Below are 230686 nucleotides of genomic sequence, written 5' to 3'. Positions count from 1 at the left end.
TATATGTTTAAATCAAATTAATTCCATTTATTACATAAATCAGAGATAATAAAATTAAAAAATTAATTTCATTAAAGCTATATTTATAATTATTTAAATATTTACAAGATTATAGCTATAAAAAATATAAAATATAACTATTAAAAAGGAGTATATCATTATAATTTTAAAAATCATAAATGATATACTCCTAAAAATCCACTTAACTTATATTAAATTTATTTTCCAAAATATCTATTTAATAATCCTAAGAATGCTTTACCATGTCTAGCTTCATCTTTACACATTTCATGTACTGTATCGTGTATAGCATCTAATCCTAACTCTTTAGCTTTTTTAGCTAATTTTAATTTTCCATCAGTTGCACCATACTCAGCGTCAACTCTAACTCTTAAGTTTTCTTGTGTATCTGCAACTACAACTTCTCCAAGAAGTTCTGCAAATTTAGCAGCATGCTCAGCTTCTTCAAAAGCTATTCTCTTGTAAGCTTCTCCTACTTCTGGATAACCTTCTCTATCAGCTTGTCTACTCATTGCTAAATACATTCCTACTTCTGTACACTCTCCAACAAAGTTAGCTCTTAATCCTTCGATTATTTCTTCATCTACACCTTGAGCAACTCCTATTCTATGCTCATCAGCCCAATTTTTTTCACCTTTCATTTCTTCAAATTTATCAGCTCCAACTTTACATACTGGACATTGTGCTGGTGCAGCATCTCCTTCATGTATATATCCACATACTGTACAAACAAATTTTTTCATAATTACTTTCCTCCTAAATTTTATATATCAAATTAAATTTTTTATTTATTAAGTTAATCTATATATACCCGCAACATATACCTTTAAACAATTTTTTTAAAGTTTTTTTCTAAATACTTATTTTCCTTGTGTTAATAGTATGTTTCTATAATAATGTCCTTCTAATTTTATCAGTTCTTTATGATTTCCAGATTCCACAATTCTACCATTTTCTAAAACTATTATATTATCACAATTTGATATTGTACTTAATCTATGAGCTATAATTATACTTGTCTTTCCATAAGTTAAACTATTTATTGCCTCTTGAATTTTAGCTTCTGTTGCTATATCTATATTACTTGTAGCTTCATCCAAAATAAGTATCGGGGCATTTTTTAATACTGCCCTAGCAATACTTATTAATTGTTTTTGACCTTCGCTTAGTTCTTCACCCCTATCCGATAATACAGTACTATATCCTTCACGCATTTTCACTATGAATTTATGTGCATTTGCTATTTTGCTAGCAGATATAACTTCTTCGTCGGTAGCCATCAGATTTCCATACCTTATATTCTCCATAACTGTATCATTGAATATATAACTTTCTTGTGGAACCACTCCAAAACAAGTTCTCAAACAGTTTTTGTCAATAGAATATATATCCTTACCATCTAAAAATATACTTCCTTCATCTATATGATAGAAATTTGTAATTAGATTTATAATTGTTGTTTTTCCACTTCCTGTCTCCCCTATAATGGCATTTGATGTACCAGCTTTGATTCTTAAGTTTATATCGTCTAAAATTCTTTTTTTTGAATCATAAGAAAAACTTACACCTTTAAATTCAATTTCTCCCTTTATAAAATGAGAGTTTAAATTACCATGTTTATTGTCATTAAGCTTATTTTTAAGCACACTATCTACTTGTTGTTCTTCTTTTTCATCTATAATTTCAAAAACTCTTTCGCATCCAGCTACGGCTGAAAGTAATGTATTAAACAGATTCGCCAATTCATTTAAAGGTCTTGTAAATTGTCGTACATAACTCAAAAAACTAGCTATAACTCCTATAGTTATAATATCCTTAGATGCAAGAGTACCACCTATAATACATATAGTTGCAAATCCTATATTACTAATCACATTCATAATAGGCATTAAAAGAGATGTATAAATTTGCGATTTAAGTGAAATATTTAGAAGTCTATCATTGATTTCTTTAAAATCATTTACAGATTTTCTTTCATAATTGAAAGATTTTACTACATTTATGTTTGATATCATTTCTTCAATATGAGCATTTAGCCTTCCTAACTCAACTTGTTGTTGCTTAAAAAAAATTCTAGTTCTCTTTGCAATAAAATTACTTATAGACATTACTATTGGTATTAAAATTATACTGCAAAAAGTTAAAACTGGGCTTAATATAAACATCATAATAAAAGTCATCAATATGTTTAAGATTCCTGTAATTAATTGTACTAATGAATTTGAAATTCCTGTACTGATATTATCAACATCATTTGTTACCCTACTCATAATATCTCCAGTAGAACTTTTATCAAAAAAGGTTATTGGTAGATTTTTAAATTTTAAAAATAAATTACTTCTCATCTCTTTAACTATACTTTGAGATAATCTAGCTGTACATATGCCCTTAGAAAGTTTAACTAAAAACTCAATTATATAAAATGAAAGTAAAATAATTATGCCTTTTAAGAAAATGGACTTTGAATAAGTATTAATATCTATTATGTCAACTACTTTTCCAATAGTATACGGTATTATAGTTGATATAACTGAATCAATTATTACTAGCAAAAAAATAAATCTAGTAATCTTTTTATCTTTTTTAAAGTAAATAAAAATTCTTTTAAACGTTTTTTTAAAATCTTTAGGCTTTTCTTTTTTCTTTAATCTACTGACCTTTTGATTTCCAGTACTTAAATTCAATATCCTTCCTCCTTAATTTACATCTTTATTTACTAGATTTTGCAACGCAAAAATTTTTTTATAAATTGGAGAACTAACCAGTAAATCTTCATGTGTAGCAAATCCAACCACCTCTCCCTCATCCAAGACTAAAATCTTATCACAGTCAATTATAGAACTAATCTTTTGTGAAATAGTTATTATAGTGCATTTCTTGTTTTCCTTTTCTCTTAAATTGTTTATATAATCTTTTATATTCTTTCTTATAGTTGTCTCTGTATTAATATCCATTGCACTAAAACAATCATCAAGAATTAATATTTGAGGTTTTTTTGCTATAGCTCTAGCTATAGTAATTCTTTGTCTTTGTCCTCCTGATAGATTCTTACCCCTTTGAAATAAAACCTCATCATAAGAATTTTCGAGTTTTGTTATAAATTGATTTGCATTTGCTATCTCACATGATTTTACAACATCTTCTCTACTTATATCCTTATTTCCCATAACTATATTTTCTAGTATGCTTTTACCAAACACACTGCTATTTTGAAATACTACACCTATTCTTTCCCTTAAACTATCTTCAGAAATACTGTATATACTATGTCCCCCAATCTTAATATCGCCTTTGTCAATTATATATAATTTTTGAATTAAATTTATTAAAGAAGTTTTTCCTGAACCAGTTTGACCAATCACACCAATATTTTGACCTTCTTCTATTTTAAAAGATATGTCTTTTAATATTTTTTCATCTGTATTTTTATTATACGAAAAATCTACATTTTCAAAGACTATATCACCATTTGCAAACTTTAAATTTTTTTCTTCAGTATCTAAACTGGCATTTCTCTCAATTATTTCTTCATTCTCATCAATCAAAACTTCACTTATTCTTTCATAAGAAGCTTTTGCTCTAACAAAAACATTAAAAACATGTGAAATCATTATAAGTGATGTTAATATTCTAGTCATATAATTTACATAAGCAACTATAATTCCAATTTTAACTTCTCCTGAATAAATTAAATATCTTCCAATCAGTAATATTATTATTATAGAAACATTAATAATTATTGTAATTGTTGGTCTAAAAAACGACATCATAGTCGTAGCTTTTCTACTATTTTTAAAAAGCTCATCATTTAACTCTTCAAAACTTTTGTTCTCATAATCGTATCTACAAAATAGTTTGACTACTTTTATTCCACTTAAAAACTGTCTTAATTTTGAATTTACTTTATCTGTACTTTCTTGTACATTTTTAAATAATCTATATCCTATCTTCATATTGAGCAATATTATGATAAATATAATTAAAACTGCAATTAGAATAATTACTGACATCTTTAAATTTAATTTTATGGCTATAATTAGACTTCCTATACACATGATTGGCGATTTTATAAAAACCCTCATCATTCCATGAACAAATAGTTGCACTTGATTAATATCATTAGTAATTCTTGTTATTAATGAAGCTCTACCTAATTTGTCTATTTGTTTTAGTGAATAAGTATTTATCTTTTCAAATACATCCTGTCTTAAATCATAAGAAAAAGATTGAGAAACTCTTGCTGAGATTAGACTTCTTGTTATTGAAAATATTGCTCCTAAAAAAGTTATACCTATCATTAAAGCTCCTGTTGATAATATGTAATCTAAATTTTTATTTGAAACTCCTATATCGATTATTTTTGCCATTATAGTTGGTTGAGCTAAATCACAAAAAGCTTCCAATGTCAAAAAAAATACCGCTGTTAGAAATAATGTTATATATTTTTTTATGTATTTTTTTAAATACTTCATTCAATCATCCCTTCATAGAATTTTCTCATTATCAAAAGTATATCACATAGCTAATTTAATTGATTATATCAATTATAAATATTTGATTTATCATTAATTTTTATACCATACATTTTATAAATTATTTTTTTTATTTCCTATATTTATAGCATACTATTATATATAATATATATGTATTAAAATTAAGACAAAACTTTAACTTTACTATTTGTGTAAAAAGTAATATAATTTAAAATTGATTATAAATCTAACTTTTTCTCTATCAAAATATTTTAGGAGGTGAGACATTTGAAAAAAACTAATAGTTTAAAAAAAATTTTAAGCTGGAATAATATCAAGAATTTAAAACCTTCAAACGGTTTAAAAGATATATTAGAAATCTTTAAAAATGACCTAAAAGATATACGTGGAAATTATGCAGTACTTATAATAGTTTTAGGTCTTGCTTTTTTACCATCCCTGTATGCTTGGTTCAACATAAAAGCATCTTGGGACCCTTATGGAAGCACTGCTAATATGCTTGTAGCGGTAACAAATGAAGATAAAGGAAATGAAATAGCAGGACAGAAGATTAATGTAGGAGAGCAGCTAATTGAACAACTTAAGGATAACAAAAGTTTAGGTTGGCAGTTTGTAGATGAAAAAACCGCTCTTGAAGGTGTCAAAAAAGGTACTTATTATGCATCACTTAAGATTCCAAAAAATTTTACAAAAGATTTGACATCTTTAATTACAGATGATGTCAAAAAAGGTGAAATTATATATACAGTTAATGAAAAAATAAATGCAGTTGCACCAAAGATTACTGATAAAGGTGCTTCTACAATACAGCTACAAGTTAATCAGACTATAGTAAAAACAGTTAGTGAAATCGTTCTTGGTATATCAAATGGAGTTGGTGCAGGAATTGAACACAGTCTTCCAAAATTGACAAAAGTTGAAAGTTCTCTTATAGACCTTCAAAAGAGATTTGACCATATAAATAAGACTGTCGATTTAGCTTCTGATGCTACTTCAAAGTTATCTGATACAGTCAAAGATATTAAATCCGATTTGCCTACAATTAAAAAGACTTTGAATGATACAAAACTGTTATCAAATGACTTAAAGAAATTCTTAGAGGATACAAATAATAATTTAGATGAACTTTCTCCTCTTATAAAGTCTGACTTAAATTTAATGGTTGATCTTTCATCTTCTGCTTCCTCTCTTACACTTAATTTAATTGATGCAGTAAATAGTGGCAGTGAAGATATACCTAAGTTAATAGATAATTTATCAGAAAAGCTTTCCAATTTACAATCTTTAAATGATACTTTGGAAAACTTTTTAACTAAATTAAATCAGCTTACATCAAACAATAGGTTGGATGATGTAATAGATAATCTTGAAGATTCTAGCAATAAAATAGATTCATCTATATCAACATTAAATGATATTAAAAACAAGGTTATATCTGGACAGCAACCATCTGTAAGTGCTTTGAATAATGTTTTAAGCTTATCAAATGGTATTGGAAGAATTAACTTAAATATTTTAAATAATTTTGATTCGAAAATATCAAAACCTATAAATAGTATATTTGCAAACAGTATAAAAGTGGCAAACGATATAATCACTGTTTTAGATAAGGCAGAGGCAAAACTTCCAAAGGTTGAAGAAATACTTACTACTTCTCTAAGTCTTTCAGGAAATGCACAAGAAAGTATATCATTAATAAGAGAAAAACTTCCTTTAGCAAAAGGAATGTTGGATGACTTAATTGATACTTTAAGTAAAATTAGTAATGGTGAGGATATGAAAAAATTGGTCAGCTTACTTGAAAGTGATATATTGACAAAGTCTAATTTTTTAAAGGAACCTGTTGAAGTAAAAACAGAGAAATTGTATCCAATTGAAAACTACGGTTCTGCAATGACACCATTTTATAGTGTTCTTTCTACATGGGTAGGTATATTACTTATTTCAGCACTATTATCTACATCTGTACATGGAAACTATAAACCTTATGAAATTTACTTTGGAAGAGGTCTTACTTTTTTAAGTATAGCTCTCGTTCAAGGATTCATAATTGGAACTGGAGATATACTATTATTAGGAGTAACAGCAAAGCATCCAATTTTATTGATACTTCTACTTATGTTTACTAGTATGGTATTTAACTTTATAGTGTATTCTTTGGTTTCTGTATTTGGAAATGTAGGAAAAGCAATTGCAATAGTACTATTAGTCGTTCAAATTGGTTCTTCTGGTGGTACATTCCCTATACAAGTTACACCTACATTCTTCCAAAGAATAAATCCTATAATGCCATTTACTTATGCAATAGGTGCTACAAGGGAAGCAGTTGGTGGTATATACGCTCCAAATCTAATTAAATACATATTGGTTCTCTTACTATTTATGATTCTGTCTATTTGTTTAAATGTCATTCTAAAAGGACCTATAAACAGAATTATAAAACCATTTAATGACAAATTTGGAGATAGTAATTTAACTGGTCATTAAAAAATTAATTCTGTATTTAAATATATTTTTTAAACTAATATTCTAAGTTCATATTAAAAGGTAGCAGCTTTTTAGCTGCTACCTTTTTCCAAATTAAAAACTAGCATCTACTATAAAGTATATCACGGAAAAAAACAAAAAAAATTCGTTCTTTCCTAAATTTATTTTATAAATATCTAGATATATTCCTACTTAATAAACAATGATATACATAGTATTAATATATAACTTACATTATTTAATTCATGTAATCAATTATTCCTGAGTTTAAATTATATAAATGCTCAAAACCTTCTTCTGCCAATAAATTACATGCAGTAACACTTCTATGACCACTTCTGCAATAAACTACTACTTTCTTATCTTTATATTCATAAATTTCATCTATATTGTTGATTAACTCTTGTAAAGATATATTTATAGCATTTTCTATTTTATATTCCCTAAATTCATCTTTAGTTCTTACATCCAATAACAAAATATCCTTTTCATTTTTCATCATTTCTTTAAGTTGATTCTTATTTATATTCTTGTACATGTGCTAAGATTCCTCCATTTTATTTATATATTACTTATACCCTTTATTCTTCATCTAACAACAAATATTCTTTTTATATTTTTCTCAGCTATGTAAAAGATATACTTAATAAAATCTTTTTTTGTTGATAATAATCTGTTGATTAAAATAATTAAGAATGTTATGCTAATTATAAATTTATTTTTAAAAGAAAAGAGGTAATATAATATGTTTAAGCAAAAACTCTCTAGGTTATTATCTAGCACATTGGTACTTAGTATGTTATTTACTACTGCTCCAAATATTACTTTTGCTGATAGTAGTACAAAAGATAACTCCGAGAAATATCAAAGTTCTGATATAAAGCTAAATGATTACAGCAAAAATTCAGAATCTTATCCAAAAACTAAAGCTCTTGCTAAAGAAAAAATTAAAACTTTATTATCTAAATACGGAGTTGAAAATGCTCAATATGCTTTGATTGATAATGGTAAAATTGAGATTTCTGGTAATGGTGGAGTCTACAGTAGACAAGATAACAAAAATTTAACTAAGGATAACATGTATAATATTGCATCTATCAGTAAACTGTTTACTACTACTGCTGTTATGAAGTTAGTAGAAGAGGGAAAAGTAAAATTAGATACTCCTGTTGTAAATTATATCCCTGAATTTAAAATGGCAGATGATAGATATAAAGAAATAACTCCAAGAATGTTGTTAAATCACTCATCAGGATTAATGGGAAGTAGTTATAAAAACGCCATTTTATTAGAAGATAATGACACTTATAATCATGATAATTTCCTAGATGAACTAAAGAAACAAAGATTAAAAGCTAAGCCAGGGGCTTTTTCTGTTTATTGTAATGATGGATTTACATTAGCTGAAATTTTAGTAGAAAAAGTATCTGGCATGACATTTACTAACTTTATTGACAAGTACATAAATAATCCACTTAACTTACAAAATACAAAAACTCCAGAAAATAGTTTTGATAATTCAAAGCTTGCAAAAGCCTATGTACCTTATTTTGAAGATGCCGTACCACGAGATAACTTAAATACTATAGGTGCAGGTGGTTTATATTCAAGTGCAGAAAATCTATGTACATTTGCACAAACATTTATGAGAAAATCAAATGGAATTCTTTCCCCTTCTTCAGTAAAAGCCATGGAAAACAAAGAATACTTAAATGGTCTATGGCCTGAAGGTGAAGATTCTATTCTAGGATATGGTTTAGGATGGGACTCAGTCAATACTTATCCATTTAATCAATATAATTTAAAAGCACTTACAAAAGGTGGAGATTCTTTACTATTCCACAGCAATCTTACGGTACTCCCAGATGAAAATATGGCAGTTGCAGTTATTTCTTCTGGTGGAGTTAGTACACATAATGAAGTAATTGGACAAGAAATTTTACTATCTGCATTAAAAGAAAAGGGTAGAATTAAGGAAATAAAACCAGATAAAACATTTAGTAAACCTCAACAAGTTAAAATGCCAAGCTATTTAAAGGAAAATAGCGGTCTTTATGCTTCTTCAAGCATACTAAAAGTTGATGTTAATGATAATGGCACTTTAACAATATCTTCTCCTTATGTAGAAAATGGACCTGAAGATAAATACGTATATATAGGACAGGATAGATTTTTATCTGAAAAAGGTAATAGTTGCCTGAAATTTGTAAAAGAAAAAAATAATATTACATATTTACACCTAAGCTCTTATGATAATCTGCCTGGATTAGGTCAAACTGCAAGTATAAATTATGCAGCCCAAAAACTAGATTCTAACAATATATCAGATACTGTTAAAGAAAGCTGGAAAAAAAGGAATGGTAAGGGCTATTATCTAATAGATGAAAAGTATTCTTCACAGAGCTATATGTTTGGTTCTGTAAAAGCATCTTTTTATATCCATGATAGTACTCCAGGTTACTTAGTTAATACTAAAATAGTAGATGAGAACAATTCAAATGCTTTTATAGAAATCCCTGGTTCAATAGGTCGTGATTTAGGTGATATTAAAATATATAAGGAAAATGATACAGAATACTTAACTTTTGCTACACAAACATATGTAAGTGAAGATTCTATTACTAATTTACCATCAGAAAACTCTTTTACATTCCAAATAGATTCAAAAGGTTATGCAAAATGGTATAAAATCGGTGATGATATAGCAAATAAAAAAATAGAAGTTAATCTTCCTCAAAATTCATCTTTTGCTGTTTATGATGCTAAAGGAGTTCCTGTAAACTACTCTTTAGTTACAAAGAACAATAGAGTTAGATTGCCAAAAGGAGGCGTAATTGTTTTCTTAGGAAGCCCAAATGCTAGATTTGAAGTTATGTATCAAGATGAAGTAAATGCAAGTACACTTACAGGAACTGATAGATATGAAACTTCTATTAAGATAAGTCAAGCAGGTTGGGAAAATGCTGAAAATGCAGTTTTAATAAACGACTCAGCAATTGCAGATGCTTTAGCCGCAACACCACTTGCATATAAGAAAAATGCGCCTATATTATTAACTGGAAGCTCTCAAATAAATGAAAAAACTTTAGCTGAATTAAAGAGATTAAAAGTTAAAAATGTATATGTAATTGGTGGAGAAGCTTCTGTAAATGAAAAATCCCTAGATACTATAAAGTCAAATAATATTTCTGTATCTAGAATTTCAGGAAACGATAGATATCAAACTTCTATGAATATTGCTAAAGAATTGGACAGTATTAGTAATATATCAAAGATTTCAGTAGTTAATGGTGAAAAAGGATTAGCCGATGCAGTAAGCATTGGAGCTGTATCAGCTCAAAATGATATGCCTATAATACTTACTAATGAAAATAGCAATATAGCTGAAATAAATAACTTATTTAAAAACAAAAAAATCGATAAATCTTATGTGATTGGTGGAGAATACACAGTTTCTAAAAATATAGAAAGTAAACTTCAAAACCCACAAAGAATATCAGGTAGTACTAGAAATGAAACTAATGCAAAGGTAATAAAAGAATTTTATAAAGATTCTAAGATAGACAACCTATATGTTGCTAAAAATGGAATCAATAAACAAGATGATTTAATAGATGGGTTATCTGTTGGAGTTTTAGCTGGAAGAACTAAGTCTCCTGTAATATTAGTAGGAAACTTACTAGATTATAATCAAAAAGAACTATTTAAAACTATGAGATTTAAAACTGTAACACAGATTGGTGGAAATGGAAATGAGAATTCATTTAAGCAAATAAAGGAAATAGCTTAATATACTAAGAAAGACTGTATTCAAGTAATATTAATTGAATACAGTCCTTTTTTATTTCAGTTATAAACTTTATACGTATAAAAATTAAATTTAGATACTGCATGATAAGCATCTTAATATATGGATAAATCTAAAAATTTTTCCTGTCTTTAAGTTAGTATCTATTTATCATTCATACTTAATAATTTATCTAAATATACTGACTTTAATTGTTTGCTAGCTAAAACCTTTTTAGCTGGTTCAAGCTTTAATATAGCTGATAGTATAGCTCCCATAGCTCTATGACTTGCTAGGGCATTATTATCAAAAATTAGATTTTGTAATTGCCCTTTTTCAATTGCCATTAGAACTGCTCTATGTACTGAGTTTGCTGGAGTTATTATCTTTTCATCTCTTTTTAATAACATAATACTATTTTTATGGCAATTTCTAACGCAAACTCCACAGCCTAGGCACCTATCCTCATCAATTTTTATATATTCTTTATCATTTTCCTTGACCTTGCTTATCGCATCTATTGGACATGCAGATATACATTTACCACATTTTACACAACTTTCATGGTTTATATTTGGTATAAAGCTGGTTGTCTGTACTGGATGAAGATTTCCAAATCTTTTAGCTGATACTAATGCCTCACAACAACATCCACAACAATTACATATAAATGTAACTCCTTTTCTAACATTTTCTCCACATTGAACTAAATTATGCTCATATGCTTGATGAAGTAGTTCTTTACATTCTATTTTATCTATACGTCTTGCAAATTTATTATTTATTAAAGAATTTGCTACATTGTCAAATGTCATACATATATCCATAGGAGCATCACAAGCTTTTCCAACATGTTGCATTCTATGTCTACAATAACACATACTTACACCTATATGAGTTGCTTCATCAATTATATGAGTAGCTCTTTCGTAATCTAAAATGCTAACTTCATTATCATTAGTCAAAACTTCCTCTTGAACATACACTCTTCCAAGCTTTGTTTCCGTTGAATAAAATAAATCTTTGATAAAATCTTCTTCTACATTCATATATTGATAGTAAAGTTCTGCTAAAAGTTTTTGGTCTATATCATGTCTTGTTCTCATCATGGCAAACTCAAAAAAGCCAGCCATTGGGGGAGGCATTATATATTTCTTACCTTTTTTATCTTCTATATCTAGTATTAGAGCCTTACTGGCAAGTTTATCCAATACTCTATATGCTTCACTTTCACTTACACTCCAAATTTTAGCTGCTGTTTTTACTCTAAAAGGCTTTATTGGTAGCTGAGCCACTAATTTTGCCTCTTGTTCTGTATATAGTACATTTAGTATTTTGTATAATGTATCTGATGGTGGAGCACCTTGTGGAAACTTATTTATTCTTTCCTCTAAACTTTTATACATGTTCTTAGCAGTTATATGAGAAATAGTAATCACCTTCTTTTTCTTTTGTTTTCCAATAAAATTAGATATTTGTCCTTATTTATAAGCACTTTATCTAAACCCTTACTTTATATAATACCAATTCTTTCTAAATAATTAAATACCTCTAATGATTTCTTTATTAGATTTCTTATATAAATAAAAAATCGCTTAATTAGTATAATAATAGTTTATACCAATTAAACGATTTTAATAATATTTTATATAATTAAAAATTACTTTTATATACTTTCTCTTCTTATATTATCTATGATATTTTCTTTATTCAATTTACTCATTGGTATATAAGCTGCTATAAAAGTTATTATAAAAATACTTATTATGCATATGGCTATTGCTGTCCAAGGTATAACAGGAGAGAACTCAATCACACCTGAAATAAGTTTATTCATAATTAGAGTTATACCAATACTAATTGGTATCCCAAACAACAATGACAGTATACCATATATAAAACTTTCTAAATATATCATTTTTCTAAATCCTTTAGGAGTAACCCCTATAGATTGTATTATCGCAAGTTCTCTTTTTCTTAGGTTTATACTTGTACTTACTGTATTTAGTATATTTGTAACACTTACTAGAGATATAACTGCTATAAAACCATATACAAATATTTTGATAACCTTTAGATTTTGTTTTTCTTCTTCACCTCCTGCACTTTCATCATGGAAGTTAAAATTATTTTTATCGGCTAAAGATTCTACTTTCTTCTTAGTCTGAACGTCTCCTCCTGAATCAATAAATATAAGACTTCTATTTAATTTTAAACCTAAATTTTTAGCAACTTCATCATAAGTTATAAATTGCAAGCCCATATTTTGATAGCCCATTCCTAGACGTTCTTCATCGGTTATTGCAAGAATTTTAATCTTCATTTTTTTACTTGAACCATTATCATCCAGATATTCACAATTTACTGTATCTCCAACTTTGTAATTAGTTAACTCCACTATACCTTTCTTACCTCTAGATTCAAAGTAACTTTTTCTAACTAATATCACACCATTTTCTTTAATTGCTTTTTCCTTATCAAAAGAACCTTTTATTAAATTATTTGTTTTATTTTTTATTGCAAACTCTCCTGGAAATTCTAATTCATTATTGATAAAGTCGTATTCATAACTATCTCCATTCTTATGCTGTTCATAATACTCCTTAATTAAATCTTCATTGGATTTATTTATTTTATTTTCACTTACTTTTATAGATATATACTGACCTGTTGCTAATTCAAAGTTTTTTATTCCAGGAATATCCTGTAGTGTACTTATAACATCATCAACAGGTCTAGCTGTACCCTTTGCAGTTAAATATAAATCATAGTTTTTTTGAGAATTTCTAATTTCTTCACCTTTTAGCAAAAGTAACGTAAATCCACTAAAAGATACAAATATTATTATACTTATCATTAAAGAAAAAAGAGTCACTATGAATTTTTTTCTATTTCTTCTCATATTTTTATATGCAAGTACTCCTTCAGTCTTAAAAATCATTTTAATAAGCTTTGAGTCTTTAACTTTTCTCACCTTATATTCTCCACTGTTTTTAATTATATCGAGTGGAGAAATATTAGAAGCTGCTATTGCAGGTAATAGAATTGATATAAATATTGTAAACAAAACTATTATTATACTAGCAATAATTATTATTGGGTTATACACTATTTGTAAACTCATTTGTGTAACAATCGATTTTGTAAAATACTTATTTATAATTTTAAATAATAAGTCTATAGCTATTGTTCCAGGTATTAGCCCTATTGGTATTCCAATTAAACTAATTATAATACCTTCTATTAAGACCAACTTTTTAATTTGGCTTGATGTAGCACCTATAGAATTTAATATTCCAAACTGTTTTTTTCGTTCAGTTATAGAAATACTAAAAGAATTATATACTGTAGCAATAGTACATATAATTACTAAAATAGTTACTACTGAAATTATAGATTTTATAGAGCTATTTATGTTTGCATACTTACTAGCCCCTTGTAATCTTAATAAATGTTCATTGTATTTTACCATATCAGAAATTGATTCTTCATCTTTATTTGGATATATGTTTTTGCTTATTTTTTTACTTATTTTATACACATCTTTAGGATTTTTTACTGTTACTGAGATGTTCATTGTTCCTTTGTAATCAAGCAGATTAAAGTAAGTTATAGCAGTTGTAATCTCATCATAAAGCTCAAATCCGGGCTTTTTAATTATACCAACAAGTTTAAAAGTTCTATCCTTTTCATTTGCTATATAATCACCCTCATGAAATACCATGTTATCAACCTTTTTCTTATTTGAGTCAAACATGTCTCCTACTTTTAAGATTATTTCGTCTCCTATTTTTAATTTATCATCCATAAGATTAATAACATTTTCACTTAGAACAATTTCTCCAACCTTAGATGGCAATCTACCTTCTTTTACAGAAATTTGATATCCCTCCATGGCATTTTTATCATACTGTTTTATACTTAATATACCATTTTCACTATTTTCCAATTTAGAATATCCAATTTGTTTACTAAATGCATGTTTTTCTATTTCAGCTGATTTTGTTACATATTCTATATCCTTTTTGTTTACATCATGGAATGTAACATGAAAACTTCCATCATTCTTTATAGTTTCTCTTACTTGATAATCCATGAAACTTTCAAATATATTTCCTATACCACAAATTAAAGCTGTTGAAAGTATTATCCCAATTATAGTTACAATAGTTCCTCTTTTATTTTGTTTTAAATATCTAATAGTTAATGATGTATATAAATTCATCTACATCACCTCATCACTTTTTATAATTCCATCTTCTATACCTATAATTCTATCGGCCTGAAGTGCTATGTTTTTGTCATGAGTTATCATTATTAGAGTCTGATTGTATTTCTTTACTGACAGTTTTAATAATTCTAGTATTTCTTTTGAATTTTTACTATCTAAATTACCTGTTGGCTCATCTGCTAATACTATAGAAGGTCTATTAATCAAAGCACGTCCTATAGAAGTTCTTTGTTGCTGTCCCCCTGATAATTGGTTTGGAAGATGTTTTTCTCTATCATTTAGACCTAATGTTTTCATTAAATCATTTAAATATTCTTTGTCAATATCTCTATTGTCAAGTTCTGCTGGAAGCAATATGTTTTCCTTTACATTTAAAACTGGAATTAAGTTATAAAATTGATATATAAGACCTATATTTCTTCTTCTAAATATTGCTAAATCTTTAGTTTTTAAATTATATATATCAACATCATTTATATAAACCTTACCGCTAGTTGGTCTGTCAACTCCTCCTAGCAAATGTAATAATGTACTTTTACCACTTCCACTTGGTCCTGTTATTGATATAAACTCACCTTTTTCAATTGATAAACTTACATTTTTTATAGCATCAACTTTTGTTTCATTTTTACCATAACTTTTAGTTAGATTTTCTACTCTTAAAATTTCCATGACTACCTCCAATATTTATATTCTATACTTCATATATTAGGTTTTGACTATTACTATAAAGTGAATTAAATATTACAGATTAGTCACTATCGTACATTTTATGAAATATTATATGAAATTCTGTACCCTTACCTTTTTCACTGTTTACATATATATCTCCATTTTGGCTTTCTACTATAGATTTTGACATTGCAAGACCTATTCCTACACTATCTTCTTTTGAACTACTACTTCCTCTATAGAATCGTTTAAATACATGTGGTATATCTTTTTTATCTATTCCCTCGCCATCATCTTTTATTACTAGTTCAGAAAATAATGGGTTTTCTTTATAAGTTATAATTATATTTCCAAATTCAGGAGTGTGTTCTATACAATTTTTGATTATATTCACTAATGCTTCAACAGACCAGTCAATATCACCAATATAAGATACATTATCACTTCCCTCTATAGTCAATTTTTGATTTTTAATATCCATAGGTATTTTCATAGATTGCATTGCTCTATGTATGAGTTCACTAAATTTTATCTTATCCTTTTTAAAGTTTATCACTTTTGCTTCTACCTTTGATAATTTAAGCATGCTTTTAATCAACCAATCCATTCTATTTAATTGATTTTTTATCTTATTCAAAAAATCGATTTTTACTTCATATGGTACATCATTATATAATAAATCATTCAGCATTATTAAAGAAGTCATAGGGGTTTTTAATTGGTGTGATATGTCGGAAATTGTATTATTTAAAAATATCTTTTCTGATTTTAAAAGTTCAACTTTTTCATTAAGAATTGTTGTCATCTTTAAGAGTTCAGTTTTTAAAAGACCTATCTGCCCTTCTTGATTTTTATTTTTCATATCAAATGCTTTTCCCTCTGAACTATAGTAAACATACTTAGTCATATCTGATAAATCATTGTACATTTCCTTAAAATATCTAACAACCAACACAAATATCAAAATAAATATTATACAGACTAAGATTATATTTATTTTGATAGTCTCTAAAACTAATTTAGAAGTAATAGGCTCAGAGTTTATCCTAATAGATTTATCATAATTATACTTACTTAATATTTTATGACCATAATCTATATTTTCCATAGAGTTTCCTTGAGTTATTATATCTACTATATCACTTTCTAAGTTTGGATACTTACTTGATAGTGTTCCTATTATAGCCTGATTGTTTTTTACAATCATATCTTTAGTTATAGACACGTTGACTATGCTAAATCCAACAGATATGATAATAACAACAAACATCAAAATAACATACTTACTTAAAAACTTCTTCACTTCCGGATTATATAGAAACACTATTTTCACTCCCTATCCATTTATAACCAAGACCTCTTACAGTTTCTATGTAGATTGGTTTATATAAATCATCCCCTATTTTTTCTCTAAGCCTTTTTATATAAACAGTTAGAGTATTATCATTTACAAAATCATAAGTTACATCCCAAAGTTTTTCCAATATTTGAGTTCTACTTAAAACTGTATTTTTGTTCTGTATAAGAATTAGAAGAAGTTTATATTCAACTGATGTCAGAAATATTTCTTTTTCATTTTTATATACTCTAGCTTCTAAGGTATATATACTTAAATCTCCAAATTTGAGTATTTTCTTATCTTCTTCTAAAGTATTACCTTTTCTTCTCAAAACAGCTTTTATTCTAGATATTAATTCTCTAATTCTAAAAGGTTTTGTTATATAATCATCTCCACCTATATCAAGACCCATAACAATATTTACTTCCTCATCACAAGCAGTCAAGAATATTATCGGAATTTGAGAGAATCCTCTTATATATTGACACAGTTCATAACCTGTTCCATCTGGTAATGTAACATCCAACAGTATCATGCTGTATTCATTAGAAGAAATCATTTCTTTTCCACTTGATAAATCCTTTGATATATCTATACTAAATCCTTCTTGTTCTAGAGCATACTTTATTCCAAAAGATATAGTACTATCATCCTCAACTATCAACAACTTTAACATAGCTATTTCCTTTCTTTCCATTTTGATTTTAAATTATTTACCTGTACAGTTTTTATTATACACAAATACCTTATATACTAAAATATATCTATAATTACAAAATAGTCACAAAGAGTTATTAAAATTTATAAAACAAAAATGTAAGTTGTTACTTAACTCAATTAAGAATAATAGATACTTCTTCAACTTAAGCTACAACTTACATTTTAGAAACTTTATGTTAAATAATCTAACACAACTACTTGTTTAATTATACAGAATTTTACTTACTCTTCTTCATATTTTTTGTATTCATCTTCCTTATAAATATTATCTTTTTTATCGTCTTCATGTAAATCAATATCATTCTTTACATCTTTAACACTATTTACATATTGCATCATTTCTTCTTGAGAAACATGTGGACAATTTTCACAGTTTATTCTTCTTGAATTAAATTCTTTTACTTTTTTTTTTAGTTCTTCATATTCATAATCTTGTTTTTTGTCTCTACAATCACAGTCATAATCAAATTCGTCATATTTATAATCATCATAATCGCTATTCCCATAATAATTTGTATTGACCATTTGAGAATTAGATTTACGATTTTTTACCATTTTGTATACAGCATATACACCTACACCTGTAAGTACAGCTCCTGTAAACATCATTGGTTTACTCATTCCATCATCTTTTTTATGCATTTGTCTTTTCATTAAATATGTTAACATATTTTTTCTCCTTTCTAATTTTTATTTCTATCTATAAATAGTATCTGTATTATTTTAATAAAAATTATGTTATTTTTTAAATTACAATTTTTACAAAATATAAATTTATATTTTGTGTTTGTTATTATTTTTTATGTTATACTATGTATATAACAATCGTTTTCATTTACAAAGCATAATGGAGGTTTTTTATGGTTTTAAATTTAGATTTTAATAGTGATAAATCTATTTATGTACAAATTAAGGAAGAAATAACCAAGGCTATAGCTTCAGGAGAATTGAAAATAAATGAATCACTTCCATCTGTAAGAAGTATGGCTGAAAATATTGGTGTAAATTTACATACAGTGAATAAATCCTACAATGAACTAAAAGAAGAGGGATTATTAAATATTGATAGAAGAAAAGGTGCTATTGTTGCTCAATTACCAATGAAAATAGACAATACAGCTCGTCAAAAAAATAAGCTTGAATTGGAACTATTAGTAGCAAAATCTTATTTATCAGGCATTAGCAAAGAAGAATTTTTGTCACTAAGTTCAAATTTATTTGACAAGTATGAGGTGAAATATTATGAGTAAGATTGAATGTTTATTTACAATATTTCCGATTCTAATCTTGATGTATGCTACATTTTATTTTATGCCCTATTTTGTAGGCAAAAAACATATTTATGGAGTTTCTATAGACCAAGAACATAAAAACTACACTTACTTTATAAATTTGGATAAAGAATTTAAAAAATTTTTATCTTTAGGCTTTATTATAGATTTTATATTAGTTTTTATCCTGGTTTTTCTATTTGATAAATTGGAACTCTCTTATTTTATTGGTATTATAATCTTTTTATTTTATGAAAGTATATTGTATATTCATGTTCATAAAAAAGCTAAAAAACTTAAATCAGAAATTTATTCTACATTAGGTCATATAGATGTAGACTCAAAACTAATAGTAGATATGGATTTTATAAATAAGAAAAATAAACTAATAAAAAAATTTAAAATACTGTATTTAATACCAATACTATTTACTTTTGGAATGAGTATTTTTTTAACATTTAATTATAATCAACTGCCAGACTTAATTGCTACTCATTGGAGTATAAATGGGTCTCCTGATATTCTTATGGAAAAATCATTTCTTAATATATTTAAATTAATAGGTACTGAATTTTGTTTAATGATTTTATTATATATTAATTCTCCAAATTTAAAATCCAACTCTTCCTATTCGCCAGAAGAAGATGAGAAATATTGGATAGCAGGCACCATGTATAATAATCCAAATGACCCATCATTGATGGTTAATAAAAGGTTTGGTCTTGGATGGACCATAAATTTTGGAAATCCTCTTAGAAAGATACTATATATTGCTATAGCTTTGTTTTTAATTTTTTCATTGTATAGCCTAATAAAATCTCTTTTACTTTAAATACCATAAAGTGTATCTTACTTGTATTATTGGGTATTATATTTTGTAGGATAAGAAATATTTCATATTATCGTTGAAATATAGTATTTATATTACTAGAAATGGAGATTTGCATAATGTTGTCAAAAGCTGAAATCAAATATTTTAATGAATGTGCTTCTGAGATACTTTCTTCTGAAAAAGTACAACTTATGAGAACTTTTCCTCATCATGGCAATGTTTCATGTCTTGAACATAGTTTATCAGTAGCATATTATAGTTATTTATTATGTAAAAAATTGCACCTAAATGTTGATATTCAAAGTGTAATTAGAGGAGCTTTACTACACGACTTTTTTCTTTACGATTGGCATTACAAAGGTGATAGAAAAGGATTACATGGATTTACTCACCCTAGAGAAGCATTAAAAAATGCAACTTTATTTTTTCAAATAAATGAAAAAGAAACGGATATAATTTTAAAACATATGTGGCCTCTTACTGTTAAGCCTCCTAGGTACAAAGAAGCACTTATTGTGTGTTTGTTGGATAAATTTTGTTGTTTAGTTGAGACTTTAAAGATACATTCTTTATTATCTCCTTATCATATATAAGACAGTTTCCTTATAACTTTTTATAATTTAATTTTGAAGAGGTATTAAGTATTACATTCAACTTTATACCTCTTTACTATTTTATTATTTTCTACAACAACATTTTCTTATAATATCATTATAAATCATAACCTCTATCCTTGATAACTTACCCTTCTTATAGACATGCTTACTATCTTAAATAACAGCAAACCAGCTATTAAATTTATTAGTATTGCCGGTGCTACTGCAACCATAAATAATGCCATAAATGAACCTCCAGGAAGACCTACTATTGCCTCGGCAACTAGTAAAAATGTAGTTCCACTAACAATAGTACCTATTGGAAATATTATTGTAGCTACTATTAAATCTTGCTTTTTATTGCTTAAGTTCTTCATAAATGGTAATTTATAAATTACATACATTATCATGAACATTATATTTATTGTAATCGTTTTATCAAGTATATTTGGAACTTGACCACCTGGAAATTTAGTTGTTAACGCCGCAAATATCCCTGTCACAATTCCTGCTACTAGACAAATCCTATAATCATCTTTATTTAATATCATTATTATAAACATCATTGCTAAAGATATATCTGGTTGCATTGGAAGCCCTATAGCAGGTGTAAGTTGATGTATTAATAAACCCATAGCTAAAAGTATTGCATTTAAAGTTAATTTTTTTGTATTTGTTTTCATTATAATAATTCCCCCTAATTTGTTTAATATTTATTTTATTTTCTTGCCAATTTTCTAAATCATTCTCTTTAACTTTGATAGTTCATAACATCTCTTTCACCACCTTTTATATCAAATTATACATTTTCTCTTAAAATTTTTTAAATAAAAAACTCCGTCCTAAATAAATAGGACGGAGAATATCCGCGTTGCCACCTAAATTATATAAAAATAAACTATTGTTTAACTCTTATACATCTCATTATCAGGTACTTACATACCCTATTCGCTGTAACGTGCGACTGACGATAAAGTCTACTCTCATAATAATATGATTTCAATTTACTCCTCTAAGGTCCATTCACTATATTCCTTCTTGCTAAGATTCCACCATCCTCAGCTCTCTATATTGAAGCTAAACATAATTACTCTTCCTTGTCATAGGATTTTTAATTTGCTGTTGATATTATAATATTCTAAACTTTTATAATTGTCAACTCTAATTTTTTATTTTAAATTTGTAAAAAACATAGCATAATTTTTGTAAATGTTCTAAAATTTAATTTAAACATCAAAATTAGAGAGGATGATATTATGTTTAGAGAAATGAGATTAAAAAAGAGAGAAATGACAAAAGAAGATACTGTCGAAGTATTAAAAAATGGTGAATTTGGTACTTTTTCCACTATATCTGAAAATGGCTATCCTTATGGAGTTGCTGTAAACTATGTATATTTTAATGATTCGATTTACTTCCATTGTGCAAGAAATGGTCATAAGTTAGATAATATATCAAAAAACAACAAAGTTTCTTTTCTAGTAGTTGCTAATGAAAATGTTATTCCAGACAAATTTAGTACTACTTATTCTAGTGCTATAGTATTTGGGAAAGCTTGTACTGTAGAAAATGAAGAAAAGAAAAATGCTCTTGTAGAAATAATAAAAAAATATTCTAAAGGATTCTTTGAAGAAGGCATGAAATACATAGAGAAAGATATGAATTTAACAACTGTAGTTAAAATAGAAATTGACCATATTTCTGGTAAAGCCTCACGTTTATAGTCAAATAAAAATACCTAAAAGTATCTATACAATCACTTTTAGGTATTTTTATTTGATATCTTATATATTAAGTCTTTTTAGGTAATCTCTTATACCCAACTTAACATCATCACTTGGTCTTATATCAGAGTTATCTCCTGCTATATGAAGTATTCCATATGCTGGATGACTTCCTCTTACTGTACATGGAACTGATAAAAGAGTCATTCCCATATGTTGGGCAAATATGTTCATTGCTTGCAGAGCTAGTTCTCCTCCTCCATGTTGTGAACCTGCTGTAGCAAAACAACCAAATGTTTTCCCGCTTAAAGATGCTCCTACCCAAATATCAGAAAAACTATCCATAAACATCTTCATTTGACCAGATACATTTCCATAATAAGTTGGTGACCCCATAAATACAACATCATAATCTAGTAGTTCTTTTCCAGATTTAATTACGTTTATACTTTCAAATTCATCTTTATACTCTTTAGAATTTATCAAATAATATTGAGGAAGTGTTTTTGCAACTTCATCACTTACTTTAAATATATCTACCTCGATATTCATTTCTTCAAGAACCTCTTTATACTCTCTAGCTAATAAATATGTACTCCCACAAACACTATGAAAAATTACTGCTGCTTTCATCCTTATCCCCCTAATTAAACTCAAATTTATTTTTTATATAGTATTTTATACTGAACCCCCTATGACTAAAGTAACAGGGTTTCTGCTTCATAGAATTTTGAATAATCAAATACTGCTAAATGATACTAAATGGATTCAAATATACATCACTTTTTATTACTTCAATTTCACTAAATTCATCCAAAAATCTCTTCATAACGTTTTTGAATATATCTTCTGTATCAAAATGACCACAATCCACTATACACATTCCAATATCAAGGGCATCTTGTGCCTCATGATACTTTACATCTCCAGTTATTAAGACTTCTGCTCCTTGTCTCTTAGCCTTTTTTACAAACTCTGAACCAGCCCCTGTTACAACTGCTACTTTCGTTATATTTGTACTAAGATTTCCCACCACTCTGATATGTTTCATATTTAATTTCTCTTTTATTTTATTTGAAAGGTTTTCCAATGTCATACTTTCATCAAGTCTACTTACTCTACCTAGGCCAAATGTCTTGCCTTTATTTTCTAGCTTGTACAAATCATATGCAACTTCTTCATAAGGATGTGCATCCAACATAGAACTTATTACCCCTCCTAAAAGCTTCTGTGGCACTACAGTTTCAATTTTAACTTCATTTACAGTTTCTATACCATTTACACTTCCAAGAAACGGATTAGAGCCTTCTAATGGCTTAAATTGTCCTTCACCTTCTATTGAAAACGTACAATCACTATAATTGCCTATATTACCTGCTCCTGAATTACTTAAAACCTTTCTAATTTCATCTGAATAGTTACATGGAACATATACTGCTAGTTTGTATAAATTCTCGCTTTCCGTTACATCTAAAACTTTTGAGTTACTAAATTCCATAATTTCCATAAAATAGTCATTTAGACCATCAAATGCTATATCAAAATTAGTATGCATAGAGTAAAGTGATATATCATTTTTAATAAGTTTTTGGATAAGTCTACCTTTTAAATCTGCACTATTAATCTTATTAATTTTTCCAAATATAAAAGGATGATGTGTCACAATTAAATCTATATTTTTGGATATAGCTTCATCAATAACATCTTCATTAGCTTCTAAAGATACTAATACCCTTTTTACATCCATATCAAAATCTCCAACTATAAGACCTACATTGTCCCAATCCTCCGCTAAGTTTAGAGGGTACTTTTTTTCAATTTTTCTAGTTAGACTCTTTAATAGCATATATACCTCCAATTTATTTTATTAAATTTTCAAGTTTTTTTATTGCAACTTCACTTTCTTCTCTCTTCTTATCTATAGTTTCTCCATTTTTTCCTTCTAAATTACTAACTATAGAACTATATGTTTTTATCTTTTTTTCTATAAAATCATTAAAAAGAGAGCCCTTATTTTCTAAAAGTTTTATTCCAACCTCATAATATATCTCATCTTCTATTATAGTATTTTTACCTGTATATTTGGCAACTATTATTTCATATATTCTAAAATCTTCTCTCACTAAAACTTCTTTGAAAATTTCATAACCGTTGTTTAAAAGGTAACGTCTAAGTTCCTCTTGTGCTTGCATCGGCTGTAGTATTAATTTTTCTATACTATGTGCTACTTCTTTTTTAGCTTCAAGAAGCTCACTTATCAAGATTCCACCCATACCAGCAATTATTACTTCTTCTACTTCCCCTATTTCAAGAATCTCTATACCAGAACCCAATCGTAAATCAACTTTATCTAAAAGATTGTTCTGTATGACTTCTTTACGTGCATTGTCAAGAGGTCCTTTATTAACATCAGCCAACACTGCAAATGGTACTCTTCCCTTTTTTAACAAATATACTGGTATGTATCCATGGTCTGTTCCTATGTCAGCTATTTTTTTACCATCTGACACTAATGATGCTATTTTCAATAATCTATCTGTTAATTTCAAATATAAATCTCCTTTCAATTCCTTTATTTGTAGACTTTAGTCCAAGTTATAAATGTTAAACTAAAATAACTACAAAAATAAAATTAAATCTTTACTACAAAATAGCCATGAGATATCACTTATCTCATGGCCTTTATCACAAAAACATTAATGATGTATCTTTTTAATCTAAATAATCTCTAAGTTTTTTTGATCTACTTGGATGTCTTAGTTTTCTTAGTGCTTTTGCTTCTATTTGTCTTATTCTTTCCCTAGTTACATCGAACTCTTTTCCAACTTCCTCAAGAGTTCTAGCTCTACCATCCTCAAGACCAAATCTAAGTTTTAATACTTTTTGCTCTCTATCATTTAATGAGCCAAGTACATCTTCTATTTGTTCTTTTAATAAAGAATATGCTGCTGCCTCTGCTGGGGCTGGAGCATCATCATCTGGAATAAAATCACCTAAATGGCTATCTTCTTCTTCTCCTATTGGTGTTTCTAAAGATACAGGGTCTTGAGCTATTTTCATTATTTCTCTTACTTTATCTTCTGTCATTTCCATTTCTTTTGCAATTTCTTCTGGTTTTGGATCTCTTCCAAGTTCTTGAAGTAGTTGTCTTGATACTCTTATTAGCTTATTTATAGTCTCTACCATATGAACTGGTATTCTTATAGTTCTAGCTTGGTCTGCAATAGCACGTGTTATAGCTTGTCTTATCCACCATGTTGCGTAAGTACTAAACTTATATCCTTTTGTATAGTCAAATTTTTCGACTGCTTTTATAAGACCTAAATTTCCCTCTTGTATTAAATCCAAGAAAAGCATACCTCTTCCTACATATCTTTTTGCTATACTTACAACTAGTCTTAAGTTAGCTTCAACTAACCTTTGTTTTGCTATTTCATCACCTTCGTGCATTCTTCTAGCAAATTCTACTTCTTCATGTGGTTTAAGTAGAGGAATTTTTCCTATTTCTTTTAAGTACATTCTGACAGGGTCATCTATACTTATTCCTTTGGGTAAAGATAAATCCACAGTTTCTATTTCTATTGCAGAAGAGTCGTCATGTGAAATTGCTTCTGCATCTTCATCTAAGTGGCTTATACTTAAATCGTCATCAGCAACCGAAAAATCTATATCAGCTTTATAATTTTTTGTTTCTGTTATTTCTATTCCCAAATTTCCTAAAGTCTCATAAAGATTCTCTACTTGATCCTTATCAAGTTCAGTCTCCGAAAAAGCTTCCATTATCTCTGCAAGTGTCAGAGAACCTTGCTTTTTTCCTTTTTCTATTAATGTCTTAGCAGTAACCTTTTTTAACTCTTTTTTATTCGATTTATTTTCCACACTCAAACCTCCTTTCTCTACAAGCTCTTTAAAATTTTATTTATCTCAACTATTTTTAAAGCAATTTCCATAACTCTACCATCTACCTCTTTCATATCATTATTATTTTCTAATTCTTGTTGTTCTCTCAACAAGCTATTAATTTGCTCTTCTAATGAGTTTTTTCTGATATTTGTTATTATTTCTTCTATTTCTTTTATGTTCTCTAAGTTTATACTATTCAAAGAAATCGAATTTAATTCTTTTAAGTATTCTTCGGATATGTTTAAACTTTTCAATTTGTCAATAGTTATTTTGTCCAATTCTTGATTTTTAATCATGTAATTTAAAATTTCTTTACTTTCTTTCAATAAAAAATCACTTTCTTCTATTTTAAGTAACGCTATTTCTCTAATTTTTTTATCTTCTAACATTATTTTTATTAGAGTCTCTTCAACTAATTGTTTTCCGTCTTGTCTGACTTCGACTTTTTCAATTATTTTTTCTTCTACTTTCTTTTGATTTTTGTTATTATATGGCTTATTATAATTCTTACCATAAACTTCTCTCTTTATAGACTCGACATTAATATCTATTTGATTGCTTAAATACTTTGTATAAAAATCAATTTCAACAGGACTTGTCAATTGTTTTATAATTTTAGAAGCTTCTTTTGCGAACTTCACTCGTTCTTCATCTTTTTGAATGTTAAATCCTTTTTTAAGATGATCTATTTTATATTTTATGTAGTGAGTAGAAACATCCATAGCTTTTTTATAATCACTAAGTCCGTATTTTCTTACAAATTCATCTGGGTCTTTAGCATCTTTTAAGTCCAACACTTTTACATTGATACCGAATTTAGTAAGTATATCTATAGCTCTTAAAGTCGCCTTTATTCCTGCTTCATCAGAATCATAAGATATAATAGCAGTGTCCGCATATCTCTTTATTAAAATGCCTTGTTGTTCAGTCAAGGCTGTTCCAAGGGTTGCTACTACATTTCTTATACCATACTGATAAAGAGAAATTAAATCCATATATCCTTCAACTAAGACTATAGTTTTACTCTCTAAATTTTTTCTAGCAAAATTTAATCCATATAAGTTCTGTTTTTTATTAAAAATTAATGTGTCTGGAGAATTTAAGTATTTTGGCAAAGAATCGTCTAATACTCTCCCCCCAAATCCTATTATGTTTCCTCTATAGTCGAATATAGGAAACATAACTCTATTTCTAAATTTATCATAGCAATTAGTTTCATCTCTATTTTTTGCTATTAGACCGCACTCCAATAAATCTTGTTTTTTATATCCTTTACTGATTAGAGTATTCATAAGCGAATTCCATGAATCCAAAGAAAATCCTAAACCAAATTTCTTAATAATTTTATCATCTAGTCCTCTTATTCTTAAATATTCATACCCAAGATTTTTGCTTCCCAATAAATTTGAGAGATAAAATCTAGCTGCTTCTGTGTGAATATCTTGAAATTTCTTAGATTTTTCTATTTTAATTCTAGTTTCTTCATTCATGTTAGTGTTAATTTCTATACCGCATTTATTTGCTAAAATTTTTACAGCATCCATAAAATCTAAATTTTCCATTTTCATGACAAAATTTATTACGTCTCCACCTTCACCACAACCGAAACACTTATAAATCTGTTTTGATGTATTTATATAAAAAGATGGTGTCTTTTCTCCATGAAATGGACATAATCCTTTGTAATTAGCTCCAGATTGTTTTATATTCATATATTCAGATATTATACTTGCTATATCACATCTAGCTTTTATTTCTTCAATAATGTCTTTTATATCATTCATATTATCACCTTCTGGTGTAATTTTTTGTGTTAACATTTCTATTCTACACTATATTCTAAATTTGTCAATCACTCAATATACAGAATTCGACTTTTTTTATTGATATCCTTCTTATTAAACAAAAAATTTTTATTTTTTATATTAATTATATCAATATTAAATCTTTATTTATATTAAATAGTTTAATTATCAAATTATATAACTTATAAATTCGTCTTAATAACAATTACTAATAAAAAAGAGGCTCTTGCCTCTTTTAATAATTATTAATTGATTTCATTAAATCTTCAAATTCATTAAAGCAAAGAGATTGAGCACCATCTGACAAAGCATGTTCTGGGTCAGGATGCACTTCTACCATTATTCCATCTGCTCCACATGCAAAGGACGCCAGTGACATAGGTTTTACCAAGTATCTAACTCCAGTAGCATGACTTGGGTCTACCACCACAGGAAAACCTGTTTCCTTTTGAATAATCGGTACTGCAGCTAAATCTAATGTATTTCTCGTATAATCATTGTATGTTCTTATACCTCTCTCACACATTATAATATTACTATTTCCTTCTATTGATATATATTCAGAAGCACCTATCCATTCAGTAATTGTTGATGCTATTCCTCTTTTTAACATAACAGGTTTTTTTTGTTTTCCTACTTCACTTAAAAGAGTAAAGTTTTGCATATTTCTTGAGCCAATTTGAATTATATCACTTATGCTATACAGTTCATCCATATCTCTTACATCCATAAGTTCTGTAATAACAGCTATACCAACCTCTTCTTTAACTGCTTTTAATATTTCAAGACCTTCTTTTTTTAATCCTTGAAATGAGTTTGGCGATGTTCTCGGCTTATATGCTCCACCTCTTAAAATATTTGCACCATGACTTTTCACAAATTTAGCAGTCTCTAAAAGTTGCTCATAACTCTCTATTGCACATGGACCAGCTATTATAAGTTTGTCCTTTTTTACAACTATCTTTTTATTATTTGTATTTATCTCTATCTTTGAATTATCATTAAATAGGTTTTCTTTCATAACCTACAAGCTCCTTTACTTCTTCTCTTTCTTCAGCAGATAGGATGTTTAAATGTTCTCTTATTGATTTTTCATTTATTAGAAGTTCTTCATTTAAATCCATAAGTGGTATCAAAACGAAAGCTCTGTCTTGAATCCTTGGATGAGGTATTATTAATCTTTCATCATTAGAAACTATATCATTAAAAAATAGTATATCTACATCTATAGTTCTTGGTCCCCAATGCACTATTCTCTCTCTGTGTAGTTCTTTCTCTATTTCTTGACAATATTCTAACAACTCATAAGGTTCAAACTCTGTTTCTATTTCTACACACATATTTAGAAAATCTGCTTGTTCTGTATAGCCCCATGGTTTTGTTTCGTATAACCTTGATTCTTTGACTTTATATATAGAATCACTATTTTTTAAAAGTTCGCATGCTTTTGATAAATTATCAAATCTATCACCCATATTAGTACCTATTCCCAAATAAGCCTTATTCATCTCTTGTTCTCCTTATCTCAACACCAAAATAGTCATAAATACCATTTACAGGAGCTTCAGGCTTTCTAACTCTAACCATAACTCCATTTATAAGTATAAATTTATTTAAGACTTCTTCAGCAATATTTTCTGCCAAAGCCTCCAAAAGATTAAATCGTTTATTTTCAGTAATATCTTTAACAACATTGTAAACTTCAGCATAGCTTACAGATTTATTTATATCATCACTAAGCCCTGCTTCTCTTGAATCAATATAAAGCTCCATGTCAACAAAGAATTTCTGACCTAGAAAATTTTCTTCTTTAAGAACACCATGATATCCATAGAATCCTAGATTACTAAGTAATATTTTATCCATTATATTATACCTACTTTCTATATATTGCATCAGTCATTCTAGCTGCCATTAAGTTTTCATAAACATCATGCACTCTAACTATATCTACGCCATCTCTTATACCAAGGACAGTAGTAGCTATTGTACCTTCCAATCTTTTTTTGGGTTCAACTGGAAGTACTTTTCCTATTACTGATTTTCTAGATGTCCCAAGCAAAATAGGATAACCTAAGTCTTTTAATTCATTTAATCTTCTTAATACTTCAATATTTTGTTCAAAATCCTTCCCAAATCCTATTCCTGGGTCAAGTACTATTTTTTCTTTTTTTACTCCACATCTTATTGCCATATCTATACTTTCCTTAAGAAAGTCTTTTATTGACTCCATTATATCTTTATCATAGTTTGTCCCATCTTGATTATGCATTATACATACTTCTGCATCATATTTTCCTATTACAGAAGCCATTTTTTTATCTTTTCTAAGACCCCAAACATCATTTACCATAGTAACACCTAATTTTAAGGCTTCTTCTGCGACATCTGCCTTATAAGTGTCTATTGATATTGGTATATCTAATTCTCGTTTAAGTTTTTTTATTACAGGAATTACTCTTCTTAGTTCTTCATCTGAGTCTACATAGCTATGACCTGGGCGTGTAGATTCTCCTCCTAGGTCTATTATATCAGCACCTTGTTCAACCATATCTTTTGCGTGTTGTATTGCTATGTCTAAGTTATTAAAATCTCCTCCATCAGAAAAACTATCTGGAGTTACATTTAATATTCCCATTATATAAGTCCTTTTACCATAATCAAACACAATTAATGACACTCCCTTAAATTAAATTTTATATCTCAATAAATTATTATATCTATTCTATAATAAATTGCTACTTCATAGTAATCAAACTCATGGCCTCAGCCCTAGATGCAATATCCTTTTCAAATATCCCTCTCACTGCTGATGTAACAGTTTTTGAACCTGGTTTTTTTACACCTCTCATTGTCATACACATATGTTCAGCTTCTACTACTACTAAGACACCATAAGGTTGTAATTCTTCCATTATTATATCTGCGGCATTTTTAGTGATTCGTTCTTGTAATTGTGGTCTCTTTGCCAATGTATCTATTACTCTAGCAAGTTTAGAAAGACCTGTAAGTCTTCCTCCTTTTGGTAAATAAGCAATATGAGCTTTTCCAAAGAAAGGAACTAGATGATGCTCACAGCATGAATAAAATGGAATATCTTTTACCAATACTAATTCTTCATGTTTTTCATCTGCAAAAAGAACTTTTAAGTGGTCTCTTGGTTCTTCACTAAGACCAGAGAATATCTCTTCATACATCCTAGCAACTCTATTTGGAGTCTCGACTAAACCTTCTCTATCTGGGTCTTCCCCAATTGCCTCTAATATTTCTCTTACTGCATGTTGTATCTTTTCTTTATCAACTTTATTCATTTAAACTCCCCCCATTGATTTGTGACTAGAAGATTAGTTTTATAACTTCTTTTGTCTCAATTTCTTTAAAAATATAATTATAAACATCTAAAAGTCTTTGATAGTCATAATTTTCACTTACTCTTGATGCTAGTTCAAAAAGCTCATTATTTTCTTTTTTTAAAACTTTTAGCAATTTTTTATCCTTTGGTACCCATTTATCATTTATATTAAAGTACCCAATTATTATATCTTTTAAATATAAATTCGTCAAAAAATGATATTCAAAAACATCAAATTTTTCTTTATTTTTTAAATTTGATATTTTTGCTCCAATATCTTGCTTTAAAAAAGACTTTTCTTCTAATGATATTTTACTAGGTCCTTCTAAGTAAATATCTCTACTTATATCTTTTATAGTATGTGATATATTCTCTCTATCAAACAGTACTTTAGCATCTTTCATTTCTTTCACAAAGAAATATTCCCTATTTGATAATAAATTTTTTACACCATCTTTTGAAAAGTAATTTATATCAAATTCTATTCCCTTTTTTTCAAATAGTATTCTCTTCTGTTTTTCCCCTTCTTTTACAAAAACGAATACATCAATATCGTTTATTTCTACATCATAAAGAGTAAAATCTACATTTTTACTAGAGCCCACCAAATATACGGCCAAAGTGTTTTGGTTTTCTATTATTTTAGTTATCTCTTCATTATATACTTCATAAATGCAACCTATCATTCTTTGTCTCCAATAAATTGTTAATATTTTAATTTATTCTAATAATTCTAATATATTATTAAAAACAGCATTTTCTTTATTAAATTTTATTTTGTCAATTTCTGTAACTTTCATAATGCCCATAAGACTATTTGTGACAAAAACAAAATCAAAACTACTAATTTCTGATATATTAATTTCATTTTCTACCAACTCTATATCTAATTCGTCACAAATCTCTATAATCCTTTTTTTTATTATTCCATTTAATATTGGCAATTTACCACTAGGAGTATACACTCTTTCTTCTTTTATGAAAAATATATTGCTCATAGAACATTCTAATATTACACCTTCTGAATTTAAAAATATACCATCATTATAACCACCCTTATTTGCGACATTTTTGGTATATATATTTTCAAAATAATTAGTAGTCTTATGTCTATGAATTAAACTATTCCCCCTAACTATTGGCGATATAGTCAATCTAAATCCCTTCTCATATGTATCTTGATTATATGGAATATCCCTAATGGATATATTATAACCTTCATCAAAAACGGTAATTCTAAGTGCTTTATCAACAACATTTTCTTTTTTTATATATGTAATAATTTCATTTATTAAGAAATCTTTTTTATAGTTTATATCTAAATCTAAACATTTTATTGAACTTAGCATTCTTTCTATATGGATATTTAAATCTATTGGTATGCCATTTTTAACTTTAATAGTTTCAAACAAACCAATTCCAAATCTACTTAAACTACTATCAAAACCTACATTATTCTTCATAATATCCCCTCAAAGCCTTCATTATAGATTTTGCTTTATCAAGTGTCTCTTGATATTCTTCATCTGGGTCAGAATCCCAAGTCATTCCTCCTCCAACTTGAAAATAAACTTTTTTATCATTTTTAATTATTGTTCTAATCGCTATATTAAAATCCATATCACCATTAAAACCTATATAACCTATTGAACCAGTATATACATTTCTTTGCGTTGGCTCCAGCTCATCTATAATTTCCATTGCTCTAATCTTAGGTGCTCCTGTTATAGACCCCCCTGGAAAAGTTGCTTTTATTACATCAGTAGCATCTTTATCATCTTTTAGCTCACCTACAACTGTTGAAACTAAGTGATTTACATTTGCATATGGTTCAATTACAAATAGTTCTGGAACTTTTACACTTCCAGTTTTAGATATTCTGCCAATATCATTTCTTTCTAAATCTACTATCATAAGTAGTTCAGCTCTGTCTTTTTCACTACTTTTAAGTTCTTGTTGAAGTTTTAAGTCCTCTTCTTTATCTTTACCTCTTGGACGAGTACCTTTTATTGGTCTAGTTTCTATTTTCTTATCGACACATCTTATAAATCGTTCTGGAGAATTTGATAATATATGTGTACCTTCAAAGTTTAAAAATGCTCCGAATGGCGCTGGACTAAATCTTCTCAAGTCTCTATACAATTCAAAACTGGTAAGTTCTGTTTCTCCACTGAACCTTTGTGTTAAATTAGCTTGGTATATATCTCCCTGTCTTATGTACTCTCTAACACTTTGAACTGCATTTTTAAATTCTTCTTTTGTAAAGTTAGATTTAAGTCTTATAGGTTTTACTTCTTTTTCTTGATAACATATGCTATCTATACCTTTTTTCTCTTCTTTTAATATTTTTTGTTCTATATCATCCATTATCTTTTCTTCTAATTTTATATCTATGTTTGGAGTAGCTATGTAAGTTTTTTCCACAAGATGGTCTATAACTATTACATGATTATAAAATCCAAAATACATATCAGGCATGTCAATATCATCTATAGCAGTTCTAGGTAATTTTTCTATGTAATTACCTAAATCATAAGATAAATATCCTACAGCCCCTCCTACAAACGGAAGATTAGTATCATTTACAACTCTATATTTATGTAGTTCTTCTTTTAAAACTTCTAAAGGATTTTCATCAGTATTCTTATATTTTAATACCTTGAATGGTTGGCTACTTATAAAAGAATATCTCCCCAATTTTTTTTTATCCATAGCACTATCTAATATAAAACTATCATGTTCATTTCTAAAAATAGTAAATATTTCAAAAGAATTCAGTTTAGTATTTATCTCTCTTATCATATTACATATGTATCCTTTCTCTAGCTTCTGTTATAAAGTTTTTCAGCATTTCATGCCCATACTCTGATAAAATAGCTTCTGGATGGAACTGTACTCCTTCTATTAAGTATTTCTTATGTCTAATTCCCATTATTTCTCCTTTATCAGTGGTTGCTGTAACTTCTAGTTCTTTAGGAACTGTATTAGAATCAATTATTAGTGAATGATACCTAGTGACATTTAAAGGATTTTTAAGCCCCCTAAAAACGCCCTCATTAATATGGTTTATACTGTATACTTTTCCATGTACAGGCTGTTGAGCTTTTATAATATCTCCTCCAAAAACATGACCAATAGTTTGGTGACCCAAACAAATTCCTAGTATAGGTTTTTTCCCTTTAAAAAACTCAACAATATCTATACAAATGCCAGCTTCTTTTGGAGAACATGGTCCTGGAGATAACACAATTACCTCTGGATTTAGTTCCTCAATGTCCCTTATTTTGATTTCATTATTTCTTTTTACTACGACTGTTTCCCCTAATTCTTCTATATATTGTACTAGGTTATATACAAAAGAATCATAATTGTCTATCATTAGAATCATACTATAAATCTCCCTCTAAAAATTATTTTATTAACTCAGAAACCGTTACGAATTTAAAACCTTTTTCAATCATTTTTGGGATAAACATATCTAAAGCTTCAACTGTATCATTAGTTGCATAATCATGTAAAAGTATTATATCTCCATTTTGTACTTTATTAATTATTTTATCTGCAATACTATTAGCTCCTGGATTTTTCCAATCTTTCACATCTACACCTGTCCATAAAACAACTTTATAGTCATGCTTCTTTGCAATTTCAATTAGGTCTTTTTCTCTATAACTTCCAAATGGTGGTCTAAATAATGTAGGTTTTTTTCCAGTTACTTCCTTTAAGATATCTTCACACTTAACAATCTCCTCTTCTATTTGATTAGAACTTAAGTTGCTTATATCAGGATGATTAAAAGTATGATTTCCTATCTCGTGACCTTCCTTACTTGCTCTTACTAATGGCTCTTTATACCATTTTGCATGCTTTCCTGCTATAAAAAAGGTAGCTTTTACATTGTATTTTTTTAACACATCTAAAACTTGACTAGTTTCTTTAGGATGAGGTCCATCATCAAAGGTAATTGCTATTAGCTTTTTTTCCCTTGAGCCATGTTTAATCAAAACATTTCCATTGGTATCCGTCATCAAAGCAGAAACTTTACTAAAATTAGATATTAACATTATTCCGCAAAACAAAACTACTGCTATTAAACACTTATATACTGTCTTTTTTTTCCATGATGTCATTTTCAAACTTCCTTTCAAATATTTTAGTTATTTATAAAAGTTTTGAGTGTAATATGTTTTATAGCTTCCTCCAAATATTACTCCAACTCCAATATTATTATAATTCCCCAAAATATTTTTTCTATGTCCTTCAGAATTCATCCAAGCTTCATGTGCATATATTGCATTAATCTGTCCTGCTGCTATGTTTTCTCCAGCTGAAGTATATACTATCCCTTCTCTTTTCATTCTATCAAATGGAGTTTCATTATTCTTATTTATATGGTCAAAAAAATTATTATCTCTCATATCTTCACTATGTTTTCTTGAGCTCAAAGTTGCCTGTTCACTGTATCTCAGCGAGTTTAATCCTCTTTGATTTCTAACACTATTTACAAGGTCTATAACTTCAAGTTCAAAACATTTTTTAATTTCTTCTCTATCATCTGGATACAATTTTTTAAACCTATCTTCAGTACTTTTATCAATTATTAAATATGAACAAACTCTATTTTCTTCATGAATATCGTAGAAAATTGTAATATACTTACCTTCTTTACTTATTATATCATATTGATTTTCTGAGTTTATTATATATCTGGTATTTCCTTTTCTCTTATACTTTAATGGTGTAATCTTAGTTCTCACTGTCTGTCTATCTTGATTTATTTTTATATCTTGATTTTCACATGAATTCATAGAGTTACTGTAAAGTCCCACTACTTCATTATTTTCAAGCCCAATCATAGCAAATTCTTTTCCATATTGATTATATACATACCAATCAAAACCATATTCACTAGTATCAATTCTACCGGGTTTTCCAATACTTGATAAAACTTGACTTAAATTGTCTCCTAAACTTATTTTTTCAAAGTTCTTTATATCTGATTTTCCTAAATTTTCCCCTTCAGTATTATTTGATTGTAAATTTTGATTTTTTTCTTTTTTATCTTTATTAAAATTATTATTTATATTTATCTTGTCTAAAAATTCATTCCATATTTCACTTTGAAAAAACTTTTCTTTTAAATCATATCCTTCTTCTAAAAATTCAGGACTATAAAATAAAACAATAAGTATTACTAACACTAAAGCAATTAATCTCTTCAATATATTCCTCCTTCTTAAAATCAATCAAAATTTTTTAATATTACATTTATTGCGTTAATATTGATAGTGTATACTAATCAGTATCATTCATACCTATTTACAGTAAAGTATTAGAAAAAAGCTTTATCTACTAATAGATAAAGCTACAGTCTCAAAGAAAATATTTCATCTAATGTTCTGTCAAAGATGGACGGCTTATCGAATTTCCAAGTCCCTTCATAAACCAATTCATTATTTAGATAAAAAGTTCCTTGCCCATGTTTTTTACCATGCATAAATTCGCCTACATATTTTTTACCTTTTTCCCATATATAAATCCCCTTACCATGAATCAAATTGTTCTTCCATTCTCCTTCATAAAGTATTTCACCCTTACTATCATAGCAAATACCATACCCTTCCATCTTTCCACCTTTAAATTCGCCTGCATATATACATCCATCACTCCACTTATAAATACCTTTTCCATCCTTCTTGCCATTTTTCCAAGTTCCAATGTACTCATCTTTACTATTATAGAGCATATTTCCAACACCATTCATCATATCTTCTTCAAAATGACCTATATATTCATTTCCATTTGAAAATACAAAGTTTCCTTTTCCATTTTTTTTATCTTCTTTAAACTCTCCTATGTACTCCATAGCCGTCCCTTCATCAACAAAAAAAGTATATGACCCTTGACCTTCCATTTTTCCATCTAGAAATTTTCCTACATATATATCCCCATTTGAAAACTTATATATTTTATTTTTTGGTTTTTTTGTTTCAACATCATCTATATCACGTATCGTTTTTCCTTCTAATTCTAGTATTTCATTTTCTGGAGCAAAATAGCCCTTTTTTAAAACACGCTTCTTCATGTTCTTTATACTTCTAATCTCTTTGTTTACTTCATTTATATATTTTAAATAATTATCATACAAATTAACATATTCTTTAGATAAATTCATAATGCCATTCCTCCAACGTTATTCCTAGATATTTTACTAAATCTATTAAATTTATTATATCCTAATAGTGGTCATGTTTTCTACATATTGAGTAATTTTTTCAATTTTAATTTTAAAATGATATTTTTTAAAGTGATACACAAATTATTAATAAAACCTTTATTTGCTTATACTAAATTTAAACAAGCCGAGAGCTATAATATACGAATTCATATTATAAACTCCCAGCTTGTAAAATTTTCTATAAATCCTTTGCTTTGAACCCTCTTCCTTTTACCTCTGTAACATCATTTACAGATATAAATGCTTTTTTATCATGCTTCAAAGCTATATCTTTTATTTTTGGTATCTCATTTGATGATACTATTGTATATATAATCTTCTTTTTTTGATGAGTGTATGCACCTTCTGCATCTAAAAAAGTTACACCCCTAACTAAACTCTTCATTATATCTTCTGCTATTAAATCGACTTCATTTGACATTACCATAACAGATTTTTGATAATTCATTGCATCTTTAATAAAACTCATTGAATACGCATTTAAAAATAGACCTATAAGAGTGTACAATGCTAAATCTAATCCAAATAAAAAGCTTCCTGTAAGTACTATCAAGCCATTTATTGCTAAAGCAGTATCTTTCAGTTCTATATTCTTCTTAATTTTTAGTATTGCAGCTATTATATCTGTACCACCTTGGGAAGACCTAGTTCTAAATACAATCCCAACACCCAAACCAGATAATATACCACCATATACACTTTGAAGCAATATATCATGTATAGGTATAATCTTACTTATTTCTTGAGTTGCACCTAATAATAATGAAAATACAATCATATTTACTAAACTTGAAATACAAAACTCTTTTTCAAGGTATATAAACCCTAAGATAAATATTGGAATATTGATTAAAAATGTTAATAAACCCACATTTATATTTGTCAAATAGTTGATGGATGTTGCTATACCTGTAGCACCTCCACTAAGTAGATGTGCTGGTCTTAAGAACCCATTTATTCCTATAGATGTCATCAACATCCCAAATAACATCGTTGAATATCTTAAAACTGGATGTTTTTGTAGGGTATTCTTAACTTCACTCATTTCTTTCTCCCTTCAATCTTTCTAAATCTTTAGAATTTTAAAAACTCACTTTTACACATATTATTCCTGATGCAATAGATAATATTTCAAATAAATTTTTGTATATAATGTCTTGAACTGTCATCTATTACATCATCTATTATAGTAGCTTTTTCATATATGTCTAGTGCAATATTTTATATTCTAATCTTTAAAAACGTTCAAATCATCTCATTTATGCTTTAAATGAAACTCTTTCTAGCATAATATGATACTACTTATTATTTAACTTGCAATATAGTAAATTTATAGTATTTTTTTCTAAATATCCATTTAAACAGCAATTTATTTTATTTTAGCAAACCTAAATTTAATAATTATCTGTTCATAATTAATTCTTAAATGAAATTTTTGTTTTTATAATTTCAGTACATGATTTTTTTATTTCATTATTTGCATTTTTTTCATTCAGTTTTTATTTTAAATTTTTTTTATTTTATTTTGTTTTAAGTATTCAAGATACTGGTTTTAATTTTATTTTTATATAAAATTCATTATAATTGGGATTAGTATTACTGTAATTGTACCAGAAACTCCAATAGAAACGCCACTCATAGCCCCTTCTACTTCCCCAAGTTCAAAAGCTTTTGTAGTTCCTAGAGCATGTGCAGAAGTTCCAAGAGCAATTCCTTTAGCAACTGGATGATTTATATTTCCAAGTTTGAATACTGTAGAAGCAACCATACCACCAAAAATACCTGTAAAAATTATGGCTACAACTGTTATTGATTCTACACCATTTAAAGAATTTGCCAAAGATATTCCCATTGGTGTTGTTATAGATTTTGGAATAAGTGAATTTATTATACTTATTTCTGAATTAGCTATTTTACCAATTATCAGCACAGATAGAAGAGAAGTCAATATACCACAACTTATACCAATAAGAATCTCAAGCATATGCTTTTTAAATAATTCAAATTGCTTGTACAGTGGAACCGCAAGCACTACTGTAACAGGACCTAAAAAGAAATTTATATTATCAGCTCCTATCTTATAATTCTCATAGGGAATTTGGGTTATGCTTAAAAATAATATTATTCCAATAATTGCAATTAACATGGGATTACATATGGGGTTATTTGTTTTTCTCTGAATATATCTCCCTAAATTAAAAAATACTATTGTTACTATTATGCCAAATACTGGCGTCTGTAATACATTATACATTTTTTTGCCCTTCTTCCTTCTTTTTTATCATCTTTTCTACTATGATTCCAGTAGCATACATTACTATTAGTGTACTTAAACATATAACTAATAAAAGCACTAATACATTTTCCTTTATTAGGTCTAATGACTTTATAAGTGATACACCTGCTGGTATAAAAAATATAGCCATATTATCAAGGAAAAATCCACTTACATTTTCTATACTACTCAAATCTAAAACTTTAAATTGTAGTAGTAGGAATAATAATAGCATACCAACTATACTCCCAGGAATAAGTATGACTCCCTGCATAAAGGAACTTATGTACTCTCCTAATACCCATATACATAAAATTATTACTAATTGATTGAAAACTTTCATTTTCCACCTCCAAAAACTAAAGAGATTGCTTCAAATCATATATTTGTAGTTTTATCAACAAGCAAATATCTTTCTTGAAATAGAAAGTTATAATTTGATACAATCTCTTTTTAAATTTATTTTTATTTTAATTTAATAAAATACATATTTGGTTGTTTCAAAAAACTTAACTATATAAACCTATTTTTCACTTAAAATTTCTTTTATTTTTGAATTATTATACATACTATCGGGAACTTCACTTCTTAAACTATAAAAAATTTGTTGTGCATTTTTTAAATCACCATTATCATAATAAAGCATACCCAACTCGTAATATGAGTCATCATAATACTGGTCATGTTTAGTATAAGTATTTATATACTTTTTGTAATATTTTATGGCTTCATCCTTATTTCCTATCAACTTATTTGTTATTGCTAATTGATATATTGATTCAGAAATATATTTTTTAGTTTTTCCAGAAGAAACTACACTTTTAAAATTATCTATAGCTTTTTTATATTCTTTATTTTTCTTTAAATCTAGAGCTTGATAATATAAATCTTCCTCATCAGCTATAGTTATCTCTCTTTCTGGTTCTTTATTTTTAACCTCATTTAATTCCTCATTCGTTTTTTCTAATTTTTTACTCGTTTCTCCTAGCTTTTTATCAGTTTCATTTAGCTTTTCCTCTTTACTACTTATTTGGTTATTTAAATTTTCTATTCTTTTTTTGTTTTGAATCAAATATAGACCCATGCCTACTAAAACACAACCAACTATAATGTATGGTAAAATATTTTTCTTTCTTTTTACTTTTTTTACTTCTTCCTTTTTACTTGTATCTTTTTTTTCTTCTTCACCTTTTTCAAATATTGGATTATCTTTATCTAACTCTTTAAGTTTGTCTAAGTATCCCTCTCTCTTTTTTATATTGCCTAGTTTATCATACAACAAAGATAAAATTACATATGGCTCTATTAGCTCAGGTTCTTCTTCAACTATGTTTTCTAGAATATGTATTGACTCATAATTTAATTCTTCATTTATAAATCTTATAGAATGATTGTATCTTCCTAAAAAAGTTTTAAAATCTTCAGATGAAATTAGATTTACATATTTTCTAGATATATGATTATTTTCATAACATAAAGCAGTATAAAAACTCTCAAAGGCTTTAGCAAAATCACATTTTAATAACTTCAAAAGCCCTCTAAGATTTAGTATATCGATGTCTTTAGGATTTATCTCTAAAGCTTTATTGACCATATTAATAGCACTAGTTATATAATTTTTATATGCTAAATCCAATGCATTATTATATCTTTTATATGATTCTAATTTTAACTCCTTTGATGTTGTGTCTGACTTTGAATTTAAAGCTCCTTGTAAGTTCAATAGTGTTTCTTCTTTATAATTTGTAGTCACATAACTCTGTTTTAATGTTTTTAATGTTTCGTCACCGTCTTCTTCTTCTATATTAAAAAAAGTCAAATCACTTTTATTATCTTCTATCAAAGATATATCTAAAATTTTTCTAGGCATGTTTTCTATATCTTGTTTTATATCTTTAACTAAAATAATATTCACCTCCACTCTAAAATATATATTTAAGATAACATATTTAATATGTCAAGTCAAAACTATACATATTTTGCCATTATCCTCATAATAAAAAAGGTAATCCTCTTCTTTTTATGAAAAGGCTACCTCTTTTTCAATACTATTAACTTTTAATGTTGAATTTTTTTACTTTTCTATAGAGTGTGGCTATACCTATATTTAGTGCCTCAGCTACTTTTTTCATACCTTCTGTGTTGCTTCCATATTTTTTTATGGCATTTTCTATAGCTTCCCTTTCAAGGTCATCTATAGTCTTAACTTCTTGTTTATACAATTCATCTAATTTAAAAGATATTAAGTCAGACATACTCCTTACAAAAGCAGTTAACTCCTTATCTTTTGAAAGTATCTTTTCTTTTTGCTCTTCATTAAATGCAGCTATACCCAAGATTCCAAGTATATGCTCTCCCATTTTAACGGGAGTACATATATCAGCTAACTCTTTACAATTTTCTCTATTTGCACATTTATTACAGTTCTCTTCTATCTCCTTATTTATAACATAGGATTTTCCATCTTTTAAAACAAGAGAGTATACAGATTTCTCTGATATTGTCTCTCCTATTTTACCTCTGAATATTCCTGTACCTGCTATCCTAGTTAAATCTTTTGTAACTAAGGTAACATCTACATCCAACACATTAGAAATATTCTCGCAAATACTTTGAACGTAATTCGTTATATTATTTAAATTCAAAGTAATCCCTCCTATTTAGATTTATATTTTTTAATACTCTACATAAATCCTATTCTTGAGAACTTTAAGCTTGCGGTTGTGGTTGTGTCTCATTAGGCTTATTATCAGTTGGTGGTGTTTCTGGTTTTGGTTTATTATCCGGATTTTGATTATTTGTGTTCTGATTATTTTTATTTTCATCTGTATTCGGTTTTTCCTCTGGTTTTGGTTCCATAGTTCCAACTAATATAATACCTTCCTTCTTAGGATAATATGAATTAGCTATTTTTTCAGTTTTTATTTTCTTACCATTTGCATCATTAAATGTTCTATATGTTGATACAGAATATGCATTTCTTCCACTCTTATCTACTTTTTCTTTACCTTTAGGCATTGTAGGGTCATTAACCCTTTTCATTGTATTCTGTGAAACACCATCTAGTTTTGTTGATATTGTTATGTTTTGTTTATCTTCTGCACTTCCATATATGTTGCAAACAATTTGATTCCCTGAAACGTAATTTTTTATGTAAATTGGATGCTTTAGATTATTTTTAAATAAGAAATCTATTCCACTATCTGCAACAGTTGCATCTCTTCCTTTTGGAACATAGCTTGATGGTATTGTATGATTTTTTACATTAACAATTTCTAGACCTGCGTATAACACAGAATTGTATAATGTAGATGAAACTTGACAAACTCCTCCACCATAGTCTTCTTCCATCTCACCTTCCATTATTACAGGTGCACTCTTATATCCATTTTCCTTGCTTCTTTTACCTGTATGTTTATTAAATGAGAAAGTTTCTCCTGGCATAAGTAATATATTACTTATATTATCTGTTGCTAATTTTATGTTTATACTTCTATTTATTTGGGAAGTTTTAAACGTTGTTGAATACTTACCTAAATTTGTATCTATATTAGCAAGTTGCTCTTTTTTTACTTTTGCTGGAGTAGATTTTACCACTAACTCATTTTTATACTTACCTTTTTTAGTTTGATTATCAAAATTCTCCATACTCTTAGAAACATCCATTTTAAGACCATCAGAATCTGGTACAACCTTTACTTTTTCACCACTTATATCAAGAGTTGCATCTTTTACATCTACATCTATTTCTTTAGCTATTTTTTCCATTTCTGCTTTTAATTTATTTTTATCATAATTTATCACTACTACTAAGTTGCTCTTTTTCCCAAAATTTGCTGAAATAGTTTTTGATAAATTCTCAAAGAAACCACTCTTTCTATTTAAATTATATGCATTTTCTACTGTTTTATCCAAGTCAGTAGATAAATTTAAATCTTCGCTTTTTACTTTCCAACTTTTACCATTATAACTAAACTCAACATTCTCTAATTTGTATTTTTTAGCTAACTCCTGTTTTGCTTGTGGTTTAGTTAATTTTCCAATATTTACTCCATTAACATATGTGTTTTTTGCTATTTTCTCCCCTTTAAATTGCATAAACATTATGCCTATAAAAATTATTACTACTAATGCTACAGCTCCAATAGCTATAACTAGCTTTTTGTTCACACTAATCATCCCATACTTCTCCTTACAATAAAATTATTTATATACACCTACTATTATATTACTACATAATATGCCTTAAAAAATCAAAAACTTTTTAATTACATAATAATTTAACATTATTAATATAATTAATTAATATTCATTTAACCCATTTTCTGATATGGTATATATTTTTTCATTGTAAATATTAATGGCATAAACCTCTTTACCTCTAAAAAAACCTTTGTTTACTACAGCATAATAATAAATATTTTTATATTTCCCAAATAATTCCTCTAAACTCTTTTTACTTTTTACATATCTGTCAGCTTTTTCTATGTCTAATATCTCAATCTTTTTATACTTATTTTCTTTTTCATCAAGAGTATTAGTTAATACAAATTTAGCTTTATCTTTTGTAATACCAAATTGATAGCTTCCATCTTCTAATATTCTAAAGTATCCATCACCATAATCTACTTTGTAATCTTTTTTACCATCTTTATAGGAATATAAATCTTTAGTTTTTGCACTTACCAAGACCTCATTTATTAATTTGTCATACTCATATACTTCAGCATAATAGTATTTATTATTTTTTATCATTTGTGGAAGTGAGTTTATAGATAGATTTGCCTTGTCTTTCCCACTTTTTTTGGATATTATATTTATAATGTCATCAGACGTTAAAGTATACAATGATAGATTCTTTTTATATTTTTTTTCTAAACTCTGTACCTTTTCATCATCTGAATAATCTTCTTTTAGATATTCTATATACTGTAATGCTCTTTCATAATCTCCAGAAGTATTTGCCTCTTCAGCTCTACTTATATAGTAATCATACATTTCTTCAATACATTGTTCTTTCCCATTTTGAGCCATATCGTAATACTTTTCATCTTCTTTTAATACCTTATTATACTTTTCAATAGCTTCATAATACTTATATACTTTTTGGTCTTTTACTGCTGAATCATAAACATCTCTGGACTCTTTGATTGTTTCTATATTCTGTTTGTATACATCTAAGTTACTACCTATACCATTCAATATTGAAATAGTGTTTATATAGTTAATGGCAATATCATAAGTAGTATTTTCTTCTTTATACATTTCTCTAACTCTATCAGCTTGAACTAATAAATCCTCAACATCTATACTTATTTTGTTTAGCTCTTTCACTGTATTTATTAATCCAATAAAACTTTCTTGACTTATATCTCCATCCAAGTATTTATCACCACTATTTAATAGCAATTTGTTTATTTTTTTAGAAACAGATTTATTAAACCTTTCCATTTTTGAATCAGAAAACTTTTTTTCTATACTTGCATAATAATCAACAGCTATAGAATATTGTCTTTTCTCTATAATTTTTAACAACTCATTAGCTTCATTTCCTACACTAAACTCATTACTACTTAAGAAAAATATTATCATTAAAACAATTACACCTAGTGCTGATAATGAAATTGTAACTATAGATTTTCTTTTTTCATCAATAAAATCTACAGATTTCTCAAATAAATCTCTAAAATTCATTATAATTCCCTCTCCATTTAGCAATCTTTATATTTTATGGTAAACTAAATTTCTTATTGGTTATTATATCATAATTCCTGAAAAAAAATAAAAACACAACTTAAATCGTGTTTTTATTTTACCTATCAATCATTATTTTATACATAAATATTTCCTCTACATAAACTATGATATCTTTCTTTTTATATCCCTAGAATGACTCTTTTGTTTTTTATCAGCACTGACATTTTTCATTCTTGTTTTATGTATAGTTTTGCTATCAAATATTTTTCTAGCATTGCATAAAACAATTCCAATTGTTAAACAAACTGTAAGTATGCTTCCCATCAAAAAGTAATAATCCAATCCTATATGCACTCCCATAACTGAATTTATTAATACTAATGCAAAAGTCATTGCAAAACATATCATCATGGAGATAATTAAAATTCTTAGAATTTTTTTCAATCCACTCACCTCGTATAATCACTAAAATTGACACTAACCCTTATCCATTACTATACCAAATTAGTAAAAAAATAGCAATTACTATTGTCATTTATATTAGGAAAATATTAAATCTTTTTAATAAATATCTTTTTTTGACATAAGGGTTACTTAATTTTTAATAAAGTAGTAACACTAATATGTACTAATTAATAGAATAAAATAAATGATAATTTATTGAGGGGTGATTTACATGCCAAATTTGCCAAGTTTAGGATCAAAGGCTCCTGATTTTAAAGCCAATACAACAAACGGCCCTATTAGACTCTCTGATTATAAAGGTAATTGGATTGTTTTATTTTCACATCCTGGTGATTTTACACCAGTTTGTACTACAGAATTTTTATGTTTTGCTAAATATTATGACGAATTTAAAAAAAGAAATACGGAACTAATTGGTCTAAGTGTTGATAGCAACAGCTCACATTTAGCTTGGATGTACAATATGTCTTTACTTACAGGTGTAGAAATACCATTTCCTATTATAGAAGATAGAGATATGAGAATTGCCAAATTATATGGCATGATATCAAAACCAATGAGCGATACATCAACTGTTCGATCTGTATTTATTATAGATAATAATCAAATTTTAAGAACGATTCTTTATTATCCACTAACTACAGGAAGAAATATTCCAGAAATACTTAGAATAGTAGATGCACTTCAAACTAGTGATAGAGATAATATAGTTACTCCTGCAAACTGGTTCCCTGGAATGCCAGTGATTTTACCATATCCTAAAAACTATAAAGAATTAAAAAATAGAGTTAATAGCTGTAATAAGAAATATTCCTGTATGGACTGGTACTTATGTTTTGTACCAGATAATTATAATGATGAAGAATTGAACAAAAAAATTGATACTACTAGTAGTTGGAAAACAGAACATACTAAAAACATTGAAAAGGAATGTAATTGTGAACATGAACATCATGACTACATGAACAAAGATTTTGACTGTAAACAAGAACACAAGGCTGATATTAAAGATAATTACAACCATGACAAAAAATATAATAAAAATACTAACAAGGTTCACAATTCCAAGCAAGATAAGTTTAAAGATAAATCTTGCAATGAAATAGATTCTAACTATGATAAAGACAAATCTTGTGACAAAATAAATTCTAACTACGGTAAAGAAGATAGTAGTTATGAAGATTTCTACAAACACAATTATAAAAACTACGATTATACTAGTGAAAAAAACACTAAAAAAATAGCTATGAAGACTTTAAAAGATTCAAAAAAACTAGCTAGACCACAAATAACAGATCCATACAATCCAATAGTTGAAAATATAAACTGTCCAGATATAAATCCAATTGTGGCAGAATACGTTCTTGGTAACCCAACTAATGTAGATGCTGAATTATTGGATGCTGTTATCTTTGCTTTTGCAGAGATAGACCAGTCTGGCAATTTGTTTATTCCTTATCCTAGATTTTTAAATCAATTACTTGCTCTTAAAGCTGAAAAACCTAGCTTACAAGTAATTGTAGCTATTGGAGGTTGGGGGGCTGAAGGCTTCTCTGATGCAGCATTAACTCCTACATCTAGATATAATTTTGCAAGACAGGTTAATCAAATGATAAATGAATATGCTTTAAATGGAGTAGATATAGACTGGGAATACCCTGGAAGTAGTGCATCTGGAATAAAATCAAGACCTCAAGATAGAGAAAACTTTACACTACTACTAACTGCCATAAGAGACGTTATAGGGGATGACAAATGGCTTAGTGTAGCTGGAACAGGAGATAGAGGATATATAAATTCAAGTGCTGAAATAGATAAAATAGCTCCTATAATAGATTATTTTAATCTTATGAGTTATGATTTTACAGCAGGTGAAACAGGACCAAATGCTAGAAAACATCAAGCAAACCTTTTTGATTCTGACTTATCTTTACCAGGATATAGTGTTGATGCAATGGTAAGAAATCTTGAAAATGCTGGAATGCCTTCTGAAAAAATCCTTCTTGGTATACCATTTTACGGAAGATTAGGTGCTACTATAACAAGAACTTACGATGAACTTAGAAGGGATTATATAAATAAAAATGGATATGAATATAGATTTGATAATGTTGCTCAAGTCCCATTTTTAGTTAAAGATGGAGATTTTGCAATGTCATATGATGATGCTTTATCAATATTCTTAAAAACTCAATATGTTCTTAGAAATTGTCTAGGTGGTGTATTCTCATGGACATCAACTTACGACCAAGCAAATATATTGGCTAGAACCATGTCTATTGGTATAAATGACCCTGAGGTATTAAAAGAAGAACTTGAGGGGATTTATGGGCAATTCTAATAGAATGTAGGAAAATTTTATAAGTATATAAAAAATGCAGATTTTATTATATTAAATAAGCGATGTCTAATTAATACTACTAATTATTTATAAATTAGATACTTATTTTCTCATAATACAATCTGCTTTTTTAATCAAAATTTATTTAATTATAAGTTATTTAATTATAAATTAAGAGTTTAAATATACTCTTATAGCATCTCACTATATATAAATATTTTTTCATTATACACCAATAGCTTTTTTAGCTAATTTATCAGCTTCCTCATTATACTTATTTCCAGAATGTGCTTTAACCTTTGTAAATTTTACATTCAGTTTATTCTTAATGCTGTCATAGAAATTTTTATATGATATAGTTCCTTCTTTATTTGTTTTCCAAACTCCAGTACACCACTTTTCAATACCTTCATAGTCAAAATATAAAATCAAGTTTTGAATATTATTGTCAATACAGTACTTCATTGCAATTTTAGAAGCTTCTATCTCTCCAGCTACATTTCTCATCCCTACTAGAGTTTTCTCTTTTCCTTTTTCACTATAAGTTTTTATAACTTCATTATTTTTTAGAATCACAACACCTGAACCATACATCTTTATTGAATGTTCATAACTTCCATCTACATATGCTTCTATAAACTCCTCATCTTCTTTAAAGCTCAATTTTTCTGGCCCATAAATATACTCTTTTGCTTCTTGTAAAGTAGGAAAACTTTTATATTTAGCTCCTGAAAATCCATTTACTTGTTTTTTGCACTCATCCCATGTATTATACACACCTATACTTCTACCCTTTTTTACAGCATAAAACTTTTGTTTTGCCAAATATATCACTCCCACTCTTAGTTTTTATGTTCTTCTCTCATAAATATATCTAAATTTATCATATATTTTCTATCAAAATACTTTACTTTCATATCTTTATTTACAATATCAATATAATACACTTCTCCTTTTATAGCTCTTTGTCTTATATTTTCATTCATAGCTTTTCTTATAATATCCTTATCAACATCATTGTTGTCTATTTTAGAATCAACATTCAACGCTTTTATAGTATCAAATATAACCGATTTTAGTATTAAACCTCTAGATTTATTTAAATGTTGCTTTATATAAGTATAAAACTCATTGCTATTCATCTTTGAAATTTTACAACCATGTAAGTCTTTCTCTAGTCTTTTTAGTACACTTATATTAGTTCCTACATCAAAAACCACAAAACATCCATAGTCATATTTACTTCTTAAAATTCTCCCCATGGCTTGCTTTACCTTTATGGTCATTTGAGGATAATTTATAGTATAGTAATCTATATCGTACTTCTTCATTATAGTAAAGTACAAAGGGTCTTTTGGGTTTAGATTTGGAAGCTTGTCTAAAGTTACACAAACCAAACCATCTCCTGGAATATCTACCCCTTCAAAACATCCTTTTGAGCCAAGTACTACACACTTTCTATTTAAGTCATTAAGATGCCTTATACCCTTTTTATCAGCATAAATTTCTAAGTTAAAACTATGTAAGTATTTTTTCAATATTTCATAAGTCTTTTCTTGTCTATCTTTACTATTAAAAAGAGCCAATGTATGTCCTTCTGTAATCTGTGATATATTAGATATAATTTTACTCATTTCATTTGGAAATTCAGAGTTTCTGTACTCACAGATATCAGAAAATGCAACTACAGAAACTCTATTTTTATAATCAAAAATTGGTTCTATAATCTTTTCTACATTCTTAACTCTGTCTATTCCTAATGTATTTTTAAAATAAGACATACTTTCAGATAAACTCAAAGTTGCAGATAAAAATATTCCTTTCTCTAATTGAGATAAAATATTTTCTTCAAACAAATCCGCTATTTTTAACGGCACTACTCGAAATTCAAAATCATTATAATTCTTATCAACTTCAACTATCCTTGCATAATCATCCTTTTCATCATACTCTAAAAAGATTTCAAAGATAATCTTTATATCCTCTAAATCTCTTGTCTTTGCCTTTCCAAATTTATATATATCTGCTTCTTTATCTATACTATCATCATCAATATTCCTATAAATTATTATTATTATTGAAACTAAATTTCTTATTATTTTTTCACAACTTAACTTTATCTTTTCACTATAAGCTCTATAGCTTATTTCAGTATCTACGCCATCCTTATTTAGCTTTCCCACGATTTCATCTATTTGCAAATTCAGTTCCCATCTTAAATTATAATTACTTACACTATTATATTCACTACCACTACCAAAGTTTAATATTGAATCTACCTCTTCAAGAATTAGATTTATACTTCTAGCAATTTTTTGTTTATCTTCTCTTTCAATTTTTAGTACATTATAAAATTTATCAAAAGCCTTTATTTTCCTCATATTTCTACTATATTTTTTATATATAAAGCTACTATTTTGAATAAACTCGTAAGGATAAATTTCTTGCAATAGATACCTTAAGGACTTTGAATTTATAATACTTGAAAAAAAATCATATCCTTTTTCAGTCAAATTATGTGCCTCATCTACTATTATATTTTCTAAAGGTTTTTCATCCTTATATGGCCATTTAGCTAATAGTGAATGATTTACTACCGTTATATGTTCTTCTTTCAATTCTTCTATTCTATTTTTATATAAACAATCCTTTTTACATTTTTTAGGTCTGCACATATTTGAGTCACAACTTATATTTCTTAAGTGAATGCTTATTTCATTGAAATTATCCAACACCCAATAATTTATTTCTTCTATATCTCCATACTTACCACCTTCAACTAACCTCTCTAAAAATATTAAAGATAATATTTCTCCTTTAGTAGGGTTTTGAGATTCATAATCTGTTATATATGATTCCAGTCTATCTATACAGATATAGTTATTTTTTCCCTTTATATATCCATAACTTACTTTTCCATTTAGACCCAAAGAATCTAACACATTTGGAATATCTTTATTTATTAATTGTATCTGCAATTCCTTTGTATCAGTAGAAATTAACAATCTTTTTTTATTAATTCTAGCTTCTAGTATTGCAGGCAATAAATATCCTACACTTTTACCTATACCAGTTGGTGCTTCTATACATGCAATTTTTTCTTCGTATTCACTATTTCTAAACAACTCCCGTATTGTTTTAGTAAGCTCATATTGACCAGGTCTATACTCATATGTAAATCCTTCTTTATTCTCCCAGATGGCTTTGTACTTTAATAATTCTTCATAATTTTTTTCTTCTTTATTTAAAATTTTTAATGTTTCTTTTTCTTTTTTATTTTCTTCTTTTGAATTAAATCTCTTATATTCTTTTTTGATATTTATATTGTTTGATAAATCATAGTTTGCCTCTTCTAAAAATTTACTCCATTCCCATGTTGAAAGATTAAACTTATTAAAATACGAATTTATTTTAAAACTCAATGGCTCTAAAGTAGTTTTTTCGTAACTGCTAAATCTTACGAGAAGGCAATTTACAATATTTATGATATCAATAGCATCTGATAAAGCTCTATTTTTCACTTTAGAATTACAATTGGTTACATTATTTTTTAAATACTCTAAACTATACTCTTTATGATATGGCTCTAAAATAACTGCTAACTCAATTAAATCGACAAATCTGTTTTTTAACTTTGGCATATGATACTCAAAAAACTTTTTTTTCAAACTTAAATCATGACATATAATCACACTATCTTCTACAAAATTTATAAGTTCATCTTCTACTTTTTCTATCTCATAAGCTGTCTCTAAATCATTTTTTTCTAAATTACTAAATAGTGAAAATACTTCTATAGGTATATTGTATTTATTTTTTATTAATGATTGATAGGTCTCTATTTTCCAATCTTTAACCTTAACAACACCAACTTCTAAAATTTCTGAATTTAAATAATCTAATCCACTAACTTCTATATCTAAAAAAACAACATCATTTAATAAACTTCTTATATTATCCATCTTTAATATCCCTTCAAGTTAAATCAGTCTAACTTATCTACAATGATTTCTCTTTATATTTTATCATTTATATATACTTTATTTAAGACAATTAATATTAATTTTATATATATTACAATAAACTTATTCAATTTATTATCTGTATATATGAATATTTTTAACTATAAATATTAAAACTATATTGTAAGAAATACACTTGAAATTTTAAATAAGAGGTGAAATTGTGAAAAAAGATAACCTAAAAAAATATATTATGATAGGAACATTTGCTCTAATACTTTTTGGAATTGCTAGTATAAACTTTAAATCATTAGATAAGACAAAAACTCAGATTTCTAACCCAACACTCGATACACATGAGTATGATTGGTATTTTAACCCTAGAGAAGATGGTAAACAACCCTCTCCTATAAAAGAAGCAGATTTTTTTAAGAAATATGATTCCTATTATGTAGGAAACCCCAATGAAAAAGTTATATATCTGTCATTTGATGCTGGATACGAAAGCGGAAACACTCCAAAATTATTAGATACACTTAAAAAACACAATGCTAAAGCACAGTTTTTCGTAGTTGAAAGTTATATAAAAAGTAATCCAGACTTAATAAAACGTATGGAAAAAGAAGGACATTTAGTTTGTAATCATTCAAAAAGCCATCCATCAATGGCAGGAATTACAGACTTTGAAAAATTTAAAGAAGAAATTACAAGTGTAGAAAAAGCATATAAAGATGTTACTGGAAAAGAAATGCCTAAATATTTTAGACCACCAATGGGTAAGTTTAGTGAACAATCTTTGAAATATACAAAAGACTTAGGTTATAAATCTATATTTTGGAGTTTTGCTTATGTAGATTGGTATGAAAAGAAACAACCTACTCATGAATTTGCAAAAAACAAAATTTATTCAAGAACACATCCTGGTGCAATAGTGCTATTACATCCAAATTCATCAACAAATACTGAAATACTGGATGAAGTTCTTACACATTGGGAAAAAGAAGGTTATAAACTTAAAACGCTTGATTATCTAAGTAATAAAAAATAATATTTTAATTAAAAAAAACTCCAGAATGAATTATAGTAAAAATAAAACTATTTATAAGTACTTTAATTCTTAACGGAGTTTTTTATTTTTTATTGACTGAAATAAGACTTTTCGTATATCCTCTAAAATCGTGTCATTCCTCCTTGTATCGTATTTGAAATAAGTTTCGCACCATTTTGACATCATCCATTTACATTCTCTTAATAAGATTGTGGAATAATTTACAGCGTCAAAAAATCCTTGCAATTACTAGACTTTCTTGTTAAAAAGTGTATACTATGCTAAGCTATAAGCAAGGAGTTGACAGCTATGACTACTATTTGTGTAATGATTGACCATATATTTTTAGATACAGAATATAGACAACCGAATATTCATCAGCATCTTGCAAAACATATTATTATATCACAATCTGGGAACTTGTCTGTAATGTTTGATGAGGGAGAGACATTAGAATGTAAGGGCATTATTATTGATTCCAATGTAGCACATACGGTGGCAAGTGAAGAAAACAAAATGTTGATTTTCTTAATAGATGATACAAGCGTACTTGCCAAAACTCTTAGTCAACGTCAATTACTAGAGGACTCTTTTTTCGTTATGGATAACCTCGCAGTTGAACAAATACAAGAGGTTTACACCACTTGTCATGCAAAAGGGTTGCCCCAAAGTTACATTGATTTTTCAAAGCAAGTTTTCCGTATATTAAATTTAAGTTGTCACATTTCGTCTATTACGGACAGTAGAATACAATGGGCGTTGAATCATATTCTAAAGTCCACACACATTGACAATGAAATCTTTCTCGAGATATGTACCAAAGTAAAATTGTCAAAAAGTCGGTTTTCTCATCTTTTCAAAGAACAAATGGGAATATCACTAAATAGCTATTTGGCTTTATCAAAACTTCGCAAGGCTTATGAGTTATTGTTAAAAAGTGGGGATATTACCTCAGCTGCTATGGATGCAGGATTTAGTTCACCCTCTCATTTTTCAGCTTCCAGCAAAAAATATCTTGGTATCGCTGCAAGTGAGCTTACAGGGAAATGCAGAATATATTTTATTCATTAGTAGCGTCTATTTGAAAGTTAATATATCTAATGTTTGTTATAATAAATGCATAGCGATAAAGATTATTCTTTATTGCTATGCATTATCTTTTTAGGAGTGATGACATTGAAAACAAATAAAATTTCTTTTAATAAAGGTCTATATTGCTTTCATTCAAACGCAAATTTTAATTTTCAGTTAAACAGAATTATTATGTGGGATGGAGGTCGCTTGGAAGATATACAAAAAGCCGCCTCTAAAATTGTCGATAGTGAAAGTTGGAAAACACAACTTATATGTCTGGCACAAGAAGCTGAACAAGATGGACGCATAGAAAATGCAATTGCTTACTATCGTATGAGTGAATTTTTTATGTATGATGGCGACTCTGATAAAATAGAAATCTACACAAAAGCGACTAATCTATTTTACGACTATTACTCTGAATATTTCTCAAATGGAGCCGTACAAACTTTTCATGTGCCATATGAAAATATCACTCTACCTGTGATGTTTGCAAAAGCGCAGGGAGAGAAAAAGGACACTATATTGCTTCACGGTGGAAATGACTCTTACTTTGAAGAATTCTTTTTTCCAATGCTTTATCTTGCGAAACATGGATTTGACGTTTATCTTTTTGAGGGACCTGGTCAAGGTGGTGTGATGCGTTTGCAGGGAAAGCACTTTACTTATAAATGGGAACGTCCAGTGAAAGCAATTTTAGACTATTTTCATTTAGATAATATAACTATTGTAGGTGCTTCCTTAGGAGGTTTTCTTGCTCCACGAGCAGCAGCCTTTGAAAAACGAATTGAGCGCGTGGTGGCTTGGTCTGTATTCCCAAATTTCTTAGACGTAATAATTGGCTCGCAACCAATAAAAATGCAAAAGCTACTTCGCTTACTGCTAAAATTCAAAATAAAAGGACTAGTCAATTTCATCGTAAAGCAAAAAATGAAGCGTGGCGATAGTCTAGTGGTATGGGGTTTAAAGCATGGAATGTACGCATATGAAGCTACTACACCCTATGAGTATTTTCAAAAAATCAATAATTACCAGATAGAACCTATTGCAAAAAAGATAACACAGGACATTTTAATCTTAGGTGCAACAGAAGATCATTTCATTGATTATAGAACTGTTGATAAAGAGATTGATTTACTTACCAACGTCCGTTCTCTTACATTCCGTCTTATGACAGAGGCAGAACAAGCTAGTAACCACTGTAACTGTGGAAATAGCAAACTGGTTTTAGATACAATTTCAAATTGGATTATGATGATGAAAAGACCTGATAGAGTTTAAATGTTGATTTTAGAATCATACAAAATCCCATTTGTTACCATGTACTTATTGCTTTGTTCAAATAATCATTTGTCAAAAAAATTGGTTTACACTTGCGAAATACTACGGTTATAGAAATGAATTATATTATGTAATCACACGACATATATATGATAATGGACCCAGTTACTCAATGTAGCTGGGCCTTTCTTATGTCATAAATTCACAGATTCCCAAAGAAAACTACGCTTAAATAGAGAGGATATAAATACCAACAAACCTATCAAAGAAACGCCTTTCCAGTGTTTAAGCCATTGTATAAGACACGTTAAGAATGATACGAAAATTTGTTATTTTTATAGTTATTTAAAAAGAATTGTCCATTCATTTATCTCTTTGTACCCTATATTGTGATATATTTTTCCTGCTATATCATCATTATAAAAAAGACATGGAACCTTTCCTTCCAACAATAATTCTTTACTTAAATTGTAAACTATATAACTTGCAAATCCTCTTCTTCTATATTCTTTATCGGTGCTTACAGATACTACCATTGCCAAAAAACTAGTTTCCATTCCAGTTGAAACAGTACTAATCATAGTATCATTGTTTTTAATAAAATATGCTCTTACATTTCCTTCTTTTAAATGTTCTTTTCTATCTTCTATGTAATTTTGACTTATTTTATAGTCTGACTTATTTAAAAGTTTACCTATTTCATCAACATCTTTTTCCTGAGCTTTTTCTATTTTATACTCCTTCATGTTAGAGAAATCAATTTCTTTTATTTCTTTTAATATACAAAATTTATTATCTAGTTTTTCATAAAAATCTTTGTATTCACGTATCAATCTATCTATTACACACTTTTTCCCACTTATACTTTCTACATCCAAACCTTTTATATGATTCTTCATCTCTCCTATATCAAAATTATTTTTTAGACTATAAATTATAAGTGTTGACTTATTCTTTAATATTATAGAAGTTATATTTCCGTCTTTTAACTGAAACCATATATCTTGAGAGTGAGAACTAAATCCATAGTTTTCAACATATCCAATTATGAATAAGTTTAAACTTTCTTCATGTGATACATATTGCCAAAATTCCTTTTCTAAAGTATTATCTATTTTTACAATCAAGCATATATCCTCCTTTTGCGTTAATAATGATATACCTTATAGTTTATAGTATCATTTAAAACCATTATATTCTACCAAATATTCTTAATTTTTTTAAATAATTTAAGATTTTAAATTAATCGATTTATATTAAAGTTATACAGTTAAATGTTGTATATCATTTTATACTTTAAATAAACTATATACTTAAATGTCTATGCAATATGTTCATATTTATTTTTATATTCTTTTATTGCTTCATTCCAAGCTTCTTCTACTGAGATACCTTTTTTATTTGCAATTCTTTGTGCTAATTCTATTATTTTCATAGCTTTTCTTGATATATTCATAAATTTTCCTCCTCTAAATTATCATAAATTATTTTAAAGTTAAATTTCTATAGTCATGTTATATCTTTATTTACTTATATCTTACTAATTATTTGTGTACTGAATGTGAATTAAACTAGAAGAAATTTAGAACTTAATAAAACACACACTTTATATACAGTTCACATATATTTGTTATAATACAAGACAAAAGATATAATCTATTATCATTTTACAGGAGTTATAATTATGAACATAATATACTTTTATCTATTTTATACTCATATATAACTATTATATAAATTTTAAACTTTACTATATTCACATAAAAAATGTAGTATTATAGTATATATAATATTATATATAAGGGGGTGCTAAATAAATGAACAATCATATACTGATTCAATTTGAATACATAGCAAGAATCATTACTGCTGGTTTCTGTGGAGCTTTAGTTGGATATGAAAGAAAGAATAGACTAAAAGAAGCTGGAATACGCACTCATTTTATAGTGGCATTAGCTTCAGCACTTATAATCATTGTTTCCAAGTATGGATTTAATGATATAGTTGGTACTCCGGGTATTGGTCTAGACCCAGCACGTGTTGCGGCACAGGTTGTCAGTGGAATAGGTTTTTTAGGTGCTGGACTAATATTTATTAGAAATCAATCAGTAAGTGGGCTTACTACAGCTGCTGGCATATGGGCAACAGCTGGTACAGGTCTTGCCATTGGCTCTGGACTATACTTACTTGGTATTGTTTCAAGTATCATTATTGTTATTGTACAGATATTACTTCATAGGGATAGAAAATGGATGAAACTCCCTACAGCAGAGCAAGTTTCTCTTAAAATTTCTAACAGCACTGATTCCATAGAATATATTGAAGGTAAATTTAAGCAATCTAACATTGAAATTATAAACATGAATATTAAACGTCTTGATGGGGATTGGTTAGAAGTAGTTATATATACTAAGTTACCTAAAGGATATAAAAAAACAAATTTATTAAAATTATTTAGCGATAATCCTCTTATAGAAACTTTAGAAATATAACATAAAAAATGGAACCTTCAAGATAATAATATATTTAATCAAAGTCAAGATATAAATAATCAAGGGATGAGTCTATATAAAACTCATCCCTTGTTTTTCGCCATTCACATATATATTTTTCGATATATTTTGGTTGTTCGGATTTAATCATATTCTTCTAATTCATTTAACTTTTTGTTATCTATTTCTTAGATACATTTTCAAGATTAAGAGTAACAAAAAATGTTAACTAAAAAATATAATTAAGTAGACATTTTTATTAATCTACGATATAATAGTATTTGTGGTAATACACGAGTAAATCAAGTATATCTTGATATAGGTTAATAGGAGTATTTTTAATGAATAATGGAATAGTTAAATGGTTTAATAGTGAAAAAGGATTTGGTTTTATATCAATGGAAGGTAGAGATGATGTATTTGCTCATTTCTCAGCTATACAAACTTCAGGATTTAAATCATTAGAAGAAGGTCAAGAAGTAAGCTTTGATATAGTTAAAGGTACTAGAGGTCTTCAAGCAGAAAATATAATTATATTATAATATATAGATTTTTCGGGAAAGACTCTTTACTAGAGTCTTTTTTTATTGTCAATATATAAGATAACTATTGATGAAATAAATAATTTTGTCTGTCTAATTAAAATTGACCATAAACAATACTTCTTCTATTATCCAATACTCATATTTTGCCATATCATCCCCTAATTTTATTTGTTTTTTAAATAAAAAAAGAGCACTTTCTAGCGACCTTTAATATATTATTGGTATTCTAAATTCTTTTGTTTCCATATTATCAGCTGATAATACTACCTCTATATAAGCTTCTTTTTTAAGCACAATACAATTTTTAAAATTAAATTGCTCTATTCTAAAATTTATTCCTCTATGAATTGTAGTATTATCTTTTGGGTGCCATCTAAGCTCACTATTTATTTGTTCAAAGTTATTATTCTCTCCAATATCCACTTCCATATTAATAAATTTTAAACTTAATATAGGGCTTTTGGCAACAATCGTACTTTTATTTTCTATTACAAAATCAACTAAGTTATTACTATGAATTTTAGCATAAATATCAGATTTATTATCTATGATGTTTAAATCAATTCTAATGTATCCATTGCCATTTTCATAATAATCACCGGCCACATTATTCTTATTATTTCTTCTATATTTTAATATCAATTTAGCTTTTTTATTAGATTCCATAAAAGCTATAATCGATATAATCAAGGCTGCTATTGCTGCAAATGATGCAATTACAGAAATTATATTTACATAGTTACCAAGAGATTCATTAAACTGATTGAGCATATCTTTTTCTCCTTAAAAACATTACTTTTAGCTTATTATAATTACATAATATTTTATACATGTATTTTTGATTTATTACACGAACTTATTATATAAAAAAATACCATCTATTAAGATGATTCTTTAAACTAAGTATCTATGTTTTTGTTTATACTCTGTAACAGCATCATTTCATGCCTCTTGCTCTCTTATTCCTTTTTCTCTAGCAATTCTTTGTGCTATTTTTCTAACTAATTCAGCACTTTTTAATATTCCTATACTAATCACTTCCTCATCTATACTATACATTATACCATATAATAAATAATAAAGCTAATTCTTAGTCAAAAGGTTCTAATATTAGTTTAAATCATTTCTATTAGTTCTTTAATCTTTTTATGTGCTTCTTTTGTAACTCATAGTGATATTGATATGGCAATAGTAAATATGGAAAATTAAACAGTAAATATTTTAGAAGGTCTTAGAATATAATTTACCACCGATTTTATAATACGGCGTCAAATCGGTGGCAAACTCACGTTTTTTTATACTATTTATCATCTAATTTGTTGAAATTTAGCTATTTAGTTATAGGAACTTGAATTTCAGTTACAAACTCCTCTACAATTCCAGTCTCATGTATATCTATCTTGTATATTTCTATAGGGTCAGCAACTATTCTATATTTATTTTCTTCTATAAATTTAAATACCTTCTCCATATATACCTTATTATTAGAATTACTTCCAGTGTAATTTAAAGTTACATAATATCCTTCATCAAAAACTATATTGTATACTTTCTCATTACTTTCCAGAAAGCAAAATACAGATTTAAACTCATTAAATATACCTTTATTAATTGCTTCAGTAGAAAATGCAGAACCAATATTGTTGTTTCCAAGTATATTAAATCTATCTTCATATTCTTTCTGAAGTTTTTGAATTAAAAAATCAAAGTCTTCATCCCTTTTTATATCAGCATTTAATTCTAAAGCTTTTCTTTTTTCTATATATACAACCTCTATCTCATCTATTTTTGTATTTTGAATTACACTTTCAATCGAACTTAATCTTTTTATAATATTTTCCTTATGGCTTATAAATTCAGCTATTTTTTTATCAATTAAATCAAGTTCCTCATTTAGAATATTTTTAGTAGACTCTATACTTCTGTCATCTAAGTATTCTTTTATTTTTTTCATTGGAAAGTTCAAACTTCTAAACTCTTTTATTAAATTTAATTTCCATATGTCTGATATATTATACATTCTGTATCCATTTATATCTCTAACTGGTCTTAGAATGCCTATTTCCTCATAATACATTAATGAATCTCTACCTATTCCATATATTTTAGATATTTCTCCTATTTTATAGTAATCTTTCATTTATATAATAAAATCCTCCATAATCCTATTTTTATTTTAAAATCAACATTGTTCCTCTCTATAACTATAGTATTAGAATATACTAAAAAACCCTCTAAAACAAGGATACTAAAATAAACATTCTACAATTAATCATTAAAATATTTTTATATTATAATGTTAAATATAATATTTCTAATTTCAACTTTTTATAAAGATACTTTAGTTTTATATAGTTTTATATTTACAGCTATTATATCTATCTTTATATAATACTTTTCATATTAAGATGTTCCTTTATAGATTAATAGTTTATTAATTTAATAAATGAGTATTTATTATAATCTTTGGCAAAAAATACAAAACTAAACTTAATTTTAATAAATGAAATTAATTATATAAAATTATTAATGTAGGATTAAATTATATAAAAAATTAATTATGAATAAAATAATTGTGTATCTAATCAAAGTTTAAAGTATTTTTTGATGGAATACCATGTAAAATCATGATTATATAAACATTTTAAATTAAAAGTCACAAGTGAAATAGATTTTTTCTAAAATACTAAATAGGGAATTTATATACCAATATATACATAATGTAACCTTTCTGCAATTGATGAAAGTATATTGCACAAGGTATGTATATAGATAAAATAAAAAATTTAATAAAAACCTAATACAAAATATCGTTATTAAACACTTAAACATTTATTGTTTCAGTGCTTTTTAGTTAAAATTATCTTATTTAGTAAAAACATCAAAGTTCAACAAAGTTTTTTAATTTAAATATATTAATGTATAATATAATTAAGATATAATAATAAAAAGAAATGAGGAATATCATGAGCATACTCCTAAAAAAAGCACCCAAATTTAGTATAATCCCTTTATAGTAGACACTTTTAAAAAAGCACAATGATGCTAAAGGTGAAGATTATAAGGGGGTTTTTCTATGTGTAAAAAAAATAATAAATATAGTAAAGAATTAAAATTAAAAGCTGTAGATATGTATATATATGAATTTGAGCAGAGAAGAGCTTTCAAATAAAATAAATATCAGTTATTCAGCATTATCAAAATATAAAACTAATAATAGATTTCCTGATAAAGTAATACTAAATAAAATAGCTGATTTTTTTGATGTATCTACAGACTACTTATTAGGTAGAAACAAAAAATTTTAAGATGAAGAAGATGAGGAAGTAAAAGAATTAGTTGACATCATATATAAATTAGATAAGGAAGATAGAGATGCAGTATTAAAGATACTTGATTCTCTAATAAGTAAATATAAATAGCAAAAAAACATTGATATAACTAATCAATATTTTTTTGCTATTTTATATGAAAAATAAGAAGGAAAATAGAAATAACTGTAGAAATAAATATATTAAAAGAATATTTTAGATAGATATGGGTAAAGAGGGGGATAAAATTATGAAACCAAAACGTTCTAAACTTCTATTAATTTCTGCAATTATAGGTACATTATACTCTATTTATATTGTTACCTACTTTGCTGGTATTGGCGGAGAAGGTGATGCTGCCACAGCAATAGGTGGAGCTATAGCTACTGCATTAGTAATGCCACATATGATTCTAGTAGTATTAGCAACTATTTTTAATTGGCTTGGCTACTTTGGCAACAAAAGAGGGTTTGCTTTAACTGGAGCTATACTATATACAGTAGCTGGTGTAGTATTCCCATTATATTTAATGTTTGTTGTTCCATCTTTAGTTTTAAGCTTTGTTGGATTTGCTAAGTTAAAACAAATAATAGCATTAAATAATGCATAACATAAAAAATACATTGGCATAAAGTCAATGTATTTTTTATGTTTAATAAATATGTATACCTTCATCTCTTATATTTTTTTCATAAATTTCTTTAATCATTTTTGCAAAGAGTTCATAATCTTCTTCATCCTTTATTTTCAACTCAATTAAAGATAAAAATACTATATAGTTAATATAAAACTGTCTATAACATTTTAGACATTTTACTCGAAACTGAAATACCACAATACTTCTATATTTTTACTATACAATAAAAATATTATTTTTGAATATCTGTACCAATTTGTGGTATAATAAAAGCAAGGAAATAATTTACTCCTACAAAGAGTGATTATTTTCAATTGTTAAGTGAAAATATTATTTTTTTAAATCACCCTTATTGGCGTTTGGGTGATTTTTTATTTTGTCATAAATATAAGCTGATATAACACCAGCTAGTATGCTTAATAAAAAACCTATCATATAATTTCACCTCCTTCCTTATTTGGAATTTGGCGTTTAATATGAAAATAATCACCCTTCGCACTTTCGATTATTATCCTTGCTAAAATTATTATAACATATAATTCTTACATATTTTACCTATATATTACATTTAAATTTCTATTTTAGTTTATTCTTCTTGTTTACACGTGTATAAGTACGTTTTATAATATAATTATAAGGAGTTGATATAGTGAAAAAAGATATATATGTATATCCTGCTATACTAAGCTATGATGAAGATGGTATCTCTGTAGAATTTCCTGATTTGCCAGGTTGCCTTACATGTGCAGATACAACAGAAGAAGCCTTAAAAATGGCAAAAGATGCTCTAGGGCTACATCTGTATGGGATAGAAGAAGACAATGACATAATCCCTCCTGCAACTACTATAGATAAACTAAATTTAGAGAAAAATCAAATACCTACTTTAATAGAAATATATATGCCTATTCACCGCAAAGCTATAGAAAATTACTCTGTTAAAAAGACACTTACTATACCTCAATGGCTTAATAGAGAAGCTGAGAAACATAAGGTTAATTTTTCTCAGATACTTCAAGAAGCTTTAAAAAATCATCTTAATATTCATTAGATATTAGAGCAGTATAACTGCTCTTTTATATAAAAACTTATAAAGGAAGTGTACATATATGAACATCAAATCAGCTTTATAAGAAAAAGAGCGGAAAAATTCTATGTATATGTGGAGTATATAGAAGAAACAATTGGCAAAAGAAACAAAAAAATTATGGGAGATATGAAAAGAAAAAGGATGCTGAAAAACATTTAATTGAAATAAAGTCCACTGTAAACAATAATAAGTTATTGACATTGGTATTATACCATAGTTTATCATTTATATTAGAAATAAAATTATTAATTAATAGTTTCGTAATTTTATAATAGATTTACAAGGAGTGGTAATAAATGGATACAAAAATATCTATAAACGAAAACATGAGTCTAGGTAAAAGGTTTTTTAAATACCTAGCACCATCTGTAGTTGCAATGTGGGTTTTCTCACTATACACAATGGTTGATGGAATATTTGTAAGTAAGGGAGTTGGAGAATTAGCTTTGGCTGCTGTCAATATATCAATGCCTTTTATTAATTTTATATTTGCAGTTTCTCTGTTATTTTCAACTGGTGCATCCACTATAATTGCAATTTATCTAGGTAAAAAAGACATTAAGTCTGCAAATGAAGTCTTTTCATTTAACTTAGTATCAATAATTATACTATCTATAATTATATTAGCTATAACTTTTTTTAATTTAGACAGATTAGCACTATTTTTAGGAGCTACAGAATCTACAATTGGCATGGTTAAAGATTATTTAGGAATAATAATATTTTTTAACGGATTCTTTATAGTATCTTACTCTTTAGAGGTTATAATAAAAACTGATGGATTCCCAATATTAGCTACTGTTGGTGTAATAATATCTGCTATTACAAACATCATACTTGATTACCTATTTGTAATTAAATTTGGATGGGGTGTAAAAGGTGCTGGTATTGCAACAGGTTTGTCTCAAGTCTTTTCTACTATTTTTTTCTTAGTACACTTTTTAAGAAAAAACTCTACTTTGAATTTTTCAAAATTTAGAGTTGATTTTAAGACACTTAGAAAAATTGTATTTATAGGTTTTCCTGATTCAACTACTGAGTTAAGTTGTGGTATAGTTGTCTTACTTTTTAATTTGAGTCTTACTAAATATATTGGAGAAAATGCTCTTATTTATTATAGTGTTATAAATTATATAAATACACTAGTACTTATGACTATGATGGGTATAACTCAAGGTATGCAACCACTTACTAGTTTTTATTATGGTGCAGGAAACATAGATAATGTAAAAAAATTATTAAAAATGGGGATAAAATCCACAGTAATAGCATCAATTGCTGTATTTGCAATTTGTATGGCTTTTTCAGGAACAATAGTCTCTTTATTTATACACCCAGAAGAAACAATACTATTTAATGAAGGAATTCGTGTATTTAAAATATTCTCTATATCCTTCTTATTAGTGGGAATTAATGTAATAATTTCTGGATTCTTTGTTTCAGTAGAAAAACCATCAATTTCTACTGTTATATCCCTTGGTAGAGGGCTTGTAATAGTTGTTTTAAGTCTAGTTTCAATGATACTAATATTTGGTGGTAAAGGAATATGGATGACTACTATTGTTTCCGAATTTATATGCCTTATTTTATCAATAGTTTTCCTAAAAAAGAATTTTTCTACATTAGACTCTAATCTAAATAAGGTTGCTTAAACAATACTATTTAAAAATATATAAAATAAAAAATACCTATTATACAATCTTGCAAATATTAAACCTTTGCAAAAACTAGGATTATATAATAGGTATTTTATTTATGTAATTATTTTATTTCTAAATATCCATAACCATCTTTTATTAAAGTTCCTTTTACTTCATATTCTACAGTTTTTTCAAATATTGGACCATCTACTACAAACGTATGATATTCTCCATGTTCTCCACATGGGTCTGCACCTGCATCTTTTATCTTTTTAACGAGTTCTCTAGTCAATTTTTCTCCTAAGAATTCCTCTCCTAGATACTTTAAATTTACTTTTGTTACAATACTACAAAACCCACTGTCTATAAATTCATATACTAAGCTTTCTCTACTCTCTTTCCATAACGGTAAATTTACTTTCATACCAACTGCATCACATCTATCAGAATCCCATTTTCTATGACTTTCTATGTCTATATCTCCATACGCACATATTGTTGCTCCCATATTTTTAGCTTTTATTAAAGCTCTCTCAAAACTCTCTTCGTATCCTTCTACTCCACACTCAGCAACTAATAAAGGTAATCCTATATTGCTACTTACTTGTTTAAGCATATTATATTCTAAATTATGTGTCCATGATTTTCCATGTTCTTCACTTACAGTTGTCAAGAGTGCCACAGGCTTATATCCTTTTTTCAACATTCGATTTAATGCCAATATACTATCCTTACCACCACTAAATGACATTACAAATTTTTCATCAGCCAATCTTAACACCTCTTTCATCTAACTTTGTTTCATTATTATAATTATACCAAATTTTTGAGTTGCTTAGCAAATTATATACTACTTTAAATTGTTAATTCACTATAAAAAATGTCCCTAATATTAAAAGTATAACCCCTATGTATTTGTATAAATGCATTGTTTCTTGTCCCAAAATCACGCTATCAATAAAAAATCCAACTAGAACTTGAGATACAAGTGTCAATATAAGTGTATTTGATACTCCTAAATTGGGAATTGCCTTCACTGTAAAATATATTATTAGACCTCCAAATACTCCTCCTAATAATAGTTTATAGTTAAAACCATTTATAGATATTAGATATTTTAAATCGCCTGTAACTATTATACTTGCCAAAAAAAATATTGCTCCTACAGTTAAGCTTATAAAGGTGGCTACTAGTGCCGTTGTACTTTTTCCTAGCTCTCCATTTATAAAAGCTTCAAGAGCAGTAGAACCACCTGCTAATAATGCAAATATTATTGCCCATAATTTTGTCATGGACAAACCCCCTTCTATATAATTCTATTAATAGAAGTTTATGATACAACCTGTTAATTAATTACTAAGTATGGTTTAATTTTTATACACTAGACTTTATTTGGCTATAAATTTCTATTATAATTGTTCTATTAATTTTGGAGGTGATTTTATGTACACAAATTTTAATATTGATTTTAATAACTTCAATAAAAAAGAAAATTCTACTAAATTTATGTTAATGGGAGTATTACTCGTTATATTAGGATTATTGTGTCTTACATTTAAGGCACTAGGTATAAAATTAATTTCTTGGACTTTTGGTATTGCACTTTTATTCTTTGCATATTTAAATCTGAAAAATATTAACGAACTAAAAAGATATGCTACTAAAGAAGAAATTAAACCCTCTACTAATGTCCAATGGATTCTAATAATTGCATGTATATTACTTTTTGTATTTCCTCAAAAAATACAAAGTATATTTTCATTGTTTTTAGGATTTTATTTAATATTTAATCAACTAGTAGCACTTGTAAATAGCAAGAACAATCCTTATTCTAAATTTACAACTTGGAATATAATTAAGATTCTATTCGGTATATGCCTTATATTATCTCCACTTTTTCTATCTAGGTTTATAGTATCGATAATGTCCTTTTTCATAATATTATTTGGATTGGTTCTATTTTTCTCTGGAAATAATGCAAGAAAATATTAATTATTTTCTTGCATTATTTTTATATTACTTAAAATAGAATTTGTTTAAGTCATATATTTATGGTAATATGTTTTTTGTACAAATTGAGTGTACAATTTTATTAGAAATAGGTGATTACTTTGGATAAATTTAAATATGCTTTTGATAATAAAAGATATCATACTTGGAATTATTATCTTAGAAATACTTTTGGAGAAAAAGTTTTTAAGGTATCGATAAACGCAGGATTTACTTGCCCAAATATTGATGGAAGTATTGGCTATGGCGGATGTACCTATTGTAGCAAGGAAGGTTCTGGTGACTTTGCTGGTAACCCTAAAGATAATCTTATTAGTCAATTTTATAATATAAGAGAAATGATGTTAAAAAAATGGCCTCATGCAAAATATATTGGTTATTTTCAAGCTTATACAAATACGTATGCTCCTCTTGAGGTTTTAAAAGAAAAGTATGAGACTATATTAGAACTTGATGATGTCATAGGTCTTTCAATATCAACAAGACCTGACTGTTTACCAGATGATGTTGTAGAATACTTATCTGAACTAAATAAAAGAACTAACTTATGGGTTGAACTTGGACTTCAAACAATTCATGATTCTACATCTAAAATTATAAATAGAGGACATGATTATAAAACATTTGTTGAAGCTGTTGAAAAATTAAAGGCTAAAAATATAAAGGTTGTTGTACACATTATAAATGGTCTTCCTGGTGAAGATTATAATATGATGATGGAAACTGCAAAAGCAGTTGGTAAAATGGGGGTAGATGGCATAAAAATTCATTTATTACATGTCATAAAAGACACTCCTATGGAAAAGATGCTACAAAATGGCATGTTAACTCTTATGAAACAAGATGAATATATCAATCTCGTCTGTGACCAATTAGAAATACTTCCTGAAACTATGATAATCCATAGACTTACTGGTGATGGCAAAAGAGATGAACTAGTTGGTCCTTTGTGGAGTCTAAAAAAATGGGAGATTTTAAATCAAATTGATGATACTTTGAAGGTTCGAAATTCTTATCAAGGTTGTAAGTTTGTTTAATAATGCATATTTATTACAAATAAAATAATCTCAAAAAATAATAACTATAGAAAGAATTATATAAATATAGTTCTCTCTATAGTTATTTAGTATTTATAAAACATTCTTATTCCATCATAAGAAAGATTAAATGCTACTACTGATGGTATTAACATCACCCCAAATAGCTTCCCCAAAGAAAAACTTTCCAAATAATCCAAGTGTAACCCTTAGTATTCCTGCTGTTGTGACAAATACATACCCTTTATTTTTTCCCCTATTTTAAATTCCCCTCTAATTTTATTTAAGTCAATACACATCGTTTTTGTTGAGCAAAAATTACGCCACTTTAATACAATATATATCGACACAAAAAAAGTATTTTCAACAGTACTAATAAATTTCAATTTTTTCATACTTATCTCATACATACTTCAAGTTGATTTAGACTTGTTTTAATTGTAAAATAAGTTATATATAACTTATTCAAGTTTAAAATAGACTAAAACTTATGTATTATATATAAATATTAAACTTTAATTGTATTTAATAAATTAAACCTATGTTAACATATCATTAAAAATTTAGGAGGAAAACAGAAAAATGGATTTGAATTTAAAATTAGATTTGGAGTTTTATCAAAAGATATTAGAAGCCTCTCATGACGAAATATGTGTATCTGATAATAAAGGAATAATAATATATTGTAATAAAGCATTTGAAGAAAATTATGGTCTAAAAAAAGAAGATATTTTAGGAAAAAATGTTTCTTTCTTAGAGGAATCTGGATATTCAACAAAAAGTCCCATACCATCCGTATTAAAAACAAAGTCTAAATTTTCACTAGAACAAGATACTCAAACAGGAAAAAAACTCATCATAACTGCTACTCCTGTATTTGATGAAAATGGAAATTTAGAATTCATTGTTGAAAATTGTAGAGATATAACTGAGCTTAATAATATAAAAAATAAACTTGAAGATACAAAAAAACAAGTAAAAAAATATAAATCCGAAGTAGAAACACTATACAGAACTTCCCTTAGAATTGAAGATACTGTAATTATGGACGGAATAGCAATGAGACCAATCATAAACACAGTAAATCATGTTTCTAAAACGGATGTAAGTGTACTTTTATTAGGAGAGTCTGGAACAGGAAAAAGTTCACTTGCTAGGTATATACACCATAACAGTAATAGAGCCAATGGTCCATTTACAACCATAAATTGTGCAACTATATCTCCACAACTCCTTGAATCTGAACTTTTTGGATATACTCCAGGTGCTTTTACAGGTGCAAATACCAAAGGTAAAGCTGGGCTTGTAGAATTAGCTGATGGAGGAACTCTTTTTCTAGACGAAATAGGAGATATACCACAAAATCTACAAGCAAAATTTTTGCAATTAATACAGGATAAAACTTTTACTCCAGTTGGAAGCTTAAAAAACAAAAAGGTCGATATAAGGATTATATCTGCTACAAATTCTGATTTAGTTTCAAAGGTAAAAGAAAAAAAATTTAGAGAAGATTTATATTATAGATTAAATGTTATAGAAATAAAATTGCCTCCTCTTAGAGAAAGAAGGGATAATCTAGTAGATATTATAAAATATTATTTTAATATATACTCAAGTGACTTCAACCTAAATAAAACTATTTCCAAAGAAGCTGTGGATGTTATTGCAAATTATGAATTTCCAGGTAATATAAGAGAATTGCAGAATATAATTCAAAAAATCTTACTTACTTGCACAAATAATCATATAACAATAGATGATTTACCAAACATCCTTACAAAAAATATACATATCAATGATGGAAATAAAGTACATATATCCCAAATTAATAAAGTTACTATATCTGACTCAAAATCTATTGATTATAAAAATAAAAATTTTGATACCTTAATTATGGAGTACAAAAAAAATATAATTTTGGATGCTTATGAAAAATTTGGCAGTTCTTATAAAGTAGCCAAACACCTTGAAATTTCACAATCTAAGGCTAGTAGGTTAATTAGAAAGTATACTAATACTTAATTTTAAATTTGATAAATAAAAACTTAACACTATTTACATATTGTAAATTTGGACATTTACTGGTATTATGAATATGGTTGAAATTATTTAAATAAATATGATTGACTTAATTTCATATATTTACCATTAAACTTTTATCATAAATATCATATCATAATAATATATTTAATAAGTCTAACAAACTATACGAGGTGTAAATATGTTAATGAATACCCATTTTATTATGGCAAAATCAATACTTAATAATATAGATGAAAATAAAACATTCTTTATAAGCGAAAAAAATTTTATATATGGTAATATAAAGCCAGATGCTTTTTCTAAATATAAATTAAAAAAACATTATTTGGATGAATCATTTAATATGATTGTTTCTAAGATAAACTACCTATGTAGTCTTAATATAGATAGTCTTTCTAAATACTTTTCAGTAAGTAGACTTAGTCAGGAACTAGGAGTCATATGCCATTTTTTATGTGATTTTTTCTGTGTAGCTCACAGTGAACGCTGGGAATTTAAGCATAGCCTAAATAAACATGTTACTTATGAAAGGGAACTTGGAGCATTTGCAAAGGATGTTGATTTATCTAAAATTAAACGTGGTACTATAAATAATAGCTTTGAAAAGTTTTTTACTAAACTTTATAGTGATTATAAAAAGAAAACTGATTATATGAATGATTTAAAATTTTCAGCTTACACTTGCAATAGTGTCATAAATTATATACTTGACTCTATTTTATCTAATACAATAAAATCATATCATATAGCAAATTGCGGTTAACTTAAGAATTTTCAAACTTATAATTGAGTATAATCAAAATGACTGTCTTAGAGAATTATAAAATATAATTTTATAATTCTCTAAGACAGTCATTTTTTTATATTAAATAAAGAAAATATTATAAAATAAATAAAGAAAATATTATAAAATTGACTAATTAATAGATTTATACGAAAATATAATCTATTAAATTTTAATTAACCATACAAATCTTATATTTAATTATTTATCTCCATTATAACATCTATAGCATTTTTTACACTATCTACTATATAATTTGCACTTTGCTTTACATCTTCCCTTGCTTTAGACATGGCAAAACTGTATTTAAACCCTTCTAACATACAAATATCATTTGGAGAATCCCCAATAGTAGCAACTTCATCTGGACTTACATTTAAAGTTTTTATTACATGTTCTATACTTCCCCTCTTTGACACACTTTTAGGAACTATATTTAAAGTATATGTTCCAGAAAAATATATCTCTAATACTTCACTAAACTCACTTTTCAGATAAAGTTCTATCCTAGATAACTCCTCTAAATTTTCAGAACATACCCCTATATTTCCTATAAGATTATCAAAACTACTTCTTTTCTCAAAATCAGGGTCAACTATAAAATCACTAGAATAGTGTCTAAAAGCAGTTGTATCACTGCCCACAATTACATCACCCTTATATTTAAAATACAATTGTGCATCACTTGACTCAAATCTATCAATTACTTTTTTCACTAAACTATCATCTATCGTTCTTTTAAAAATCACATTATAATCTTTATCATGTATAAATGAACCATTTTCACATATATAATATCCATTCATATCTAAATTGTCTTTGATAATATTACGAGCTTGTTTAAAGATTCTACCTGTAGCTACATTAAACTGCACTCCCTTTTTTTCTACTTCTTCAATTGCTGATATATCCTCTTTTGTTATAGTTCCATTTTCATATAGAGTTCCATCTAAATCACAAAATATATGTTTTATCATAAATTAAAAGCCCTCCAAAAATAATTTTATATTTACACTAGTGCTTTAAATATAACTAATATCATAATAACTTAAAGCTTTTCTAATTGTATTCTCAATTCATTAAGTAAATCTCTAGTAGCTCTTAATCTTATCTTTCTTCTATCTCCATTAAATATATTTTTCTTTACTATTGTTTTTCCATTTATATATATTGCAGTATAAACCAATCCCACAGGCTTTTCCTCAGTCCCTCCTCCAGGTCCAGCTACTCCAGTTGTAGATATACCTATATTGGTTTTAAGCCCTTTAGCAACGCCCTCAGCCATTTCTATTGCAGTTTGTTCACTTACTGCTCCAAACTCTTCTAAAGTTTCTCTTTTTACCCTTAACCTTTTCATTTTAGAATCATTAGAATATGTTACACAACCTTCAAGAAATACAGAAGATATTCCAGGGTAGTTTATAAGAGATGAAGAAACCAAACCACCAGTACAAGATTCAGCTACTGCTATTGTTAGATTTTTTTCTACGAGAAGCTTTGAAACAGCATCTTCTAATGCAGTCTCTCCTTCAGATACTGAAATGTCTCCTTCAGTATATATATATTTGCCAACTCTACTTTTTATTTTTTCTTCTACTGGTTTTATTAACTTAAAAGCCTCTTCTTCAGTTTCAGCCTTTGCAGTTATTCTTATTGTAACTTCTAATTCTTTTGCATACAAAGCAACTGTTGGATTGGTTTGTTCATTAATTATATCGAGAATTTCTAATTCTAGATTTGACTCCCCGATTCCATATAATCTTAAAGTTTTAGAGACTAGCATTTCATTTGTGAATTGCTGTAAGTAAGGTTTGACACTCTCATTAAACATAGCCTTCATTTCTCTTGGAGGTCCAGGCAATACTATTATACTTTTATCATCCTTCTTTAAAATTGCTCCTGGAGCTGTACCATTATTGTTTTTTAGTACTATAGCATCTTTGGGAAAGTATACTTGTTTCATATTGTTTTCAGCCATTTTTTTTCCTGTTTTAACGAAGAAAGATTCCAAAACTTCTAATGATGGTTTATGTAATTCTAATTCCTGACCAAAGTATTCTGCAGCAGTTTCTTTTGTTATATCATCACCAGTTGGCCCAAGACCACCTGTAGTAATGACTAAATCACTTCTCTTTAGACTCTCACCAAAACATTCTAAAAGCCTTTGCTTATTATCTCCAACTGTACTCTGATGGTATACTTCTATACCCAATGATGCAAGTTCCTTAGCTAAAAATTGAGAATTTGTATTCACTATATCTCCTAATAGTATTTCTGTTCCTACACTTATTACTTCTGCTTTCAAAATTTATCACTCCTTGATTTATAGCCATTAAGACTAGTCTTAAGTTCATAACAATAATTTTAGCAAAAATAATAACATAAATAAAGTTAAAAAATCATTTAAATATATCTTTAAACTAGATTATGATTTTAAAACCACACATAATATAAACTTCATATATAGTGGTACTTTCATCGTCAACTGTTAATTCATATAATTAAATATATAAATAAAAAATTTACTTTAAAATAATAAAAATCAAAATAGGAGTGTATAATATGAAAATAGCAGTTATAATGGGTGGCATATCATCAGAAAGAGAAGTTTCTTTAAATTCAGGAAAAGAGATATATAACAATCTTGATAAAAATAAATATGACGTTGTAAAAGTAATAATAGACGATAAAAAAGATATATTTACAAAGATACCAGAAGATGTAGATTTTGCAATACTTGCTTTACACGGAAAGTTTGGTGAAGATGGATGTATACAATCAATACTTGAAACTATGGATATACCATATTCTGGATGTGGACCTCTTTGCAGTGGAATGTGTATGGATAAAAATATAACTAAAAAAATGCTTAGAGATTCAAATTTACCTACTGCCCCATGGATTTTAGTAAAATCAGTTGATGAAATAGACTATGATGAAATAGATAATATAGGATATCCAGTATTTATAAAACCAAACTCAGGAGGTTCAAGTGTAGCCACATTTTTTATTCATTCTAAAGATGAAGTTGAAAAAGCAGTTCGCAAAGGTCTGGAAGTTGATGAATTTGTAATGATTGAAAAATATATACCAGGTGGAGAATATACTTCATTCATACTAAATGGAGAAGTATTCCCTACAGTATCTATAAAATCTGATTCAGGTTTCTTTGATTATGAAGCTAAATACTCTGTTGAAAAAGGAGCAAAAGAAGAAGTTGTTTATTTAGATGAAGAACTTCAAAAAAGAGTAAATGAAATTTCTGAGACTTGTTGGAAAATTTTTAATTGCAAAGCATATGTAAGAGTTGATATGATTATAAGTGAAGGTATTCCATATGTTCTTGAACTAAATACTCTTCCGGGAATGACTCAAACTAGTTTAATTCCTAGAAGTGCTGCTGCTAGAGGTATTAAGTACAGTGAACTATTAGATAAACTTATAGAATACTCTTTAAATTAGATGAAATAATTTGAGGTGGTAATTTGATATTTTCAAATCTAAAATTAAATGATAATGAACCAATTTATATACAAATTAAAAATTATATAAGTGATATGATATCAAAAGGACTAGTTTCAGACAATAGTAAGCTCCCTTCTACAAGGGAGCTTAGTCAGCTTTTACAAGTTAGCCGAAATTCTGTAGTTTTGACTTATGAAGAATTAAAATCAGAAGGGTTAATCTACTCTATTTCAGGAAAAGGTACATTTGTCAAATCAAATAATAAGCCTTCAAGTACTACATGGTCATTAAACTGGGATTATTTAGAGAATACATACTCTAAAAAAGCTAGTGAATTAGATATTATAAAAAGTGAAATCCCTTGGAGCTCTGACTTAATTTCCTTTAAAAGTATTTCTCCAGATGGAGATTTATTTGATATGGAAGAATTCAAAAAATCCTTTTTAAATAGAATCTCATTAGAAGGTCATAAATTACTTAACTATGGATACGCACAAGGTTATAAGCCCCTTATTGATTATTTATTAGAATATATGACAAACAAGGGTGTTGATATAAGTAATAAAGATATACTAATAACAAATGGATTTACAGAAGGCTTTGATATTATTATGTCGTCTTTTACCCAAGAAAAAGATTACATAATATGTGAAAATCCTACTCATAATACTGCTATAAAAATCATGAAATCACATAATCTCAATATTTTAGGTGTAGATATACATGAAGATGGTTTGGATTTCAATATGTTAGAAGACCGTTTAATTAAGTACAAAAATAAAATAAAGTTTGCATATATTACACCCTCTTATCACAATCCCACAGGTATCGTAATGACTCCTGAAAATAGATACAAATTCTATAATCTTATGAAAAAACATAACATAGCAATTATAGAAGATGGATTTAATGAAGAATTACTCTACAATAGTTCTCATATATTTCCTATCTGTTCTCTTGATAATATGAATAATGGTGTTGTATATATCGGTAGTTTTTCAAAGATTTTATTTCCTGGAATGAGAATTGGATGGATATTTGCAGATAAAAAAGTAATAGATAAATTGGAAAGTGTGAAAAGGTGTAGAAACATACATGTATCCTTTTTGGACCAGGGAATTCTATTTGATTACTTGAGTAATGGTGGTTTTGAAAAATACGTAAAAAAAATACGTAAGTTCTATGGAGACAAATTCAACTTTGCATATGAATGTGTAAAAAAATATATAAAAACAGAATACATCTTGGGTGATGGTGGTTTGCATATATTTATAAAACTAAAAAATATAGATACTAGAGCTCTATTAGAAAAATGTTATGAAAAAAATGTTATATTTATGCCTGGAGATTTATTTTTTACAGATAACTCTGGCTCTGACACTTTAAGACTTGGATTTTCTAGGTTATCTTTTGAAGACATTGAAAATGGAATAAAAATAATTGGAGAAACTATAAATGAAATCTTCTAGGTTAACTAAATATTGTTAGCCTAGTTTATTTTTATGAGGTATAATATATATAGTTTATATGAATCTAATACTGGGGGATAATATGAGTAAAAAGTCAAGACGAAAAAAAATTAATAAATTAAAATTAACAATTGTAATAACTGTATTATTTCTTGCCTTATTATCTATATATGAGATACTTTTCTCTAATTCCAACAAAAAAGATAATATAAAGAGTCAAGAGACTATGCAAAATAAAAATAATACAACAGATGATTCTAAAAATAATCAAAGCTCTATTAAAAAACAGGAAGATAACAATATTAAACCAACTTTTTCATATTCTTCAATACCAGATAATATAAAAAATAAAATGATTGGTAAATCTATGCCTTCTGATGAACCTATAAGCTTTGATAGTCTATCTTATTTGAAACTTACATACTATGGATTTGATGAAAAAACTCATCAAGGAGAAATGATAGTAGACAGTGAACTGGCTCCAGAAGTCGTGGATATTTTTAAAGAATTATACGAAAAAAAATATCCAATTGAAAAAATCAAGCTAATAGATGATTATGATGCTGTAGATGAAAAATCTATGTCTGATAATAATACCTCATCATTTTGTTATAGAACTATAGCTGGTACAAATGTAGTTTCAAATCATGGTAAAGGACGTGCTATAGATATAAATCCATTACAAAATCCTCAAGTTTCTGGAGATAATGTTAGCCCTAAAGTAAGTACAGTCTATGCTGATAGGTCTACTGTAAAATTTGGAATGATAAAAAAAGGTGATGATTGTTATAATGCTTTTGTAGGCAGAGGTTGGAGTTGGGGTGGATATTGGAAAAACCCAGATTATCAACATTTTGAAAAATAATAGATTAGAAATAAAGGTGAATTATATGAATTTAATGACATTGGAAAACATAAGTAAAAGTTATTCTGAAAAAAAATTACTTGAAAATATATCTCTTGGAATAAATGAAGGTGAAAAAATAGGACTTATTGGTGTAAATGGTACTGGTAAATCTACTTTGCTTAAAATTATTGCAGGAGTTGAGGAAAGCGAAACTGGTAATATAATAAAAACTAATGGTATTAGAATAGAATATCTACCTCAAAACCCAACTTATAATGAAAATTCAACTGTACTTGAACAAGTATTTAATGGGACTTCAGAAGAATTAAAGCTACTTGGTGAATATCAAGAAATTCTAGAAAAACTTAATTCAAACTTTACAGATGAATTAAATAAAAAATTATTATCAATACACGAAAGAATAGATGCCTTAAACCTTTGGGATTTAGAAAGTGAAGCTAAATCAGTGCTTACAAAGCTTGGTATAAATGACTTCAATCAAAAAATAGAAGAACTTTCTGGTGGACAAAGAAAAAGAGTTTCTTTAGCATCAGCTCTTATTACACCTTGTGAGCTTTTAATACTAGATGAACCTACAAACCACTTGGATAATGATACTATAGATTGGCTTGAAGAATATCTTAATTCAAGAAAAGGTTCATTGCTTATGATAACTCATGATAGATATTTTTTAGACCGTGTTACAAATAGAATTATTGAACTGGATAAAGGCAGATTATTTAGTTATGATGGTAATTATTCAATATTTTTAGAAAAGAAAATGGAAAGACTTTCATTAGAAGCAAGTATTGAAGATAAACGACAAAACTTAATTAGAACAGAACTTGCTTGGGTTAGACGAGGAGCTCAAGCTCGTAGTACAAAACAAAAAGCTCGTTTACAAAGATTTGATGAACTAATAAATAGAGAAGCTTTCAAACCTAATGAAAATCTCGATATATCCGTTGCATCAAGTAGACTTGGAAATAAAATAATAGAAATACACAATGTATCCAAATCATTTGAAGGAAATACTGTTATAGATAATTTAGAATATACCTTAGCTCGTACAGATAGAATTGGTATAATAGGTAAAAATGGTATGGGTAAATCAACACTTATAAACATAATTGATGGAAAAATAGAACCTGATAGTGGATATATTTCAATTGGAGAAACTGTTAAAATAGGTTGTTTTTCCCAAGATGACTCTCATATGGATATTAATATGAGAGCTATAGACTATGTAAAAGAAGCTAGTGACTATATAGAAACATCAGATGGAACTAGAATTACAGCTTCTCAAATGTGTGAAAGATTTCTTTTTAATGGTACTATGCAGTATACTCTGATAGGAAAATTATCTGGTGGTGAAAGAAGAAGATTACATCTTCTTAGAATCCTTATGCTGGCTCCTAATGTACTTCTTCTTGATGAGCCTACAAATGATTTAGATATTGAAACGCTTAAAATATTAGAAGAATATCTCGACGAATTTAGAGGTGTGGTAGTTACAGTATCACATGATAGATATTTCTTAGATAGAATTTGTAATAAAATATTTGCATATGAAGGCAATGGAAAAATTCATATCTATACAGGTAATTACAGTGATTATCTTATTTATAGAGAGGTTCAAGGAATTGAGTTTGAAGAATCTAAAAAGGAATCAGTTAAAAAATATGACTCCACTATCTCAAAAAAAGAAAAACCTAAAAATGATAAAAAACTTAAGTTTTCATATAATGAACAAAGAGAGTTTGAGAATATTGACTCCGACATAGAAAAACTTGAATCTAAAATTTCAACACTTGAGGAAAGTACTTCAAAATTTGCAACCGACTTTACTAAACTTCAAGAAATTTTGGATGAGAAATCGAAGCTAGAAAAAGAACTTGAATATAAATATGAAAGATGGGAATATCTAAATAACTTAGCTGATGAAATAGCTAATAATAAATAATATTAACGTAATCTTTAGTTTAATAATTTTTACTTTAAATCTACAAATTCTAAACATCTTAAAGAGATTGTCTCAAAATGAACTTTTTCAGTTCATGAGACACTCTTTTTTGTATTAAATCAAATATATGTTAATCATTTTAACAAAAAGAGGCTTTTCTCTATTTTGAGACAGCCTCTTTTATAATTATCTTCTAACTTTTACGTACTGAGATATCTTACAATAATTTTTCTTATATCTATATATCCAGCCTTTCAATATAGTGACAATTAACTTCAATATGATTTAAAAAAACTAACAATCTTTCATAAAGTGGATGAGATTCTTCTCCGTATTTAGCTTCTAAGTTCTCACCTATTTTTCTAACAGTCTTTTGACCATCGATTTGTAAAAACACGAAACTAGAATATTCATCTAGTTCTATTTTTTTATATTTAGGTATTCTAGCTTTTAACTTTCTAAAAAACCTTTGAATCTTGTGGTCCTGTTTTTCAAGTATAGTAACAACACTATTTTCATCCACTTCATACTCAAGTCCATTAGTGATTTTAAATACAATATCTAAAACATCATTACTCTTGCTCATTATTTTTTACTTTAGATAAAATAATAGGTAATATTGTAAGTATAACTAAAACTAATAGTAAAGCAATTGCCATTGAATTTGTTGCAGCAAATCCACTTGGTACTTTTGGAGTTATAACTTTAGTTACTTGTAATATTATACCTATTAAACCAATGATAGAACCACCAGCAACAAGACCAGAAGATAAACTTACACCATTAGAAACTTTAACTTCTTTTTCTTTTTCAGTTTTAGATGCTAATTCAACAAATAAACGAATTAATGCTCCAACTAATATTATAGAAGTAGTTGCAATTGGTAAATAGAATCCTATAGCTATAGTCATTATTGGTAATTTTAACGCATATAAAACAATTGCCATAAATACACCAACAATAATCATAACCCAAGGTAAACTACCTGACATAATACCAGAAGTTAATGTTGACATCAAGTTTGCTTGTGGTAATGCAAATTGTACATTATCACCAGTTGCTCTAAGTTGGTCAGAAAGTAATAAAATTACTCCTACAACAACTATAACACCAACTATACTTGCAATTGTAAAGTAACGTTGCATTTCATTTTTGCTACCACCAATGATGTAAGTTACTTTTTGAGATTGAGTATAACCTCCAGCTATAGCAATAGCAACAACTATAAATGAACCAAATAAAAGCAATGATTTATTAGATTCTAAATCAGTCCAACCCATTATAACAAATACTAATGTTACAATAACTAGAGAAGCTATAGTCATACCAGAAACTGGAAGATTTGATGTTCCTATTGTTCCTGTTAAACGACCAGCTACTATGACAAATAATAAAGATAATAAAAGAGATATGATAGCTCCAATAATTGCCATAGCAATATTACCAGAAATTAAAAACGCTGCTAAAAATCCAACTACTACTCCACCTAATAAAAGTATCATTTGTATAGATGAACCTTCTTCTCCTTCTCCAGTACTTGATTTAGCCTTAAGTGTTTCTTTTATAGAAGCGATTATAGTTGGTATAAGTTTTATTGCACCAATGATACCTCCACAAAGCATCATACCAGCACCTATATATTTTACATAACTACTAGATATAGCTCCAACATCCATTTGGTTAAGAGGCATTGCAGGGTTATTCCATACCATAGCTCCATCTTTAGCCATGTCTGTAAAATATCCTATTAAAGGAGCGATACCAAAGTTTGATAAAATACTTCCTGCAAACATTGTTAAAGAAACTTCAATCCCTACTATAAATCCAATTCCTAAAAGTAGAGGATTTACTTCAATATCAAATTTCCATTTGTAGAATTTGCTTCCTACAAGACTCATTACATTGTTTGCTACATTTAAGAATGAACCAGTTAATACAGTAATAAATCCACTTATTATAAATCCAATTCCCATGTACTTAATTGAATCTCCACCAGCCTCTGAAGCAACAAGTGTCTCAGATATAGCCATTGATTCTGGGTACATAAGTTTACCATGTTCTTCAACTATTAGATAGTTGTGAACTATAGAAGCAATTCCTATACCAAATAAAACTCCACCAACTCCAACAGCTAAGCCTTCTAAGAATGTAATTTGGCTTCCTATCAATATAACTGCTGGTAATACGAAAATAAATCCACTTGCAACAGATTCTCCACCACTTGACATACCTTGGATTAAGTTCTTCCCAAGAATACCCTTTTGACGAGCAAATGCTCCAACAAAGGCAGAACCTATTATAGCTCCTGGAATACCCGCGGCAACTGTAAGACCGGCTTTCATTCCAGAGTAAGTTGTAGATGCGGCAAAAATTGCAGCTAAAATAATACCTATAATCAGCACAGCTACATTTCCACCGGTTCTGGACTTATCTGTGATGTATGGAACGTAATCTTTTCCACTAACTTCACCATAAGCACCTTTAGGTAATTTTTTGTTCATAAAATTTTCACCCCTTTTCAATTTGTATATATTATAACATATATACATATAAAACTTAACTTTTTATTATTTTACAAATAGCGAGCTAAAACTACTAAAATTTAACCCTATATTATTAATTTCTAATTTTAGAAATTTTTATGCTAATTTTCTCTTTATTTTTCAATTGTACTAAAAATTATTAAGATATAAAATAAAAAAAATTTTTAATGTAAAATTAATTTTATTAAAAAAGCACTTTAGAACACAGAAAAGTATAAAAAATACAATAATCATTCTTATAAATAAATTTTCATCACAGTAAATATATGCAGAAAAGTCTTTTTTTTATGTTAATTGATTTTTTCAGAAAAATAAGTGTCATAAAGAAATATCTGAAATCACTTTACAACACCTGTCATAATAAAAAATCACTCTGGTAGTGCTTTTTTATTTACTTTTCCGATTGGTGTAACTGGTATTTTATCTATCCTCATTATTATTGTTGGAATCATATATGGAGGTAGATGCTCATTTAAATATTCTCTAATAGTTCCTTCATTTATCTTATCGTTATCCTCCTCATCAATCACATAGTATGCACATATATACATATCTCCATCATCATTTATTCTTGATATACAAACAACACTTTTAATTTCTGCAATATTGTTTATTATATTTTCAATCTCATATAGCTCTATCCTAAACTCATCAATTTTTACTTGATTATCCATCCTACCAATATAATCTAAATTTCCATCATCTAGCCATCTTACTAAATCACCAGTTCTATACATTAATTTATTATGTTCACAAGTTTTGTAAGGATTATCTACAAATACTTGCTCTGTTAGCCCTTTTTTATTTAAATATCCTCTTGATATTTGAATTCCTGATAAGCATAACTCTCCTGGAACTCCAATTGGACATAGTTTATTCTTTTTATCTAATACATATGCATAAGTATTAAATATAGGTTTTCCTATTGGTATTTTTCCATATTCTCTGTCCACATAAAAAGAAGTCGATACAACAGTAAATTCTGTTGGTCCATACTCATTATATAGCTTATAATTACGCTTTTTATATCCTTTTAATCTTTCTCCTCCAGTCTGTACAATTCTAAGCGAACTATTGTTACAATTTTGTATAAATAGCCTTGCAAACGCTGTTGGTAATGCTAGTATAGTTATGTCATTTTCCTCACAATATTCATTTACTGTATACTCATCAAATTTAGCTTCTTCAGGCATAATATCTATTGACGCACCTATAAGTAAATAAGGGAATAGTTGTTTCATCACAGCGTCAAAGCTGAAACTTAAGTATATACCGCATATATCCTCTTCTGTAGCATTTATAGATTTTACGCTATAGTAACACATATTTACTAAACTCTTATGCTCTATAGCTATAGTCTTTGGTCTACCAGTTGACCCTGATGTAGATATGGTATATGCACAATTTGATGATGTTATTTTTTCAGTTAATTCATATTCAAGCTTAAACATTTCTTCATTATTTATATCAAGTACTATTGTGTTCTCATTTACAACCTTACTTCTAAGTTCATCTGTAGTTATTACTACTTTTGCATTACTATCTTCAAGAAGATAATTCAGTCTTTCTTCTGGGTTATTTGTGTCTATCGGAAAAAATGCTCCCCCTGATTTCATAATCCCTATAGCTGTAATGATTATATTAATATCTCTTGGTAACATTACAGCCACTATATCTTCACTTTCTACTCCTATATGATTTAAATAACCTGCAAGTTTATCAGTTAGCTCATCCAATTCTTTATATGTTAAATTTCTATTTTCATCTCTAGCAGCTACATTACTAGGTGTTACCTTAGCTTGTTTTCTAAATAAATCAACATAACTTTTGTCATATGGCACTTCATATTGATTATCATTAAAATCTTCTAATAATACTTTTTCTTCCTTCTTACATACAAATTCTAAATCTTCTATTAAAATATCGTTATCTCTTATTATTTGCTCTATTAGATAGTCAAACTGATTTAGAATTCTTCTAATGGTCTCTCTTTTGTATATAGATGGCTTATACTTTATTTTTATTTTAAGTGCTCTTTTAGTGTATACTATTACAGATAAATCATAACCTTTTTTTTCTATGTCATAGTCATATGATAAATCAAAACTTTTAGCTATAAATATTGTATTTATAAGTTTAGTATTCAGATGGTTTTTATTCTCTATATCTGATAACAAATAATATCCATATTCTAAAGACCTACTCCATTGTCTTTTTAACTTCCTTACAACATCTATAAATTTTTCACTTTGTCTAACCTTAACTCTTATTGGAATTATATTCATTGTCTTACCAAAAACCACATCATCCTCATATATATACTTTTGAAGTATAAGACCATATATAGTTTCTATGATAGAGTTTATGCTAATATTATTCATTTTAGAATACTGAATCAATCTTTCATGTTTCTCAATATTCATCTTAAAAACTTCATCTACTACTTCATCAGAACAATCTTTATAAAAAAAATCATTTGGAATTTTTGCTATATTCGTATAATCATCTAACAAATCCATCCAATAATTCATAGCTCGTTCTAAATTAACTTCATACATATCAAAATTCCCCCTTACTATTAAGTCTACAGAAAAAAATTCTTTTGGAATTTTATTTTTTGCAATATATAAATATACTAATAATACATATGCAAGCTCTAAAAACATGAGCTTGCATAAAATTATATCTATTATTACTATTAAATTCGTAATATTTACAATGTTTAAAATATATTATAACACATATATGATTTTATTTTTCTACATTTATATAATATATAAATTACAAATAGTTATTTAATTAATATATAACAATACCTTTTGGAATATGATATATTATATTGATTAAAATTTTATAAGATAAGTTATATTTATAGAAAGGAGCCATATAAATGAATATTTATGCTCATAGGGGTTTTAGTGGAAAATATCCAGAAAACACTATTCTAGCTTTTAAAAAATGTTTAGATATGGACATATATGGGATAGAACTTGATGTTCACAGGACTAAGGATGGAAAAATTGTAGTTATTCATGATGAAAAAATCGATAGAACTTTTAATGGACATGGATTTGTAAAAGACTTGACTTTAAGAAAATTAAAGACTTTAAATTCATCTTTTGAGGGATATCAAGATAATAAAGAATGTAAAATTCCAACTCTAGAAGAAGTATTAACTTTAATCTTACCTACAGACCTTGTTTTGAATATAGAACTAAAAACTGACAAAGTAAACTATCCTAATATAGAAAAAGATGTTTTAGAACTTATTTTAAAATACAATGTAAAAAATAGAGTTCTTATATCTAGTTTCAATAGCAATAGTTTAAAAAACTTTCATAAATTAGACCCTAGTGTAAAAACAGGATTATTGTGTTATTTACCTATAAACAATGTAGTTAATTTTGCTAAATTTCTAGGTAATAGTTATCTTCATCCACCTCTAATTTTAGTAAATGAATCTCTAATTGAACTTTGTCACAAAAACCTACTTGATGTTAATGTATATACTGTAAATGAAGAGGATGATATACTACACTGTCTAAAGCTCAATGTAGATGGTATTTTTACCAACTATCCAGATATAGCTTCAAATTTTTTACAATCCAAACAATATAGCTAACTACACAATAGTTTGTACTCCTTGACTTTTATATTATTAATATGTACAATTTTATTAAATTTAGCTTGGAGGTATAACTATGGATAACTTATTAAATGAACTTGAAGCTTTAAAAAGTAATTTAAATAATCTACCTACAGAAAAAATAGAAAATTATGATTTGGATAAAACTGCTTTGTTTATAATTGATGTTAATAATGGTTTTGCAAGACAAGGAGCTTTATACTCTCCTAGAGTAGAGTCTTTAATAAAGCCAATCGAAATGTTTACAAAAAAAATATCAAATAAATTAAATAGAGTAATAGCATTTACTGATTCTCATACTCCTAAGTCTATAGAACTTTTGAGTTATCCTGTTCACTGTTTGGAAAATGATGTAGAAAGTGAATTAGTTGATGAGCTTAAATCAATAGAGAATCTACAAATTCTTCCTAAAAATTCTACTAATGGATTTTTTGCATTAGAAAATTTGGATTTTGATGATATAGACAATATAATTATAGTTGGTGATTGCACAGACATATGTATATATCAATTTGCAATAACTCTAAAATCCTATTTTAATCAACACAATGTTGAAAAAAATATAGTTGTACCTATGAATTTAGTAGATACTTATGATATACCTAATGTTCATCCTGCGGATATTTTAAACTTAGTATTCTTTAACAGTATGATTCAAAATGGAATTAACGTATTAAAAGAGATTCATTAATAATCCAATACTTTATATCCTATATAATCTAATTATCAAATAATCTATTTTTAATAAAAAGTCTAATAGAAAAATACAGTTTTAACTAAAATATTATAATTTACAACTACTATTTATTATAACTAATCTTTATAATATAAAAAATCGCAGTTTAGATATTCTTTACATGTTTTTGTAAGGAAAAATAAATTGCGATTTTTATTTTTAAGTAATACCACTAATCGATACTACTTCAGTAATTAAATATATTTTTTAATAGTCATACTTATTTGTAGTTTCACACATTACTACCTTTATTTTTTTATTAAACATATTCTTATATTCTAATAAAAACTCATTTAGTTCTGAGTCCATAAGATTTATTTTTTTATCACTACAAAGCATTATCTTTTCTTGGTCTATTATTACATTAATATCATTCAAATCATTTTTTAAGAATGTTGTTATGCAACTCTTTGGCTGAATTTTTTCACCATATTTCTCATAAAATCCTGCACTCTTCTTAAATGACTCTAAATCTTCTGTAGATACTTTGCTGGAAGTATTATTACTCATAAAACCTGCTGCAGAAGGGTCGATTCCAAAGTTTCTAAGTTGTTTTTCTACTTCTTCAGTGTCCATACCATATCTCTCCATAAATTGCTTTTGTATTTTCATAAATTTTTCTTGAGATATGTTGTTATCTCTCATATAATCAAATATTTTTCTTGAAAACTCAGCCATAGACATCTTTCCATCCATAACAGAAAAATATAAGTTATATATGTATTGCTCAAATTTATCTACATCAGAATCTTTAACTTTGTTCTTTAGTTCGTTAAAGTCTATTATTCTATCATCAGACATTTTTCATCCTCCTAGCTAAATTTTTACTTGTATAAGATTATACCATATTTCTATTATATTTATATACACACTATTTTTTTAATTTAACGATTTTTTCTGTAGCATCTAATTCGCACATTCTACCCAAAGGAATAGTTATCATTGGGATACAATGTCCCGATTGAAGATTATATATAGAAGGTTTATTGACCTTCTTTGCAAATTCCATTAGTAGTTCTATTAAGTCATTTTCTTCTATGCAATCTTTAAAATCTCCAAAAATTATACCATTACATTCCTCAAGTTTTCCTGAAGAATATAGTTGTGTTAACATTCTATCCAGTTTATATTGAGATTCTCCAATTTCCTCAATAAACAGAATTTTATCTTTTGCATCTATTTCATACTTTGTTCCCATTGTGGCAATTATTAAGGATAAATTTCCTCCCATTATTATTCCCTCTGCTTTACCTTCACATACAGTATAAATCTTTTCTTCTTTTGGATTTTCTAAATATAAGTAATCTTTAAATTCTAAGGCATTTACCAATGATTTATAGGTAAATTCATCCCATTTACCTACATTTGCTGCCATTATTCCATGATATGGTAAAATGCCACAATTTTTATAGAAAGCTAAATTTAAACCTGTTATATCAGAAAAACCTATAAATGATTTTGGATTTTGCTTTATTATATCATAATTTATTTTATCTAATATTCTTGTTGTTCCATAACCTCCTCTTAAACACATAATCATATCTACATCTTTATCTAAAAACATATCTTCTATATCCCTTGCTCTAATATCATCATTACCAGCTAAATAACCTTTATAATTTAAACTACAACTTTCAGAAAACTTAACTTCATAACCATAACTTTCTAAATTAAACTTTATTTCCTCCAAACTTGTATTTCTTAATGGCCCAGATGGCGCAATTATTCCTAACATTTAAACACCTCTTCTTCTAAAATGATATATTCTTCTCAATACTAAATATCTCTAATATAATTATAAGATATTTTATTTGTACTTGATACATAATAATGATTTACATAAAATAATATAATTAATGAAGAAAAATAAATTTTTAATATAGTTAGGATGTGTTTTATGCTTAATATAAGAACTCTTTGTCATGAGATAAATGATTGGGTTATAAATATAAGAAGAGATTTACATAAGACTCCAGAACTTGGATTAGAAGAATTTCAAACTAAGAAAAAAATTATTAAATACTTAAATGAAATAGGTATAAATTATATTGAATATAAGAATCATACAGGGATAACTGCATACATTAACGTGAATCCAAACTTTGAAACAGTTGCTATAAGAGCTGATATAGACGCCTTGCCTATAACAGAAGAACTTAATTCTTCTTACAAATCTATTAATCTTGGTAAAATGCATGCATGTGGTCATGATGCACACACTGCTATTTTACTTGGTGCTTGTAATATACTATTTAAATTAAAGGATTACTTAAATGTAAATGTAAAATTCTTTTTTCAACCTGCTGAAGAAACTATTGGTGGCGCTCAACTTATGATAGAGGATGGATGTCTGGAAAACCCAAATGTAAAATATATATTTGGACTTCATGTAAATCCCAATATCAACAAAAATCTAATTGAATTAAAATACAACACTCTAAATGCTTCCACTGATACACTTCAATTAACTGTACATGGTTCAAAATGTCATGGAGCTTATCCACATCAAGGTATTGATGCTATCGTTATATCTGCTCACATTATAACAGCTCTACAGACAATCGTTAGTCGCAACACAAACCCTACTGATTCTGTGGTTATTTCTCTAGGAAAGATTGAAGGTGGAATCAAGGAAAATATAGTTTGTGACAAAGTGGTTATAAGGGGTACTTTGAGAACCTTGACTCCTGAAACTAGAGAGTTTTCAAAAAAACGAATTAGAGAAATTTGTGATTTTACTTGTAAAACATTTGGAGGAAGTATTTCTGTTGAAATTGAGGAAGGTTATCCAGCTCTTATCAATTCAAACCATCTAGTAGATTACGTCAAACAAAATGCTGTAGAATTGTTTGGAGAAGAAAATATTATCCTTAAAGACTCACCTACTCTTGGGGCTGAAGACTTTTCGTATTTTCTAAGACATTGTGAAGGAGCTTTTTACCACCTTGGTTGTGCAAATCGTGAAAAAAACATTACTTCCCCTTTGCATACCTCTACTTTTGATATTGACGAAGATTGTCTTATTGCTGGTGTCATGCTTCATGTAAAAAATGTATTATCATTCTAACTATTAATATTTTTATTTATTATTTTTATATTGACCCTCACATGATGTCATGTTATACACTAAAATTATAAATGATAAATTAAATAGTTGGAGGTAATATTATGAAAGAAATATTAATAAATCCTATAGGTAAAATACGTATTCAAGGCGAAGAGGTCTTTATTAAATTAGACAAAAAGTATGTACCTGCATTAAATGAACTCGACGATTTCAGTCATTTAAATGTATTTTGGTGGGCTGATGGGTTTGATAATCCTGAACTAAGAAGTATTTTAGAAACCCCAAAACCTTATAAAAGTGGACCAGATGTTATAGGAATATTTGCAACAAGGTCACCTATAAGACCCAATCCAATAGCATTGACTGCTGTACAAATTATCAATATCGACCATGAAAATGGTATAATAAAAATACCATATATTGATGCTAATGATAATAGTCCTGTTATTGACTTAAAGCCATATACTCCGAGCGTTGATAGGGTTGAAAATCCGTCAGTTCCTAAATGGTGTAGTCACTGGCCTAAGAGTGTAGAAAAATCAGGAGAATTTAATTGGGAAGATGAAATTGAATTTTAAATTACTTTTTTCTTGATTTCATTAACTTGTTTTCCACATTTATTTTATTTACACTTACCAAGATTTTATGTCACATATACATATAATATTAGGCTGTATTATATAATACAGCCTAGTATTATATAATAAATTTCTATTTTTCCCTTAAATCATTCACATTCTTTCTAAGCTACATAAGATTTTTCTATTATTTCTTTTTGAGTTTAATTTAGCATTATGTTGAGGAAAAAACATTTCATACATTTTTAATAAATTAAATTTTTCTTTTATTCTACGATTTTATAATAATCAATTTAACTTAAAAATAATACCTAACTATTTTAACTATGTTAAACTAGCAAATGTAACCACTTATATGTTACAATTTTATATAAACATCAGATATAAAAAACTATATAAATAAATGACACATGGTGTTATATTTTTTAATACCAATTTAGTTATTTTTCAGTTACAGATTTAATAATAATTAATAGTAAGACATAATATTTTTATGCCCTTTATTGATTATGTATTTTCTGTTATCTGTTATTATCATCAATAATAAACATAAGGGGGTATATATTATGAAATTGTATTTAAGTGCTGATATAGAAGGTACTTGTGGTATTGTAAATTGGGATGAGACAAAACTTGAATGTGAATTTTCACAACACTATAGAACACAAATGAGTAAAGAGATAACAGCAGCATGTGATGGAGCTACTCAATCTGGTGTACATGAAATACTTGTTAAAGATGCACATGACAGTGGTAGAAATATTAATCCAAATATTTTACCTGAAAACGTCAAAATACTTAGAGGATGGACCAAAGACCCACTAGTTATGATGGCTGGAATTGATGAAAGCTTTGATGCATGTATATTCACTGGCTATCACTCTGGAGCTACTTGTAATGGTAATCCACTTTCTCATACTATGGATATTGATTATGACTATTTTAAAATAAATGATGAAATAGCATCTGAATTTACTATAAATGCTTATATTGCTGCATATTATAATGTTCCTGTAGCATTTTTAAGTGGAGATGAAATGCTTTGTGAGAGTGCAAAAAAACTAAATCCAAATATAGTCACTGTTCCTGTGTCAAAAGGAATTGGAAATGGTTCAATTTCAATCCATCCAAACCTTGCACTAAAAAAAATTGAAAAAGGTGTCAAAAAAGCTTTATCTGGAGATTTATCTAGGCACTTAATAAAATTGCCAGATAAATTTAAGATAGAAATAAAATTTAGAGAACATTATAAAGCTTTTAAGGCCTCTTTTTATCCAAATATGAAAAAAATAGATTCTCAAACAGTGCTATTTGAAACAGAGGACTATTATGAATTTTTAAGAATGTTATTATTTATATAAATTTCATATCATAAATTAAGGAGTTGATTAAGATAAGTAATAAAAGAAGGATTCCTTTAGGCGAATTTATTTCTGTATTTTTATTTTTTGCTGTTTTTTTTGGTATAACTTTTTGTATTTTCACGGTTATAGGAATTGGCTTCTTATCATTCTTAGGATTTGAATATAAATCTCTTGGAGCTGTATTAATTTTCTTTTTAATATATTTTTGTATAACCACTCCAATTGATTTTCTATGCACTACTATTTTAGATATATTCAGATATGTAAACAAATTACCATACTCAATATATAAACTTTGCGAATTTATAATTGATTTTATACTAACTTTTCTAGCTATGAACATAATTGATACCTTTATGGATTCAGTAACGATTCCTTTAAGTACAGAAATCTTATTCACTTTACTTTCTTATCTTTTATCAGAATGTATGGATTTTTTTGATAGGGATAAGAAAAAACCTTAATAAAAAAGATAGATTCCTTAATAGAACACATATTTTCGTATTTCTATTATTTAATCTATCTTTATTTTATTTGATAAATTTTTATTAATTAAAATATAGTTTCTTCTATATCCTTAGTCATTTGCTTAGCACTATCAAAAAATTCTTCTATATACACTACTTCATCACTGACCCTAGAATATTCTGCTGCAAATGCCATTACATGACTTTGTATAGCTTCTTTTGCTGCTACTCTACCCTTTTCTAGTTCTTTATTTGAAACTAATTTAATAAATTCAGCTATAAGATTTCTATCATATTCCTCTACCATATTCTGTTGATTGGATGGATTTATAACTATTTCTTCATTTTTTCCAAATTCTTTAATTCTTATCTCATTCTTATTTAAATCTCCACCAACTTCACCATGACTAAACATTAACTTTATGGTTCTTCCATTTTCTTTAGTAAATGCACATAAATTAAAAGTAGCTGTCACTCCATTTTCAAACTGTAGTATATTTACCATATTATCTACAACATTATTATCACATCTGTAAACACATCTTCCATATGGACTTGTCTTGAGTATATTTAATAGATTCTCTTCAGTTGGATTTATATGAACAGCTCTATTTATACTTCTATCTTTTTCTAAATAAATTCTCTTTGCTGAATATGGACATTTTTTTTCAACTAAACACTGAAGACAATTTTGTGCCATCTCTCCACTAGCATTTTGGTTATTAAGATGCTTTAAGCTTCCAAATGCAGATATCTTTTTACATCTACTTCCTACTAAATATAACAAAATATCCATGTCATGACAACTCTTTGCTAAAATTAAAGGGCTGGTTTCATTGCTATTTCTCCAATTCCCTCTAGTAAAGCTATGTGCAAAATGCCAATATCCTATATTTTCATTATATTGTATACTAACTAGCTCTCCTAATTTTTTGCTTTCTACAATTTCTTTTAATTTATTATAAAATGGAGAATATCTCAGTACATGGCAAATCATAAAAATCTTATCTTTATACTTATCACACAGGTCATTTATATGTACCAAACCATCTAAACTGTTAGACATTGGCTTTTCTAATAATATATGATAACCTTTTTCAAGAGCTAATTTTGCTACATCATAATGTCTATCATCATTTGTAGCTATTATGACTGCATCTGCCATCTTGTCCTGTTTAAAAAAGTCTTCTAAAGTTTCAAATACCTTTTTACTATCTAGGTTATATTTTTGTGTAAATAATTCTCGTCTTCCTTTTTTAGGTTCTGCTACAGCAACTATTTCACATACATCAGAATTTTTATAAATATATGGAGCATATGCATATGTTCCTCTATTACCTGCTCCAATCACAGCAACTTTCACTTTTTCCATACTTTAATTTATCCCCTTTATATTATTTATACTATTATATTATAGTCTATTTTTATAGACATTTGGATATTTTTAATAAAAGAAACAGCAGTTATAATTTTTCAATTTTAACTGCTGTTATAAGTCAATACATCAAACATTTTCAACTCAATCTTCTTTAATTTTAATAAAAAACCTTAAATCGTCAATATAAATTATAAAAAGACTTTTATTTAGCTTACTTCTTCTTTTCTTTATCTAGTTTATCTAATTTCTTATTGTATAAAAACATATAAAATGCCGCCGAAAATACTATTAAATATCCAACAACACTTAACATATCTGGATAAACATTAAATAAGAATATACTTAAAATTGCCGAAAATATTATATTACTATAATCAAATATAGAAATTTCCTTAGCAGGTGCATACTTATATGCTAGAGTTATTCCAAATTGACCTAGACTTGCAAATACTCCACCTAGTAATAGATATATAAGTTGCATAAAAGTCATTGGTTCATATACTGCAAAAGCAATTGGTCCTACAGTAACTAATGAAAAAACCGAAAAGAAAAATACGATTGTATAGTAATCTTCTCTGTCTCCAAGAACTCTCAAACAAGTATATGCCATTGCTGCAAATATAGCTCCTGCAACTCCTCCAAGATAAGGAATTACTTCTACACTAAATGTTGGTTTTATTATGAATAAAGCTCCTATAAAAGCAATTATAATAGCTCCTATCTGTTTTACATTTATTTTTTCTTTTAGAGCAATTGCACAAAATATAACTACAAGAAAGGGGCTCATTTTATTTAGCATGTTTGCGTCTGAGAGCATCAACCTATCAATTGCATAATAATTAAATATTACTCCTAGAGTTCCAAAGATTGACCTATATAAAAGTACTTTTAAATTTTCTTTTTTACCAGTTAGACTACCTTTGTGTTTTACGATAAGCCAAAAAGCTATTACAGCTGATACCAGATTTCTAAAGAACACTTTTTGAAAACTTGGTAAATCTCCAGCTAGTTTTACAAATGCAGACATCATTGCAAAGCCAAGAGCTGATGCTATTATAAACATTATACCCTTTATTCGATTTGATTTGATTGTACTACTCATACTTACCTCTTTTCTATATAAACATATAAAGCCATATTAATTAAAGACTTCGACTCATACATTAAATAATAATTATCTAAATATTCCAATTTATACTATAATTAAAATTGTAATTTATGTCAAGTAACTAATAAATCTTTTCAATTAATAACAATAATAATTATAGTTAAAAAGTTATATGTTTTTATGGATTATTATCAAAATATATAATATAATTTTATATAGTATAGACTTTTTTTAATTTATTATTTAGATTTTTAATAGATTTTTTAATTATGGAGGTATTTAAAACATGGAAATAAAAAGATATGAAGGAACTGGAAGAATGAGCAGAGCTGTAGTTCATAACAATACAGTCTATTTATGTGGACAAACTCATGCTGAAGGCGGAATAATTGAACAAACTACTGAAGTTTTAGCTAAAATAGAAGATTTATTAAACAAATATGGTTCAGATAAACAACATTTACTATCTGTCACTATTTATTTAAGAGACATGAAAGATTTTGAAGCTATGAACTCTGTTTGGGATGCTTGGGTTGAAAAAGGATTTGAGCCTGCTAGAGCTTGTGTTGAAGCTAGACTTGCTAGAGAGCATTTATTGGTTGAAATGAGCGTTGTTGCAGCTACAAAATAATTAATTTAACTTATATAGAGGGTGTCTCAAAATGAACTTTTTAGTTCATGAGGCACTCTTTTTTGTATGAAATCAAATATATTTTCATCATTTCACCAATGAAAAAGAGACTTATCTCTATTTTGAGATAGCCTCCTTACTATTTAATCTATACAAACTTGCTTATTCTCTATTGGCAATATCAATTTAGATGGATATTTACCTCCATGGTAAATTGTATTCTTTGCTTCTATATACTCAATACTATTATACCCCTCTATTGTGTTACTATTTTGGAAAATAAAATTTTTAGCACTAGATGTTATATCTAGCCTAATTTTATGACCAGCTTTAAATGTATTTGATATTTTTGAGGTTATAATTGTAAACTTATAAATCTCTCCTTCTTCCATAAGCTCTGACTTATAAAAACCATTTCTAAATCTAGCACTAAGTATACCATCAGCTAATTTAATTGAATTTCCATCTAAATCTACATCCATAATTTTTATAACCCAGTCAGTATCTCTAGCAGAACTTGATGCAAAAAACTCTAACTTTATATCACCTGTTATAGTGAATTCTTCACTAAAAGCATCTGATGTATAACACAACATGTCACTTCTTTTTTCTAAATCCTTGTAGTTATTTGGAACTCCAACTTCATTTTCTGACATATCAATTAGCTGTATTGATGGGTCTTTTGGATTATATATATAACTATCACACTTTTCTTCTAAACCCTTATCAAATATTAATCTCCCATTTCCCAAAGATGTGTTAGCATTTCCATCACTTATTAAATACATACTCTTATCTATCTTGTTTGTTATCGGCCAATTTTCTTCTGTCTTCCACTTGTTAGAACCTACAGAGTAATACTCTATTGGAGCAGTCGTATCTATGTTATTTTCTATGCCTTTTAAGTATTTATCAAACCATAATAGATAATTATAATCTAAATCATATCTTAGCGAACTATTTCCCAAAGAAATACCATTTATATCTCTTAAAGTATTTGAATTATGCATCCACGGACCTAAAATAGCCTTTCTCTTTCCTTTTTTATAATCCTTTATAACATCTAAGGCCTCTGTAGTTCCCATACCATTATCATCATACCACCCAGATATAACCAATGCAGGTACATTTATTTTATCTTTTTGTAAGTGCCAATCCATCATATCCCAATACTCATCTTTTTCTACTCTTTTTAGCCATTCTTCCAGAAACTCAATTCTATATCCAAGCGCTTCAACAGGTATATTCTCTATTGGTCGTATGTTTAAAACATCATCCCAATCATCTCTTACCATTTTACTTCTATCAACTTTATTTTTTGATACCATAAATGCCCATGCAAGCATACCAGATACAAAAGCTCCTCCTTTTCTTGGTATATCAACAAAAGGGCTTCCTGATGTTACTATACTAACCAAAGCTTTAAGATGCTTATTACCTGAAGATGCAGCTGCCCATTGAACATAACCAAGATATGACGCTCCAAGCATTCCAACTACTCCATTTGACCATTTCTGTGATACTATCCAGTTTATAGTACTATCTCCATCTTCTCTTTCATGAATCATAGGTTCCCACTTACCTTCTGATTCATTTCTTCCTCTAACATCCTGTATTACAACAGCATATCCTCTTTGTACATATTTATAATATATTTCTTTATCATTTTCTTTTCCATATGGAGTCCTCATAAGAATTGTTGGTGCTTTTTTAGTAGAATCTATAAAATTAGGAAGATATACATCTGTAGAAAGTTTTATTCCATCTTTCATATCAATCATATAATTTCCATCAAATTTTATAGAATATATCTCTTCATTTCTATGAGTTTTCTTCCATTCTTTTAATACAGTATACTCTTCATATCCATCCATAATTAATATGGTACAAGTTTCTCTAGACAAACAGATAAAACCGACTATTTTATTATCTACAATAATTATATCTAGTGGAAACTTTTTATTTCTTTGAACCCATATGTATTCATTAAGCTTAGAGTGCTTTTCTCCTAATTTATTTGTAACTATGTCTTTATCTGAATTTACTAAACTTTTAGTATATGCATCAAAATTATCAAATAAAGACTTTAAATCTATTTTTGTAAGATTTAAATAGTATGTATTTTCTTCTCTGCTTATTGGTTTTAAGCTTTCTATTTTATTTGTAAAAGGATTCAACTTTTCAATTAATAAATCATCATCAAATATTACATTTCCACTATATAACCCAGATATATATAATTTAAACTTTACCAATTAAACTCCCCCCTATAATCCCAGAGACATCTTTATTGCATATGCCACTGATATACCTGCATAATTTCCTAATACTCCACCAATTACTCCCATGACGACTGCTACACTTACAAGTGAATTCCACTTTGCAGAAGCAGCTACTAAAGCTGAAGTAGGACCATCAGCAATTGCTCCTACTATAGATAGTATTACATATTGATACTTTATCTTTAAAAGTCTAGTTATACATAAATGGAAAACAAATGAAGCAAAAATTATGCTAAAGCAGTAAAGTGTTATGGTAAAAGTTGAGCCTAAAAACTCTTTTATATCTACCGAAAAACCTATAGTACATAAAAAGAATAATGCAACAAATAACCCTAAATCTAAATTTCCCTTTAATTTCTTTACTGGCTTTAATTGAGCAATTATAATTGAAATTGTTGTAACTAAAAGAATTCTTGCTGCACTGCTAAAACTTGAATTAAAATATCCAGCAAGTATTGTTGCAACCTCGGTAACAACAAAACCTATAGCCAACATCCAAGCGATATCTTTAATACTCCACTCTTTTGACTCCATAAATTCTTCATTTTGACAATCCTCTAATTCCGATTCTTCTACATGATATGGCCAAAGTTTTTTAAACTTCTTTGAGTTTTTTAGCATAGCAGGTAGAGCAAACATAAATATCAATGTCGGTACTCCAATTACATAATCTGCTGCATTTGCAGCAGCAAGAGTCTGCCTACTTACATTAAGACCTGTTCCAATGGCTGTAAGATTAGCACTACCTCCAGTGTATGTACCTACAAACATTCCAGCAACTTTCCATCCTTCTGATATTTTTTCTGCAAATACAAGTCCAAATAAAAACGCCATAATACTTACTGTTAATACTGCTACAAAAATTGCAATCAAAGGTTCTCTTGATAACTTCGTCATTTCTTTTAAATCAACACTCATCAACATTATAGTCATAGAAACCGGAATAGCATATGTAGAAATAGTTCCATATAACTCAGTACTTACTGGAACTACCTTTAAGTTTGAAAGTATTATTCCCATTATGATTATTGTAAGTGCTGGTCCTAAGCTTTTAATGGCTTTGTATCTTTGTAAGTAAAAACCCAATGCAATCATTGATGTCATTACAGCAAGTATGCTACCTGGATTTGAAAAAAGTGTATTCATATTTAACCTCCAATTTTATCCTTATTTTATCATAAGTTAACTTCTATTCCTAAACCTGGTTTATTGACAAGATTCATAATATCTCTATCCATTACAAATCCTCCAGATATACTTTTTGATTCTTCACAAAACATAAAACTATCAAGGTCAGCTTCTGTTATGTTCTTTTTAGATGCTATTAAATTTGCTGCTGCCGTTATACCAATTCTCGTTTCTAGCATACATCCTAACATACAATTTACTCCGCTTGCCTCAGCTATGTTGTTGATTTTTATAGCAGGATATATTCCCCCTGATTTCATCAGCTTAATATTAAATGTATCAACTGCATTCTTTTTTATAGCTTTAATTGCATCTACTGGTGAATGTAATGATTCATCTATCATAATCTTTGTGTTACTCTTATTTCTTATGTAAGCAGTTCCATCTAAGTCCCAATGTGGAAGTGCTTGTTCAATTGCATCAACATCAAATTCTTCTAATTTTTTGATAGTATTTATACTGCTATTTACGTTCCATCCTTGATTTGCATCAATTCTAATCCTTATACTATCTCCAACAGCCTCTCTAATTAACTTTACAGCCTCAATATCGTCTTCAGGATTTATTCCTGCTTTAAGTTTCAATATCCTAAAGCCTTCTTTAACTCTTTCTAAAGCTTCTCTTGCCATTTTTTCTGGTTTATCTATACTTATAGTAATATCTGTTTGAACTTTATTATCAAAACCTCCAAGAACCTTATAAACAGGCACATTCATAATCTTGCCTTTAATATCGTATAAAGCTATATCAATAGCTGCTTTTGCAGAAGTATTACCTATGATAATTCCATCCATGATTGTATGTATCATTTCAATATCCAGCGGGTCTTTCCCTATTAGTTCTTTTTTAAACATAAGTAATACTGAAAGTACATTATCCAAAACTTCACCTGTGACTGCTGCCAGAGGAGCAGCTTCACCAAATCCATAGTATCCTTCATCAGTTTCAATTTTTAAAATTATACTTTCTCCATATTCAATTACTCCAAATGAAACTACTACTGGTTTTTTTAATTTAATTCTCAGTTTTTCAAATTTGATGTCTGTTATCTTCATATAATCCTCCTCATTTTTAAAGTTATAATTTAATTTTTTAAATTTTATACTTAAAATTATATTATTACTTCAATATTTATGTCAAGGTAATTTACTGAAAATTTATTCTTTTCTAAAATCTACTCTAATAATATTACTTCAATTAGTACTCCTCCATTAAATTCTTTTTTATTATCATTTTCTTTATATTAGTTCAGCAATAATTCATTTTCATAGATTTGCATTTACTTTTAATTAATTTTTAATTCTCCAAATCTACCATGTATTCTTATTGCTACTACTTCTATGTTATGCTATAATTACTTTGTTTTAAGCGAATATTTTATATTAATTTTATTATTTGGAGGTTCTTATGCTAGGTGAAAAGATGAGAAATATAAGAAAAAGCAAGAAAAAAACATTAAGTGATGTTTCCAAACTAACTGATTTATCTATAAGTTATATCTCTCAAATAGAAAGAGATGCTATTGAACCATCCTTGTCTTCATTGAGAAAAATCGCTGAAGTTTTAGACACTCCTTTATATATGTTTATGGATGATAACAATACTGATGATTTAGTCATTAGAAAAGAAGACAGAGTTATGATGAAATTTCCAAAGAGTGAAATGTTTTACGAAATATTATCTCCAATGCCTACATCTGAGTTTACACCTTCTATTTTATTTGTAGAATTTGAACTTAAACCAGAAAGTGAAGATACTAAAAATTATATCTATCATGTATCAGAGGAAATCATGGTAGTAACAAGTGGTATGGTTGATATTTGTATGGGTGAAAAGGTAGTGAGATTAAATCCAGGTGACTCAACATTTATAAAAGCTAATGTACCACATAAAATCATCAATCCAAGCAAAGATACAATAGCTCGTGGATATGGCGTTATATCGCCTCCAATTTGGCCAATAAAATCTAAATAAACTCGATATAACATATCTACTTTTTATAGATATTACAAAAGATTTCCATATAACTTTTATTTCCAAATTGAGGTATTTATTTAGATTTAAGGTATTTATTTTGTAAAAACTTTATAAGGTATTAAGCGTACCACGAATTAACGACTTCCAGTTTGCAAGCAGTTAGTCTAACTAAAAAATAGCTATTTAACCAATCTAAACCATCTTAATCATGGTAAATAGGAAATAGCTATTTGTAAGTTATATTTTAAATTCTAATAAATATTATGTTTATTAAGATTAAATTAAACTGCTATATCGCTTAATACTTTTGCTTTGACAATCCTTATATTCTTCATACTCTTATAAATATCTTGAATCTTTTCTTCTTGTTCTCTCAGCAATCTATGTGCTTCATATATATCTACAAATTCAAATTTTACTACATCATTTGGTTTTGCTTGTGCCAACTTATACAAATCTACACTTATAACATTTCCTATCTTAGTATAACCACCACTAGTCTGTCTATCTGATAACATTATAATAGGTTTTCCATGTCCAGGTACTTGTATAGCTCCGTAAGAAATACCATCAGATATAATGTCCGCTCCATTAAGGTGCTTTATACTCTCTCCATCTAGTCTACAACCCATTCTATCTATTTCATTTGTAACTTTGTATTCATTTGATAAAAATTTTTCTACTTCATCTTTAGAAAAGGCATCATATTGAGGTCCTTTTACAATTCTTAATACCATTTCTGAACTATAATTCGGAATATATTTTGAATTTAATTTTTTATTTATTGTAAAATCTTTTTCCTGAATGAAAGTATTTATATAATCACCTTTTTTAAGTGCTCTACCTTCAAATCCACCAATCTTAGCTCTTGTATAAGTTGACTTACTTCCCATTGCAAGTGGGACGTCTATTCCACCAGCTATTGATACATATGCTCTAGCACCTGATTTTACACCTCTAAATGATAATACATCACCTGGATTTATTTGATATGACCTCCAGTTTTGAATTTCTTTTCCATTTATTCTAGCTCCTAAGTCTCCCCCAGTTACTGCTATTTGTGTATATTCATCAAATGTAATTGTAGGACCTAACATTAAAACTTCTAAGGAAGCTTCATCTTCAGAATTCCCAACTAATATATTTCCTACTCTATGTGCATACTCATCCATTGCTCCACATCCAGATACACCATATTGCCCGTATCCAACTCTACCTCTATCTTGTATTAATGTTTGGAAACCTCCCAATTCAACTTTGAACCCCATATATACCACTCCTTGTACTATAACAATATTTAAATACTTAAGTAATTTTTTTCGATTTCTATAAATTCATCTAATGTTATTGGAACAAATTTTATAAAGTCTCCAGCTCTAAGTAAAATCTGTTCTTCTCTATTTTCATCATATAACTTTAAAGGTGTCCTACCAATTATTTGCCATCCACCAGGACTATCGATAGGATATACACCAGTCTGAGAACCTGCTATTCCAACACTCCCAGCATAAATTTTGGTTCTTGGTACCTCTAATCTAGGTGTAGCTATTCTTTCATCCATACCCCCTAGATATGGAAATCCAGGAGTAAACCCTAACATATATATTAAGTACTCTCTACTTGTGTGTATTTTTATAACCTCATCTACAGTGAGATTATTGTGACTCGCAACATTTTTAATATCTATACCAAAAACCTCGTCATAACATACTGGAATCTCATGTATTTTAGGTTTTGGTAACACTATACTTTCCAAATTATCTTCTATTTTTTTCAGACTCTCAATCAAACTATCAAAATCTATTTTTAATGGATTATAACTTATCATAAGTGACCTATATGTTGGAACCATCTCTGTTACAATCCCTTTAAGACTTGATATTTCTATTGCTCTCATAAATGAAATTACTTTTTTATTTACATCTTCTGATATCTCATTTCCAAATTCAGCAACCACTGCCTTATCTCCTGATAGCAAGTATCTAGTTTCCATAAATGTCACCTCTTTTAGACTAAGCAAACAAAGTAGCTAAACTACTAAGGGAAGTTATTCCTGTATAGGCAGATATTAAAACTACTATCAATCCAAATATTAAAAGCCATGTAGGATGTTTGTAATCTCCAACAATATCTTTTCTTTTAGATGCTATAAGCATAATTCCTAATGTGATTGGAAGTATCAATCCATTTAAAGCTCCTGCTAAAATTAATAAAGTAGCTGGTTTTCCTACAAATGCCATTATAAGTGTTGATATTGCTATAAATGCTATTATGAAATATTTTTCATACTTATCTATAAAAGAATTTAGCGTCTTTAAGAAAGAAACTGATGTATAAGCAGCTCCTATAACTGATGTAATTGCAGCAGACCATAATACAAGACCAAAGAATTTATATCCTATTGCTCCTGCACTAAATTTAAATGCTGAAGCAGCTGGATTTTCTGGGTCAAGTTGAAGACCCTTTGAAACTACTGCTAATATTGCTAAAAATAAAAGAACTCTCATCATTGTTGCAACTAATATACCTAAAAGAGAAGATTTAGTTATTTCTTTTATATTTTCTTTACCTGTTATTCCACCATCTATTAATCTATGTCCTCCAGCAAAAGTTATATAACCTCCAACGCTTCCTCCAAGTAGAGTTATTATTGGGAATATCAATCCTTTTGGGTTTTCTGGTTTTACCATTTTAAAAACTGCTTCACTAACAGGAGGATGATTTGATATTGCCACATACCCAACTATAATTATCATTCCTAATGCTAAAAACTTAGTTATCTTATCTACTAGAGAATTTGAATTTTTTGACATAAATACAAATATTGCTATTAATCCACTTAATATAGTTCCCAATGTCATATTCATATTAAACATTACATTCATACCAAGTGCAGCTCCACCAACATTTCCTATGTTAAAAGCTAAGCCTCCAAGAGCCACTAGAAAAGCTACTAAATAACCTAGTCCAGGCACTATCTTATTTGCTATATCTTGACCTCTAAGACCTGATACACCAATTACTCTCCATACATTTACTTGAGCCCCAACAAAAAGAATTGTTGTAATTAAGATTACAAATGAAAAACTCGGCCCAAAATCTTGAGTAAATTGTGCTGTCTGAGTTAAAAATCCTGGTCCAATTGCTGATGTTGCCATTATAAACGCAGCCCCTATAAGTGCTCCAACATCTTTTTTATTTTTAGCTTTATCTGTAATATCTTTTGTACTCATATTTTATTTCCCCCTCATGTTATCAGCCTTATACTATGTTCTCTGATGAATAAACTTCCATATTTTCTAATGGACAAACTTCTATATTTTCTAATTTAAAACGCTTTCTTATTTCTTTAACAAACTCTATTGCTTTTGGATTATCTCCATGTACACATATAGAATCTGCTTTGATATATATAACTTCACCTGTTAAAGTCTCTACAGTTCCTTCTTTTACCATCTTAACAACTCTATCTATTGCACATTTTGTATCATGTATAACTGCTCCTTCTACACTTCTTGGAACCAAAAAACCATTATTATCATAAGCTCTATCTGCAAACACTTCATTTGCAAATCTAAGCCCAATCTCTTTAGCCGAATTTATCATTTCACTATTATATAGACCTAACAATATGATATCTTTATTAACTTCATATATAGCTTCACAAATCCCCATAGCCAAATCTTTATCTCTGGCCGCCATATTGTATAAGGCTCCATGTGGTTTTACATGTTGTATGTTACATCCATTTGAATTTGCAAATGCCATTAAAGCGCCTAATTGGTATTTTGTATAATCTTTAGCTTCTTGCTTTGTTATTTTCATCTCACGTCTTCCAAATCCTATTAAATCTAGAAAACCTGGATGTGCTCCTATTTTCACTCCATTTTCTTTGGCGAGTTTTACTGTTTTATTCATATAACTAGGATCCCCTGCATGAAATCCACAAGCTATATTAGCTGATGAAATATATTTTAATACTTCTTCATCTAAACCAATCTTATACATTCCAAAACTTTCTCCTAAATCACTATTTAAATCTACTTTATACAATTTATGACCCCCCTTGCTAACATTTTGATAGAATAAGTAGTTTTAATTTTTAAATTTTGTTTATTTTATATATTGCATGAAATATTTTATTACTTGTATTCAATTTTATTTTCACAACTATTCTATTGCATTTAATTAATATAATTTTACCATTTAAGGAATATTTTTGCAATTATTTTAATCAACCATTCATTTGTATTTCTTTTTCAAAAAATGTTTTACCATTTGTTAGTTAATAATTAATTATTTTTATTTAAAACAAGGGTCTTAACCTTCATTTTTAAAGTTTTTTTCATTTTTAATCACTTTATATGCAAGACAGAATCATTTTTCTTCATTCATTTGTTTGTTTCATCTATATAATTATCATTCTTTGTAAGTAAAATATTTTTATATTTTTATAAGTAATTCGTATATAGTTTTAATCATAATAAAATCATGTATAATAAATGCATGTTAAAGTATTATTTTAAAACATGCACAATATTTGTACATATTATAGACATATAAACCTATAAATTATACAATAGTATTGTTAAGATTATATATTTTTTAACATAAATTTTGTATTGGGGGAAAAACAATGGATAAAAACTATACGATGCCAATATACCAAAAAATAGCGTTGGATATTGCAAATAAAATATACACGGGTGAAATACAAGAGGATTCAGTATTATTTGGACGCTCTGTTTTGGCTGGTAAATACAATGTATCTCCAGAAACGATAAGAAGAGCTGTAAAAATTTTAGAGGACATTGGCGTTGTTAAAAGCATAAAGGGTAAAGGTGTTATTGTACTATCTCCAGACAAAGCTTCTTCTTTTATAAAAAAATATAGGGATATTACAAATATATCATCATATAAATCAACACTTTATAATTTAATAGATACTAAATCTAATTTAGAAAATGAAATATTAGATACTATAAATAAAATTTTAGACTATTCTAACAGACTTGAAATAATCAATCCTTTAGTGCCCGTTCAGTTCACCATAAACTCTAATTGCAAATATATTGGTCAAACAGCTGCACAAACTAAATTTTGGCAAAATACAGGTGCTACAATAGTTGCAATTAAAAGAGGTGAAGAACTTATAATATCTCCTGGACCGTATATTGAATTTTTAGAAGGGGATATTCTCTTAGTTGTTGGTGACCAACACATTTACAACTCTATACCAATGTTTTTATATGAAAATGAAAAATAAGTATACGGTTTAGTATGATTGTACAAAATGTAGAATTAATAATAAAAAAAGAGCTTCATATTTTACATAAAGCTCTTTTTAAAGTCAAATAAATTTGCCTTTGATTAATTTTTAAACATCCAATTCATCTTCTTTTTCCCAGTTTAAAGCTCTTGATACAGCTTTTTTCCAACCTTTATATAACTTACATCTCTTCTCTTCACTCATATTTGGATTAAACTCTTTTTCTACTGACCACTTTGACGTAATTTCATTTCTTCCAATATAGAATCCAACAGATAATCCTGCTAAATAAGCAGCTCCTAAAGCTGTAGTTTCTACTATCTTTGGTCTATCTATATCTACATTTAATATATCTGACTGAAATTGCATTAAGAAATTATTATTACTTGCTCCACCATCAACTTTTAATGACTTTAGTTTTAATTTTGAATCATTTTGCATTGCTTCTAAAACATCCTTTGTCTGATAAGCAATTGACTCCAATGTAGCTCTTACTATATGTTCTTTTTTTGCCCCTCTTGTAAGACCTAAGATTGACCCTCTAGCATACATATCCCAATATGGAGCTCCAAGACCTGTGAATGCTGGCACTACATATACACCATTAGTATCCTCTACCCTATTTGCATACATTTCACTATCTTTTGCAGATTCAATTATCTTTAATTCATCTCTAAGCCATTGAATAGACGCTCCTCCAATAAATATACTTCCTTCTAATGCATATGTTACTTTTCCATCGACACCCCAAGCAATTGTTGTAAGTAAACCATGCTTAGATTTAACTATGTTACTGCCTGTATTCATAAGTAAGAAACAACCTGTTCCATAAGTATTTTTTGCAGTTCCTTCTTCAACACAATTTTGACCAAATAATGCTGCTTGTTGGTCTCCAGCACATCCAGCAATAGGTATTTTAGCTCCTGATAACATACGTTCATCTGTATGACCATAGACATAGCTAGAAGGTTTTACTAATGGCAACATGCTTATTGGTATATCCAATTCTCGTAGTATATCTTTATCCCATTCTAAAGCATTTATATTGTACATCATTGTTCTAGATGCATTTGAGTAATCTGTTACATGTACTTTTCCACGTGTTAAATTCCATATTAACCATGTATCTATAGTTCCAAATAATAGTTCACCTTGTTCAGCTTTTTCTCTAGCCCCTTCTACATTGTCTAATATCCATTTTACTTTTGTTGCTGAAAAGTATGCATCTATTAAAAGACCTGTTTTTTCTTTTATTGATTCTTCCAATCCTTTATTTTTAAGTTCATCACATATTTCTGATGTTCTCCTACATTGCCATACTATTGCATTATAAATTGGTTTGCCAGTATACCTACTCCAAACAACCGTAGTCTCTCTTTGGTTAGTTATTCCTATTGAAGCAATTTCTTCTGGCCTTATGCCTGCTGTTTCTATAACTTCTCTCATTACCCCACTTTGTGAACCCCATATTTCCATAGGGTCATGCTCTACCCATCCAGCTTTTGGATAAATTTGATTGAATTCTTTTTGTGCAATTTTTACTATTTCTCCTTTTTTATTAAATAGTATAGCTCTTGAACTAGTTGTTCCTTGGTCTAGTGCCATTACATACTTCTTTTCCATATCTTCATCTCCTTGAATGTATTCTAAATACTCAACTTCAATATTTTTATTTTTTATTTTCTAGTGTTTTTATAATCAAGTGTAGCAACAAAAGAAGCAACATACGAATTTATATCTTTTCTAATTTAAATTTAACACATAAATATTGTATCTACTAGAATTTTTTATTAGAATTATTAGCTAATAATTCTATATTTTATTTTATAGAATGTTTACTTAAATACATCCATTTAAAACTTCAACTGCATTATTTTTTTCATCTGGAAGAACATGTGTATATGTATCAGAAGTTATTTTCATACTGCTATGACCTAATAATACTTGAATTATTTTTATTTGTACCCCATTTTCAAATAGCCTTGTTGCATAAGTATGTCTTAATGCATGAAATTTTCTGTATTCTATGTTTGCTTTCTCTAATGATTTTGTATAGTTTCTAACTAAGTTTCTTGGCTCTATGGAATTACCAAGTTTTGTAGCAAACACAAAATCATTATCTTCATATAATTCACCTGCCTTTAACTTTTCCTCTAGCTGAAACTTTTTATGTTCCTTAATATCTTTTAATAATTTTGAAGGAATTGGAACAGTTCTAAAACTTGTTTTTGTTTTTGGTTTTCCTTCTGAAATAAAACTTTTTATACTATCTGTTGTTTCAAATTTTCTAACTCTTTTTAATGTCTTAGACACACTTACTAAACTGACTTTCATATCAATATCTGACCATCTTAATGCTAATAATTCTCCCATTCTTAGACCAGTACCTAAAGCCAACTTATATAATAATTTCAATCTATTACTTTCCAAAGAATTTAAAAATATAGTTTGTTCCTCTAATGAAAATACAGGAACTTCTTTTCTCTCTTCAACTTTTGGAAGTATTACATACTTACAAGGATTACTTAATATATATCTTTCTTTTTCAGCTTGATCTAAAGCTTGTTTTAATATCTTATTAACATATTTTATAGTACTAGGGCTTACATTTTTATTTTTTAATATATCATTGTAATACATTTGTAGGCTTGTCACTTTTAAATCTTTAAGTTTTATTTTACCTATATTTGTATCCTTTATATGATTATTATATAAACTATAATATCGCTCAATAGTGCTCAATCTAACTTCATTTAATTTATATTCTTTTATCCAAATATATATCCATTCTTGCAATGTAATTTTATCATTTATAACTACTAATCCAAAAGTCTCATTAGCTCTATATTCTTTCATTTTATTCATAACTTCTGATTTAGTTTTTCCTGAGAATACCTTTCTTTTCAATTTACCATTAAAATCTCTACCAAGTGTTATAGCTCCTCTCCATATATTTCCTGATTTATATATAGAACCTTCTCCATTACCTCGTTTAGCCATCTATATAACCTCCTTTTATTATTTTCAAATAGATTTTCCTATCTGGTCATAAAACCACTCATCAACTTTAGATTTTATTATTAAAATCTTTCTTCCACATTTTATCATTGGAAAGCCTTTTGAATTTACTATTGTATATGCTCTATTATGTCCTATCCCATATTCCTCACAAAATTCTTTTACAGTCATAACTTTTTTATATCTTTTTTCCATTATAAGTCTTCCTCCTACTCACTTTTATAATATATATTTATAAATGTTTAACTTTTCATAATATCAACTAATCTATCTACTAGGTAATATTTTATTCTACCATTCCTAAAACTATATATAAAACAATTCTTGTTCCTGTTCCAAGTATAAAATAATTAATATTTTTGGCGCTTTACTTTAATCCTATACCAATAAATCCTCTAAGACTTGAACCTCCATCAATTCTAATCTTTTTATTTTCAACTTGAGTATAAGTTTGATTTATTTTTCTTGAAAAAACTACATCTGTTTCATATACTATACCGTTTAACTCACAATATTCTACATATGCATTATAAAGATCACTGGAGTATACTTTCAATGATTTATCAAGTACACAACAAGTTTTGATAAAGGTTCCTATAGGATTTATATTTGGAACATAGTTTTTCTTTATAATTTCTCCACCTTCATCTTCTACAAAACGATATTTATTAGATATTAATCCATTTAAATAATACATACTCATAGAAACTATATCAGATGCTTCATTTACAAGCTTTGTTCCTAAATTTGTATCTTGTATTTCCTTAGGAACACTTACAGGAAAATGTAATATCTTTAATCTATTTATAAATGCATTAGTTATTTCTCCTTTTACCTGTGGCAATTGATTTGCCCCATATAAAAGTTTACTATTACATCTAAAGTTAAATGGATTTCTATTTTTAAATTCAGCTGTTATATAATCGTTTCCTGAACAATTTTTTATATCATTCATATTTTTTATCAATCCTGAGGCAATTTCTCCATTTATATTTATCTTACTTTTTGAAAGTTCTGCTGTTAAAAAACGTTCTCCTAATTGATCCAATTTTAAATTTGATACCAATTGGGCTCCACTTATACTACACATAATATGTTGTATAAAATTTAAACATACAGATTTTCCAGAATCAGATTCTCCTAGAAAAATAAATATAGATTTGCTTGCTCCTTTTATATCACTTAAAACATAACCCATCATCTGGAACAATAATATTTCCTTATTTCTATCTCCTTGTAAAGATGTTTTTACAAATTCATTCCAAGTATTAAACCTAATATCATTAATTTTTGTCTTAAAATTACAATTTAAACAGTAATTAAAATAAAATTTTTTATCATTTTCACAATTATGATTTTTAAATTCCAATGTATTTAAGTTTAAAATTCCATTTTTAAAGTTAACTAACATATCATAGAAATTAATTTTTTCCTGTTTTATATTTAATAATGGTTCAGATTTAATATTAATTATCAATGCTTTTAATATTGAAGGATGTATTTTTAATCTTTTTTCTCTTGGCTCAATATATTCTTTTATCTTTAATAATTCATCTTCTATACTTACAAATTGATAAAACGAATATTCTTCATTCCATATATATAATGAATTTTGAATTGAAAAAAAACGTTTCATATTTATAAATTCTTCTGTTAATTTAGTTAAATCTTTATTACTTGATCCACTATTCAAATTTTTATTTATATTATCTTCTTTCAACTTTATTTTCCTTGTATTATCAAATTCAAGGCTTTCTATTTTTGGAATATTATCTATTTTCATATTCAAATATGTTGATTCCATTAGATTATTATTCATTTCTTTATTTTTATTAGAATAATCTTCTTTCTTTACCTTTTTTATTGCTTCTTTTAAACTTGATTTATTTCCCATATATTCATCAGAAATATTATTTATATTCACCTTTTCTGTTATTTTTAAGTCTAAATTATTTTCTTTATTTTCATTAGAATAATCCTCTTTCTTTACCTTTTTTATTGCTTCTTTTAGACTTGATTTATTTCCCATATATTCATCAGAAACATTATTTATATTCACCTTTTCTGTTATTTTTAAGTCTAAATTATTTTCTTTATTTTCATTAGAATAATCCTCTTTCTTTACCTTTTTTATTGCTTCTTTTAGACTTGATTTATTTCCCATATATTCATCAGAAACATTATTTATATTCACCTCTCCTGTTATTTTTAAGTCTAAATTATTTTCTTTATTTTCATTAGAATAATCCTCTTTCTTTACCTTTTTTATTGCTTCTTTTAGACTTGATTTATTTCCCATATATTCATTAGAAATATTATTTATATTCACCTCTCCTGTTATTTTTAAGTCTAAATTATTTTCTTTATTTTCATTAGAATAATCCTCTTTCTTTATCTTTTTTATTGCTTCTTTTAAACCTGATTTATCTTCCATGTATTTATTTATAAATTTTTCCAACTAAATCTCTCCCTTATCTTTTGATTGTTTTATAAATTTATATTTCAAATAACTCACTTTTTTATAAATTTCAATGTAAATTAGTATATAAAAAACTTATAACGATTTTATGAATGATTTGTAATATATCTACAATTATTTACTATATAATATATAATTTTAAAATTTTTTATCTTAATTTGTTTTAAATAAACCTTCAAACTTTATGATAACTTCTTATCAACTTTCTTTTAACATATATCTATATTATTTAAAAGTTTCAATAAAAATAGATGAAAATTTAATGCTATTTATACAGAGCAACTTTTTATAAAACCCTCCTTTCTTGTGTGGTACCTACACTAGTATTTATGTATAAACATATATTAACAAAAAAAACAATCCCTTTTACGGAATTATTTTTACATAGAATTTTAACCACTACTCACACCAAGTATCTACATCAAATCCATTATTACACCTAAAATATATTCTCATACAACATTTCATTAATATAGATTTAGATGTTCTTTGATACTCTTCATTAACTTTTGAAAATATATTATTATATTCTGTACTTATGAAATCATGAAATGTAATATAGGCTTTGATTTTATTTTTGTCTCCAAGTATCATTGTTCTCAATATAGGAGCATAAACACAATGAATTACTTTATCACATTTTGAAAATTGAGAAAAACTAGGTTTTTTATGATTTTTCTTTCTATAATATACATAATTCGCCAATGGTGTTGCCATATCTCTAAATACATATACACCATCTTTTTTATATTTTCTTATGTACTCTAAGCCTCTAAATTGTACTTTAATTTTATTATATATTTTCTTTGTTGCATCATTAGATCCACTCATATACTTGTATGTTTCTGCAATGTCCTTTAAACTATATTTTTCCTTAATCTCTACATTATCAAAATACTTAAGTTCAAAAAAATTATTATTTGTAATTATAGGCATATCAATAATGTAATAATTTTTTATAAAAACATTTCTATAATAAATGTATAAATTTTTATATGGATTATCATTTTTTCCATCATAATATGAATCCTTACGATTTTTTCCAGATTGATTATATTCTTCTAAATATTCATAATAATAATTCTTTTCTTCTTCTACTACCTTTATAAATTCATCAATTCTTAATTTATGCCATCTTTCCTTTGAGTATAATCCACTAAAAACTAGTTCAATAACTTTATACAAATAATTATTAAATTCATCCCACTCAGAATCCAATTCTCGCAAAAACGAATCATATAAATACGCACTGTTCATGTCTTCATCTGTAAACAATTTATTTACACTTTCCCTCCACCTCATTTCTACATCCACATCTGACCATGAATGGCAGTTTTGCTGTGCTTCTTTAATATATCTTGGTTTTAGTACATTATTATAATATTCTTCCTGTTTATGATACAATATCTGCATTTCTTCCAATAATTTAATTTTACCTTTTTGTTTCTTTACTATTTTTGATACAGTGATTCCATTGTTATGTAGATATAAAAAAATATTTTCAACAGCTGGATCCATTTTTTTATAATTTAGAGTTTTAATAAATTTGTTATATTCTTTACTGTATGTATCCATTTCTACATATTCTTGATCACCTAATTTTACATTTAATATCCTTCTTAAATAATCTTTAAATCTTTCCATAATTACACCTCTTTACAAGAATTCATTCTGTTAACTTATTTGGGCTTACAATATTTATAATTATTATTTCAATAATATCTTCATTATTGAAATAATAATTATAAAAAAAGTACTTATGTAAAAATATTACACAGTTTACATTAAAATACCAATTTTTTAATCAAACTAAATTTCAATCTACTTACTTATTTATCTTCTCTAATAGCTATTTTTATCATATCTAATTAACAGAACTATAAATAATTGTATTATACCTTTATCATATATATCTGAATTAAAAAGAGCAATCAATATTTCTATTGACTGCTCCAAATAAAATGTTATTAATCTTCTAAAAATTCATATTAAATCATAATCACAAACATTTACCATATTTGCAAGTCACATATACATTTTAATTACAATAAAATACTATTTCCCTATAAATATAAATTATTTTTTATTGGAACTGGAACATAATATATTGTATTTACTTAATTAAAGAAATTATTTACATTCATAATAAACTTATAAGTTATTTGTAGTATACTTACAATCAATTCTATAATATATATTTTTAAATTTTTTTATACTTCATTAAAAATATTCTATTTTTTGTCTATAAGTATATTATACTCAACCAATGGTATTAAAGCTTTTTTATTTCATTTAGTATAAAAAGTGAATAAACTTAAAAAGTTTTTTTATTTACTAATATATTGTAATCAGTTAAATCTCCTGTTGAATGATAACAATCATAAAAAACACAGTAATTTCTTTACAATGAGTCAGGTGCATAACTTGCATGATCCTTACCATCGTTAAAAATAAATAATGTTTCTTTAGAATTTATCTTTATAACTTCACAAATTTTTTGTTATGCTTTTTTTATTCTTTTACTTTCTTTCATTTCATTTGGATATGGAACACCTGGAATATAAGTCACTCTCATATAAACCTTCCTATTAGTATAATAACAAGAATATTTATCGTATTGATTATAGTTTATAAGATCACCTTCATCTATTAACACACACAATTCCCTTTGACCACTACAAATATATTCTATTCCTTCACCATTAGTAAATGACATCCTGCAACGGTTTTACAGCATATTTTGATTGTTATATCATATCATCTTATATATCTCATACAATTGTAACTCTAATGGCTCCTTTGAATATAGATTTATGCCATCCATCTCCAACCAGTACAGTATATTCATTTTTAGATATATAACCTATAAGAGGGAGGATAAAGCAAATTATACCCATCAGCTGTGTGTAAAGACTCTGTTTTTCCGTAGAATTCTTAAATAACTATTTTATTAGTAGTATATTTCTCTGATCCAGATAATCTTTTTGTCTTTAAATTATTTACAACTTTATCAGATACAGAATTCTTACCAATTATTATATAGTTTTTAGTATTAATAAACTTAAATGTAGAACTATCATCGATTAATACAATTGGCTTACGAGTTCTATATGCTTGTGATGCTACAAAATCAGCTTCCCATTTATATGCTCCTACAATATAAATTGTTTTAACATTATCATATCAATCCTAGTATAAACTGAATCAAGTATAAAATCTGTTTATGTATGAAGTATTGGATCTTTTGGGATTCTGCTAATCTACAATAGAAAGTCCATCAGCTAGCTTATCTCTATTGATAGATACTATATTAGTGTAATTTTTTTTATCAGCAATTAAATCTGATATCTAATATTTGTCTTTTCCTTGAATAGTATTAATATCATCAGGTGCATTTAATTTTCTCGGAAATACTAAAACTTCCAATAATACTAATATCCCTAATTCCAATAAATTCCTACTAAATTTCATAATAATACCACTTTATAACCTATTTTTGAACATTTAGTTAGGCCTTCTTTAATATAAATACTTTTTAATTATTATTATTTTTGTCAATTCATTTAAAATAGTATATTTTACTATAGCTTCAACTTTTATTTTGATACAACTTCATTAAAAATTTTAATCTTCTTTTCAACTTCTTTATCAATTTCTTTATTATAAGAATCTATAGCACCACTTAAAAAATATAACGCTGTTTCATCTATGTCAACATAATTCATAGCATTTTTTAAATCAGAAATAAACTCTTTTACTGCATTATATACTGAATAATAACAATATTTCACTTTGAATTTTGATCTACCACGCCAATCTTCACCACAATATACTTCCATATCATCAGTATCTACATACATCTTATAAGAATCTAGTGAACTATATGATCCTGATTTGAATTCTGCAATTATACCAGATTGAGTACTTTTTTCTTCAAAATGTCGTAATGTATATGTTACATTTTCTCTATACGAACTATCTAATCCTCCTGGATATACATCAAATTTAGTAAAATCATCAGGAAATGAAATCGATTTACTACTCAATGATTGTGCTTCTGCAACAATTTCATTAAGAATCTTTTCATATTTGTGATTAAATTTTGCATAAAAGCTACTATCATCAAAAGTATAATATGGTTTTAATTTATCATTTTTATATTGTACAAAAACACTTAATATGAATGGCCTATATTGAGAATATGCAATACGATTAAATTCAGCAATACCAGCTGCTTCTGCTTGACTACTATTTGAATAAATATAATTGTGTTGTCCTTTTGCATCTCCAAAATCAATACTATAATTATTGGAATTGAAATTTATATCTTGTTTTGTAACAAACACTTTTTTAATATCTTTCAATTTATTTTCCAATATTTCTCCTAAATCTTTTAATCCTTGTTCACCAATACCTTTTACAGATTTCACTTCAACAATACTTATTGCATCAACTGGACATATTTCAACAATTTTATTAGCTTCAAATAGATATTCTTCTGAAATATAACCACTCTCTATGGCATAAACTTTACCATTGTTGTTTTCTTCTAATAAATCAGTCATAATTACACACATACCACAAGCAATACAATTAGCTGATACATTAAATTTTTTCATATCCATCTCTCCTAATTAAAGTTTTTCTAGTTTTTCTAAATATTCACTACCTATTTGTAATGCATTTAAAGATTCATTTGTCAGTTCACCATCTTTATCAAGTAAAGGAGTATCAATAATTTTTTTTATTGCATCAGCAATATTTATAGATGTCATTAAAGTATTTCTATCTTGTACATTATAATTAATTCTATCAAATCCATTTTTATTAATAACCTCTGAACTCACTCTTATTGATTGTGTAAATAATAGATTCATTTTGGCTAAAAGTATAGCTATCCTTTCAGATCTCTTAGTTATTGTATCTAAAGCAATTGCAATCGTTTCTGCTTGAGAATATATAACATTAGAAATTTCAACTTGGCTAGTAGCTATTTGAACGTTTCGTTTTGACTCATCCACCATTACTCCTCCAATACCCTTAAGTAAAAAACTTACAACCATCTCCTTATCTGTCATAGGTGACATTGCTGTAACTGTCATATGTCTAATAGATGATATATTTGATGTCATTGAAATATTTTTATTTAATTCTTTAAGTCCTTCTCCGTCTTGGAAGTTAATTTCCATAATTTGTTCATACAATTTCAAAAATTCATTCATTGATGTAGATAAAATGGCTCGCTTACGATTTGCAACTTTCATTAATGTATTATCAGTTAGTTCTTGTTTATTTTTCACAAGTTCTTCTGCTGTAATCTGTCTTTCATAAGCTTTGGCAAATTTTTTTTGAGCTTGTTCATCCATTTTCAAAGATTTATCAGTTTTTGCAAATGTGTATACAATACCACTAAACAACATTCCACCAGCTATAAGCATACTGTACCTCCATTATAATGTTAAAATATTTTCTGTATCATCAAAAAATGTATTAAACTCTCTAATTGTATTAAACTTACAAGTGTTATTAAATATAGACAATATTGAATTTAATCCACTTGAAATATTCTCTATATTATTTTTTGAGCTATCCATACCCATAAAAATTAATTTAAATCCATGTTCAAACTCTTCATCCCATTTTTTAAATTTTAGTTTAATCATTTTTTCTAATTTTTTTCTTTGATTCTCCATTTCAACAAGGGCTTCATTAACAATAGCATTTATTTGAGCTTGTTTTTCAACATTAAGATTCTTTATTTGTTTGTATTCCAATACTGCCTTGCTAATTTCTCCAACTACAATAGAAGTAATAATTGCAGCCGCTGGAGCACCTGCTATCATTCCAAGTTCATAAGCAATAATGCCTACATTATTCATCAATATTTCGATCACACATTCTTCCACTGAAATGTCATTATCAATAAACTTCACAACATAATCTCCCACTACTATCACTGTTGAAATTTTGTCTATCTGAAACTTTCTACCAACGAGTTGTATTTTATCAGAATACTTATAATGTTGTGCAATCTTAGAAACAGCATCTTGAGTTAAATTTGAACTTACGCTACTGATAAAGCTTCTTGATGTATCATATACTATATCTTTTAGTGCTTCGTCAATATCTTTTTCTCTTGTAGCTACAGAAACAATGTTATTAATAGATGATGTAGTTAGACTAATAAGTTCTACAGACTTTCCATTATAAATGCTTTCTTTTGATACGATTTTAATGTCTTCTTTTAGAGCATTTGTTTTAACCATTTTAAATTTAATAGCATGATATTTTTTAGCACCTTTTAAGTTTCTAATATCAAGTTGAGCATCTGTAATAACTGGCTGAACAGCTCCATTTACAACAAATTTGAATTTTTGACCTCTAGTTAAACTGTCTGACACTTTTTTATTTCTAAGTGCATCTATATTACCTCTATCTTGTTTAGCTGCATTAGCTGTCTTTGATAATAGTTGTAGATTTCGTTTTTGTGTTGCTATTTCACAAATGTCTTCATCATTTATATATTTCTTATGTTTATTTCTTTTATGTATACTTGCTATTGGGTCAATATGATCTGCTTCTAAAACATGCTTAGCATATTTATTGCTTCTATACTTTTTCTTTGCTGCTTTTACATTCTTATGTAATACTGTTCCATTAGAATTTACCTTTGTATTTTCACCATCAAAATAATTTTCAACAAAATCTTTTTTTACTTTTGTTTCTCTGGTTTTCTCATAATTTTTCCTATTATATTCTTGAGTGACTCCATATTGTTTTTCTTCCATAAAAATATGCCTCCTCATAAATAATTAAATTTCTCCATGCTTATAGTCTATTTCTACGATATTACGAAACTACATTTCCATTTTTTTGTAGATTACAATTCAATCCTCCCTCATTTACTTGAATTAATACTATACTTATTTTAACTTATTTTATGGATTTTTTCACTATACATAATACCTTAATAAAATTCAATGTCTATTGATAAAACAAAACATAGGAAAATGAAGATTAATTAATGAAAAGAGGTGTTAAAGTGAAAAAAAATTAGAAATTAACAAAATAGCAAACAATTATAGAAGAGCCCTTATACAAAACAAATATAAAAAATAAATACCAAGAATAAATAGTATATTAAAAATATATAACTTTACAAAAGAATATCTTTAAAAAATTAAGCTTTCGATTTCATAAGATATACTAACTGATAAAATTATTGGTCAAATTGTAACTGAAGATGGATATGCAAAACCAGAATATGATGAAGTATATAAGGCTTTATTCATTTTACATAATGACTATAATTTATACTCTCATATTTTATTAATGATATTATTAAAGAAGATCCATAAACTAATAAAAATATAAAACCATTTTTTCAAATAAAATTAATAATAAGGGCTGAAACTTATTCAACTATTAATTATATCTGAAAAAAGACATGGTTGGATATTGGGTCATAAGATGAAGAAAAAAACACATTAATATTGAAATGCAAAGAAATAAATAATTATGTGAATTGTATGAAATCGACCATGCATGGTCATCCTAATATTTATTTAAGGAAAACAGCATTATATTTCGTAGAATTCCCTAAAATTATTAAGCATAATGATATAGCAAATAGAATTATTCTCTAGAGTGGAATTATTAATAATTCCTCTAGTTTAGGTGTTTAAATTAATGCTGAAAATGATACTGTTATAAAAAAATCACTAGATAAATTAAGAAAATTATGAAGAGTATTTATTAAATTGGAAGAGAGTGTTTGTATCATGAATAAAAGTATAAATATTATTGATAAAAATAAGGAATAAACTGCTATTAAGGTTGCTAAAGAAAAAGATTATTCATTTGCTAAACTTTTAAAAAATAAAGGCTATAAATTAAGTAAAATAAATGACTTCAGGTAGTTAAATCAAAGATTTACCTTACGACTAATTAAAAAGATATATTTATATAAAATAAGACTTCCAAAGCAGAAGTCTTATTTTTCTATTATTTTATTTTCCCAATTTATAACACTTTCTATGGATATCTTTTCCTGTATTCTAATGTATTTTTCCATATATTCAAAATCTAGATTACAGTTATCAGAAGTAGGTAAAGATATAAGAAATTCTAAAGCAATTTTTCTGTTAAATTTTGTTGCATAATCAAATTTGGATAGCAAAGCGGTTTTTTTGAATGCGGTCATAAAATATAATAAAGATTTTTCATTCCATTTATCCGAATATGGATATAAACCTTGAACATGAGAATATCCAATAAAATCATATGGTTGAAAAAAAATTGCATCTGCTGTTGTGGTATCAGAAAAAGTAATAATCCCCCCTTGTTCTGTACATTCCAAGTTTGAATAACCACCAATTCCATTATTCTGACTAGTATTACTAAGTACAGGATTTTTACCATTTTCATTCATAATTTCGGCATTACTACCTTTATATGCCTTAGTTGGATGTATGTCAAATAAGTCACCAACTCTATAAGATTTAAAGCTAGGGGGATTTTTTAATAATTTATATTCGTCCAAGGTTAATTTATAGTTGTCTAATTCACTTGCTGATAAATAAGTGGAAAGTTTGTGTATACGTTCCTTTTCTAGTTTTTGTATATATGCTCCCATAAAATCATAATCAATATTGTCTGTATCAGTGATAGGCAATTCAATGTAAGTGTTTTTTAAGGCTATTTTTGTTGCCTTTTCATTATAGGCAAATTTCTTAGTAATTACTTTTTTAATGCAAGTAATTATATATAGAGCATTTCTTTCGTTTAACTTATCAGATTGTAAAACACTTGTTGCACCATGACCATCTTTTAAATAAAAAGGGGTTTCTAAATAAACAATATTTTGATTGTTTGAATGTATAAGAATAGTTGGCTTACCATCTTTATTGTTTAACACATCTTGTGTTAACGTCTCAAAAGATATGATACCATTGTTTATAGTTGATTGCCCATAAAATGGGTAAGAGAAATCACTATCAATAGTAAGTTCATTTATTTTTAATGGGTTAATCTCTTTTTGTGACTGCCATTGTAATACTTCAGAGATTTTAAATTTTTTACTTTTCATCTGACAACTCGCCTTTCATAATCATAGATAATTTCCAACTAAGATATTCTTTTACAACATTTCTAAAATCATCTTGGGTTGGAATAGTATCAATTTTTTGATGCTGTTTGAAAGTCCAGTCATTTCCTTCTAATGAAATTACATCTTCGATATATTCATCCTCAGAAAAATAATGCAAATATGATTTGCCATATAAAACAAGATTTACAATTTCATCATATCTTTCAAAAGCATGATCTGTATTCTTTAAATTAGTTTCTTGACTTGATTTTTTGCGGTTTTGTCTAGTATAGCCATCATTTGAAAAATCAATAAACTTAACCATTTGTTTAGTATCATGAGGTATTCCAACATTGAATACGTAAATTGCGGTCTGTACACCTGCTTTACCATGGAATATATTAGCCATATGAATACTTGCAACTAATGTGTTATTCTTTAGAATATTCTTAGTATATGGCAATCCGTTTCCACTTCCTGCATTTTCTTGAATTAGGATAACAGCTCTTCCGTTTTTCATACGCTGTAAAGCTTTTTCAACGAAGATAAATCCTTTACCTTGTGCAGAATAAGGTGGATTAAGTAAAAATACATTTGCAGGATAAGTTTGACCATTTAATACCCCTTGTTCATAATTTCCACTATATTCATTCAAGCTATCTTTGTGTATGATATTTGATGAACCATCTCCCATGAGAATCATATTAAGAACAGCAAGCAAATAAATATCAGAACGTTTTTCGACACCAAGAAGCTGTTCATATTTAATCTTAACAATTTTTTCTGATAGTTCCTTTGGACTTTTAATTCGTTCCTCTGCATCTTTAATCATTAACTTCATAGAAGAAATCAAGAAACCAGCTGAACCAACGGCATAATCCCAAACATAGCTCTCTTTGTTTACTTGTGCAATTCTAGCCATAAGATCTGTAACATAACGTGGTGTTAATACAACATCATTTTTATCACTATCTGGAATATCTACCCAAGCATTAAGAACATTGAAAAGTCTACCTGTAAAATCAAGATGCTTTGCGGATGTAAATATTGGCATTATGTCGTTTTTAACACTAGTATATACTGTCTTTAATTTGCTCTCACCATTAACAGTTTTCCATAAGTCAGAATATATGAAAACTCTGGAAAGATCATTAATAATCATAGCCTTCTTTTCCTTTGGTAAATTACGTTCTTCAAGAAAAGAATCTATTTTATTTATAATAACTGTACCATCATTGTTTTTTGCTCCTGCTTCTCCCTTTAAGTCATAAATTTCAAGAGGTGCAACTTTACCCTCTACACCTAAAGATGCCATAATCATACCAGTAACAAGTTCAACTCTTGAGCCAACAGAAATTTTTAAGTCATCCTGCATCACTTGATTAAGTTTCTTTAATTTAACTTCGATTTCATTCTCAAACTCTTTAGATTTAGCTTCTATTTCTTCGTCTGTAAGACCAGATTTATCAATTTTATCGATAAAAGCATCAATATTCTTTGGCAAAAGGAAAGATAAATCTGTATATGAGCCTATTTTTTTAGGAATACAATAATTATCAAGTGAAACATAATATACACCAATTTCATATATACGCCCACTTTGTTCGTCATAACCATTAAGACCAATTGCAATCACTTCCTTATAACTTTTACTATGTTCTATAATCGCATTGGCATAATGAATAGCACCATTTACAGCATATTTATTTATATTTGTAAAGTTAGATGTTCCATCCTTTTTATTATTATCAATTTCTCCTAATGAATTTATTTTGATAAAGTTTCCTTTTGTCCCCTTAACTTCAATCATTACTGGAATTTTTCGTAACGATTTTGTTTCTATGAATAATTTTATATCAGGATAATTTGTACCTCTTCCTCCGCTTTTGGATGGTGCAATCTTTAACGCTGTTTCAATCTCTTGGTTGATATTTTCGGTTTTTGTATAATACTTTGTTTTCCCTAGTTGATTTTTTGCCCAGTCCTCAATTTGTTCTTCTATGCTTTTTGCCATGACATCATCCTCCTTATATGTTATTTTGTAATATCTAAATTACTTAAAAGCTGTTTATTCATTTCTCGTAATAAATCTGTTTGTTTCCAGTCATTTTCTTGTTCATCTGCATAAAAAAGTTGTTGTGGAAGTGGTATAACAGTTTCTGATACACTAAAACAATTTTTTTTGTTGTATTCATAAAAGGTATTAGTTACTTTTTTGATCCACATTTCACGTACATCATCAGGTATACCTTTAAGATTGTAAGCACGTGCAGAGCTAACTAAATAATCAAAAAATGCCTTGTTAATCTGCAAAACTGGATAATCAAATGATTCTAACCCATCAGAAATATTTTCATACTTTAGAGAAACATATTTTTCTAATAAAGTAAGGATTGAATCATTTCTAACTCCAATACATAAATAGTCATGAGAAACATTAAAGTGTTTTGCAATATTTATTTGATTTTCTAATGTAAGTTGTGTTTCTCCTTTTTCTAATTTTGAAATAGAATTCTGGGATAATCCAATAGCTTCACCAAGTTTTTCTTGAGATTCTCCTTTTTTTTCACGAAGATATTTTATTCTTTCTCCTACCTTTTTAGGCTCATTCGTAATATTCATAGTACCTCCCTTTCTAAAAAAACTCTAGTAGTAATTATACTACTACACAGCAGTAATAACAAGGATATAAATCAATCTATACCTTCAAAGTAATAGTAATGGTAGTAATAAAACATCTGATTAACTACTTTTACATCCTCTATACTATTGTGGTATTTTATAGTTAAGCAAAGCACGACCAAACAAGGTCAGTATTAACATTAGTATTGACAAAAAAGAAAATAAAGATCATGCAGTTTTTGTATATAATAGGATTACAAAAACATATAAAAAATAAACTAAATAAAAGGAGAAAAATTATGTTGAAATATTTAAGACAGTTTAAATTATTTGATTGGAAAAACTTTGCTAAACACAAAAAGCTTGTGGCAATTGACATTGCCCCCTTTATAAACATTATTATCAAGCAATCATTAGTATTATTGAATACTGGACTTCGTATTTCTGAATTATGTGGTCTGACACTTGCTGATATTGATTTTAATACTAGCACACTGTTGATATAAATCATCAGTTGAAAAGATATAAAAACAGATACTATACAGAACAACCAAAAAGCGATAGCAGTTATAGAAAAGTGCCTATGACTGATATTGTGTATGAAACCTTAAAATATGTTTTGAAAAATAGGAAAAATGCACAGCCAATTATCGTTGACGAATACTGTAATTTCATTTTCCTAAATAAACAAGGTTATCCTATATATAATACCTATTGTATAAATACATTCAAGAATCTTGTGAAGAATATAACAAATGTAATAAAAAAAATAAATTACTTAATATGACACCACATATTTTAAGGCATACATTTTGCACGAATATGACTAATAAAGGCATGACACCAAACAATTTACAATATGTTATTAATCATAAGAATATAGAAATGACATTAAGTTATTATGAACATGGAAGTTATCAGTCAGCGCTAACAGAAATTCGAAGAATTATCGCTACTACTTAATTTACTACTTTTCAATGATAAGAATTAAGCCATTTTAAGACAGATTGTAAAACTATCTACCAACTAAAAAACGCTCAAAGTTTTATATAATAAGGATTTAAGAGCATTTAAGAAATTTTAAGAAGATAGTCAAAATTTTATTTTAAGTTTGATATAAATTTATAAAATGTATATTTGTTTACATTTTCTTATTTTAAAAACCAAAACAGAAAGGTGTCTATAGGGTACCCTCTCATAATGGAATCAAATAATCTTTCTATCTGCTCTGATTTTCAGACAAATTTTCTTTGTATTGCTGGTAAATAGATTTTATTTAACCTTATTCCATCTATAACTTCTCTAATTGTATATACTTTATAACTCATATTTTTCTCCCTAGTATTATCTTCGTTCTGTTAAGTTATTTATTCTCCTAATATGATTTGTAATAGTTTTGAAAAAAACATATTCACTCTATAAAAAGTAATCCAGAAAATTGAAACCTTTAGTTGAATATCTTATATGTGACAAAACTACATATCTTCATCATAATATATATCTAAATACTTCTCTAAAGAAACTTCAAAAAATTCAAAATTATATCCTACACTTAATTCCAATATTTGAGATTTAATGTTATCTATTATTCTAGGATACTAATAAACACATTCTTTCAAATCAATTCTAATCATAATAAAAATTATACTTGATTTATATTATGTAAAAATAAAACTTCTTAAATGACTCTACAGCTATAGTCTTATCTCTGGCATTAAAGGAATATATACCAGAATTATCAATTAAATCTATATCTTTTGTCCAATTAAAAACTTTATTTTCTGATGTCTCTTTTCTATCTGATACATTAAATTCTTCTTTAGAGCCTATTAATGCATTTAAAAAACTACTTTTTTAACATTGTAAAGTTCAGTATCACTAACTATAACCTTACTATTTAAAACTTTTTTAAATTATATATCTTTTTATATGTCATTTACTTCTATTTATTTGCCATAATAATCATTTTTCAAAATAGCTACTCCTTTAAATTTATATTTTGTATATTTATCATGCTTCTAAAATTCTGGTAAAAATTTTAAGGTTCAATTGCTCTATTTACTGGATTATACCAGATTTATAGGATGTACATATCTTTACATTAATTTTCTTCATATTTTTAACTTATTTTCCTATTTCATTATATTTTATATCAAGCTTAAATTTTACAACATTAAAACTCAAACAAATTTATCACCCTAATATTATTAATAAAAATTTAAAAGAAAGTTGTTATATTTTTTATCCTAATAATTATTGTATCACGTGCAAAAAAATAACTATATTTGTAATTATTTAAATATATACTGACTCTTTTAAAACACACTTTTTTCTAAATGGTATCCAATTAAAATTTTAATTCTAATTCCTTATATTTTTAATAACTATTTATAACAATATTTACCAATTTATTATATCGTGTTTTATGATGTATTTTTATATCTTAATTAAAACTATAACTTTCTTTGTCACTAAAAATCTATTTTATTTTTTATTAAAAATTCAAATAATCATAACTATTCCTAAATAGCTTTTAATTGTATATCCACAAAAATAAAAAAAGTGTTATGAAACTAACTTAATTGCTAGTTTTACAACACTCTCCTCACGTACAAGTACATTTTTATCTATTTTTTTATTATAAGTTTAAAATTAAATACTAATAACTATATTTTTACAATATTATAATATAAAATTAAATTAATGAATTTTGCTTGAAGCTAAAAAACTGATCATCTTCTCCAATTATAATATGATCTAATAATTTAATTCCTAGCATGTCACAAACATTAACCAATCTACTAGTAATATTTTTATCTTCTTCGCTAGGTGTTATATTTCCAGAAGGATGATTATGTGCTACTATAATAGAATTACTATTTGATAGTATAGCAGTTTTCATGACCTCTCTTGGATGTATTAAAGATGAGCTTATTGTTCCTATACTTACAATCGAAATATTTACTGGTTCGTTCTTCACATTCAAACATGCCACCAAGAATTTCTCTCTATCACTGTCAATCATAAAAGTTTCAAATAAATCATATGCATCTTTTGGACTAGATACTTTTCTAGGCTTATATATTATAGATTTTTCTTTTATCATTTTTATACTGACTATATCTACTATTTTACTGTGTCTCATATATATGCTCCTTTTTTATTCATACAAAATATAAAGGTTATAGCCCTTTATAACTATAACCTTTATATTTTATATATACATTAGAACTATCTGATTTGAAATGTTCTCAAAACATCTGTTTTTACAAATACATTTTAAAATATATCAGTAAATGTGCTATAATTATTTATTTTTTTCCTGCACCATATTTTATTAGTTTTCTTATCCATCTTTCACTATAATCAAATTTGTTAGATAATTCTTTCAAATCTTTTTTTTCTAGTTTTTGTCCACTATATTTAGCTTGTAAGTATTCTCCTACACTTTCATTTGAATATAATCTCATTGGAAGTGACAGTTGTTGTCCTTTAAAATGTTTATGTATTTTCTCTGTATTCTCCTTGCCTAAAATTCTTGAAATTTCATCATAAATTTTACTATACTTAATATCTTTTTCATTCATATTTTACCTCCAAAATTTCCCTATTTTATTTATATTTTTTTATTTAGTCATTCTGTAATCTCAGAATAAATATTGTTACAATTAATCTTTTTTATAAACATATAAACTTCATAACTTATATTAACTTTTTTTCTATGAATTTTCTATCAACATAGTATACCTACATAACTCTCTGTAAAATTCCATTTTTTATTTTATGCCAATTAATATCCAAAGCAAAAGATTTACTATTATTCTAAGTACATTGTATTAAAAGTCTCTTCTTTAATACCTAATTCTCATTAGTTTATTTTTTACACACAACAAAAAACCATAGTTTTTAAAATCTATAGTTTAATCTTAAATATAAAAAATTATGTGCAACCACTGTAGCAACACCAAATATTTTAAATAATCTTTTATAAAATCGTACAATATATGCGATAATAAAATTGTTCATATTCAACCATTTATAACATTATATAAAAATCAGTAAAGTTCATTACAACGAACTAGTTGTTCCTTGGTCTAGCGCCATTACATACTTCTTTTCCATCACTACATTCTCCTTATCATATAATAATATTTAATTTATTAAAAAGAAAAATCTAATATTACATATTTCAATAAATAATCATACTTAATATAAATTTAATAGATTAGATATTTATAATAAGACACTTATTTTCTATCATATCTAGATAATAATATTATACATTATAGCTTACATATTAATTAATAAATTTTAAAGGTATATAATAAACAACGTTCATAATATTCGATACAATAATTTTTTGAAATATAAAAGCACAAAGATGATTTTTCATAAACAACTTTCAAGTAAAGTATAGGAAGCTTTAGAAAAAAAAAATTTTTAATGGCGATAAATTAGTATGCAATATTATAATAAAAATGTTTTTTTCATACTCAACATACCTTCATATAGAATTTGAATGCTTAAAATCATATATTAAAAAATTAAGAGTAATGGAATCTCAAAAGAAAAAACTACAAAGTAAGTTAAATGATTCTATAAATAAAAAGAAAGATATGCAAAAAGGCCTTAATACAATGGAACAGCAAAAAATTGCTTCAATCAGTTTTAGCAAAAACACAGAAAGCAAAAACTGAAATACCAAAAGCTTTTGATAAATCAAAATTAGATTATATAAATTTCATAGAAAATAATAGAACAAAAATAGATAATACACTAGAATCTACTCTAAATTCAAGATTTAAACAGATGTATATAACAGTAATCTGTATAAATTTATTGGTATTCTTAATATTATTGTTCTATAAAGAAAACAAAACTAAATAAAAGAGTGTTATAGTATTATATTGTAAATTTATCTTATATCTTAAATACTTAGTCTTAAATATTAAATGCATAATTTTTTATGATTGATTAACATATACTACAATATAACACTATTACTCTCTTACTATTTTTCATTTTTATAATCAATCAAAAGGCAATCTTAGATTATAAAAATAAATTTATAAGTTAATTTATAAAATCTATTCATAAACTCTTTCATGTTTTATAGCAATTACACCTATCGAAATATATATACAAATCAAAATAAACCACATATTTTCAACTATAATATGTTAAAATCATATTATGAGCATATTAATTTAAGTAAAATGTCATTTAGACTTTATTTTAATAGTTTTATACTGTAAATTTAGATATTTTTAATTTTTAAATGTCACTTAGACATTTTATATAAAAAGAAAGGAGTGTATTTTGTGGATACTTTAGGAAAAAGAATTGCTTATTTGAGAAACTCCAAAAAACTTACCCAACGTAAACTTATGGATATTTTAAAGTTTGAAAACTTAGGTAAATATGAAACCGGAGATAGAAAACCTAATTGCGATATACTAATGTCAATAGCTGATTATTTTAATGTTACAACTGACTGGCTTCTATATGGTAAAGAAAAAGTAAACTCTAATAATAGTGTAAAAGAAGAGAAGGAAGATTACCTACATGTGACTAATGATGAGATGACAATATTAAATCTCTATAGACAGCTAAATGAACGTGATAAAATAAAAATAGAAGGAATACTTGAACTTAAGATATCTGAATACAAAGACTTAAAAAAGCATTCCTCTAATAATAATGAAGATAAAATGGTTTAAATATACATAATTTGATACGATTTTACATCATCTATTAATTTTATTTTTTTGTAGTAGATTACTAAAATATGGATATTAGGTTATTTAAAAGCAAGTGTAGTACAATTTCAAGCATATTTATAATATTAGATTATCTTATCCATATTTTAGTTTACGTATTTTGAAAAACATTGTACATTTCTATGTATCATTTATATTCCTATAGAAATGCATTATTCATGTTTTTAATTCTTCCAGCATCTTTTTATATACAATTGTACATCCTTTGTAATTACCCTCTTTAAGAAGGCTTGAACATGTACTAGAGTACTTAGTTAAAATATTCAATCTCTCCATATTTAAACTTTTTACACCATTAAGAGCTGTAATAAAATCATCAATTGCTCTACAGCACTCTATCAATCCATCTGAATCTAATTTACACACAAGAATATTCACCTACTTTATATACTATTTATTAATCATCTTCTGAATATTCTATATTAAGCAATTGATAAATTGATGATTTATATTTTTTACCTGTTCTTCTTCCATTTAAAATAGCTGATAAATAGTTTTCATTAACACCTATTTTCTTTGCTAATTCTCTTTGAGTCATATTTAATTCAATAAGCCTTTGCTTGACTTGTACTCCCAAAAAAGGTATCCATTTTTTTCGAGCATCCATTTCTGAACCTCCCATGACAAAGTCACAGGGTTCCTGCTTCATAGAATCTTGCATACTAAAATATGTATTCTCCACAGGCTATCCCCGTAGTTCCTACGGTTCTTACATAAGTTATTTATTTTGAATTGTTATTAATCTTAATCCTTCTTTTAATATATTTATACTTGCATTTATATCTCTATCGTGAGTTTCATTGCAACTAGGACAAATCCATTCTCTTATATTTAAATTCTTAACTTCCTCGTTTTTGTACCCACATTTATTGCATATTTGTGAACTTGCAAAGAATTTACCTACCTTTACAATTTGTCTACCATGCCAATTAGCCTTGTATAATGCTTCAATATCTACATCAGTACAGCATAATGATACATAATATTTACCACTTGGTTCTCTAGATATAGTACATTAAGTATCCTCCCTTATTAAGTATTCTCCCTTTAGGGACTTGTTTATCCCTTACTTTAACCATACCAAGTTTAGGTAATTTTATATATTGACTAAAGTACATAATATTTCCATTTGTAAAGTTAGTTTTATATGAAAATCTATTAGTTTTCTTTGATTTAAATTTAGGAAATCCTGCCTTTTCTTTAAAGAATTTTTCATATGCGTTTTCTAAATCTTTTAAGGCGTTTTGTAGTGAAAATTTGTCAGGTTCTTTAAGCCAATTTAATTCTTTTTTTAAATTGGTCAAATCAGAACTGCACTGTTTATAAGTAAAAGTTTCTTTATCATTTTTATAAACTTCTATTCTTTTAGCAAGATACTTATTATATACAAATCTACAACATCCAAAAGTTTTGTTAATTAACTCTTGCTGTTTTTTATTTGGATACATTCTAAACTTATAAGCTTTTTCCACTACTATCACCTCACTTTAATTGTTTTTTCTGATTATGTTAATAGATTATGTTAATACTGAATGTCTATATTTTACATACTATACTATATAGTATTGTACTAAATATACATATCTGATTCACTTCCATTTTCATCACCCATCCTAATATTAACAAACGTAATTATTTAAAACAATTATTTCGAAGGTTTTTATATTTATTTTTAAATAACATATTTAAGAACCGTAAGTCTTAACTTTTATCATTTTTGAGGTTGTCGTTCACATAAGTTCGCTACTACCTATGCAGTTCTCTTATGAACTTCTTACACTTTCATGCAAGCACAGACTATATCTTATCCTTCGGCATTATCCGTTAAGGTCTACCCACTTCCACTACCGATAGCTTGTAGTGTACTTCCCTCAAGAGGAATAGTCGTTGAAGTTTCTCCTATTCGGAGCTTACCTGCTGATTGCCCATTTTAAAGTACTTAGGGTTTAACCTTATACCATCTAACCAATTTTTTCTACTTTCGTAACTTTCACACTTAGGTTTATTTCATCCTTATGTTTTAGTTTGATTAGCTTTAGGGGTTTCCAGCAATTCAAGTAGTATTGGATAGGTTCTATCCTATCTCTACATATAAGTTTCCCTATATGCTGACTAATTTAGCTACTAACTCATGACCAAAGTCACGAGTATACATAGCTATTTTTTAATCAACTTTCCTTTCTAAGTGATTTATATTTATTTTTATATTTTAGTCTACACACCTGCTACTATAATTTAGTCCACTTCCATAATCCTAGGTAACTTCATCTACTATTATTCCTTTAGCATTTGCATATTGCCTAAGAAATTCCACTTGATTTTTCAAATTATCTTTTTGATTAGAAGTTGAAACTCTTGTATAAATAACAGTTTTTCTATTTACTTGTTCTTTATATATCCCTTTATATTCTAAACATTGTTCATAAGTGTAGTATCTTCTATCTGTTGGAGTTCTAAAAGCCTTTAATTTCCCTTCAATATCCCAATGTTGCATAGTTCTGACTGAAATATTAATTAACTCTGCAAACTCCTTTGGTTTATAGTTATTATTTTTCATATAATCACTTCTTGGCTATATCTTATTGTAAATAACTATATTTATCTATGTTTTCATTAACTAAAGATAACCTCCTTTTATTTAGTATATATTTTTAATATGTACAAATATTAAGTATATAAATTTATTTGATACTAAATAAGATTTTTTGATTACTTTGTGCTAAAATTAGGATGTAAATTCGTATCATTAAGTTAATTATAAAGTCATTTTGACCTTAAGTCAATATTTTTTATGTCATTTTGACCTTTATTTTTCAATTATTTACATCTCAAAAAGTCTTTGTGACATTAATTGAATGGAGAGTGTTTATGGATACTTTAGGAGAAAGAATTGTTTATTTGAGAAAAACAAAAAACCTCAAACAATATGAGCTAGAAGAAATGTTAGACTGTGATAACTTGAGTAAATTTGAGAGAAATATTAGAAAACCAAATTATGAAATATTAAAATCTATAGCTGAGATATTTAATGTTTCAGTGGATTGGCTATTAAATGGAGATAATCTATCACATAAATCAGATTTAATTTGCGATTCCTCCTCAAACTATCCACTTAATAGCATAAATTCTAATGAAATAAACCTTTTAAATAATTTTAGAAAGCTAAATGATTATGATAAGGCCAAAATAGAAGGTATGATTGAATTAAAACTTCATGAATACGAAAAAGAGAAAGATTTAGGAAAAACTGAGTATAATAAAAATAAAGATGAGAAAATAGATAAATAATTTTTATGTTGCTTTTGATACGATTTTACACCATTTCTTAGTTCTAATATTTTTATTTCATTTATTTTCTTTTTTATAGTTTTATGATAAAATAATTAGTATATTTTGCTTTACTTGAATGTAATTATTTATACAAAAGTCAAACATAATATAAATGTAGTAAATTTTTAGTTTCAAGTAATATCTCGTTATTATAACTAAATATTTATTAAAATTAGGAGGATAAAATGGGCTTAAGAGACAAATTCGCGCAATCATTTGCTAGATCAAAAACTATGAGTGGCCCTGAGAAAAAGGCTAATGAAATAATGGGTAAATTGCTTCTTAAGAAAGCTATATTACCTATCATTTTAATGTTCGTGATAATAATCGCTGGAGCTATGCTTAAAATCAATTCTTGGGTTACACTTGGCATAAATTTAGTTATTGCTGTTGGTGCTTTCTTCTACATAAGAAATTCTAGTAAAAAGTATCAGAACTTTAAACCTTATGTTGGCAATTTGATTAGTTTAGAGAAAAAAGGTAAAAAAGAGTATATTGCTATTATAAAACAAGGTAAGTTACCAGTTAAGTTACAAATTGCTTATGGTGGCGAAGACCTTGAACATATTAAGAAAAATCAAATGGTTCAGATAAGTTATAATCCAGATGCTAAAATAGCTATTTTGGTTAATAGACAGTAATTTAATAAAAAAAGGAGTTGTCTTAAAATTGATTTTTTCTAATCAAGTTTTAAGCTCAACTCCTTTTTGAATTTTTATTACTTTTTTTAATTAATATTTTAAAATATAAAATCCTTCTCAATAAAATAGGGCACTATCTACAATACTACTTTATCTTTTCCTAATAATATATAATCTGGTGCTACTGCTACTTTCATGTTATACACCGTTTTGTAACATCCCTTTTATATCAGTAACATCTTCCTTAATTTCCTCTACATCTGTTTTCATTATTCCCATTTGAACAAGTATATTTTTGTTTATTTCTTGTTGTTGTGTAGATAATTCTATAAAATTTTCTACAGTTTTTTTATATATGTCTCTATCTTCTTTTTTCTCCTGCATAGTATTTTTAAATAATAGAGCACATAGTATACCTATTGCCCCTAGACTACTCAATTCGGTTATTAATTTATCCATTATAGCCTCCTATTGTCTAAATTTTTATACTTATAACTTTAATTTTTGTTACATTCTTACATCATGCAATATTATATTTTCAGGATTATCAATTTAATCTTTTGTATTTTAAATTGTAGGTGTAATTTATAGATTGAATAAATAATAAATATATATACAATTTCTAATATAACAAAAAATAAGTACAAGGCTTACTTATTAAAGTTAAGACCTTGTACTTTACATAAAAAAAATAACTAGTATATAGTTATTCTAAATTTACTATTCAACTGGTATTTCTAATTCTTTACATCTAATTCTAACTTGCTCTCTAATTACTGCTGGTACTTCTTCTATTGTTTTTTTGCCTCTTAAAATTAAAGCTACATATACTTCTACCATTCCACTCTCACCTCCAGATTTTCTTACACTAAAAGTGCTTATATTACTTGCTTCATTGATAGAACTTTGACTTAACAACATCTCATATATTTCTGCATTTGCTATAAAATTACTTGTTATATCATCATCTTGCTTTACTTGACTTACACTTATGTCTGAAATATCTTTATACTGCATTTCTACTTTTCTACCTTGTTTGATTTGTTCTATTTTATTTTTATCGAATTTAAACAATTTTTACACCTCCATTTTAAGCTTGTGGCTCGTTGTTTTCAGCATCATATCTAAAAATCATAGATGGACGTTTTATAGCTGTCCATTTATCTCCTTTTTCTACTATGATTTTAGGCTGAGCACTTTTTATGTTGGCTTCTTCTAATTCATAGATTTCTTGGTAACTCGAGTCTGATTTTTTGATTTCAACTAGTTTCATGTCTTTGAATAAGTCAGATTTATTTATTTTTACTTGAACCTTAGTTTTATTTATTAATTGATATATAGGGTCTCCAAGATTTAAATCTTCTTCAAGTCCTCTATCTAGTGTAATTGTAATATCTTGTTCATTGGATGTTGTATTAACTACCTTGTACATTCTATTACCTATCATAACATAAGAATCTTTAATTATAGAATTTCCAGTACTCTCTTTAAAAATAAATAAAGATGCATATAAATCATCCCCTTTACAATAAGCTCTAAATAGTATCTTATTCTCTCCTATTTTAATTTTATCTGGTGCTACTTCAAATGATATTTTTTCAGTAGTTAAATCACTTACAGATTTTACACTTTCACCATTTATAAGCATTTCTATTTTACTTATATCTTTATTAGGGTCTTGTATTTTTATCTTAATTGATGAAATTGACTTTTCAGTAATTTCTATAGCAGCATTTGTTGTTCCTACTTCTGATATAATATATAATGTATTGTCTGTTGCAAGTACATCCTTTACTGTATTTACATCTTCAGAAATAGGTACTATAGTAAATTCTTTTAAAAATTCTACTGGTTGTTCAATTTTATATACATCCCTATTTTTTCCAGTAACCCATACTGAATTATCATTTTTAAGTACTAATATATGGTCACTTCCATAAGATTTTATTTCTCTTATGTCTGTTAGTGCTTTTGTAAAGAACTTAATTATAGTATTTTCACTATCGCTTCCTAATCCTAAAGCTCCCTTATCATTATATCCTTGTACAAATAATTCATTACCTGTAGTTACTACTAATGTATAGTTTTTACCACAATGTACTTCTTTACAGCTAGATATAGTTGTAATTCTTTGTAATTCAGTAACTGGATTATTGTGACCTATACCTAATTGATATTCGGAATTTTTACCAATAGACCAAAGACTATCATCAGATTTTATAAAATAAGTAAAGTTATCTCCACATGAAACATGCTTTACATCTGATACATTAATCTGCACAAATTCATCCACTTGATTTATAGACAATTCTTGCAATAATTCTCCATGGTAGTTTGTACCACATCCATACATTGTTCCATCATTAAGTAATATAATAATATGAGTCTTAGAAATAGATACTTCTTTTATATCTTCATATGGAAGTTCAGTATAAAGGTCTCCTTTGTATAAATTTCCTAATACTAAACCATAATCTATGTCTTTTGTGGTAGGTATAACTATCTTATTGTTTAGAAGTATAAAGTTATGTCTGTTTTTAATAGATGTCAAATCACCCATTACAAAATTCATATGCTTATAATTAAATATTCTATTATCATTATTTCTACTATCGTATCTATTTCCAACACCTAATTGTCCATAGTTATTTAATCCACAAATATACATATCATTAGTATCTTTTATTGCTATATTTGCATATTCTAAAGGAAGTATTTTCTTTACTCTTGTATTGGTTTTTATAAATGTATCTCTTTTTGTTACATCACCAACACCTAATTGTCCATTATTATTAAAACCTGTACCATATAGGTCTCCATTATCACTTACATAATGTCCACATCTATAATTCATTCCAATGTCCTTTGCCTTTGATGCTATTTTTTTAATCTTCTCTGGAGTCTCACTTCCTGTACCTGAACCATTACTACATTTGCCTGCAGTATATACATCCCCTTCACTTGTAAGTAAAAGTACTGCATTATTTCTGTTTGGAGCTACTTTTACTACATTTGAAATTGGAATTTCAGAAAATGAACTTTGATTGCTATTACTATTTAGACCTAAGCAATAATCAGTATTTAAACCTGTACTATATGCAGTATTATAGATTGTTATTATATAGGTATTTATTTCATTTGGTATAACTTCTTTTACATTTTCCATACACTTTATAAAACTATACTGGTCAGTAGTATTTCCCATACCTAATTGTGAATTATTATTGTATCCACAACAATATGCAATGTTTGTGTCCTTTACAATAAATGTTGTTGTATCTGAGCAGTACACATCTCTTACATTAGTTATATTGTTTACAGTAAATGTCAATATGTCTGGATGGTTGCTTTCGCTTCCTAAGCCCAGTTGCCCATGAGTGTTTTCTCCACATGAATATAATGTGTTATCATCTTTGATTGCATGCGAGTGAGTAGTCCCTAAAACAACATCTCTTACATTTTGGATGTTTACTTTAGTAAATGTATTTCTATTTACTATATCACCTAATCCCAATTGTCCTTTGGTATTTAATCCTGTAGAGTATAGTGTTCCATCATTTCTAATTGCAAATGTTGTGTTACCATCTATACTTGTTGATATTTTCTTTATATTATCAAGGTTTATTTGAGTGAACTTATTTCTATTTATTGTGTCACCTAATCCTAATTGTCCAGAACTATTATTTCCTGTGGCATAAGCTGTTCCATCATTTTTTACTATAAACATTGTATTTCTTGATGTTGTAATTTCTTTTATATCATCCATAAATATAAATGAGTTTGATTGTTCAGTTATATTTGTGAATTTTCTTATTGGTTGATTGTTATATTCTCCTATACCAAGTTTGTTAAATTGATTTGCTCCTGTTACATATATATTGTTATTTTTATCTACTGCTACTACAGTATTTTCTTTGACAATTGTATCTTTTATGTTTTTTAATCCTGTATCATAATTACTTGTTCCATCTAAGTTTGTTATATTTCCAAATTCTCCATTATTAGCAAGCCCATATCCATACAATTTTGAATTGCTAGAAGCCAGAATAAAAATACGACCTAGATTTGAATATTCAGAACTAATACTAGTATAACTTTTATATCCAGTAGCAGATGAACCAAATGTTTTTGGATACCCAGTAACATAAGAAATACCTTTTTTAAAGTATAATATATTATTTGGTGTACCTATTACTTTTTCTATTCTATTAAAAGAATCTACTCTTACAAAGTAAGCATTATAATGAGAATTTGTAGCTTCAATAAAACTTCCATATCTTGAATAATCAGTTATACTTGGGCTACTCTTTGATGTATCTGGATATCTATGCTGTCCTGCCAAATAAACATATCCACTTTCGTCAATTATTGCACAACCATAATAAAAAGGAAAAACATTAATTATTTTAGGTAAATTGATTAAACTGCTAGAATTAGTAGACGACGAAGCTGTTCTATACTGAGATACTAGTATTTTATTTGCATTACTACTACTACCTGTGCCTAATTGATAGTAGTTATTATATCCAGATACATATAATTTTCCTTCACTATTTATCATATATACAGAATAATTATATGCTGCTATCTTTTCAATGTTACTTATACTCTGCTTATATGGATAATTAGAAGTTCTTTCTATATTATTATAAGAATTATATCCCCAACCATATACCTCTTTTGAATGATTTAAAGCTATTACATAACTGCCTTCTACACAAAAATCCTTTATATTTTCTATTTCTATTTTTGTAAATATATTTCTATTAACTTCATCTCTTAGACCCAATTGTCCATTACCATTTAAACCACATGAATATAATGTTCCATTATTCTTAAGTACAAAAGTTGAGTTTCCACTTCCCTTTATATCCAAAACATTATCTATATCCACCTTAGTCATAACTGACCTGTTAACAGTATCTCCTAATCCTAACTGTCCATGATTATTTAAACCACAAGCATACAATGTACCATCATTCATAACTATAAACATGTTGCTATCTGTTAACTCTATCTTCTTATAATCTTGAAAATTATCACTTAACTTTACATTTAAAAATTCACTATTGTCCTTTGTAACATATAAATAATCATCATTAACCAATAAACCTGAATAATTATCTAAATTTGAAGATTGTACCTTTGAAAACTCATACAGAAAAGTTGTATGAAAAAATGAACCAAGTTGACCTGCTAAATTACAGCCAGATACAAATATCTCCTTTGAACCATTTATTAAAAAATTAAATTGAGAACCACACTTAATATCTTTTATATTTTCTACATTAACCTTAACAAAAGTATTTCTGGATGCCACATCTTTATTGGCATTGGCTAGTTGACCATAATTGTTTTGTCCTGTACTAAACAGTGTATTATCGTATTTTAATATCATAGTATGATTATTTCCACAAGAAGCATACTTAACATTATTTATACTAGAAAGAGTAAATACAATTGAATTATTATTATTTCCTGTACCAAGCTGACCAACTCCATTATAGCCTGTAGTATACATAGTTCCATCATTCTTAATAAGAATTGTATGACTACTACCACACGCTATCTGTTTTACATTATCCATACCTTCTATTTTATTAAATACACTTTTATTTAAAGTACTATTAATTCCCAACTGTCCACTTGAATTTAATCCACAAGCATGTGCTGTCCCATCCATTTTTATGATGAATACAGATTGATTATAAGTCACTACATCTTTCACACTATCTATATTTACTTTAGTGAAAGTAGCTCTATTGTTAGTATCACCTAGTCCAAGTTGACCACTTGAGTTTAAACCTGCTGAATATAATGTTCCATCATTTTTAAGCACAAATGTAAAGTCATAACCACATGCAACAGTTTTTACATCATCTATTGGTAGCTTAGTAAATTCATAATATACTGTAGACTCAATTACACCTAATTGACCTACATTACTTGTTCCTGCTCCATATGCAAATCCATCTTTAGTTACTGCTACACTGTGTTTTGAACCACAAGATACATATTTTACATTATCAGTTTTTACTTTACTAAACATCCTTCTCTCTGACGAATCTTTTCCAAGTCCTAGTTGAAAACCTGTATTATCGCCACAAGCATATAAATTACCATCTGATTTTAAACCAAAGGTACTATTACTTATACCAGTAAAAAATTCTACAAAATCATAATCGTTATATCTTTTATCAAAATCATCAATCAATATGTTCTTATCATTAAAATAAGCACCACGCTGTAAAAGTTTATTTTGCTTCATTATTAGTACTACCTCCTTTATTTATCTTATTTCATATGAATATTTACTTAGAGTTATATCTTTTTGTTCTTTTAAATAAGTGTTACTAGATTTTGTCTCAACAAAGTTATTATCCATATCATGTATATATCTAACTCTATTTGCACTAAATGGTAATACTACATCTCTAAAAATCACATTACCAATTTCACCTGTTATACATTTTCTATTTAAATCTAACTTAAGCCCTTCTATAGCTACTATGTTATTTCCATTTGCTAATGTATCATACCAATAACCAGCCTCATCTACAGTTACTTCTGACTCTAATTCTAGGTATATTAATATATCTAGCACTTTTTCAGATAATTTGTTATAGCTATTTTTTAATACTGATATATCAGTTTGTATTTGACCACTTATAACATCATCAAAAGATATATTTTCTATTTTTTTAACTACCTCATTTATAGCTCCTGATAAATCTTTAGAATCTGTAGTTAATATATCTGTATCTCCAATTTTTACTTTTATTTCTTTTATATTTTTATCAAACTTATCATCTAAATCTTGAATATCCTTTTGAGTTACAAAAACCAACGTCGGGTCTACTTCTAATGTAACATTTGAAGTATTGGACAATTGTAAAATCATTTTTACAACCAAATCTTTAATACTGCCATCTTCAGCACGTGGCTTATACGTCTCTGGATACTTACCTATAGCTATTATATTATTCTCATTATCCAGAACAGCAGCTTCTCTTATCATAAATCCACCAACTGTTCCTGGTAAAATAGTCTCTATAACTATCCAATTAGGATTTTTTTCATCAATTCTTAGAGAATTTATATTTCCTTCCCAAACTACATTCTTTAAAGCAGTTTGTTCCTCTGTTGGCTCATAATATTCTCCATTACTATCTCCAACTTGAAACTTGGTTAATCCAACAAGCTCTCCTAGTGCAGTTGCATTTGCTATTTTTTCTCTACCAATTTTGGTTAATATTATATAAAATTTTTCTTCCAATTATACCACCTCCGATTTAGGATAAACTACTACATTTTCTACGCCTGTATCATTTGCAATAGCTATATTAATCTTACAATTATTTTCAATGCATTTAATGCTTAAAGGATAAACCTTTATTTCTTCTCTACTTAACATTCCAGCTCCACAGTTTACAACAGCACTACATTTTATAATTGGTTCAAAGTATGGATGAACTTTTACCTCTTCACTACATACCATACCTCCACCACAATAGACCATACTTTTATCTAGTATTATTGGTTCTAAATAGTGTAATAAGTGAGCAGGTTTTACTCTTTCAATCATATCGCTACAATCTAAAAGAGTTTTATAGTCACAGTTATTTGCTATAAAACTCAATACGAATGTAAATTCATCACTATAAACTTTTATATCTGTTTCTGATTTTGTATATGCCTCACATATACTTTTTATAACTTCAATAGTACTAGTACCTCTGCTTCTCATTTTAGCTTTTATATTGCTACGTCTTGTGTCAAAATCAAGTTCTTTTTTTTCAATGCAGAGTATGTCTTCCCACATATCTAATCCCCATGTCGCTGTATCAACAAATAATTGGTCAAAGGTATCATCAATATCTTCTTTAAGAATATTTAATTCTGTATCGTATGCACCTTGTATCTCCTCTACAATGTAATTTCTATCAAATGATGGTAGTTTATCAATTAGCTTCATTGATTTTCCACCTCACTAAAATTGACAGTTGTTACACTAGGTATTTTATCTTCATTAATGGTTATATTATCTGTACTTCCATTTATAAGTAGATTACTTAAATCGTGTACACCAGTAGTATTTATAAGTATTCCCATGACTTTTGTATAGATTATCTCTCCTCTAATATCTCTAAAGTATGTATTTATACTTTCTAGGAAAGATTCTTTTACATTGTCTAATGTATATCCATCTTCTAGTTTCATTACTGCACTTATACTTATTTCTATTGGTAATGGTGTCACAACTGTTATAGTTGGTCCAATAGGCTTCTCTTCATCTATATGTTGCTGACACCTTTCAATCGTTTCTGTATCAACAGCTTGATTATTTTTCCCAAATATCAAGACCTTAACTGTTCCTGGACCATCCCATCTTGGATAAACCTTAACATTATAGACTCCATCTACTTCCAAAGCCCATTCTTCATAGTGAGCTTTATTTCCACTTGTAGCTTGATTTCTTTGGATTTTATAAAATCTTTCTTTTAGTTCTTCATCTGTCTCTATATCTGTACCACCTTCAAAACTTCTTGTGTTGGTAATCTTTGTAACTCCAGATATATTATCAACTAGTTTAAATTCACAATTTGTAGGTAAATTATATTTCTTACCAACTTCCAGAGCTTGAACTGGGCTATTGTCACCTTCTTCACTACCAATAGTTACATCTTTTATTACTACAAATAGTAAATCTCTATATGATATTACTGTGCCATTATTTATTACAGTTCCTTTCTCTCCAATAAATTCAACTTCTCCATTTGACTCTGTACCTAACTTTCTATATACACCAAATTCATTGACTCTTTTATCAAGAAACTGGTTATATGTGTCTTGTATAAAAGCCATTTTATGTATCTTTGAAAGTTCTAGATATATCTTCGAAAGTTCTAGATTATTTCCAGATACCATGTTGTTTAGAAAAGAACCTTCTCCTTTATAAATATCAAGATTAATATTTTCAAGAGTTCTATTTTTTATTACTTCATATGTCTGGTCACTATACATTTATTTCCACCTCCCCATAGATAGTGGATACTTTTACATTTGCACTCAATATGTCTCTGTTAAAGTTAGCACTTTTTACGTTTACTTCTAATATATATGGATTTATTAGAAGGGCCTCTTTTATGAATCTACTAGCTTCACTTTCTGTAAGACCTTTTGTATATTTTTGTCCTATTAGTTCTGAAAGCTCTGTCCCATATTCTAAAGAGTATATCTCATGTTCATATCTATTTGTCTTTATACACTTGTATATCCAAACTTTTAAGGCTTCTTTTTTTTCAATTATTTTAAAGTCACCTTTTTCTAAAATAGGTTCATCTTTTTCAAAATCCCATGCCACTTCACGAAAGATTGGCAATTCTTCTGTTTTAGGTAAGATATAATCTTCTGGGACACCTATAAAAGGAAATATTGTACTCATTATAAGCTCACCAACTTACTTACAACAGCAAATTTTTCGCCTATTTTAAACATTATTACCATATCTTCAGGTTCAAAATTATCTATAAATGGATTTTTTATTTCATGCTTATGCTCTTGACTTGTTTCTGTATCAAATGATTCTATCTGTCTATCGAATAACCAGCTGTCTATTAAAATATCTTCTTTTTCTAATACGATGTTATTTGTCTCTATTTTTAAATCTGGTAATTTACTTTTAATTCTTCCAATAAAAAAAGAAGGTTGATTATGATACTTTCCTTCTTCTCTTATTATTCCTATAAATTCATTTATTGGATTAGCCATTATATCACCATCCTCTTATAATACTCTCCTAGCTGTATTAAAATCTTTTCTACTACTTAACTTACTTATTTTAACTACATCACCTTTTCGTGGAGCATGTAAAAATTCTCCATTGCCTATATATAGTCCAACATGGCTGACTGGATTATGAAAAAATACTAAATCTCCTGCTTGAAGATTTTTTTGTTCTACTTTCTTGCCTTTTTTAGATTGTTGATTTGATGTTCTTGGTAAACTAACATTAACTTTTTTAAAACAGTAGACCATCAATCCAGAGCAATCAAAACTACTTGGTCCATTTCCACCCCATTTATAAGGTTTACCTAGATGTTTTTTTGCCTCTGATATCACTGTTTTAGCTTTATCAGATACACTACCAGCATAACCACCAACAATAATTTTTCCTTTTCTTCTTCCAAATTTACTAGCTTCTTCAACATTTCCAAATAAAATATCTATATGGTATGTTCCATCCTTTTCTATAGTTATTGCAGGTCCTACATCATTTACTTTATAGACTCCATCTCGCCCAGAAACTCCTGTAATTATTTGTATTTCATCTCCATAGTTCAACAGAGGATGTTTGTTTAAAAACTCTTTTGTATAATGAGTTTGCTCATATTTACCAACCATGGGAGCAGCACAAGTTTTTTTAGACGGGTCAAGTTTTTTATTTCTACAATCTGTATCTCCACCTTCCTCTTTTCTAGGGCAGTAAGCTGTGAATTCTGCTGTAAATTCTCTACCTCCTGTATAACCTTCTTCTCCTAAATTACTTTCTTCCTTTGGTTCATCTTGTCCTGCTGACTTTTCATCCATAAGATTTTGAAAGTTAAGTTCAAGTTCAATTTGATACTCTCCATTTTGCCAGATATGCTTATCTGTATCTATATAAAATAATCCTACAAGCTTTGTATAAGAATCTTTAACTTTTACCCCTCTACCAGTTATACAACTTACATCTCCATAACCTTTAAGAGAACAGCTTTTTTCTATTCCACTAAACTCGCTATCTACATCTATATCTTGATTTTCTTGTTGCTGAATTACTTTTTGCATTATTACATTTACTTCCTTAAAAATTTCATTATCTATTTTTTCGCTAATCTTACTTCCATACTGGTCTACTACTATTACCTTATTTTTTACATTTTCCATGCTCTCTGAAAAGGTAGTATTTATAATATTAAATCCCTCTTCAAACATAACACTTAATGTAACAGTTCCTTTTTCAATAACATTAAACTTATCTAAATTGGCTTCTATCATATACTTTTTCTTTGTCTTTTTACTTGCCTCTGTATATGCACTCATTATCGTGTCATAACCATTTACTCCTATAAACATCTTTGTATACTTGACATTGGTCTTTGCTATTGTTCCAACTGAAAGCCTATTTTCAGCAAATACTTGCTTTGCTATGTCTTCAACCAACTTATCTTTAAAGTTATATGAAACTTCACTTTGTGTAAGTAAAAATCCCATATCTTTAGATACAAAACTAATTTCATTACTGCTTGAATCTTTGGACCTATTAATTATCATTCCTCTAAAGAGTTCTTTCTCATCTACGTAGAAACAAACTGTACTAGCTATTGGTATATCTATCTGTTGAAAATTTACATCAAATGCTGATTGTATTATTGAAAACTCTAGTGTTCTTGATGGAGATTTATAGTCGCCTGACCATGAGACTTTATCTACTATGTCAGTTATATCATATATACTTCCATTTTTTATGTGTACCCAAATCTTAATAATAAAAAATCACCTGCCTTTTCATTTAAGTCTATCAGCAGTTATTTACAACTTATTATCTATAATAGTTATTGTTTTGGAGTTACTTTTGGTATTTTTATTCTTTTATACTCTTTTAAGTCTAATGTAAAATACACATCTCGAGTCCCATCTCTTTCTTCATAGCTAAAACCCTCAATTATAACCTCCATATTTATATTTGTTTCTGTAATTGTGAATCTTAGTATAAAACCTTCCTTCATCCATTTTTCAATCTTATTTACACAATCATATGGTGATGGAAAGCCTGTATAGTCACAGAAAGTATAGTCTTTATTTGGAAAAAAACTTGATATTGAAATACTTTTAAGAGCTACACCTCCAAAAGTTGCTATTTCACCTATTTTGAGTACACTAGAGGAGTTTACAACAGCTTTTCCATTAATACTAAAGGATGATGGAAATACTGGAAATCTAAATCTATCTTCTGCTTGTCTAAGCCACATTTCCATTATAATACACCTCCTAATTGTGCTATTTTTATACTTGAAACCAATTTTGATGTAACTTTTTCTATATCAGCTTCTTCTCTAATTACTATTGTATCAGCTAACTTGGCTATACTTATATTTCCACCATTTTTTCCACTTCTATATTGATTTGCTTCTTGTTTAGTTAAAACCATTTCACCTTCATGAAGCCTTGTTGGGTAATCATTATAAGGAACATAGTTTAATCCAAATGCATTACTTCCAGACTTACTTGTACCTGCGTTCCAATCATCAATTATAGATCTAACTGTCTCAATAATTGGATTTTTATTAATTTTTTCAACTAAATTTTGCCACCATTTACAAACATCTTTTATAATATTACATATATCGTTAAATAGATTAAAAAGACCTCCTAAAACTGGTTCTACAATAATCCAAGCATCCTCTAAAAGTGGTCCTATTGTTGCCCAAACTGTCTCCCAGATAACACCTAGTGTCTCTATAAAATTATTTATTTGAGGGGCATACTCACCTAAAAAAGTGAAAATTCTTGTGATAATAGGGCTAACAGCTTCAACTACAGGCCCGATTAATTGGAATGCTGTAGTTACTATTGTCCCAAATATACTTATTAATCCTTGTGCAATTGGTGATTTATTGTTTATACTATCTAGTAAATTATTTACTAAGTTTACTACTGGAAGTAAGGAATCTATTAATGCTGTAAAATCAATATTTTGTAATAGTGTACTTCCTGCATTAACAATTGCTTTTGGTGCATTCCCTATCATTGTTGCTGCATGATTTTCAAAACGTTCTTGCTTATTTTCAACCATCATTTTACGTTTTTCAACCTCATTAGAAATTCGATATTGAGTAGAATCAGAAAACTCTTTTCCATTTTTTACACTTCTAGATTGCATCTGGTCATATTTGTTGCCAATAATTATCTTACCATTCATTACATTGCCTATTTTACCAGCCATTTTTTCAGATAAACCAGCTAAATTCTCTAATCCACTTTCTGTAAAAGTTTTTATTTTCTTTATTCCTTGACCTAAAATATCATCGAAAGGTTTAACAATACTCTTCAAACCATTGTTAATGCTTGTTTGAGCACTTGCTATTATACCTGGTATTGTATCACTCATTCTTTCAGCTAATCCCCTCTGCTTTACACTTATACCTTCCAATGCTTCATCAAAAGTTTTATAATTTTCTCCTACCAGAGTATTAAGAGATTCCATATTTCCTTTTGCTGCACTTAAGAAAGCTGCTGATACATCTTGCTCACTACTTGTATTCATATTTAAAGCTCTAACATCCACCATAGCCTGAGTTATATCTTTTTCTTTTTTACCACCAGTAATATTACTAATCATTTTAGCTTTAGTTCCCATTGCAACAACATCTTCAGGATCAAAAGGTGTCTTATCTGCTATATCTAACAAATCTTCATAATAATTATCAACATCTCTTTGATTAACTTTTCCAGTATTTCTTTTCATTACACTTTCTAAAACAACTTTCTGATTTTGTTCCTGACCAAGTAAATCAACACCTTTTTTTACAGCGACACCTATAGTAGCACCATTTGTCAAATCAGATATCTTCCCCTTTATTGAACTAAGTATTCCACTTGCCATATCCTTTACAGCTATTGCACCTTTCCATACCTTACCTGCAAACAATCTCAACTTAGGAAATACTTTGCTTATAATGCCACTTGCCATATCTTTTATAGCTATTACACTACTCCAAAAAGAACTTTTAAATAGCATTAACTTAGGTAAAATTCTGCCTATAGCACTACTTGCCATATCTTTAAGATTAATAATCCCTTGCCAATGATTTTTAGTTATTTGTTTTAATTTTTCCAAGGTACTACTTATCACTCTCTTAGCCATATCTTTTGCTTTTATTACAATCTGCCATGCCTTGCCACTAATCTTTTTTAAACTTCCAAGTACTTTATTTTTAGTTTTTTCTATTTCATCACTTTTAGCTTTAAATATTAACATAATTATAAGATTTGAATTCAACTCATTTTTCTTTTGAATCAACTTACTAAAATAATCAATAATCATAGCTATAGTTACTGCTAGTCTCATAATACTTCCATTTAAACTTCCACTAACTCCTGAAACAGCATTCATACTAGAACTTAATTTTGTCATAGTAGAACTTACACTACTAGCAGTAGTCTGAACTTTTTTTAGTGATGAATTTAAGCTATTTACTCTACTACTTGCACTTCCAATAGAATTTTTTATACTATTAGCCATTACATTAGTTGAAAGTGAAACAGCCACAGTTGCTCTCCTAAAATTATCAGTTACTGATATAATTTGATTCATTTTCGGTGTGTAATTATCTGTAAGATACATATTTATACCTTCTTCTCTTACATTTCCCACTATATACCACCTCCTGTCAAAGGACACACTCCATACCCATGTTTCACTTTTTCAACTTCTTCCTCAATTTCCAAGGCGAAAAAAGCTTCAATAAGCTTTAATTCGCCTTTATCCATTGCATAAAAAAGGGACGGCCTAATACCTTTTTTCTTCCAATAATAGTACATTATTGTAGTCTTAGTATCCGTCCCTATTAGTTTTTTATCTCTTCTATCACTGCATTTTTACCATAACCCATAACATCTTGAAGGATTCTATATAAGTTAGTAATTTCGCCTGGTAGTAATAATTTTCTTGCTAATTCTTTTGGAGTCGGAGCCTTAAATTTATCCATTAACTCCTTATTTTTAAATAAAAGCTTTCCATCTAAATCACAAACACCTTCTATAATTGTAAGCATCTGCATCTCTGGTAAGTCTATATCTGTTTTCATATTTTCATCAATTTTAAGACAAGTATTTTGTATCTCCTCATCTTTACTTATTGTTAAAGCTCTACACATTACTTTAAATTCCTGCCCAAATATACTTGATAATCTCTTAAGTTCAACTATAGTACTCGGTCTTTCTAAGTTTTCTGTATCTGCATTTAAAAGTAAATCTACTATGTTTATATTTTTTGATAATCCATTTTCACTCATTATTATTTGCTCCTTTATCAATCAATTTCAATCAACTAACTTTTTTACTTATTAACTATCTGAATTTATTAAATATATATTTACTAAATATTAATATAAAACCAAATATAAAACTAAATTATATCAAGAAAATCATATTCGGTAAATGTGAAGGGAGCCTCTATCTCTCCTTTTACTCCAACTTCCCAATCAGCTAAAGTTAAATCATCAAATGCTATATTCTTTACTGCTATTCTTTCTGCTCCATAAGAATCTGGGTCATTTAATTTAGATATAGCAACAAATCTAGGTTCAGAACCTCTCTTTATCTTTTCTCCAATTAATTTGTGCATTCTTGAACTAACATGATATAAAGTTATTGAACCTTTTCCTTTATATCCCATATACTTTGTATCAGTACCCATTTGACCTGCTATTATAATATCCTCTTTTGTAAATTCCATCTTTGCTTGAAACTTCTTTACTTCTGCTACCTTGTTTCCATCAAGCCAAAGTTCTCCCCAAGTACCACTCATTACATTCCTAGCTTCCATATTTGCCATATTAATAATCCTCCTATATCTCTATTGATAAATCTATATCTTCCATAGCATCTAACATCTTTATCTTTGCTGTTAAGAATACTTTTGAACCTGTATTTGCTTCTCTTATTTCTTGTTCTTTCATATTAGATATATCTATATTTTTAGATTTCAAATACTGTTTTTGTGATTCTATGTCTATATCTACAATTGAGCCAGCTTCTATTAATTCTCCCTTTTCTAATTCTTCTAGGTATTCTTTTATTGCTACTATTAGTATGCATTTATTATCATAACTATTAGGAACTCTGCCTATATAATTATCTATTATTACTTTCTTAATATCATTATTTATAATATCTAAAGTATCAACTATTTTTATCTTCTGGAACATTTCTCCTTTTTCTTCTGTTAATTCAGTTAAAGAATTTACTCCTCTAGCAATTCTTATAGCACCAGCTTCCTTAATAAGTATAAGCTCTCCTTTATTAACCCTTGATTCTGCATCAACTTTCGTCATCTTAGGTATATCAACTACATCACTAAGCTTAGTATAAGTTACTGATTGACTTAAAGGTGTTCCTGCTATAAGTCCAGCCACCCTACTTGTAAACTCATCAACACTGTATTTCTTTTCTCCAACTAGCACATCTTCTGTAGTAAAATTAATTATACCTTCATGATTTCCTACAAAGTTTCCTAATACAGCCTTAACTTTCACTTTATCTACATCTCTAAGTTTAATTATCCAATTTTTTATAGTAATCTTATCAGCTTCTACTGCTTTAGGCATACATAGATAATTAAATTCCCTAGTCTCTAAAAAATCTAATGCAGTTTGAATATCTGTTTCTCCTTCTATTACATAAACTATTAACTTATTTGGAGTATTAACATTTCCCATCAAAGCTAAGTTTATATATTCTTTATTTTCAGCAGATAAATCAGTTGGTATATCCTCTTTTTCATGTATTTCATTAAGACCTAGTGCCTTAGTATCTTTAAGTACCATTGCAATTATCCCTCTAGCTGAACGTTCTTTAACAGTTGTAGCTAGCTCCTTAAATGATATGTTGATACTTGGTAATCCTATAGCCATACTATCACTCTCCTAAATTTAAATTAATTTCTTCCATATTTTCATATACTGCTTCTTCTTCATATACGCTATCAAGATAGTTTAATGTAATTGAAAAGTTTAATGCATAAATTGACTCCTCTTTTTTTATACTTTGTTCTAATTTTGTTATACTTAATTTTCTGTCTGTTACCTTTATATTTCTATTGAATAACTTATTTAATTCGTCTGAGATTTCATACATTCTAATACTGTTTGATTGTGATTTTGGTAAGTATTTTATAGAGATAACAATATCTTTGTTATTCTTATTTAACATTATAGGTGTACAAACAATTGACAGTATACTTACAAAAAAACAAGACCCTTCAGAGCCTTGCGTACTTTCATCATCAATAAAAACACTTTCAGTAAAGTTTTTTTTGAGAATCCCAATAATTGTTTCTAATATTTCTTTGTGTTTAAGCAAACAATCACCACTCTATCACTAAATATTCTTACTTAGTCTGATAATCTTACTATAAATGATATAAGTCATTTTTAAATAAACATCTCATTTATTCCCGTCAAGTATCTTCTATATTTATAGGTAATATTATTCTTTTCAATTTATCACCTCCTTCAATATGGATTTCTTTCACAATAACATTATCTCACATATTTTATGGTCTATTGTTGCAATGGTGTATATAAAGTGTTGTAAAATTGTCCTATTTTTTATAATATCTCACTCAATTTAAATATCATCTTTTTCTTTAAATTATAGCAAGATGTTCTATCTAAATGCAGTTTCATAGAAATATACGTCATATTATTTTTTGTCTTACTATTATAAAAAAGATTAAAAAACTCCATTTCCATATCATTTAGACATGTTAGAGCATTTTCTATCTTTTCTTTTTCTATTTCTATATCTTCTTTTTCCATTTTTAATTTTATTAGCCTTCCCTCTCTTTTTATCACCTCATTTTCCACAGAAGAACTTATATTATATGTGTTGCTAGTCTTTTCTGTATATACCATTGCTCCACATCCAGAATATTCATTCTCACATCTTTTTATGTCCAAGTTAATATTCTTTATCTTTATATCTAAATACTTATAATTATGTAATCTTTCATCTGTTTCTTTAAATAATATATCTTTATTGTTTTTCATAATATTTCTCCTTTATATGCTTATTATTAGCTTCAAATTTACAATAATCTCTTTAGTACACAGTTTGTTTACTAATCCCACAATTTTTAAGAATATATTGTTCTATCGCTATGTAAAAAAAACTTCATCTATATTTTGTTCTAAAATAGCAGAAATTTTCTTAGCCATAAGAAGTCCAGGATTTTTTATACCTCTTTCTATCTGAGATATATAGTCACTTGTAATTCCAGCCCTTCTAGCAAGTTGAATTTGTGTCATACCTTTGCACTTTCTATAATATTTCAAATTATTTTTAAACATCATCTTTATACCTCCAATACTATTAAGAATATTTTATTCTTATATATTTACATTATATAGAATTATTTGTTCCTTATCAATAGTTTTTAGAAAAAAACATTCTTTTTGGAATTTCTTCGTTTTATTTTTTAGAACAATTTGTTATAATCTATACATAAGGTGGTGATATAATGTTTGCCAAAAGATTAAGAGAACTTAGAAAGGAATTTGGATTAACCCAAAGAGAACTTGGGGAAAAAGTAGGGGTTTCTCAAAGAGTCTTAGGATACTATGAAACAGAAAACAGATTTCCTGATGAACACATTTTAAATAAGCTGGCTGATGTGTTTAATGTGTCAGTTGATTACCTTCTTGGGAGAACATTGGTTAAGGAAAATATTGATACTGTAGCTGCACATAGAAAAAATCCACATGAAGAATTACCTGAAGAAGCCCAAGAACAACTTAATGATTATATAGAATTTTTACTAAATAAATATAAAAAAAAATAAACCACATGATGAGCAGTCTATTCTTCTGCTCTTTTAATATAATTTTAAAACAAACATACATTCTATTTTAGGGGGATTTTTATGAATAATTTGGATAAGCTTTTTGAATTAGCTTCTCAAGAAGAGATAATAATTCATTATACTACTTATATTGCAGGAGATTTAGAGGGACTATATATAAATAAACATGGTATGAAAATCATATCTTTACTCAGTACTCTAAAACAAAATACTAAAAAACTCACATCCATCTTAGCTGAAGAGCTTGGACATCATTTCACTAGTCTTGGATACTATGTATCATCTTATAACGATTATTATACAAAAATCGTTATAGACAAGTGCGAAAATAAGGCATTAAAATGGGCTTGTGAATTCTTAATTACTGAAGAGGATATAATAAACATAATTAATTCTGGTGTCACTTGCGTTTATGAAATGGCAGATATACTTAATGTAGACATTAATTTTTTTCAAAAAAGATTGGAATTTTTATCATTAAAAAAACAATCTTTATCACTTGGAAACAATAAATATCTAATATTAACCAACTTGCCATATTTCTACATATTTGATCCAATTTCATAATAAAAACGGTAGTAGTTTCAATTTACATAGCAATAAAAGGTATATATTTATTTTAACAAATTTTGGTTTCTATAAATTCAATATTAATATATAATAATGGTATTACGTTATTTAAAATTCTAAAAACAAATATATGCTTTTGTTAAGAAAGGTTGTTTGATGAATGTATAAAGAAAAGTTGTTTGATAATTATTTTAAGTTCTTAGCACTATTATTTTGGCCAATCATGTGGTATAAGTGGATAGTAATTTCAAATGGTACTCTTGAAAATATGTTATTTACCACATACGCAATTGTCGCAATTGTTTTCATCATTTTATATTCAGCATTTATGATAAAATATAAAGACATTACACAAATAGATTTCTTTTACAGGATAAGTACTCTACTTGCTTTTATATTTACACTTTTTAGCTTTTTAATATACCCAAAGAGTTTATTTTTCTTGTATTTAAAGATTATTTTTACTGGAATATACCTTTATTATTCAATGGTAAAAACCCTTAAATTTAAGCACGACGAAGGTGTAGTGGGTATTATGAGCTCACTTTTATTGATTGTAATAACTTTGTTCTACTAAATTTAATTCTATTTGACCTAATATGACTTTAAATGTTAGACATCTACATTGTTTTCTGATATTATTTAAGATGGTAGTTTTTATATTAATAATGAAATACACTATGAAGGAGTTAACTATTATGGAAAAAAAAGTTTTAGCAACAGTTGGAGAAAAAGAGATAACTAATATTGATATTGAAAATGCATTAAAATCATTAGACCCTTATCAAGCTATGCAATTTAAAACTGAAGAAGGAAAAAAACATTTATTAAATGATTTAGTAAATCAAGAGTTATTCTTCTTAGATGCTAAAGAAGAAAAATTAGATGAAGAAGAAGTATTTAAATTAGAAATGAAAAAGATAGAAGAAAATGTATTAAAACAATTTGCTATAAATAAAGTTTTATCTAGTATTGATGTAACAGAAGATGAAAAAGTAAAATTCTTTGAAGCTAATAAGAGTTCTTTCTCTAAACCAGAAAGTGCAACTGCTAAACATATATTAGTAGATAGTGATGAAAAAGCTAAAGAAATACTTGCTCAAATAAAATCAGAAGAAATATCTTTTGAAGACGCAGCTCTTAAACATTCTTCTTGTCCATCTAAAGACACGGGTGGTGATTTAGGAACATTCGGTAGAGGACAAATGGTTCCTGAATTTGAAGAAGCTGTATTCTCTATGGCTAAAGGTGAAATAAGCGAGCCAGTTAAAACTCAATTTGGATACCATATAATAAAATTAGAAGACCTTCAAGAAAGCACAGAGTCTACATTTGATGAAGTTAAGGCTGAAGTTGAAAAAAGTTTATTATATCAAAAACAAAATGAAGTTTATGGAAATAAAATAAATGCTCTTAATGCTAAGTACGGAAACCTTGTAAAATACAACGATTAATCGTAAAGTAATGTATAAAAAAGCTGTCTTTTCACAATATCTATTAGAAAAGACAGCTTCTTATATTAAAGTTTAAACATTCAATTTAATATTATTATTCTTTTATTATAAAGAACTCAGTTTAAAAATTTGAAAATTTAAAGAAATTTTTTAATTATCATTAGCTAAATTTTTATATCCACGTATTATCTCATAGCAGTATCCTATGACATCTCTTCTTTTTATTATCCCAATAAATGTATCTTGGTCATCTATGACAGGAATAAAATTTTGATTTAAAGATTTTATAACTAAATCTTCAATATCTGCATTGATGGAAACAGGAGAATTATCCATTTTTCTATTTATGTCTGTCACTGGAACATCTTCTAATCCTTTTAAGTCCAGATTTAAATCGTTTTTTAATGTCCATAAAAAATCACCTTCTGTTATAGTCCCAACATATTTACCATCCTTACTTATTATTGGAATTGCAGAGTATTTGTGATATTCCATTTTTTCTAGAGCTTGCCTTATAGTGTAGTCTTCATATATATATGCTACTTCACTTTTTGGTGTTAGAAAGAATAATATGTTCATTACACTACCCACCGTTACTGAAAACTTATAAATATTATTCAATATTTATAATGTTACTTTTTTGCAGTAACTTTCTCCTTTCTTATTTTCTAAGTATTCTTAATACTATACGCTGTAACAAGCGTTTTTCTTTTAGTTATTTTATTCTTATTACGCTTTATTAATATTTTTATATGGTCTATCAGTATCACTTACTCTCTTTTTAGAAAAATCAACTAAAAATTAATTGACTTAAACCTAGCTATAATAATTTTACTCTACACTATTAATTTTAACATATTTATCTTATTATTAATGATTTTATTTTAATAATTTTAATTTATTTTGCAATTAATTTTATTTACAAAAACTGAAAAAACCGCTAAACGATTAGCGGCTTATCTCTCATATTACTAGAACACTAATATATATGAATTTTTAATTATAATCTAACTACGTTAGCAGCTTGAGGACCTTTAGCTCCATCTACTACTTCAAATTCAACACTTTGTCCTTCTTCTAATGTTTTGTATCCATCTCCAGTTATAGCTGAGAAATGTACGAAAACATCTCCTTCACCTTCTACAGATATGAATCCAAATCCTTTTTCGTTGTTAAACCATTTAACTACACCAGTTTTCATTAATAAATCCTCCTAAAAAAACACAATTATTTAGCTACTCTTTTCTGTAACCTTATTACTACTCTATCATATATAGCTATGTTTGTCAATTATTATTATTTTTATACATTAATAATCAATTTTTTTACTTTATAATTTTAAATGATTATTATCTTTTATACTTTATTTTTCTTTATAATTTTTCAATAATTTATTTTTATTATATGAAATCTTATGGATTTATCACTCCAGCCTAAATCCCATGGAACCAACATTCTGTCAGTATTATGGCAAGTTACCAAAGGATATCCTCTTGAATCTAATCCTGTTACTGTCGAAACATGTGTTATTCTGCCTTTTTTCTCATAACCAACAAAATCTCCTGGACGTAGATTATAAGCTTCTTTGTACACTTCCTCATAAGAACCTTTAGCAATTAATGAACCTCTTCCACTATATAGTGCATAATTTTTAAAAGCTTGTGCATTTACCCATGCTTTTGTACCTGCTCTTTGACTATAATTCCAAATTGAGTTCTTTTTGAACCTTCCACTTTCAAACATTATCTGTGATGCAAAGTTTGCACAATCTCCACCATCTGGATTATAATCCCTATAGTTTGGATTAAATTTCATGCCATGTTCTTCATCAGCTGCTGCTCCACAGTATTTATGTGCATAATCTATAGCCTTCTTTTGTTCATCTGTAAGCTGTAACTCTACACCATTTTGTTGACCAATATAGCTTCTTATATCATCAGATTTTATGTTCTCTAAATTTAAAGAGTCTGCAAAAGGGTCTGTATACCACTCTTTAGTTATGACATATTGATTATCTATAATTTTTACATTTAGATAATGATATGTACCTATTCTAAAGACGTTTTCTTTGTCCTTTTGATTTTCATATGAATATCTATATTCAGTCGATACTGAACAGATTATACCATAGAGGTCTTTTTCTTTTTCCTTTATTTTTTTAATCTTAACCCTTGTCTTTATGTCCTTAAACTTTACACCTTGTTTACTAGACCAGTTTTCTAAATACTTCATCTTTTTTACTTCATTTTCATAAGCCCAAAGACCAAATTTTTTATCCGTCTCATAAAGACCTTTTAAAATGTTTTCATTTTTCTCTAATATTGCCTTATTTCTGTAATCAAATAAGTTTTCAAGCAATAGCTTATATTGGTCTTTTACATCATCACCTTCAACATTTGCAGATTCCATGACTTTTTCTTCCATATTTTTCATACTTAAATCATTGATTAAAAATACACCTGCTGTAGTAGCTAAAGACAAAAATACAAATGCCATTATACCTTTGATGTACTTACTCTTATTTTTCAGTATTTTCAAAGCTACACCTCCCAAATAGTACACCTTACAAAAGAAAAGAATATTCTGCCACATACAATAATTTTTATATTTAATAATTCTCTATTTTATTATGTCCAATATTAAAAATTAATTGTATCGATACACTGTTTTTTTTACAATTTTTTATTTTATAACCTACTTTTTTCTTTTTTTTATAGTAATATATATGTATATAAATATTTTGGTATCATTATAATTAATACATACTAATGGAGGGTTTTTTATGCAAAAAAAAGTCGCAGCAATTAATGACTTATCTGGAATAGGAAAGTGTTCATTATCGGTTGCTATACCTATACTTTCAGCATTAAAGGTTCAATGTTGTCCATTTCCAACAGCCATACTTTCAAGTCAAACTGGTTATCCTGAATTTACTTTTTTAGACTTTACTGATGAAATGGTAAAATATTCAAATGTTTGGAAAAATTTAAAAGTCAACTTTGATAGTATATATAGTGGGTTTTTGGGTTCAAAACATCAAATCGAAATAGTGGCTAATTTTATAAAAGATTATCCAAATGCTTTTATCGTAGTTGACCCTGTGATGGGTGATAACGGAGTTATGTATCCAATATTCACAGAAGAAATGAGACAAGAAATCAAAGAATTAGTTAAACATTCAAATTTAACTACGCCTAATTTAACAGAAGCTTGTTTCTTAACTGGAAATGATTATACTAAAAGAGATTATAATAGAGATGAGCTTATATATATTGCAAAATCCGTATCTGAATTAGGACCTAGCAAAGTCGTTATTACTGGTATATTAGAAGACGATAATATACTAAATTTAGCTTATGATAGAGATAATGACCATGTATTCTTTACATCAGTTAAATACAATAATTGTTCTTATAGTGGAACAGGAGATATATTCACATCTATACTTTGTGGTATGTTAGTAAATAAACATGATTTGGGAGTAGCTGTTAATACTGCAACAGATTTTATATATAAAACTATAAATTACACATCTCAATTTTATACTGATAGAAATGATGGAGTTATGTTTGAAAACTTTTTATCAGATTTAACTAATATATAAATTTTAAAAAAATTATCCATTTTATAAATACCTATAAATCATAAAATTTTGGTATTTACAAAATGGATATTATTTATTAAACAATCGACACTTCAATTGTTACCATAGCACCACCAGTTTTTACAGAATTTTCAATATGCAAAGACCCCTTATGTTTTTGTACAATATTATTTACAATATAAAGACCCATTCCATAATGAGACTTAGAATTTCTACTTAAATCTCCTGTATAAAATTGTTCTGTAGCTTTTGACAAATCTACTTTAGAAAAACCACTTCCACAATCTGTAATTACAAATTTTAAGAATTTATTACTTACTGATACACTTATGTATAGTTTACTCTGGCTTGATGAATAATCTATAGCATTTGAAATTATATTCATAATAGCTCTGAATAACAGTTCTCTATCTATAGTTATATTTTTAGGCAAATTATCTTGTTTAAAAAACTCCACATCTAAGTTTTTGGTACTAGCTAATGCTTCTATTTGCACTAAAATATCTTTTATAAACTCATTGACATTCACTACTTCTTTATTTAATATATAGCCACTCTCTGTTTTCGATATGTCTATTAAAGTATTTATATATTTTTCTATTTGAGTGACACCTTTTGAGATATATTCCATATACTCTAATAATTCAGGATTTTCATTTATTTCAATTAATAAATCAGTGTTTCCATGAATAATAGTTAATGGTGTCTTTATATCATGTGCCAATGCAGATATTTGTTCCTTTCTATTTTCTTCCAACATCCACTGCTTTTCTAAAGAATCTTTTAAGGCAGACTTCATTTTATCCATAGAAAAAAGAACATTATTAATTTCATAAATTTTACTAGATTCTACAACAAAATCTAAATCCTGTTGTTCTATTTTTTCTGTAGTATTTTTTAAAAGTTCCATTTCAATATTGAATTTCTTTCCAAATAATTTTGATAATATAACAATTTCAATAAAAAATATTATACTAAAAATAATCATCCCCAACATCTCTGGTTTTGGCAAATGTGCTCTTAAAACTGGAGAACTAAATTCTGGTACTAGTTTGTATTTTATTATAAAGACTTCATCTTTCTTAAAAAACTTTATATAACTTTCCGAATATGCATGCCTTTCTTCAATGTCTCTCATTAAATTCCATACTTCTTTTGATTCTTTTTTATTAAAAGTACCTGAAATTAAATTCCCATCTGAAGTATAAACACCATACTCGTATAAATTTGGAATTATATCTTCAGTTACTTTCTCACTTGAAATAATCTTTCCTTTATATTTATTAAATTGTTTTTCTGCATAATTAGCTGGTAATATTACACCTGATGATAATAATACAGAAAATAATAACATTAAAAGAAGTGCAAATGAAATTGTCATAACAAAGAATAAAGATAAATATTTTATAAAAATAGTTCTCAACTTTTCAACTTTTTTATTGTTAGATTTTTTACCTCCAAGCATTTGTACCATATCCTCCAAATAGTTTAATTAATTCATAATTAATACCTAACCAGTTTTTTATTTGATTATTTTATATCTTTTTATTTCTAAGTTATATTTTAACATAATAATATAAATATAATGTAAATAAATAATCAATTTTTATTCTATTCTTCTGACTTTTTACCTTCCCATTTAGAAAACCAAATACATAAAATTACAAATGCTAAAATTGTTACAAAGCCACACATTAAACCTGTTGATTGATATGCTTTAATTGATTCAACTTTTATATATTCAACCGCTTTAGAACTTGAAAAAGATGACCAAATAGTTATAAATCTAACACCCCATGCACAAGGAAAGTACTGCCAAATACCAGAACCAAATCCAGTTAGTAATAATGCTGAAAGCAACATTTCAACTATACCCACTCCAATTGATGCTCCTTTTCCGAACCTTAAACTTAAGAATAAATGTAATATATATTCGAATAAATTACATCCAATTAAAATTAGGATTGAAGTCATATAAAAGCTTGATGCAAAGTAATCCTCAGATATACCAAGTTTAAAACCTAATACAGACACTAATGTTGCTGCAAAACCAAGACATACTAAGATTATATATTTACTTATAAGAGTAAGATATTTTGGATTAGATGATGTTAACATATGTTTATAATTTCCTGAATAATATTCTTGTTCAACTAACATTGAACACACAACACCTGATAATAAAGGAAAAGCTATTGCTATAACTTGTAAATATAATACTATCTTTAGTATATTATCAGCTCCTGAAACCTTATAATACAATAAAAATAATCCCATTCCCATCAAAGCAATGCAAATGTGCATTAGTATTATAAAATTTCGCTTTAATTTTATTAAATCAGAACAAAGTATTCTTATTAATTGTCTCATATTACTTCACCTCTCTATTATTAAACCAAGCCCTTGTAACTAAAGCAAATAATGCAAATAAAATAACAGATATTAATACTCCTGGTAAAATAACAGCATTATTTAAAAGTTCACTTCCCTCTGGTACAGGAAGCCCATTTGGTAGAATATGCAATACAGCAGCCATTAATCTTGAAGGAATCGAATGTGGAAATACATACCACATTCCTGTGGTTGAAAAAACAGAAACTCCAACAATAGTAAAAAACATATTTATTAAAACTGTAACAAAAATCCCAAATTTTGAAGCTAAAAACATACAAAGAGGAATCTGCCACATAAATAGTAAAACAATTAACATAGTTGCAATAATATTTTGACCTATTGAAATAGTTTCTTTATAGATTATCCCAACAAAAACTACCCCTATTGCAGAAATAATTGATGCTATAAAACAACAAATAATACAATAAAGTATTTTTCCAGTCCAAATATCTTTCATTTCAATTGGTAATGGTAAAATACCACGGTATTTATTTTTTTCATCTTTTAATACTATTAATGAACATATTAAGGTTAATCCTCCGGGAAGAAATGTCCCATACCACCAGTTGAAAGCAGCATTTTGCCCTCCACCTAGTCCACAAAAAAGTATACAAAACACTGGAACTATCCATACCAACTTCATTCCAAAAGTTCCTTTCATCTTTTGAAATTCCACTCTAATAAATCTTTCCATATTACTCCCCTCTCTTTCTATTTTCAGCTACAACTTTCATAAAAAGTTCTTCTAAGTTTTGTTCTTTTGATACTTCTCCTTGATAACCCATTACTCCATTAGAAATTATTCCGATTTCATCTACAATCTGTTCAACTTCAGACAAGATATGGCTTGATAAAATAACTGTAATTCCTTGCTTTGGAAAAGAACGAATCAATTCTCTAAGTTCTTCAATACCAATAGGGTCAAGACCATTTGTAGGTTCATCTAAGATTAAAAGTTTTGGGTGATTTAATAATGCAATAGCAATACCAAGACGTTGCTTCATTCCTAGAGAGAATTGACCTGAACGCTTTTTAAAAGTATCTTTTAAATCGACAGTCTCTAAAACTTCTTCAATGCGAGAGTCAGGAAGACCAAGTAAAGTAGTATGAATTTTTAGATTTTCTCTTGCCGTTAAATTCTCATATATAGCAGGAGACTCAATAAGAGAACCAATATCTGATAAATCCTTTCTAGTCCACTTATGCCCCTCAAACATTATTTTTCCTGAAGTTGGATTTAAAATCCCAGTTATCATTTTTAATAAAGTAGATTTCCCAGCTCCATTTGGTCCTAATAATCCATATATAGAATTATGTTTAATTTCTAGTGAAATATTATCAACTGCAACCTGATCCTTAAACTTTTTAGAAACTCCTTTTACCTTCAAAATATAATTACTCATAATTTTCATCCTTTCTTTTGTCAAACTTATTTACAAGAATCATTCTAAATCATAAATATAAGGATTTTATAAGAATTAAAAAATTATAAAAAAAAGATGTGTTTTTTTAACACATCTTCTTTATCTTAACTCTATTAATTTTCCATTGTAGTATATCTCTACTTCTTCAATCCAAATACTATTATCTTCTTCTTGGATGACATTTTTAATAATATTATTTATAGTATATATTATATTTTGTTCATTCAAATAATCATCCTTCCAAGAAACTCTACTTTTTTCATCTGGTTCTATCAAGTTTATTTTAACGAGATTGTCTTTTTCCTTAACTTCTACTTCCATGTCTAAACCATTAAAATACTCATTTGATAATGTGTCTAAGATTAATCGCAGTTTATCTTTGAGCGTACTTTCTTCATCAATCTGTAAGTACTTTACTATCTTATCATCCTTTGAAATTATCTCTATGGGTATTTTAGTAGTCTTCTTAGAATTAATCATTTTACTAGTTGTTTCTTCTTTGGCATCCTCATCCTTCTTTACAACTGCTGATTCTTTAGAGTCAACTAGCTCAACTGCGCTGATGCTATAATCCATACATGCTGTACTCAATAAAGTAGTAGCAATTATTAAAAAACTTACTGCTATTTTATTCATAAGTATCCCTCTCCTAATTATCTTTCGATACTTATTATACCATAGTATAGATTATATTTTTATACTTTTAAATCAATTTATAAATTATTATAGTAAATTATTTACAGTTCTAATCTATTTGAATTTATTTTTATAGTATATTCTTGTTCTAAATTCGACATATTTTTATTCAAAAGCCCTTTTATTTCTCTCATATTTTTATACTTGTTACTATGTCCTTCACCATGTTCATAAGCAGGTGAATCATCACTATATTCTTCATCACTACTGTAATCTTCATCATTGTTGAATTCTTCAATTACTTCTTTTGACTTTATATCACAATTAAATTTATACTTATCCACTGGTAAATTAAGACTTACCTTAGAATTTGGAACTTCTATATTCAGATGCTTAGCAATTGGCAAATTAGAATACAAATTAAATTCATTATCGTAATGTGAATTTCTACTTATTTTTTCATTTATATTTACATTTTCAGGTATATACTCTTCTGCATTATTGATAAATACATCTTCATAATCTGAAGATATATCTAATGACTCTGATTCTATATTTACATTTTTAACACCTAAAATCGACTTTGTTGACAAACTAAGATTGCTATTAGATATTAAGTTTAAGTTTTCTAGTCTATTTACTTTGTTTTCTGTTATAGCTCTACTAAAACTTCCATAAGAAGTTTTATATGTTATATTATTTGAAGCTACATTATCATATACAAATAAGTACGAACTTATACTTGATGCATTTATGTCTACATTATTTGGTACATATATTATAAGCTCTCTATAATCATGTGAAAACATACTATTTATAGATGTATTTAATAATTGGTCGAAATTTTTAATCTTTTTAATTTTATTTTCAGATTTCCTTTCGCCTTTTACAACTAAAGTCTTATCTTGTAAAGTTACACTGTATTTGTAAAATTCATTATTCCCTCTTGTAGTCACACGCACATCTTCACTTGAACTTTTCTTTATCATAACATTTATATTGTCAACAGATACATCCAACTTGTCAATATTTACTTTTTCTTGATAAAGTTTATTTTCTTTTTTTAATTCAATTTCCTTCTCTAGCCCAAAGTTTATTAAGCTTGGCATAACTAAAATCCCTGACCATGTTGTTCCAATTATGCCTATTACCAATAAAACTGTAGCAAATATGGCAAGTTTCTTATTCATGTTTATCTTCTCCTTTCTTATCATCTATATCTTCAAGGTCTTTATACATCGCCTCAAAATTTATACTATCATCACTATAGTCATCAGTTTCTTTGATACTGTCTTCTTTCATATTGTAGTGGTCATCACTATATAAATCTTCATTAATATTTTTATTCAAATCTTCATCATTTAAAGTATCTTTATTTCTTTTTTCCATCTTTTCATTTGCATTTATATAAATGTTTTTTCTCTTTATCCAGTTTATATAACTGCCTAGTAATTGTTTACCTAATTTTATAACAAACAATAAAATTTGCCATGCTAGTATCTCAAGCCCTATAAATGCTATAGTTGCAAAGATACAAAACATCGCAACATCTGGAACCATTGATATAAATTTAATCACAAATGGAATTGATATAACAAAAGCAATTAATGTGCAAACTAATCCAATAGCAACTGATATAACAGTACATATAAATGCAAATGCTGGAACAATCAATAATAAAGATAATACTACTAATAATGCCTTTATAACTTGTCTAGATAAGCCTCCAACACCCTCTTCTATACTTGGTGTAAGCTTATCATTTATATTTTCTTTTGATTTATTGTACTTTTCCTTAGCTTCATCCTTTAAGACAGAATAACCCTTTTTCATATCCGATTTAAACTTACTAAATTTATCATTTAAAACATCTGTATTTATTATTTTTTCCTCTTCAATGTTTTTTTCTTTAGTCTGTAAGATAAGCTCTTTGGCTATAGATTTTGGTGAACCAAGTGATGCTATTATCTCCATATCACTCTTTCCCTCTATAAGACCATCTACAAAATACTCTTCATAATCTCTCAATATATCATTAACTTCGCTCTCAGAAAAATCTTTTTTTAGATAATCCTTTAAAATTTCAAGAAACTCAGTTTTATTCAAGTTCATTACCTCCCTCATCTTCACTTATTAAAATTTCAACAGCCTTTACAAATTCTCTCCACTCTTCCATAAGATTGGATAAATTTTCTTTTCCTAATGAAGTTATTCTATAGTATTTTCTAGCAGGACCCTCATTAGATTCTAGTATATATGTTTCGAAATACAAATCTTTTGTAAGTCTTCTTAGAATAGGATATATTGTTCCTTCATTTACATCTATCACTTTAGAGATATTATGTACTATTTCATATCCATACATATCTTTCTTAGATATTAGTGCAAGTACACAAATTTCTAAAACACCCTTTCTAAATTGTGTGTTCATATACTCCATCCTTTCTTTAAATACACAGTATTGTGTTTTACAAGGTACTATGTTAAAACTTCTTATATTTTCATAATAACACAGTACTATGTTTTGCACAATAGTTATTTTTAAATATTCTTGTTGATTAAATCCTCCTATAAATGTATAATACTCTAATCAGATATATTTTATGAAAGTGGTGATAAATTGGCTAAAATGAAAGATGATAAAACAATATTAATCTTAACTGCTCAATTTGGTGCTGGACATATAAGTGCCGCAAAAGCGGTCAAAGAATGTATTATTGAAAAATATAGTAACTATAATGTTGTTATACAAAACTTTATAAATGCAAGTATTCCCATGATGAATAAGCCTATGGTAAAACTTTATGAAAACAATACAAAATATACTCCTGGATTATATAATTACTATTATTACTTTAAGAAATCGTTTGATTCAAGACATGATTTATCTCATAAATTATATACACCTAAACTTTCTGAGTATATTGCTGATATAAATCCAGATTTGATTATCTCTACATTTCCACTAGCTGCTGCTTGTGTAAACAACTTTAAGATAAAGAACCCTGATATAAATATTCCGACACTTACAGTTATAACAGATGTTGTAGATAGTATGGAATGGGTTTTTGAAAATACAGATTTGTATTTTGTTCCTTCTCCTGAAATAAAAAATAGATTTTTTCAAAAAGGAATAAATCCAGACTCCATAAAGGTTACTGGCGTTCCTGTAGATAAAAGATTTCAAATTGAAAGTAAAGAACTCTGTCTTGATAAATATAGATTATTACTTCTAGGTGGAGGAAGAGGTCTATTTGATATAGATGAGGATTTTATGCATTGGATAGATGAATTCATTGAAGAACATATTGATTCTATAGAAATTACAATAGTTACTGGTAAAAACAAAAAACTGTACGATAATCTAACTCATAAAAAACCTCTAAAAAATATAAAAGTACTTGGATTTGTAAATGACATGTATAACCTAATAAGAGAATGTGACTTAATGCTAACTAAGCCTGGAGGAGCAACTATATTTGAAGCCATTCAATCACAAACCCCGGTACTCGTAAAAATGCCAAAAGTTGGACAAGAGATTGAAAATGCTAAATTTATAATAGATAAGGGGCTTGGCATGATTTATAGTGATGACCTAGACCTGAAAAACATATTTTATAAGTTAGTATCAAATGAATTTGATTCTATAATAAACTTTATGAAGAAAAATTTAGAGGAATTTAAAACAGTCATTCATCCAGATAAAATTGCTGATTATATATCAGAATTAATAGATAATCATTACAGCTAAATTGTACTATTACAAAATTTCAAACATAAAACTAAGGGCAATCAAGTATGCTTTTACATTTGAGAATTTACTCATAGTACTTACTCATACTTGATTGCCTTTATCATATCAAAATCAAATTATTATCTTAGTATATATTTTTCTTATATTGCATATATAGTTGTTGTATTTCTTCCATACTTCTCTTTAACTCTATTTGTAAATCTGAGGCAGTCTGATAATCTTTATTTTCTACAGCTTCTTTCACCCTAGTAAATAGTGATTCTCTAGTTAAAGTATCCTTCATAATATTGAACTTTAAATCTGATATTGAATTCCAAACTACCTCGTCAAGTGCATCCATATTTTCTTTTGTATGTATCTTGACAATACTTCTTATCTTTTGAATTCCATCCTCTATTATTCTAGTTTTTAATTTCTTTTGCCACTTATCTATAGCTCCAATCTTAAATGACTCTATTATACTATCAGTAAATACATCACCTTGTTTTAAAGATTTTAATTTTGAAGCATATATTTCTAAATTTTTCATATTTTCATAAACTGTAGCTGGTGGAATTCCAAATCTTGCATTTCTTTCTTCCAAACTATAATGTTCAAATACATCATTTTCATCTCTATACGCTCTATCTTTTTCTAAATAGAAACTTTCTTCACCTACATTTTTAGATAACTCTTTTTCAAGTTCTTTTGTACTAAGACCACTCTTAGCTGCTGCTTTTATACCATCCAACATCGTTTGATAACACCCTGCTATTACTAAATACGTATTAGATAAAGGGCTTGGTGACCTTAACTCGAATCTTATAGTCTTTGGATTTTTCATATCTCTTATTAAACCAACGAGTACTGACCTATTTCTTGATGGAATCTCATAACTATGCCCCAGAGATGTAACTATACATACAGGTGCTTCAAATCCAGGAACTAGTCTATTAAATCCATCATTGGAAGCCGTTACAATTGGATTTAATACTTCATAATTGTAAAGAAGTCCCATAAGAGCTCCATATCCCAATTCACTTAGATAGTCTTCTTTTAAATCTTTTGGAGCAAATAGGTTTTTTATACTTCCATCCTTTAGCTTTGCACTTACTCCTACATGTGTATGTCCACCACTTCCTGCAACTCCATGAATTGGTTTTGCTTTAAATGTAACTTCTAGTCCATGTGATGTAAATACATCTTCTATAACATCTCTTACTAATAATTCATTATCTGCTGCTTGTAATGGTGTAGAAAACTTCCAAGAAACCTCTAATTGCTCCATAGCATGGTTTGTCTTTCCATCTATACTAATAGAACTTTGTATCCCTCCAACCTCTTTGTGAGCCATCTCAGGGTTTACACCTAGTTTTTGAAGTATAATTAAACTTTGCTCTAAGCAAGTTCTTATAATACCATGAGTTCTTTTCCAGTATTGTTCTTTTAAACTTTGTGATACATATAATTTTTCCAAGTCAGCTTTATCCTCAGGAGTATTAACCCAGAACTCAAGCTCTGTAGCTGCTGTTAACATTATTTCTTCTATATCATCTACTGAATTTATTCCTATGTTATTTATTACATGTGGATATTCTCTAAATATTTCGTACATTGATTTTTTAAAATACTTATCTGCTTTTTGAAGTACTCCTCTAGAACATACTTTTTTATTATCATGTATCAAAAATGCAGGTATCTTTAATGTTCCAACAGGCAAACCTACTTCTTCATCTATATATTCCATATTATAATCTACATACCAATGACAACTTTTATCTGGCATTAAGTCTACTTTTGCATTATTCAATGTAGCTATATTGTAAAGCTCAACACTAGAACCATCAGTCTGTATAGCTGATTCCAAAAACTTATCTATATCTTCTAAAAATAATTCTACAGGAATCTTTTCATCTGTTGCATTTCCTCCTAAGTCAACTCCCATTAAGGAAACAAATCTTATATTTTTATTACTTTTTAGGATTTCTCTTATTTCTTCATTAGTATGTTTATCTTTCTCTATTACGTATAATAGACTATCCATTTTTTCACTCTCCCATAATTTTTATGTAAAATTTATTTTGTTAAATACAAGATAAAATTCATTTTCCCTTACATTTATGAATTTTCCTTGCAAATCATTCGTGTTTTATTCGTGTTTTTATTTATATTATTATATATCAAGTACAAAAAGTTCGCAATATTTTTTATTGGAAAAAATATTATACATACAATAGTTTAACATTTTTATAAATATGGGGTATACTAAAATAAAAGTATTTTTATTTGAAAATTTTATTTTGTTTATAATATAATCTATAAATAACAGCAATAATAAAAAAATTTAGGAGATAAACTTTATGGAATACATAATTTTCGATTTGGAATTTAATCAAGGATTTGATAAAAAACTCAATAAGACTGCATCCAATGAAAAGTGTCCTTTTGAAATTATACAAATAGGAGCAATTAAATTGGATTCTAAATTTAATATAATAGATACGTTTAATAGTTATGTGAAACCTACAATTTATAAAGAAATACATCCCTTTATTAGTCGTATGACTAATATTAAAGATTCTGATTTTAATAATTCACCTATCTTCCCAGAAGTTTACAACAATTTCATAAAATTTATATCATCCCAAGACCCTATCTTATGTGTCTGGGGAGCAGGAGATTTAAAGGAATTATACAGGAATATCAATTACCATAAACTACCATCAAATTCATTACCTAAGTCTTATATTAATATACAACAACATGCATCTAAATACTTCAATAATCCAGCAGGAAAAAGTATTGGATTACAAAATGCTATTTCTATATTGGAACTTGATGAAAAAATGTCTTATCACAATGCCTTAAATGATGCATATTATACTGCTAAAGTTTTTATTAAGATATACAATCCGAGTATAGTGCCAGATATATATCTTTATACGAGCATCAAACCTAAAACTATAAGATATTCTAATAAAAAAAGAGTTGACTATGATAAGTTATTTGACGAGTTTAGGAAAATTTTAAATCGTGAATTGACTAAAGACGAAAAAAAAATCGTTAACTTAGCTTATAACATGGGAAAAACGAATCAATTTACATTAGAAAATGCTAAGCAAATAAAAAATAAATAAGGTTGATTTAGGTTAAAAATAGGCATGTAGATTAAAAAATATTTAGCTTTAAATTTATATCTACAGCCCAATTTTTATCCTGATTAATCTTTATTTTATCTCCAGTTCAACTGGACAATGGTCTGAACCCAATACTTCAGTGTGTATATCTGCACTTATCAATCTATCTTCTAGCTTTTTAGATGCACAAAAATAATCTATTCTCCACCCTGCATTATTTTTTCTTGCATTAAATCTATATGACCACCAACTATAGACTCCTTCTTTATCGGGATTAAAATATCTATATGTGTCTATAAACCCACTATCTAATAATTTAGAGAACTTCTCTCTTTCTTCTTTAGTAAAACCTGCATTTTTCATATTATTTTTAGGATTTTTTAAATCTATTTCTGTATGTGCAACATTCATATCTCCACACACAATCACAGGCTTATGATTGTCTAATTCAATTAAATAGTCTATAAAGTCGTCTTCCCATCTAGTTCTATATTCTAATCTTTTTAGTTCAGTTTGAGAATTTGGTGTATATACTGTAACAAAATAAAAATCTTCAAACTCTAAAGTTATAACTCTACCTTCTTTATCATGTTCTTCTATATTTATTCCATACATTACTTTTAAAGGTTCTTTTTTTGTAAATATAGCAGTACCTGAATAACCCTTTCTCTCAGCATAATTCCAATATTGAAAATAACCTGGCAAATCTAACTCTATTTGCCCTTCTTGTAATTTAGTTTCTTGTAAGCAGAATACATCTGCATCAATTTCTTTGAAAAAGTCCAAAAATCCTTTCCCAACACAAGCTCTTATTCCATTGACATTCCATGATATAAATCTCATACTATACTCCTCACCTAAACAGTAAATTTATTGTTATTCTTCATTTGATTTTATTTTAATAGTACCATACTATAATTTTATCTAAAAATTACTATTTACTTAATACCTAAAAATACATGTTTTAATCAATTTTTAATTTTTTTGTTAACTCTTCAGGGCTCATTGAAGAAACATACATGTTCGTTCCAAGTTCAAATCCTCCAAAATTATATTTTCTTGGAATTATGTGCATATGAACATTAAAATACGATTTTGTTTCAATCTTTGTTGGATGAGTGTGAATACATAAGTTAAATGGCATATATCCATTGATATTATATAGTTTCTTAAACAACCTTTCAAATATTGTAGAAAGTTCCTTTATATTATCGTCATTTAACTCGCCAAACTTTATCTTATCTTTAAGTATTATTCTTACTTCTCCACTATACTTAGTTGCATATGGTATAAGTACCAAAAAAGCTTCTCCATTATAAATAACTCTTCTATTTAAATTTATTTCATTTTCTATTAAATCATCATATAAAGAACTTTTATTGCTATCATAATACTCTTTTGAAACTAGCAACTCATTTGTAATTTCAGGGGGAATAAAAGACATAGACAATATTTGAGCATGTGGATGCATCAAAGATGCCCCTGCCTTTCTCAAGAAGTTTTTGAAAATACTAACATACTCTATTTTATCATCTTTCGACAAATCTCTAAATCTATTTCTATACATAAAAAAAACATCTTCAAATTCTTTTTGACTCATGTTATAAAAACTACGATTATGTTTATCACTCTCTATCATTACTTCATGAACACCATATACATCTCTTGCCATATCATCAATTATAGGAAATTTATTGTAGATAGATTTTACAAGCCATCCTTCTTCACCTTCTATTTCAAATAATGTATCAGTTGCATAAGTTTCATTTCCTTTGCAAAATGGACATTCTTCATCATATTCATTAGTTTCTTCATCTTCATTTGGTATATCTGCTGTATCTAAAGGTCTTTTTAACCTATCAGTAGCAAATATAACAACATCATTGGTAATTGGATCTATTCTTAATTCTTTCATAATTAACACCTCTTAGTTAATAGCCTTTAATATAATTATATGATATTTATCGTATCTGTTAAATAAATTTATAATATTTTTTATAATTTTGCATATTTATTATTATCTATTTTTGTCTAGAGTTGAAAGATTATAACTAGAAAATTACTATCATGTATCAGAATATTATCTTACCATAAATTAATTTATGAATTCATAGTTTATTGGCATAAATACGGGTATTTTACTATAATTTGTTAAAAGTTTATTTTAAAACTATATTAATTTTTTTTGATGATTTTTACCCATAAGTATGTTATTATTATCTTGTAAAGATGTCTTGTATTCAAACATACAATTTGCATAATACAATATGCGTATTTAAATTAAATAGGGGGTATTAAAATGAATTATTCAAACAGAGTTCGTGCAATGCAAGCCTCTCCAATCAGAAAACTTGTTCCATTTGCACAGGCAGCAAAAGATAAAGGAATCAAAGTATATCACTTAAACATAGGACAACCAGATATAAAAACTCCTAAAGGTTTTTTTGATGCTGTTAAAAACTTTGATAGCGAAGTCTTAGAATATGCTACATCAGAAGGTATTCCAGAATTATTAGAAGCACTTCAAAATTACTACAAAACTTACGATATGAATTTTGAAAAAGATGAATTATTAGTAACTAATGGTGGTAGTGAAGCTTTACTTTTCACTATGATGGCAGTTTGTGACCCAGGAGACAATCTATTAGTTCCAGAACCATTCTATACTAACTACAATGGGTTTGGTCAATCTGTAAATGTAGAAGTTAATGCTGTTACAACAAAAGCAGAAAACGGTTTCCACCTTCCATCTAAAGAGGAAATCTTGTCTAAAGTAGATGATAAAACTAAGGCTATAATTCTTTCTAACCCAGGAAATCCAACTGGTGCAATTTATACAAAAGAAGAACTTAATATCCTAGCTGAAATAGCTAAAGAAAAAGATTTATGGATAATAGCAGATGAGGTTTATAGGGAGTTTGTTTATGATGGGCTTGAGTACACAAGCTGTGGTAACTTAGAAGGTGTACAAGATAGAGTTATAATAATAGATAGTGTTTCTAAGAGATACAGTGCTTGTGGTGCTAGAATTGGTTCTATCGCTTGTAAAAATAAAGGTCTTATCGCTCAAATACTTAAATTATGTCAAGGAAGACTTTGTGTTCCTACATTAGAGCAAATAGGAGCTGTTGAATTATATAAAACTCCTGTTTCTTACTTCAAAGAAGTTAATGAAGAATACAAAAAAAGAAGAGATGTATTGTACAATGAATTAATGAAAGTTGAAGGTGTTATATGTAAAAAACCAACTGGTGCTTTCTATATAGTTGCTAAATTACCAGTTGAAAATGCAGAAGATTTCACAATCTGGATGCTAAAAGAATTCAACAAAGACAATGAAACAGTTATGGTTTGCCCTGCTGAAGGATTCTATGCTACTCCAGGTTTAGGACGTGATGAAATAAGATTGGCTTACATCCTAAATGAAAAAGACCTTCATAGAGCTGCTACATTATTAAAAGAAGGTTTAGAACAATATGTAGCTTTACACAAATAATTTTTTAAAATTAATTTATATAAATTTAATGATATAAAATATCCCCTTTTCAGATATTATTTGAAAAGGGGATACTTCTTAATTAATATATTAATTAACGCATTAATTAAAACTTAGACTTGACTCTTTTTCATTTTCTTTATATAGTGTTGGCCAGTAATCTTTATTTACTTTAATTAAGGCATCTAAAACTTGTCTTGCCTTAGTTGGAGAGATTATAGTTCTATTTAATGTTAAAGATAAAAGAGCTTTCTCATAAGATTGTTCAAAGTACGCATCAACTGCTAACTTTTCATAAGCTAATTGACCTTCTAACATTCCCTTGTAGAATGTTGGTATATTGCCTACATGTAAAGGTCTAGGTCCATTTTTGGTAAGAATTGCAGCTACTTCTACCATTGCATCATCAGGTAAATTATTGATAGCTCCATTGTTTTCTGTTATAACTATAGCTATTTGGTGTTTGTTATGAGCTATTGCTTCTGCAACTTCAACTATGAATTCTCCATGAGCATCATTATGCACTAAATTAGAACCTATAGATGTTCCTTTTTCTATGACAGATTTACATTCTTCAAATACACGCTTTTCTCTTCCATTCATGACTTCTCTTGCTCTAGTACAATTTATATCTGATTTAGCTACCTTTTTATCAGGATATAGATAATACTGTACATATGTATTGGGCAAGTAATCTGGTACATCTTCTAACATATCTTTAACCATTCCATAAGTATCTAGCCAAGATTTATCTCTTTGTTCTGCATCAACAGGTTGGAAGCCAGAATTTGCTACTAAAGCTTTTATCTTAGGTACTAAATCTTCACCATTTTTATCATACAAATGTGTAAACCATCCAAAGTGATTTAATCCAAAGTATACAGGCTCAAATGTTCTTGAGTCCATATCTAGTAATCTTCCATAAGACCTTAATAAGTTAACTGGTTGGTCACACATATTAAGTAATTTTTTATCATCTGGAAATACCCTTTTCAATGCTTCTGCAACAATAGCAGCAGGATTTGTGTAATTTAAAATCCATGCTTTAGGAGAGTATTTCCTTACAGTTTTAACCATTTCTATCATATCACCTATAGACCTTAATCCATAGGCAAATCCACCAGCTCCACAAGTTTCTTGACCAACTAGTCCAAATTGTAGAGGAATTTGTTCGTCTAATTCTCTCATCTTAAGACCACCCGTTCTCATTTGAACAAATACGAAATCTACATCTACAAATGCTTCATCTGGATTTGTAGTATATTCAAGTATCGCTTTAGGATATTCTTCTTTAAATAATATCTTTCCAAATTCACCTATTAACCTTTGACGCTCTTCTACTACATCTAACATCGTTACCTTATCTAGAGGAAATCTATCACTCATTTTACATAAAGACTTTAAAAGTCCTGGAGTCCAAGTGCTACCTCCTCCAACTATCGCTATATTATATCTTTTTTTCATTGTCATATTAATCACCCCTGTTTTTTATTAACTAACTTTGTAAGATGATTATAATATATAAAGTTTTCTACATGAATACTTTTAGGTAATAGTTAAAAATAGTTCAATTTTAGTATTTTTTTCAAAATTGTAACTTTTTTCATCTATTGTATTTTTCAATGTATTTATGAAACATATATTCCATAAGAGAAAGTGCTGGCACTCTAGATGTATAGTTAACACTATTAAAATTATATTGTGGAGAAGATACAAATAATTTTATATCAGCTATATTTGATAATGAGTTGACACTTATATTTGTCAAAGAAATTATTTTAACTTGATTTGTTTTTGCTATATTACATGCCTTAATAACCTGAGCAGTCTCTCCTGACATAGATATAGCAATTACAAGGTCATCTTTATTAATATTTGATGCAGCCAAATACATAAGAGTTGAATCATCATAGTATTTTACATTTACACCTATAGCTGAAAATCGTTGGGACATTTCAGTACATACTAATCTAGATGAGCCAACACCAAAAAAATATATATGCTTAGAATTATGTATTTCACATAAGCACATATCTATATTCTCTTCATTTATTAAATTCTGTGTATCCATAATATCAGTAAAAATATCGCTTTGACTTTTAGCAAACTCCTTATTTCTTTCATTTTTATTTGAATATGAAAAAACTAAAAAGTTTTTAAATTCACTATATCCAGAGAAACCGAGCTTCTGGCAGAACCTTACTATATATGCAGTTGAATTAAAAGTTTCGTTTGCTATATCTTTAATCTTTTTTTGATTTATTTTTTCAGAATTTTTTAGGAAATAGTTTAAGAGAGATATTTCATTTGTAGATAATTTTTTTTGATTTATATCTAATTTGTCTATTAAGTTCATTTATACCTCCATAATAGTGATTTGTAGTTAAATAACTCAGTCATATTTCATTATATAAATATACGCTATACAGCATTTATCTTATGTTTATTATACTACAAAAAAGGCAATACAAATTATAAATTGGTATTGCCTTTTTAATCTTTACTTTAAACAGACATTGCAAAAGAAACTTCATCTCTTACTTGAGATACAGATGGTCCATAAATTATTTGGATATCTTTGTCAGATACTTTTATAACCCCCATTGCACCTGTATATTTTTTAAAAGCACTTTCATCTACTTTACTCATATCTTTAACTACTACTCTTAAACGAGTTATACAGTTTGTTATATCTTCTATATTGTCCTTACCTCCTAAATATTTAATTATAGCTAATGCTCTCTTAGTGGTTTCTCCGTTTTGAGCCATTTCTATGTTATTTGATAAAGGCTCTAAATCAGAATTTATATCTGCTATTTCTTCACGTCCTGGAGTCTGTAAGTTAAATTTAAGTATTAAAATTTTAAATACATTATAATAAACTAGTGTATACACTAAACCAAGCATTATAGAATAAATCCACTTTGTATTAGGTTGCATAATTCCAAATACTACCAAATCTATTATACCACCTTGAGTATTTCCTATTGCTACTCCAAACATATGCATTATCATAAATGATACACCGGATAAAAATGCATGTATAACAAATAATATTGGTGATATAAATAAGAATGAGAATTCCAATGGTTCTGTAATTCCTGTTACAAATGTTGCTAAAGCACCAGCTAGCAATATTCCTTTAACCTTTGACCTATTTTCAGGTTTTGCAGTTTTATACATAGCATATGCTGCTGCAGGAAGACCAAAAACCATTATAGGTATTTTCCCCTGAGCTAAAAATCTAGTTGCTTCTGTTGAAAAGCTGATTGTTTCAGGGTCACTTAGTTGAGCTAAGAATATATTCAATGCTCCAAATACTTCTTGACCCCCTACAACTAAAGAACCTCCTACCTCAGTAAATCTAAACATGGCATTTAATATATGATGTAATCCAAATGGTATTAAAAGTCTTTCAAGAAATCCAAATACAAATGTTCCTAAATATCCCAAACTAGCTATACCAATACCTATACTTTGAATAATTGTATTTACATATGGCCATACATATGGTATTATTACCCCCAAAATAGAGAATACTACCGTTGTTATTATTGGAACGAACCTAGTTCCACCAAAGAAACCTAAATAGTCTGGTAACTTTATATTATAGTATTTATTATGTAATGATGCTGTTATTATACCAACTACAATTCCACCAAATACCCCTAATTCTAGTGTTTGTATACCTAAGGTTACAGCTTGACCCATTTCTCTCATCATGTCAGGTTCTGCAAGAATACCTCTACATCCTAACATATAATTTACACTAGTGTGTAATACTAAATAACCAACAAAACCACAGAATGCAGAAACTGCTTTTTCTTCTTTAGCAAGACCAACAGATATTGATATAGCAAAGAATATTGCTAAATTTCCAAAAAGTACTCCTGTTATAGCTTTTGTAAAACCTAATATTCCTTGAACAAAATTATTTGCTAAAAAAGGTATATCCTTAACTATATTAGGATTTGAAAATGCTGAACTTATACCTAAAAATATACCTGCTGCAGATATTAATGCTATTGGTAATAAAAATGATTTTCCTAACTGCAAAAAGAACCCTTTCATTTTTTGTTTCATTTCTATCCCTCCATTTTTAAATTTTTAAAACGTTTTCTATGTCATAATTATATATTTTTATTTTGTTTTTGAAACTTTATAATTTGCTTTAAAATATTTTTACATAAATAGTAACTTTTTCAAAACTGTAAATTTTTTCAAATATAGACATAATACTGCTGTACAATATAGAAATTTAAAGGGAGAAAATTTAAATGGAGATTAGAAAATAAAATTATTGAATATAAAAAATATAAATTACGTAAATAGACATGGATAAATATTAACAAATACAGAATAGTATAAGAAATAAAAAAAGTACATCTAGAAAATTTAAGATGTACTTTTTAGATTGTATTTAGATTTATAATTATATAGCTAAATGCGTAACAAAGAGTTAATCTTAATACTATTGAATGTAAAAATTCTTGTATTTTTTCTATCTAAATTCTTCTTTGTTCAATATATATTGAAGAGTATTTATTGCCTCTAGATATTTTCTTCTGTCTTCTTCAGTCAATTTAGAAAGCTTTTCTCCTAGACCATCACTCAACTTATCCATAAAATCAGTTGCTATCTTATCTCCCTCTTCAGTAATATCAATTAGATATTTTCTTCTATCAACTAAATCTCTTTTTCTTATTACATACTTCTTATCAGTTAAATCATCAACCATACTAGTTAAACTGCCTTTTTCTATATTTAACTTAGAGCATAAATCAGTCATACTTATTACTCCATAATTTTTTATGAAAACTAATGCTCTTAATTGTGTTTTATTTACATTATAGTCTGGTGCAAATTTTTTTAGGTCTTCTAAGTACAGGCTAGAATAAATCTTAGGAAATGTTTTTACTAAAAAACTTATGGTATCTTTTACTACATAGTTCATACAATCACCTCGGTTGTTTTTAAATTTATTAAATTATCTAAATAACTTTATTTCAGTTTACATTAAAAATATTGCAAGTACAATAGTTTTTGCTGAATGTTTAAATTTAATTAGTAATCTTATCATTTTTTAATTTTTACTTATATTGTACCTATTAAATACTATTTATATAGCTATTTTATTGAATTCATGGTATAGTAAGTAAAGAAGAACTCTTCACAGCGGTGAAGAGCAGACGCTAGCCCATTAAAACGGCTATCTTATTTATAAATAAGATAGCCGTTTTTAATTATATTTTATCTGTAAAGTTCTATACCCTTAAATCTACATCCACTTTTCCTAAATCTTCTTTATAATCTTTTATAGCAGGTTCTACAACTTCATTTACAAACTCTACCACTTGTTCTGGAGCTCTACCTATAAAGTTTTTTGGGTCCATTATAGATAATATTTCTTCTTTGCTCATTTTAAATGAATCATCATTCATTATAAGCTCAATTAAGTTATTATCCTTACCTTCATGTTTTACTCTATAAGCAGCTTTCATAGAATATTCTCTTATTATTTCATGTAATTCCTGTCTATCTCCACCTCTTTTTACAGCTTCCATAAGTATTGTTTCTGTAGCCATAAAAGGAAGCTCTTCATTTACACGCTTATTTATCATATTTTCATATACTACTAAACCATCAGTTACATTTATCCCTATTTCAAGTATAGCGTCCGCTGCCATAAAAGCTTGAGGTATTGCCAATCTTTTATTAGCTGAATCATCTAATGTTCTCTCTAACCATTGAGTAGCCTGTACCATTGCAGGGCTTATAGATTCAGAGATTATATACTTAGATAAGGATGCTATTCTCTCACTTCTCATTGGGTTTCTCTTGTAAGCCATTGCTGATGAACCTATTTGATTTTTTTCAAATGGCTCTTCTAATTCTTTTAAACTCTGTAAAAGTCTTATATCATTAGTCATTTTGTGCATACTTTGAGCTATTCCTGATAGTATGCTTATTACTTGATAATCTAACTTTCTAGTATATGTCTGTCCACTTACTGCATAAGAAGAATTATATCCCATCTTTTTACAAATTTTCTTATCTAACTCTTTTACTTTTTCATGGTCTCCTTCAAATAAGCTTAAAAAACTTGCTTGAGTACCAGTAGTTCCTTTAACTCCTCTTAACTTCATATTATCTATTCTATAATTTAAATCTTCCAAGTCAAGGATTAAATCTTGAGCCCATAAACAAGCTCTTTTTCCTACTGTTGTAAGTTGAGCAGCTTGGAAGTGTGTAAATCCAAGAGCTGGCATATCCTTGTACTTAAGTGCAAACTCTTTTAAATTGTTTATTAAATTTACAAGCTTTACTCTTAGAAGTTTTAAAGCTTCATTCATTTGTATAACGTCTGTATTGTCTCCAACATATGCAGATGTTGCTCCTAAATGTATTATTCCTTTGGCTTTTTCACATTGTAAACCATAAGCTTTTACATGAGACATTACATCATGTCTTACTTCTTTTTCTATTTTTCTGGCTTCATCAAAATTTATATTATCTATATTAGCTCTTAGCTCATCTAATTGTTCTTCAGTTATATTGATTCCTAACTCATGCTCACCTTCTGCAAGGGCAACCCATAATCTTCTCCATGTAGAAAATTTAAATTGTGGAGAAAATATATAACTCATATCCTTGCTACAATATCTGTCTGTAAGTGGGTTTGAATAAGTAGTATATTTATTATCTATCATTATATTAGCACCTTCCTTAAGTCTTTTGTTGTGTGATTACTGTGTACACATTAGTACATAAATAATTATATATAATTTTACGAACTATAACAAGACTTTTTTACTTTTTGTTCATATTTATATATATCATTTTTTATTTATTACTATTTTTTATTTATATCTAAATTTTCTTTTTCAATCAGATAATCTACTATTTCACTATCAACAAAATTTAACACATACTTATATCTAATTGCATAGTATTTATCACTCCACCCAAGCTGGTTTTTCACATCACTCTCATCTGCGCCAAGTCTTAAACTTATTGCTGCAAATGAATGTCTAAAGTCTCTTGCTGAATATTGGGAAAGTCCTGCTAAATCTAATGCTTTTTTGACTATAAGTCTGACATTTCTATCTGTTATAGAATTACTTTTTTGAGTTGTAAAAATAAAGTCATCACTAGGTATTATTACCTCTGGAAGTCCAGAATAATTCCTATAATCTTCTAAAAGTTTAAAAAAGTACGGATGTAATTTAACTACTCTTTCTTTTCTTCCCTTACCTAACCTTACATAAGAGTTATCATATTCATCTACCATAAGGTCTTTCCACTTTAAGCTAACTAATTCATTTAATAAGCACCCAGTAGTAACTAGACAGACTATTATTACTCTATCTCTTATATTCAATTTTGGTAAAATGCCTATAAGTTTATTTATTTCTTGTATACTTAGAACATCATCTTTTGTTTTTATTCTTGTTACTGTTGGTTTTTCTACATATCTAAATGGATTTATATCTATGTATCCTTCTTTTTTTAAGAAGTTATAAAAACTATGTAAATAACTATATATCTTTTCACAAGTTGATTTCGCATATTTAGTCTGTATATAGTCTACAAAATTTTTACAGTCTTCTTTTGTCGCATAAATTAATTCTTTCCCTTTTAAGAACTCTTTAAATAACATAACCTTTGATAAATAATCGTGTTTTGTGTTTGGGTTTAATTTTGTAGAAAAAACATTAAAGGTTTCGTACTCATAATCATCTAGTATTTTTGTACTATACATAATAACTCCTTTCCTTTTCATAAAATAAAATGGTTATACTTTTACTATACCATATATTTCCCCTTCAAATATACCCCTTATTCAATAGATAGCTTTTAACTTTATTTTGTTAAATTATGAAGGTTTTATGAAAATATCGTTCTTCCATTGTGCACTACACAGTACTGTGGTATTATAAGTTAGTAAAAGGTGGCATTTTTTTGTTAATATCTGCATAGAATATGCTACTATAAATTTGTATTGGAGGTATTTTAGTTTGGAAACATTTAGTTTACTTGAAGTTTTTAAGGCAGTCATTTTGGGCATAGTTCAAGGAATCACAGAATGGCTACCAGTAAGTAGTACAGGGCATATGATATTAATTAATGAGTTTATAAAATTGAATTTTTCAAATACATTTATAAATACATTTTTGGTTGTAATTCAATTTGGTTCAATATTAGCTGTACTTGTTATATTTTTTAGAAAGTTAAATCCTTTTGATAGTTCAAAAAATATTAAACAGAAAAAAGAAACAGTTCGTTTATGGCTTAAGGTTATAATTGCAGTTATACCATCTGGAGTTATTGGAATACTGTTTGAAGATGATATAGACAGAGTATTCTTTAATTCAACAGTAGTTGCTATTGCTCTTATTGTATATGGTATAATAATGATAGGGCTTGAAAAGAGAAATAAAAGACCTAAGTATAAAGATTTTTCTCAAGTTACATATAAATTAGCTCTTTGTATAGGATTATTCCAATGTCTAGCTCTTATACCAGGTACATCTAGGTCTGGTTCTACTATAATAGGTGCAGTATTACTTGGTACTTCTAGATATGTAGCAGCAGAATTTTCATTCTTCCTAGCTATCCCTACAATGCTTGGAGCTAGTGCATTAAAACTTCTAAAAGCTGGATTTGGATTTACTGGATTTGAATGGCTTATTTTAGGCGTTGGTTCTGTAGTAGCATTTGTTGTTTCAATTGTAGTTATTAAATTTTTTATGGACTATATCAAAAAACATGACTTCAAAGTATTTGGTTATTATAGAATAGTCTTGGGTATAGTTGTTCTTGCTTATTTCTTTCTATTATAATGTATTCTAATTTAATAACAAATGATAAGGAGAAAAGTTATGAGTGTTAAAAAAGAAATATTTGATTGGATTAAGTCAATAGCTATGGCTATTGTGCTTGCATTTGTAATCCTACAGTTTATAAGACCTTCTATTGTCAGTGGAGAATCAATGTACCCTACTTTAGATGATAAAGATTATCTGATTTTAAATAGAATATCATACAAAGTTGGCAAACCTGAGAAAGGTGATATTGTAGTTTTTAAAACCAATTTAGTTGACGGAGAGACAGGAAAGAAAAAAGACTTAATAAAAAGAGTCATAGCTACTGAAGGTGATAGCATAAAAATATCAAATTCCAAAGTATATGTAAATGGAAAATTATTAAATGAGCCATATATACACAATAATTATACTTCTGGAGATATAGATACTGTTGTTCCAAAAGGTAAACTATTTACAATGGGAGATAATAGAGAAAATAGTAATGATAGTAGATTCCCTGATGTAGGTATGGTTGATGAGGATGAAATTCTTGGTAAAGTCATGGTAAGACTATTACCTCTTGATAATATTGGAAAAGTAGAATAGAAAAATAAGAGACTGAATTGGTAAAGTTTATTTTACAAATATCAGTCTCTTCTAATTTTCTTAAATTAAAAATATATTGTTTTACTAAATATCTTTTGATTCTGTTATAAGCCTTATTATATCACTTGCTTCTTCATTAAAAGTCGTTACTATACTTAAGTAATCAGTTGCTCTACTCATAGCTAAATATACCTTATTTAAATCTCCTACAAAATCATTTACTTGATAATCTTGCTCAATATCATTTATAGTTTGATTATATAACATTTCTAATTCACATACTATTACTGCTTTATATTCTAAATTTTTTATTGCATATATATTTGCTATTGTAGTTCCTACCTTCTTACTTATATTTGTCAAGTTATCTTCTGCACATATATAAGGAATTTTTGCCTCTTCCAATGCTTTTTTTAACATGTATTGGAAATAAATAGTTTTTCCACTTTTTAATTTCTTCTTATTATAGGGATAGACAATAGCAACTTCAGAATAATCAAGACCTTTTTTGCTTATTAAATACTCAATTTCCCATATTACAGAACTTATTTGGTCATCAAGGTCACTTACCTTTATTATATCGACAGACTTACTACCACCTCTAAGTGCTTTAGTATAAAAGAAAGTACTAAACTTTGTATTTGGTCTTAATTCGTTGATATATGAGTTAGAATTATTTGAAAATTTATTTGTAAAATCGACAATCTCTTTAGCTTGTCTATAATTTTTACTTAAGATAATCTTATCATCAAACTCTATACCAGTATATAATGTTTTAAATATATTCAATCTATTAGAGATATTTAAAGAGTTACAAGAACACACATTAAATATGAATTTTGTTTTGTATAAAAACTCTCTTATAAAATCTACTTCATACTCTAAAAAACTTTCTGCTTCATCGATAAAAATAGCCTTGAACATATTTTTATTTTTTATAATGTTCTGTGCTTGCTTTACAAGATTATTAAAGGTCTTTTCGTAATCATTTTTTAACATGTTATAGTCTACAATTAAGTTGAATTTTTTAGCTAGTTTAAATATAAAAGAGCTAAATGTGTGAACTTCTAAATTGTTATTATCTTTGTATAATAACTCTATTCTCTCTCGAAGCTCATTGCACAATTGCTTTGTATGTGTAAATATGATTAATTTATGATGTGGATATACTTTTGCTAGTTTTATAGCTCTAGAAAGCATAATTGCTGTTTTGCCTATACCAGAACCACCTTCAATAAGCGTATTCCCATATTTAATAGAGATAGCATCTTTAATTTGAACTTCTTCCATCATGGTTGCTGTATACTTATAGTCATCATTGTAGAAGGAAATTTTTTTAAATTTCTCATTTAGATGAAGTTTATCATTTATTATATAGTACTCTGAACATATATCTAATAAAAATAAATTTAAGTTTATTTCATCATTTTTTTCACTAAGATATTCATCTAGCGAACCTTTACTCATTATATCTTGAAGCTTACTTTTATCTATTATATTGTTATTGATAAATTCTTCAAACTCATATGTTTCTTCAACTTCAACGTATGGCATAATGTAAACGTAGTTATAACTTATATTCCTATTCTTTTGTCCCATTTTTAGTTTCAAAAGTTCATATTCCTCATTCATAACTTCAAGTAACTCTTCTTCCAAAATAAAAAATATATCTTCTGTTGTATCCATAAACTTTATAAATAAAATTCTTCCATCTTTAACATACAACAAGTCAGTATTTATTCCTTTAAAAGGAGTAACTTTTGGCACTACTTTAACGTCCTTATTGATATTTTCGTAAAATAGTTTCTCGAATTCCTTCAATTTTAGGGCGTCTAACTGAGAATTTATATTTATGTATTGGCTCACTTACATTACCTCCTTCTGTTATACTTAATTATACCATTTTGAACTATATTTTTATATATACTTTTCATAGGCAAATTTAGTAAATAAATTCAAAATAAATACAAATAAATACAAAACTATTAAAAAAACTCCGTAATAAGTATAGATATTTATTGTTATAGAATACTTTATCAAAGATAGGCTAAATACTCCACCTTAAACGTAAGTAGGATGTATATGTAAGCCTGAAATATGTTAATATAAAATATATCCAAATCAAGCTCAAAGAGAAATAATAGAAAAATCTTTTGGATGTTCAAGATTTGTATATAATCACATGTTAGTACTTAAAAAAAAATATAAATGGCTTAAAGAAGTTGATTCAACCAGTTTACAATCTACTATTGATGATTTGGATAGTGCATATAAAAACTTCTTTAGAGAAACTAAAATTAGAAATTTAAAAACCTGCTAAAAATAATCTATTTTTATTAGCAGGTTTTATTTATAATCTTCATATTTAGCAGGTTTTATTTATAATCTTCATATATTGATACTATTATATTAAATTTTATATTTTACTGTGCTATTACTTTTTATTTTCTAATAAAGTATTAAAACTTGATATATCTGTATAGATTGCATAAAAAACAGGATAACGATTTTGGTATAATTCATTTACAAATTTCCCCTGCATTCTTACAGGGAAAATACGGCCATCTGCATGACAAAAACGAAAAACCACTTCAAAAGCTTCTCTCTTAGAAATTGCTTCTCTCAATGTATCAAGTACTATTTGTAAGTCATCTTGTAATACAGGAGAAAAAATATCAAAATCTGTAGAAGTAACAGTTTGAACTGAATATCCAGTAAACTCAAGCATTTTTTGGTTAAAATAAAGCAATTTCAAATTTTCCATACAAGCAAATTTCACAACTCCATCAGTAGCCATTTCCAACAATACCTTTATATCCTTAGGGTCTATGTGAAATGACATACTATCAATAGAATCGTTTGAAAATACATGGTAAGAATTTTTTCCATGACTTTTTGTATAATAAAGAGCTTGGTCTGCTTTTTCATATAACTCAGAGTATACATACCCATGTTCAGGGTATATTGCTATACCAATGCTACATGAAATAGAAAATTCTGCTTGTTCAGCAAATTTTTTTTGATTAATCTTAGAACAAAAACGCTCTAATTTATCTATAAGTACATAGTTATTACTATTAAAGTTTTTTATCAATACTACAAACTCATCTCCGCCAATACGTCCCACAATATCGTCCTCACGAAATTGAGATTTTAATTCTATGGCAAACTCACTTATAACAAAATCTCCAAATGCATGACCATATTTGTCATTTACATTTTTAAAATCATCAATATCGAATATTAGAAAAACATGTTCTAAATCTTGACTATTTTCATTTTTTAAAAATAAACTAATAAATTCCTCTGTAGCACCTTTATTGTAAAGACCAGTAAGAGAATCACGTTGTGAACGCTCAAGAAGTAGTAATTCTCTGTTTTTTTCTTCATCTATATTTTCACGATAAGATATCATACGAACAGATTCATCTGATGTCCAAAAGAAAATTCGTGCATTAATTCTCATCCAGTGATAATTTTCTTCATTATTCTTAATTAAAAAGTCATAACTTATATTATTAATTCCACTATTATAACACTTAAGCACATTTTCTGGAAGGAATGTATCTAAATAACCCTGTGCATACTCTTCTTTGATTTGTTTTGTAGCTATAGTATGTAATGCTTCATCATATGGTGTATTAAGCCCTAATCCAAACTCATGAAAATATCTATTTTCATCTTCACAACCAGCTCTATTATTAGTTACATCAATTTCAAAAATATTTTCATAAAGTTCTTCAATAGATTGACTCAACAACTTTTGATATTCTAATCTTTGAGAAACACTAAGCTTCATTATTTGACTTTTATACTTCTTAAGTACACACGTAATTGTAAAAAGTACAAATATTATAATTAAAATTATGACTGCAATTCCTTTAAAAAGTTGTATATGAAGTTGTTTACTAATTACAGTTAAATCATTTTCTAGCACAAGATGCCATCTTAAACTAGGTATATACTGACATACAACATAAATTTTTGATTTTTTTGATGAATTCCAAAAACACTTTTGTCCCTTTTTATTATCTAATATTAATTGTTTTGAATCATATAAATCACTCCTGAAATTTTCAAAGAAATTTATATGTTCATGACCAGTTTTATCTGATGCTAATTGTACAAATCCTTTATCATCAATTAAACGTGCTACAACATCAAATTCATCATCATTCTTCAATAAATCATAATACCATTTATTTTCTGAATTATTTTTACTAAGATTCCTATCAAGCCCATTAAAATGATAATAGTTATTTGTTTTGGTTGACACTAAAAAAACGGAATCATATAAGTATTTGTTTCTATATACATTTAGATAATCCTGTAATTTATAAATAAATTCTTCATCATTTATATGCTCTTTCTCACCATCTAAAAAGTGTTTTAGTAAACTATCATTTGCCATGGTAAGAAATACATTTATAGGTTCTGAAAGAAGTTTATCTATCTGATAATAAATACCTTCAGCAGCCAATGTAGATATATGTTCAACATCATTTTTTAAAATATTAGTATTAGATTGGTATCCAATTACAGAAGTAGCTATAAAACCAAGAGTAATAATAATGCAAACAATAACATTTATATGTAAAAGTGTATTTTTTTCCATAGTATGCCCTCTCTTTAACTTCACTTTGGCTTCATTGTACTTTTACCCTCTTTAAATATAATCATTCCAAATAGTAATATATTATTTTACAACTTCATTATATCAAACAAACTTGAATAATTATATAAACAACATACATATAAATCTCTATTTTATTAATCTTTTGTAAGTAACACTTTTATCACTTAGATTAATTTCACATTATGTAAAATTAAATTTAAACAATTTAAAAGCCACAAGATATATTATCATATCTTGTGGCAAATTCAAATTTCTAAAAATATTTTCTTATTATTTAGATATTATTTCTTTTACTTTGCATACTCTATAGCTCTTGTTTCTCTTATTATACTTACTTTTATTTGTCCAGGATACTCAAGTTCATCCTCTATTTTCTTAGTCATATCTCTAGCTAATAGGTGTATTTCTTCATCATTTATAGCCTCTGGTTTTACCATTATTCTTATTTCTCTACCAGCTTGTATAGCAAATGATTTTTCTACACCTTCATATGAATTGGCTATTTCTTCTAGTTTTTCAAGTCTCTTGATATACGCTTCTAAAGTTTCTCTTCTAGCACCAGGTCTAGCAGCTGATATTGCATCTGCTGCTGTAACTAACACAGCTTCTACTGTTTGAGGTTCGTAATCTCCATGATGAGTACTCATGGCATGTATAACTTCTTTAGATTCTTTATATCGTCTAAGTAAATCCATACCTATTTCAACATGTGTACCTTCCATTTCATGGTCTACAGCCTTACCTATATCATGTAATAAACCTGCTCTTTTAGCTAATCTAATATCTGCTCCTATTTCAGCAGCCATTATACCAGCTATATGGGCAACTTCTATAGAATGTTTAAGGACATTTTGTCCATAACTAGTTCTATAGTTAAGTCTACCTAATAATCTTATTAATTCTGGATGAATTCCATGTACACTAGTTTCAAATGCAGCTTGTTCACCATATTCTTTTATAATATTGTCAACTTCTTTTCTTGCTTTTTCAACCATTTCTTCAATTCTAGCTGGATGTATTCTTCCATCTGCTATTAATTTTTCTAGAGCAATTCTTGCAATTTCTCTTCTTATTGGATCAAATCCCGATAAAATTACGGCTTCTGGAGTGTCATCTATTATAAGGTCTATACCTGTTAAGGTTTCTAAAGTCCTTATATTTCTACCTTCTCGACCTATTATTCTACCTTTCATTTCATCATTAGGTAAGCTTACTACTGTGACAGTAGTTTCGGCTACGTGATCTGCTGCACACTTTTGAATTGCATACCCTATAATTTCTCTTGATTTCTTATCAGCTTCTTCTTTAGCTTGACTTTCTATCTCTTTTATCATTATAGACATTTCACGTCTTACATCTCTCTCTGCATTTGTTAAGATGATTTCTTTAGCCTTATCAGAAGTAATTCCTGATATACTTTCTAATTTTTCTAATTGCTGGTTTTTTATTACTTCAACTTCTTCTTCTTTCTTTTCAACTACCTTTAATTTTTCACTTAGATTTACTTCTTTAGATTCTAAATTTTGTAATTTTCTATCTAAAACTTCCTCTTTTTGTACTACTCTTTTTTCGTACTTTTGCACCTCTGTTCTTCTTTCTCTGTTTTCTCTTTCAGCTTCTGTTCTCCACTTATGGATCTCTTCTTTAGCTTCTAATAATTTTTCTTTTTTTACTGTTTCTGAGTCGTGGTGTGCTTTATCTATTATTTCTTTGGCCAAGTTTTCAGCTTGTCCAATTTTTGCTTCAGATATATTTTTTCTAACAAAATATCCAGCTATAATACCAACAGCTGCACCTATTACAATCATTACTACACTATCTATGACATCCACCTCCTTCGTTAATAATCCCAAAATGTCATCACTATGATTAAAAAATATTCCTAATAATTAAAATTAAATTTAGATATTTTATCCTCACTTAATTTTATAATTTTTTCAACATTGTGTCAAGCTAATAGGGAGCGTGGCATGTCTTTAATTACTAGTTATTTTTTTGTATTTTTACTTATTCTTCTACAATTTCTTTTGCTACTGAAGTACCCGATTCTTCACGTTCTTCATTTAAATTGTAAAATACTCTTACTTTCTCGTCTATTTCATTAGTTAAATCCAAATTATCTTCCAAGAATTTTTTAACATTTTCTCTTCCTTGTCCAAGTTTAGTATCATTGTAACTATACCACGAACCTGATTTTTTAACTATATCTACATCAGCAGCTATATCTAGAAGGTCTCCAATTTTTGAAATACCCTCTCCATACATTATATCAAATTCAGCTTGCTTAAATGGTGGTGCTACTTTATTTTTAACAACTTTGACTCTCGTTCTACTTCCTATAACTTTATCACCTTGTTTTATTGTATCTATTTTTCTAACATCCAATCTAACTGATGAATAGAACTTTAGTGCACGTCCTCCAGTAGTAGTTTCTGGATTTCCAAACATTATTCCTACTTTCTCTCTTAACTGGTTTATAAATATAGCAACACAATTTGATTTTTTAATTGAACCAGTTAATTTTCTAAGTGCTTGAGACATAAGTCTAGCTTGTAAACCTACATGAGAGTCACCCATATCTCCATCTATTTCAGCTTTTGGAACTAATGCTGCTACTGAGTCTATTACTATTATATCTATCGCTCCACTTCTTATTAATGCCTCTGCTATTTCTAAAGCCTGCTCACCTGTATCTGGTTGAGATATTATTAGGTTATCAACATCCACACCCAAGGCTTTTGCGTATACTGGGTCAAGTGCATGTTCTGCATCTATAAATGCAGCTATTCCTCCATCTTTTTGAGCTGATGCTACACAACTAAGCGCAACAGTAGTCTTACCAGAAGATTCTGGACCATATACTTCAACTATTCTCCCTCTAGGTAAACCACCTATACCAATAGCTATATCCAAACCAATTGCTCCTGTTGATATAACATCTATAGACATAGATGTTGCTTCTCCCAATTTCATTACTGAACCTTTACCAAAATCTTTTTCAATTTTACCTAAAGCTTCATTCAACGCTTTTAATTTTTCTTGATCTACACTCATCTCTATACCATCCCTTCATTTATCTACAAACATTTGTTCTCTTGTTATATATTAATTATATAACATAAATCAAACCTAGTCAATTTAAAAACGCTACTAATGATTATATTTTTATTCATTACATTTTATTTATAAACCATTATTAATAATTATATACACAAAAGAAAATATTCTTAAAATGAAAAGAGGTATACTATAATAGTATACCCTTTTTTACATTTTTAAAATTTTAAGTTGTTATTTTTTATTTATTAATTATTAATTTTTATTTATTAAAGCATAATTTTTTATTTAGAAGACATAAAAAGCTCTTTATTTTTATACAGGTATTCCCATCCAGAATATAAAGTAAGTAGTGTAGCTATAAGAATAAGAATTTCACCTATATTTAATATTAGTCCATTTTCAAACTGAGCACCTAACAATAAAAATACTATCGATACCATTTGAGTTATCGTTTTAAGTTTTCCACTGTTTCCAGCTGCGATTACTTTTCCATCAGCTGCTGCTATAGCTCTTAATATGCTAACTGTAAGCTCCCTAGCTACTATTATAATTACCATCCAACTACTTACAAGATGGTCTTCTATCATACATGTAAGTGCTGAAATAACCAATAGCTTATCTGCTAATGGGTCCATAAACTTTCCAAAGTCAGTAACTAGGTTGTATTTTCTAGCTATTTTTCCATCTAAAGCATCCGTAATTGAAGCTATTATAAAAATAATACAAGCTATTAAAAACTTATTTGGTATATTGAATAACATAATTAAAACAAATACTGGTATTAAAAATATTCTAAACAAAGTTAATTTGTTAGGCAAGTTCATATAAAACATCTCCCATTAAATCGTATTCCATTGCATCATTTATTTGAACACTTACGAATTCTCCTATTTCAAGATTATCTACACTTTTCACATACACTATACTGTCAATTTCTTCCGCATCACCTTGTGTTCTTCCTGTATATACATTATCTTCTATCTGTTCTTCTATTAACACTTCATACGTTTTTCCTATCTTTTTGTCATTAAGTTCTTCAGATATTTTTTGTTGAATCATCATTAAAGTATCTCTTCTTTGTATTTTTACTTCTTCATCTACATGATTTGGCAATCTATCTGCTGGTGTATCTTCTTCTCTTGAATATGCAAATGCACCAAGTCTATCAAATTTAACTTCTTCAACAAACTCTACAAGTTGTCTAAAATCATCCTCTGTTTCACCAGGAAATCCTACTATTATCGTAGTTCTAAGTATAGCATCTGGTATATTACTTCTTATAAGATTGATTTTATTTAATATATCTTCTTTAGTAGTTTTTCTATTCATTAATTTTAAAATATTGTTACTTGCATGTTGTATTGGCATATCAAAGTAACTACATATATTATCATATTTCTTTATAACTTGTATCAATTCTTCTGTTATAGATTCTGGATATGAATACATAACTCTTATCCACTTAAATCCATCTATCTTTACAAGTTCTTCTAAAAGCTCTGCTAATCTTTCTTTTCCATATAAATCAAAACCGTACTTTGTCGTATCTTGTGCTATAACTACAAGTTCTTTTACTCCAGATTCAGCTAATTTCTTAGCTTCTTTAATTATATCTTCAAATTTTCTACTTCTATATTTACCTCTTAATTTTGGTATTATGCAATAAGTACAATTATTAGAGCATCCTTCTCCAATTTTTAAATACGCCATATAGCTAGGTGTAGATAAATATCTTGGTAAATCTTCATTAAATACAAACTCTATATCATCAAGGCTTACAATTTGATGCTTTTCACTTAATTTTCTAAGTATCTCATCTATGTTTTGATAGCTTCCTGTACCTACTATAGCATCTATTTCAGGAATTTCAGCTTTTAATTCTTCAGAATATCTTTGTGCTAGACACCCTGTTACTATCAATAACTTTAAATTGCCAGTTTGTTTTAATTCTGCAAAGTCTATTATTGTATCAATAGATTCTTGTTTAGCTGATTCTATAAACCCACATGTATTTACTATAATTACATCAGCTTCTTCAAAATCTCCAATTAATTTATAGCCTTTGTTGTTTAAAATTCCCATCATTATTTCTGCATCTACTAAATTTTTTGAGCATCCTAATGATTCTAATGCTATTTTTAACATTCATTTTCTCCTTCCAATATACTTTCATATAAGTCTATAACATCTTCTAAAGCTTTTTGTGTATCATTAAAATTTATAACCTTATTATACTTATATTTCTCTACCGAATGCATATACAATGGGTCGTAGTATTCTAAAAGATATCTTTTTACAAGTTCTTTATATTTACCTGATTCTAATAAATCAATATAATCATCTACTACTTTGTGACCTAATCTTTTTCTAAATTTATTTATACATTCTTTTAAAACCAATATATTATCTTCATCTTTATCATAAATATAATCTCTACAAAGCCTATCAACTCTATTTTCAATATCACATTCTAATAATATATGATGTCCTTCTCGTGTCATTGCCTCAAAAATTTCATTTGGAACTGTAACACTTCCAACTCGTTTACTTTCACTCTCAACAAATATATAATTCTCCTTCGAGAAAAATACACTTTCAAATAATTTTGTTTCAAAGTTCTTTTGAGATGGTGGTTTTTTATCAAATGTTATAAAACCAAAAGTAGAACCACTGTTTTTAGCTATACCTTCTAAATCCAGTACATCTATTCCTTTTTCTGCTAATAAATGTAGTAAATCAGTCTTTCCTGTACCAGTCAATCCATGAACAGATACAAAGTTTTTTGTATCCATTACATTTCTTAGATACTCTAAAACAAAATTTCTATAAGCCTTATATCCACCTTCAAGTTGATACACATTTACACCCAATGATGATAATAAATTCACTATACTTCCACTTCTCATTCCACCTCTTGCACAATATATGACAATATTATCATAATTTGATGCAAGTTCTGCTGCTTGCAAATATATATCTTTTAATTTATACGATACATAGTCAAACCCCTTTTGTATTGCTTCATGTTTTCCCTGCATTTTATAAATTGTTCCAACTTCATTATGTTCGTTATTTTTAAAAAGAGGCATATTGATTGCATTCAATATATGGTCCTCTTCATATTCGCCTTCTGTTCTTACATCTACAAATATTACTTTATCTAGCTTAAGTGCTTTTTCTATTTTTATAACTGACAATTCTATTCACCTTCTAAACTCTGCAAATCCTGTTTGCTTATTAATACCTTTCTTGGTTTACTTCCCTCACTTGCTCCAATTATTCCTCTTTCTTCCATAGAGTCTATAAGTCTAGCTGCTCTATTAAATCCAATTTTAAATCTTCTCTGTAACATAGAGGCAGATGCTTGACCACTCTCCACGACAAATTCTATAGCTTCACTCAAGAATTCATCCTCATCACTACCCTTTGAAGTACTAACCTTAGATATAGTTTCAATTATGTCTTCTTCATATTTTATTCCATCTTTAACCTGACTTTTTACAAAATCAATTACTTTTTCTGACTCACTCTCTGATATGAATGCACCTTGAAGTCTAACTGGCTTTGCTGCACCAAGCGGGTAGAACAACATATCACCCTTACCTAGAAGCTTCTCTGCACCACCCATATCAAGGATTGTTCTTGAATCCGTTTGAGATGATACTGCAAATGCTATTCTAGATGGTATATTAGCCTTTATTACCCCTGTTATAACGTCAACAGATGGTCTTTGAGTTGCTACAATCAAGTGCATTCCAGCAGCTCTTGCCATCTGAGCTAGTCTACAAATATAATCTTCTACATCATTTGCACTTGCCATCATTAAATCTGCCAACTCGTCTATTATTATTACTATTTTAGGCAGTTTTTCTTCTGCTTTCTCATTATAACTTGTTACATCCTTTACTTGAGCATCTGCAAATAGCTTGTATCTTCTATTCATCTCTGTAACTGCCCAGTTTAATGCATTTGCAGCTTTTTTAGGGTCAGTAACTACTGGTATCAATAGATGTGGTATTCCATTATAATTTGCAAGTTCAACTACTTTTGGGTCTATTAATAGTAATTTTACTTCATCAGGATTTGCCTTATATAAAATACTACTTATCAAAGTATTTACGCATACACTCTTTCCTGAACCTGTAGAACCAGCTATTAGTAAGTGTGGCATCTTACCTATATCTCCAATTATAATTTTTCCTGCTACATCTTTTCCAAGTCCCATTGCAAGAGGAGAGTTAAAATTATTGAATTCTTCACTTTCTAGAACTTCTCTTACACCAACCATTTGAGCTTCTTCATTTGGAACTTCTATTCCAATTGCACTTTTACCAGGAATTGGTGCTTCAATTCTTATGCTTTTAGCTGCTAAACTTAAAGCTATATCATCAGTTAAATTTACGATTTTACTTACCTTTACTCCTGGGCTTGGTTGTATCTCATATCTTGTTATAGTAGGTCCAACTGTAACTTGATTAATTTTTGCTTCCACTCCAAAATCTGATAGTGTCTTTTCTAAAAGAGAAGCATTTTTTAATACCTTCTTTTTACCATTCTCATCAGACTTCTTATTTACTTTGTTTAAAAGCTCAATGCTAGGCTTTTTATAGTTTGAATAATCCTCATTAGTCGACTCTGCTACAATACTAATAGGTTGAGTTTTTTCTATATTTAAATTGGATTTAGTTATATCAACTTTTTTTTCTGGTTTAGTATCTGCAACTGGCCTTTCATTTGTAGCTTTTTGCAATTCTTTTAAAACATCTAATTCTGGCATACTTTGAGTTCCTTCTAATATTTCTAAGTACTCATCTTCTGCCTTATTAAACCCAACTATTTTAATAGTCTTATCATCTACACCATCACCATTTTCTTCTTCAAAATATTCATCGTCTTCATCTTCATTATTACGACCTTTTGACATTAACCCTTTAAAGAATCCTGGTTTTTTATTTATGGTAGTATCATCTACTTCATCAGTCATCATGTCTATTGCAGATTTTTTCATATTTGCAATTTTATCTTTAAATGTTAAATTGCTATCTTTTGATGCTTTAGATTTTGATTTTGCATTTGATACCAAATCTTTTATAGAAATATTAAATATAAACATTATAGAAAGTATAAGGGCAAATATGCTTATTAACCATCCACCTACTATCCCAAATATTTTACTCATATAATACGCAATAGTAGTTGCTATCAAACCACTACCTTGTCCACTTACCCCCAGTTTCATAACATCATCAAACATGTTACCTTTTAGTGGGCTATCTACAGGAAGAGTTCCTGCATTTAATAATCCATAAAATACAAATATAAATAAAATAATTATGTAGTATAGTTTAGTCTTTCTCAGCCTATATATATATTCATTTCCATCAAAAAATCCTAAAAGTCCTGTTATAATCACTATAAATGGTATTGCTATTGAAAGCCCTCCAAATAGTCCTTTAAAAAGATTTTGCATTAACACAGGTATCCATCCCATAGAATTAGAATTTAAACTATATAATAAAAATACACCTATAAATATTGTTATTAAATTATGATATTCTGCATTAAAACTTAAGGTATTTACCTTCTTTTTTTTCTTCTTTTTCGTGGCCATTAATATCACTCCTTATTTTTAGCAAGTTTTACCCCTTCACAGCAAAAAGTGCTAATGCCTTAACACTAACACTCCTACTTTATTACATCATTATATCATAAATTTTATTATTTAAACAAATTTTAATCATTATTTTTTTCTTCTTCAGATTCTTTTATAAGCTCTTTTAATTTTTTAAGTGCTTCTTTTAATCCTCCAACTTCATCTATGAGACCATAATCTACAGCTTCTTTTCCTATTAATACACTGCCAACATCACTTACAAGTTCGTCTTTTTCATGCATAAGTTTCTCAAGTACATCTTTTTTTATATTTGATGTTCTTATTATAAATTGAATTATTCTATCTTGCATCTTTTTAAAATATTCAAAAGTCTCATTTATACCAATCACAAGACCAGTAGTTCTCACAGGATGTATAATCATGGTTGCTGTTGGTGCTATAAATGAGTAATTTCCAGCTGTAGCAAGAGGAACTCCTATACTATGACTTCCTCCTAGAACAAGAGTAACTACTTTTTTGGACATACTGTTTAAAAGCTCTGCAATAGCTAGACCTGCTTCAATATCTCCTCCAACAGTATTTAAAACAACTAATACTCCTTTGACATCATTACTTTCCTCAATTGAGTATAGCATTGGAATTATATGCTCATACTTTGTAGCTTTTTTTTGAGGATTTCCTATAAAATGTCCCTCAATTTCTCCAATTATAGTTATACATTGAACATCCTTAGGAGGTTGAGGTGGCATTTCATTAGTGCCAAATTGCTTTATACATTCTCTCTCTTCGCAACTAGATTCTTCACTACAATTATCTTTATCAAATCTTTCATTATCTTCTCTATAATCTTTCATAAAAAAACTCCTATCAAAATTATATTTAACTTAGTTTTACCAAATAAATCAAATATATTAAGATATATGTGAAATTATCAAATTTGAACAAAAAATAATTGTATTATAGTGTTTATTTTAAGTAAAATTGTTGATGTATAGCATGTACTGCTGTATGCATATCTTCTTCACTAACTAAACAAGATATAGTCATATTTGAGTCTGATGTTTGTAAAAGAGATACTCCTTCTTTTGATAATCCTCTAACCACCTTTGACATAATCCCAGACATTTCATCAGCAATTCTTGAACATATCAATGTTACCTTAGCGCAATCTCTATTTACTTCATAATCCAATTCAAATTTATCTAATATTTCCTTTAATGATTTTATATCAGCATCTTCTACAACAAATGCTTTTTCTGATATGAAAAAGTTTATCATATCTATATTTATAAATTTCTTTTCTATCTCATTTAATACTTCTGTAAACACTTCTTCTGCTGATTTAATCTTAACTTGTGCTACACTATCTTTGTTTGCAACAGCAACTTTAAAATCTTTTTCTTGTTCATATTCTATATTCTCTTCTAAGTGTCTACATAAAGAACCTATTCTTGTACCTTCAAAAGTTGGGTTCATTGTATTTTTTATAGCTAAAGTTATATTGCCACTTTTAGCTAATTGTACGGCTCTTGGATGTATTACCTTTGCACCTTTGTCAGCCATTTGGAATACTTCCTCATAGTCTATAAAACTCAATACTTTAGCGTTTGGCTCTACTCTAGGGTCTGCAGTCATTATACCATCCACATCAGTGTAAATTTCAACGGTTTCACATTCTAAAGCTTTACCAATAGCAACTGCTGATGTATCACTTCCCCCTCTTCCAAGAGTAGTTATTTCTCCATCATCTGTTACACCCTGGAATCCGGCTATAACTACAACCTTACCATCATCTAAAGCTCTTTTTATCTTTTTAGGATTTATATACTTTATCTTCGCATTAGAATATTCATCACTTGTAATTATACCTGCTTGTTGACCAGTAAAGAAAACAGAATCTATCCCCTGTGCATTCAATAAATTAGCAAGAATTGTTCCTGATATTATTTCCCCACAAGACATTATTAAATCAAGTTCTCTTTTACTTGGCTCATCATTTACTGCATTACACAAATTTATAAGTGTGTCTGTAGCATATGGAGCTCCTTTTCTTCCCATTGCTGAAACTACTAGTACTAATTGTAATTCTTCATCATTTTCTTTGTATGCTTTTACTATCTTACATACTTCATTCATTTTTTCATATGATTCTACTGATGTCCCACCAAACTTTTGCACTAAAATACTCATTTTTTCCTCCTAAATATATCCCTCATATTCTATAATTATCATGTCATTACCTATTTTTTTTACATTTCTCCATGGTACTTCTAAAAATGACTTATCTTTTCTTCTGGCAAAAAAGCCTTTTTCTCTTGGAATTAAAAGCGCTAATATACCGCCTGTAGTTTCATCTAGTATAAGGTCACATTCTCCAATGACCCCCAATCTTTCTCCTGTGACCAAGTTAACTATTTCCTTACCTGCTATTTCCGATAAATTCATATTTTATACCTCCAGAGATTTACTTTTACAATATTAATCCAGGTGTAGAATCTTTTCTACGTCTCTTCCAACTATACATGTACCAATATTTTCGATATTGAATACCTTATCAACAACTTTCTTTACTGAACTAATATCAACATTATCTATACATTCAAGTATTTCATCTGTAGTTTTTACTTTTTTACTAAGTAACATAGATTTACCAGTAGACATCATTCTACTGCTAGTACTTTCTAAATCCAATATATAATTGCCTTTTAACTGCTCCTTACTTTCAGATATTTCTTTTTCTGTAAGATAGTTTTTCCTTATATTTTCAATTTCTTTCTTTATTAAGTTATACACATCTTGCAAATTTTCTGTACTCATACTTGCAAATATACCTAATTCACCACATTTTCTATATAATGTCTGTGATGAGTATATTGAATATACTAAACCTTTTTCCTCCCTTATTTTCTGAAAAAGCCTTGAACTTATACTTCCACCGAAAATATTATTTACCACTGCCATTGAGTAGACCTCTTCATCATTTTCAAAAGGAATACCTTTTAGGCACATAGCTAAGTTTACCTGTTCAATATCTTTATTTTTTGATACAAAGCAAGGATTAAACTCAGCCTCGCTTATATCTATACTTAAATTTTTCTTTTCCCAGTGTCCAAATTTTGATTTAATTTTCTCTACCATATCATCAAAGTTAAAGTTTCCAACTATAGAAATAACAGCGTTATTTGGAATATAATACTTGTTTAAGTATTCTAACATGGATTCCCTAGTTATACTGTATAAAGAATCTTTTGTCCCAATTATATTCATTCCTAGACCATCATTAGCATATATATTTTCTACCAACAAATCATAAGACAAGTCATCTGGGGAATCTTCATACATCTTAAGTTCTTCCAATATTATAAGTCTTTCCTTATCTATATCATTCTTATCAAATTTAGAATTTAGTATCATATCACTTAATACATCAATTCCTGTATCTATATGCTCATCTATTAGTTTTACATAATAACATGTACATTCCTTACTTGTAAATGCATTTATTTGACCACCCAAATTATCTATCGAGCTAGCAATCTCTTTTGATGTTCTGCTTTTGGTTCCTTTAAACATCATATGCTCTATAAAATGAGAAGTTCCACTCACCTGTGGTTCTTCTATCCTAGAACCTGCATTTATCCAAATACCCAATGTTATTGACTTTAGATATGGTATTTCTTCACCAATTATTGTAAGTCCATTTTCTAGTATTTTTGTCTTATACATTACATTCTCCTAAAAATTTATTATTTGTTTCATATTGGATTATTGAAAACACTATATTCTAATTCTATTTATTTTTATATGTATTACATTATAAGTCAGTCTCTTAATTAATTCAACCACAACCTATACAATCTTAACCAAATATTTACACTTTGTCTACTTAAATACATCACTAAGTTTTCCTGGTTTTAGTCCTTTTTCTCTTACAATTGCTATAATATCATCTATACATTTTGTCGTTGCATCAGTTGGGTGCATTAAGATTATACTACTATCTTTAATATCTTTTTTCTTCATTCTATCAATGATTACTTCTGGTTGGTCCTTGTATTTCCAGTCTATAGTATCAGCATCCCATTTGATAGAAGTATATCCTAATGCTTTAGCAGCCTTTACTGTTTCTGGACCAAAAGAACCTGCTGGTGCTTGAAAAAATTTAGTTTTTTCACCTATAATTTCTTCAATTATCTTTTTAGATGTCTCTATTTGTTCATAATTATTTTCATATGATAATGTCGAGTAATCTAAATGTTTGTATCCATGATTACCTATTTCATGTCCTTGTTTTTTTATCTTTAATAATTCGTCCTTATTCTTTTCTGCCCATTTACCAGTTACATTAAATGTAATCTTTACATTTTCTTTTTTAAGTGTTTCTAAAATGGATTCTACGTACTCTGTTTCCCATCCAAGGTCTATGTTACAGGTCAACGCAACATATCCACTTTTATCCTTTGTACCTCTTTCATATGGTAAATCTACACCATTAAATAAATTAAATACCGGCTTATTGTTAAATAACTTTAATACCATTACCCCTCCTGATAATACTAATAATATTACTAAAATTAGTATTATGATTTTTTTGAGCTTACTCTTATTAAGTACCATCATTATCATTAAAACTCCCCCTAATTATGTACAAATTGTTTCTTATTTAATACTATTAAAAATAAGCTCTGTTTATGCACTAAATATAACTTAAGTGATTTTCTATATACCAATAAAACTTTCTATTAATTAACTTTTAAATAACTTCTTCATAAGAGTAAAAGTTTACAAAAAAAAGAACTGTAAGTTATCTATCACTAGTCTTTTAAAACTATCTACTTTTTTGTATTTAAAAAAGCAAAATCCTAAGACTTTGCTTTTAATTATATAATAAATTATTTATTTTTATGCTCTGGTTTTGGTAAAAGAACTTTTCTTGATAAATTAACTCTTCCTTTTTCATCAATTTCTGTAACTTTAACTTCAACTTCATCTCCTATATTCAATACATCTTCAACTTTGGCAACTCTTTCATGAGCTATATGAGATATGTGAAGTAATCCTTCTTTTCCCGGAAGTATCTCAACAAATGCTCCAAAGTTCATTATTCTACTTACTTTACCTTTATAAGTTTTTCCTACTTCTGGTTCAACTACTATATTATTTATAAGTTCTTGAGCTTTCTTAATCATATCAATCTCAATACCTGATATAAATACTTCTCCAGTTTGTTCAATATCTATCTTAACTCCAGTTTCGTCTATTATCTTAGTTATTATCTTTCCACCAGGTCCTATTACATCCTTTATCTTGTCAGGATTTATTTGCATTTTAACAATCTTAGGTGCATATGGTGAAAGTTCTGGTTTTGGCTGAGATATAGTTTTTCTCATTTCTCCTAGTATATGGATTCTACCTTCTTTAGCTTGTTTTAAAGCACGTTGTAGAATTTCTTTATCTATACCATCTATTTTTATATCCATTTGTATTGCTGTTATACCATATTCTGTACCAGCTACTTTAAAGTCCATATCTCCTAAATGGTCTTCCATACCTTGTATGTCTGAAAGCACTGCAACCTTACCATCATGCTTTATAAGTCCCATTGCTATACCTGCAACCATATCCTTTATAGGTACACCTGCATCAAGTAAAGATAATGTTGAACCACATACACTTGCTTGAGATGTAGAACCATTTGAACTTAATACTTCAGAAACTAATCTAATAGCATAAGGGAATTCTTCTTGAGATGGTATTACTGGTAATAAAGCTCTTTCTGCTAAGGCACCATGTCCTATTTCTCTTCTTCCTGGTCCTCTTGATGGTCTAGCTTCTCCAACACTATATGCAGGGAAATTATAATGATGCATATATCTCTTGTTTTCTTCTTCATCCAATCCATCTAACTTTTGAACATCTCCTAAAGCACCTAAAGTAGCCACATTAAGTACTTGAGTTTGTCCTCTAGTAAATATAGCTGAGCCATGAGCTCTAGGTATCATACCAGTTTCACACCATATAGGTCTTATTTCTTCAAGTTTTCTATTATCTGGTCTTACATTTTCATGTACTATAAGTTTTCTTACTTCTTCTTTTATTATATCTTGTAATACTTCTTCTATATCACCAATAAACTCTTCAAAATCCTCTAGAGTCTCCTCAAAGTGAGCTAAAGTTTCTTCTTTAACTCTATCCATATTTTCCATTCTCTCTAACTTTTCAAAAGTCTGAACTGCTTTTTTCATCTTATCAGTTGCAAATTCACGAACCAACTGAGTTATTTCTTCTCCTGCATGGTATAATTCAACAGTCATTTTTTCTTTTCCAACGTCTGCAACTATACCTTCTATAAACTCAACTATTTTTTTTATTTCTTGATGAGCAAATAAAATAGCATCAAGCATTACCTCATCTGGAACTTCATCAGCTCCAGCTTCAACCATCATTATTGCTTCCTTTGTACCTGAAACAACTAGATGCATTGAACTTTTTTCTCTTTGCTCTGCGTTTGGATTTACAACAAATGCACCATCTACAAGACCAACACATACTGAACCTGTTGGTCCATTAAATGGTATGTCTGATATAGAAAGGGCTATTGAAGAACCTATCATTGCTACTATATCTGGTGTGCAATCTTGGTCTACTGATAAAACTGTTGCAACTACCTGAACATCATTTCTAAATCCTTTTGGGAATAAAGGTCTTATTGGTCTATCTATCAATCTTGATGTAAGTATAGCTTTTTCTGAAGGCTTACCTTCTCTCTTTAAAAAACCTCCAGGTATCTTACCTACAGAGTATAATTTTTCTTCATAATCCACACTTAAAGGAAAAAAATCTATTCCGTCTCTAGGTTTGGCTGACTTAGTTGTATTTACCATTACCATACTATCACTGTATCTAACTATACAACTACCATTAGCCATTTCACAAATCTTTCCTACTTCTACAGAAAGTTCTCTTCCTGCAAAATCCATTTTAAATATTTTATGTTCAAACATTAATGCTTGTCCTCCTCTTATTAAAAAACACGTATATCACTCTATTTACTATATTATCAAAAATACTATAAATTAACAATATAAAATTATCTTCACATATATATGCAAAAACCTTATATTACTACTAATTAGAACAACTTATAGCCAATATATCTGGCCCTGTATGAGAGCAAATAGAAACTCCTCCTCGAGTAAATAATACTCTTCTTGCATTTATTCTTTTATTTACTTCATCTTTTAATATTTCACAATCATGTAAATTATCTCCACAACCTATTGTAACGATTTTTCCTTCTAAAGACCCTTCATTCATTTCTAAAATTATATCAACCAATTTACTTGCTATATTCTTTATTCCTCTAACCTTATTTACTAACTTAGCTTCCCCATTATCAAAGAAAAATATAGGTTTTATATTTAACATATTTCCTATCAAAGCAGTTGCAACTGGAACTCTTCCACTTTGCTTTAAAAAATCAAGTGTATATGGTGCAAAAAGTAATCTTACACTACTGCGAGTATTCTCTAGCTCCTCTATGATTTCTTCAAAGCCTAGACCCTCTTCAAGAAGTTCACACGCCTTTATAACATATTGTCCACTGCCAAGAGATAAATTTCTAGTATCAAATATATGTATTTTTTCATTTTCATCTACATCATTTTTAGCTATCATGGCACTTTGGAAAGTTCCTGATGCGTTTGCTGCTCCTGTTAGACAAATTATATAATAGCCCTCTTCTATGAACTTATCAAATACTTCTTTAAACTCCATATACGTAGCTTGTGAAGTTTTAGGTATTTGCTTGATTTCTTTTACTTTTTTATAAAACTCTTCTTTCTTTATATCTACGCCTTCTATATATTCTCTATCATTAAAAATAACTGTAAGTGGCACTATCTCTATATAATCTTTTTCTGATATTTCATCTGGAATATCACATAAACTATCACATATTAACTTTATTTTCAAAATAATATCCTCCTTATTCCAACTAATTATCCTGTTATAAAACTTCTATATTTATCCTGTCTTTCCTTTTAAATTGATTATGTATTTATATACTATTTTAATATTCTTACCCAATATTATTCATTTTATAATTCTTTATAATATATGAAATACTTTTATTATTAACCATTTTACTTTATAATGAATTAACTATAAAAAAGCAGGTATACACTATACCTGCTTTTTTATAAAGAATGAAATTACTTTCTTAATCCTAATTTAGCTATTAATGCTCTATATCCCTCAAGATCTTTTTCTTTTAAGTAAGCTAATAAGTTTCTTCTTCTACCAACCATTTTTAATAGTCCTCTTCTTGAATGGTGGTCTTTCTTATGAGTTTTTAAATGTCCATTTAACTCGTTTATTCTAGCTGTTAATAAAGCTATTTGTACTTCTGGAGAACCAGTATCTCCTTCAGCTCTTCCGTATTCTTTTATTATTTCTGATTTGTTTATCATTTAGATTACCTCCATAATTTTTTAGAAACGCCTATTACTAAGCATTGATTGGAGTATTCAAATGCCGAGTAATGGTTATTTTCCTTAATCATTTTACCATACATTACTTACTTTTGCAAACATAGTTTTCATACACATAATTTGTATCATTAAACAATTGATTTTTTAAATCATCTATTGAATTAAACTTTCTTTCATCCCTTATTCTTTCCAAAAATTCAATAATTATATTTTCACCATAAATATCTCTATCAAACTCTAAAATATTTGTTTCAATAGATAAAGATTTTCCATTAACTGTTGGGTTGTAACCTACATTTGTAGCACCAAAATAAGCCTCATCTCCAATATGTACAATAGAAGTATAGATACCTCTCTTTGGAACGAGCATATTATTCTTAAGGTCAATATTTGCTGTTGGAAATCCAATAGTTCTTCCAAGATGTTTGGAATGTATAACACAACCTTCTAACTTGTAATTACGACCTAAATACTCTTTGACATTAGCCATATCACCCTGAGACACTAAACTTCTAATATAAGTACTACTCACTCTTACACCATTTATTTTGATTGGTTTTATTACTTCTACCTCAAAACCAAATTCATGTTCTAAGCTTTTTAATAGATTAACATTACCCTCTTTGGCTCTTGCAAACGTAAAGTCATGTCCAATTACTACCTTTTTAGCTTTTAATTTTTTTACTAGTATATCATTTACGAAATCCTTTGCAGGTATTTTAGTCATATACTCATCAAATGGTATGATTACAACTATATCTATTCCCAATTCTTCTAATAATTTTATCTTATCATCATTACTTATAATATTTTTTGTTGAGTTTGGTCTAAAGTAATTTACAGGATGATTTGCAAATGTAAATACGATACTCTGCATATTTTCTTTTTTTGAATGTTCAACTGTTTTTCTTATAAGAACTTGATGCCCTTTGTGTACACCATCAAAATTTCCTATGGTAATGACACTTTCTTTTATGTTTGCTATTTCTTTTATAGATTTTATAATCACCATAATAAATTTTCCCCGCTAAAATATAATTTACTCTTAACTTATTCACAAACTATTATAGCATAAGTAAAAGAGATAGACTATAGAAGTTATTATAGTACTATCTCTTTTATTGTTTTTTTAAATACATTAGTTATATGAACATCTTATCACTTTTAACACTTATTGTATTATTATGTTTTGATAACTTTCCTAAGCCTAAGAAATTATCTGTACTATATACCCTTACAAATTCATCATCTTTATTGTAATTATTTTTCAAAAATCTTTTATCATCTATGGAGCCACCATTGCTATAATATTTTATAGCACTAGGATTTAATACAATATAATTAAACGAATCAAGTACATAATCTATATCATATAAGTATTTGTCTAAAGTTTTATTTTCATAAAACAATTCTAGTTCTTCTAATGTTATTGAATTATCTAAGTCAAATTTACCAGAAGATGTTCTATTCAAAAATGACATATGTGCTCCACAACCTAGATATTCTCCTATATCATGGCAAATACTTCTCACATAAGTCCCTTTAGAACACTCAACATAAAACATTACTTTTTTACCTTTTATACTGAGTATTTTTATGTCTTTTATATTTACTCTTCTTGTTTTTAAAGTAATTTCAGATTGCCTACCACTTCTTACTAAATCACACATTCTCTTTCCATTTACCTTTAAAGCTGAATAAATTGGTGGAAGTTGATTTATTTCTCCTCTTTGTGTACCAAAAGCTCTTTCTATCTCTTCATCACTAAATTTAAAATCATCAACTTTTTTTAAAATTTCACCTGAGGCATCATAGGTATCTGTACTTATACCTAAAGTAAGCTCACATATATACGATTTATCTTTATTTAAGATAACTTCACATACTTTTGTAGCTTTCCCTATACAGATTGGTAAAACACCTGAAGCATCTGGGTCAAGAGTACCTGTGTGACCGACTTTTTTTATATTTAAAATCTTTCTAACTCTACTTACAACATCATGAGATGTCATACCTGTAGGTTTCAATATACTTATAATCTTATTCATTTTACTGTCACCTTAAATTGATTTTAAAACTGCCTCTAGTACCATTTTTTTTGCATTATCAACACTATCTATAATAGTACATCCAGCAGCCCTTACATGACCACCACCGCCAAATAACTTGGCTATTTCACTTACATCAACATAATTTTTTGACCTAAAACTTACTTTAATTTCATTTTGTTTTTTCTCTTTAAATAAAATTCCAACTTCTATACCTTTTATGTCTCTTGTATATGTTGTTATTCCATCAACATCATTAAAGCTAATATTATTTCTATTCATCATGTCTTGAGTTAAAACTATACTAGACACTTTTGAATCAAATATCTCTAAAGAGTTTAAAGCTTCTCCCAACAATTTATAATAATCAGAAGAATTGCTTTGATATATATTTTGTATTATAGTATTTTTTTGTGCACCTAAAACAAGTAAATTCTTTGCCATTTCAAAACTACTTGCATGTGCATTTGAATATGAAAAATTCCCAGTGTCAGTTACAAGACCTGTATATAAACATGTTGCTATATCTTCATTTATAATATTAATATCTTTTATTTGCTGGAATCTAACCAATAAATTATAAACTAGTTCACATGTAGAAGATGCATCAATATCCACATAATTTAAATCTCCATATGAATCATTACTAGCATGATGGTCAATACAGATTAATTTTGATGCATTATTTTTTATTTCATCACTTACACATATTCTCATTTTATCTCCACAATCAAGTGCAATTAGAGAATACTCCTTCATATTAAGTTCATTAGATTTATAGATTTTTACACCTTCAACCAAAAATCTTAGATTTAATGGAACTTCGTCATCAAGTACATAATATACATTTTTACCTAAATTCTTCAATGTATAATACATTGAAAGTGTAGAACCAATATTATCTCCATCTGGACTGATATGAGAGGTAACTATAAAATAGTCACCCTCATAAATATAGTTTATGATACTATCCATATTATTCATCATAATTTTCATCCTCATTTTGCTGAGCATTTTTTTCATTAACTCTTTTTATAAGGCTATCCATATACATTCCTTTTTCTATTGAATCATCAATTTTAAATACTATCTCAGGAATATATCTAAGTTTTATATTTTTTCCTACTTCTCTTCTTATATACCCTCCAGCACTTTTAAGACCTGTTAGTGTAGATTCTTCATCTCCACCCAAAACACTTACATATACATAAGCATATCTTAGGTCATTTGTAACTTCTACATCAGTTACACTTACCATAGAGGTTATTCTAGGGTCTTTCACTCCATTTATAAGCATAGTACTTACTACTTTTCTTATTTCTTCTGCTATCCTTCTTGTTCTATTATATGATGCCATACCATCGACCTTCTTTACTAACTGATTTTCTTTGATACGAATTTATAATTTTCTTTCTACTTCTTTAGTTATATAAGCTTCTACTATATCGCCTTCTTTTATATCGTTATAATTTACAAAACTCATACCACATTCGTATCCAGAATTAACTTCTTTTACATCATCTTTAAATCTCTTAAGTGCTGCAAGCTCACCTTCATGTATTATTATACTATCTCTAACTAATCTTACTTTACAATTTCTAAATATCTTACCATTAGTCACATAACATCCAGCTACTGTTCCAACACCAGATATTTTATAAATTTCTCTTATTTCAGCTTTTCCTGTTTCTTCATCAACATATTCAGGGTCTAACATACCAGTCATAGCAGCTTGTATATCTTCTATAGCCTTGTATATTATAGTATATGTTCTTATATCAACATTTTCCTTTTCTCCTAGAGATTCTGCACCTGGAACTGGTCTTACATTGAATCCTATTATTATTGCGTTAGAAGCTGCTGCAAGTAATATGTCTGATTCTGTTACAGCTCCAACACCACCATGTATTACTTTAACCTGAACTTCTTCATTTGATAATTTTTCTAAAGATTGTTTAACTGCCTGTACTGAACCTTGTACATCTGCTTTTATAACTATATTAAGGTCTTTTATAGAACCTTCACTCATTTGACTAAATAAAGCATCTAGTGATAATCTTTGAGTTGATTTTAACATCTCATCTCTAACTATTTGCTGTCTTCTTGCTGCTACACTTCTAGCAATCTTATCAGTTGGAACTTCGACAAATTGGTCTCCACCTTGTGGAACTTCTGATAAACCTAGTATCTCAACTGCTGTAGATGGTCCTGCTGTTTTTACTCTCTTACCTTTTGCATTTATCATTGCTCTAACTTTACCACATGCAACACCTGCAACGATTGGGTCACCTACTGTTAAAGTACCACCTTGAACAAGTACTGTTGCAACTGGTCCTCTTCCTTTATCAAGCTCAGCTTCTATAACAGTTCCTACTGCTCTTTTATTTGGATTTGCTCTTAATTCTTCCATTTCAGCAACCAATAATACCATTTCTAAAAGTGTATCTATTCCTTCTTTTTTCTTAGCTGATACTGGAACTGCTATTACTTCTCCACCCCAGTCTTCAACTAATAATCCTTGGTCTGCTAATTCTTGTTTAACTTTGTCTGGATTTGCACCTGGCTTATCTATTTTATTGATAGCAACTATTAAAGGTACTCCTGCTGCTTTAGCATGGTTTATAGCTTCCACTGTTTGAGGCATTATACCATCATCTGCTGCAACTACTAGTATTGCTATATCTGTAACTTGTGCTCCTCTTGCTCTCATTGATGTGAAAGCCTCATGTCCTGGAGTATCTAAAAATACTATTTTGTGTCCATTGATTTTGACTTCTGAAGCTCCTATATGTTGAGTAATGCCTCCTGCTTCACCTGAAATTACATCAGTTTTTCTTATTGCATCTAATAAAGATGTCTTACCATGGTCAACATGTCCCATAACTGTAACAACTGGTGGTCTAGGTTTTAAGTCCTCTTCTTTATCTTCTTCAATTTCCATTAAAGCTTCTATTTCTAAAGCTTCTGTATCATCACTTTCAGCTACTGTTAATTCAAATCCATAGTCTTTGGCAGCTAAAGCAGCAATCTCAAAACTTATCTCTTGATTTATTGTTGCCATAGTTCCCATTTTCATAAGCTTCATAATTATTTCTGATGGAGATTTATCTAATTTCGTTGCTAATACTTGTACTGTCAACTTTCCATCTATTTCTATAACATTTCCATTTTCTTGAGATGAATCTTCACCTAACATTTCAAGTGCTAATTCTAACTCTTCACCTTCTAATACTGAATCTTTGTCAGTTACATTTATATCTAATTCAGCTAACTTATTTATAAGCTCTTCATTTGATATATTTAATTCTTCTGCTATTTGGTATACTCTTGTTTTTGACACAAGATCACCCCCTATTTTATTTTAAATTTCTATTAGTTCAATTATCTTTTTAGAAAAATTTTCATCTTTTATTCCTACAACTGCTCTTGGAGATTTTCCTATTGCAAATCCTATTTCCTCTTTTGTTGAAAAAAATAGATATGGAATATTTCTAAAAGTTGATTTATCTTTAAAAAGTTTTTTGGTATTATTTGATGCATCTTCTGCTATTAAAATTAAATTTACTTTTCCTTTTTTAAGGTCAAGCAAAGTTGAATCATCACCAGACACTATTTTCCCTGCACGAGTTGCGAGCCCTAAGAACGAAAGTACTTTTTCTTTATTATTTTTCATATTCTTCTAACTCCATAAGTAGATTATCATAGACTTCATCAGGAACATCTATCTTAAAAGCTTTATTTAACGCTTTACTTTTTATAGCTTTTTTTAAACATTCAGAGCTTTTACATACATATGCTCCTCTTCCATTAGCTCTTCCTGTTGGGTCTAAAAATATTTTTCCTTCTTTATTTTTAACTATTCTTATAAGCTCTTTTTTAGAGTCTCTATCTTGACATGCTATGCATTTTCTTTGAGGCACTTTTTTTACTTTTTTCAAAATCATCCCTCCTTACTCTTCTTCAATAAAATTATCATCTGAAGTATCTAACTCCTCTTGGTTGATAAATTCAGCTTCAACATCCTCATCTTCTATTTCTTTGGAATTTTCAAGATTTAACATTTCTTGTTCTGCTTGAGATTCGCTCTTAATATCTATTTTCCAGTTAGTCAATTTTGCTGCAAGTCTTGCATTTTGACCTTCCTTACCTATAGCAAGCGATAACTGATAATCTGGAACGATTACTAATGCAGACTTTTCATCTTCATTTATATCTACTCTAACAACCTTTGATGGACTAAGTGCTGCTGATATAAACTCTGCTGGGTCTTCGCTATATTTTATTATATCTATTTTTTCATCACCAAGTTCATCCACTATATTTTTTACTCTAAGTCCTTTTGGTCCAACACAAGCTCCAATTGGGTCTATTTTTTCATCTATAGATTTTACTGCCATTTTAGTTCTTGACCCAGCTTCTCTTGCTACAGATTTTATTTGAACTATTCCTTCATATATTTCAGGAACTTCTTCTTCAAATAATCTCTTTACTAAACCTGGATGACTTCTTGATACAACTATTTGAGGTCCTTTGTTAGTCTTTTTAACTTCAAGTATATAGAATTTTATTTTTTGACCTGCTCTATAATTCTCAAATGGTATTTGCTCACTTTGAGTCATTATACCTTCTATTCTTCCAAGGTTTACATAAACAACATTTTTATTTGCTCTAGCAACCTCTCCTGTAACTATTTCATTTTCTTTTTCTATAAATTCATTATACACTATTTCTCTCTCAGCTTCTCTTATTCTTTGAACAACTACTTGTTTTGCTGTCTGAGCTGCAATTCTTCCAAAATTTTTAGGTGTAACCTCATGTTCTATAATATCACCTAATTCATAATTAGGATTTATCTCTCTAGCATCTGCCAACTCTATCTCTAAGAAAGTATCATATAAATCTGATTCATCAACAACAACTCTTTGAGAAAATACTTTTATATCTCCCTTGTCTCTATCAAACTCAACTCTAACATTTTGTGCTGAACCAAAGTTTTTCTTGTATGCAGTTAAAAGAGCTTGTTCTATAGTGTCTATAAGTATCTCTTTATCTATACCTCTATCAACTACTAATTCATCTAATGCTTCCATAAATTCATGATTCATTTTTTTATATCCTCCCTATTTAATATACCACTAAAACTTTATTGCTAATCTGACAATAGCAACATCTTTTCTATTAAATTCCATTTCCTTACCATTTACAATGATTTTTATATTATTATCTTCTGTTAATCCTACAAGTTCACCTTCAAATTGTTTACATCCATTTAACGGTTTATATAATTTTAAATCTACATCTCTACCTTGATATCTCACAAAATCTCTGTCTTTTTTTAATGCTCTATCAAGTCCTGGAGAAGATACCTCTAAAAAGTAATTCTCTTTTATAGGGTCTTTTTCATCAAGTATTGGGCTTAATTCTCTACTAACTAATTCACATTCATTTAAAGATATTCCTTCTTCTTTATCTATGTATACTCTTAAGTAGTATTCTCCTGCTTCTTTTACATATTCAACATCAACCATTTCAAATCCATGCTCATCCGTTATTTTAGTTACAATCTCCTCGATTGTAGCTTCTAAATTTTTTTTCATTAAATTTCCTCCTATTCAATTGTAAATGACCAGTTCATATAATCTTAAATAAAATATATTTAATAAAATTAAACCAGCTTTTTAATAATATATTTAAAATAAAAGAGTGAGAACAGCGGTCTCACTCTTAGTTTCTGCAAAGTATACTATTTTCTATACTATGATATCATAAAATTCTTTTATTTGCAACTTTTTGAGCTAACTTAAAACAATGACAGTTGATTTCTCTCACTCATATTCTCAAGTGAACCATGATTAGTAAGAGTTTCTATTACCGTTTTTGATATTTTTGTTCTCTTTCTTAAATCTTCTTTTGATATAAATTCACCATTTTTTCTTTCATTTTGAATATTTATAGCAGCATTTCCTCCCAAGCCTTGTATTGCTGCCATTGGTGGAAGTAATGTTTTTTCTCCTACAACTATGAACTCAGTCGCATCTGATTTATATATATCAACTGGTAATAATTTTATTCCTCTAGCATACATTTCAAGAGCAACTTCTAAAACGGTTAACATACCTTTTTCTTTTGTAGTTGCATCATTTCCCAATGCCTCAATTTCATTTATTTTCGATTTTATAGCATCTAATCCTTTAACAATTAAATCTGCATCAAAATCCTCAACTTTTGTAGTAAAATAAGTAGCATAAAATGCTTCTGGATAGTGAACTTTACAATACGCAATTCTAAATGATGTCATGACATAAGCAACAGCATGTGCTTTTGGGAACATGTACTTAATCTTTTTACATGAACCTATATACCATTCTGGGACATTATTTTTTTTCATTTCTTCAATGTGTTCTGGTTTTAGACCTTTACCTTTTCTTACACTCTCCATTATTGTAAAACTCATTTTTGGAGGTAATCCTTTAAATATTAAATAGTTCATTATGTCATCTCGTGTAGATATAACATCTTTTAATCCAACTATATCTTCTCTAACTAAATCTTGTGCATTATTTACCCAAACATCTGTACCATGAGAAAGACCAGATATACGTACAAGTTCTGCAAATGTAGTAGGTTTGGTGTCAAGTAGCATTTGTCGTACAAACTTAGTTCCAAACTCAGGTACAGCAAGGCAACCTATAGGACAGTTTATTTCTTCTGGTGTAACACCCAATGCTTCTGTAGATGTAAATAGAGACATAGTCTCTTTATCATCTAACGGAATTTCTGTTATATTTATTCCAGTCATATCTTCAAGCATCCTTATAATGGTAGGACCGTCGTGTCCAAGTATATCAAGTTTGAGTATTCTACCACTTATTGAATGATAATCAAAGTGAGTAGTTATAACTCCACAAGAAGTATCATTTGCTGGATACTGTATAGGTGTAAAATCATATACATCTTTATAATCTGGTATAACCATAACTCCACCAGGATGCTGTCCTGAAGTTCTTTTTACTCCAGTACATCCATTTGAAAGCCTAAGTACTTCTGCATTTGGTACACTTATATTATTTTCTTCTACATATTTTCTTGCATATCCAAAAGCTGTTTTTTCTGCTACAGTACCTATAGTACCAGCTCTATATACGTATCCCTCTCCAAATAGTTCTTCTGTGTATTTATGAATTGTCGGCTGATAATTTCCTGAGAAATTTAAGTCTATATCTGGTTCTTTATCACCTTCAAAACCTAAGAAAACCTCAAACGGAATATCATGACCGTTTTTGGCAAGTTTTCTTCCACATTTCGGGCAATCCTTATCTGGTAAATCAACACCTGAACCCCATTCACCTATTTCATAAAAAAATGAATATTTACAGTCTTCATTTTCACAAATATAATGTGCTGGGAGAGGATTAACTTCTGTTATATCACTCATTGTAGCTGCAAAAGATGAACCAACTGAACCTCTCGAACCAACTAAATATCCATCTGAAAGAGATTTTGCAACTAGTTTTTGAGCTATAATATACATAACTGCATATCCATTGCTTATTATTGAATTTAATTCTCTATCCAGCCTTTTTTGAACTATTTCTGGTATTGGGTCTCCATAGATACGTTTGGCTTTTTTATAACACATTTCTCTTAACTCCACATCCGAACCCTCTATAATTGGAGGATAAGTATCATCTGGTATAGGTTTTATATCTTCAACCATATCAGCAATCAAATTGCTATTTTCAACCACAACTTCATACGCTAATTCTTCACCAAGATAACTAAACTCTTCCAACATTTCATCTGTTGTTCTAAAATGTAAATAAGTTTCTTCTTCATCTACTTTAAATCCTTGAGAATATTTAAGAACTTTTCTTAAGATTGCTTCATGTTTATCTAAAAAATGAACATCCCCAGTAGCTACTGGAATTTTATTAAATTTTTTAGCTGTATCAATTAACTTTCTATTAAGTTCCCTTAACTCTTCTTCATCCTTTACTTCTCCTTTATCAATCATAAATCTATTATTATCTATAGGCATTACTTCAATATAATCGTATAAATCTATTATTTTTTTCATTTCCTCATCAGACACATTCTTCTTCACAGCTTGAAAAACCACTCCTGCTTCACAAGCTGAACCAATTATTAACCCTTCTTTATACTCATTTAATACACTTCTAAGGATTCTCGGTGCTCTAAAAAAATGATTTACATGTGCATCTGAAATTATTTTATATAAATTTTTTATGCCTACAGAATTCTTTGCTATCAAGGTTATATGATTTGTGCTAAGCTTTGTATAATCAATTTTTCCAAGTATATTGTTTACATCACTTAAAGTTTTTGCACCTTTTTCTGTAAGCATCTGTAAAAACTTATTAAATATAAGTGCTGTAGCCTCAGCATCATCCACTGCTCTATGATGATTTAAAAGAGGTATACCAAGCTCTTTAGCAACAACATTTAATCTATGTCTTTTTAAGTTTGGCAACATTACTCTTGCCAACATAAGTGTATCTACTTTTTTGTTATTATATAATAAACCTTGTTCCCTGCATTTTTGTGATATAAACCCAGTATCAAACTCTGCATTATGTGCTACTAATACACTGTCTCCAACAAATTCCATAAACTTAGGAAGAACTTCTTCAATAGTTGGCTTGTCTTTAATTAACTCATTAGTTATTCCTGTCAATTCTTGTATCTTATAAGAAATATCTTTTTCAGGGTTTATCAATTCGCTAAATCTATCTACAATTTTAAAATTTTCTATTTTTACAGCACCAATTTCAGTTATTTTATCATTTGTATTGGAAAACCCAGTTGTCTCTATGTCAAATACAACAAATGTCTGTGAGAGTTCTTTATCATTTGCATCCTCTATAATAAGGGAATCATCTTCAACCAAGTACCCCTCTACTCCATAAAGTATTTTTATGTTATTTGACTTACCTGCACTCATGGCATCTGGAAATCCTTGTACAACACCATGGTCTGTTATAGCAATAGCAGAATGTCCCCATTTAGCTGCACGTTCTACAAGTTTTTTAACAGAACAAATAGCATCCATAGAAGACATTTGTGTATGTGCATGTAGTTCTACCCTTTTTTCTTCTGATTTATCTTCTCTCTCTATTCTAGTTTCTTTTCTTACCCCACTAATCATCATACTAATTTCTCTTTGATATGTATCGTAAACTATGTCACCTTTGATTTTTAAGTATGCTCCTTTTTTAACACTTTCAAGTACTCCATCTTTGTTTGTATCTGTTAAAAAAAGCTTACAGCTTATTGAACTAGTATAATCTGTAATTGATGCTATCATAAGTATTTTCCCATTTTTAAGTTCTTTAGTATCAACATCAAATATGTCTCCAACAACTGCAACCGTTCCAGAAGATGCATTTAATTCAACTATATTTTCAATCATAGCATTTGCATTATCTCCATAGATTAAATTTTCATCCACTTCAGACTTAATGACATAACTTTCCTCTTCACTTTCTTCACAGTTATTAACTTTTCCAATTTCTAAAGCCCTAATTCTTTCTTCCATTTCTCTATCATTGATTCTTATAAGTCTCTCTTTATTTACTTTTTCATCAACAGCTTTTTCTATTGTTATATTTAAATCTAATCCCAGCTCTTCACTAAGCACAGTTTTAAGTACATAAATTACATTTTTTTTCATTAATCGCTCATAAAATATACCTTTTGGAAGTTTTATTTTTAATTCTTCATCTAAACAAAGAAATTCTACTTGTTTATACCATCCTGCAATAGATGGACAAAGACACTTTAATATATACAATATATTATTCCAATATTTTTTTATAACATCTTTATTAGATTTCCTCTCAAAACCAGTAAACCTTATCTTCATTCTCATGTCTTTAAAATAGTCGAGTTTATACATCAATTCTTCTTTAAATTTATCTAAAAGTTCATGAGAAACAATATCTTTAGAAGTCAGGTAAAAATAAACTATCTTATCTTCCTTAAAATAAACTACTCTATTTATGTAAACTTCTTTAAGTTGCTTTCCAAGACCACTATTATTAATTTCTAATTTATCTAAATATTCCTTAATACTTTCCATATATATCCTCCTTTCTCAAAATTATCTTTATATATATTATTACCACTTTTTATCTATTTCTATCTATTATTCACTTATATTTACTTAGAATTAATATTATAACATAAAAATTTTATTGATACTAAATTTTTACGGTTTGTAAATTATATACAAAAAGACTATAGATAATTTAAATAAAATGAAAACTACCCATAGTCTATATTCTTTATTTATGTACTACTTATATTGAGGAACTTCAAAAACCAAATTACTTCCTCCTCCATAAAGACCAATTAAATTCTCCATAATTCCAGAAATTCCATTAGCCCAGTTTACATCAGTTGCATACTGATGCCATGTATAATCATAATTCCACTTCATCTTGTAGATAGTATTCTGATTGTACTTAGAACTATTTACATAATTTTGTGATATCCACTTTGCAGAGCCATCTATTGTAGCTTCTACACTAGTCCAACCATTGGAATATGCTGCTTCTGCACCTGAAACATTAGCACTTTTATCTATTGCTCCTATCCCAAAAAAATTGTATACTTTAACTGGTTTACTAAGGGGTTGACCCTTATAAGATGTTAGTGTCTGACCTTGTGCAAGTGTAGACTTACCATAAGCAGTTTCCCACATAGCATGAGATACTAAGTATACAACATCTATATTATACTTCTTGGCAGCATTTATAAATGCTGCTCCCTGATTTTTAAATACACTAGAAGATAAACCATTAAGATACGAGTTAAGACTTGATTCTGAGATACCTCCTCTGTAACTGTTAATCTTTAAAAACTGCATCATACCCTTAGTAGTATTTGTAAAGTTTTTAGGATTTAAATAATATTCTATATCACTTGAACTTGCATTTACAAATGAGCTTGTTCTTTGGGCTGAAAAAGTACTAAATTCAGGACTTGGAGTGCTTCTCCTGTTACTTGGTGCTATCACATTTCCTCCTGCTACTGCCTTTTCAACTTGTTTACTTATATGAGACTCCAAAGTATAACTCAAAGATTTATAATCAATTTTAGCCCCACTTATACCTGACATACCATTTACTTGACCTGATGATGAAGAATCATTACCATTATTATTAGAACTACTATCAGAGTTGCTATTTGAGTTATTATTTGATGTACCTGTTGAAGTAGATAAATAATTACCTACTACAAAGGCTTCTTTATTATTAAAATTAATCTTAGCCCATCCACTACTTTCTGATAATACAGTTACCTTACTTCCTTTATAAACCTTTCCTAACTTACTATATGTAGAACCTGGTCCACTTCTTACGTTTAAAGAAGCTGTATTTACAACCTTATTAGTACTTTTTTTATCATTGCTTTGACTAGAATCACTTGAATTACTTTGGCTTACATCTGATAAGTACATACTAGATACATATGCATCTTTTCCATTATACTTTATTTTGGACCATCCGTTACTTTCTGATATTACTTCTACTTTACTTCCTTTTGGCAACTTACCTAACAAACCATAACTTGTATTTGGTCCACTTCTCACATTTAGTGAAGTTGTATTTACCTGTTTAGTTTTTGATTTATTAGTTGAGTTTGAAACATCTCCTAAATAAGAGCTAGATACATAACCTAATCTTCCATCATATTTGATTTTAGACCATCCATTACTCTCTGATATTACTTCTACTTTTTGACCTTTTTTTAGTACAGTTATTACTCTGTAACTTGTACCTGCTCCATTTCTCATATTTAAACTATTTGAAGTAACTTGTTTTTCTTTATTTGTAGACATTCTTAAAGAGCCACTATTTGATTTTGCTATATATTTTGATGAAGCCCAACCTTCTTGTCCAGATTCAGCTTTTATTTTATACCATCCATTAGAAGAGTCTTTAATCAAAACTTTATCATCTTTTTTAGCAACAAAGGCTATACTACTTTCGGCAGTTGGTTCATTTCTTACATTTAAATAATTTATAGTCACTATACCTATATCTCCATCAGCATGTGCATTTACCACACTTAAGGGTAACATAGCTAATGTTGCTAAAGCTGCTTTTTTCTTCACGTATTTCCCCCGCCCTTCTTATACACTAAAACATTTTAATATAATTATACGATAACTTGTTATTTTAGTAAATATTGTCTATTTATACTATGTATACATTTTATTTATATTCCCTTTATTTAACTTATCAAACTATATATTTATTTGAAATAATAAAACATAAATGTCTTAATATGTAGTACAATTTATATATAATAATTTGGAGGTGTAACTATGGATGCAAATAGCTTAAAAGACTTGATAGCTAATCACAATAATATTGTATTTTTTGGTGGAGCAGGTGTTTCAACTGAATCTAATATTCCAGACTTTAGAAGCTCTACTGGATTATTTAGCCAAAAACTCAATAAACAATTTACTGCTGAACAATTAGTTTCACATACTTTTTTTGTTAGATATCCAGAAGAATTTTTTGAATTTTATAAGGATAAATTAATATATCCTAATGCAAAACCCAACAATGCTCACATAGCTTTAGCAAAACTTGAAGAAATGGGTAAACTTAAAGCTGTCATAACTCAAAATATTGATGGACTTCATCAAATGGCTGGAAGTAAAAATGTCTTAGAGCTTCATGGCTCTGTACATAGAAATTATTGTACTAAATGTGGTAAATTTTTTGACTTAGAATCTATGTTAGACCTAGGTGGTAATATTCCTTACTGTGACAACTGTGGTTCTATAGTAAAACCAGATGTAGTACTTTATGAAGAAGCCCTTGATAGTGATGTCATTACTAAAACGATTTCTGCTATAAGCAATGCTGATTTACTAATTATAGGAGGTACATCATTAGCTGTATATCCAGCAGCAAGTTTTATAGATTATTACAAAGGCAACTATATTGCTCTTATTAATAAAGCAAATACAGTTTATGATAAGTCAGCTTCTCTCGTAATAAATAAACCTATTGGAGAGGTTTTATATGAGGCTGTATTAAGACAAATATAGATTTATTTCACTATATTTATTATATATGTGAGTTTTTATGTTGAATTTAAAGTTTTTTTTTAGTATTATTTTTGTTATGATGTTTTTGTATAAATATAAATAACTTGAAAGGAGCTTTTATGAAACTAAAAACTATATCTTTACCAGAGCTTAATAATTTAGACCCAACACTAGAATCTACATTTATCAAAATGGGTGAAGAACAAGGTGAATTAGCTGAATGTATAGGTAAATTCAGAAATCTAAGTGGAGAAAATAATGATTTAGATGAAGTTGATATTATAAAGAAAACTGCTAAGGAACTAATGGATGTAGCTCAAACATGTGTTACTATGATGTTTAAGCTAGAAGAACAATATGGTATTAATCTTGATGAAATACGCAAGGAGCATATAAAAAAGCTAGAAAAAAGAGGTTACATAAAAAATATGGATAAGTAAGATTTATTACTTATATATTATTAAAATAAATAATAAGGATGGTATCCCAAAATGTTTTTTTACTTACATTTGAAATACCATCTTTTTATTTATATTATTTTTAATATTTCTATAAAAATTGAATTTCTTTAAATAAAGTTATTTTTTATCATCAAGTTTTCACTTTTTATCACTCTATTCATTTCTTCTTTCTTCATAAATTTTACTGTATTCTTTCACAGCTTCATCCCATGCTTCTATATCAGTTATCCCCTTTTCAACAGCTAATAAATGAACCATCTCAGCTAATTTTGATGCTGACTCTATTATTTCCATTCGTTACACCCTCTCTATTGTCAAATACTTACAAAAACTGTTAATTAGTTATAATATCTGTTATTATTATTTCCAAAAACTCTAATAAATAAAAAATTTTTTATTTTTTGACATAATTAGGAGATATCTACAAAACAATAGAATATTTTTACCTACTAAAATTCATATAAAAAATCTAACTATTATTATCTTTTTTATATATTAAATTGAGAGATAATGAATATATTTATATAGATACATATTAAATTTATTATGGGAGAGAATGTTATATGTTTAAAATTTTTCTTTTTTCTAGTGAACAATTTGTAAGTCTCTTTATATTTGGATTATTTTTATACTATTGTCCAAAACTAACCAAAAATATTTTACCTTATAGCTACACAGTCGAAAAGATAATTTGTACACTACTTGTAATAGTTATGGCTCTAGAGCAATTATTACTTATTTCTTCAGGCAATTATAGTACTTTAAACTCTTTACCAATTGGAATTAATTATATTTGCATATACCTATGTATAGCTATACTGGTTTTTAAGCAGTATCATCTTTTTAATATATTTTTCTCTTGGAGTTTAGTTTGTTCAGTTGGAGAACTTATTTTTTCTAAAAACTTAGGTTATGAATTTCCTAGCTTAATATATTTTATATTTATCTTCTCTAAGTGCCTGATAATTTATGCAAATATCTATATGGTGGATGTTAGAAAATTTAAAGTCAATAGATATGCACTTAGGGATAACTTAGCTATTTGTTTCATTTATTTTTCATTCATATTTTTACTAAACACATTTACCAACTCACAGTACTATTATGGTTTTTTAAGCCATAGCACAACTGCTATTTTTACATTCATTTTTGTTACTAACATTATGTACATACCTGCTCTTTTATTTAATAGAGATACTTTTATACTTGAAAAAAAGAAAAAGAGTAAATAGTTTATTTAAATTACAAACTAAAGCCACATAGATAATTTTAAATTACAAAAATATCCACGTGGCTTTATAAATTATATTTTTTGATTATTGTTTTAGATTTCTGCCAAATAGTACAAAGTTTTTATTATATCTTTAAAACAACTGTTCTATTATAGTTTTAGATTCTTCTAAAGAAGCAAATAATTTATCTTTATTATCTATATCTAAGCAATCCATTTTATCACTTATTATAGACACAAACTTTAATATTTCATTATCCAATATCTTTTCTCCATTTTCAGTTATTCCATAAAAAGTATTTCGTCTATCTCTACTATCTTCTTCCCTATACACATAGTCTTGCTCAACCAATTTATTAAGTAATATACATAGACTAGAAGTAGATACATGTAAGTCTCTACTTAGATTTTTAAGCTCTATTTTATCATGTTTTCTTATTTTTACTAAGGCAAAAAACTGTCTTTCTGTAAGAACCTTATCTTTTTTATATCTTTCGTTATTAATAATCTTTATTAAATTATGAAAGTTATTCATACTTTCTAACAACAAAATAGATAATTCTTTATCGCTCATAACATTCACCTCAAAACTAATGATTTATAACTCCCTCTTATATCTCAAATGCGTTTATGTATCTATAAATATAATACTTTTTTTCTTTTTATAATTATACTATATATCAACTTTATTATCTATTTAAATTGTTTTAAACTAAAATCTTATTAAATATAAATGTTTAAATTACACAACAAAATAGTGGAATTTACACTAATCCCACTACTTTATTTAAAATTATATACATATTTGGAAATATTTTATTTTATTCTTACATATTGTTTTTATCTTGATTTTTATTACTTTTTGATATATTTTGAATTTTTTCCAATACTCTAGGAGTTATAGATAATATATTATCCACGAGATTGATATTACTATCTAAACTCATTATTCTAGTCTCTCCACTTTCAACTACTACAAATGCTACTGGTTGTACAGATATAGCTCCTGCACTACCTCCAGCAAAATTCGTATCTGCTTTTTCACTTTTTAATTCAATTTCTTTATCTTTCTCATCATATCCTTTTGAGTATTCTCCTCCTCCTATACCAAATCCAATTGTAACCTTTGATATAGGTACAACCACTGTAGTATCTGTTTTTATAGGGTCTCCTACAATAGTATTTGCATCTATAGAACCTTTAATTGTTTCAAGAGTTGTTTCCATAAGACTCTGTATCGAACCTGTTGCTCTCATTACTATCACCTTCCTTATAATTTCCTTTATTCTTATTCATAATCTTATTAGTCATTATTATAATGTTAAATAAATCTTTTATTCTTGTTCTTATATGTATCCTTATATTTCCCAAAACATAATCTTTTGTAAAATCTGGGTTTACATTTAAATACATTTTTTCTGCGTCAATTATATTAAATAAATTTCCATACAAAGTATTTATCAATATATACACAGAAGATGTTAAGCCAATATTTTCAGTCCCAAAATTAATATTTGAATAAAGTTCATGTATTTTTATCTTTTTTAATAATCTATAAACGCTCAAAAGGTCATCAGCTAATAATATACTTGAATCTATATTATTCTTCATCCCCTCTTTTTTATCATTATTTTTACTATTTTCAGCTGGATAAAGTTGTCTATTTATATTTATTAAATTAAACATGTATTTTATATTAAGCTTTAAACGAATATCTTTGTTGTTTATATCGGCTATTATTAAGATGTTTATATGAGATATTAAAATCAACATAACTACACTTATCATAAAAATTATAACTATTATTAAATACTTAAAATTAAATAATTCATTAAACTCCATATTTATATTATCATCAAAAAATTACTATTTATACTTAATTATCCATATTTATTTTAAGAGAATTATTATTTTATTTTTATACAAAAAAACACAACAACTTAGAGTATTTTAAATCTTTTAAAATTTAAAACTACAGACTAAATTATTGTGATTTTTATATTTTTATTCATTTGTTACTGCTTCTTGATAATTTTCTATAGGAGGCAACTCTTCAAGACTTTCTATATTCAACAACTTTAAAAATTCATCTGTTGTTTTGTAAATTATAGGTTTTCCTATCTTATTAAGTCTACCAGCTTCTCTTATAAGTTCATTTTCAAACAAAGTTTGTAATACCTTATCACATTTTACTCCTCTTATATCCTCTATTTCTACCTTTGTTATTGGTTGTTTGTAGGCAATTATAGTAAGAGTTTCTAATGTAGCTTGGCTCAAACTTTTCTTTTTCTTTGGTTCAATAATCTTCTTTATATATTCTGCATAGTCTTTATTTGTACACATTTGGTACTTATTCTCTAACTTGATTATTTGAATACCTCTATTTTGTTCTCTGTACTCCTCAATAAGTAAATTTAACATAATCTCTATTTCTTTTGATGAAAGTTCTTTATTTATTATATAGTTTAATTCTTTTATACTTATTGGTTCCCCATATGCAAACATAACAGATTCTATAATATACTTTATATCTTCTCTTTTCATTTTAACACTCCGAACTTTTTCTTATTAGAATATCATCAAAAAATATATCTTGTACTACTACTATTTCTTTTTCTTTTATAAGTTCTAATATAGATAAAAAGGTAGCGATTATCTCATCATTTTCATATGATTTTATAATATTTGTAAAAGTAACTTCAATCTTCTCTTTTATAATATCTCTTATATATAATATTTTTTCTTCTACAGATATTATCTTCTTCCTTACTATTTTATCTAGTTTCTCATCATTAGCATTTTCAACCTGTGATGCTTTAACCTTAAATATGTATGGAAGTATATTTTTTATTGCTTCTATTGATATATCTTCTAAATCTACATTGTCATCAATAATTATTTCTTCTTTATTTCTATAAAACCTCTCATTAATATAAGTTATATTTTCTTTTATATCTTGTGACGCCACCTTAAACTTTCTATATTCTTCTAACTTTTCCATAAGTTCGATTCTTGGGTCTTCTTCTTCATCTTTTTGTTTATAAAGTAGATATTTAGATTTTATCTCTAAAAGTTTTGATGCCATAGTTATAAATTCACTAGTTATCTCTAAATCCATTTTATCTAGCATTTTCAAATAATTTAGATACTGCTTAGTTATATCTATTATAGATATATCCTTTATGTCTATTTTATGTTTCGTTATTAAATCATACAGCAAATCTAATGGTCCTTCATATACTTGTAATTGTATATTATACTTCATATCAATCCCTCTTTAATCTGTTTATTGTATTAAACAAATAAATATACTATTTTTAGTAGAACTGTATATATTGGTGTTAGTATTATTCTATATATACCAGTAAATAAAGCAATTAATAAAATTATATAACTCATACTTTCAAATTTATACACATATTCATTCCATTTATATGGCACAAATGTAGATATAACTCCCCATCCATCAAGTGGAGGTATAGGAAGTAAGTTAAAGGCTGCAAATCCCATACTATATAAAAGCACATATCCAGCTATTGTATTTATCGCATACATATGCACATACTTATTGATAATTACACAAAGTATAGCAGTCAAAACATTACAAAAAACGCCTGCAAGTGAAACTATCAGGTTTCCTATCTTATAGTTTTTAAAGTTATTTGGGTTTACTGGCACTGGTTTTGCCCATCCTATTTTAAGAATAAACATAGCCAAAATACCGATTGGGTCAACATGTCTTACAGGATTTAATGTCATTCTACCATAAGCTTTAGCTGTATCATCTCCCAATAAGTGAGCTGAATAAGCATGGCCAAACTCATGTATTGATATTGCCATAACTATACCAACTAAACTTGCTACTATTTCTCCTATATTCATACTTAACATTAACGTACATCTCCTAAATCAAATTTTTAATACTATTATAACAATTAAATAACTTATAATCAAAATTATTTTATATTATAATAATTTTAACCTATAGGCATAAAATTAAAATTCACTTTTTATTTTATAACTTTTATTATTATATCATATTCATTGTGAAAATATAATAATTATACCTACTGTAAGTATAATATTATATTGACAGGAATTGACATTATTGTCCTTTAGTCAATATCATACAAGAAGTACAAAAAAATATGTGTTACACTTTATATAACATGAAAGGAGGTTAATTGAGTGAAACAAGAAGAGCGCACAGTATGCTTTGATAGAGAATTAAAAATTGAAGCATATAGATTTAAAGGTATAATGCAAAAATTCCCAAACCATTTTCATGAACATTATGTAATTGGTTTTATAGAAAATGGTCAAAGATATTTATCTTGTAAAAATAAAGAGTATACCACAAGCACTGGTGACTTATTACTTTTCAACCCTTTTGATAGCCATACTTGTGAACAGATAGATAATAAAGTACTTGATTACAGATGTATCAATATTAAACCAGAAATAATGAAAAAAACTGTCTTTGAAATTACAGGAGAAAATTATTTACCAAAATTTAATCAACCTGTGATATTTCGCAGTGAACTAGTACCTCTATTACAAGAATTACATCATATAATCATGGAAGAAGAATTAGAGTTTAAAAAAGAAGAACTTTTTTTCTTCCTAATTGAACAATTAATTGAAGAACATACCGAGCCAAATTTGAAGTTTGACTTGGAAAAAACAAATATAGAAATTCAAGCGGTATGTGATTATCTAGAAAATAATTATGCTGAACATATAGTACTTGATGAATTAAGCACTATATCAGAAATGAATAAGTACTCTCTACTTCGTAATTTTACAAAATTAAAAGGTATTACACCATATAGATACTTAGAAAATATACGAGTAAACAAAGCTAAAAAGCTTTTAGAAAAAGGTGTAGCACCTATAGATGCTGCCATACAGACAGGCTTTGTAGACCAAAGTCACTTTACAAATTTTTTTAAGAATTTTATTGGACTTACACCAAAGCAGTATCAAAATATATTTATAAACGATGATTCAAATAACTTTAAATAAGGTAAAAAGGAGAAATAAAAATGGAAACTAAAAATTCAAAATGTGTTATGGTAATAGATGAAAATTTACCAATGGGAATTATATCAAATACAGCAGCTATAATGGGAATTACACTAGGAAAATATGCTCCAGAAACTATTGGACCAGATGTAGTTGACAAAACAGGTAATAGTCACTTAGGAATTATTGACATCCCTGTACCTATTTTGAAAGGAAACAAAGAAATAATAAAAGATTTACGTAAAAAATTATATACTCTTGAATTTGACGATTTAACTGTTGTAGATTTTTCAGATGTAGCACAAAGTTGTAATGTTTATGATGAATTTGTACAAAAAATTGCTAGTGTACCAGAAGATGAATTACAATATTTTGGTATAGCAATCTATGGAAATAAAAAGAAAGTAAATAAACTTACTGGTAGTATGCCTTTACTTCGATAAGTGTTAAACAATCATATACATAATATTAAACCAAATGATATTATAAGTTACATGCACTTTTCTATATGTCTATAAAAATCATAAAATACTTCTATAATGATAAATAAAAATACCCCTATGGCAAATAATTACATAAGGGTATTTTTTATGTGCGTTATAACTATATCTCATTTGATAATTATTTATATCATGTTATCAATTATTCTTTGAAGCATCTGTAAATAACTTGCCTTATTTATATCTTTAGTATTTATCAATTCCACTTCACCTATTACTTTTTTATCTTTACATATCTTTATCTTTCCTAAAACAGTACCCTTTTTAATCGGCATTTTAGGATTTTTTACTATTTCAATTTTCTTCTCAAATTCTTTAGAGCTTCCTTTTTTAATAAGAGCATTCAAATCTTCTTTAGCAACCAATTTAACTTTGTTTTCATCAGCCTTATCCAATGTAAGTGTTGCTATATTATCTCCTTTACTACATAACTTAACACTTTCATAATTAGCAAATCCATAGTTTAAAATACTAGATGCATCGTTAAATCTTTCTGGAGAAGTCTCTGCTCCCAAAGTTGCTGCAACTAGATGAGTATTGCCTCTCTTTGCAGATGCTGATAAACAGTATTTTGCTTCTTGAGTAAACCCAGTTTTAACACCAGTTGCTCCTTGATAGTGTTTTATAAGCTTATTAGTATTTGCAAGACCTACTGTAACTTGCTTCTTCCCTACTACAACCTTATCCATCCATGTAGTTAAGTATTTACTTATCATTTCATGTTTTAACAGTTCTCTAGACATTAAAGCTATATCATGAGCAGATGTATAGTGATTTGCAACTGGAAGCCCATTTGTATTTGCAAAATGAGTATCATTCATATTTAACTCTTTTGCCTTAGCATTCATTCTATCAACAAATCCTTCAACACTTCCAGCTAAATGTTCAGCCATAGCAACACAAGCATCATTTGCTGAAGCAACGGCTATACCTTTTAATAATGTATCAACCTTTTGAGTTTCTCCTGGCTCTAAGAATATTTGACTACCACCCATACTAGATGCAGTTTCACTTACTTGAACTTCATCATCAAGCTTAATCTTACCTGAATCCAAAGCTTCTACGATAAGTAACATTGTCATTACCTTTGTTACACTTGCAGGAGGAAGCTTTTTATGAGCATCCTTTTCATATAAAATTTGTCCACTACCAACATCCATCAAAATTGCTGATTTTGAAGATATATTTAGTTGATTGGCATCAGCATTTTCCTTATTATTTGCAAAAGAAAAACTCAAAGGAGTAAATGCAAGTAATATAGCCAAAGCAGTACTAGCTAATTTTTTCATCGATGTCACCTCTTAAAGTTTATTTAAACTTATTTTCTCACATTTAACTTTTTTTATTCTAAATGCCTAGATATACCTTGACCTAAATTTTTTTTCTTCTCAAGCTTTTTAAAGTAACCTTCTAAAATACCTTTATTAGATGCGTTTTCTATTATTTCAAAGGCATCTTCATAATTCATTCCATATTCTCCTGCTATTTCCATCTTTGTTTGTTTTAAAGCTTTTATAGCATTTTGTCTTGAAATATTATCCATAAGAATCCTCCTATCAGTAAAATTTATATATAAGTAGTTTTTACTAATAAAAGATTGTTATAATTGGTATTTTATGTAATAATCATATTTTTTAATATCAAAAATTTAAAAGACCCCTTGTAATTCTTAAGATAATATCAGTTGGCTTTTTGATATTATTTTAAAAATTACAAGAGGTCTAATTTTCAAATTTATAGTTTTTTATATTATACTTCCATTATTATAGGAAGTATCATTGGATTTCGTTTAGTTTTTTGATATAAATATTCTTTTAGGTTTTCTTTAATATTATTCTTTAAATAAGCCCACTCTTTAATATTTTTCTCTTCACATTCATTTAGAACATTTTTAATTATATCCTTTGCTCCATCCATTAAGTCTTCTGACTCTCTTACATATACGAATCCTCTAGAAATTATGTCTGGACCTGCTAGAACTTTACCCTCATCCTTAGAAATAGTTACTACAACTATCATAAGACCATCTTCTGATAAATGCTTTCTATCTCTTAAAACTATGTTACCTACATCGCCTACTCCTAGTCCATCAACTAATATGTTTCCTGTTTGTATACGATTTGCTACTTTAGCAGAGTTTTTATCTAATTCTAAAACATCTCCTGTTTGCATGACAAAAATATTTTCTTTGTCCATACCAAGCTGTTCAGCTATTTCAGCATGTCTTTTTAACATTCTATATTCACCATGAGCTGGCATAAAAAACTTTGGTCTAACTAATGCATGTATAAGTTTTAATTCTTCTTGACAGGCATGTCCAGAAACGTGTATATCAGCTATATCACTGTACACTACTTCTGCTCCTTTTTCAAATAAGAAATTGATTACTTTTGATATTAATTTTTCATTTCCTGGTATTGGATGAGCAGATATTATAACTAAATCGCCACTCTTTATTTCTACTTTTTTATGCTCTGAAAAAGCCATTCTAGCAAGAGCTGACATAGGTTCACCTTGTGAACCAGTTGTTATTATAACTAATTCACTTTCTTCATATTTGTATATATCATTTAAATCTATAAGCATATCATCAGAAATATCTAAATATCCTAATTCTTTTGCAACTCCAACTACATTGACCATTGAGCGACCTGATATAGCAACTTTTCTATTAAACTTCTCAGCAGTATTTATTATTTGTTGTAATCTGTGTATGTTGGATGCAAAAGTAGCAACTATAATTCTTCTGCCATTTCCTTTTGCAAATAATTCGTCAAGACCTACTCCAACAGTCTTTTCAGACATAGTAAATCCTGGTTTTTCTGCATTAGTACTATCAGCCAACATTAAAAGAACTCCTTTTTTGCTTAACTCACAGAGTCTATGCATATCCATAACATCACCATCAATAGGAGTCAAATCAATCTTAAAATCTCCTGTATGATATATTATCCCTTGGTCTGTGTGTACTGCAATAGAGTAAGCATCTGGTATACTATGGTTATTTTTCAAAAACTCTACTTCCATGTTATCAAGTTTTATAACTTGTCTTGGAGTTACGACATTTAACTTAACATTATTCATCTTATGCTCTTTAAGTTTCACTTGTATAAGACCTATACTAAGTCTTGCTCCATACACAGGTACATTTATTTTCTTTAATATATATGGAAGAGCTCCTATATGGTCTTCATGTCCATGTGTAATAAATATACCCTTTATTTTATCCCTATTTTTGACTAAATAAGTTATATCTGGTATAACTATATCTACTCCTAACATTTCATCTTCTGGAAAACTAAGTCCAGCATCTATAACAATTATTTCATCTTTATACTCAACAACAGTCATATTTTTCCCAACTTCGTTAAGTCCACCTAAGGCCATTACCTTTATCTTATTGGTGTTCTTTTTGAACAATTGCATCATCTCCTTCTGTCTATTTAATTTTTTAACACGTTCTACAATCATAAATAATATCAAATCACGCACTCGCTACCAGTTATTCTTATTGTACCATAATTCGTATCATATTTTAAGCTATATTTAAAATACATTTAACGTATTATTTTGACAAACCTATTTTATTTTGATATCCTCTAAATATTATATGATTTAATATCGGATATTTTAGGAGGATTTATGCGTGGTAAAACTCATTGTGCAATAGGAATCTTAACAGCCATCCAGACATCTTTAATATTTAAAATTCCTATATCTTTAGTTGACATTTTAGTTTCAGCTACTTTTGCTGTACTGCCCGATTTGGATAAATCTAACTCTATGGTCTCAAATTTCATTCTAAAAAACAATATATCCAAATACATATATAGAATTTTTATATATGCTGTTAATATTATTATTTTCTTTATTTCAATAAATATAAATGATAATTTTTATTTAAGTGCAATAATTACATTTATTGCAATCATAATCATTGAGGCGAAACTAACCCATACATTTTTGAGAAAAGTTTTTCTATCATTAATATTTATACTATTAGCTATATGCTTATACATCATAGAAGTTGAAATATATTTTACAATTTTTTGTCTAATGTTGTCAATTTTTCCCTGGTTAAAGCACAGAAGTTTTTCTCATAGCATATTTGCAACTATAATAATATATTTTTTACTAAAACAGATAGAATTAATCACCAATATCAATAATTTATCTTTTTATGGTACACTTGGTTATGCAAGCCATATGTTTTTAGGAGATTTATTTACAAAACAAGGAATACCAATTTTTTATCCGCTAAGCGAAAAGAAAATTTCTTTAGGATTTTTAACGGTTGGTGGACCATTTAGTAATTTCATAGAAAAATCATTCATTTTTGTACTTATAGGATTAATTATATTTTCAATATTAAAACTATAAACACTTTGAAAACTGTATATTTATACTTTATAGATGATTTATAATAAAAAATGGAAGAATAGCATAGAATATAAAAGTTCTATACTATTCTTCCATCGACATTAAGCAATAGAAGTTTATTCTTCTGAGTCGCTTACTCCATTACACTCGTCACATAGTCCATAAAATTTAACATCATGATCAAGTATTTTAAATTTGTACAATGATTGTATCTCTTTTTCTATATTGTCTAAAAGGTCTTCTTTAGCTTCCATTATCTTTCCACAATTTTTACAAATAAGATGATGATGATTATGACAGTCTTCTTTGTGCAGACTAATCTCATATCTTATACATCCATCGTCTAAGTTTAGTTTTGATATTAATCCTATTTCATCCAACAACTGCATTGTTCTATATACAGTAGCTAATCCTATTTCAGGACAGTCAACCCTAACTAAATCATAGATTTCCTCACTACTTAGATGTGAATGGTCATGTTTAAGCAATATTTCAACTATTGCTCTTCTTTGTGGCGTAATCTTAAAACCAGTTTCTTTTAACTTGTCTTTTAATAAATCCATTGTGTTTGCCATAACATCACCCTTACTATTTTCAATTGATAATCTTTATTAAGTAATATTTTAATTGATAATTCATTTTTTGTCAAGACATTTGAAAAAATTTAAGTTATTCTCATAATATAAATATATACCCATAAAAGATATATTATTCACCAAAATTCATAAATTTTTTGATATTTTTATATTAAAACAAAAAAAACAGATATATACTACAAATGCTTTTACAATTAATAAAACTTAATTAAAGCAAATATAATAAATACCTGATTTTTTATATACAAACTTAATCCTTTATCTAGTTAAGTCCATTTGATTCATCTTCGTCGTAATTTAAACCTTCTTCTTCCATTATAGCAGTATACACAGCTACAACAGTTTCATACTCTTCATCACTTTCTAAAGGTATTAAGATTTCACCTTCTTCATCCTCATCGATTCTAAAGATTAAAGCTTCTTCAGCTTCTTCATCATCTAAAGGCATTAATATTGCATATTCTTTTCCTTCTGCTTCTAATGTTAATATTATTTCAAATTGGCTTTCAACGCCATTTTCGTCTATTAAATTTATTATATTTTCTTCCATAATGTCAATCACCTCAAATTTATTTTTATTTTTATTATTTATATTATATATCATAAGTATTCAATTTTATAGTTCTTTTATGAATTTATTTTAAAATCTAAATACCCTTGCAAAATTATTACTGCGGCCAACATATCTATAACTTTTTTTCTTTTTTGTCTACTAACATCTGCCTCTAATAAAGACCTCTCTGCTGCTACTGTAGAAAGTCTCTCATCCCAAAATTCTACTTCAAGACCTGTTTCTTCTTTTACTAACTCACAAAACTTGATTACTTTTTCTCCCTGTGGACCTAAAGTTCCATTCATATTTTTTGGTAATCCTGATACAATTTTATTTACTTGCTTTTCTTTTATTATTGCTTTTATTTCTTCA

Annotated in this window: 206 protein-coding genes, 4 pseudogenes and 1 other annotated feature (1 of these 211 only partly in view); of the genes and pseudogenes, 56 read left to right on the top strand and 154 right to left on the bottom strand. The window is 27.7% G+C overall.

Annotated features, from left to right (window positions below; translation table 11 throughout):
- Nucleotides 1-218 precede the first annotated feature (218 nt).
- The 3 genes from JJC02_07130 to JJC02_07120 all read right to left on the bottom strand — a co-directional run bounded on the left by JJC02_07130 (nucleotide 219) and on the right by JJC02_07120 (nucleotide 4493).
- Nucleotides 219-764, bottom strand: a complete 546-nt coding sequence (locus tag JJC02_07130; protein UDN55937.1) for an NADH peroxidase — start codon at nucleotides 762-764, stop codon at nucleotides 219-221.
- A 117-nt stretch (nucleotides 765-881) separates the two neighbouring features.
- A complete protein-coding gene (locus tag JJC02_07125; GenBank protein ID UDN55936.1) occupies nucleotides 882-2705 on the bottom strand; it encodes an ABC transporter ATP-binding protein in 1824 nt (607 codons plus the stop codon).
- Between the two features lie 12 nt (nucleotides 2706-2717).
- Nucleotides 2718-4493, bottom strand: coding sequence for an ABC transporter ATP-binding protein (locus tag JJC02_07120; GenBank protein UDN55935.1), 1776 nt, complete (start codon nucleotides 4491-4493; stop codon nucleotides 2718-2720).
- A 279-nt stretch (nucleotides 4494-4772) separates the two neighbouring features.
- Between JJC02_07120 and JJC02_07115 the strand changes: the two genes are divergently transcribed.
- A complete protein-coding gene (locus tag JJC02_07115) occupies nucleotides 4773-7001 on the top strand; it encodes a YhgE/Pip domain-containing protein (GenBank protein UDN55934.1) in 2229 nt (742 codons plus the stop codon).
- A gap of 238 nt (nucleotides 7002-7239) precedes the next feature.
- On the opposite strand, the gene JJC02_07110 is transcribed toward JJC02_07115, so the two are convergent.
- Nucleotides 7240-7539 carry a rhodanese-like domain-containing protein gene (locus tag JJC02_07110; protein ID UDN55933.1) on the bottom strand — a complete coding sequence of 100 codons (300 nt, stop codon included), beginning with the start codon at nucleotides 7537-7539 and terminating at the stop codon, nucleotides 7240-7242.
- Between the two features lie 207 nt (nucleotides 7540-7746).
- Here JJC02_07110 and JJC02_07105 point away from each other — a divergent pair, with 207 nt between their 5' ends.
- Nucleotides 7747-10791 carry a serine hydrolase gene (locus JJC02_07105; GenBank protein ID UDN55932.1) on the top strand — a complete coding sequence of 1015 codons (3045 nt, stop codon included), beginning with the start codon at nucleotides 7747-7749 and terminating at the stop codon, nucleotides 10789-10791.
- A 161-nt stretch (nucleotides 10792-10952) separates the two neighbouring features.
- Here the strand turns inward: JJC02_07105 and JJC02_07100 are convergent, their stop codons facing one another.
- From JJC02_07100 to JJC02_07075, 6 genes are all read right to left on the bottom strand, one after another.
- Nucleotides 10953-12227 carry a 4Fe-4S dicluster domain-containing protein gene (locus tag JJC02_07100; GenBank protein UDN55931.1) on the bottom strand — a complete coding sequence of 425 codons (1275 nt, stop codon included), beginning with the start codon at nucleotides 12225-12227 and terminating at the stop codon, nucleotides 10953-10955.
- A 227-nt stretch (nucleotides 12228-12454) separates the two neighbouring features.
- Nucleotides 12455-15013, bottom strand: coding sequence for an ABC transporter permease (locus JJC02_07095; protein UDN55930.1), 2559 nt, complete (start codon nucleotides 15011-15013; stop codon nucleotides 12455-12457).
- On the bottom strand, nucleotides 15014-15691 hold the full coding sequence (locus tag JJC02_07090) for an ABC transporter ATP-binding protein (protein ID UDN55929.1): 678 nt from the start codon (nucleotides 15689-15691) through the stop codon (nucleotides 15014-15016).
- Nucleotides 15692-15770: 79 nt separating this feature from the next.
- Nucleotides 15771-17015, bottom strand: coding sequence for a HAMP domain-containing histidine kinase (locus tag JJC02_07085; GenBank protein UDN55928.1), 1245 nt, complete (start codon nucleotides 17013-17015; stop codon nucleotides 15771-15773).
- Nucleotides 17002-17706 (bottom strand): response regulator transcription factor, encoded by a 705-nt coding sequence (locus JJC02_07080; GenBank protein UDN56394.1) that lies wholly within the window; start codon nucleotides 17704-17706, stop codon nucleotides 17002-17004. Before JJC02_07080 ends, JJC02_07085 begins: the two co-directional genes overlap by 14 nt.
- A gap of 266 nt (nucleotides 17707-17972) precedes the next feature.
- Complete coding sequence (locus JJC02_07075; protein UDN55927.1) at nucleotides 17973-18419, bottom strand: hypothetical protein; 447 nt, start codon at nucleotides 18417-18419, stop codon at nucleotides 17973-17975.
- 191 nt (nucleotides 18420-18610) lie between these two features.
- Here JJC02_07075 and JJC02_07070 point away from each other — a divergent pair, with 191 nt between their 5' ends.
- From JJC02_07070 to JJC02_07060, 3 genes are all read left to right on the top strand, one after another.
- Nucleotides 18611-19000 (top strand): GntR family transcriptional regulator, encoded by a 390-nt coding sequence (locus JJC02_07070; protein ID UDN55926.1) that lies wholly within the window; start codon nucleotides 18611-18613, stop codon nucleotides 18998-19000.
- On the top strand, nucleotides 18993-19853 hold the full coding sequence (locus tag JJC02_07065) for a DUF1648 domain-containing protein (protein UDN55925.1): 861 nt from the start codon (nucleotides 18993-18995) through the stop codon (nucleotides 19851-19853). Before JJC02_07070 ends, JJC02_07065 begins: the two co-directional genes overlap by 8 nt.
- 116 nt (nucleotides 19854-19969) lie before the next feature.
- Nucleotides 19970-20446: an HD domain-containing protein gene (locus JJC02_07060; GenBank protein UDN55924.1), complete on the top strand. Its 477-nt coding sequence runs from the start codon at nucleotides 19970-19972 to the stop codon at nucleotides 20444-20446.
- Between the two features lie 134 nt (nucleotides 20447-20580).
- Here the strand turns inward: JJC02_07060 and JJC02_07055 are convergent, their stop codons facing one another.
- A complete protein-coding gene (locus JJC02_07055; protein UDN55923.1) occupies nucleotides 20581-21132 on the bottom strand; it encodes a tryptophan transporter in 552 nt (183 codons plus the stop codon).
- Nucleotides 21133-21297: 165 nt separating this feature from the next.
- Nucleotides 21298-21562, bottom strand: a binding site (T-box leader).
- Between the two features lie 143 nt (nucleotides 21563-21705).
- On the opposite strand from JJC02_07055, the gene JJC02_07050 reads away from it, so the two are divergent.
- Entirely contained in the window at nucleotides 21706-22173 is a 468-nt protein-coding gene (locus JJC02_07050) for a pyridoxamine 5'-phosphate oxidase family protein (GenBank protein UDN55922.1), read from the top strand.
- 60 nt (nucleotides 22174-22233) lie between these two features.
- Here JJC02_07050 and JJC02_07045 read toward each other — a convergent pair whose 3' ends face one another.
- From JJC02_07045 to JJC02_06925, 25 genes are all read right to left on the bottom strand, one after another.
- A complete protein-coding gene (locus tag JJC02_07045) occupies nucleotides 22234-22806 on the bottom strand; it encodes an NAD(P)H-dependent oxidoreductase (GenBank protein ID UDN55921.1) in 573 nt (190 codons plus the stop codon).
- A gap of 115 nt (nucleotides 22807-22921) precedes the next feature.
- Nucleotides 22922-24019, bottom strand: a complete 1098-nt coding sequence (locus JJC02_07040; protein ID UDN55920.1) for a Nif3-like dinuclear metal center hexameric protein — start codon at nucleotides 24017-24019, stop codon at nucleotides 22922-22924.
- A 13-nt stretch (nucleotides 24020-24032) separates the two neighbouring features.
- On the bottom strand, nucleotides 24033-24722 hold the full coding sequence (locus JJC02_07035; protein UDN55919.1) for an SAM-dependent methyltransferase: 690 nt from the start codon (nucleotides 24720-24722) through the stop codon (nucleotides 24033-24035).
- Between the two features lie 163 nt (nucleotides 24723-24885).
- Nucleotides 24886-26052 (bottom strand): RNA polymerase sigma factor RpoD, encoded by a 1167-nt coding sequence (rpoD, locus tag JJC02_07030; GenBank protein UDN55918.1) that lies wholly within the window; start codon nucleotides 26050-26052, stop codon nucleotides 24886-24888.
- A 17-nt stretch (nucleotides 26053-26069) separates the two neighbouring features.
- Nucleotides 26070-27860, bottom strand: coding sequence for a DNA primase (locus JJC02_07025; protein UDN56393.1), 1791 nt, complete (start codon nucleotides 27858-27860; stop codon nucleotides 26070-26072).
- 256 nt (nucleotides 27861-28116) lie between these two features.
- Nucleotides 28117-28902 (bottom strand): 3-deoxy-7-phosphoheptulonate synthase, encoded by a 786-nt coding sequence (gene aroF / locus JJC02_07020; protein UDN55917.1) that lies wholly within the window; start codon nucleotides 28900-28902, stop codon nucleotides 28117-28119.
- Nucleotides 28883-29389 carry a 2-amino-4-hydroxy-6-hydroxymethyldihydropteridine diphosphokinase gene (gene folK / locus JJC02_07015; protein UDN55916.1) on the bottom strand — a complete coding sequence of 169 codons (507 nt, stop codon included), beginning with the start codon at nucleotides 29387-29389 and terminating at the stop codon, nucleotides 28883-28885. Before folK ends, aroF begins: the two co-directional genes overlap by 20 nt.
- Nucleotides 29382-29747, bottom strand: coding sequence for a dihydroneopterin aldolase (gene folB / locus JJC02_07010; GenBank protein ID UDN55915.1), 366 nt, complete (start codon nucleotides 29745-29747; stop codon nucleotides 29382-29384). Before folB ends, folK begins: the two co-directional genes overlap by 8 nt.
- A gap of 10 nt (nucleotides 29748-29757) precedes the next feature.
- Nucleotides 29758-30549 (bottom strand): dihydropteroate synthase, encoded by a 792-nt coding sequence (folP, locus tag JJC02_07005; GenBank protein UDN55914.1) that lies wholly within the window; start codon nucleotides 30547-30549, stop codon nucleotides 29758-29760.
- Nucleotides 30550-30619: 70 nt separating this feature from the next.
- On the bottom strand, nucleotides 30620-31192 hold the full coding sequence (gene folE / locus JJC02_07000) for a GTP cyclohydrolase I FolE (GenBank protein UDN55913.1): 573 nt from the start codon (nucleotides 31190-31192) through the stop codon (nucleotides 30620-30622).
- Nucleotides 31193-31217: 25 nt separating this feature from the next.
- Complete coding sequence (locus tag JJC02_06995; GenBank protein UDN55912.1) at nucleotides 31218-31919, bottom strand: hypothetical protein; 702 nt, start codon at nucleotides 31917-31919, stop codon at nucleotides 31218-31220.
- Nucleotides 31920-31952: 33 nt separating this feature from the next.
- Nucleotides 31953-32696 (bottom strand): aminotransferase class IV family protein, encoded by a 744-nt coding sequence (locus JJC02_06990; GenBank protein ID UDN55911.1) that lies wholly within the window; start codon nucleotides 32694-32696, stop codon nucleotides 31953-31955.
- Nucleotides 32686-34035, bottom strand: a complete 1350-nt coding sequence (gene pabB / locus JJC02_06985) for an aminodeoxychorismate synthase component I (GenBank protein ID UDN55910.1) — start codon at nucleotides 34033-34035, stop codon at nucleotides 32686-32688. The genes JJC02_06990 and pabB overlap by 11 nt, the downstream gene beginning before the upstream one ends.
- A gap of 1 nt (nucleotide 34036) precedes the next feature.
- Nucleotides 34037-34621 (bottom strand): aminodeoxychorismate/anthranilate synthase component II, encoded by a 585-nt coding sequence (locus tag JJC02_06980; protein UDN55909.1) that lies wholly within the window; start codon nucleotides 34619-34621, stop codon nucleotides 34037-34039.
- Between the two features lie 22 nt (nucleotides 34622-34643).
- Nucleotides 34644-35363, bottom strand: a complete 720-nt coding sequence (locus JJC02_06975) for a polysaccharide deacetylase family protein (GenBank protein UDN55908.1) — start codon at nucleotides 35361-35363, stop codon at nucleotides 34644-34646.
- A gap of 27 nt (nucleotides 35364-35390) precedes the next feature.
- Nucleotides 35391-36455, bottom strand: coding sequence for a peptidase (locus tag JJC02_06970; GenBank protein UDN55907.1), 1065 nt, complete (start codon nucleotides 36453-36455; stop codon nucleotides 35391-35393).
- A 143-nt stretch (nucleotides 36456-36598) separates the two neighbouring features.
- On the bottom strand, nucleotides 36599-37408 hold the full coding sequence (locus JJC02_06965; GenBank protein UDN55906.1) for a hypothetical protein: 810 nt from the start codon (nucleotides 37406-37408) through the stop codon (nucleotides 36599-36601).
- Between the two features lie 241 nt (nucleotides 37409-37649).
- Nucleotides 37650-38516: a YitT family protein gene (locus JJC02_06960; protein UDN55905.1), complete on the bottom strand. Its 867-nt coding sequence runs from the start codon at nucleotides 38514-38516 to the stop codon at nucleotides 37650-37652.
- Nucleotides 38517-39035: 519 nt separating this feature from the next.
- Nucleotides 39036-39725: an LrgB family protein gene (locus JJC02_06955; protein ID UDN55904.1), complete on the bottom strand. Its 690-nt coding sequence runs from the start codon at nucleotides 39723-39725 to the stop codon at nucleotides 39036-39038.
- The gene (locus tag JJC02_06950; GenBank protein ID UDN55903.1) at nucleotides 39718-40089 is read right to left on the bottom strand and encodes a CidA/LrgA family protein; all 372 of its coding nucleotides are present in this window, start codon (nucleotides 40087-40089) and stop codon (nucleotides 39718-39720) included. Before JJC02_06950 ends, JJC02_06955 begins: the two co-directional genes overlap by 8 nt.
- Nucleotides 40090-40269: 180 nt before the next feature.
- Nucleotides 40270-41616 carry a tetratricopeptide repeat protein gene (locus tag JJC02_06945; GenBank protein UDN56392.1) on the bottom strand — a complete coding sequence of 449 codons (1347 nt, stop codon included), beginning with the start codon at nucleotides 41614-41616 and terminating at the stop codon, nucleotides 40270-40272.
- A 181-nt stretch (nucleotides 41617-41797) separates the two neighbouring features.
- Nucleotides 41798-42391: a Fis family transcriptional regulator gene (locus tag JJC02_06940; GenBank protein UDN55902.1), complete on the bottom strand. Its 594-nt coding sequence runs from the start codon at nucleotides 42389-42391 to the stop codon at nucleotides 41798-41800.
- A 64-nt stretch (nucleotides 42392-42455) separates the two neighbouring features.
- Nucleotides 42456-43925: a VanW family protein gene (locus JJC02_06935; GenBank protein UDN55901.1), complete on the bottom strand. Its 1470-nt coding sequence runs from the start codon at nucleotides 43923-43925 to the stop codon at nucleotides 42456-42458.
- Nucleotides 43926-44048: 123 nt separating this feature from the next.
- Nucleotides 44049-45440: a UbiD family decarboxylase gene (locus JJC02_06930; protein UDN55900.1), complete on the bottom strand. Its 1392-nt coding sequence runs from the start codon at nucleotides 45438-45440 to the stop codon at nucleotides 44049-44051.
- A 165-nt stretch (nucleotides 45441-45605) separates the two neighbouring features.
- A complete protein-coding gene (locus tag JJC02_06925) occupies nucleotides 45606-45854 on the bottom strand; it encodes a hypothetical protein (GenBank protein UDN56391.1) in 249 nt (82 codons plus the stop codon).
- Between the two features lie 265 nt (nucleotides 45855-46119).
- Between JJC02_06925 and JJC02_06920 the strand changes: the two genes are divergently transcribed.
- Entirely contained in the window at nucleotides 46120-48249 is a 2130-nt protein-coding gene (locus JJC02_06920; GenBank protein UDN55899.1) for a peroxiredoxin, read from the top strand.
- A gap of 225 nt (nucleotides 48250-48474) precedes the next feature.
- Here the strand turns inward: JJC02_06920 and JJC02_06915 are convergent, their stop codons facing one another.
- Both JJC02_06915 and JJC02_06910 read right to left on the bottom strand, forming a co-directional pair.
- Nucleotides 48475-49074: a ribonuclease H family protein gene (locus JJC02_06915; GenBank protein UDN55898.1), complete on the bottom strand. Its 600-nt coding sequence runs from the start codon at nucleotides 49072-49074 to the stop codon at nucleotides 48475-48477.
- Between the two features lie 17 nt (nucleotides 49075-49091).
- Nucleotides 49092-52211 (bottom strand): exonuclease, encoded by a 3120-nt coding sequence (locus JJC02_06910; protein UDN55897.1) that lies wholly within the window; start codon nucleotides 52209-52211, stop codon nucleotides 49092-49094.
- A 223-nt stretch (nucleotides 52212-52434) separates the two neighbouring features.
- Here JJC02_06910 and pdaA point away from each other — a divergent pair, with 223 nt between their 5' ends.
- From pdaA to JJC02_06895, 3 genes are all read left to right on the top strand, one after another.
- On the top strand, nucleotides 52435-53259 hold the full coding sequence (gene pdaA / locus JJC02_06905; protein ID UDN55896.1) for a delta-lactam-biosynthetic de-N-acetylase: 825 nt from the start codon (nucleotides 52435-52437) through the stop codon (nucleotides 53257-53259).
- 309 nt (nucleotides 53260-53568) lie between these two features.
- Nucleotides 53569-54330, top strand: a complete 762-nt coding sequence (locus tag JJC02_06900; GenBank protein ID UDN55895.1) for a helix-turn-helix domain-containing protein — start codon at nucleotides 53569-53571, stop codon at nucleotides 54328-54330.
- Between the two features lie 45 nt (nucleotides 54331-54375).
- Complete coding sequence (locus tag JJC02_06895) at nucleotides 54376-55614, top strand: alpha/beta fold hydrolase (GenBank protein UDN55894.1); 1239 nt, start codon at nucleotides 54376-54378, stop codon at nucleotides 55612-55614.
- A gap of 341 nt (nucleotides 55615-55955) precedes the next feature.
- Here the strand turns inward: JJC02_06895 and JJC02_06890 are convergent, their stop codons facing one another.
- Nucleotides 55956-56741, bottom strand: a complete 786-nt coding sequence (locus tag JJC02_06890) for a GNAT family N-acetyltransferase (protein UDN55893.1) — start codon at nucleotides 56739-56741, stop codon at nucleotides 55956-55958.
- A 690-nt stretch (nucleotides 56742-57431) separates the two neighbouring features.
- Here JJC02_06890 and JJC02_06885 point away from each other — a divergent pair.
- Both JJC02_06885 and JJC02_06880 read left to right on the top strand, forming a co-directional pair.
- Nucleotides 57432-58106 carry an MgtC/SapB family protein gene (locus JJC02_06885; protein UDN55892.1) on the top strand — a complete coding sequence of 225 codons (675 nt, stop codon included), beginning with the start codon at nucleotides 57432-57434 and terminating at the stop codon, nucleotides 58104-58106.
- A 341-nt stretch (nucleotides 58107-58447) separates the two neighbouring features.
- Nucleotides 58448-58648: a cold-shock protein gene (locus JJC02_06880; GenBank protein ID UDN55891.1), complete on the top strand. Its 201-nt coding sequence runs from the start codon at nucleotides 58448-58450 to the stop codon at nucleotides 58646-58648.
- 210 nt (nucleotides 58649-58858) lie between these two features.
- Here the strand turns inward: JJC02_06880 and JJC02_06875 are convergent, their stop codons facing one another.
- A complete protein-coding gene (locus JJC02_06875; protein UDN55890.1) occupies nucleotides 58859-59422 on the bottom strand; it encodes a hypothetical protein in 564 nt (187 codons plus the stop codon).
- A gap of 559 nt (nucleotides 59423-59981) precedes the next feature.
- Entirely contained in the window at nucleotides 59982-60791 is an 810-nt protein-coding gene (locus JJC02_06870; protein ID UDN55889.1) for a MerR family transcriptional regulator, read from the bottom strand.
- 1000 nt (nucleotides 60792-61791) lie between these two features.
- Between JJC02_06870 and JJC02_06865 the strand changes: the two genes are divergently transcribed.
- The 5 genes and pseudogenes from JJC02_06865 to JJC02_06845 all read left to right on the top strand — a co-directional run bounded on the left by JJC02_06865 (nucleotide 61792) and on the right by JJC02_06845 (nucleotide 65341).
- Nucleotides 61792-61959, top strand: a complete 168-nt coding sequence (locus JJC02_06865) for a helix-turn-helix transcriptional regulator (protein UDN55888.1) — start codon at nucleotides 61792-61794, stop codon at nucleotides 61957-61959.
- 253 nt (nucleotides 61960-62212) lie between these two features.
- Entirely contained in the window at nucleotides 62213-62572 is a 360-nt protein-coding gene (locus JJC02_06860) for a hypothetical protein (GenBank protein UDN55887.1), read from the top strand.
- 673 nt (nucleotides 62573-63245) lie between these two features.
- Complete coding sequence (locus JJC02_06855) at nucleotides 63246-63650, top strand: type II toxin-antitoxin system HicB family antitoxin (GenBank protein ID UDN56390.1); 405 nt, start codon at nucleotides 63246-63248, stop codon at nucleotides 63648-63650.
- Between the two features lie 69 nt (nucleotides 63651-63719).
- A pseudogene (locus JJC02_06850) lies at nucleotides 63720-63880 on the top strand (Arm DNA-binding domain-containing protein).
- A gap of 105 nt (nucleotides 63881-63985) precedes the next feature.
- A complete protein-coding gene (locus JJC02_06845) occupies nucleotides 63986-65341 on the top strand; it encodes an MATE family efflux transporter (protein UDN55886.1) in 1356 nt (451 codons plus the stop codon).
- A gap of 109 nt (nucleotides 65342-65450) precedes the next feature.
- Here JJC02_06845 and JJC02_06840 read toward each other — a convergent pair whose 3' ends face one another.
- Both JJC02_06840 and JJC02_06835 read right to left on the bottom strand, forming a co-directional pair.
- A complete protein-coding gene (locus JJC02_06840) occupies nucleotides 65451-66119 on the bottom strand; it encodes a diphthine--ammonia ligase (GenBank protein ID UDN55885.1) in 669 nt (222 codons plus the stop codon).
- A 73-nt stretch (nucleotides 66120-66192) separates the two neighbouring features.
- Nucleotides 66193-66621 carry a DMT family transporter gene (locus JJC02_06835; protein ID UDN55884.1) on the bottom strand — a complete coding sequence of 143 codons (429 nt, stop codon included), beginning with the start codon at nucleotides 66619-66621 and terminating at the stop codon, nucleotides 66193-66195.
- A gap of 151 nt (nucleotides 66622-66772) precedes the next feature.
- Between JJC02_06835 and JJC02_06830 the strand changes: the two genes are divergently transcribed.
- The 4 genes from JJC02_06830 (at nucleotide 66773) to JJC02_06815 (ending at nucleotide 71182) form a co-directional block, all read left to right on the top strand.
- The gene (locus tag JJC02_06830; protein UDN55883.1) at nucleotides 66773-67321 is read left to right on the top strand and encodes a DUF308 domain-containing protein; all 549 of its coding nucleotides are present in this window, start codon (nucleotides 66773-66775) and stop codon (nucleotides 67319-67321) included.
- Between the two features lie 119 nt (nucleotides 67322-67440).
- Nucleotides 67441-68376: a TIGR01212 family radical SAM protein gene (locus JJC02_06825; protein ID UDN55882.1), complete on the top strand. Its 936-nt coding sequence runs from the start codon at nucleotides 67441-67443 to the stop codon at nucleotides 68374-68376.
- A 582-nt stretch (nucleotides 68377-68958) separates the two neighbouring features.
- Nucleotides 68959-70398 carry a sigma 54-interacting transcriptional regulator gene (locus JJC02_06820; protein ID UDN55881.1) on the top strand — a complete coding sequence of 480 codons (1440 nt, stop codon included), beginning with the start codon at nucleotides 68959-68961 and terminating at the stop codon, nucleotides 70396-70398.
- A gap of 199 nt (nucleotides 70399-70597) precedes the next feature.
- Nucleotides 70598-71182, top strand: a complete 585-nt coding sequence (locus tag JJC02_06815; GenBank protein ID UDN55880.1) for a zinc dependent phospholipase C family protein — start codon at nucleotides 70598-70600, stop codon at nucleotides 71180-71182.
- Between the two features lie 218 nt (nucleotides 71183-71400).
- On the opposite strand, the gene JJC02_06810 is transcribed toward JJC02_06815, so the two are convergent.
- Complete coding sequence (locus tag JJC02_06810) at nucleotides 71401-72180, bottom strand: HAD family hydrolase (protein ID UDN55879.1); 780 nt, start codon at nucleotides 72178-72180, stop codon at nucleotides 71401-71403.
- Nucleotides 72181-72251: 71 nt separating this feature from the next.
- On the bottom strand, nucleotides 72252-73508 hold the full coding sequence (locus JJC02_06805; GenBank protein ID UDN55878.1) for a competence/damage-inducible protein A: 1257 nt from the start codon (nucleotides 73506-73508) through the stop codon (nucleotides 72252-72254).
- Nucleotides 73509-73765: 257 nt separating this feature from the next.
- Here JJC02_06805 and JJC02_06800 point away from each other — a divergent pair, with 257 nt between their 5' ends.
- Genes JJC02_06800 through JJC02_06785 form a run of 4 tightly spaced genes read left to right on the top strand, consistent with a single transcriptional unit; the run spans nucleotide 73766 to nucleotide 78947 of the window.
- Nucleotides 73766-74665: a D-alanine--D-alanine ligase gene (locus JJC02_06800; GenBank protein UDN55877.1), complete on the top strand. Its 900-nt coding sequence runs from the start codon at nucleotides 73766-73768 to the stop codon at nucleotides 74663-74665.
- Nucleotides 74666-74688: 23 nt separating this feature from the next.
- Complete coding sequence (gene ddlR, locus JJC02_06795) at nucleotides 74689-76137, top strand: transcriptional regulator DdlR (GenBank protein ID UDN55876.1); 1449 nt, start codon at nucleotides 74689-74691, stop codon at nucleotides 76135-76137.
- Nucleotides 76138-76195: 58 nt separating this feature from the next.
- The gene (locus JJC02_06790; GenBank protein UDN55875.1) at nucleotides 76196-77002 is read left to right on the top strand and encodes a M15 family metallopeptidase; all 807 of its coding nucleotides are present in this window, start codon (nucleotides 76196-76198) and stop codon (nucleotides 77000-77002) included.
- Between the two features lie 25 nt (nucleotides 77003-77027).
- Nucleotides 77028-78947: an ABC-F family ATP-binding cassette domain-containing protein gene (locus JJC02_06785; GenBank protein UDN55874.1), complete on the top strand. Its 1920-nt coding sequence runs from the start codon at nucleotides 77028-77030 to the stop codon at nucleotides 78945-78947.
- A 238-nt stretch (nucleotides 78948-79185) separates the two neighbouring features.
- On the opposite strand, the gene JJC02_06780 is transcribed toward JJC02_06785, so the two are convergent.
- The 3 genes from JJC02_06780 to JJC02_06770 all read right to left on the bottom strand — a co-directional run bounded on the left by JJC02_06780 (nucleotide 79186) and on the right by JJC02_06770 (nucleotide 84048).
- On the bottom strand, nucleotides 79186-79533 hold the full coding sequence (locus tag JJC02_06780) for a PqqD family protein (GenBank protein UDN55873.1): 348 nt from the start codon (nucleotides 79531-79533) through the stop codon (nucleotides 79186-79188).
- A complete protein-coding gene (locus tag JJC02_06775; protein ID UDN55872.1) occupies nucleotides 79520-81448 on the bottom strand; it encodes an oligopeptide transporter, OPT family in 1929 nt (642 codons plus the stop codon). The genes JJC02_06780 and JJC02_06775 overlap by 14 nt, the downstream gene beginning before the upstream one ends.
- A gap of 410 nt (nucleotides 81449-81858) precedes the next feature.
- A complete protein-coding gene (locus JJC02_06770) occupies nucleotides 81859-84048 on the bottom strand; it encodes an amino acid adenylation domain-containing protein (GenBank protein UDN55871.1) in 2190 nt (729 codons plus the stop codon).
- Between the two features lie 332 nt (nucleotides 84049-84380).
- Between JJC02_06770 and JJC02_06765 the strand changes: the two genes are divergently transcribed.
- Both JJC02_06765 and JJC02_06760 read left to right on the top strand, forming a co-directional pair.
- Nucleotides 84381-85112: a glycerophosphodiester phosphodiesterase gene (locus tag JJC02_06765; GenBank protein UDN55870.1), complete on the top strand. Its 732-nt coding sequence runs from the start codon at nucleotides 84381-84383 to the stop codon at nucleotides 85110-85112.
- A 79-nt stretch (nucleotides 85113-85191) separates the two neighbouring features.
- A complete protein-coding gene (locus tag JJC02_06760) occupies nucleotides 85192-85827 on the top strand; it encodes an isochorismatase family protein (protein ID UDN55869.1) in 636 nt (211 codons plus the stop codon).
- A 252-nt stretch (nucleotides 85828-86079) separates the two neighbouring features.
- Here the strand turns inward: JJC02_06760 and JJC02_06755 are convergent, their stop codons facing one another.
- Both JJC02_06755 and JJC02_06750 read right to left on the bottom strand, forming a co-directional pair.
- On the bottom strand, nucleotides 86080-86673 hold the full coding sequence (locus tag JJC02_06755; GenBank protein UDN55868.1) for a DUF3867 domain-containing protein: 594 nt from the start codon (nucleotides 86671-86673) through the stop codon (nucleotides 86080-86082).
- A 70-nt stretch (nucleotides 86674-86743) separates the two neighbouring features.
- A complete protein-coding gene (locus JJC02_06750; protein ID UDN55867.1) occupies nucleotides 86744-87607 on the bottom strand; it encodes an LD-carboxypeptidase in 864 nt (287 codons plus the stop codon).
- 162 nt (nucleotides 87608-87769) lie between these two features.
- On the opposite strand from JJC02_06750, the gene JJC02_06745 reads away from it, so the two are divergent.
- The 4 genes from JJC02_06745 (at nucleotide 87770) to JJC02_06730 (ending at nucleotide 91345) form a co-directional block, all read left to right on the top strand.
- On the top strand, nucleotides 87770-88939 hold the full coding sequence (locus JJC02_06745) for an amidohydrolase (protein ID UDN55866.1): 1170 nt from the start codon (nucleotides 87770-87772) through the stop codon (nucleotides 88937-88939).
- Between the two features lie 101 nt (nucleotides 88940-89040).
- Nucleotides 89041-89517 carry an SAM-dependent methyltransferase gene (locus JJC02_06740; GenBank protein UDN55865.1) on the top strand — a complete coding sequence of 159 codons (477 nt, stop codon included), beginning with the start codon at nucleotides 89041-89043 and terminating at the stop codon, nucleotides 89515-89517.
- Between the two features lie 566 nt (nucleotides 89518-90083).
- Nucleotides 90084-90878: a M55 family metallopeptidase gene (locus JJC02_06735; GenBank protein ID UDN55864.1), complete on the top strand. Its 795-nt coding sequence runs from the start codon at nucleotides 90084-90086 to the stop codon at nucleotides 90876-90878.
- Nucleotides 90879-90901: 23 nt separating this feature from the next.
- A complete protein-coding gene (locus tag JJC02_06730) occupies nucleotides 90902-91345 on the top strand; it encodes a regulatory YrvL family protein (GenBank protein UDN55863.1) in 444 nt (147 codons plus the stop codon).
- An 88-nt stretch (nucleotides 91346-91433) separates the two neighbouring features.
- Here JJC02_06730 and JJC02_06725 read toward each other — a convergent pair whose 3' ends face one another.
- Together JJC02_06725 and JJC02_06720 are read right to left on the bottom strand one after the other, a co-directional pair.
- Nucleotides 91434-92720 carry a Gfo/Idh/MocA family oxidoreductase gene (locus JJC02_06725; protein UDN55862.1) on the bottom strand — a complete coding sequence of 429 codons (1287 nt, stop codon included), beginning with the start codon at nucleotides 92718-92720 and terminating at the stop codon, nucleotides 91434-91436.
- 217 nt (nucleotides 92721-92937) lie between these two features.
- Nucleotides 92938-93828 carry a DMT family transporter gene (locus tag JJC02_06720; protein UDN55861.1) on the bottom strand — a complete coding sequence of 297 codons (891 nt, stop codon included), beginning with the start codon at nucleotides 93826-93828 and terminating at the stop codon, nucleotides 92938-92940.
- A 292-nt stretch (nucleotides 93829-94120) separates the two neighbouring features.
- Between JJC02_06720 and JJC02_06715 the strand changes: the two genes are divergently transcribed.
- Nucleotides 94121-94465, top strand: coding sequence for a RidA family protein (locus JJC02_06715; GenBank protein ID UDN55860.1), 345 nt, complete (start codon nucleotides 94121-94123; stop codon nucleotides 94463-94465).
- A 143-nt stretch (nucleotides 94466-94608) separates the two neighbouring features.
- On the opposite strand, the gene JJC02_06710 is transcribed toward JJC02_06715, so the two are convergent.
- Genes JJC02_06710 through JJC02_06700 form a run of 3 tightly spaced genes read right to left on the bottom strand, consistent with a single transcriptional unit; the run spans nucleotide 94609 to nucleotide 98990 of the window.
- On the bottom strand, nucleotides 94609-96720 hold the full coding sequence (locus tag JJC02_06710; GenBank protein ID UDN55859.1) for a CocE/NonD family hydrolase: 2112 nt from the start codon (nucleotides 96718-96720) through the stop codon (nucleotides 94609-94611).
- A 12-nt stretch (nucleotides 96721-96732) separates the two neighbouring features.
- On the bottom strand, nucleotides 96733-97893 hold the full coding sequence (locus JJC02_06705) for a DUF819 family protein (GenBank protein ID UDN55858.1): 1161 nt from the start codon (nucleotides 97891-97893) through the stop codon (nucleotides 96733-96735).
- A gap of 29 nt (nucleotides 97894-97922) precedes the next feature.
- Nucleotides 97923-98990: a dipeptide epimerase gene (locus JJC02_06700; GenBank protein UDN55857.1), complete on the bottom strand. Its 1068-nt coding sequence runs from the start codon at nucleotides 98988-98990 to the stop codon at nucleotides 97923-97925.
- A 352-nt stretch (nucleotides 98991-99342) separates the two neighbouring features.
- Between JJC02_06700 and JJC02_06695 the strand changes: the two genes are divergently transcribed.
- Nucleotides 99343-99909, top strand: coding sequence for a helix-turn-helix transcriptional regulator (locus JJC02_06695; protein ID UDN55856.1), 567 nt, complete (start codon nucleotides 99343-99345; stop codon nucleotides 99907-99909).
- A 284-nt stretch (nucleotides 99910-100193) separates the two neighbouring features.
- Here the strand turns inward: JJC02_06695 and JJC02_06690 are convergent, their stop codons facing one another.
- Genes JJC02_06690 through JJC02_06675 form a run of 4 tightly spaced genes read right to left on the bottom strand, consistent with a single transcriptional unit; the run spans nucleotide 100194 to nucleotide 103965 of the window.
- The gene (locus JJC02_06690) at nucleotides 100194-101180 is read right to left on the bottom strand and encodes a biotin-dependent carboxyltransferase (protein UDN55855.1); all 987 of its coding nucleotides are present in this window, start codon (nucleotides 101178-101180) and stop codon (nucleotides 100194-100196) included.
- 29 nt (nucleotides 101181-101209) lie between these two features.
- Entirely contained in the window at nucleotides 101210-101905 is a 696-nt protein-coding gene (gene pxpB / locus JJC02_06685) for a 5-oxoprolinase subunit PxpB (protein ID UDN55854.1), read from the bottom strand.
- Between the two features lie 19 nt (nucleotides 101906-101924).
- The gene (locus JJC02_06680; protein ID UDN55853.1) at nucleotides 101925-103145 is read right to left on the bottom strand and encodes a divalent metal cation transporter; all 1221 of its coding nucleotides are present in this window, start codon (nucleotides 103143-103145) and stop codon (nucleotides 101925-101927) included.
- Nucleotides 103146-103173: 28 nt separating this feature from the next.
- Nucleotides 103174-103965 (bottom strand): LamB/YcsF family protein, encoded by a 792-nt coding sequence (locus JJC02_06675; protein ID UDN55852.1) that lies wholly within the window; start codon nucleotides 103963-103965, stop codon nucleotides 103174-103176.
- A gap of 583 nt (nucleotides 103966-104548) precedes the next feature.
- Here JJC02_06675 and JJC02_06670 point away from each other — a divergent pair.
- On the top strand, nucleotides 104549-105178 hold the full coding sequence (locus JJC02_06670; protein ID UDN55851.1) for a GntR family transcriptional regulator: 630 nt from the start codon (nucleotides 104549-104551) through the stop codon (nucleotides 105176-105178).
- A 111-nt stretch (nucleotides 105179-105289) separates the two neighbouring features.
- On the opposite strand, the gene glpK is transcribed toward JJC02_06670, so the two are convergent.
- From glpK to JJC02_06610, 12 genes are all read right to left on the bottom strand, one after another.
- Nucleotides 105290-106804: a glycerol kinase GlpK gene (glpK, locus tag JJC02_06665; protein UDN55850.1), complete on the bottom strand. Its 1515-nt coding sequence runs from the start codon at nucleotides 106802-106804 to the stop codon at nucleotides 105290-105292.
- A 216-nt stretch (nucleotides 106805-107020) separates the two neighbouring features.
- Complete coding sequence (locus JJC02_06660; GenBank protein UDN55849.1) at nucleotides 107021-108181, bottom strand: site-specific integrase; 1161 nt, start codon at nucleotides 108179-108181, stop codon at nucleotides 107021-107023.
- A 24-nt stretch (nucleotides 108182-108205) separates the two neighbouring features.
- On the bottom strand, nucleotides 108206-108394 hold the full coding sequence (locus tag JJC02_06655; GenBank protein ID UDN55848.1) for a helix-turn-helix domain-containing protein: 189 nt from the start codon (nucleotides 108392-108394) through the stop codon (nucleotides 108206-108208).
- Between the two features lie 172 nt (nucleotides 108395-108566).
- Nucleotides 108567-110657 (bottom strand): hypothetical protein, encoded by a 2091-nt coding sequence (locus JJC02_06650; GenBank protein ID UDN55847.1) that lies wholly within the window; start codon nucleotides 110655-110657, stop codon nucleotides 108567-108569.
- Between the two features lie 420 nt (nucleotides 110658-111077).
- On the bottom strand, nucleotides 111078-112322 hold the full coding sequence (locus tag JJC02_06645) for a hypothetical protein (GenBank protein UDN55846.1): 1245 nt from the start codon (nucleotides 112320-112322) through the stop codon (nucleotides 111078-111080).
- Between the two features lie 856 nt (nucleotides 112323-113178).
- Entirely contained in the window at nucleotides 113179-113394 is a 216-nt protein-coding gene (locus tag JJC02_06640) for a hypothetical protein (protein ID UDN55845.1), read from the bottom strand.
- A gap of 880 nt (nucleotides 113395-114274) precedes the next feature.
- The gene (locus tag JJC02_06635; protein UDN55844.1) at nucleotides 114275-115297 is read right to left on the bottom strand and encodes a ferredoxin; all 1023 of its coding nucleotides are present in this window, start codon (nucleotides 115295-115297) and stop codon (nucleotides 114275-114277) included.
- Between the two features lie 15 nt (nucleotides 115298-115312).
- Nucleotides 115313-116116 (bottom strand): hypothetical protein, encoded by an 804-nt coding sequence (locus JJC02_06630; GenBank protein ID UDN55843.1) that lies wholly within the window; start codon nucleotides 116114-116116, stop codon nucleotides 115313-115315.
- A 12-nt stretch (nucleotides 116117-116128) separates the two neighbouring features.
- Complete coding sequence (locus JJC02_06625) at nucleotides 116129-117466, bottom strand: hypothetical protein (protein ID UDN55842.1); 1338 nt, start codon at nucleotides 117464-117466, stop codon at nucleotides 116129-116131.
- Between the two features lie 1205 nt (nucleotides 117467-118671).
- Entirely contained in the window at nucleotides 118672-119766 is a 1095-nt protein-coding gene (locus tag JJC02_06620; protein ID UDN55841.1) for a restriction endonuclease subunit S, read from the bottom strand.
- On the bottom strand, nucleotides 119756-121576 hold the full coding sequence (locus JJC02_06615; GenBank protein UDN55840.1) for an N-6 DNA methylase: 1821 nt from the start codon (nucleotides 121574-121576) through the stop codon (nucleotides 119756-119758). Before JJC02_06615 ends, JJC02_06620 begins: the two co-directional genes overlap by 11 nt.
- A 224-nt stretch (nucleotides 121577-121800) precedes the next feature.
- The gene (locus JJC02_06610; GenBank protein UDN55839.1) at nucleotides 121801-122388 is read right to left on the bottom strand and encodes a helix-turn-helix transcriptional regulator; all 588 of its coding nucleotides are present in this window, start codon (nucleotides 122386-122388) and stop codon (nucleotides 121801-121803) included.
- A gap of 299 nt (nucleotides 122389-122687) precedes the next feature.
- On the opposite strand from JJC02_06610, the gene JJC02_06605 reads away from it, so the two are divergent.
- Nucleotides 122688-122894, top strand: coding sequence for a tyrosine-type recombinase/integrase (locus JJC02_06605; protein UDN55838.1), 207 nt, complete (start codon nucleotides 122688-122690; stop codon nucleotides 122892-122894).
- 277 nt (nucleotides 122895-123171) lie between these two features.
- Nucleotides 123172-123351: a tyrosine-type recombinase/integrase gene (locus JJC02_06600; GenBank protein UDN55837.1), complete on the top strand. Its 180-nt coding sequence runs from the start codon at nucleotides 123172-123174 to the stop codon at nucleotides 123349-123351.
- A gap of 1732 nt (nucleotides 123352-125083) precedes the next feature.
- Here JJC02_06600 and JJC02_06595 read toward each other — a convergent pair.
- Both JJC02_06595 and JJC02_06590 read right to left on the bottom strand, forming a co-directional pair.
- A complete protein-coding gene (locus tag JJC02_06595; protein ID UDN55836.1) occupies nucleotides 125084-125533 on the bottom strand; it encodes a DNA repair protein RadC in 450 nt (149 codons plus the stop codon).
- A 166-nt stretch (nucleotides 125534-125699) separates the two neighbouring features.
- A complete protein-coding gene (locus JJC02_06590) occupies nucleotides 125700-125975 on the bottom strand; it encodes a Mor transcription activator family protein (protein ID UDN55835.1) in 276 nt (91 codons plus the stop codon).
- A 951-nt stretch (nucleotides 125976-126926) separates the two neighbouring features.
- Between JJC02_06590 and JJC02_06585 the strand changes: the two are divergent.
- Together JJC02_06585 and JJC02_06580 are read left to right on the top strand one after the other, a co-directional pair.
- Nucleotides 126927-127275: pseudogene (locus tag JJC02_06585) on the top strand (transporter).
- A gap of 434 nt (nucleotides 127276-127709) precedes the next feature.
- Nucleotides 127710-128108: a helix-turn-helix domain-containing protein gene (locus tag JJC02_06580; protein UDN55834.1), complete on the top strand. Its 399-nt coding sequence runs from the start codon at nucleotides 127710-127712 to the stop codon at nucleotides 128106-128108.
- A gap of 216 nt (nucleotides 128109-128324) precedes the next feature.
- Here JJC02_06580 and JJC02_06575 read toward each other — a convergent pair whose 3' ends face one another.
- The 4 genes and pseudogenes from JJC02_06575 to JJC02_06560 all read right to left on the bottom strand — a co-directional run bounded on the left by JJC02_06575 (nucleotide 128325) and on the right by JJC02_06560 (nucleotide 130725).
- The gene (locus JJC02_06575) at nucleotides 128325-128534 is read right to left on the bottom strand and encodes a hypothetical protein (protein UDN55833.1); all 210 of its coding nucleotides are present in this window, start codon (nucleotides 128532-128534) and stop codon (nucleotides 128325-128327) included.
- A gap of 31 nt (nucleotides 128535-128565) precedes the next feature.
- Nucleotides 128566-128775 (bottom strand): helix-turn-helix transcriptional regulator, encoded by a 210-nt coding sequence (locus JJC02_06570; protein UDN56389.1) that lies wholly within the window; start codon nucleotides 128773-128775, stop codon nucleotides 128566-128568.
- 111 nt (nucleotides 128776-128886) lie between these two features.
- Nucleotides 128887-129649 (bottom strand): annotated as a pseudogene (locus JJC02_06565) (helix-turn-helix domain-containing protein).
- Nucleotides 129650-130425: 776 nt separating this feature from the next.
- A pseudogene (locus JJC02_06560) lies at nucleotides 130426-130725 on the bottom strand (recombinase family protein).
- Between the two features lie 311 nt (nucleotides 130726-131036).
- Between JJC02_06560 and JJC02_06555 the strand changes: the two are divergent.
- Nucleotides 131037-131456, top strand: a complete 420-nt coding sequence (locus JJC02_06555) for a helix-turn-helix transcriptional regulator (GenBank protein UDN55832.1) — start codon at nucleotides 131037-131039, stop codon at nucleotides 131454-131456.
- Between the two features lie 227 nt (nucleotides 131457-131683).
- Nucleotides 131684-132139, top strand: a complete 456-nt coding sequence (locus JJC02_06550) for a hypothetical protein (GenBank protein UDN55831.1) — start codon at nucleotides 131684-131686, stop codon at nucleotides 132137-132139.
- Between the two features lie 198 nt (nucleotides 132140-132337).
- Here JJC02_06550 and JJC02_06545 read toward each other — a convergent pair whose 3' ends face one another.
- The 17 genes from JJC02_06545 to JJC02_06465 all read right to left on the bottom strand — a co-directional run bounded on the left by JJC02_06545 (nucleotide 132338) and on the right by JJC02_06465 (nucleotide 150255).
- Nucleotides 132338-132598, bottom strand: coding sequence for a hypothetical protein (locus JJC02_06545; GenBank protein ID UDN55830.1), 261 nt, complete (start codon nucleotides 132596-132598; stop codon nucleotides 132338-132340).
- 261 nt (nucleotides 132599-132859) lie between these two features.
- Nucleotides 132860-133213, bottom strand: a complete 354-nt coding sequence (locus JJC02_06540) for a hypothetical protein (protein ID UDN55829.1) — start codon at nucleotides 133211-133213, stop codon at nucleotides 132860-132862.
- 16 nt (nucleotides 133214-133229) lie between these two features.
- Nucleotides 133230-138407 (bottom strand): chromosome condensation regulator, encoded by a 5178-nt coding sequence (locus tag JJC02_06535; GenBank protein UDN55828.1) that lies wholly within the window; start codon nucleotides 138405-138407, stop codon nucleotides 133230-133232.
- Nucleotides 138408-138428: 21 nt separating this feature from the next.
- A complete protein-coding gene (locus tag JJC02_06530; GenBank protein ID UDN55827.1) occupies nucleotides 138429-139415 on the bottom strand; it encodes a phage tail protein in 987 nt (328 codons plus the stop codon).
- On the bottom strand, nucleotides 139416-140114 hold the full coding sequence (locus tag JJC02_06525; GenBank protein ID UDN55826.1) for a DUF2313 domain-containing protein: 699 nt from the start codon (nucleotides 140112-140114) through the stop codon (nucleotides 139416-139418).
- Complete coding sequence (locus tag JJC02_06520; GenBank protein UDN55825.1) at nucleotides 140111-141163, bottom strand: baseplate J/gp47 family protein; 1053 nt, start codon at nucleotides 141161-141163, stop codon at nucleotides 140111-140113. Before JJC02_06520 ends, JJC02_06525 begins: the two co-directional genes overlap by 4 nt.
- Nucleotides 141156-141584, bottom strand: coding sequence for a DUF2634 domain-containing protein (locus JJC02_06515; GenBank protein ID UDN55824.1), 429 nt, complete (start codon nucleotides 141582-141584; stop codon nucleotides 141156-141158). Before JJC02_06515 ends, JJC02_06520 begins: the two co-directional genes overlap by 8 nt.
- Nucleotides 141584-141910, bottom strand: a complete 327-nt coding sequence (locus JJC02_06510) for a DUF2577 family protein (protein UDN55823.1) — start codon at nucleotides 141908-141910, stop codon at nucleotides 141584-141586. Before JJC02_06510 ends, JJC02_06515 begins: the two co-directional genes overlap by 1 nt.
- A 15-nt stretch (nucleotides 141911-141925) precedes the next feature.
- A complete protein-coding gene (locus JJC02_06505) occupies nucleotides 141926-143455 on the bottom strand; it encodes a C40 family peptidase (protein UDN55822.1) in 1530 nt (509 codons plus the stop codon).
- A 281-nt stretch (nucleotides 143456-143736) separates the two neighbouring features.
- The gene (locus tag JJC02_06500) at nucleotides 143737-144159 is read right to left on the bottom strand and encodes a hypothetical protein (GenBank protein ID UDN55821.1); all 423 of its coding nucleotides are present in this window, start codon (nucleotides 144157-144159) and stop codon (nucleotides 143737-143739) included.
- Entirely contained in the window at nucleotides 144159-146558 is a 2400-nt protein-coding gene (locus JJC02_06495) for a hypothetical protein (protein UDN55820.1), read from the bottom strand. Before JJC02_06495 ends, JJC02_06500 begins: the two co-directional genes overlap by 1 nt.
- Before the next feature lie 193 nt (nucleotides 146559-146751).
- Entirely contained in the window at nucleotides 146752-147198 is a 447-nt protein-coding gene (locus JJC02_06490; protein ID UDN55819.1) for a phage portal protein, read from the bottom strand.
- 113 nt (nucleotides 147199-147311) lie between these two features.
- A complete protein-coding gene (locus tag JJC02_06485) occupies nucleotides 147312-147740 on the bottom strand; it encodes a phage tail tube protein (protein UDN55818.1) in 429 nt (142 codons plus the stop codon).
- Nucleotides 147741-147753: 13 nt separating this feature from the next.
- Complete coding sequence (locus JJC02_06480; protein ID UDN55817.1) at nucleotides 147754-148818, bottom strand: phage tail sheath subtilisin-like domain-containing protein; 1065 nt, start codon at nucleotides 148816-148818, stop codon at nucleotides 147754-147756.
- Nucleotides 148819-148822: 4 nt separating this feature from the next.
- On the bottom strand, nucleotides 148823-149266 hold the full coding sequence (locus tag JJC02_06475) for a hypothetical protein (protein UDN55816.1): 444 nt from the start codon (nucleotides 149264-149266) through the stop codon (nucleotides 148823-148825).
- A gap of 248 nt (nucleotides 149267-149514) precedes the next feature.
- Nucleotides 149515-149955 carry a hypothetical protein gene (locus JJC02_06470; GenBank protein UDN55815.1) on the bottom strand — a complete coding sequence of 147 codons (441 nt, stop codon included), beginning with the start codon at nucleotides 149953-149955 and terminating at the stop codon, nucleotides 149515-149517.
- A gap of 108 nt (nucleotides 149956-150063) precedes the next feature.
- Nucleotides 150064-150255 (bottom strand): helix-turn-helix transcriptional regulator, encoded by a 192-nt coding sequence (locus tag JJC02_06465; GenBank protein UDN56388.1) that lies wholly within the window; start codon nucleotides 150253-150255, stop codon nucleotides 150064-150066.
- Between the two features lie 170 nt (nucleotides 150256-150425).
- Here JJC02_06465 and JJC02_06460 point away from each other — a divergent pair, with 170 nt between their 5' ends.
- The 3 genes from JJC02_06460 to JJC02_06450 all read left to right on the top strand — a co-directional run bounded on the left by JJC02_06460 (nucleotide 150426) and on the right by JJC02_06450 (nucleotide 152791).
- On the top strand, nucleotides 150426-150746 hold the full coding sequence (locus JJC02_06460) for an XRE family transcriptional regulator (GenBank protein UDN55814.1): 321 nt from the start codon (nucleotides 150426-150428) through the stop codon (nucleotides 150744-150746).
- Between the two features lie 81 nt (nucleotides 150747-150827).
- A complete protein-coding gene (locus JJC02_06455; protein ID UDN55813.1) occupies nucleotides 150828-151334 on the top strand; it encodes a hypothetical protein in 507 nt (168 codons plus the stop codon).
- A 701-nt stretch (nucleotides 151335-152035) separates the two neighbouring features.
- On the top strand, nucleotides 152036-152791 hold the full coding sequence (locus tag JJC02_06450; protein ID UDN55812.1) for a peptidylprolyl isomerase: 756 nt from the start codon (nucleotides 152036-152038) through the stop codon (nucleotides 152789-152791).
- Nucleotides 152792-152941: 150 nt separating this feature from the next.
- Here the strand turns inward: JJC02_06450 and JJC02_06445 are convergent, their stop codons facing one another.
- The 3 genes from JJC02_06445 to JJC02_06435 all read right to left on the bottom strand — a co-directional run bounded on the left by JJC02_06445 (nucleotide 152942) and on the right by JJC02_06435 (nucleotide 155383).
- Entirely contained in the window at nucleotides 152942-153370 is a 429-nt protein-coding gene (locus tag JJC02_06445; protein UDN55811.1) for a CBS domain-containing protein, read from the bottom strand.
- 421 nt (nucleotides 153371-153791) lie between these two features.
- On the bottom strand, nucleotides 153792-153992 hold the full coding sequence (locus tag JJC02_06440) for a cold-shock protein (protein UDN55810.1): 201 nt from the start codon (nucleotides 153990-153992) through the stop codon (nucleotides 153792-153794).
- A gap of 182 nt (nucleotides 153993-154174) precedes the next feature.
- Nucleotides 154175-155383 carry an amidase domain-containing protein gene (locus JJC02_06435; GenBank protein UDN55809.1) on the bottom strand — a complete coding sequence of 403 codons (1209 nt, stop codon included), beginning with the start codon at nucleotides 155381-155383 and terminating at the stop codon, nucleotides 154175-154177.
- Nucleotides 155384-155573: 190 nt separating this feature from the next.
- Between JJC02_06435 and JJC02_06430 the strand changes: the two genes are divergently transcribed.
- Entirely contained in the window at nucleotides 155574-156395 is an 822-nt protein-coding gene (locus JJC02_06430; protein UDN55808.1) for a pyridoxamine kinase, read from the top strand.
- Between the two features lie 76 nt (nucleotides 156396-156471).
- Here the strand turns inward: JJC02_06430 and JJC02_06425 are convergent, their stop codons facing one another.
- The 8 genes from JJC02_06425 to JJC02_06390 form a co-directional block, all read right to left on the bottom strand.
- Nucleotides 156472-157860: a sensor histidine kinase gene (locus JJC02_06425; protein ID UDN55807.1), complete on the bottom strand. Its 1389-nt coding sequence runs from the start codon at nucleotides 157858-157860 to the stop codon at nucleotides 156472-156474.
- Between the two features lie 146 nt (nucleotides 157861-158006).
- Nucleotides 158007-158765: a lantibiotic immunity ABC transporter MutG family permease subunit gene (locus JJC02_06420; GenBank protein UDN55806.1), complete on the bottom strand. Its 759-nt coding sequence runs from the start codon at nucleotides 158763-158765 to the stop codon at nucleotides 158007-158009.
- Nucleotide 158766: 1 nt separating this feature from the next.
- The gene (locus JJC02_06415; GenBank protein ID UDN55805.1) at nucleotides 158767-159483 is read right to left on the bottom strand and encodes a lantibiotic immunity ABC transporter MutE/EpiE family permease subunit; all 717 of its coding nucleotides are present in this window, start codon (nucleotides 159481-159483) and stop codon (nucleotides 158767-158769) included.
- A gap of 1 nt (nucleotide 159484) precedes the next feature.
- The gene (locus JJC02_06410) at nucleotides 159485-160192 is read right to left on the bottom strand and encodes a lantibiotic protection ABC transporter ATP-binding protein (GenBank protein UDN55804.1); all 708 of its coding nucleotides are present in this window, start codon (nucleotides 160190-160192) and stop codon (nucleotides 159485-159487) included.
- 120 nt (nucleotides 160193-160312) lie between these two features.
- Nucleotides 160313-160849 (bottom strand): hypothetical protein, encoded by a 537-nt coding sequence (locus JJC02_06405; protein UDN55803.1) that lies wholly within the window; start codon nucleotides 160847-160849, stop codon nucleotides 160313-160315.
- A 101-nt stretch (nucleotides 160850-160950) separates the two neighbouring features.
- Nucleotides 160951-162039, bottom strand: a complete 1089-nt coding sequence (locus JJC02_06400; GenBank protein ID UDN55802.1) for a DUF4097 family beta strand repeat protein — start codon at nucleotides 162037-162039, stop codon at nucleotides 160951-160953.
- Complete coding sequence (locus JJC02_06395; GenBank protein ID UDN55801.1) at nucleotides 162032-162961, bottom strand: DUF1700 domain-containing protein; 930 nt, start codon at nucleotides 162959-162961, stop codon at nucleotides 162032-162034. Before JJC02_06395 ends, JJC02_06400 begins: the two co-directional genes overlap by 8 nt.
- Entirely contained in the window at nucleotides 162948-163280 is a 333-nt protein-coding gene (locus tag JJC02_06390) for a PadR family transcriptional regulator (GenBank protein UDN55800.1), read from the bottom strand. The genes JJC02_06395 and JJC02_06390 overlap by 14 nt, the downstream gene beginning before the upstream one ends.
- A gap of 198 nt (nucleotides 163281-163478) precedes the next feature.
- On the opposite strand from JJC02_06390, the gene JJC02_06385 reads away from it, so the two are divergent.
- Complete coding sequence (locus tag JJC02_06385) at nucleotides 163479-164600, top strand: galactosyldiacylglycerol synthase (protein ID UDN55799.1); 1122 nt, start codon at nucleotides 163479-163481, stop codon at nucleotides 164598-164600.
- A gap of 127 nt (nucleotides 164601-164727) precedes the next feature.
- On the opposite strand, the gene JJC02_06380 is transcribed toward JJC02_06385, so the two are convergent.
- A complete protein-coding gene (locus JJC02_06380; GenBank protein ID UDN55798.1) occupies nucleotides 164728-166626 on the bottom strand; it encodes a glutamine synthetase in 1899 nt (632 codons plus the stop codon).
- A 316-nt stretch (nucleotides 166627-166942) separates the two neighbouring features.
- Between JJC02_06380 and JJC02_06375 the strand changes: the two genes are divergently transcribed.
- Nucleotides 166943-167719 (top strand): exonuclease domain-containing protein, encoded by a 777-nt coding sequence (locus JJC02_06375; GenBank protein UDN55797.1) that lies wholly within the window; start codon nucleotides 166943-166945, stop codon nucleotides 167717-167719.
- A gap of 90 nt (nucleotides 167720-167809) precedes the next feature.
- Here JJC02_06375 and xth read toward each other — a convergent pair whose 3' ends face one another.
- On the bottom strand, nucleotides 167810-168562 hold the full coding sequence (gene xth / locus JJC02_06370) for an exodeoxyribonuclease III (GenBank protein ID UDN55796.1): 753 nt from the start codon (nucleotides 168560-168562) through the stop codon (nucleotides 167810-167812).
- A gap of 121 nt (nucleotides 168563-168683) precedes the next feature.
- The gene (galT, locus tag JJC02_06365) at nucleotides 168684-169634 is read right to left on the bottom strand and encodes a galactose-1-phosphate uridylyltransferase (GenBank protein ID UDN55795.1); all 951 of its coding nucleotides are present in this window, start codon (nucleotides 169632-169634) and stop codon (nucleotides 168684-168686) included.
- Between the two features lie 384 nt (nucleotides 169635-170018).
- Here galT and JJC02_06360 point away from each other — a divergent pair, with 384 nt between their 5' ends.
- Nucleotides 170019-171215 carry a pyridoxal phosphate-dependent aminotransferase gene (locus JJC02_06360; protein ID UDN55794.1) on the top strand — a complete coding sequence of 399 codons (1197 nt, stop codon included), beginning with the start codon at nucleotides 170019-170021 and terminating at the stop codon, nucleotides 171213-171215.
- 102 nt (nucleotides 171216-171317) lie between these two features.
- Here JJC02_06360 and JJC02_06355 read toward each other — a convergent pair whose 3' ends face one another.
- The 6 genes from JJC02_06355 to JJC02_06330 all read right to left on the bottom strand — a co-directional run bounded on the left by JJC02_06355 (nucleotide 171318) and on the right by JJC02_06330 (nucleotide 178977).
- The gene (locus JJC02_06355; GenBank protein UDN56387.1) at nucleotides 171318-172679 is read right to left on the bottom strand and encodes a 6-phospho-alpha-glucosidase; all 1362 of its coding nucleotides are present in this window, start codon (nucleotides 172677-172679) and stop codon (nucleotides 171318-171320) included.
- Nucleotides 172680-172818: 139 nt separating this feature from the next.
- Nucleotides 172819-173571, bottom strand: a complete 753-nt coding sequence (locus JJC02_06350; protein ID UDN55793.1) for a MurR/RpiR family transcriptional regulator — start codon at nucleotides 173569-173571, stop codon at nucleotides 172819-172821.
- A gap of 149 nt (nucleotides 173572-173720) precedes the next feature.
- Nucleotides 173721-175298 carry a PTS transporter subunit EIIC gene (locus tag JJC02_06345; protein UDN55792.1) on the bottom strand — a complete coding sequence of 526 codons (1578 nt, stop codon included), beginning with the start codon at nucleotides 175296-175298 and terminating at the stop codon, nucleotides 173721-173723.
- Between the two features lie 418 nt (nucleotides 175299-175716).
- On the bottom strand, nucleotides 175717-176169 hold the full coding sequence (locus JJC02_06340) for a MarR family transcriptional regulator (GenBank protein UDN55791.1): 453 nt from the start codon (nucleotides 176167-176169) through the stop codon (nucleotides 175717-175719).
- A 310-nt stretch (nucleotides 176170-176479) separates the two neighbouring features.
- Nucleotides 176480-177925: an adenylosuccinate lyase gene (locus JJC02_06335; protein UDN55790.1), complete on the bottom strand. Its 1446-nt coding sequence runs from the start codon at nucleotides 177923-177925 to the stop codon at nucleotides 176480-176482.
- Nucleotides 177926-178068: 143 nt separating this feature from the next.
- Entirely contained in the window at nucleotides 178069-178977 is a 909-nt protein-coding gene (locus tag JJC02_06330; GenBank protein ID UDN56386.1) for a tyrosine-type recombinase/integrase, read from the bottom strand.
- Between the two features lie 256 nt (nucleotides 178978-179233).
- Between JJC02_06330 and JJC02_06325 the strand changes: the two genes are divergently transcribed.
- On the top strand, nucleotides 179234-180058 hold the full coding sequence (locus JJC02_06325; GenBank protein UDN55789.1) for an undecaprenyl-diphosphate phosphatase: 825 nt from the start codon (nucleotides 179234-179236) through the stop codon (nucleotides 180056-180058).
- 39 nt (nucleotides 180059-180097) lie between these two features.
- Nucleotides 180098-180628 (top strand): signal peptidase I, encoded by a 531-nt coding sequence (gene lepB, locus JJC02_06320; protein UDN55788.1) that lies wholly within the window; start codon nucleotides 180098-180100, stop codon nucleotides 180626-180628.
- An 84-nt stretch (nucleotides 180629-180712) separates the two neighbouring features.
- Here lepB and JJC02_06315 read toward each other — a convergent pair whose 3' ends face one another.
- Nucleotides 180713-182494 (bottom strand): UvrD-helicase domain-containing protein, encoded by a 1782-nt coding sequence (locus JJC02_06315; protein UDN55787.1) that lies wholly within the window; start codon nucleotides 182492-182494, stop codon nucleotides 180713-180715.
- Between the two features lie 244 nt (nucleotides 182495-182738).
- Here JJC02_06315 and JJC02_06310 point away from each other — a divergent pair, with 244 nt between their 5' ends.
- Nucleotides 182739-182948 carry a helix-turn-helix domain-containing protein gene (locus JJC02_06310; GenBank protein UDN56385.1) on the top strand — a complete coding sequence of 70 codons (210 nt, stop codon included), beginning with the start codon at nucleotides 182739-182741 and terminating at the stop codon, nucleotides 182946-182948.
- Nucleotides 182949-183062: 114 nt separating this feature from the next.
- Here JJC02_06310 and JJC02_06305 read toward each other — a convergent pair whose 3' ends face one another.
- From JJC02_06305 to acd, 26 genes are all read right to left on the bottom strand, one after another.
- The gene (locus JJC02_06305; GenBank protein ID UDN55786.1) at nucleotides 183063-185243 is read right to left on the bottom strand and encodes a diguanylate cyclase; all 2181 of its coding nucleotides are present in this window, start codon (nucleotides 185241-185243) and stop codon (nucleotides 183063-183065) included.
- A gap of 311 nt (nucleotides 185244-185554) precedes the next feature.
- On the bottom strand, nucleotides 185555-187096 hold the full coding sequence (gene rny, locus JJC02_06300) for a ribonuclease Y (GenBank protein ID UDN55785.1): 1542 nt from the start codon (nucleotides 187094-187096) through the stop codon (nucleotides 185555-185557).
- Nucleotides 187097-187271: 175 nt separating this feature from the next.
- Nucleotides 187272-188318 carry a recombinase RecA gene (gene recA / locus JJC02_06295; protein UDN55784.1) on the bottom strand — a complete coding sequence of 349 codons (1047 nt, stop codon included), beginning with the start codon at nucleotides 188316-188318 and terminating at the stop codon, nucleotides 187272-187274.
- Between the two features lie 287 nt (nucleotides 188319-188605).
- Nucleotides 188606-189148, bottom strand: a complete 543-nt coding sequence (pgsA, locus tag JJC02_06290) for a CDP-diacylglycerol--glycerol-3-phosphate 3-phosphatidyltransferase (protein ID UDN55783.1) — start codon at nucleotides 189146-189148, stop codon at nucleotides 188606-188608.
- Nucleotides 189135-190469, bottom strand: coding sequence for a 30S ribosomal protein S12 methylthiotransferase RimO (gene rimO, locus JJC02_06285; GenBank protein ID UDN55782.1), 1335 nt, complete (start codon nucleotides 190467-190469; stop codon nucleotides 189135-189137). The genes pgsA and rimO overlap by 14 nt, the downstream gene beginning before the upstream one ends.
- Entirely contained in the window at nucleotides 190463-191521 is a 1059-nt protein-coding gene (mnmH, locus tag JJC02_06280; protein UDN55781.1) for a tRNA 2-selenouridine(34) synthase MnmH, read from the bottom strand. Before mnmH ends, rimO begins: the two co-directional genes overlap by 7 nt.
- Before the next feature lie 2 nt (nucleotides 191522-191523).
- Nucleotides 191524-193935 carry a DNA translocase FtsK gene (locus tag JJC02_06275; protein ID UDN55780.1) on the bottom strand — a complete coding sequence of 804 codons (2412 nt, stop codon included), beginning with the start codon at nucleotides 193933-193935 and terminating at the stop codon, nucleotides 191524-191526.
- A gap of 122 nt (nucleotides 193936-194057) precedes the next feature.
- Nucleotides 194058-194792 carry an ATP-dependent Clp protease proteolytic subunit gene (locus JJC02_06270; GenBank protein ID UDN55779.1) on the bottom strand — a complete coding sequence of 245 codons (735 nt, stop codon included), beginning with the start codon at nucleotides 194790-194792 and terminating at the stop codon, nucleotides 194058-194060.
- 112 nt (nucleotides 194793-194904) lie between these two features.
- Nucleotides 194905-196128, bottom strand: coding sequence for an aspartate kinase (gene dapG / locus JJC02_06265; protein UDN55778.1), 1224 nt, complete (start codon nucleotides 196126-196128; stop codon nucleotides 194905-194907).
- A 9-nt stretch (nucleotides 196129-196137) separates the two neighbouring features.
- Nucleotides 196138-196383, bottom strand: coding sequence for a YlmC/YmxH family sporulation protein (locus tag JJC02_06260; protein ID UDN55777.1), 246 nt, complete (start codon nucleotides 196381-196383; stop codon nucleotides 196138-196140).
- 33 nt (nucleotides 196384-196416) lie between these two features.
- Nucleotides 196417-197664: an insulinase family protein gene (locus tag JJC02_06255; protein ID UDN55776.1), complete on the bottom strand. Its 1248-nt coding sequence runs from the start codon at nucleotides 197662-197664 to the stop codon at nucleotides 196417-196419.
- 156 nt (nucleotides 197665-197820) lie between these two features.
- Nucleotides 197821-198564, bottom strand: coding sequence for a polysaccharide deacetylase family protein (locus tag JJC02_06250; GenBank protein UDN55775.1), 744 nt, complete (start codon nucleotides 198562-198564; stop codon nucleotides 197821-197823).
- A gap of 266 nt (nucleotides 198565-198830) precedes the next feature.
- Nucleotides 198831-200942, bottom strand: coding sequence for a polyribonucleotide nucleotidyltransferase (pnp, locus tag JJC02_06245; GenBank protein ID UDN55774.1), 2112 nt, complete (start codon nucleotides 200940-200942; stop codon nucleotides 198831-198833).
- A 124-nt stretch (nucleotides 200943-201066) separates the two neighbouring features.
- A complete protein-coding gene (locus tag JJC02_06240; protein ID UDN55773.1) occupies nucleotides 201067-201912 on the bottom strand; it encodes a DegV family protein in 846 nt (281 codons plus the stop codon).
- 239 nt (nucleotides 201913-202151) lie between these two features.
- Nucleotides 202152-202409, bottom strand: a complete 258-nt coding sequence (rpsO, locus tag JJC02_06235; protein UDN55772.1) for a 30S ribosomal protein S15 — start codon at nucleotides 202407-202409, stop codon at nucleotides 202152-202154.
- Between the two features lie 103 nt (nucleotides 202410-202512).
- On the bottom strand, nucleotides 202513-203442 hold the full coding sequence (locus JJC02_06230; protein UDN55771.1) for a bifunctional riboflavin kinase/FAD synthetase: 930 nt from the start codon (nucleotides 203440-203442) through the stop codon (nucleotides 202513-202515).
- 130 nt (nucleotides 203443-203572) lie between these two features.
- Nucleotides 203573-204478, bottom strand: coding sequence for a tRNA pseudouridine(55) synthase TruB (gene truB, locus JJC02_06225; GenBank protein UDN55770.1), 906 nt, complete (start codon nucleotides 204476-204478; stop codon nucleotides 203573-203575).
- Nucleotides 204479-204490: 12 nt separating this feature from the next.
- Nucleotides 204491-205474, bottom strand: coding sequence for a bifunctional oligoribonuclease/PAP phosphatase NrnA (locus JJC02_06220; GenBank protein UDN55769.1), 984 nt, complete (start codon nucleotides 205472-205474; stop codon nucleotides 204491-204493).
- Nucleotides 205455-205835 carry a 30S ribosome-binding factor RbfA gene (gene rbfA, locus JJC02_06215; protein UDN55768.1) on the bottom strand — a complete coding sequence of 127 codons (381 nt, stop codon included), beginning with the start codon at nucleotides 205833-205835 and terminating at the stop codon, nucleotides 205455-205457. Before rbfA ends, JJC02_06220 begins: the two co-directional genes overlap by 20 nt.
- Nucleotides 205836-205877: 42 nt before the next feature.
- Nucleotides 205878-207818 (bottom strand): translation initiation factor IF-2, encoded by a 1941-nt coding sequence (gene infB, locus JJC02_06210; GenBank protein UDN55767.1) that lies wholly within the window; start codon nucleotides 207816-207818, stop codon nucleotides 205878-205880.
- 21 nt (nucleotides 207819-207839) lie between these two features.
- Nucleotides 207840-208151: a ribosomal L7Ae/L30e/S12e/Gadd45 family protein gene (locus JJC02_06205; protein ID UDN55766.1), complete on the bottom strand. Its 312-nt coding sequence runs from the start codon at nucleotides 208149-208151 to the stop codon at nucleotides 207840-207842.
- Nucleotides 208141-208422 (bottom strand): YlxR family protein, encoded by a 282-nt coding sequence (locus tag JJC02_06200; protein ID UDN55765.1) that lies wholly within the window; start codon nucleotides 208420-208422, stop codon nucleotides 208141-208143. The genes JJC02_06205 and JJC02_06200 overlap by 11 nt, the downstream gene beginning before the upstream one ends.
- A 6-nt stretch (nucleotides 208423-208428) precedes the next feature.
- Entirely contained in the window at nucleotides 208429-209583 is a 1155-nt protein-coding gene (gene nusA, locus JJC02_06195) for a transcription termination/antitermination protein NusA (GenBank protein ID UDN55764.1), read from the bottom strand.
- Between the two features lie 30 nt (nucleotides 209584-209613).
- Nucleotides 209614-210075, bottom strand: a complete 462-nt coding sequence (locus JJC02_06190; GenBank protein ID UDN55763.1) for a ribosome maturation factor RimP — start codon at nucleotides 210073-210075, stop codon at nucleotides 209614-209616.
- A 203-nt stretch (nucleotides 210076-210278) separates the two neighbouring features.
- On the bottom strand, nucleotides 210279-214577 hold the full coding sequence (locus JJC02_06185) for a PolC-type DNA polymerase III (GenBank protein ID UDN55762.1): 4299 nt from the start codon (nucleotides 214575-214577) through the stop codon (nucleotides 210279-210281).
- Nucleotides 214578-214793: 216 nt separating this feature from the next.
- Nucleotides 214794-216617 (bottom strand): N-acetylglucosaminidase, encoded by a 1824-nt coding sequence (gene acd / locus JJC02_06180; protein ID UDN55761.1) that lies wholly within the window; start codon nucleotides 216615-216617, stop codon nucleotides 214794-214796.
- Between the two features lie 213 nt (nucleotides 216618-216830).
- Between acd and JJC02_06175 the strand changes: the two genes are divergently transcribed.
- Both JJC02_06175 and JJC02_06170 read left to right on the top strand, forming a co-directional pair.
- On the top strand, nucleotides 216831-217568 hold the full coding sequence (locus JJC02_06175; GenBank protein ID UDN55760.1) for an NAD-dependent protein deacylase: 738 nt from the start codon (nucleotides 216831-216833) through the stop codon (nucleotides 217566-217568).
- Nucleotides 217569-217687: 119 nt separating this feature from the next.
- Complete coding sequence (locus JJC02_06170; GenBank protein ID UDN55759.1) at nucleotides 217688-218008, top strand: MazG-like family protein; 321 nt, start codon at nucleotides 217688-217690, stop codon at nucleotides 218006-218008.
- 174 nt (nucleotides 218009-218182) lie between these two features.
- On the opposite strand, the gene JJC02_06165 is transcribed toward JJC02_06170, so the two are convergent.
- A complete protein-coding gene (locus JJC02_06165; GenBank protein ID UDN55758.1) occupies nucleotides 218183-218323 on the bottom strand; it encodes a hypothetical protein in 141 nt (46 codons plus the stop codon).
- A 269-nt stretch (nucleotides 218324-218592) separates the two neighbouring features.
- Between JJC02_06165 and JJC02_06160 the strand changes: the two genes are divergently transcribed.
- Nucleotides 218593-219261: a YwaF family protein gene (locus tag JJC02_06160; protein ID UDN55757.1), complete on the top strand. Its 669-nt coding sequence runs from the start codon at nucleotides 218593-218595 to the stop codon at nucleotides 219259-219261.
- A 132-nt stretch (nucleotides 219262-219393) separates the two neighbouring features.
- On the opposite strand, the gene JJC02_06155 is transcribed toward JJC02_06160, so the two are convergent.
- The 6 genes from JJC02_06155 to JJC02_06130 all read right to left on the bottom strand — a co-directional run bounded on the left by JJC02_06155 (nucleotide 219394) and on the right by JJC02_06130 (nucleotide 223151).
- Nucleotides 219394-219834: a MarR family transcriptional regulator gene (locus JJC02_06155; protein UDN55756.1), complete on the bottom strand. Its 441-nt coding sequence runs from the start codon at nucleotides 219832-219834 to the stop codon at nucleotides 219394-219396.
- A 253-nt stretch (nucleotides 219835-220087) separates the two neighbouring features.
- Nucleotides 220088-220516, bottom strand: a complete 429-nt coding sequence (ytfJ, locus tag JJC02_06150; GenBank protein ID UDN55755.1) for a GerW family sporulation protein — start codon at nucleotides 220514-220516, stop codon at nucleotides 220088-220090.
- Complete coding sequence (locus tag JJC02_06145) at nucleotides 220470-221102, bottom strand: DUF2953 domain-containing protein (GenBank protein UDN55754.1); 633 nt, start codon at nucleotides 221100-221102, stop codon at nucleotides 220470-220472. Before JJC02_06145 ends, ytfJ begins: the two co-directional genes overlap by 47 nt.
- 162 nt (nucleotides 221103-221264) lie before the next feature.
- Nucleotides 221265-221804, bottom strand: a complete 540-nt coding sequence (gene scpB / locus JJC02_06140) for an SMC-Scp complex subunit ScpB (protein ID UDN55753.1) — start codon at nucleotides 221802-221804, stop codon at nucleotides 221265-221267.
- Nucleotide 221805: 1 nt separating this feature from the next.
- On the bottom strand, nucleotides 221806-222525 hold the full coding sequence (locus tag JJC02_06135; protein UDN55752.1) for a segregation/condensation protein A: 720 nt from the start codon (nucleotides 222523-222525) through the stop codon (nucleotides 221806-221808).
- A gap of 29 nt (nucleotides 222526-222554) precedes the next feature.
- Entirely contained in the window at nucleotides 222555-223151 is a 597-nt protein-coding gene (locus tag JJC02_06130) for a site-2 protease family protein (GenBank protein ID UDN55751.1), read from the bottom strand.
- A 297-nt stretch (nucleotides 223152-223448) separates the two neighbouring features.
- Between JJC02_06130 and JJC02_06125 the strand changes: the two genes are divergently transcribed.
- The gene (locus JJC02_06125; protein UDN55750.1) at nucleotides 223449-224285 is read left to right on the top strand and encodes an AraC family transcriptional regulator; all 837 of its coding nucleotides are present in this window, start codon (nucleotides 223449-223451) and stop codon (nucleotides 224283-224285) included.
- A 20-nt stretch (nucleotides 224286-224305) separates the two neighbouring features.
- Nucleotides 224306-224728: a DUF2000 domain-containing protein gene (locus JJC02_06120; protein UDN55749.1), complete on the top strand. Its 423-nt coding sequence runs from the start codon at nucleotides 224306-224308 to the stop codon at nucleotides 224726-224728.
- A 182-nt stretch (nucleotides 224729-224910) separates the two neighbouring features.
- Here the strand turns inward: JJC02_06120 and JJC02_06115 are convergent, their stop codons facing one another.
- The 3 genes from JJC02_06115 to JJC02_06105 form a co-directional block, all read right to left on the bottom strand.
- Complete coding sequence (locus JJC02_06115) at nucleotides 224911-226074, bottom strand: D-alanyl-D-alanine carboxypeptidase (GenBank protein ID UDN55748.1); 1164 nt, start codon at nucleotides 226072-226074, stop codon at nucleotides 224911-224913.
- Nucleotides 226075-226127: 53 nt separating this feature from the next.
- Nucleotides 226128-226328 carry a spore protein gene (locus tag JJC02_06110; GenBank protein ID UDN55747.1) on the bottom strand — a complete coding sequence of 67 codons (201 nt, stop codon included), beginning with the start codon at nucleotides 226326-226328 and terminating at the stop codon, nucleotides 226128-226130.
- Between the two features lie 206 nt (nucleotides 226329-226534).
- Nucleotides 226535-228211 carry a ribonuclease J gene (locus tag JJC02_06105; GenBank protein ID UDN56384.1) on the bottom strand — a complete coding sequence of 559 codons (1677 nt, stop codon included), beginning with the start codon at nucleotides 228209-228211 and terminating at the stop codon, nucleotides 226535-226537.
- Nucleotides 228212-228427: 216 nt separating this feature from the next.
- Between JJC02_06105 and JJC02_06100 the strand changes: the two genes are divergently transcribed.
- Complete coding sequence (locus JJC02_06100) at nucleotides 228428-229165, top strand: metal-dependent hydrolase (GenBank protein UDN55746.1); 738 nt, start codon at nucleotides 228428-228430, stop codon at nucleotides 229163-229165.
- 116 nt (nucleotides 229166-229281) lie between these two features.
- On the opposite strand, the gene JJC02_06095 is transcribed toward JJC02_06100, so the two are convergent.
- The 3 genes from JJC02_06095 to ruvX all read right to left on the bottom strand — a co-directional run.
- On the bottom strand, nucleotides 229282-229740 hold the full coding sequence (locus JJC02_06095; protein UDN55745.1) for a transcriptional repressor: 459 nt from the start codon (nucleotides 229738-229740) through the stop codon (nucleotides 229282-229284).
- Nucleotides 229741-230023: 283 nt separating this feature from the next.
- Nucleotides 230024-230311, bottom strand: coding sequence for a DUF1292 domain-containing protein (locus JJC02_06090; GenBank protein ID UDN55744.1), 288 nt, complete (start codon nucleotides 230309-230311; stop codon nucleotides 230024-230026).
- A 77-nt stretch (nucleotides 230312-230388) separates the two neighbouring features.
- On the bottom strand, nucleotides 230389-230686 hold the 3' portion of the coding sequence (gene ruvX, locus JJC02_06085) for a Holliday junction resolvase RuvX (GenBank protein UDN55743.1). It continues 128 nt past the right edge of the window; the window shows 298 of its 426 coding nt (coding positions 129-426); its start codon lies off the right edge, out of view; the stop codon is at nucleotides 230389-230391.

This window comes from Clostridioides sp. ES-S-0054-01 (assembly GCA_021561035.1).
Lineage (GTDB): Bacteria > Bacillota > Clostridia > Peptostreptococcales > Peptostreptococcaceae > Clostridioides.
The sequence above is the reverse complement of the archived record's forward strand: the minus strand, read 5'-3'. Positions and strand labels throughout refer to the sequence as shown.

Coding starts and splice junctions, on each gene's coding strand:
- JJC02_06390 (UDN55800.1), bottom strand. CDS start 163,280: ATGAACACACAATTTAGAAAGGGTGTTTTAGAAATTTGTGTACTTGCA.
- JJC02_06605 (UDN55838.1), top strand. CDS start 122,688: ATGTTGAAATATTTAAGACAGTTTAAATTATTTGATTGGAAAAACTTT.
- folE (UDN55913.1), bottom strand. CDS start 31,192: ATGAATAAAGTTGATAAAGAAAAGATACAACATGCAGTAAGAGAAATA.
- JJC02_06645 (UDN55846.1), bottom strand. CDS start 112,322: ATGGAAAGATTTAAAGATTATTTAAGAAGGATATTAAATGTAAAATTA.
- JJC02_06630 (UDN55843.1), bottom strand. CDS start 116,116: ATGCTTATAGCTGGTGGAATGTTGTTTAGTGGTATTGTATACACATTT.
- JJC02_06345 (UDN55792.1), bottom strand. CDS start 175,298: ATGAAACAAAAAATGAAAGGGTTCTTTTTGCAGTTAGGAAAATCATTT.
- JJC02_06520 (UDN55825.1), bottom strand. CDS start 141,163: ATGTATAGTGACCAGACATATGAAGTAATAAAAAATAGAACTCTTGAA.
- JJC02_06980 (UDN55909.1), bottom strand. CDS start 34,621: ATGATTCTAATGATAGACAATTATGATTCTTTTGTATATAACCTAGTA.
- JJC02_06425 (UDN55807.1), bottom strand. CDS start 157,860: ATGCTTGGAGGTAAAAAATCTAACAATAAAAAAGTTGAAAAGTTGAGA.
- JJC02_06410 (UDN55804.1), bottom strand. CDS start 160,192: ATGAGTAATTATATTTTGAAGGTAAAAGGAGTTTCTAAAAAGTTTAAG.
- JJC02_06965 (UDN55906.1), bottom strand. CDS start 37,408: ATGAATTTATCTAAAGAATATGTTAATTTGTATGATAATTATTTAAAA.
- JJC02_06620 (UDN55841.1), bottom strand. CDS start 119,766: ATGAAAAGTAAAAAATTTAAAATCTCTGAAGTATTACAATGGCAGTCA.
- JJC02_06885 (UDN55892.1), top strand. CDS start 57,432: ATGAACAATCATATACTGATTCAATTTGAATACATAGCAAGAATCATT.
- JJC02_06765 (UDN55870.1), top strand. CDS start 84,381: ATGAATATTTATGCTCATAGGGGTTTTAGTGGAAAATATCCAGAAAAC.
- JJC02_06780 (UDN55873.1), bottom strand. CDS start 79,533: ATGAGCAAGAGTAATGATGTTTTAGATATTGTATTTAAAATCACTAAT.
- JJC02_06750 (UDN55867.1), bottom strand. CDS start 87,607: ATGTTAGGAATAATTGCGCCATCTGGGCCATTAAGAAATACAAGTTTG.
- JJC02_06255 (UDN55776.1), bottom strand. CDS start 197,664: ATGTATAAGACAAAAATACTAGAAAATGGACTTACAATAATTGGTGAA.
- folK (UDN55916.1), bottom strand. CDS start 29,389: ATGAATAAGGCTTATTTGGGAATAGGTACTAATATGGGTGATAGATTT.
- JJC02_06200 (UDN55765.1), bottom strand. CDS start 208,422: ATGATTTTGAAAAAAGTAAAAAAAGTGCCTCAAAGAAAATGCATAGCA.
- JJC02_06275 (UDN55780.1), bottom strand. CDS start 193,935: ATGGCCACGAAAAAGAAGAAAAAAAAGAAGGTAAATACCTTAAGTTTT.
- JJC02_06800 (UDN55877.1), top strand. CDS start 73,766: ATGAAAATAGCAGTTATAATGGGTGGCATATCATCAGAAAGAGAAGTT.
- JJC02_06145 (UDN55754.1), bottom strand. CDS start 221,102: ATGGAGTTTAATGAATTATTTAATTTTAAGTATTTAATAATAGTTATA.
- JJC02_06830 (UDN55883.1), top strand. CDS start 66,773: ATGTACACAAATTTTAATATTGATTTTAATAACTTCAATAAAAAAGAA.
- JJC02_06170 (UDN55759.1), top strand. CDS start 217,688: ATGAAACTAAAAACTATATCTTTACCAGAGCTTAATAATTTAGACCCA.
- JJC02_06700 (UDN55857.1), bottom strand. CDS start 98,990: ATGAAGATAACAGACATCAAATTTGAAAAACTGAGAATTAAATTAAAA.
- glpK (UDN55850.1), bottom strand. CDS start 106,804: ATGGAAAAGAAGTATGTAATGGCACTAGACCAAGGAACAACTAGTTCA.
- JJC02_06865 (UDN55888.1), top strand. CDS start 61,792: ATGAATTTGAGCAGAGAAGAGCTTTCAAATAAAATAAATATCAGTTAT.
- JJC02_06545 (UDN55830.1), bottom strand. CDS start 132,598: ATGGATAAATTAATAACCGAATTGAGTAGTCTAGGGGCAATAGGTATA.
- pgsA (UDN55783.1), bottom strand. CDS start 189,148: ATGAACTTGCCTAACAAATTAACTTTGTTTAGAATATTTTTAATACCA.
- JJC02_06120 (UDN55749.1), top strand. CDS start 224,306: ATGGAAACTAAAAATTCAAAATGTGTTATGGTAATAGATGAAAATTTA.
- JJC02_06670 (UDN55851.1), top strand. CDS start 104,549: ATGGATAAAAACTATACGATGCCAATATACCAAAAAATAGCGTTGGAT.
- JJC02_06110 (UDN55747.1), bottom strand. CDS start 226,328: ATGGATAATATTTCAAGACAAAATGCTATAAAAGCTTTAAAACAAACA.
- JJC02_06450 (UDN55812.1), top strand. CDS start 152,036: ATGGAAAAAAAAGTTTTAGCAACAGTTGGAGAAAAAGAGATAACTAAT.
- ytfJ (UDN55755.1), bottom strand. CDS start 220,516: ATGAGAGCAACAGGTTCGATACAGAGTCTTATGGAAACAACTCTTGAA.
- JJC02_06820 (UDN55881.1), top strand. CDS start 68,959: ATGGATTTGAATTTAAAATTAGATTTGGAGTTTTATCAAAAGATATTA.
- JJC02_06270 (UDN55779.1), bottom strand. CDS start 194,792: ATGAAAGATTATAGAGAAGATAATGAAAGATTTGATAAAGATAATTGT.
- JJC02_06625 (UDN55842.1), bottom strand. CDS start 117,466: ATGGAAGAAAAACAATATGGAGTCACTCAAGAATATAATAGGAAAAAT.
- JJC02_06775 (UDN55872.1), bottom strand. CDS start 81,448: ATGAACAAAAAATTACCTAAAGGTGCTTATGGTGAAGTTAGTGGAAAA.
- JJC02_06535 (UDN55828.1), bottom strand. CDS start 138,407: ATGAAGCAAAATAAACTTTTACAGCGTGGTGCTTATTTTAATGATAAG.
- JJC02_07055 (UDN55923.1), bottom strand. CDS start 21,132: ATGAAAACAAATACAAAAAAATTAACTTTAAATGCAATACTTTTAGCT.
- JJC02_06840 (UDN55885.1), bottom strand. CDS start 66,119: ATGAAAGAGGTGTTAAGATTGGCTGATGAAAAATTTGTAATGTCATTT.
- JJC02_06500 (UDN55821.1), bottom strand. CDS start 144,159: ATGGAAATGTGGCTTAGACAAGCAGAAGATAGATTTAGATTTCCAGTA.
- pxpB (UDN55854.1), bottom strand. CDS start 101,905: ATGGAAACTAGATACTTGCTATCAGGAGATAAGGCAGTGGTTGCTGAA.
- JJC02_06875 (UDN55890.1), bottom strand. CDS start 59,422: ATGCTCAATCAGTTTAATGAATCTCTTGGTAACTATGTAAATATAATT.
- JJC02_06515 (UDN55824.1), bottom strand. CDS start 141,584: ATGAGTACAATATTTCCTTTTATAGGTGTCCCAGAAGATTATATCTTA.
- JJC02_06815 (UDN55880.1), top strand. CDS start 70,598: ATGTTAATGAATACCCATTTTATTATGGCAAAATCAATACTTAATAAT.
- JJC02_07065 (UDN55925.1), top strand. CDS start 18,993: ATGAGTAAGATTGAATGTTTATTTACAATATTTCCGATTCTAATCTTG.
- JJC02_06435 (UDN55809.1), bottom strand. CDS start 155,383: ATGTGGCAGAATATTCTTTTCTTTTGTAAGGTGTACTATTTGGGAGGT.
- JJC02_06505 (UDN55822.1), bottom strand. CDS start 143,455: ATGATAATTAATAGGTCCAAAGATTCAAGCAGTAATGAAATTAGTTTT.
- JJC02_06305 (UDN55786.1), bottom strand. CDS start 185,243: ATGGAAAAAAATACACTTTTACATATAAATGTTATTGTTTGCATTATT.
- JJC02_06480 (UDN55817.1), bottom strand. CDS start 148,818: ATGGCTATAGGATTACCAAGTATCAACATATCATTTAAGGAGCTAGCT.
- JJC02_06990 (UDN55911.1), bottom strand. CDS start 32,696: ATGAAGAATAATGTAGGTTTTGATAGTAGTTTAAGTAGATTTGGAATT.
- JJC02_06185 (UDN55762.1), bottom strand. CDS start 214,577: ATGGAAAGTATTAAGGAATATTTAGATAAATTAGAAATTAATAATAGT.
- JJC02_06695 (UDN55856.1), top strand. CDS start 99,343: ATGCTAGGTGAAAAGATGAGAAATATAAGAAAAAGCAAGAAAAAAACA.
- JJC02_06090 (UDN55744.1), bottom strand. CDS start 230,311: ATGGAAGAAAATATAATAAATTTAATAGACGAAAATGGCGTTGAAAGC.
- JJC02_06485 (UDN55818.1), bottom strand. CDS start 147,740: ATGGCAAATATGGAAGCTAGGAATGTAATGAGTGGTACTTGGGGAGAA.
- JJC02_06380 (UDN55798.1), bottom strand. CDS start 166,626: ATGGATAGTCTATTATACGTAATAGAGAAAGATAAACATACTAATGAA.
- JJC02_06900 (UDN55895.1), top strand. CDS start 53,569: ATGACTACTATTTGTGTAATGATTGACCATATATTTTTAGATACAGAA.
- JJC02_07095 (UDN55930.1), bottom strand. CDS start 15,013: ATGAATTTATATACATCATTAACTATTAGATATTTAAAACAAAATAAA.
- JJC02_06105 (UDN56384.1), bottom strand. CDS start 228,211: ATGCAATTGTTCAAAAAGAACACCAATAAGATAAAGGTAATGGCCTTA.
- JJC02_06845 (UDN55886.1), top strand. CDS start 63,986: ATGGATACAAAAATATCTATAAACGAAAACATGAGTCTAGGTAAAAGG.
- rimO (UDN55782.1), bottom strand. CDS start 190,469: ATGTTAAAAATAGCATTAGAATCATTAGGATGCTCAAAAAATTTAGTA.
- JJC02_06785 (UDN55874.1), top strand. CDS start 77,028: ATGAATTTAATGACATTGGAAAACATAAGTAAAAGTTATTCTGAAAAA.
- JJC02_06770 (UDN55871.1), bottom strand. CDS start 84,048: ATGTATGAAGTTAATTTAGAACGAGCTATGAATTATTGGATGGATTTG.
- JJC02_07070 (UDN55926.1), top strand. CDS start 18,611: ATGGTTTTAAATTTAGATTTTAATAGTGATAAATCTATTTATGTACAA.
- JJC02_07040 (UDN55920.1), bottom strand. CDS start 24,019: ATGCTATTAAAGAGTCTAACTAGAAAAATTGAAAAAAAGTACCCTCTA.
- JJC02_06740 (UDN55865.1), top strand. CDS start 89,041: ATGAAAGAAATATTAATAAATCCTATAGGTAAAATACGTATTCAAGGC.
- JJC02_06735 (UDN55864.1), top strand. CDS start 90,084: ATGAAATTGTATTTAAGTGCTGATATAGAAGGTACTTGTGGTATTGTA.
- JJC02_06640 (UDN55845.1), bottom strand. CDS start 113,394: ATGTCATTTACTAATGGTGAAGGAATAGAATATATTTGTAGTGGTCAA.
- JJC02_06995 (UDN55912.1), bottom strand. CDS start 31,919: ATGATAGGTTGCATTTATGAAGTATATAATGAAGAGATAACTAAAATA.
- JJC02_06715 (UDN55860.1), top strand. CDS start 94,121: ATGGAAATAAAAAGATATGAAGGAACTGGAAGAATGAGCAGAGCTGTA.
- JJC02_06415 (UDN55805.1), bottom strand. CDS start 159,483: ATGGAAAGATTTATTAGAGTGGAATTTCAAAAGATGAAAGGAACTTTT.
- JJC02_06860 (UDN55887.1), top strand. CDS start 62,213: ATGAAACCAAAACGTTCTAAACTTCTATTAATTTCTGCAATTATAGGT.
- JJC02_06550 (UDN55831.1), top strand. CDS start 131,684: ATGGGCTTAAGAGACAAATTCGCGCAATCATTTGCTAGATCAAAAACT.
- JJC02_06945 (UDN56392.1), bottom strand. CDS start 41,616: ATGCCTAGAAAAATTTTAGATATATCTTTGATAGAAGATAATAAAAGT.
- JJC02_06835 (UDN55884.1), bottom strand. CDS start 66,621: ATGACAAAATTATGGGCAATAATATTTGCATTATTAGCAGGTGGTTCT.
- JJC02_06690 (UDN55855.1), bottom strand. CDS start 101,180: ATGGGGTTCAAAGTTGAATTGGGAGGTTTCCAAACATTAATACAAGAT.
- JJC02_06385 (UDN55799.1), top strand. CDS start 163,479: ATGAAAGATGATAAAACAATATTAATCTTAACTGCTCAATTTGGTGCT.
- folB (UDN55915.1), bottom strand. CDS start 29,747: ATGGATAAAATATTACTTAGTAATCTAGGATTCTATGGATATCATGGT.
- recA (UDN55784.1), bottom strand. CDS start 188,318: ATGAGTGTAGATCAAGAAAAATTAAAAGCGTTGAATGAAGCTTTAGGT.
- JJC02_06230 (UDN55771.1), bottom strand. CDS start 203,442: ATGGTGATTATAAAATCTATAAAAGAAATAGCAAACATAAAAGAAAGT.
- JJC02_06955 (UDN55904.1), bottom strand. CDS start 39,725: ATGTATAATGTATTACAGACGCCAGTATTTGGCATAATAGTAACAATA.
- JJC02_06615 (UDN55840.1), bottom strand. CDS start 121,576: ATGATTGAAGTTAAGGGGACAAAAGGAAACTTTATCAAAATAAATTCA.
- scpB (UDN55753.1), bottom strand. CDS start 221,804: ATGAAAAGAGAAGATATAAAGTATATTATAGAATCTGTTATGTTTGCA.
- JJC02_06745 (UDN55866.1), top strand. CDS start 87,770: ATGCTTAATATAAGAACTCTTTGTCATGAGATAAATGATTGGGTTATA.
- JJC02_06975 (UDN55908.1), bottom strand. CDS start 35,363: ATGACATCATGGAAAAAAAAGACAGTATATAAGTGTTTAATAGCAGTA.
- JJC02_07080 (UDN56394.1), bottom strand. CDS start 17,706: ATGTTAAAGTTGTTGATAGTTGAGGATGATAGTACTATATCTTTTGGA.
- JJC02_06220 (UDN55769.1), bottom strand. CDS start 205,474: ATGAAAATTATGATGAATAATATGGATAGTATCATAAACTATATTTAT.
- JJC02_06440 (UDN55810.1), bottom strand. CDS start 153,992: ATGAAAACTGGTGTAGTTAAATGGTTTAACAACGAAAAAGGATTTGGA.
- pabB (UDN55910.1), bottom strand. CDS start 34,035: ATGATAAGAGAGATAAATACTAAACTGAATTCTTTTGAAATATTTACT.
- JJC02_06455 (UDN55813.1), top strand. CDS start 150,828: ATGAATAATTTGGATAAGCTTTTTGAATTAGCTTCTCAAGAAGAGATA.
- JJC02_06260 (UDN55777.1), bottom strand. CDS start 196,383: ATGAATTTATCGGAAATAGCAGGTAAGGAAATAGTTAACTTGGTCACA.
- JJC02_06355 (UDN56387.1), bottom strand. CDS start 172,679: ATGAAAAAAAGATATAATATAGCGATAGTTGGAGGAGGTAGCACTTGG.
- JJC02_06570 (UDN56389.1), bottom strand. CDS start 128,775: ATGGATGCTCGAAAAAAATGGATACCTTTTTTGGGAGTACAAGTCAAG.
- JJC02_07060 (UDN55924.1), top strand. CDS start 19,970: ATGTTGTCAAAAGCTGAAATCAAATATTTTAATGAATGTGCTTCTGAG.
- JJC02_06925 (UDN56391.1), bottom strand. CDS start 45,854: ATGATGATATGTTTTGCAATGACTTTTGCATTAGTATTAATAAATTCA.
- JJC02_06130 (UDN55751.1), bottom strand. CDS start 223,151: ATGTTAAGTATGAATATAGGAGAAATAGTAGCAAGTTTAGTTGGTATA.
- JJC02_06600 (UDN55837.1), top strand. CDS start 123,172: ATGACACCACATATTTTAAGGCATACATTTTGCACGAATATGACTAAT.
- JJC02_06250 (UDN55775.1), bottom strand. CDS start 198,564: ATGATAATGATGGTACTTAATAAGAGTAAGCTCAAAAAAATCATAATA.
- JJC02_06810 (UDN55879.1), bottom strand. CDS start 72,180: ATGATAAAACATATATTTTGTGATTTAGATGGAACTCTATATGAAAAT.
- lepB (UDN55788.1), top strand. CDS start 180,098: ATGAGTGTTAAAAAAGAAATATTTGATTGGATTAAGTCAATAGCTATG.
- JJC02_07075 (UDN55927.1), bottom strand. CDS start 18,419: ATGTTAACATATTTAATGAAAAGACAAATGCATAAAAAAGATGATGGA.
- JJC02_06430 (UDN55808.1), top strand. CDS start 155,574: ATGCAAAAAAAAGTCGCAGCAATTAATGACTTATCTGGAATAGGAAAG.
- truB (UDN55770.1), bottom strand. CDS start 204,478: ATGAATAAGATTATAAGTATATTGAAACCTACAGGTATGACATCTCAT.
- JJC02_07105 (UDN55932.1), top strand. CDS start 7,747: ATGTTTAAGCAAAAACTCTCTAGGTTATTATCTAGCACATTGGTACTT.
- rbfA (UDN55768.1), bottom strand. CDS start 205,835: ATGGCATCATATAATAGAACAAGAAGGATAGCAGAAGAAATAAGAAAA.
- JJC02_06420 (UDN55806.1), bottom strand. CDS start 158,765: ATGAGACAATTAATAAGAATACTTTGTTCTGATTTAATAAAATTAAAG.
- JJC02_07090 (UDN55929.1), bottom strand. CDS start 15,691: ATGGAAATTTTAAGAGTAGAAAATCTAACTAAAAGTTATGGTAAAAAT.
- pnp (UDN55774.1), bottom strand. CDS start 200,942: ATGTTTGAACATAAAATATTTAAAATGGATTTTGCAGGAAGAGAACTT.
- JJC02_06460 (UDN55814.1), top strand. CDS start 150,426: ATGTTTGCCAAAAGATTAAGAGAACTTAGAAAGGAATTTGGATTAACC.
- JJC02_07120 (UDN55935.1), bottom strand. CDS start 4,493: ATGAAGTATTTAAAAAAATACATAAAAAAATATATAACATTATTTCTA.
- JJC02_06635 (UDN55844.1), bottom strand. CDS start 115,297: ATGAAAAAATTTAATGTATCAGCTAATTGTATTGCTTGTGGTATGTGT.
- JJC02_06725 (UDN55862.1), bottom strand. CDS start 92,720: ATGGAAAAAGTGAAAGTTGCTGTGATTGGAGCAGGTAATAGAGGAACA.
- JJC02_06880 (UDN55891.1), top strand. CDS start 58,448: ATGAATAATGGAATAGTTAAATGGTTTAATAGTGAAAAAGGATTTGGT.
- JJC02_06935 (UDN55901.1), bottom strand. CDS start 43,925: ATGATTAGTGTGAACAAAAAGCTAGTTATAGCTATTGGAGCTGTAGCA.
- JJC02_06610 (UDN55839.1), bottom strand. CDS start 122,388: ATGAATATTACGAATGAGCCTAAAAAGGTAGGAGAAAGAATAAAATAT.
- JJC02_06910 (UDN55897.1), bottom strand. CDS start 52,211: ATGGATAATATAAGAAGTTTATTAAATGATGTTGTTTTTTTAGATATA.
- JJC02_06470 (UDN55815.1), bottom strand. CDS start 149,955: ATGAAAAACAATAAAGATATATTATTTAAAGAAACAGATGAAAGATTA.
- aroF (UDN55917.1), bottom strand. CDS start 28,902: ATGAAAGAAAACCTATTTAATGATAATTCAAAGATAGAGATAAATACA.
- JJC02_07130 (UDN55937.1), bottom strand. CDS start 764: ATGAAAAAATTTGTTTGTACAGTATGTGGATATATACATGAAGGAGAT.
- JJC02_06175 (UDN55760.1), top strand. CDS start 216,831: ATGGATGCAAATAGCTTAAAAGACTTGATAGCTAATCACAATAATATT.
- JJC02_06340 (UDN55791.1), bottom strand. CDS start 176,169: ATGAACTATGTAGTAAAAGATACCATAAGTTTTTTAGTAAAAACATTT.
- JJC02_06755 (UDN55868.1), bottom strand. CDS start 86,673: ATGTCTGATGATAGAATAATAGACTTTAACGAACTAAAGAACAAAGTT.
- JJC02_06920 (UDN55899.1), top strand. CDS start 46,120: ATGCCAAATTTGCCAAGTTTAGGATCAAAGGCTCCTGATTTTAAAGCC.
- JJC02_06680 (UDN55853.1), bottom strand. CDS start 103,145: ATGAGTACAAAAGATATTACAGATAAAGCTAAAAATAAAAAAGATGTT.
- JJC02_06205 (UDN55766.1), bottom strand. CDS start 208,151: ATGAAAAATAATAAAGAAAAAGTACTTTCGTTCTTAGGGCTCGCAACT.
- JJC02_06350 (UDN55793.1), bottom strand. CDS start 173,571: ATGAACTTAATAGACAAATTAGATATAAATCAAAAAAAATTATCTACA.
- JJC02_06445 (UDN55811.1), bottom strand. CDS start 153,370: ATGAACATATTATTCTTTCTAACACCAAAAAGTGAAGTAGCATATATA.
- JJC02_06160 (UDN55757.1), top strand. CDS start 218,593: ATGTTTAAAATTTTTCTTTTTTCTAGTGAACAATTTGTAAGTCTCTTT.
- rpsO (UDN55772.1), bottom strand. CDS start 202,409: ATGATAAACAAATCAGAAATAATAAAAGAATACGGAAGAGCTGAAGGA.
- JJC02_06510 (UDN55823.1), bottom strand. CDS start 141,910: ATGGCTAATCCAATAAATGAATTTATAGGAATAATAAGAGAAGAAGGA.
- JJC02_06790 (UDN55875.1), top strand. CDS start 76,196: ATGAATCTAATACTGGGGGATAATATGAGTAAAAAGTCAAGACGAAAA.
- JJC02_06155 (UDN55756.1), bottom strand. CDS start 219,834: ATGAGCGATAAAGAATTATCTATTTTGTTGTTAGAAAGTATGAATAAC.
- JJC02_06400 (UDN55802.1), bottom strand. CDS start 162,039: ATGAATAAGAAACTTGCCATATTTGCTACAGTTTTATTGGTAATAGGC.
- JJC02_06720 (UDN55861.1), bottom strand. CDS start 93,828: ATGAGTAGTACAATCAAATCAAATCGAATAAAGGGTATAATGTTTATA.
- JJC02_07025 (UDN56393.1), bottom strand. CDS start 27,860: ATGAATGATATAAAAGACATTATTGAAGAAATAAAAGCTAGATGTGAT.
- JJC02_06760 (UDN55869.1), top strand. CDS start 85,192: ATGGATAACTTATTAAATGAACTTGAAGCTTTAAAAAGTAATTTAAAT.
- JJC02_06555 (UDN55832.1), top strand. CDS start 131,037: ATGGATACTTTAGGAGAAAGAATTGTTTATTTGAGAAAAACAAAAAAC.
- JJC02_06335 (UDN55790.1), bottom strand. CDS start 177,925: ATGATAGATAATAAATATACTACTTATTCAAACCCACTTACAGACAGA.
- JJC02_06465 (UDN56388.1), bottom strand. CDS start 150,255: ATGTTTAAAAATAATTTGAAATATTATAGAAAGTGCAAAGGTATGACA.
- JJC02_06100 (UDN55746.1), top strand. CDS start 228,428: ATGCGTGGTAAAACTCATTGTGCAATAGGAATCTTAACAGCCATCCAG.
- JJC02_06895 (UDN55894.1), top strand. CDS start 54,376: ATGCATAGCGATAAAGATTATTCTTTATTGCTATGCATTATCTTTTTA.
- JJC02_06115 (UDN55748.1), bottom strand. CDS start 226,074: ATGAAAAAATTAGCTAGTACTGCTTTGGCTATATTACTTGCATTTACT.
- JJC02_06590 (UDN55835.1), bottom strand. CDS start 125,975: ATGAATGAAAAAGATATTAAGTATAGTAAAATTTATGATGAAATTTCA.
- JJC02_07050 (UDN55922.1), top strand. CDS start 21,706: ATGTTTAGAGAAATGAGATTAAAAAAGAGAGAAATGACAAAAGAAGAT.
- galT (UDN55795.1), bottom strand. CDS start 169,634: ATGAAAGAATTAAGAATAGATCCAATTACCAATGATGTTGTTATATTT.
- JJC02_06655 (UDN55848.1), bottom strand. CDS start 108,394: ATGGAAAAAAGATATAAAAAAGTTATGACTGTAAAAGAATTTTGTGAG.
- JJC02_06950 (UDN55903.1), bottom strand. CDS start 40,089: ATGAAAGTTTTCAATCAATTAGTAATAATTTTATGTATATGGGTATTA.
- dapG (UDN55778.1), bottom strand. CDS start 196,128: ATGAGTATTTTAGTGCAAAAGTTTGGTGGGACATCAGTAGAATCATAT.
- JJC02_06135 (UDN55752.1), bottom strand. CDS start 222,525: ATGAAGTATAATATACAATTACAAGTATATGAAGGACCATTAGATTTG.
- JJC02_06490 (UDN55819.1), bottom strand. CDS start 147,198: ATGAGTGAAAATGGATTATCAAAAAATATAAACATAGTAGATTTACTT.
- JJC02_06960 (UDN55905.1), bottom strand. CDS start 38,516: ATGAGTGAAGTTAAGAATACCCTACAAAAACATCCAGTTTTAAGATAT.
- JJC02_06595 (UDN55836.1), bottom strand. CDS start 125,533: ATGAGACACAGTAAAATAGTAGATATAGTCAGTATAAAAATGATAAAA.
- JJC02_06165 (UDN55758.1), bottom strand. CDS start 218,323: ATGGAAATAATAGAGTCAGCATCAAAATTAGCTGAGATGGTTCATTTA.
- JJC02_06360 (UDN55794.1), top strand. CDS start 170,019: ATGAATTATTCAAACAGAGTTCGTGCAATGCAAGCCTCTCCAATCAGA.
- xth (UDN55796.1), bottom strand. CDS start 168,562: ATGAGATTTATATCATGGAATGTCAATGGAATAAGAGCTTGTGTTGGG.
- JJC02_06095 (UDN55745.1), bottom strand. CDS start 229,740: ATGGCAAACACAATGGATTTATTAAAAGACAAGTTAAAAGAAACTGGT.
- JJC02_06190 (UDN55763.1), bottom strand. CDS start 210,075: ATGAAAAAAAATTTAGAAGCTACAATCGAGGAGATTGTAACTAAAATA.
- JJC02_07045 (UDN55921.1), bottom strand. CDS start 22,806: ATGAAAGCAGCAGTAATTTTTCATAGTGTTTGTGGGAGTACATATTTA.
- JJC02_06870 (UDN55889.1), bottom strand. CDS start 60,791: ATGAAAGATTACTATAAAATAGGAGAAATATCTAAAATATATGGAATA.
- JJC02_06525 (UDN55826.1), bottom strand. CDS start 140,114: ATGAAGCTAATTGATAAACTACCATCATTTGATAGAAATTACATTGTA.
- JJC02_06375 (UDN55797.1), top strand. CDS start 166,943: ATGGAATACATAATTTTCGATTTGGAATTTAATCAAGGATTTGATAAA.
- JJC02_06405 (UDN55803.1), bottom strand. CDS start 160,849: ATGAATAAAATAGCAGTAAGTTTTTTAATAATTGCTACTACTTTATTG.
- JJC02_06395 (UDN55801.1), bottom strand. CDS start 162,961: ATGAACTTGAATAAAACTGAGTTTCTTGAAATTTTAAAGGATTATCTA.
- JJC02_07110 (UDN55933.1), bottom strand. CDS start 7,539: ATGTACAAGAATATAAATAAGAATCAACTTAAAGAAATGATGAAAAAT.
- JJC02_06660 (UDN55849.1), bottom strand. CDS start 108,181: ATGGCTAAACGAGGTAATGGAGAAGGTTCTATATATAAATCAGGAAAT.
- nusA (UDN55764.1), bottom strand. CDS start 209,583: ATGAATCATGAATTTATGGAAGCATTAGATGAATTAGTAGTTGATAGA.
- JJC02_06930 (UDN55900.1), bottom strand. CDS start 45,440: ATGAATTTTAGAGATTTATTTGAGAAATCTGTAGATTTTATTGATGAA.
- JJC02_06330 (UDN56386.1), bottom strand. CDS start 178,977: ATGTATAGTACAAAAATACTAGATGATTATGAGTACGAAACCTTTAAT.
- JJC02_06705 (UDN55858.1), bottom strand. CDS start 97,893: ATGAATACACTTTTTTCAAATCCAGGTAGCATACTTGCTGTAATGACA.